The following is a 230,686-nucleotide window of genomic DNA, read 5'->3' on the forward strand; positions in this document are numbered from 1 at the left end:
CGGAATGGTGGAAGCTGGGCATGATGGAGTCCGAATCCTGGGAGGCGCTGGATCTGTTGGTGGCGCAACGCGACCCGCATTGCCGAGGGGCGGTCATCCTGGGCTTGAACCAGCCGGTGCCCACGCTATTGCAGGGCTTTGCCCAAGCGCGGGCACAGGTAGTGAAGGGCTTCATGATCGGCCGCAGCGTCTGGAGCGAGCCCGCCGCGGCCTGGCTGCGCGAAGATATCGCCGATGCGGAATTGATTGATCGCGTTGCCGCGCGCTTTCGCAGCTTGATCACGGGCTGGCAAGCAAGCCGTTCCGACACCCGCATGACTTTGGGGCAAGGTGCTGATATGGCCGTGCCTGCCGAAAGGGCCGCGTCATGAGCGCCCGCCAAACCCTGCGCCTGACGATGGCCCAAGCCCTCGCGCGCTACCTGGCCGCGTTGCGCGTTCAAGAGCCGGACGGCACGCTGACGCCGTACGTGGGCGGCGTGTGGGCAATCTTTGGTCATGGCAATGTGGCGGGCATGGGCCAGGCGCTGGCAGAGACGCGCGATGCCTTGCCCGTCCTGCGTGCCCACAACGAGCAGGCGATGGCGCACGCGGCCATCGCCTATGCCAAGGCGCACATGCGCCGGCGCATCATGGCGGCCACGACATCCATCGGCCCCGGTGCCACCAACATGGTCACCGCCGCGGCGCTTGCGCACGTCAACCGTTTGCCGGTCCTGCTGCTGCCGGGCGACACCTTTGCCTCACGCGCACCCGACCCGGTGTTGCAGCAGCTTGAACCCTTTGGCGATGGCGACACGACGGCCAATGACGTGTTCCGGCCCGTGTCGCGGTACTTCGACCGCCTGGTCAGGCCCGAGCAGATCCTGACCGCGTTGCCGCGCGCGATTCAGGTGCTGAGCGACCCCGCGCAGTGCGGGCCGGTCACGCTGGCCCTGCCGCAGGATGTGCAGACGCAGGCGTTTGATTGCCCGCTTGAATTTCTACAGCCCGCACCCCTGCATTTTTTGCGCCCTCCTCCCGACGAGGATGCGCTCCGGCGCGCGGTGGTGGCCATTCGTGCCACCCGCCGCCCGCTGTTGGTGGTGGGCGGGGGCGCGCTTTATGCCCAGGCGTCTGAGGCGCTGGCCGCGTTTGCCAAAGCATATGGCGTACCCGTGGCCGAGACGCAGGCCGGCAAGGGCACGCTGGACTGGGACCATCCCATGAATCTGGGCGCCATCGGTGTCACCGGTTCCCCCGCGTCGAACGCTCTTGCCGCGCGGGCAGACCTGATCATTGCCGTGGGCTCGCGCTTGCAGGATTTCACAACCGGATCGAATTCTCTGTTCGGCGACACGCCGTTGCTGTCCATCAACGTGCAGGCGCTGGACGCTGGCAAGCGGCGTGGGCAAGCCCTGGTGGCTGACGCCGCGCTGGCGTTGGCGCAGTTGGGCAACGCGCTGACCGGCTGGCGGGCCGACCTGGATTGGACGGAAGCATCCCGACGGCTTGGGGCGCAATGGCGCGAACGGGTCCTGGCATTGACCACGGCAGCGCCGGATGGCCTGCCCTACGAGGCCGACGTGATCGGCGCGGTGCAGTCTTCCGATACGGCGTCGTCGCACCATGACATTGTCGTGTGCGCCGCCGGGACGCTGCCTGCTGAACTGCACAAGCTGTGGCGCAGCAGCCTGCCGGGCGGCTACCACGTGGAATACGGCTATTCCTGCATGGGATATGAAATCGCGGGAGGCCTGGGCGTGAAGCTGGCCCATCCAGACAAGGAAGTCATCGTGATGGTGGGCGACGGTTCCTACTTGATGATGAACTCCGAAATTGCCACGTCGGTCATGTTGGGGTGCAAGCTGATCATCGTGTTGCTCGACAACCGTGGCTTTGGATGCATCAACCGCCTGCAGCACGCTTGCGGGGGCGAAAACTACAACAACTTGCTGGACGACTGCATCGCACCCGCGGGCATCGCGCCCCGCATCGACTTTGCGGCGCACGCCCGCAGTCTTGGCGCGCATGCCGAGCACGTCGCTGATGTTGCTGAACTCGTACTGCGCTTGCGCGAGGCGCGCAGCCGTCAACACACCACGGTGTTGGTCATTGATACGTCCGCGTCACGCACGACTTCGGACGGCGGCTGCTGGTGGGACGTAGCCGTGCCGGAAGTGTCTGACCGCGCTCAAGCGCAAGCGGCCCACGCGGCCTATGTCGCCAATAAACGCCGACAGGCACTTTGAAGGAGCCGGCACTGTGAACAAAGAGTCTGCGTGGAAGGTGCGCATCGGCGTCAACCCCATCTCGTGGAGCAACGACGACCTGCCTACGCTAGGCGGCGACACGCCGCTTGCAACGGCCTTGTCCGAAGGTGCGCGGATCGGATACGCGGGTTTCGAACTGGGCAACAAGTTCCCGCAGTCGCCACAGGCACTGAAGGCCGTGTTGGCGGAGTATGGCGTGGCATGCGTATCCGGCTGGTATTCGGGCCGACTCGCTCATCAGGGCGTGGATGCCGAGATCCGCGAGGGCGCGGCGCACATGGAAAAGCTGCAGGCGCAGGGTTGCAACGTGGTGGTCTACGGCGAGGTTGCCGATTCGATCCAGGGGCGGCGCGGCACACCCCTGGCCAAGCGGCCGCGCTGGCGCAGCGACGCATCCTGGAGCACCTATGGCAAGCGTTTGAACGCCTATGGCGAGCACCTGAAAGCACGCTACGGCCTGACCCTGGCCTATCACCATCACATGGGCGCCTACGTTGAAACCGCCGACGACGTCGACCGATTGATGGCGGTCACGGACGAGAACGTGGGCCTGCTATTCGACACGGGGCATTGCTATCTGGCGGGTGCCGTCGCGGGGCTGGACACCGACGTCGTGGCGCAATTGACGCGGCACGCGCAGCGTATCGTGCACGTGCATTGCAAGGATGTACGGTCCGGCATCGCGAGGGCGGCTCGCAACGAGGATTGGTCGTTCCTGGATGCGGTGATGAACGGCGTGTTCACGGTGCCCGGTGATGGTTGCATCGATTTTCGCGCGGTCTTGGCGGCATTGCACAACGCGGGGTATCAGGGCTGGCTGGTGGTCGAGGCCGAGCAGGATCCCGCCGTGGCGCCGTCCTACCAATATGCAAAGCTGGGCTATCAAACCTTGTCCGCCATGGTGGCTGAACTTCAGGGAGATCAGGCATGAGTTTATTGATCAAGGCCAGCGCAAGCGGCAGGCAGATCGTGGAAGTCACGCCCGCCAGCGCGGGCTGGAAGCATGTGGGATTTCGCGCGTTGCGCATGCTGCCTGATGAAGAAGAGCTATTCAGTACCGACGCCCGCGAATGCTGCATTGTGGTGTTGGCGGGCGAGGTGGATGTGAGCCTTGGCGCCCATCGCTATCGGGCGCTGGGCAGCCGCATGTCCGTGTTTGATCCGGTGTCGCCCTATGCCGTCTACGTGCCGCCTGGCAAAGGCGTGTCGATACGCGCGATCACGAATGTTGAGTTGGGGCTTTGCTTTGCCCCCGCGCTTGGGCGCCATGCTCCCCGCGTGATCGAGCCAATGTCGATGCAACGCAGCGTTCGCGGGCAAGGCAGCAATGCGCGGCATGTGTGTGACATCCTGCCTGAAAGCGACGTGGCGGAGCGGCTGCTGGTAGTCGAAGTGATTACGCCGGCGGGGCATGCTTCAAGCTATCCGCCGCACAAGCACGACACGGCGGAACCGGGCGAGACGCAGTTGGAAGAGACGTACTACCACCGCTTGAATCCGCCGCAAGGATTCGCGTTCCAGCGCGTCTATACCGATGATCGCAGTCTGGACGAGGCCATGGCCGTTGAAGATCACGATGTTGTGACGGTGCCGCGCGGCTACCATCCCTGCGTCGCCCCCCACGGTTACGATCTTTATTACCTGAACACGATGGCGGGTCCACGGCGCGAATGGGCGTTTCGCAACGACCCCAGGCACGAGTGGATACTTCAGGCTTCAGCGTGAGGCGGTTGAATTGAGCAAGCAGAAAAACAAAGACGGCGTGCCAGGCACGCCGTCTTTGTGTCACGCACACTACTTGACGATAGTCAGGCGCGGACGCTTGGGTTCGTCGTCGTTGCCGCCGTCGTCACCGGGCGTGGTGTCGGCCTGCGCTTCAACGCCTTCCAGGGCAGCGGGTTCCGCCGCGCCTTGGGCGCCTGCTTCCGGCGGTTCATAGGGCTGCACTTCAAAGCCCATGCCCGCGCCGGTTTCACGCGCGTAGATGGCGCTGACGGCGCCGACGGGAACATAGACGTTTTCGGTCACGCCGCTGAAGCGGGCTTGGAACTCAATGAATTCGTTGCCCAGCACCAGACGGTTGGTGGCCAGTGTGCCCACGTTCAGTGTGATCTGACCGTCACGGACATGCGCGACGGGCACCATGGTGTGCTCATCGACCTGCACGGTGATGTACGGCGTGTAGCCGTTGTCGGTGCACCATTCATGCAGTGCGCGGATCAGATACGGTTTGGTCGAAGTTTCACCCATCACACAGCCAGCCTTAACGACGCATTACTTTTTCCGAAGGCGTCAGCGCTTCGATGTAGGCCGGGCGCGAGAAGATGCGTTCGGCGTACTTTTGCAGCGGGGCCGCGTTCTTGGGCAGTTCGATACCGTAGTGATCCAGGCGCCACAGCAGCGGCGCCACGGCCACGTCCAGCATCGAGAATTCTTCGCCCAGCATGTACTTGTTCTTCAGCAGCATCGGGGCCAACTGGGCCAGGCGGTCGCGAATGTTCTGGCGCGCGTTGGCCAGCTTCTTCTCGTCGGGCTTGGTGCTGCGGTCTTCCAGCGTCGAGACGTGAACAAACAGTTCTTTCTCGAAGTTGTACAGGAACAGGCGGGTACGGGCGCGCATGACGGGATCGGCCGGCATCAGTTGCGGATGCGGGAAGCGCTCGTCGATGTACTCGTTGATGATGTTGGATTCGTACAGGATCAGGTCGCGCTCGACCAGGATGGGCACTTGACCGTACGGGTTCATCACCGCGATGTCTTCGGGCTTGTTGTACAGGTCGATGTCACGGATCTCGAAGTCCATACCCTTTTCGAACAACACGAAGCGGCAGCGTTGCGAAAACGGACACGTGGTTCCGGAATAGAGCACCATCATGGTGAAAGTCCTTTATGAAAAACGAAAGGCCAGCGCCTAAATCTAGCAGGCGCTGGCCCCGATTGCCAGGCGGGATAGGCGTACGGCCCTATCCTCCGTTGCCGTCCCTTATTAATGAGGTAGCGGCTTGCATGCCTGGCGGGGCGTTGCGGTTAGCGCACGTGTTTCCAGTACGAGGCGTTCAGGCGCCACGTAACCAGGAAGAACAACAGCAGGAACAACATGACGCCGACGCCGATACGGACGCGCAATGTCTGGACGGGCTCTGCCATCCAGGACATGAACGCGGTCAGGTCTGCGACGTCGTTGTCGTATGTTGCGACTTGGGCCGGGTTGGCGGCCTTAAATTTGGCATCAAAGGTGGCATGGCCGTGGTAATCAGCTACCGGTTCGGCCTTGACCGTGGAAAAACCTTGAGCATCGTACACCGTCGTGATGCGTTCCCAGTTTTTGGGAGCGCCTTCCTTGGCATCCTTGGCTTCCACTTCATGCATGGCCACGGTCGTCAGTTCGCGCGGACCCTGGCGTTCCCAGAGGGCGTGCGGCATGCCCACGGACGGGAAAACCAGGTTGTTCCAGCCCGTGGCGCGCGACGTGTCGCGGTAGAAGGTGCGCAGGTAGGTGTAGATGTAGTCGGCGCCGGACGGGCCGGCGTTGACCGATTTGGCGCGGGCGATCACGGATAAATCCGGGGGCGTCGTGCCAAACCACTTCTTGGCGTCCTGGGGCGTCATGGCGATATGCATCATGTCGCCCACCTTTTCGCCGGTGAACAGCAGGCTTTCCTTGATTTGCTGGTCGGTCAGACCTATGTCCTTGAGCTTGTTGTAGCGCATCGAGGACGCGCTATGACAGTTCAGGCAGTAGTTGACGAACAGCTTGGCGCCGTTTTGCAGCGACGACATGTCGTTGACGCGGTACGGCGCCTTGTCCAGCGGGAAACCGCCTTCGGCGGCAAATGCGGTGGTGCACGTGAGCATCAAGGCCACGGCACCAATCAGCTTCTTGATCATGGTTAATCCGTTATCTGGTGGGCTCAGTGGGCGTGGAACGTAACGCGCTCGGGCACTTGCTTGAAGGTGCCAAGGCGGCTCCAGACCGGCATCAGGAAGAAAAATGCCAGGTACAGCAGCGTGCCAATTTGCGACGTGATGTTCAACGGCGGACTGGGCGGCTGCGTACCGATGTAGCCGAGCACCAGGAAGTTGACCATGAAGATGCCGTAGATCCACTTGTGCCACGTGGGCCGGTAGCGGATCGACTTGACCGGGGAATGGTCCAGCCAGGGCAGGAAGAACAGGATGACCACCGTACCGCCCATGGCCACCACGCCCCAGAACTTGGCGTCGATCACGCGCAGCAGCACGGCCACGACGATCAGGATGCCGGGGATGGCAATGCGCAGGATGCCCTTCAGGTTGCTCTTGACGAGCAACGCGATGGCGCCCAGCACCGATGCGCCCGCCAACACCCACGTGAATTCGTCGGTGGTGGCGCGCAGCATCGAGTAGAACGGCGTGAAGTACCAGACCGGCGCGATGTGTGGCGGCGTCTTCAGCGAGTCAGCGGGAATGAAGTTGTTGTACTCGAGGAAGTAGCCGCCCATTTCCGGCGCGAAGAACACGATGAACGCGAACACGAGCAGGAAGCCCGCCACGCCCATCAGGTCATGCACGGAATAGAACGGGTGGAACGGGATGCCATCCTTGGGCCGGCCGTACTTGTCTTTCGGGCCCTGCTTGATTTCGATGCCGTCCGGGTTGTTCGAGCCGACTTCGTGCAGTGCCACCAGGTGAGCCGCGACCAGGCCCACGAGCACCAGCGGAATCGCGATGACGTGAAAGGCAAAGAAGCGGTTCAGGGTGGCGTCCGACACGACGTAGTCGCCACGGATCCAGATTGACAGCTCGGGGCCAATGAACGGAATGGCGGCGAACAGGTTCACGATCACCTGGGCGCCCCAATACGACATCTGGCCCCACGGCAGCAGATAACCGAAGAAGGCTTCCGCCATCAGACAGAGGAAAATTGCCACGCCGAAGATCCACACGAGTTCGCGCGGCTTGCGGTAGGAACCGTAAAGCAGCCCGCGCAGCATGTGCAGGTAGACGACGACGAAGAACATCGACGCGCCGGTGGAATGCATGTAGCGCACGAGCCAGCCCCAGGGGACTTCGCGCATGATGTATTCGACGGATTGGAACGCGCGTTCGGCGTCCGGCTTGTAATGCATGACCAGGAAAATGCCGGTCACGATCTGCAGCACCAGGACCAATAAGGCCAGAGAGCCAAAGAAATACCAGAAGTTGAAATTCTTTGGTGCGTAGTACTCGGACAGATGGGCTTTCCAGGTGGATGTCACCGGAAAACGCCGGTCCAGCCACCCCAACAGGCCTGTTGTCTCGACGGTTTTCTCGCCAGCCATGTAACGGCTCCTTCTCTAATACGTGGCGTATTTGTTTTACTTACGTAATCGGGAAAAAAGCGCGACGCGAGCGTCAGGCCTTGTTGTCTTCATCGACGCCCACAATGATGCGGGTGTCGCTCAGATATTCGTACGGCGGAACTTCGAGATTATCGGGAGCAGGCTTGTTCTTGTAGACCCGGCCAGCCAGGTCGAACGTGGAGCCGTGGCAGGGGCAGAGGAATCCGCCTTGCCAATTGGCGCCCATGCCGCCACCGCCGCCTGTTTCGAAGTGCGAGGTGGGCGAGCAGCCCAAGTGAGTACAGATGCCGACGCAAACGAAGAGCTCGGGCTTGCGCGAGCGACCTTCGTTCTTGGCATATTCGGGAGTGAAGCCTGGCCGCTCGGATTCCGGGTCGGCCAGCAAGGGGTCAAGCGTCTTGAGGGCGGCGAGCTGTTCGGGAGAACGGTGCATGATCCACACCGGTTTCCCACGCCATTCCACGGTTTTCATGGTGCCGACGGGTATATCGCCGATATCCACTTCAACGGGGGCCCCGGCCGCTCGGGCCTTGTCAGAGGGAGAAAATGTGCTCACAAGCGGCACTGCCGTTGCGACACCTGCTACGCCACCCACAGCACAGGCGGTGGTAACCCAGAAACGTCGCGAAGGATCAGGTGGCAGGTTGGGATCAACCGCACCGTCATCATCGTGCACCAGCGTATCCTGACTCATCTTCCTATCCTTGTTGATGCGCCCGCTCTACGAGTAGCATCACTTCTGCGGCATCGGCTTCGCGGGAATATGTAACAACATAGCAACCGCGTATTATAGCGCCAGCCCACTCAAGGGCGTATCACGATGGGAGTGCTTTTATGAGCAAAAAGACTGGTTTCGTCAAAGAATTCCGAGATTTCGCTGTAAAAGGCAACGCGGTTGACCTGGCGGTAGGTGTCATTATCGGTGCGGCGTTCGGCCGAATCGTCGATTCCATGGTGAAAGACATCATCATGCCCTTGGTCAATTTCATCCTGGGCGGCGCCGTCGATTTCTCGAACAAATTCTTTGTGCTGTCGATGCCCGCCGGCTACAACGGCCCGATGACGTATGCCGACCTCACCAAAGCGGGCGCCAGCGTGTTCGCCTGGGGTAACTTCGTGACGGTCCTCATCAACTTCGTGTTGCTGGCGTTCGTGATTTTCTGGATGGTCAAAGCCATCTACAAGGCCCGCACCAAGGCCGAGGAAGCACCGGCACCGGCCGCGCCAGCCGCAACGCCCGAAGACGTGGCGCTGCTGCGCGAAATTCGCGACCTGCTCAAGAAATAAAGCACCGCAAAAAATAAAGCACGACAACGGCCCGGCCGGCGCATTCGCCGGGGCCTGGCTGCCGTTGTTGTGTTTGCGCTACGCCGGGTTATCAAGATCGATGAATTCGACCTTGATGCCGAACTGTTCGGCCACGGCCTGGCCCAGCGCCTGGGCGCCATAGCGCTCGGTGGCGTGGTGACCGGCCGCGATGAAGCCGACGCCGGTCTCTCGCGCCAGATGCACGGTGGACTCAGACACTTCGCCTGTGAGGTAAGCGCTGGCGCCGGCATCCACGGCGTCGGCCAGCATGCCTTGCGCCCCGCCTGTACACCACGCCACGCTTGTCAAGGGTTGATCCGGGTCGCCGACCACCAGCGGTTGCCGGCCCAGCCGTTCTGCCACGCGCGCGCCCAGTTGGCCCAGTGTTTTCAGCCCCGTGGCCTCGCCCAGCCATACCAGGTTGTCCTGGCCACAGGTGCGCGGTGTTCCGTCATCGCGCCGCGCGGGCGTGAAACCCAGCACGCGGGCCAGTTGCGCGTTGTTGCCCAGGGTGGGATGCGCATCCAGCGGCAAATGATAGGCGTACAGGTTCAGGTCGTTTTTCAATGCCAGCGCCATGCGCGTGCGTCGCGTGCCGATCACGCGACGGTCTTCATTGCGCCACATCCAGCCATGGTGGACCAGCACGGCATCCGCGCCACGTTCGACCGCGGCGCGCAGCAATGCTTCGCTGGCGGTAACACCGGTGATAATGTGTGCGACTTCGGATCGGCCCTCCACTTGCAAGCCGTTGGGGCAGTAGTCCTTGAAACGCGCGGCTTGCAGGGTGTCGTCCAGCCAACTGGCCAGCACGCGAGAGTCCACTTTTTTCATCGTTCGTCCTATCAGAATCATGCGCCGATATTGGCTGATATTTGCTCAGGCCGTCACGGTCTGCCTGGGTATTCTATTCGTGGTCACGACCTTGCGGCCGGACCTGCTGCGCCTTGGCGGCCCAGGGGCCGCGCCACCCGCCGCCGTGGCAGCGGCACGCCTGCCCGCTGGCAGTGGCGTGGGGCCGGTTTCGTATGCGGACGGCGTGGCGCGCGCGGCGCCGTCGGTGGTGAATGTGTACACGACCAAGCACGTCAATGTGCCGCTGGTGCCGCTGCCCGACGACCCGGTGCTGCGCCAATTATTCGGGCAGGTGCCGGGCATGAGCCGGCGTCAGGCAACGACCAGTCTGGGCTCCGGCGTCATCGTGAGCCACGACGGCCACGTGCTGACGAACTATCACGTGGTTCAGGCGGCCGACGCCATTGAAGTGGCGCTGAGCGACGGCCGGCGCGACACCGCGAAACTTGTAGGCGCGGACCCTGATACGGACCTGGCGGTGCTGAAGCTGAGTTCGTTGCGGACGCTTCCGGCCGCCACGCTGGCCGCCGACCGTGGCCTGCGCGTGGGCGACGTGGTGCTGGCGATAGGCAACCCGTTTGGCGTGGGCCAGACCACCACCCAGGGCATTGTGTCGGCGTTGGGCCGCAATGGGCTGGGGCTGAACACCTACGAAAGCTTCATCCAGACCGACGCGGCCATCAACCCGGGCAACTCCGGCGGTGCGCTGGTGGATGCCGAGGGCAACCTGGTGGGTATCAACACGGCCATCTATTCCGAATCGGGCGGGTCGATGGGCATCGGCTTCGCCACGCCCATCGAGATTGCGCGCAAGGTGATGGACGACATCGTCAAGACGGGCTCGGTCAAGCGCGGCTGGCTGGGCGTGGAACCGCAGGACGTGACGCCGGAGCTTGCCCGCGCGTTTGAACTCAAGAACGACACGCGCGGCGTGATCATCGCCGGCGTCATGCGCGATGGTCCGGCCGCGCGCGCCGGCCTGCGCGTAGGCGATATCGTGCAGACGATCAATGGCAAGCGCATGGCCGATACGACCCAGTTGCTGGGCGAGATTGCGCAGTTGCCGCCTGGTCAGCGCGCCGCGCTGGGCGTCTTGCGCGCGGGCAAGGCGGTTGAGGTGGCTGTGGTGGTGGGGACGCGGCCCGGCAAGCCGCGCTAGCGGGGCGAGGTGGCAGGCGGCGGTGGCGGGCTGCGTGGCGCGTGCCTGGCAGGCGCGGCTAGGCATCGGGCGGCTGCCGTTCGGCCAGCAGGCGCACCATCGACAACACGGCTTTTTTCGTGCTGTCGGGTTGGCTCTGCAGCAATGCGCCGATCTCGGCGCAGTAGTCGTCCGGGGCGGCTGCCGGCACGGCCGGCGTCGCGGGCGCCGGCAAGCAGTTCGAGTTGAATTCCGTCACGCTCACTACGCCGTCGCTCAGCCAGGGCACGGTGGTGTCCAACGCTTTCGCCAGCCGCAGCAAGGTTGCGCGCGAGGGGGCATAGTGCTCATCGCGGGTAAGAATTCGGTGGATGCAGGATTGCGGCACGCCCGAAAGGCGCGCCAATTGGTTTTGGCTGTGGATGCCGCGCCACCGCATCAGGGCGCGCAGCCTTTGAGCAGGCGACATGCCAACAATGTAGGGTGGCACCCGCGCGCCGACAAGAGTGAAAGAGTCCGATACTGTGCCGCGTTTGAGCGGCGTTTGAGCGGCGTTTGCACGGCGTTTGCACGGCGTTTGCACGGCGTCTTGCGCCGCTTCTTGCTCAGTTTCTTGCACCGATTTTTTGCACCATGTATTGCGTGGCGCGAGCGGCGGACAACGGCGGTGGATACCGCGGTGAACGTGAATGGGGCCGCCCGAAGGCGGCCCCACGCAATGCGCGATACGTGGCGCTTGGTCAGTGACGCTCGGTCAGTGAGTCAGAGACGGCGTCGTCGGCCGCGCCCGCCTTGGGCGTGACCATCCGGGCAACGAGCAGGCCAACCTCATAAAGCAGGCAGAGCGGCACCGCCAGCATGAACTGGCTGACCACGTCGGGCGGCGTGACCACGGCGGCAATGATGAATGCGCCCACCACCACATAGCCGCGCGCGGCTCGTAGCTTGGACAGTTCGACAACGCCCATCTTCACCAGCAGCACGACGGCCACGGGCACTTCGAAGGTGATCCCGAACGCCATGAACATCGTCATGACGAAGCTCAGGTAGGCCTCGATGTCCGGGGCCGGCGTGATGGACTGCGGCGCGAACGTGGCAATGAAATGGAACACCGTGCGGAACACCACGAAGTAGCAGAACGCCATGCCCGCGATGAACAGGAACGTGCTGGAGACGATCAGCGGCAGCGCCAGTCGTTTTTCGTGGCGATACAGGCCCGGCGCCACAAAGGCCCACGCCTGGTACAGCACGACCGGCAACGCCACGATGAAGGCGGCCATCATCGTGACCTTGACCGGCACCATGAACGGCGTGATGACGCCCGTGGCGATCATGCGCGTGCCTTGGGGCAGCGACGCCAGCATGGGGGCCGCCAGCACGTCGTAAATGGCCGATGCGCCGGGATAGATGAACAACACGATGAACACGGCCACTACCGCGCCGACGGCGCGCATCAGGCGGGTGCGCAATTCGACCAGGTGAGAGATGAAGGTCTCTTGCTGGCCTTCTTCTTGGGAGGCTTCCTGGGTCACGTCGGTGTTCCGGAGGGCGGGACGGGCTTGGCGGCGGGCGCGGCGTCGTCAGCCTTGGGCGCGCGGGGCGCCGGGGCGGGTTGTTGAGGAGCGGGGGGCGCGGCCGCCGTGCTGCTGGTTGCGGACGCGGGCGGCAGGTCCAGATCCAGGTTGTGGCTTTGCCCGGGAGGCGCGATCGTGCGCGTGGGTTCGGGCACGGAGTCGGGCGCGGGTTCAAGCGACGCGCTAGCCGCGGGGGCCGACGCGTCTCCCACGATCACGGGTGCGACCTTGCCATTGGCTTCGCGGGCCACTTCGTCGAGTTCGGCACGGAACTGCTGAACCGGCTCTTGCAAGGACGCGTGCGTTTCATTCAGCGACTGTTGCACGCCTTGGGCGGCGTCTTCCATTTCGCTTTTGAATTTGCGCAGCTCGTCGATTTCGATTTCGCGTTGGATATCGGACTTAACGTCGTTGACGTAACGCTGCGCGCGACCCAGCAGGTGGCCGACGGTGCGGGCAACCTTGGGCAGGCGTTCGGGACCAATGACGATCAAGGCGATGACGCCGACCACCATCAGTTCAGTGAAACTGACATCAAACATTCGACGGCCGCTCGGGAAATGAAGCAATAAGGGCCGGCCCTTTCAGGGCGGGCCCGGGATACGAGCCGCGGCTCAGGAGTTGGTTTTTTCCTTGGCCTGCACGTCGATGGTGTCGTCGGACACGCGCTGTTGCGCGATCGGGTCGGCGGGCTTGTCGCCGTTGGCGTCCTTCATGCCTTCCTTGAAGCCCTTGACCGCACCGCCCAGATCCGAACCGATGTTGCGCAGCTTCTTGGTGCCGAAGATCAGCGCCACGATGACCAGAACAACCAACCAATGCCAAATGCTGAAACTACCCATGATGTTTCTCCGAATTACGCGGTGGGGGCCACGCGTCCTTTCCAGGGTCGCGAACCGCCAATGATGTGGAAATGCAAATGCGGGACTTCCTGGCCGCCTTCGACGCCAGAGTTGATCATGATGCGAAATCCGCCATCAGGGCCCGGACGGCAACCGTTTTCGGCTGCTAGCCGCGGCGCCAACGACATCATTCTACCCAACCAACCTGCGTCCTCGCCCGTAATATCCTGCATGGATGTGACATGACGTCGAGGGATCAGAAGCAAATGCACCGGTGCTGCCGGATTGATATCGTGAAATGCAACAAAGTCCTCGTCTTCAAAGACCTTCTTGGACGGGATCTCGCCAGCGGCGATCTTGCAAAAAAGACAGTTGTCGCTCATGTTTCCGGGCTCCGAGGTCAGTCTTTGGGGCGGCTGGCTTTTTCGGCCAGGCCCGACAAGCCTTCGCGGCGGGCCAATTCAGCCAGCACGTCTTCCGGCCGCAGCTTGAAATGCGTCAGCGCGACCAGGCAATGAAACCACAAGTCGGCCGTTTCGCTGACGATGCGTTCCGGCACGCCGTCTTTGGCGGCCATGACCAGTTCCGTGGCTTCTTCACCGATCTTCTTCAGGAAGGAATCGGGGCCCTTGGCCAGCAGCTTGGCGGAATAGGACGCGGCTGGGTCGCCGCCGTTTTCAGGACGGCGGGTTTCCAGCGTGTCGGCGATGCGGGCCAGGATGTCGGCGGCGCTTAGCGTTTGATCGGTCATTTGTAGATGAGTTCGGGGTCTTTGAGCACGGGGTCGACCGTGACCCAGGAGGCGTGGTCCGTCGGCCCTTCCAGGCGGCGGAAAAAGCAGCTGGCGCGCCCGGTATGGCAGGCAATGCCGCCTTCCTGGTGGACCTTGAGCAGGATGACGTCGCCGTCGCAATCCAGGCGCAATTCGTGCACTTCCTGCACATGTCCGGATTCCTCGCCCTTGCGCCACAGGCGCTGGCGCGAACGCGACCAGTACACGGCGCGGCCAGTGGCGGCCGTTTCGGCCAGCGATTCGCGATTCATCCAGGCGACCATCATGATCTGGCCGTTTTCGGCGTCTTGGGCGATGGCGGGGATCAGGCCGTTTTCGTCGAAAACGACGTCAGCCATCCAGGCGGGTTCGGTGCTCATAGTTAATCCAAGCGTACGGAAATGCCTTGTTCGGCCATGAAGCGCTTGCACTCCCCAACGGTGTGCTGGCCAAAGTGGAAGATGCTGGCGGCCAGCACGGCGCTGGCGCGGCCGGTGGTGACGCCATCGGCCAAGTGTTGCAGGTTGCCCACGCCGCCCGAGGCGATGACGGGCACCGGCACCGCGTCGGATACGGCGCGCGTGAGTTCCAGGTCGAAACCGGACTTGGTGCCGTCGCGGTCCATGCTGGTCAGGAGGATTTCGCCCGCCCCGTACGCGGCCATGCGGCGCGCCCAGGCCACGGCGTCCAGCCCGGTGGCCTTGCGGCCGCCGTGCGTGAAGACTTCCCAGCGCGCCGGTTCGCCATCCGCCGATACGCGGCGCGCGTCGATGGCGACCACCACGCATTGCGAGCCGTGGTAGTCGGACGCGGCCCGAACCAGTTCAGGGTTGGCCACGGCGGCGCTGTTGATGCTGATTTTGTCGGCGCCGGCGTTCAGCAGGCGCTGGATGTCGGACACCTGGCGCACGCCGCCGCCCACGGTCAACGGGATGAACACTTGGGAGGCCACCTGCTCAATGATGGGCAGGATCAGGTCGCGGCCGTCGCTGGTGGCGGTGATGTCCAGGAAAGTGAGTTCGTCGGCGCCCTGCTCGTTGTAACGGCGCGCGATCTCGACGGGGTCGCCCGCGTCCAGCAGGTTGACGAAGTTCACGCCCTTGACGACGCGGCCGGCGGTGACGTCAAGGCAGGGGATGATGCGGCGGGTCAGCGCGCTGGGTACGGGCGCGCCGGCCTCGGTGCTGCTGCGGGAGAGAGTCATTTTGCCAATTCGTCGGCGCGTGCCTGGGCTGCCTGGAAATCAAGCGTGCCTTCGTAGATGCTGCGGCCCAGAATGGCGCCTTCGACGCCCTCTTCCTCAACGGCGCACAGGGCTTCGATGTCCTGGATGCCGGCGATGCCGCCCGAGGCGTACACGGGGATGCGCACGTGCTGGGCCAGGCGGACCGTGGCTTCGACGTTCACGCCCGACAGCATGCCATCACGGCCGATGTCGGTGTAGATGATGGCCTCGCAGCCGTAGTCTTCGAACTTCTTGGCCAGGTCCAGCACGTCGTGGCGGGTCAGTTTGCTCCAGCCGTCGGTGGCGATCTTGCCGTCGCGGGCGTCCAGGCCGACGATGATCTGGCCAGGGAAAGCGCCGCAGGCTTCCTGCAGGAAGCCCGGGTTCTTCACCGCGGCGGTACCGATGATGACGTAGGAGATGCCGGCGTCAAGGTAGCGTTCGATGGTGTCGAGGTCGCGAATGCCGCCGCCGATCTGGACGGGCATGTCGTCGCCGACGGCCTCCAGAATGGCCTTGATGGGCGCTTCGTTCTTCGGTTTTCCGGCGACGGCGCCGTTCAAGTCGACCAGATGCAGGCGGCGCGCGCCCTGGTCTAGCCAACGGGTGGCCATGGCGGCGGGGTCTTCGGAGAACACCGTTGCATCGTCCAGGTCACCCTGGCGCAAGCGCACGCAGCGCCCGTCTTTGAGATCGATGGCGGGGATCAGCAGCATGGTGGGCAGCAAAAAAGAAAGAGGGGTTGAATGGGCTGGCGCATGCAGGTCCGTGACCTACGGCTGCCAGTCTACAAAATTGCGATACAGGCGCAAACCGTGTTCGGCGCTCTTCTCGGGGTGAAACTGCACCGCGAAAATGTTAGCCGCCGCCACCGCGCAGGTAAAGGCGACGCCGTAATCGGTTTCACCAACAGTCAGGCTGGAATCATCCGGATCGGCGTAGTAACTATGGACGAAATAGAAGTGCGTATCGTCCGGAATGCCGGCCCAGATGGGATGAGAGCGCGTCTGGCGCACTTTGTTCCATCCCATGTGCGGCACTTTGAGCCGTTCGGGGCGCGTGTCGGCCAGACCCGCGTCGCCGGTGTCGGCCAGGCAGGCTTCGTCGTCGGCGGGGATCAGGTCGGCAAAGCGGGGGCCCGAAAAACGGCGCACCACGCCCGGGAACAAGCCCAGGCACGACGTGCCGCCTTCTTCGCTGGAATCAAACAGCATCTGTTCGCCCACGCACACGCCCAGCAAGGGCTTGTTGCGGGCGGCGCGCACGACGGCTTCGCGCAGGCCGGATTCATTCAGGGTGCGCATGCAGTCCGCCATGGCGCCCTGCCCGGGAAACACCACGCGGTCGGCCGCGTCGATGTCTTGGGGCTGGTTGCAGATGCGGATGTCCGCATCGGGCGCGGCGAACTTCAGGGCGCGGGCGACGGAGTGGAAATTGCCCATTCCGTAGTCGACGATGGCGATAGTGGTCACTTCTTTTGCCTGCTGCGTTGGGGTTGGCGAACGTTACAGCACGCCCTTGGTGGACGGCACGACGTCGCCCATGCGCGGGTCGACTTCCATGGCCATGCGCAGGGCGCGGCCACAGGCCTTGAACACGGTTTCAGCCTGATGGTGGGCGTTGAAGCCGCGCAGGTTGTCGATATGCAGGGTGATGAGGGCGTGGTTGACCAGCCCCTGGAAGAACTCACGCGTCAGGTCTACATCAAAATTGCCGATGTGGGCGCGCGTGAACGGGATGTGATATTCCAGGCCGGGGCGGCCCGAGAAGTCCACCACCACGCGCGACAGCGCTTCGTCCAGCGGCACGTAGGCGTGGCCGTAGCGACGCAGGCCGGCCTTGGTGCCCACGGCCTTGGCAATGGCCATGCCCAGCGTGATACCCACGTCTTCCACGGTGTGGTGTGCGTCGATGTGCAGGTCGCCCTCGGCCTTGATGTCCAGGTCGATCAGGCCGTGGCGCGCGATCTGGTCCAGCATGTGGTCCAGGAACGGCACGCCCGTGTCGATCGTCTGCTTGCCGGTGCCGTCGATATTGATGGCCACGCGGATGCGGGTTTCGTTGGTGTTGCGGGTGATCTCTGCGGTACGCATGTTAAGCACTCAAAATCTCTTGCAGGGCAGCCAGCAAGGCGGCGTTCTCGGCCGGGGCGCCCACCGAGATGCGCAGGCAGTTTGCCAGGAGCGGATGGGCGTTGGAAAAGTTGCGAATCAATATTTTGCGCGTTTTCAGCGCAAGATGCACGGCGTTGCCATCCAGCTTGCCGGAAAAGCGGGCAAGCACAAAATTGCCGGCAGAAGGGAATACCCTGACGCCCGGTAACTCGGCCAGCGCGTCGGCCAGCGGGCCGCGGTCGGCGCGCAGGCGCGCGGCCTGTTCGTCCAGCACGGGTTTGTGGCGCAACACCGCCATCAGCGTGGCCTGCGTCAGCACGTCCAGGTTGTAGGGCGGACGCAGCTTGTTCAGTTCGGCGATCCAGTCGGGATGGCCGGCCAGATAGCCGAAACGCAGGCCGGCCAGGCCGATCTTGGACACCGTGCGCATGACGACCACGTTGGGGGCGTCCAGCACTTGCGGCATCCAGGTGCGGTCGGCGAAGGGCTGATAGGCCTCGTCCAGCACCACCAGCCCGGGAGCGGCGGCGATGATGGCCTGCACGTCTTCGTCGGACCAGAGGCCGCCGGTGGGGTTGTTGGGCACGGCCAGGAACACCACCTTGGGCTGATGTTCCTGGATGGCGGCCAGCATGGCCGGCAGATCCAGGGTCAGATCCTCGGTCAGCGGCACGCCGACAAAGCGGGCGTGGTCAAAGCGCGCCGCCATGTCGAAATAAACGAACGACGGCCACGGCGACAGCACCACGTCGCCCGGGTTGCAACAGGCCTGGACGATGATGTGGATGAGTTCGTCCGAGCCGTTGCCGAACAGCACGTCGGCCGCGTCGGGCACGCCGAACCCTGCCTTTACCGCCTGCTGCAAGGCGGACAGGTCGGCGGCGGGATAGCGGTTCAGCGGCGTGTCACGCACGGCGCGGGCGATGTCGTCGCGCACCTCGTCGGGCAGTTCATACGGGCATTCCATCGCGTCCAGCTTGATGCAGCCATCCGCGTGGGCGACCGGGTAGGCGGCCAGTGCGAGGACGTCCGCGCGAAAGGTGTCCTGGATGCGGCCAGCGACGCTAGCCGCCGGGGCCGCGCTCATGGCTTGTCGATCCGGTACTGGGCGCTGGCGGCGTGCGCTTGCAGGCCTTCGCCCAGCGCCAGTTCGGCGGCGATGCGGCCCAGCGTTTGCGCGCCCTGGTGCGACACCTGGATCAGGCTGGAACGCTTCTGGAAGTCGTACACGCCCAGCGGCGAGGAAAATCGCGCGGTGCGCGACGTGGGCAGCACGTGGTTCGGACCCGCGCAATAGTCGCCCAGCGCTTCCGAGCTGAAACGGCCCATGAAGATGGCGCCGGCGTGGCGGATCTTGGCCGTCCAGATTTCAGGCTGTTCAGTGGAAATTTCCAAGTGCTCGGGCGCGATGTCGTTGGCGATCTGGCAGGCTTCTTCCAGGCTTTGCACCTGGATCAGCGCCCCGCGATTGGCCAGGCTGACGCGCAGGATGTCGGCGCGCGGCATCGTGGGCAACAGGCGCGCGATGGCGGCTTCGACTTCTTCGATGAAGGCGGCGTCCGGACAGAGCAGGATGGACTGCGCCAATTCGTCGTGTTCGGCTTGCGAGAACAAATCCATGGCGATCCAGTCGGCCGGCGTCTTGCCGTCGCAGATGACCAGGATTTCGCTGGGGCCGGCAATCATGTCGATGCCGACCACGCCGAATACGCGGCGCTTGGCGGCGGCCACATAGGCGTTGCCGGGGCCCACGATCTTGTCCACGGCGGGCACGGTGTCCGTGCCGTAGGCCAGTGCGCCCACGGCTTGCGCGCCGCCGATGGCGAACACGCGGTCCACGCCGCCGATGGCGGCGGCCGCCAGCACGATGGGGTTGCGCACGCCGTCGGGCGTGGGCGTCACCATGACCAGTTCCTGCACGCCCGCGACCTTGGCGGGAATGGCGTTCATCAGCACCGACGACGGGTAAGCGGCCTTGCCGCCCGGCACATACAGGCCCACGCGGTCCAGCGGCGTCACCTGTTGGCCCAGCATCGTGCCGTCGGCTTCGGTGTAGGTCCAGGTGTGGGCAAGCTGGCGCTCGTGGTAGCTGCGCACGCGGTCGGCGGCGGCTTCCAGCGCGTTGCGCTGCGCGGTGGGCAAGGTGGCCAGCGCGGCGTGCCAGTCGGCCTTGGGAATTTCAAGCGTGTCGGCCGAGGCGGCCGGCATGCGGTCAAAGCGCTGCGTGTATTCCACCAGCGCGGCGTCGCCGCGCGCGCGCACGTCGGCCAGGATGCCGGCCGCTGCGCGGTCGATGGACTCGTCCTCGGTGGCCTCGAAAGCCAGCAGCTTGGACAGGGCGGATTTGAATCCGGGATCGCGGGAGTCGAGACGATTGATCAGGGCCATGGCGTCATGGAGCAAAGCGGAAAGCGGCCGCCGCGACGTCGCGGCGGGCGGGGGTCAGGCGTTGCGGGAGGCGGCTCTTTCGAAGGCGTCCAGCAAGGGTTGCAGGCGGGCGCCGCGGGTCTTCAGCGCGGCCTGGTTGACGATCAGGCGCGACGAAATCGGCATGACGTCTTCCACCGCGACCAGGTCGTTGGCGCGCAGCGTGCCGCCGGTGGACACCAGGTCAACGATGCAGTCGGCCAGGCCAACCAGCGGCGCCAATTCCATCGAACCATACAGCTTGATGATGTCCACGTACACACCCTTGGCCGCGAAGTGTTCACGGGCTGAGTGCACGTATTTGGTGGCCACGCGCAGGCGCGCGCCCTGGTGCACCGCGCCTTCGTAGTCAAAGCCATTGCGCACGGCGACGGCCAGGCGGCACTTGGCGATGTTCAGGTCGATGGGCTGGTACAGGCCGCCGGGCTGCTCCTTGGCGTGCTCGATCAGTACGTCCTTGCCCGCGATGCCCAGGTCCGCCGCGCCGTACTGCACGTAGGTGGGCACGTCGGAGGCGCGCACGATGATCAGGCGCAGGCCGGGGTCGCTGGTCGGCAGGATCAGCTTGCGGGAGCTTTCCGGGCTTTCCGTGACTTCGATGCCGGCTTCGGCCAGCAAGGGCATGGTTTCTTCAAAAATCCGGCCCTTGGACAGCGCCAGGGTCAGGGGCTTCATCGTGGTGGCATTGTTCATTGCCGGGTAGCCTCAAAATGAACGGACCCACTCGGGGGGCAGCAAGCCGAAGGCGCAGCGTGGGGGCTATTACATTTCATGCCTGTTCCTTGCCGGTCACGCGTTGGATGTTCGCGCCCAGGGCGCGTAGTTTGACTTCCATCTGGTCGTAGCCACGATCCAGGTGGTAGATGCGGTCGACCAGCGTGTCGCCGTCGGCCGCCAAGCCGGCGATGACCAGGCTGGCGGAGGCGCGCAGGTCGGTGGCCATGACGGTGGCGCCCGACAGGCGCTTCACGCCCCGCACCACGGCGGTGTGGCCGTCGATGTCGATGTCGGCGCCCATGCGGCGCAGTTCCTGCACGTGCATGTAGCGGTTTTCAAAGATGGTTTCGACGATGACGGACGTGCCTTCCGCCACGGCGTTCAGCGCCATGACCTGGGCCTGCATGTCGGTGGCGAAGCCGGGGTATTCATGCGTGCGAAAACCCACGGCCTTGGGGCGCGTGGACATGGCGCCCCGGATCCAGTCGGGGCCGGTTTCGATGGTCAGGCCGGCGTCGGCCAGCTTGTCCAGCGTGGCGCCCAGGATGGCGGGGTCGGTGTTCTTCAGCAGGATGTCGCCACCCGCCGCGCCCACGGCGCACAGGAAGGTGCCGGCTTCGATGCGGTCGGAGATGACGCGGTGCTCGGCGCCATGCAGGCGCTCGACGCCGTCGATCACGATGCGGTCGGTGCCGTGCCCCTGGATGCGGGCGCCCATCTTGATGAGCAGTTCGGCCAGGTCCACCACTTCCGGTTCGCGGGCCGCGTTTTCCAGCACGGTCTGGCCGTCGGCCAGCACGGCGGCCATCAGCAGGTTCTCGGTGCCGGTGACGGTGACCATGTCGGTGCGCACCGACGCGCCCTTCAAACGCTTGGCGCGCGCCACGACGAAGCCGTGTTCGATGCTGATTTCCGCGCCCAGCGCGGCCAGGCCCTTGATGTGCTGGTCCACCGGCCGCTGGCCGATGGTGCAGCCGCCCGGCAGGCTGACGCGCGCTTCGCCGAAGCGGGCCAGCAGCGGGCCCAGCACCAGGATCGACGCGCGCATCGTCTTGACCAGGTCGTACGGCGCTTCCAGTTTGTCGACATGGTTGGCCTGCAACGTGACCACGCCGTCGGTGCCGCGCGTGGCTTGCATGCCCATGCGCGCCAGCAGGCGCAGCATCGTGGCCGTGTCATTCAGGTGCGGCACGTTGGTCAGCGTCAGCGCGTCGGCGGTCAAGAGGCCGGCGCACAGAATCGGCAGGGCCGAATTCTTGGCGCCGGAAATCGCGATCTCGCCGTGCAGTGGCGTACCGCCAGTGATGCGCAGCTTATCCATTACTTGCCTGCTTGCTGGTATTCGTCAGGGGTCAGCGTGCGCATCGACAGGGCGTGGATCTCGGCCTTCATGCGGTCGCCCAGGGCGGCGTAGACCATTTGATGGCGCTGGATCAGGCGCTTGCCTTCGAAGGCCGCGCTGACGATGACGGCGTCGAAATGCGAGCCGTCGCCTTGCACGTCAAGATGTTCACAGGACAGGCCGTCCGCAATGTATTGGCGGACTTGCGCGGGAGTGGGAAGCATGGACGTCAGTTCCTGAGTTTGTAGCCGCTGGCCAGAAGCCGCAGCGCGTAAAGCGAGAGCGCCAGGAACACCCCCGTCACCACCGCCAGGCTGCGCCAGGGCGAGACGTCCGACACCGAGAAGAATCCGTAGCGGAAACCGTCGATGGCGTAGAAGATGGGGTTCCAGTGGGACACGGCCTGCCAGAAAGGCGGCAGGGTGTGGATGGAATAGAACACGCCGGACAGGAACGTCGCGGGCATGATCAGGAAGTTCTGGAAGGCGGCCAGCTGGTCGAATTTTTCGGACCACAGGCCCGCGACCACGCCCAGCACCGCCATGATGCCGCAGGACAGCACCGCGAAGACCAGCAGCCAGAGCGGGTTGGCCGGCACCAGCGACACAAAGCACAAGGCCACGAACCACACGCATACGCCCACGCTCAGGCCGCGCACGATGGCCGCCAGCACGAAGGCGCCGAAAATGTCTCGGTGCGACAGCGGCGGCAGCAGCATGAACACCAGGTTGCCCGTGATGCGGCTTTGAATCAGCGACGACGACGGGTTGGCGAAGGCATTCTGCAGCATGCTCATCATCATGAGCCCGGGGATCAGGAACGCGGTGTAGGGCACGGTGCCATACACCATCAGGCGCCCTTCCAGCACGTGCGCAAAAACCAGCAGATACAGCAGCGCCGTGATGACGGGCGCGGCGATGGTCTGGAAGCCCACCTTCCAGAAGCGCAGCAATTCCTTGCGCAGCAGGGTGGGAAAGCCGGAACCCGCATCCAGGCGGGGCTGCACCAGCGGCTGGCTGGCGGTCGCGTTGGACTGCGTCATGACGAGATCTCTTCAGGTTGCAGGGCGGGCGCGGCGGGTTCGTCGCCTTGGTGCATGATGCGCACGAACGCGTCTTCCAGGTCGACGCCGCCCACGCGTGCCATCAGCGCCTGCGTGGTGTCCAGCGCGACAATGCGGCCGCGCTTGAGCATGGCGATGCGGCCGCACAGGGCTTCCGCTTCTTCCAGGTAATGCGTGGTCAGCATGATGGTGTGGCCGGCCTTGTTCAGGCGCGAAATGAATTCCCACAGCGTGCGGCGCAGGTCCACGTCCACGCCCGCGGTGGGTTCGTCCAGCACGATGACCGGCGGGCGGTGCACCAGCGCCTGCGCCACCAGCACACGGCGCTTCATGCCGCCCGACAGCGCGCGCATGTTGTTGTCGGCCTTGTCGGCCAGGCCCAGGTTGAACAGGATTTCGTCGATCCAGTCGTCGTTGTTGCGCAGGCCGAAGTAGCCGGACTGGATGCGCAGCGTTTCGCGCACGGTGAAGAACGGGTCGTAGACCAGCTCTTGGGGCACGACGCCCAGCGCACGCCGCGCCGACTTGTAGTCGGTGACGACGTCGTAGCCACAGACGCTGGCTTGGCCGGACGTGGCATGGGCCAAGCCGGCAAGAATCGAAATCAGGGTGGTCTTGCCCGCGCCATTGGGCCCCAGCAGGCCGAAGAATTCACCGTGTTCGATATTCAGGCTGACATTGTCCAGCGCCTGGAAGCCGGGGGCGGGCTTGCGCCCGAGCAGCTTTTGCCAGCCGCGCTGGCGCGGCGAGTAGATCTTGGAGACGTTTTCGAGACTGACGGCTGACATGACGGCGGGTGGTGCCCGGAAAAGAGCGAATTGATCATTATATAAGCGTGCCGTGACGGCAAGCGCCTATGGCCCCGGCAAGCGTGGGGGATGGTGCAGGTTATGCGTCCCCGAAATAATCGGCCCGGCGGGCCACTGAGGGCGCGCCGGGCCGGAAGCAGCCGGAACCGTGCGGTTATTGGTTGCGTTTGTTCAGCGCCTGGATCAGGCCGTCGATACCGCTCTGGTTGATCTGCTGCGCAAACTGATTGCGGTAGTTTTCAATCAGCCAGATGCCTTCGACGTTCATGTCGTAGATCTTCCAGCCTTGCGGGGTCTTTTCCAGGCGGTAGTCCACGCCGGTGGGCTGGCCGTTGGACTGGCTGATCAGGGTGCGCACGACCACGTCGTCAGCCTTGGGATCGCCACGGAACGGCAGCGCCTTGACCGAGGTGTCGGGCGTGACGCGGGTCAGGGCGCCGCTGTAGGTGCGCACCAGCGTGCCACGGAACGCATCGGCCAGCTCGGTCTTCTGCTGCTCGGAAGCCTGGCGCCAGAAGCGGCCAGCGGCCAGGCGCGTGGTCTTCTGGAAGTTGACGTAGGGCAGGATGTGCTGGTTGACCACTTCGTTGATGCGCGCGGTGTTGCCGGCTTTGACAGCACCGTCGGCCTTCAGCACGTCAAGCGCTTCGTTGGCCGTGGCGATGACGAATTGGTCGGGTGGACCGTTGGGATCGGGTTTGGCCTGGGCAGCGCTGGCCGCGGCAAGGCCGACAAGGCCCGCGAAGGCCAGGCGTTGCAACAGGGAAACAAAAGCAAATCGCATCAAAACTCCTTACTGTACCGATGAACGCAAGGCCACAGCTTACTTGGTTGCAGGGGCAGGCGCCGGTGCGGCCTTGTCGGCGGCAGGGGCATCGTCTTCGTCGTCTTCGTAGTTGGGCAACGCGCTTTCGTCGTCTGCGCGGTGGCCCATCACCATGGCGTTGCGGCGTTGCAGATAGGCGTCGCGGATGAAGCTGTACGGGTCCAGGGCCACGCGGTCGACCGTGTCGGTGGCGTCCAGCAGGCTGGCGCGCGTGTCGACCAGGCGCAGGCCCCACAGCGAGTTGCGCAGGCGTACGTTGTCGATGGAATCGATGCCCATGTACCCGTAGGTGGTGCCGGCGAAATCGCCAGCCAGGCCGACGCCGTCGCGCACGGTGGACGAACCGAAGATGGGCAGCACCAGGTACGGGCCCTGGCCAAAGCCCCACACGCCCAGCGTGGTGCCGAAGTCGTTCGGGATCTTGCGGGCGCCATTGGCCGAGGCCACGTCAAAGCAGCCGCCCACACCCATGGTGGTGTTGAACAGGAAGCGGCCCAGCGTGTTCACGAAGTCGTGTCCGCGGCCTTGCAGGAAGCTGTTCGTGCCCGACCAGAGGTCGGTCATGTTGCTGAAGATGTTGTGCACGCAACTGCGCACGGGCTGTGGCGTGACGTAGGTATAGGCCTGGGCGACCGGCTTGAATACCGCGCGGTCGACCGTGTCATTGAACTTGTAAACGCCCCGGTTGAAGCCTTCCCACGGATCGCGCGGGTCGGGGTTCTGCGGCGCGGCGCAGCCGGCCATCAGGGCACCCGCCGCCGCGATGACGGCAATTCGGGAAAGTGCGTTCTTGTTCATGATCAGGAGATCCCTATCAACGATTCTTATGTTACGGCGGTGTCGAGGCGCGGCGCTGTTACAGCGCTTTTCGCATCGTCTTTAATTTGGCGCTTTCGCGGCGGGCTAAGGCGATGTGGTGCCTTCTTTTTCGGCGGACCCGTACAGGAACTTGCTGATCAGCTGCTCCAGCACGACCGCGCTCTGTGTATAGCGGATTTTTCCGCCGTCGGTAAAGTTCTCTTCCTCGCTGCCCGCCGTCAGGCCCAGGTACTGCTCGCCCAGCAGGCCGGACGTGAGGATCGACGCCGAGGAGTCTTTCGGAAACTGATAGGCCTTTTCCAGATTCACCGACACGACCGCCTGGAAGGTCTTGTCGTCGAAGGTGATGCTGGACACGCGGCCCACCACGACGCCGGCGCTTTTCACGGCCGCGCGCGGCTTTAGGCCGCCTACGTTATCGAAATTGGCGGAAAGCGTATAGGTGGGGGCGAAGGAAAAGGTGCTGAGATTGCCGGCCCGCAGCGCCAGGAACACCAGCGCGACCGCGCCCAGCAATACAAACAGGCCTACCCAGAAGTCGGTTTTTTCGCGTGACATGATCAATCCGTTTCAATTTCCAAACATCAAGGCGGTGAGCAGGAAGTCCAGCCCAAGTACCGCCAGGGAACCCACGACCACGGTGCGCGTGGTGGCGCGCGCCACGCCTTCCGGCGTGGGCTTGGCCTGCCAGCCCTCATAGAGCGCGACCAGCGTGACAGTGATGCCGAACACCACGCTCTTGATGACGCCGTTGGCCACGTCGTTCCAGACGTCAACGCCGCTTTGCATCTGCGACCAGAAAGCGCCCGCATCGACGCCGATCATCACGACGCCGACAACCCAGCCGCCCAGGATGCCCACCATGGAAAACACCGCCGCCAAGATAGGCATGGCGATGATGCCACCCCACAGGCGCGGCACCAGCACCCGGCGGATGGGGTCGACGGCCATGACTTCCATGGCAGCCAGTTGTTCGCCCGCCTTCATCAGGCCGATCTCGGCGGTGAGTGACGTGCCCGCCCGGCCCGCGAACAGCAGCGCCGTGACCACAGGCCCCAGTTCGCGCACCAACGACAGCGCCACCAGCAGGCCCAGTGCTTCTTCGGAGCCGTAGCGGTTCAGCGTGTAATAGCCTTGCAGCCCCAGCACGAAGCCCACGAACATGCCCGACACGGCGATGATCAGCAGCGAATAGTTGCCGATGAAATGGACTTGCTGCGACACCAGGCGCGGCCGCGAAAACACGATGCCGCTGCGCGCCAGCATGCCGCCAAAAAAACGGGTGAAAAAGCCGATGCCGGAGACCTGCTTGCGCACCCAGCCGCCCATCGCGCCGATCGCGTTGTTGGAACCGCTCATGCTTTGCGCCCTTTCTGTTCGGACAGCCACTTTTGGAAAGCGGGCGTTTCGGGGTACTGGAACGCGACCGGGCCGTCGGGTTCGCCTTTCAGGAATTGCTGGACGTAGGGGTCTTGCGACGCCGACAGCGTTTCAGGCGTGCCGGCCGCGGCCAGCTTGCCCTGGCCGACCAGGTACACGTGGTCAGCGATGGAAAAAGATTCTTGCACGTCGTGGGTGATCAGCACCGAGGCGCAGCCCAGGCGGTCAGCCAGGTGGCGGATCAGGCGGGCGGTGATGCCCAGCGATATCGGGTCCAGGCCGGCAAAGGGCTCGTCGTACAGGATGAGTTCGGGTTCCAGCACCACGGCGCGCGCCAAGGCCACGCGCCGCGCCATGCCGCCGGAGATTTCAGCCACTTTCAGGTGCGCGGCGGCGCGCAGGCCCACGGCATCAAGCTTGTCCAGTACCCGCTCGGTAACGTCGGCTTCGGACAGGCGGGTGTGCTCGCGCAGCGGGAAAGCCACGTTTTCGAACACGTTCAGATCGGTGAACAGCGCGCCTTGCTGGAACAGCACGCCCATGCGCTTGCGCAAGGCCTGCAATTCGTCGGGGGTGGCGCGGCTGATGTCCTGGCCGAACGCATGCACCTGGCCTTGGCGGGCGATGAGCTGGCCGGTGGCCGCGCGCAACAGCGTGGTCTTGCCCGAGCCCGAGCCGCCCATGATGGCGACCACTTCGCCCGCGCGCACGTCCATGGAGATGTCGCGCAAGACGGTGAAATCACCATAGCCTAGCGCCACACCGTCCAGGCGCAGGGCGAATTCCGGGGTGCTGCTTGATTGAGCGGGCATGGGCAACGAAAGGGTGTTTCGGTGGCGGAGCTTGCCCTGTCGGCTTGTCGATACGCAGGGCGGATAGCCGAGGCTGCGGGGGCGAGACAAGCGGTGGCGGGAAGCGCCCGGTTACTCAGGTGCGGGGGCCAAGACAGGCGATGGCTCCCAGCGGCGAGGCGCCATTGTAGCTCGACGCTTTGCAATCACAACGCAAGGGTGCGCCCATGGAACAGTGTTTTCGGTGTGAGGGACAATCCGGCCCGCGCGTCGCACAGTCGCCTGTGGCCAGGGCGGTGGGCCGGGGGCCGGTGCTCTGGCCGGCGTGGGAGTCGCGTCGCGGTTGGCGGGACTCAGTGTCGGGTCAGCGGTGCGCTTGCGCGGCGACCAGTTCCCGCGTCAGGCGGCGTACCAGGTCAGCCGTGGACTCGCGCCGGGCCAGCGGCGCGGCCTGCCCCGCCCATAGGGACAGAACATTGATATTGCCCGCCTTGCCGCCTTCGGTGCGCATCGGGCGGGTCAGGGCGTTTTGCAGGGGGTACGGCAGGATGTCCGCCGCGATGGCGTCCGCGTCCTGCATGAAGGCGTTGGCGATGCCACGTGCGGGGCGGCCGGAAAACGCCCGGGTCACGCGTGATTGTTCCGAGCGCGATGCCGGCAGCACGGCCTTGTAGGCGTCGCTGATGCCGGATTCATCGGTCGTCAGAAAGGCCGTCCCCATTTGTGCGGCCTGCGCACCCAGCGCCAGCGAGGCCGCGATGCCACGGCCATCCATGATGCCGCCGGACGCAATCACCGGCAGCGACACCGCGTCCGCCATCTGGGGCACCAGCGCCATGGTGCCGATCAGCGACAGCTCGAAACCGTCCAGGAACGTGCCGCGATGCCCGCCCGCTTCCGCGCCTTGCGCCACCACGGCGTCCACCCCGTCCTGCTCCAGCATCACCGCTTCGCGCACCGTGGTGGCGGTGCCCACCGTCAGGATGCCCAGCTCGCGGCAGCGCGCCAGGACATCGGGGGCGATGCGACCAAACGTGAAGCTGAAGACCGCGGGGCGCAGGCGCAGGATGGCGTCGATCTGGCCGGGAAGCGGATCCGTCTGCGCGCCTGGCATGGCCGGCGCGGGCAGGCCCAGTTGCGCGTGGTAGCGGGCCATCAGCGCCAGCATGCGATCGGCATCGCCCTGCATGGGCTGCTCCGTCACGGTGGCGAACAGGTTGATCGCGAACGGCCGGTCCGTCCGGGCGCGAATGCCGTCCACGGCGGCTTCAATCTGCGCGGGGCTCATGTAAGCCGCCCCAAGCGATCCCAGGACCCCCGCCTTGGATGCCTCCGACACCAATTCCACTGTCGTGGCGCCGCCAGCCATGGGCGCCTGGATGATGGGGTGGTCCAGCTTCAGCAGGTCAAGCAGACGGGGGGACATGGGATGACTCCTTTCGGTTATTGAAGCTGGATGTTTCCAGCCTTGATGACGTGAGCCCACTTCTCGGTTTCGCTCTTGATGAAAGTGGCGAATTCCTCGGGTGTGCCGCCGCCGGCCTGGCTGCCGGTATCGGCAATGGCCTTTTGCACGTCCGGCTCTTTCAGGATGCGATTGAACTCGGCGTTCAGCTTGGCGATGATCGGCGCGGGCGTGCCGGCCGGGGCGACGATGCCCTGCCAGTTATAGGATTCGAAGCCGGTCAGGCCCGATTCGGCCATCGTTGGCACATTGGGCAACACGGCCAGGCGCTTGGCGGACGTGACGGCAATGGGGTGGATCTTGGAACCCTGGATGGCCGGCAGCGCGGAATAGCCCATTTCGAACATCATCGAGATATGGCCGCCCATCAAGTCAGTGGCGGCAAGGCTGCCGCCCTTGTACGGCACGTGCACGATGTCGATCTTGGCTTGTTCACGGAACATTTCGCCTGACAGGTGATGCGCGCCGCCCACGCCGGACGAGCCGAACGACAGCTTGCCGGGTTGCTTCTTGGCCAGCGCGATCAGGTCGTCCAGCGTCTTGACCGGCAGTTCGTTGTTCACGCTCAGTACCAGCGGGCTGGTCTCGATCAGGATGATCGGCGCCAGGTCCTTTTGCGGGTTGTAGGGCATGTCCTTCATCAGCGTCGGGTTGACCGCCATCGGCGCCAGGTTGCCCGTGCCGATGGTGTAGCCGTCCGGCGCGGCCTTGGCGATCAGGCTGGTGCCGACCACGCCACCCGCGCCCGCCTTGTTTTCAACCACGATGGGCTGCCCCAGCGATTCGCCCAGCTTGCGTGCCAGGAGCCGCACGCGCGTGTCGGCAAATCCGCCCGGCGCGTAGGGCACGATCATGGTGATGGGCTTGGTGGGCCAGTCGGTGGCTTGGGCGTGGGCGGCGCCGCTGAAGGCGGTAACAGCCGCCAGGGTGGCAATCAGGGGACGCAGTGCTTTCATGCTGGGTGACTCCTCGTTCTCTTCTAATGGATGCAGCCCTTGGGGCCGATCGCATTATGCCCAGCGCCTTCGCCTTCTGTGGTGATTTTTCCCAAACGCCATGCCGACAGCGCCAGCAGCGCCGCGCCGCCGCCCAGCACCTGGGGCAAGCCCGCGCCCCAGTGGCCGGCCCACGACGCCAATAGCGGCCCCAGGATCTGGCCAGCCGCAAAGGCGGCAGTCATGATGGCGGCGGCTCGCGGGGCGGCAGCGCCCGCCATGCGCCGAGCTGTCAGCATGCCGGCCTGGGTAATCACCATGAAGGTGCCGCCCACCAGCAGCGCGGCCACGATCACGGCGGCAATGTGGTGCCACAGCGCCACGGTCAGCATGCCGGCGGCCATCAGCGCCTGAGCGGCTTGCCAGACGCGCTTTTCGTCGCGTCCGCGCGCCAGGCGAGGAACCAGCAGACAAGACACCGCCGCGGCCAGGCCAAACAGCGGCCAGGCCCAGCCGAAGATGGCGGGGTTGGGGATAAGCTGCTTGGCCATCGCGGGCAGGAACGTCGCGGGGATGATGTAACCCACGCCGAACACGCCGTAGTGCAGCGCCAGGCGGGGGGTGGCGCTGGGCAAGCGGGCGGGCGGTGTGGAGGTCTGTGGCTTTGGGGTGCTTGCAGTGTTTGGGGCGTTTGCGGCGTGCGCATGCGCTGCGCTTGGCGCGGTCTGCGCGGCCGGCGCCGCTGCTGCCGCCGGCCGGTTCAGGCCCGGCCAAGCCATGGCGGACAACGCCAGCGTCAGCGCGCCCAGCATCAGCCAATTGCCGTCAGCTCCCACCTGCCCGGCCATCAGGACCAGGCAGGCCAGCCCCGTCAGCGCGATACCGGCGCCCACTCCGGCGTAGGTCAGCGCCGCCGTGGCGGCTTCGCGCGGGTCTCCCGTGGGCACGGCGCGGCTGGAGGCCACGCAGATGAAGGCGCTGGCGCTGGCGTAGCCGGCGGCCAGCCGCAGCGCACACCAAACCGCCACATCATGAGTAAGCGGCATGGCCAGGGTCAAAAGCGCGACGGCCAGCAGGCTGATGGCAAGCTGGGCGCGGGCGTGGCGCACTGGCCAGGCCACGGCGGCCAGCGCGCCCAACAGGTAGCCAGCGTAGTTGGCCGATGCAATCCAGCTTCCCTGGGCCAGCGACAGCCCGCCTTCCTGGGCCATCAGCGGCCACACCGGCGTGAAGGCAAAGCGGCCGATGCCCATGGCGGAGGCCAGCGCCAGCGCGGCTGGCCACGCCAGGCTGAGCGCGCTGCGGGAATCGGAAACGGAAGGGTAAGCAGGCGTTGACATGTGCCCACTCTACGGCTGTACTTATATCTTGAATAGTGAATTATTAAGAACACAGGTTCTTGAAATGAGAAATTTGGATCTCGACGCCTTGCAGATTTTCAAAGCGGTGGCCGATCAGGGCGGCGTGGCGCGCGCCGCCGCGCACCTGAACCGGGTGCAGTCGAATGTGTCGACGCGCTTGAAGCAGTTGGAGGCGTCACTGAACGCCCCGCTTTTCAGGCGCCAGAATCGCCGGCTGGTGTTGTCGGACCAGGGGCGTGTGCTGCTGTCGTACGCTGACCGCCTGCTGCGCCTGTCCGACGAAGCCCAGGCCGCCGTGCGCGATGGCGCGCCGCAAGGCGTGCTGCGCATCGGCACCATGGAAAGCACGGCGGCCGCGCGCTTGCCGCCTATTCTGGCGGCCTATCACGCAGCCTGGCCGCAAGTGGGTATCGAGCTTGTTACCGGCACGTCGGGCGCGCTGGCGGCCAAGGTGCGCAATTACGAGATCGAAGCCGCCTTCGTGGCCCAGCCGTTTCCCGACGAGGGCCTGGCGGCCATGGATGCCTTCGATGAAGACCTGGCACTGATTTCGCCGCTGGCCTGGGGCGACATCGACGGTGCTCGCGACGTGGGCGGCCGCACGGTGATCGCGTTTGCGGCCGGGTGTTCGTATCGGCGCATCCTGGAATCCTGGCTGAACCATGAAGGCGTGGCGCCCGCGCGGGTGATGGAGTTTGCGTCGTATCACGCCATCGTGGCGTGCGTGGCCGCGGGCTCTGGCGTGGCCATCGTGCCGCGTTCAGTGTTGGCGGTGTTGGGCGCGGAGCATTCCGTTCGCGTCAGTGCGCTGCGCGGTCCGTATGGGCAGGCGCGCACGCAGTTGGTCTGGCGCGGGGATGACGACACGCCTGCGCTGCAGGCCTTGCGTCGGCAGCTGCAGCCTGAAGGCGATTGATCTGGTGCGGGTTGCGCGGCATGTCGCGCAACCGGTCCTATCTATGCTTAGAAGCGGTAACCCACGCCCAGTGTCGCCACCCACGGGTCGATGCGCGCGGTGCCGATGTGCTGGCCGTCCAGCTTCACCTTCGACTTGATGTCGATGTAGCGGATGTCCGCGTTCATGAACCAGCGTTCGTTGATCTTGAAGTCCGCGCCCAGTTGCGCGGCCACGCCCCAGGAATCACCCATCTTCAAGTCCGATCCCTTCAGCGCGCCTTCGGCCTGGGTGTCGAAGAAGTGCGTGTAGTTGATGCCGACGCCGATGTAAGGCTGGATCATGCTGTCCGGCAAGATGTGCCATTGCAGGCTTAGCGTGGGAGGCAGTTGCTTGCTCGACCCGATCTTGCCCAGGCCGCTGCCGCTGACGTCATGCTGGAACGGCCAGGCGCCCAGCAGTTCAATACCGATGTTGCGCGTCACCATATAGCCCAGCGTGAAGCTGGGGCGCACGTTGTTGTTGGCGTCCAGCTTGACGCTGCCATCCAGTACCGTGCCGTTGTTGGAAGAGGGGCGAACCTGCGTGACGCCCACCCGGAACAGCACGTCGCCCGCTTCATGCGCGTGCGCCGGGGCGGCAAGCCCGCTGGCGGCGATCAGTCCGGCAATGGCGGTGGCGCGGATACGCCCGTTCAGCGAAAACATTTTTCTTCTCCGATCTTTCCATGAGGGTGAGGCCACAGGTTCTCAGACCTGGCGCCTGACCCGATTGACGTGTATCAAGCCGTGAAAAGATGCGGACCGCGCCGTGGCGGCGCGGCAACAGCCGCTTCGCGACGCACCGTAGGATGGGTGTAGCGCGAGAGATTTCAAAAAAGAACGCTGACGCTGATCGCGCGAAACCCATCAAGCAACGCCGGATTTTTCTGAAGAGCAGCCATATCGCAAGCGCTGCATGATGGGTTGCGCGCGTTGGAGGGCAGCATTCTTCTATCGTTTCATTCGCGCTTCACCCATCCTACGTCCAGCCCGCAACGCCGTCGGGTGGCCGCCCAAATAGCATTCGCCGCCTTGGCGCTACGGCGCGAAGGCGGCGAATGGGTGTTGCAGAGCCTGAGGATCAGCGCGGCAGTTCGCTGCTGCCCATCAGGAATTCATCCACCGAGCGTGCGCATTGGCGGCCTTCGCGGATGGCCCAGACCACCAGCGATTGGCCACGGCGCATGTCGCCCGCCGCGAAGACTTTTTCCACGTTGGTGCGGTAGTCGTCGGTGTTGGCGCGCACGTTGCCGCGCCCGTCGCGATCCACGCCGAAAGATTCCAGCACGGTCTGCACCGGCGACACAAAGCCCATGGCCAGCAGCACCAGGTCAGCCTTGATCTCGAACTCCGAGCCCTCGACTTCGCGCATCTTCATCTGGCCGGTGGCGTCGTCCTTGAACCATTCGACGCGCGCGCCGACCAGCTTTTCGACCTTGCCGTTGCTGCCCTTGAGCAGCTTGGTGGTCACGGACCAGTCGCGATCGCAGCCTTCTTCGTGCGAGGACGACGTACGCATCTTCAGCGGCCAGTACGGCCACGTCATGGTTTTGTTTTCGGATTCGGGCGGCTGCGGCATCAGCTCGAATTGCGTGACCGAGGCCGCGCCATGGCGGTTGCTGGTGCCCACGCAGTCCGAACCCGTATCGCCGCCGCCGATCACGACCACGTGCTTGCCCTTGGCCAGCGTCTGGTTGGCCAGGCGGTCACCCGCCACGGCCTTGTTCTGCTGGCGCAGGAAGTCCATGGCGAAGTACACGCCCGACAATTCGCGGCCAGGAACCGGCAGGTCGCGCGGCGTTTCCGAACCGCCCGTCATGACGATTGCGTCGAATTCCGTCTTCAGCGATTCCGGCGTGCGCACCGTCAGGCCGTCGGCCACGGGGTCTTTCGGATTGCCGATGTAGGTAGACGGCGCGAACTCCACGCCTTCCGCTTCCATCTGCGAGATGCGGCGGTCGATCTGGTGCTTTTCCAGCTTGAAGTCGGGGATGCCGTAGCGCAGCAGGCCGCCGATGCGGTCGCTCTTTTCGAACAGCGTCACCGAGTGGCCGGCGCGCGCCAGTTGCTGCGCGCACGCCATGCCGGCGGGGCCGGAGCCCACCACCGCGACTTTCTTGCCCGTCTTGCGGGCCGGCACCTGCGGCGCCACCCAGCCTTCTTCCCAGCCCTTGTCGATGATCGCGTGTTCGATGGACTTGATGCCCACGGCGTCGCTGTTGATGTTCAAGGTACAGGCGGCTTCACACGGCGCCGGGCAGATGCGGCCGGTGAACTCGGGGAAGTTGTTGGTGGAGTGCAGCACGTCCAGCGCGCGGCGCCAGTCCTGCTTGTACACCAGGTCATTCCAGTCGGGGATGATGTTGTTGACCGGGCAGCCGTTGTTGCAGAACGGGATGCCGCAGTCCATGCAGCGCGCGGCTTGCTGCTTGGCCTGATCATCCGTCAGATGCAGCACGAATTCGCGCCAGTTCTTCAGCCGCTTCTGCGGGGCCTCGGAGGCCTCCTGCAGACGCTGAAATTCCATAAAGCCAGTAATCTTTCCCATGGTATTCCTCACGCAGCCAATTGTTGCTGATTGGCCGCACGCCACATTTCACCCAATGCGCGACGGTAGTCCGTCGGCATGACCTTTACGAACTTGCCGCGCGAGGCTTCCCAGTCGCCCAGGATTTCGCGGGCGCGGTAGCTGCCGGTGTAGCGGAAGTGGTCTTCCACCAGGCGGCGCAAGATGGTTTCATCCGTCTCGCGTTCGCCACCGCGCTGCGCGCTGTGCCAGATGTCGATGTTGTTCAGCGCCTGCTGTTCCGCATGCGGCGCCACGCTTTCCAGTTCCACCATGGACAGGTTCACGCGGTGCTTGAGCGTGCGCTCCGGATCCCACACATAGGCCACGCCGCCCGACATGCCGGCCGCGAAGTTACGGCCCGTGGCGCCCAGCACCACGACCGTGCCGCCCGTCATGTATTCGCAGCCGTGGTCGCCCGTGCCTTCCACAACCGTGGCCGCGCCCGAGTTACGCACCGCGAAGCGTTCGCCGGCCACGCCGTTGAAGAACGCTTCACCCGCCAACGCGCCGTACAGCACGGTGTTGCCGGCAATGATGTGGTCGGGGCCGAAGCCGCGGAAGTCGTTGGGCGAGCGCACGATGATGCGGCCGCCCGACAAGCCCTTGCCGACGTAGTCGTTGCCTTCACCCACCAGGTCCATCGTGATGCCGTGCGCCAGGAACGCGCCGAAGCTTTGGCCGGCGGTGCCGTTGCACTGGATGTGGATGGTGTCGTCCGGCAGCCCGTCGTGGCCGTAGCGCGAGGCCACGGCGCCCGACAGCATGGCGCCGATGGTGCGGTTGCGGTTGCGCACCGGCACGATGAACGACACTTTCTCGCCACGCTCAAGCGCGGGGCGGCTGCGGTCGATCAACTGGTGGTCCAGCGCGTTGGCCAGGCCGTGATCCTGCTCTTCGGTCTGGCGCACGTCGGCGTCGGACTGCGTTTGATGGAACACGCGGGCGAAGTCCAGGCCTTGCGCCTTCCAGTGTTCCACGCCCGAACGCATGTCCAGCAGATCGGCGCGGCCGATCAGGTCGTCGAATTTGCGAATGCCCAGCTGCGCCATGATCTCGCGCACTTCTTCGGCGATGAAGAAGAAGAAGTTCACGACGTGTTCCGGCTTGCCCTGGAATTTCTTGCGCAGAACCGGGTCTTGCGTGGCCACGCCCACCGGGCAGGTGTTCAGGTGGCACTTGCGCATCATGATGCAGCCTTCCACCACCAGCGGCGCCGTCGCGAAACCGAATTCATCAGCGCCCAGCAGCGCGCCGATGACGACGTCGCGGCCGGTCTTCATCTGGCCGTCGGCCTGCACGCGGATGCGGCTGCGCAGGCGGTTCAGCACCAAGGTCTGCTGCGTTTCGGCCAGGCCCAGTTCCCACGGCGTGCCCACGTGCTTGATGGACGACACCGGGGACGCGCCCGTGCCGCCGTCATGGCCGGCGATCACAACGTGATCGGCCTTGGCTTTGGCAACACCGGCGGCCACCGTGCCCACGCCCACTTCGGACACCAGCTTGACCGACACCGAGGCCTTGGAATTCACGTTCTTCAGATCGTGGATCAGTTGGGCCAGGTCTTCAATGGAATAGATGTCGTGGTGCGGCGGGGGCGAAATCAGGCCCACGCCCGGCACCGAATAGCGCAGCTTGGCGATGTATTCCGACACTTTGTGGCCGGGCAACTGGCCGCCTTCGCCGGGCTTGGCGCCCTGGGCCATCTTGATCTGGATCTGGTCGGCGGACGACAGGTATTCGGCGGTCACGCCGAAACGGCCCGAGGCCACCTGCTTGATCTTCGAACGCAGCGAGTCGCCCTTCTTCAGCGCAACGTCGGCTTCGATACGGTCGGAACCGAGCAGCGAGGCCAGCGTGTCGCCGTCCTTGATGGTGCTCTTGCCTTCGCGCATCTCGGCGCGGTAGCGCAGTTCGTCTTCGCCGCCTTCGCCTGTGTTGGATTTGCCGCCGATGCGGTTCATGGCCACGGCCAGCACCGAGTGCGCTTCGGTCGAGATCGAACCCAGCGACATGGCGCCGGTGGCAAAGCGCTTGACGATGTCCTTGGCCGATTCCACGTCATCCAGCGGAATGGCGCGCGTGGGGTCGAAGCGGAACTCGAACAGGCCGCGCAAGGTCATGTGGCGACGGCTTTGGTCGTTGATGATCTGCGCGTATTCCTTGTACGTGCGGTAGTTGTTGGCGCGCGAGGCGTGCTGCAGCTTGGCGATGGAATCCGGCGTCCACATGTGCTCTTCGCCGCGCACGCGGTAGGCGTATTCGCCGCCCGCGTCCAGGTCGTTGGCCAGCACCGGGTCGGTGCTGAACGCAGCGCGATGCTGGCGCAGCGCTTCTTCGGCCACCTGGAAAATACCGATGCCTTCGATGTTGGACGAGGTGCCGGTGAAGTACTTGTCCACCAGTTTGCTTTGCAGGCCCACGGCTTCGAAGATCTGCGCGCCGGTGTACGACATATAGGTCGAAATGCCCATCTTGGACATGACCTTGTTCAGGCCCTTGCCGATGGCCTTGATGAAGTTCTTGACCGCCTTTTCGGGGTCATTCATCTTGCCCAGCGATTCCAGCGCCAGGTAGGGGTGGATGGCTTCGGCGCCGTAGCCGCCCAGCAGCGCGAAGTGGTGCACTTCACGCGCCGAACCAGTTTCCACGACCAGGCCGGTGTTGGTGCGCAGGCCGGCGCGGATCAGGTGCTGGTGCACGGCGGACGTTGCCAGCAGCGCGGGGATGGCCACGCGCTCGCTGTCGACCAGGCGGTCCGACACGATCAGGATGTTGTAGCCGCTTTGCACGGCATCGACGGCGCGCGCACACAGCGCGGCCACGCGGGCTTCAATGCCCTCGGAGCCCCAGGCGGCGGGGTACGTGATGTCCAGCTCGAAGCTGCGGAATTTCTTGCCCGTGACCTGTTCGATGTCGCGGATCTGCGCCATGGCGGCGAAGTCCAGCACCGGCTGCGACACTTCCAGGCGCAGCGGCGGATTGACGTTGTTGATGTCCAGCAGGTTGGGTTTGGGGCCGATAAACGACACCAAGGACATCACCAACTGTTCGCGGATGGGGTCGATGGGCGGGTTCGTGACCTGCGCGAACAACTGGCGGAAATAGTTGTAGAACGGCTTGGCGCGGTCAGACAGCACGGCCAGCGGGGCGTCGTTGCCCATCGAGCCGATCACTTCCTCGCCGGTCGACGCCATGGGTTCCAGGATGAACTTGTAGTCTTCCTGGGTCCAGCCGAAGGCTTGCTGGCGGTCCAGCAGCGACACGGCCGACTGCGTGGCAACGGCCGTCTGGCGCGGGGCGGGCAGCGATTCCAGCTTGATCTGCAGGCGCTCGATCCATTGGCGATACGGGCGGCTGTTGGCCAGTTGCAGCTTGATTTCGGCGTCGTCGATGATGCGACCTTGTTCCAGGTCGATCAGGAACATCTTGCCCGGTTGCAGGCGCCACTTCTTGACGATGCGGTTTTCCGGAATCGACAGCGTGCCGGCTTCGGACGCCAGGATGACCATGTCGTCATCGGTGACCAGATAGCGGGCGGGGCGCAGGCCGTTGCGGTCCAGCGTGGCGCCGATCTGGCGGCCATCGGTGAACGCGACGGCGGCGGGGCCGTCCCACGGCTCCATCATGGCGGCGTGATATTCGTAGAACGCGCGGCGCGACTCGTCCATCTGCGTGTGCTGTTCCCAGGCTTCCGGGATCATCATCATCATGGCGTGGGCCAGGGAATAGCCCGAATTCACCAGCAGTTCCAGGCAGTTGTCGAACGTGGCGGTGTCCGACTGGCCTTCGTAGACGATGGGGTAAAGCTTCTTCAGGTCGTCGCCCAGCACGGCCGACTGCATCATGCCTTCGCGGGCGCGCAGCCAGTTGAAGTTGCCCTTGACCGTGTTGATTTCGCCGTTGTGGGCAATCATGCGGTACGGGTGGGCCAGCGGCCAGGCGGGGAACGTGTTGGTCGAGAAGCGTTGGTGCACCAGCGCCAGCGCGGACACCGTGCGGGTGTCGGCCAGGTCGCGGTAGTAGCGGCCAACCTGGTCGGCCAGCAGCAGGCCTTTGTAGACCACGGTGCGCACCGACGCCGACGGCACGAAGTATTCCTTGCCGTGGGCCAGATGCATGGCCTGGATGGCGTGGCTGGCGGTCTTGCGGATGACGTACAGCTTGCGTTCCAGCGCGTCGGGCACCATCACGTCGGCGCCACGGCCGATGAACAACTGGCGGATGACGGGTTCGCAATCGCGCACGGTGGGCGACATGGGCATGTCGACGTCCACCGGCACATTGCGCCAGCCCAGCACGACCTGGCCTTCGGCGCGCACCGAGCGTTCAAGCTCTTGCTCGCAAGCCAGGCGCGAAGCGGTTTCCTTGGGCAGGAACACCATGGCCACGCCGTATTCGCCCGGAGGCGGCAGGATGATGCCTTGCTGGCCGAGTTCGTCGCGATAGAGCGTGTCGGGAATCTGGATCAGGATGCCAGCGCCGTCGCCCATCAGCTTGTCCGCGCCAACCGCGCCGCGGTGGTCCAGATTTTCAAGGATCTTCAGGCCTTGCTGGATGATCGCGTGGCTTTTCTTGCCCTTGATGTGCGCAACGAACCCAACGCCGCAGGCGTCATGCTCGTTCTTGGGGTGGTACAGACCCTGGGCCGCGGGCATACCGATGCGGGACGCATCGATAGGGGTGGCCTTGGGCGTGGGACAGGATTCGATCGGGGTAATTTGGGGCATGGCGCGCTCCGCAGTGAGCCTGCGTCGTAATGTTGCAGTGCAGGAGACGGACAATACCCCCACCAGGGGTAGGGTGCAATAAAAACAAAAGGGGTATGACCCTATTTATATCGATGCGCCATCATAGGGCATTAATATGGGGACACAACAACGGCCGCATCGTTATTGGCTCAGTGCGCAGGGGTATACGCAAGCTGGTCCAAGCCTGCACCAAAATCGAACTATTTTGCTTTATGCGTCCCTATTTATTGATGCGCGTCTGCGCCGCGCCTGTGGCAGAAAATGCACAGCCGGCGACGATTCGACGCACCAAAGGCGCGATAAAAACCCGCCAGCAGGCGGGTTGGGAAAATCAGGAAGTTGCCGGAGGGTTGTTGCCCGGCGGCGGGCTCGCGGGCGAATCCGATTCTGTCGCGGCGGCGGGTTTCTTGCGCGGCCGGCCGCGCTGGCCGGGAGCCACGCGCCGGCTGGCGGTATGTGCCAGGCTGGCAATGAAGCTGGGTCCGCCCAATGCCCACTGGCCAGATACGGCTTGATCGATGCGTTGGGATTCTTCCCGCGACAAGCCGTCTTGCAGGCGCTTGCGGTAATTGGCCTGCCGGTCGAACGGCGTGTTGCCGCAAGCCCAGTAATCCGCGTGGTCGGACTGCCATTGCGCGGGCGCGGCGGTGGTGTTGCCGGTGTGGCTGGACGCTGAAGACCAAGGCCAGGAATCCGGGTCTTGCGACGCGCCGCTGCGCACGGGATACGTTTCCAGCCAGACCAGTGCGGGCAGCACCCAGGCGCCCGGTTCCAGCAAAGCGGACCGGTAACGCCCCGCGAAGACCCTGCCACCGCGCAGGCGAGCGGCCAAGTTGCGGCCCAGCGTCTGCATCAAGCGGGGCAAGCCTTCTTCGTCGGCGGGCGTAGCCAACAGCAGGATGCGGTCGTTGGCCAACAGCCAGCCGTGGACCGACACCCGATGGCGTTGAGCGGATTCGCCCAGCCAGGTGGCCAATTGGTTCAGGATGTCGGCGGGCGCGGGTTGAGACGGCGCGGCCAGCGGCGAAATGAAATTGGCCTGCACCAGTTGGGGCAGCCCAGGGGCGTACAGACGGGGCAGACGGGCCATAGTGTCAGGGCTTGCGTATCTGGAAGAACGGGTTGTCTTCGCTCACGGTATATAAATAGTGCCACGATGGGCGCTGGTCAAGTACCGTGATCACAATATGGGCACGGAATCGCTTTTTTTTGTCGTCCGGCCGGTATGCAGCGCAGGTTAACATTCGGCGACGGAACGTCGTACCGTGGATATACCCTAACCCGTCGACGCATTTTTCATCCCCCCGACCGGAGAACGTCCATGCCCGTGGCCCTGGAACTCATTTCCCAGCATCGCTGCTTTGGCGGTACGCAGCGCTACTACCGCCATGAGTCCGCCCAGATCGGCCTGCCCATGCGTTTTTCGGTCTTCGTACCGCCCCAGGCCGAGCAAGGCCCCGTGCCCGTGCTGTTCTTTCTGGCAGGCCTGACCTGCACCGAAGAGACCTTCATGATCAAGGCCGGGGCGCAGCGGTTGGCGGCGGAACTGGGCGTCATGCTGGTGGCGCCGGACACCAGCCCGCGCGGCGCCAACGTGCCCGGCGAAGACGAAAGCTGGGATCTGGGCACCGGCGCGGGTTTCTATGTGGATGCCGTCACGCCGGCCTGGCGCGACCACTACCGCATGTATAGCTACGTGACCGAAGAACTGCACGCTATCGTCACGGGCGACACCCTGCCGGGCGATGCGTCGCGCACCGGCATTTTCGGACATTCCATGGGCGGCCATGGCGCGCTGGTGCTGGCGCTGCGCAACCCCGGAAAATTCCGGTCGGTGTCGGCTTTTGCGCCGATCGCCGCGCCCAGCCAGTGCCCGTGGGGCAAGAAGGCGTTTGGCGCCTACCTGGGCGACAACCCCGCCGAATGGGCCGCGTATGACGCGGCCTCGCTGATGCAGGGGCTGAAGCAGCCTTTTCCGGGCGGCATCCTCATCGACCAGGGCGAATCCGACCAATTCCTGGCCGAACAGTTGTATCCCGAGGTGTTCGAAGCCGCCTGCGCCACCGCTGGCCAACCCCTCACCCTGCGCCGCCAGCCCGGCTATGACCACGGCTATTACTTCATCTCGACCTTCATCGAAGATCACATCCGGTTTCACGTCGAGCGCCTTGGAAAACCGGCGGGGTGAAAGCCCGCTTCTATACTGGGGAGCCTGCCGCGGCAGGCTCGCGGCGCCCTGGGCGCATCGGGTCATGAGCCGCGGTGCGCTATATAGGAACGCCTGACTTGATCAACGGTATTGCTCCCTTCGTCTGGATCCTTCTGGGCGCCGTCGTCGTCCTGCTGCCCGGCCTTGTCATGCTGCTAAGCCGTGGCGGCCCGCGTGACGAGCGCGGCCGCAAGATGTTCCAGTTTCGTCCGGTACGCCGTCTGTTCGGCCTGATGCTGGTGTTGCTGGGATGTGTTTCCGGGCTGCTGGCCTTGTCGCTGGTGCAGTTTTACAAGCTGACCACGGACGAATCCGTGGCTCGGGTCGAGGTTCGCCAGCAGGCCGAAGGGCAGTTCCAACTGACTACCTCCGGGCCGGGTACGGAGCCCAGGCAATACGTGCTGTATGGCGACCAATGGCAGATCGACGCCCGGGTTGTGCGGTGGAAGCTGCCGGCGCTGATGGCGGGTGTGCCGCCGTTGTACCGCCTTGAGCGCTTGTCAGGGCGCCACAGCGACATCGCGCGTGAAGCGACCGGCACCAGGTCCGTCCACGCGCTGGACGATTGGCCCGCACCCGATCTCGGATCCCTGAAGAAGAGTTTTCCGAACTGGTTTCCCTTCGTCGATGTCCAATTTGGTAGCGCCGCCTACATGCCGATGTTCGACGGCGCGAAGTACCAGGTGTTCATGGACCCGCGCGGCGCCTTGTTCATCCGGCCGGATGGCGAGGCCACGGCAGACGGTTTGAAGCGTCTGGGCTGGTAGCGCCTTTTGGCCTGATCGGTGCGTCAGAAAAAATGGGGACGCGCCATAAACTTGAAACTTTGACGCGGCGCAATAGTCGTATTAGCACTCCCTTTACTAGAGTGCTAACATCGAATCCATGTCGCTATCCCTTCGCTTTCCGGAGACCCCCGCTATGAAGCAACCCAGTACCTCGTTGGCCGCGTCTGGCAACGCTCTGGCGTTGGCCATTGCCAATCCGGGCGCACTTGGCACGATCGACGCGTACATTTCCACGGTAAACCGCTTGCCGGTTCTGTCGGCAGAGCGTGAAACCGAGCTGGGCCGTCGCTTGCGCGACCAGGAAGACCTGGGTGCCGCGCGCGAACTGATTCTGTCGCACCTGCGCCTGGTGGTGTCGGTTGCGCGCCAGTATCTGGGCTACGGTTTGCCCCACGCCGACCTTATCCAGGAAGGCAATGTTGGCCTGATGAAAGCCGTGAAGCGCTTCGACCCTGAACGCGGCGTGCGCCTGGTGTCGTTTGCCGTGCACTGGATCAAGGCCGAAATCCACGAATACATCATCCGCAACTGGCGTCTGGTCAAGGTGGCTACCACCAAGGCCCAGCGCAAGCTGTTCTTCAATCTGCGCAGCATGCGCCCCGACGGCCAGACGCTGGACCCCGACCAGGTCGATCACATCGCCCGCGAGCTCAACGTGCGCCGCGAAGATGTCAGCGAAATGGAAGTGCGCTTGTCCGGGCGCGAGATGTCGCTCGAAAATCAGGATGACGATGACGACAGCTATGCGCCCATCGCCTATCTGTCCGACGATGGCCGCCAGGAACCCACGCGGGTGCTGGAACGCGCCGCGCGCGACCAGCTTCAAAGCACTGGCCTGACCGGCGCCCTGGATGCGCTGGACGCCCGTTCGCGCCGCATCGTCGAGGCGCGCTGGCTGCAGGATGACGGCGGCGCCACGCTGCATGAACTGGCGCAAGAGTTCGGCGTATCCGCCGAGCGCATCCGCCAGATCGAAGCCGCTGCGCTGAAGAAAATGCGCGGCAATCTGGCTTCCTGAATGGTTGACTGATTTGCTGGGTAAGCCAGAGCTGGGCCGCGCAAGCGGCCCTTTTCTTTGCGCGGCGATTCTTGCGTGTAGCCCCGACAATAAGGGCGCCAATAAATTGATACAAATTCGCCGCTAAATTTCGGGCTCTTGCAGAAACTTAATAAAGAGAGCGCCGCCTAAGTTCATGTAGACCGCGAACTTTAGGTAGTTTGCAGTCTTGCCATCCGTCTCGGCTTCTCCTCTTTCCCCTCCCCTATGAGACGGATGCTTGCGGGGCACCACATATATTCATATATCTGGTGCCCCGATTTTTATGCGGCTTGCGCGTCGTCCGGCGCCAGCGCCGTGTGCCACAGCGCGTCCTGTACGCGGCGCACCCCAGTGGCCATCGATCCATCCTGATAGAGCTTGATCCAGCGGTAGCCTGGCGCCAGGTTGTCGACCACATGCTTGCCGTCGCGAATGCTGAACTGGAAGCAGGTCGATGGCGTGGCCAGCATGCGCAGGTTGTGCCGGCGGCGGTCGAATTCGTGATGGACATGGCCCCACAGCAGTACGCGCGCCTGCGGCCAGCGCGTCAGCCGCTTGAACAGCGCCTGCGGGTTGTCGATCATCATCGAGTCGTGCCAATGGCTGTCGATCTGCATGGGGTTGTGGTGCATGGCGATCAGCGTGTGGCGCCCGGGCTCGGCGGCGAGCGCCGCCTCCAGCATGTCCAACTGGCTGTCGGGCAAGTGGCCGGCATTGGAGCCAGGCACCGTGGTGTCCAGCGTGACGACGCGCCAGGCACCCACATCCGTTACGGGCACTGACCATTGCGGCAGCTCTTGTCGCATCACGGCCGGCTGGTCGTGGTTGCCCGGCAGGCAACGGATCTGCGCGCCCGACAACACGCCGGCCTGGCCAAGAATGGCGGCAAAGCGTTGGTAGGCGGCGGCTTCGCCGTCTTGCGACAAGTCGCCCGTGGCCAGCAACAGGTCGGGACGTTTGCCGTCGGCTTCAATCTGGCGCAACACCGCGCGCAGGCTGGCGTCGGTGTTAACGCCCAGCATCGCGGTGTCGGGTTCGCCGAACAAATGGCTGTCGGTCAACTGGACGAGCATGGCGGGCGCGTCGTGACGGCGGGCCAGAGAGTGGACGCGTGGCAAGTGCCGCTCCTGCGTAGTTTGTACGTTTGCACATTACCCAAAAAACAGGGCGCGGCGCGTATCAGCAGCGGCACCTAGGGTAACGAAACGTGCATTCTCTACGATTCCCCACAGTTTCCAGGCCTGCGTTGCTGAAAAATGCCGCTATTCTTGTCGCACCTCTCACTGCTCGGGACGTGGCAATACCCATGGATGTAGGATTTCTCGTATTCGGCTTGGCCGGATTGCTCACACTGGTCTGCTTTATGCCGCCGCTGGCCGGCCGGCTAAAGCTGCCCTATTCGGTATTGCTGGCTATTGTTGGTTGCTTGCTGGGTATCGTCATCCACGTCCATGGTTGGGCACCCAGCTGGATCGGAGATTTTCTCGATTCACTGGAAAGCTTTGAGATCTCGTCCGAAACCTTCTTGATGGTGTTCCTGCCGGTGCTGCTGTTCGAGACCGCGCTGGCCATGAACGTGCGCCGCCTGATGGATGACATCGGCCCCATTCTGATGATGGCGATTGTGGCCGTCGTGGTGTGCACCGTGGTGGTGGGGCTGACGCTGGACCTGATTTCGTCTTATGGGCTGGTGGTCTGCCTGCTGTTGGGCGCCATTGTGGCGACGACGGACCCGGTCGCCGTGGTGGGCATATTCCGGGAAGTGGGCGCGCCCAAGCGGCTGACGACGCTGGTCGAAGGCGAAAGCCTGTTCAACGATGCCGCGTCCATCGCCCTGTACTCCGTGCTGTTGGCCGTGCTGAGCGGCCACGGCGAACTCACCGTCAGCGGCATCTTCAACGACTTCATCGTGCACTTCATCGGAGGTGGCGTCGCGGGCTTTGCGATGGGGCGGCTGGCCTGCTTCCTGTTCGCCTGGCTGCGCGGCTTTCCCACGGCCGAGATCACGCTGACGTTGACGCTGGCCTACCTGTCCTTCTTCATCTCGGAACACTATCTGAACGTGTCGGGCGTGGTTGCCACCGTGATTGCGGGTCTGGTCGTGGGCTCCACCGGCCGCACGCGCATGTCGCCCACCACCTTCGAATACCTGGCCAGCGCCTGGGGGCAATTCGGCTTCTGGGCCAATTCCCTGATCTTCCTGTTCGCGGCGATGCTGATCCCCAAGCTGATGGCGGCCGCCGACTGGCAGGAACTGCTGTTGGTGGCCGTGGTGTTCGTCGCGACCCTGGTCGCTCGGGCCATCGTTGTTTTCGGGCTGTTGCCCCTGCTGGGGCTGACGCGCCTGGGCACCAAGGTCAGCAACCCGTACAAGGTGGTGATGCTGTGGGGCGGACTGCGCGGCGCCGTGTCGCTGGCGCTGGCTCTGGCGGTGACCGAGCAGACGGGCGTGCCCGAAGAGGCGCGCCAATTCATCGCGGTGGCGACCACCAGCTATGTGCTGCTGACGCTCTTTATCAATGGCATCAGCCTGCGGCCGTTGATCCGCATGCTGGGCCTGAACCAACTGTCTTCTGTGGAACGCACCATCCGCAACCAGGCGCTGGCGGTGGCGCTGGAAGACTTGCAGGACAAGACGGACGAGGTGGCCAAGACCGAACATATCGGCACCGAAGTGCGCGACCGGATCCGCGCGGTGTTCGACGCCAGCCTGACCAGCGTGCACGATGGCCAGGTCAGCCAGATGAGCGACGAGCAGCGCGTGGCCGTGGGCCTGGCCATCGTGGCGCAACGCGAAGAGGAAATGTTCTTCGACATCCTGAAGGCGCAGATCGTGGACTGGCGCATGGCCGAGACGTTGCTGGCGCGCGCCGAGCGGCTGGAAGACGCCATCCGCCTGGGCGGCGTGCCCGGCTTCGAACGCGCCATCGTGCAGGACGTGCGCTATTCCACCGCCTTCCGGCTGGCGCTGCGCATGCATTACGTGTTCGGCTTTCAAAGCTGGCTGGCGCGCGAACTGGGCCAGCGCTTTGCCAATCTGATGAGCAAGCGGTCCGTCGCGCAACGACTGATTGTGTTCGCCCGGGAGCAGATCACGCCCTTGCTGGGCGAAGCCGCCACGCAGCGCATCGTGGCCCTGCACCAGCGCCGGCTGGACCTGATCGAAAACGCCATGCAGGCGTTGAACCTGCAATATCCGTCCTACGCGCTATGGCTGCAGGAAAGCTATCTGGGCCGCGTCGCGCGCGAGCTTGAGCGCATCCGCTACCGCGACATGCTTGAGCAATTCTTGATCAGCGGCGAGGTCTATGCAGACCTGATGGCGCAATTGAAGAGCCGCTGGGCGCATATCGACGCGCACCCGCCGCTGGATATTGAAATGAGCGCGGCCGAACTGATCAAGCGCGTGCCGCTGTTCGAGGGGCTGTCGCCGGATTCACTGCGCGCCATCAGCAAGCTGCTCAAGCCGCGTCTGGCGCTGCCTGACCAGCGGGTCTTGACCCAGGGACGGCATGGCGAGGAAATGTGCTTTGTGGCGTCGGGCGCCGTGGCGGTGCACCTGCCCGACAACACCTTGATCGAGCTGGGCAGCGGCGAATTCTTTGGCGAACTTGGCCTGCTCGGAGAAAAGAACATCACGCCCGAGGTGACGTCGTTGGGCTATAGCAAGCTGCTGATGCTGTCGTCGCGCGACTTCCATGCCCTCTTGGCCCGCGACGAGAATCTGCGTGAACGTATTCAGGTGGTGGCCAAGCAGCGCCTGCGCGCCATTGAGGTCTGGAAGCAGTTCTCGCAGGCATCGCACGCGGCGCCGGCCGCAACGCCCGCCCCCTCCTCGGCTCCAAGCCCGGCGCAGGCGGCGGAAGCGGCCGAAGCGGCGGGCGTGACACGTGAACCGGATCAGCCGGCGATCGATGCGCCGGGAACGGCGTCCCGCTGATTCAGATCTGGCCGGCAGCCTGGCGTTGCATGATGTCCTCGACAATCACCAGCGCCGCCTCCAGCGTGAACTCGCCGTCGGCTATCTGCCGCAGCACGGTAGGAACGTCGACGGTGGCGATCTCCATGACTTCACCGTCACGGTTGGCGGGCCGCACGCCTGGCGCCAGCACGCAGGTGCTGGTCAGCACGTCTTCCACCTGATAGCCCTCGGGCAGCCGGCGATGAATGCGCAGGATGGTGCGCAAGGGCGTGCGGTTGACCAGGTCGGGCGCATCCAGGCCCGCTTCCTCGCCGCATTCGCGCACCAGCGCAAGTTCAAGATCTTCGCCGCAGCCCGCCAGGCCGCCCACCAAGGTGTCCCACATACCGGGATCTGTCGACTTGCTGAGCGCGCGTCGCGCAACCCACAGACGCCTGTCCGGCGTCCAGGCATTCAGATGCACCGCGTGGGTCAGCAGGCCCAGGGGGCGGACCGCCGCGCGCTCGATGACGCCCAGCGCAACATCGCCGTCCATCACGTCCAGCAGTTCATCGCGCCAGCCGCGCAGGCAGTTGGCTTGACGCAACAGTTGCGCGGTATTTTCCAGCACGGCGTTCAGTGCCGCGCCGGGTGTCAGGTGTGCGCCGATGTGCAACGCGGCGTCGTCGCAGACGATGCCGGGCGCATCGCGCAGTGCGTCGCAGGCGGCATGCGTGGCCCAGCCGCAGCGGCGGCCCGCTATATATAAAGCGTGCGCGCCATCGGGGGCGGGCTCCTGCGCGCGCGCGCACAGGTCGGCATACAAATCGGGCAACTGCTTAGGCATCGTGGCGTGTCGTGATGAGGTTGCCGACGATTTTATGCCACACGGTTTGGCGCGCGCGTCAAGGGCCGAAGCTTGGGGCGGCGCAGATGGGGGCGAGGCCCTTTTATTCAAGAGGCCTGTCTTACATCTATTTGCGTGTCCGCTATAATCCGCCAGTTTCTTTGTGATTTCGAGTGGGAACGCGGGGGCCGCTCTATCTCCCTGCTTAACCCTGCCATCTAATAATTGCGCGTAGTCCTGTTGAAGTGACACTCGTGCCACTAGGCGACAAGGGCCCTCGCGCCGTGTTTCGAGGTAAGCATGAAGAAGTGGAGAGGGATACTGGGGGCTTGTGCGATGCTGATTGGCAGCGTGGCCGGTGCTCAGGTGCAAGACATGCCCGGCGGCCCGAAGGTCAATCAGCTCAACCTGCATGAAGGTGTGACCGCGATTTCGCGCGACATCATGTGGCTGCACTGGCTGTTGCTCACGATCTGTATCGTGATCTTCATCGGTGTGTTCGGGGTGATGTTCTATTCCATCTGGGCGCACCGGAAGTCCCGCGGGCACAAGGCCGCGACGTTCCATGAGCATCTGGGCGTGGAAGTCGCCTGGACGGTCATCCCCTTCATCATCGTCATCGCCATGGCCTTGCCGGCCACCAAGACGGTGGTGGCCATGAAGGACACCTCAAGCGCCGACCTCACCATCAAGGTCACCGGCTATCAATGGAAGTGGGGCTACGAGTACCTCGACGGCTCCGCCGCCGGCGTCAAATTCCTGTCCACACTTGCCACGCCTCGTGCGCAGATCGAGAACCGCGAGCCCAAGGGCCAGTTCTATCTGATGGAAGTGGACAACCACATGGTTGTGCCGGTGGATAAAAAGGTCCGCGTCGTTCTGACCGCGGCCGACGTCATCCACTCGTGGATGATTCCCGACTTCGGCGTCAAGCAGGATGCCATCCCTGGCTTCCTGCGCGACGCCTGGTTCCGTGCCGACACCCCGGGCATCTACCGTGGCCAGTGCGCGGAACTCTGTGGCAAAGACCACGCCTTCATGCCGATCGTTGTCGAAGTCCTGGCGCAAGCCGACTACGATAAGTGGGTTGAAGACCAGAAGAAGAAGATGGCGGCAAACGCCGACGATCCCAATAAAGAGTGGACGGAAGCCGAACTGGTTGCCCGTGGCGAAAAAGTCTTCGCCGCCAATTGCGTGGCCTGTCACCAGGCCAACGGCAAGGGCATTCCGGGCAGCTTCCCACCGCTTGACGGAGACAAGGTTGTTCTGGGCCCCCAAGCGGCCCAGATCAACACCGTGCTCAAGGGCAAGCCCGGCACCGCCATGGCGGCATTCGGCGGGCAGCTCAATGATGTCGAGATCGCAGCGGTCATCAGCTATACACGCCATGCCTGGAGCAATGCAGGCAAGGGGCAGGACCCGACGGTTCTACCGAAGGACGTTGCGGCTGCGCGCTGATCGCGCACCCTACGCCTACACCGATAGAACCGGTTCCGTTTAGTTAGAGATACCCTGCCGGTCCCGTGGATCGGGGCCGGCACTCAGCAGGAAGGAGTCCATCATGAGCAGCGTCACTGTAGACCACGTGTCGCCGGGCCACGGCCACGGTCACGATGACCACCACCACGCCATGCCCTCGGGCTGGCGCCGCTGGCTTTTTGCCACGAACCATAAAGACATCGGGACGATGTATCTCATCTTCTCGTTTGCCATGTTGCTGGAAGGCGGCACGCTTGCCTTGCTGCTGCGTACCGAATTGTTCGAACCGGGCCTGCAATTCTTCCGCCCCGAACTGTTCAACCAGTTCACCACCATGCACGGCATCATCATGGTGTTCGGCGCCATCATGCCGGCCTTCGTGGGCTTTGCGAACTGGATGATTCCGATGCAGATCGGCGCGTCCGACATGGCGTTCGCGCGCATGAACAACTTCAGCTTCTGGCTGCTGCCGGTGGCCGCGATCATGCTGACGGCATCGTTCTTCGTGCCGGGCGGCGCCACCGCCGCGGGCTGGACGCTGTATGCGCCGCTGTCCTTGCAGATGGGTCCGGGCATGGACCTGGGCATTTTCGCGATGCACTTGATGGGCGCTTCCTCGATCATGGGCGCCATCAACATCATCGTGACCATCCTGAACATGCGCGCGCCCGGCCTCACGCTGATGAAGATGCCGCTGTTCTGCTGGACCTGGCTGATCACCGCCTTCCTGCTGCTGGCCGTAATGCCGGTGCTGGCCGCCGCCATCACCATGGTGCTGACCGACCGCCACTTCGGCACGGGCTTCTTCAACGCAGCGGCGGGCGGCGACCCGGTGCTGTATCAGCACGTGTTCTGGTTCTTCGGGCACCCCGAGGTCTACATCATGATCTTGCCGGCGTTCGGTATCGTGTCGGCCATCGTGCCCGCGTTCGCCCGCAAGAAGCTGTTTGGCTATGCCTCGATGGTGTACGCCACCGCCTCCATTGCCGTGCTGTCGTTCATTGTCTGGGCCCACCACATGTTCACGACGGGCATGCCGGTAACCGGGCAGTTGTACTTCATGTATGCCACCATGCTCATCTCCATCCCGACCGGGGTGAAGGTGTTCAACTGGGTCGCCACCATGTGGCGTGGCTCGATGACGTTCGAAACACCGATGCTGTTCTCGATCGGCTTCATCTTCGTGTTCACGATGGGCGGCTTCACCGGCCTGATCCTGTCGGTGGCACCCATCGACATCCAGGTGCACGACACCTATTACGTGGTGGCGCACTTCCACTACGTGCTGGTGGCCGGTTCGCTGTTCGCGTTGTTCGCGGGCGCCTACTACTGGGTGCCGAAGTGGACGGGCCGCATGTACAGCGAAAAACTGGGCAAGCTGCACTTCTGGTCCACGCTGATTTCGTTCAACGTCACCTTCTTCCCGATGCACTTCCTGGGGCTGGCCGGCATGCCGCGCCGCTACGCCGATTACGCCGCGCAGTTCACGACGTTCCACCAGATGGCCACCATTGGCGCGTTCTGGTTCGGCTTGTCGCAGCTGATCTTCCTGTACGCGATTCTGCGTTGCTACATGGGCAAGGGCGAACCGGCGGCCGCCAAGCCGTGGGAAGGCGCCGAAGGGCTGGAATGGACGGTGCCTTCGCCCGCGCCCTTCCACACCTTCGAAACGCCGCCCGAAGTCAAATAAACCGTCTTTCACGTTCCAGGTAGCACAGCAATGACACCCGAGCAGCGCCGCCGTAACAAGATTGCAGGATGGGTCCTCGTGGCCTTCGTCATTGCCGTGTTCGGCTGGACCGTGTTTCGCGGTTCAGCCCTGCTGACCGGCAATGCGGTCGGCTAGGCCCAGGCCATGAGCGACGATCTGCACGAAACCTCTCGGCGCAAGCTGAGTTTCCTTCAGACCATGAAGGCGGTGGCTTGGGGGTTCTTCGGCGTGCGCAAGGGTTCGGGGCATCAGGAAGATATCGCCAAGCTGAACCCGGTGCACGTGATCGTGGCAGGGCTGCTGGCGGCGGCAATCTTCGTAACTGTGCTGGTTTTAATTGTGCGTTGGGCCGTTTCCAGCCTGACTTGAATCACTTAATTCTATAAATCTGTACCAGGGAGAAAGCCATGAGTGCAAGCCACTCGGTTCAAGGTAAAGAGGCACCGTACTACTTTGTGCCCGCCGACTCGGGGCATCCCGTACGCACGGCGGTGGCGCTGCTGTTCATGGGGCTGGGCGCCGCGGCCTGGATCAACGGCGTGGGCTGGGCCAAGTGGTCTGTCCTGGCGGGATTCATCGGCCTGATCGTGGTGCTGTATTACTGGTTCGGCGACGCTATCCAGGAATCCGAAGCCGGTCTGAACAGCAAGCGCATCGACGGATCCTACCGTTGGGGCATGAGCTGGTTCATTTTCTCGGAAGTGATGTTCTTCGCGGCGTTCTTCGGCGCGCTTTGGTACACGCGCACGATCACCACCCCGTGGCTGGGCGACATCGACCACCGGCTGATGCTGTGGCCCGATTTCAAGGCCGCGTGGCCCAACTTCGGCCCGGCCGGCGTGGTCGAGGAATTCCAGACGGTCGGCCCGTTCTGGCTGCCCACGATCAACACCGCACTGCTGCTGTCCTCGGGCGTCACGCTGACCATCGCCCACCATGCGCTGCGCGAGAACCATCGCGGCAAGACGATGTTCTGGTTGGCCGCCACGGTCATCCTGGGCTTCATCTTCGTGGCCTGTCAGGCCGCAGAATACCATCACGCCTATACCGAACTGAACCTGAAATTCAACTCGGGCGCGTACGGTTCGCTGTTCTACATGCTGACCGGGTTTCACGGTTTCCACGTGATCCTGGGCGCCACGATGTTGACGGTGATCCTGATACGTCTGATGCGGGGCCACTTTACCGCCGACCATCACTTTGGCTTTGAAGGCGCGGCCTGGTATTGGCACTTTGTGGACGTGGTGTGGCTGGGGCTGTATTTGTTTGTGTATTGGTTCTGATGGGGTGTGATGGTTCTGATTGTGTGATGGGTTGCGCGCGTTCGGCGCCGGGGTTTTGGCGGCGAACCAAGCGCGCTTCACCCATCCTACGTGGTGAGGTTCGTAGGATGGGTGAAGCGCGGGAACTCCTGGACAAGAACCCTGTCGATAATCGCGCGCAACCCATCAAGCAGCGGTGAAGCGGTGCAAGCCCTTCAAGCGGCCACAGCCATACCCATCACCGCAGCCCCGTGCTTTCTATCCAGCCCATGTGATGGGCGAACAGCACGAACAGGAACAGGGCGACTGATAGCCCGATGCGTACCGTCAGCGCATTGACGGTGCGGTTGGTGGACCCTTTGTCCCGCATCAGATAGACCAGGGCGGATGCCAGACTGGCCAGGATTCCGATGAAGGCCAGTACGACGAAAACGCGCATGGTGGTCTCCGGACAAAACAGAGTTAGCAACGATACATGGCCCGACCGCATTCAACACGCTACACGGTAACCGCCCTACTTCTGCTTGGCATCGCCGTGGTGATTCTGGTGTCGCTTGGGCAGTGGCAGTTGCGTCGCAGCGATGAGCGACGCGCCATTCTGGCCGCTATCGAAGCGGGCCGCAAGCAAGCGCCGGTGATGCTGACGCCCGCCACCCCTTCCGACGACTTGACACCCTGGCGCGTGGCTCAGGCCACGGGCGTGTGGCAACCGCAATTCAGTGTACTGCTGGACAACCGCAACCACGAAGGGCGGCCGGGCTACTGGCTGGCCACGCCGCTGTTGCTGGATGGGTCTTCTCGTCAGGCCGTACTGGTGCTGCGCGGCTGGCTGCCTCGGGTCATGCCAGGCCAGGGCGAACCCGCGTTGCCGGCCACGCCGCAAGGCCCGCAGACCATCACCGGCGAAATGGCCGACCGTGTGCCGCGCCTGTTTGAATTGTGGTCGCTTGGCGGGCAGGATCAATCGGCCCTGCCCGCCACGCTGCCGGTCGCGGACGGTAAGGTGCCCCAGGTTCAAAACTTGCCGCTGGACGCTTATGCGCGCGCGACGGGGCTGAACCTGCTGCCCGTCGTGTTGGCCCAGAGCAGCCAGACCAGCCCGAACGCTCAGAGCGGTCCGAATGCTCAAAGCAGTTCGAATGCTCAAAGCAGTTCGAATGCTCAAAGCAGCCCGAACACTCAGCACAGCCCGAACGCTCAGCCCAGCCAGGCCGACGGTGACGGCTTGGTGCGCGATTGGCCCCAGCCGTCCGTCGATTTTCAAAAGAATACGTCTTACGCGGTCCAGTGGTTCGCGTTCGGCTTGATTGCCGCCATCGCATGGCTGGTGGTGCTGGGGGGCGCCATCAAGCGCATGCGCCAGCGCGCGGGACAGGGCGCAAGGCCCTGAGCGCGCGCATCAATGAATGACTCTTCCAGGATATAACGTGGCTCGCGACATCTCATCCCACACACCCGCACGCAAGCGCTCGTTGATGCCCATGCTGCTGGTGTTCCTGTGTTCTCTGGCGCCCATCGTGGCCGCCTTCGTGGTGTACATGAACCCGCAATGGTGGCCGGACGAGTCCAGCAATTACGGCACCCTGGTGTCGCCGCAGCGCCCCATGCCCGCCGCCAACGACCTGAAGCTGACGACCTTGGACGGCAAACCGTTCGACCTGCAAAGTTTGAAGGGCAAGTGGCTGCTGGTGGCGGCCGATGGCGCGGAATGCCCCGAAAGCTGCGCTCGCAAGCTCTACATTACGCGCAATACGCACGCCAGCCAGGGCAAGAACGTGGACCGCCTGGCCCGCGTCTGGTTCATTACCGACGACGCGCCGGTGCCGCAGAAAGTGCTGGAGGCCTATCAAGGCACGGTCATGCTGCGCGTGAACCCGGACCAGCTTGCGCATTATCTGCTGGCTCGCGACACGGCCGCCGGACAGCCGGGCTTGCAGGACCCGATCTGGGTGATCGACCCGCTGGGCAACCTGATGATGCAGTACCCTGCCCAGGCGGATGGCGTGAAGGTGCGCAAGGACATCAGCAAGCTGGTCTATAACTCGCGCATTGGTTAAGCATTCTTTGCCCGCCACCGGCACCCTATGGGGTGCGCGGCGCGGGGGTACTTACAGTTGGTTGATATGGAACGCATCAAAGCGCGTTATCGCAAGCTCGTTTTCTTCACCTGGTTCCTGACGCTGGACCTGATCATGTTCGGCGCCTTCGTGCGCCTGACGGATTCCGGCCTGGGCTGCCCGGATTGGCCCGGCTGCTACGGCAGCGTCACGCCCTTGGGCGCCCAGGGCGACATCCATCAAGCGTCGCAAGCCATGCCGTTCGGCCCAGTGACGATGTCCAAGGCCTGGATCGAAATGATCCATCGCTACGTCGGCACCATCTTGGGCATGCTCATCATCGGCATCGTTTACATGGCATGGCGCTATCGCCGCGAACTGGGCCGCTCGCCCGCGCTGGCCGTGACGACGCTGGTCGCCGTGTGCGTGCAAGGCGCCTTCGGCGCGTGGACCGTCACGCACAAGCTGATGCCCGCCGTGGTGACGGCCCATCTGGTGTTCGGGTTGTCGGTGCTGGCGCTGATGACGTGGCTATCGGCCCGCGAACGCCCGCACTTGGCGATTGCCGCGGCGGCGGCGCGCTGGAAGCCCTGGGTGGCGGTGGGCTTTGGCCTGCTGCTGGTGCAGGTCACGCTGGGCGGCTGGGTCAGCACCAACTACGCCGCGCTGGCCTGCATGGACTTTCCCATGTGCCACGGCCAGTGGGTGCCCGACATGGATTTCCACGGCGGCTATTCGGTGATCCGAGGCCTGGGTGAACTGCCGTCGGGCGAAATGATCTCGCAGCCCGCGCTGACCGCCATCCACTGGGTGCATCGCAATTTTGCCTTTGTCGTGTTCCTGTACCTGGGGACCTTGGCCTGGCGGCTGCGGGCCGAACCGGGCTTGCGTGGCCCCGCCACCTTGATGCTGGCTCTGCTGGCCGCTCAACTGTTCACCGGCCTGACGACCATCTTCTTCCAGTGGCCGCTCTTGATCGCGGTGCTGCACAACGGGGGCGCCGCCGGCCTGACCTTGGCCGCCGTGGTGCTGATGGTGCGATTGTCCACGGCGGGAAGCGCGCGGACAGGGGGCAGTGGCCCCAATTCGGTGCGCGTTTAAAATAGGGTCCACTATGACCAGTCTTGCCGCTCCTCCCTCCGGATTGCTCCGCCAATATTTCGTACTCACCAAGCCGCGCGTCACGCAGTTGGCGGTGTTCTGCGCGGTCATCGGCATGTTCCTTGCCGTGCCGGGCATCCCCGATATGCGCCGCGTGCTGTTTGGCACCATCGGCATCTGGCTGCTGGCCGCGGCCGCCTTCGCCATCAACTGCCTGATCGAACAGGAAGTGGATGCGCGCATGCTGCGCACGGCGCGGCGCGCCACCGCCCGAGGCACCATTTCGGCCTTCCAGGTGCTGAGCCTCTCGGGCCTGTTGGGCGGCGCGGGCATGTTCGTGCTGTACACGCTGGTGAACCCGCTGACCATGTGGCTGACCTTCGCCACCTTTGTGGGCTACGCCGTTATCTATACCGTCATCCTCAAGCCGCGCACGCCGCAGAACATCGTGATCGGCGGCTTGTCGGGCGCGATGCCGCCGGCGCTGGGCTGGGCCGCCGTGGCGGATTCCGTGCCCGCCGAGGCCTGGGTACTGGTGCTGATCATCTTCATCTGGACCCCGCCGCACTTCTGGGCGCTGGCGCTGTACCGCAACCACGACTATGCCAAGGCCGGCCTGCCCATGCTGCCGGTCACGCACGGCAACCAGTTCACCCGCCTGCACATCCTGCTCTACAGCGTGGCGCTGGTGGCCACGACGCTGTTGCCCTACGCCATCCGCATGAGCGGCGCGCTGTATCTGTTGTCGGCATTGGTGCTGGGCGGCATGTTTGTGTCCTATGCGTGGCGCCTGTACCGCGCCTATAGCGACGAACTGGCGCGCAGCATGTTCCGCTTTTCCATTCTCTACCTGGCGCTGCTGTTCGGTGCCCTGCTGGTGGACCACTGGGTCGCCCTGCTGCGCTGACCCCTGGAGGTTGTTTGATGTCCATGTTTTCCGCCAGCCGCCGGCTGGGCCTGCGCCTTGCTGCCGCCGCCGCCGTCACTGTCCTTACCGCCACCCTTGCCGCCTGCGGCGACAGCGCGCCCACGTTCAAGGGCAGCGACATCAGCGGCACCCAGTTGGGGCGCGGCATGGAGCTGACCGACACCAACGGCAAGACCCGCCAGTTGTCCGACTTTGCCGGCAAGGTAGTCGTGGTGTTCTTTGGTTTCACGCAATGCCCGGACGTGTGCCCCACGTCCTTGGCCGAGCTGACCGAAGTCATGAAGAAGCTGGGCCCGGACGCCGACCGCGTGCAGGTGCTGCTGATCACGGTGGACCCCGAGCGCGACACGCAGGAAGTGTTGAAGCAGTATGTGACGGCGTTCGATCCGCGCTTTCTGGGCCTGACCGGCACGCCGGACCAAGTCAAAAAGGCCGCCGCGTCGTTCAAGGCGTATTACGCCAAGGCGCCCACCAAGGACGGCAACTACACGATGGACCACACCGCCGCGTTCTACCTGCTGGATGGCAAGGGCGAATCGCGCGTGCTGGCCAACAACACGCTGGGCGTGGACGCGCTGACGCACGACATCAAGGCGCTGCTGAAAGACTAGCAGGCTAGTGCGTAAGACGGATCAGCGGGCCTGTGTGCCCGCCGCAGCCCAGCCGGCCAACGCCGCCTGGGCTTTTTCATTCAGCTCGGCCACGGCAATATCGTGCCGGTGCGTGATGATCATCAGGGCGTAGGGCGTTGCCAGCGCCGCGGCTTCAGGGCACAGGCGCGACTCGTCGCCGACCGACGGCGAGACATTGCGCCAGTAGTTGATTGCCTGTTCGAGCTGGGGCAGGGAAATGGAATCCATGCGCTATTGTCCACGAATGGGCATGGCTGTCCACCGACGCGGCCCGCGCCTGAAACCCCTGCAAAGAAGCGTCACCATCGCAACATGCCGAAACCGCGCGCGGGTGCTATACCGATGCCGGTTAGTTACGATGGAGCATCGTTATGAATACATCCACCCGAATCCAGAACTCGCGCAGCGGCTTGCACCCCCTGGTTGCGGCCGCCGCTATTGCGGTCATCGTCATGTGCGCGGTGGGCGTGGCGGCGGTGATGGGCTGGCTGCCTACGCCGTCGGCCAATCCACACGCCGATACGCCCGTGGTTGAAGCGGGCCCTGAAGACGCCAACCTGGCGCCCGCTCCCGGGGCACAGCCCGGCCAGCAACAAGCGCAACAGGCCCAGCAGTCCGCGCCGCAGACCCAGCAGGCCCGGCCGGCGTCGGCCTCGGCGCCCCGCGCGGCGGCGCCCGCGCCGGCCAAGCAGGCATGCCAAAGCTGCGGGGTGGTGGAAACCATCCGCCAGGTGCAGGTTCCGGTGAAAGACAACAGCGACCATTTGGTCGGCACCATCGGCGGCGGTGTGGTCGGTGGCGTAGTGGGTAATCAATTTGGCGGAGGCAGCGGCAAGACGGCGCTGACCGTGCTGGGCGCGGTGGGCGGCGCTTTGGCAGGCCGTGAAGTTGAGCGTAATATCAGACAGCAACAAACGGTGACGCACTATGAGCTGACGGTCCGCATGAACGACGGCAGTGCGCGCCAGTTCCGCAGCGCGCAGCCGTTCGCCTTTGCCTCGGGCGATCACGTGCGCGTGGAAAACAACCAGCTGCTGCCGGGCTAAGCCGAGGCCGGTGGCGATCAGTCCATGGGGAGACCTGGCATGAGCGACCAATTCACGAACCCGTTTGTCCTTCCTGGCATGGGACAGAATTCCGATCTGTCGGGCAACCCCTTGCTGGCCAGCATGGAAATGATGCGCCAGGCCTGGGCCGGCCTGACCGGCCCGGGTGGCCTGGCCAGCAGCCTGCCCATGGCGCCGCCCATGAATCTTGAAGACCTGGACCGCCGTATCGCCGAGCTGCGTTCGGTGGAAAACTGGCTGCGCATGAACCTGTCCATGCTGTCTTCCACCATCCAGGGCATGGAAGTGCAGCGTTCCACCATCAGCACCTTGCGTGCCTTTGTGGACAGCGCCGCCAGCATGGACATGAACGCCGTGCGTGAAAGCGGCGCGGCCTCGCCGCTTGAAGTGGTGCTGGGCTTGAAGCCCGCGCCGAAGTCCGCCGCCAAACCGTCAGCATCGGACAGCGCCCGCGACGCCAAGCCGCAGGATTCTTCCTCCAACGCGTCGTCGGAATCCGACGCCGGCAACGCATCGGCCGCCGACTCGGCCGGGCCTGGCATGACCGAGCAAATGGGCGCCGCCGCGCAGTCCGCCTCCAAGGCCTGGTGGGACTTGCTGCAGCAGCAGTTCAACCAGATTGCGGCCGCCACCGCCGCGTCCATGCCGACCAACCCCGCCGAGCCGGGCGAGTCCGCCACGCCCAAACCCAAGGATTCCAAACCGGCCGCCAAGACCGAAGCCAAGGCTTCCAAGCCCGCCACCCGCAAGCCCGCGGCGCGCAAGACGGCAGCCAAGTCCGCGCCTCGGGCGTCCAAGAATAATGGGCCTGCCGACGGCAAGCCCTGAACTCCTTTCAATCGACCCGCATCGGCCGCAAGGCCGTTTGCGCCGTCTCTCAACCTATCAGAACTTATGCTTAATGTAGTGATCCTCGCCGCCGGACTGGGCAAACGCATGCAGTCCAACCTTCCCAAGGTCTTGCACACGCTGGCCGGTAAACCTATGCTGGCCCATGTGCTGGACAGCGCGCGCCAGTTGAAGCCCGCGCGCATCATCGTGGTGGTGGGCCACGGCGCGGACCGCGTCAAAGAGGCGTTTGAAGGCCAGGCGGACCTGCACTTTGTATTGCAGCAGCCGCAACAAGGCACGGGCCACGCGGTGCAGCAGGCCGTGCCGCTGCTGCTGGAAGGCGATGGCAAGGACGACGTCACGCTGGTGCTGTACGGCGACGTGCCGCTGGTGCAGCCCGACACGCTGCAACGCCTGCTGGATGCGCGCGCCACGGGCGCCGCCGTGCTGACCGAAGTACTGGACGATTCCACCGGCTATGGCCGCATCGTGCGCGATGACAAAGGCAACGTGTGCCGCATCGTCGAACACAAAGATGCGTCGGAAGCCGAACACGCCATCAAGGAAGTGAACACCGGCATCCTGACCGCCCCGACGGCCAAGCTGAAAGACTGGCTGACCCGTATCGACAACAAGAACGCGCAAGGCGAGTACTACCTGACCGACGTAGTCGGCCTGGCCGTGGTCGACAGCGTGCCCGTGGGCGCGGCGCAACCGGGCGCGGGTTGGGAGACGCTGGGCGTGAACAGCCGCGTGCAGCAAGCCGAGCTGGAACGCCGCTGGCAGAGCGAGCAGGCCCGCCGCCAGTTGGAAGCCGGCGTCACGCTGGCCGACCCTGCCCGCTTTGATGTGCGCGGCACCCTTACTTGCGGGCGCGACGTGTTCATCGACGTGGGCTGCGTGTTTGAAGGCAAGGTCACGCTGGCCGACGGCGTGCGCGTGGGCCCGCACTGCGTGTTGCGCGACGTGACCGTGGGCGCGGGCACGCAGATCGAGGCCTTCAGCCATTTGCAGCAGGCTGAAGTGGGCCAGGATGCGCGCGTGGGCCCGTATGCCCGCCTGCGCCCGGGCGCCGAATTGGGCGATCGCAGCCACGTCGGCAACTTTGTCGAAATCAAGAAGAGCGTGTTGGGCGCCGACAGCAAGGCCAATCACCTGGCCTACATTGGCGACGCCGACATCGGCCAGCGTGTGAACGTGGGCGCGGGCACCATCACCTGCAATTACGACGGCGTGAACAAGCACCGCACCGTCATCGAAGACGACGCCTTCATCGGGTCGGATACGCAATTGGTGGCGCCGGTGCGCGTGGGCCGGGGCGCAACCCTGGGCGCGGGCACCACCCTGACCCGCGACGCGCCGGCCGACAAGCTGACGGTGTCGCGCGCCAAGCAGATCACCGTTGAGGGTTGGCAGCGTCCCGCGAAGAAGTCGTGATGGCGGAGAACGACGCCGGCAAGGCCGCCCTGCCTGACGGCCTGCCCGCGCCGCGCCGTTACTGGGCGGCTGCCACGGTCATGACAGGCATCAGCCTGTCGGTGCTGGACACCACGATCGCCAACGTGGCGCTGCCCACGATTTCCGTGGACCTCAACGCCTCGCCGGCGCAGGCGGTGTGGATCGTCAACGCCTACAACCTGGCGGTGGTGATGACGCTGCTGCCCTTGTCGGCGCTGGCCGAGCGCATCGGCTTTCGCCGCATGTTCACCTTTGGCCTGATCCTGTTCACGCTGGCGTCGCTGGGCTGTGCGCTGGCCGGCACCCTGTGGCAACTGACCGCCGCGCGCGTCTTCCAAGGTGTGGGCGCCGCCACGCTGATGTGCATGTTCGGCGGCCTGGTGCGCAATATCTATCCCCTGCACATGTTGGGCCGGGGCATCAGCATCAACGCCACCACGGTGGCCGTGATGTCGGTGCTGGGGCCCACCATCGGGTCCGCCATCCTGTCGGTGGCGCCGTGGCCCTGGATCTTCGCCGTCAACCTGCCTATCTGCGTGCTGGCCATGTTCGGCCTGCGCCATTTGCCCGAAGTGCCGCGCAACGATGTGAAGCTGGACTGGGTCAGCGTGCTGCTCTGCATGGCGACGCTGGGCGTGTTCATTTCCGGCGTCGACATGATGGGCCAGGACCTGCTGCGCGGCATCGGCCTGGTGGCGATTGCGTCGGTGGCGGGCTGGGTGCTGGTGCGCCGCGCCAGCAAGCAGCCGGCCCCCTTGGTGCCGGTGGACCTGCTGCGCATCCGCCCGCTGGCATTCGCCGTGGGCGCGTCCGCCTGTACGTTCGCCGCGCAGATGGCGTCGTATGTGTCCCTGCCGTTCTACTTCCAGCAGGTGCTGGGACGGCCGTACCTGGAAGTGGGCTTGCTGATGGGCGCCTGGCCCGTGGGCACGGCCCTGATCGCCCCGCTGGCAGGGCGCCTGTCCGACCGCTACTCGGCCGCCACCTTAAGCGGCGTGGGGGCGGCGACCATGGTGGCCGGCATGCTGTGGCTGACCCTGCTGCCGGCCTCGGTGTCGAATTGGCCCATTGTGGCGGGCATGTTCATCGCGGGCGTGGGCTTCGGTTTCTTCCAGACGCCGAACAACCGCGCCATGCTGTCGGCCGCGCCCCGCTCGCGTAGCGGGGCGGCGGGCGGCTTGCAGGCCACCACCCGCGTGTTTGGCCAAAGCTTTGGCACCGCGCTGGTGGCCATCGCGTTCAGCATCAGCCTGGCGCACGGTCCGGGCCTGGCGCTGGTGCTGGGCACGATATGCGCCGCGTTGGCGGTGGTGGTGAATACGGTCAGGTTCAACAAACTACGCGCCTAGGGGCCGCCGCGCCCCTGGGTCCCGGCCGCTTCTATAATGGCGGCCGGCGCCTGGTTCCTCTTGCCAGGCGCGCAAGATTCCCTATTTTGAAGGCGTGCAGGCATGAAAATCACGGTCGTGGGTACCGGTTACGTGGGGTTGGTGTCGGGAGCGTGTCTGGCCGACATGGGCAACGACGTCATGTGTCTGGACGTGGATGCCGCAAAAATCGCTCTGTTGCGCCAAGGCGGCATCCCTATCTACGAGCCCGGCCTGGAAGACCTGGTCCGCCGCAACGTGCAGGCGGGCCGCCTGCATTTCACGGACGACGTGGCGCAAAGCGTGGCTTTTGGCGACGTGCAGTTCATTGCCGTGGGCACGCCGCCCGGCGAAGACGGATCGGCCGACCTGAAGTACGTGTTGGCCGCCGCGCAGAACATCGCGCGCCACATGACGTCCCGCAAACTGATCGTGGACAAGTCCACCGTGCCGGTCGGCACCGCCGACAAGGTGCGCGCGGTGGTGCAGAAGGAACTGGCCGCGCGTGGCGTCGACATCCCCTTCAGCGTGGCGTCCAACCCCGAATTCCTGAAGGAAGGCGCGGCCATCAATGACTTCATGAGTCCCGACCGTGTCGTCGTGGGCGCCGACGACGACTACACCGTCGGCGTGATGCGCCGTATCTACGAACCCTTCCAGCGCACGCACGACCGCCTGATGGTGATGGACGTGCGCTCGGCAGAGCTGACCAAGTACGCCGCCAACGCCATGCTGGCCACGCGCATCTCGTTCATGAACGAAATGGCGAACCTGGCTGAAGCGCTGGGCGCCGATATCGAACAGGTGCGTCGCGGCATCGGCGCGGACCCACGCATCGGCTACCACTTCCTGTACCCCGGCGCGGGCTACGGCGGCTCGTGCTTTCCCAAGGACGTGCAGGCGCTGGTGAACACCGCCGCCGAAAATTCGCTGCCCATGCGCGTCATCGAAGCGGCCGAAGCCGCCAACCATGCACAGAAATTCCGTCTGTCGGAAAAGCTGGTCGCCCGCTACGGCGATGACCTGCGCGGCCGCAAGATTGCGTTGTGGGGCCTGTCGTTCAAGCCGAACACCGACGACATGCGCGAAGCGCCCAGCCTGACGGTCATTGCCGAACTGACGCGCCGCGGCGCCGACGTGCGCGCCTACGACCCCGTGGCCATGCACGAGGCGGCGCGTGTGCTGGTCGGCCAGCCTGGCATCAGCTTCGCCATCGACATGTACGACGCGCTGGACGGCGCCGACGCGCTGCTGATCGCCACCGAATGGAAAGTCTTTCGCGCGCCCGACTTCGACCGCGTGAAGGCTCTGCTGAAAACGCCCTTGATCATCGATGGCCGCAACCTGTACACGCCGGCCGACGTGCGCGCCCTGGGCTTCGAGTATTCCGGCATCGGACGCGCATGAAGATCCTGCAACTGAACTTCGAGAAGGGCTGGCGCGGTGGCGAACGGCAGACGCTGTATTGCATGCGCGCCTTTCGCAAGGCGGGCCACGACGTCGAAGTGATGTGCCGGGAAGGCGCGCCGCTGGCCGAGCGCGCGCGCCAGGAAGGGTTTGTTGCCCACACCTGCCGCAACGTGCCGGGGCAATTGGCTTTTCTGGCGGGCGCGGGCCGCTATGACATCATCCACGCGCAAACCGCCAACACCATCACCTGGGCCGTGCTGACCAAATGGTTGCATCGCCGCCCGGTGGTGTTCTCGCGTCGCACCTCGTTCGTGGTGAAGCCGGGCGACGAATGGAAGACCGGTTTCAAATGGCGCCACGCCAATCTGTTCGTGGCCATCAGCGAGATGGCCGCGGGCGAACCGCGCCGCCTGGGCATTGAACCCGTCATCATCCGCAGTGCGGTTGAACCTCACACCATAGATGCCGACAACGTCGCCAAGCTGGTGCAGGAATTCGACCTCGCCGGCAAGAAGGTCATGGCCACGTCTGCCGCGTTGATTCGCGACAAAGACCCCGTGACCCTGGTGCGCGCCGTGGGCGAACTGGCCAAGACACGGCGCGACTTCATCTTCCTGCACTTCGGCGCGGGCGGCGACCGCGAGCAGCAAGCCAAGGACGAAGCGCGCCGTCTGGGTATCGAAGACGTCTACCGCTTCGCGGGCTTTCGTAAAGGCGTCGAAGATTTCTACAGCATCCTTGATGTGTTTGTGATGAGCTCAGAAGAAGAAGCGCTGGGCAGCAGCGTGCTGGACGCTTTCTTGCAGCATGTGCCGGTGGTCTCCACCGACGCGGGCGGCCTGAAGGAAAGCCTGGCCGATGGCCGCGGCGTGCTGGTGGCCGTGGGCGACCATCAAACCATGGCAGCCGGCATGGCCCGCTGCCTGGACGACGCGGCATTCCGTAAAGACGTCACCGAACGCGCGTACGAATACGTGAAGAACGAACACGACGTGCAGAAGATGGGGAACCGGTATCTGGCGCAGTTCGAGCGGTTGTTGGGGCGGGCTTAGGTAGGGGGTGGGTAGCCACAGCAACACCGCTGCATGATGGGTTCCGCGCGATGGGGCATTGGGGTTCTTGCCTGTGTCCGCGCGCGCTTCACCCATCCTACGGGTTTCGGTGCCTCTTTCACCTCCGCACATCAATCCTGGTTTCGAACTTGGCGCGGTGCACTGAAAAGAATGTGCGCACGTTGCGCACGTTGGCTAGTGCGGTGAACGCGCGGTGAACCAGCGCGTGGTAGGCGGGCATGTCTTTTACCTGGGCGATCACCACGAAATCCGGTCCTGGCGACACGCGGTAGCACTGCAGCACTGCCGGTTCGGTCAGCATGCTTTGTTCGAACGCGTCCAGGCTTTCGGCCGCCTGCACGTCCAGCGTGATCTCGACGATTGCCGTCAATGTGCTGCCCAGTTTTTCAGCCGCCAGGATGGCGACCTGCCTTTCGATGACCCCTTCGTCCACCAGGCGCCGAACGCGGCGCAGGCAGGTGGGGGGCGACGCATGCACCCGCACCGCCAGATCCTGGTTGGTCAGCGAGTTGTCCGCTTGTAGCTGCTCTAGGATGCGCAGGTCCAGATCGTCCAGTTCGGGCGCGGAAATCGGCGTGTTGTGCATGATTAATTCAAAAATTACTATTTAACGAAAGATTATTTAATCACAAATCTGTAAGCGAATTAACTTTCAAATTAGTGAACATTAAGAAATCATATTTCTTTCCGCCTCGCGCACAATGCGTCGGTACACGAACTTAAGCGGAGTCTTCCTATGTGCGGCATTGTTGGCGCCGTCGCCCAGCGCGACATCACCCCTATCCTGGTTGAAGGTCTGAAGCGGCTGGAATATCGCGGCTACGACTCTTGCGGCGTTGCCGTGTACGCCGACGGCAATCTGCGCCGCACGCGCAGCACGCAGCGCGTGGCCGAGTTGGCGGACCAGGTGGCACAGGACAAGGTCCAGGGTTTCACGGGCATCGCCCACACACGTTGGGCCACCCACGGCGTGCCCGCCACGCACAACGCCCACCCGCATTTTTCGCATCTGGGCAACGACGAGCCGCGCATCGCGCTGGTCCACAACGGCATCATCGAAAACCACGACGAACTGCGCGCCGAACTGCAGGCCGTGGGTTACGTCTTTGAAAGCCAGACCGACACCGAAGTCATCGCGCACCTGGTGAACCACCTGTACGCGGGCGACCTGTTCGAAGCGGTGCAGAACGCCGTGCGCCGCCTGCACGGCGCGTACGCCATTGCCGTGTTCTGCCGCGACGAGCCGCATCGCGTGGTGGGCGCTCGCCAAGGTTCGCCGCTGGTGGTGGGCGTGGGCCAGAACGAGAACTTCCTGGCGTCCGACGCGTTGGCGCTGGCCGGCACGACCGACCAGATCATCTACCTGGAAGACGGCGACGTCGTCGACCTGCAGCTCTCGCGCGTGTGGATCGTGGACGCCAACGGCAAGAACGTGGACCGCGAAGTGCACACCGTGCACGTGCACACCGGCGCCGCCGAACTTGGCCCGTATCGCCACTACATGCAAAAGGAAATCTTCGAACAGCCGCGCGCCGTGGGTGACACGCTGCAAGACATCGAATCGATTTCGCCCGAGCTGTTCGGCGACCAGGCCTACAAGATCTTCAAGGACATCGATTCGCTGTTGATCCTGGCCTGCGGCACGAGCTACTACGCCGGCCTGACCGCCAAGTACTGGATTGAATCGGTTGCGAAGATTCCGGTGGCCGTTGAAATCGCCAGCGAATACCGCTACCGCGACAGCGTGCCCAACCCGCGTTCGCTGGTCGTCACGATCTCGCAGTCCGGTGAAACCGCCGACACGCTGGCGGCGTTGAAGCATGCGCGTTCGCTGGGCATGGACAAGACGCTGACCATCTGCAACGTGTCCACCAGCGCCATGGTGCGCGAGTGCAAACTGTCGTACATCACGCGCGCCGGTGTTGAAATCGGCGTGGCGTCCACCAAGGCCTTCACCACGCAGCTGACCGCCTTGTTCCTGCTGACGCTGGCCCTGGCGCAAGTGCGCGGCCACCTTAGCGATGAGCAGGAAGCCGAGCACCTGAAGGCGCTGCGCCACCTGCCCGTGGCCATTGGTTCGGTGCTGGCGCTGGAGCCGCAGATCATGGCTTGGGCCGACCGCTTCGCGTCCAAGGAAAACGCCCTGTTCCTGGGCCGCGGCATGCACTACCCGATCGCGCTGGAAGGCGCGCTGAAGCTGAAGGAAATCAGCTACATCCACGCCGAAGCCTACCCGGCCGGCGAACTCAAGCACGGCCCGCTGGCGCTGGTGACCGAGCACATGCCCGTCGTGACCATCGCGCCCAAGGACGAGCTGCTGGAAAAGCTGAAGTCCAACATGCAGGAAGTGCGCGCGCGCGGCGGCGAGCTTTATGTGTTCGCCGATGCCGACAGCAAGATCCAAAGCGCCGAAGGCATGCACGTGATCCGCATGCCGGAAAACTACGGCAAGCTGTCGCCGATCCTGCACACGATCCCGCTACAACTGCTGTCGTATCACACGGCTTGCGCCCGTGGTACGGATGTGGACAAGCCGCGGAATCTGGCGAAGAGCGTGACGGTGGAGTGATGGGGCGATAAAAGTACGTTATTTTGAGAACTGGAAATAAAGTCGGTCGCGCGGAATAAAGTTGGTCGCAGCGCCGACGTCCTTCTACTCCTTCGATCTACCGCCATATCAGCTTTTACCCCATTGCAAGGGCCGCGTAAGCGGCCCTTCTTCATTTTTGGCACGAGGTTCGGCTCAGCAGAAGACGTACCGACAGCCAATCGCTGATACTGGGACAACCATTCAAACCGTCCTGTTGAACCGTTCAACACGGGCGTTTGCTGCGGCTTGCCCGGATGGACGCACTCGAGCTTGGTGTGCCACGCTTGGTTAACGTGGGATGGGAGCCCCTTGTACCAACTGCGTCGTCGCGCAGCACCGTGCGTCACCACCTCTGGTGAGGCATCATTGAATTGCTCCGAAATCTCAGTTCAACGCCCCGATTTGGACCGGCGCTCGCGGATGTGCGTAAACTTCCCGTGCTTAGCGTGTAGACACCGTGGAGGCATTTGAATGGTTGTGTTCTTAAACCTCGAAGCACTTACCTCTAGGATGGAGGGTGACACATGATCGGCTGGTGGATCATCGTATCGACAGGCAGCCCCGAGGAATGCGACCGCGCCGACCCAGAAGCGCGTCGTGCTGCCATCCTGGCGCAGTGGGAAGCAGGCGCTGGCGGCATCGGTTGGATCGAGCATTTGACGCAAGTGAGCAAGGCCGCCAAGTTCGCCGGTGGCGGCTATCCGAACCGCTATGCCGCGCGCGCTCGCGATGTGCTGCCATTGATCGAAGGCGGCGGTATCTTGCCATCCAAGGATGGCGTCTGGATCTTCGGCATCGACGAGGGCGAGGAATACGCGCAGCCTCCCGGTTGGGTAGGCAAGATCCAGGTGCATGCCGACCGTGTGGCCGCGTGTTCTCCGGATCAGCTCTTGACAATTGATGCCTGGGATCAATCCTGACTGTCATTTGAGGCCGCCAGGTCATAAAACGCGCAGCCCGCGCTTGGCCGGCGGCGCGTTCACAAATGTCGACCGTGTGCCCGCCGCGCGTCAGGGACCGTAAGCGTTGGCGCGCCAGGCCTCACGGCTCTTTGATCGAGTTCCCAGGTCGAGCTATTTCGTGAAGGAGATCATCAGGTATCCCGCGATATCTCCAACCTCCATATCGGCCGGGATGATGATGTCATCCGCGCGCACCTGCTTGCCGTCGGTTAGGCGGTACACCTCCCACCCCGGCTCGTGTGAAGCACTTCCAGCGCAAATCTTCCGTAAGCGTCGAACTTCATGGCATCTCCACGTGGTTATGCGGTCCGTGGTTACGGTCGCTACGGGCCCCTAAGCGGCCAAACTCGGGTATCCGGGTGGTGACGCGAATGCCGGCGTTCGACCCATCGCGGTCGGTCGGACCTCGACGCCGGATGACTACCGCGCATCAAAAGTTGCCGCTCGCACATCCTCAATTTTGGGGATGTCGCCGAAAGTCCTTCGCGCGTAGGCTGCAAGTTCAACAATCCGTCGCTAGTCAAGGAGATGGCATGCAAGTCCTTCTACTAGTCGTGTCGATCATTGGATTTTTTGCATCGGACACTGCATTTGCGCAGGGGCAAGTTCCACTGGCCAACGATAAGCTCATAAGAGCTACAAACTATGTTCAGGAACTTCGCACGCGTCGAGGAAACATTGCGACAGAGGATGCAATCCTCGCTACCAAGCTTAGCTGCGACGGGCTTCGAGAACTGACAAGAGATAAAACATTTCGCCAACGTGTGTCCGACGTAGCGGCAGCTGCAGACAAATACACCGAAACCAATGCGGCCATACGGCATAGCCTCGCACGCTTTCTCGATGAGTTTCTGAGCCCTGAAGTACTAGTCCTCGAGCGAGCTGGTCTCTCCAGCACGGCCATCGGTCATATCGTAAAAGACGGCTTCGATCTCCACGCACATGCATACATCGGCAAGTATGGGCGCGGCTCCGAAGAGTATTTTTTAAGAAACTTGGATGAGTTCACGGATGAAGTCTGTCGCGCCGCAGGCCAAGCCAAGCTAATAGCAGAGAGCAAAAAAGAAGACCTGCTGTTTCGCCTTGGTGTGGGCCTCAGTGGGGCTGTTGTAGTGCTCGCCGACTTGACACTTACTCCCTCTTGGACCGGACCGCTGGCTGTACAGTCCTACTCGTTCGGTTACGCGCTTTTTGTGGGAGCTATTCTCAAGTAGCCGGAGTACGCGCGCCTCTCAGCTCAAATGTTAATTACATGCTTCTTGATCCCACCAGCGGCGGCTCATGGCCGATAGCGGGCAGAGTGACGGCGCCAAGCGCCGTACAGGCTTCCTGATCGACCGGTTGGAGTGGCGTGATATCTGAAGATCGTACGCTGATCCGTCGATCACGACCGCTGGATGAGCCGAGCGGCGAGTGACCCATCCATTTCGCGACTAAGTCGCTGGAACACCGGAGGCACGAACGTTGCGACCGATTTTATTTCTCTCTTTCAACACTTGCGAATGCCTGGCCATCGAGGTCGATACGTCGTTGCCGGGAGTGCGTGTTGTCACGGTGCTGCAACGGCTAGCTGAAATGCGTGGCCTGCCGCGATCTATTACTGTGGACAATGGGCCGGAGTTCGCCGGAAGAGCCTTGGATGCCTGGGCCTACTAATCTGGCGTAAAGCTGTCGATTATTCAGCCGGGCAAGCCAGTGGAGAAAGCTTATATCAAAAGTTTCAACGGCAAGTTCCGCGACGAATGCCCTAACGAGCACTGGTTCTTGTCCCTGCGACAGGCCAAAGACTTGATCGAAAACTGGCGGGTCGAGTACAACACCGATCGACCCCACAGTGCGCTCGGATATTTAACCCCGGCGCAATTTGCGCAGGCTAATCAGAAACAAGGTTTTTTACCCCTAGACCCTATGTCGGTGTTGTACTAAATCTGTGGGCAGGTCATTCTCGTCCATTCAGTCACAACATCATGGAGAAAGCATGCCAAGATCTGTGGTCCGCATTGGCGATAGAACAAGCCATGGAGGCGTCGTCGTTACGGGAGATCAAACACTCAACGTGTTTGGCCAGGCTGCCGCCCGTAAGGGCGACATGACAACGTGCCCAAAATGTAAGGGGAGCTACCCGATTGTGGAAGGCACCCGCTCGACCGGCAGTTCGCAGTGGCTGGCGCTGGAGGGCATGCGCACGGCCTGCGGCGCGACCCTTATCGCCAGCCAGCATTTTTGGCGGGAGGCCGACGCGAGCGGCACGAGGTCAATGGTGCCAGCCGATACCAATTCAAATGCCTACAAGGGCCGCTTTCAGGTGTTCGATGACGCCTCGCGAGAGCCACTCTCTGGCCAACGATATCGTGTGACCACCATGGAGGGGACGCCGTTCGAAGGTGAAACGGATGCCGGTGGCTATACCGCCTGGATCGAGGCCCAATCCCCCGATATGTTGACTCTGGAACTGCTTGCTCGGAATCAGGATGAAACGTCATGAGTGATGGAGCTCCGACCTCCGGCGGAGGGATGTCTACTGGGGCCGGCACGACAACACCGGTAAGCTCCGGGCTGAGCCGGCTGGCGCCGCCAGACCAATCTGTATTGTGCTCGGCGATCTGCAAGTGCCAGGCGACCCCTGGTATCGGTAAGGACGGCCGCAAGCTGAATCAAGTGTGTGTATCCAGCCGCCTCAAGGAACTGGACAAGCTTCAAAGTGGGCGCAGCCCTTACAAGCCCGAGGTCAACTATGACATGACTCAGGAGCCGCCCGAGCCCATCATGGATAGCGAAGACGACACACAGCCACATAGCTGGCTGCGCGGCTGGATTGACAAGTACTGGGGCGATCCAGACAAGGGCCGGCCAACGTGGAAGCCCAACCGCGGTTATGTCCGGCGTCCCGATGTAGTGATCGTCAATGACCCGATGAACTCGCCCACTCAAGACAACATCCGGATGGTGGTGGAGATCAAATTCCCAAACGATGACCTTGGCGATGGTCAGTTAGAGGCTTACATAAGAATCGCCGGCAGTTTCGATAAAACTGTGCTGCTCGAATCTTCGGAATGCGACTGCAACCAGGTAGAGGAGCGCGAACGCCAGGCCGAAGAGCTAGACAAGTACGCCGTACCCTGAGACGACCTATGACAGACTTTCATCCCGACATGAGCCGCGAGGCGTTTGCCGCAGCACTTCGCGAGAACACGCAGGCGCAGCAGTTCCCCGGGGCGATGCTCATGCCCAAGAGCCGCCACGATTATGTAGGCGCGGTCATCGCCATCACAGGTACCTTGTATTTCGAAGGCGGCTATACGCAGCTTAAGCGGGAGGCAATCGCACAGTGTTTTGACGATTACCTGGCGCAGGCGGGCGATGCCCTTACATGGCTGTGGCGTGGCGAGCCCCCGTCAGGCCCGCCGTGCATGCCCTACGTCAAGGCTCCGAAAATCCGCGATTCTTTCGAAACGCTCGACGAAGACGAAAAGCTTGACCTGCAGTACACGAGCGGCACCAAGCGCGAGGACGCCGGCCCTTATTCCTTTTATGTCAATGCCGCACCGGCTTGGGCCGCCAAAAAAACAGGCCGTCTGGATGTGTTGCGGTTCACGTTGCCCTTTGTTGATATTGTCGAGCAACCGAAAGCCTTTCAAACCTTGTTCGTCGAATTCGCTGGGCGGCTGCAAGCATTGCATGGCCATGGCGGTTTTGGTTTTGTGCTGTCCCCGTCGGAATGGAACAGTAATCAGCCCACCGAAGCCTTCGCGTCGGAGCAGGCTCGCGGCGTTGATGTGGGGGCACCAGTATTCTCCGCCATGGTGCTCAAGCCCGACACGTTCAAGACAGTGTCTTGGCTGACCGCAATCAATCGTGACATGGTGACGCAGGCTGGCGGCTTGCACACGTTGCGCTCGGAATTGCCTCCAGACTGGTTTGCCTTCTATGACTATGGCGCTGGCATCGTCATTCAGGCTGGCAATGAACCCGACCTGGCTGCGACGGCTATCGACCCTAAGCCTCCGCAGTACGCGCTACCTAACGCAGCGCTCAAACCGCTGCGCAGTGCTGTGTTCGGGCTACACCTGGCAGCTAGTGCCGCCGGCGAACCGCGGCTGACCGGACTCAAAGGCGAAGCATGGGTTGAGCGCTTCGATGTATCTGACGAAGAGCTGCTCGACGTCAAGGCACGACTGCTGGATACGCCTCGGCTGGATATAACCCACACTCTGGACGAGCGACTGTAGCGCAGCCGGGGGACCAGCCCTGTGCATTGAAGGCGTCGCGCGCAGCGCCGCCTGGGCGTTTTACAACTCCTGAATAGTAAAACGCGAATACAATTCCCGCGTTGTATTGGTGATTTACAACCTATCTTGAGTATTTCAATTTTACTCAGTAGAATTTGTAAATCAGCAAAACAACGTGAGGCCTGTATGACCGATTTCACCGTCCGTACGGCGGAGCAGCTGCCTGCACTGCTCCAGGGTTTTCGCAAACAGTCCGGCCTGACCCAAGCGGATACGGCGATGCGCCTGGGCGTCAGCCAGCAGGCCTTGTCTCATCTCGAGCGCCATGCCGACAAGGTCAGCGCCGACCGCCTGCTGGAGCTTCTGAGCATCCTGGGCGTCGAGCTCGTGCTGCGCAAGACCAGCGAATCGCCGTCGCCCAAGGCGTCGGTTGGCCCCAACTGGTGAGCCCATGGGTCGACGCTCACACACCCGCACACTGAATCTCTGGATGAACGGCGAATTCGTCGGCACCTGGAGCGTGCAACCGCATGTCGGAGAAGTCCTGCAGTATGCCGACGCCTGGGTGGCATCCGGACAGGGGCGCCCGCTGTCGCTGTCCCTCCCCTTCACCCCGGGCAATCCGCCGCACCGTGGCGAAGCCGTGCGCACCTACTTCGAAAACCTGCTGCCGGACAGCAAGGAAATCCGCGAGCGCGTGGCACGTCGGTACCAGGCCGGCTCGACCAATGCGTTCGCCTTGCTGGCTGAAGTTGGTCGGGACTGTGTCGGCGCGCTGCAGGTGGTGCCGGGCCCCGATGCGCCGGACGGCGTGCAAGAGGTGAACGCGGTTCCGATGACCGACGCCGAGATTGCCCAGCTGCTTCGCAACACCCTGGCGCCAGGCCCCCTGGGCCGGAACGCTGCCGAGGATGAAGACTTCCGCATCTCCATTGCCGGAGCACAGGAAAAGTCGGCCATGCTCTGGTACGACGGGCGGTGGTGCCGGCCGCATGGCGCGACACCGACCACTCACATCTTCAAGCTGCCACTGGGCCTGGTCGCAAACATGAAGTTCGACATGAGCGATTCGGTCGAAAACGAGTGGCTGTGCTCCGAAATCCTGCGCGCCTACCAAATGCCTGTGGCGCGCACCGAGCCCCTGATGTTCGAGGACATGAAGGTGCTGGCGGTCGAGCGCTTCGACCGGATGTGGTGGGAGAGCCCAGAGGGCAAGCGCTGGCTCATCCGGCTGCCGCAGGAAGACATGTGCCAAGCGACGGCAACCCCGCCGCATTTGAAGTACGAGTCCGACGGCGGGCCGGGTGTGCGCCAAATCATGAAGCTGTTGGCTACGTCGCGCGCGCCTGACCGCGACCGTCGCACGTTCTTCCAGGCCCAGGTCCTCTTCTGGATGCTGCGTGCCACGGATGGCCACGCGAAGAACTTCAGCATTTTCCTGCGCCAGGGTGGCACCTACGAACTCACCCCGCTGTACGACGTACTTTCCGCTTACCCCGTCATCGGCAAGGGTGCGAAAAAGCTGTCTCCGTACGACGCCAAGATGGCCATGGCCGTGCGCTCGAAAAACCCCCACTGGGTCATGCGCGACATCCTGCGTCGGCACTGGATCGCCGTGGGCACCGAGCATGGCGTAGTGAATCCCGACGGTAAGGGGGTGGAGCATGTCCTCGACGACCTGGTGGCGCGCACGCCCGGGGTCGTGAAGGCCGTCCGCGCGCTACTGCCGGCGGGATTCCCCATGCACGTGGCCGACTGCATCCTCAACGGCCTGCAAGAGGCCGCTGACCACCTGGCAGGTTAGCGCCAGAGGACCAGCGTCCTTTATCGCGTATCAAATCACCCCGACACGGCTGGTGCCTCCTTGGGTCACGATTTGCACCCGCTGCCCCGCTGAGATGGGCACATCGGCCTCTTGGGCGATGACTCGTGTTTCGCCGTTGTCCAGCTGCACCGTTATCTCCAGCCCCGCACGGCGCGCTGAGGCATTCTCGATGGCGTTGCCGGCTGCCGCGCCGCCGATCAGGCCTCCGACGGTGGTCAGGCGCCTGCCGGATCCACCGCCGATGGCGTTACCGGCCACCGCGCCAAGCGCGCCGCCAGCAATCAATCCCGCGCCGGAACTGCCGGACGACTGGATGGTGATGCCTCGTACGGCGACCACCGTGCCTAACACGACAGTCTGCGCGCGTTGGGCCTGGTCGAAGGTGTAGACGCGCGACGACGCGCTTTGTTGGGCGCAGCCTCCCAGGGCCATCGCCGCCGCGCCGGCCAGCAGCGCGAATCGCAGGCGTCGACTGCGCGTCAGATTAATGCGTAGGTTCATGATCAGTCCTCGAAAGATACGAAATTGAGACGGGTGTACTGAAAGCGGCTCAGGGCGTCTTGCTCGGCATCGGTGTCGGCGTCGGCGTCGGCGTCGGCGTCGGCGTCGGCGTTGGCGCAGGTACCGGCGCCGCGCTGTCTGGAAGCGTAGGCGCGCGGTGCAGGCGTCCTTGCGCGTCGATCACGCCGATTGGGCGTCCGTTGAAGAACAGCGCGCGGTACGGCGTCCAGCGCATGGGCTTGCCGTCCACGGTGTCGTAGCCCGATGCTTCAAAGTCGTATTCCCAGCCCGCAATCTGCTGGCCATCCGCGTCCGCGGCCGAGGTTTGCTTGAGCGACGCCGCATAGCCCGCATCCCGATAGCTGACATACCGCGTGGGTGGCAGGCTGTCGCGCAGCACGGACAGGTATTGATAAAGGTCTTCCTCGCTGGGCGGTGTGCCGTAGCGGGCTTGGTCGCCACGGTCAGCGGGATGGCTGACGCATCCCGCAAGCATGCCGAACGCGCAGGCAAGCGCAAATCGTTTCATGAACAGTCCTCCTTAAGAACAAAAGGCCGTCCCAGCCGGCAAGGCCGCCGGAACGCCGGTCACCGCAAACCACGACATCGCGGTCGCGCGAGTGCGCAGGGATGTGCGGCCGCCACCTGGCGGCTCACATCGAAAACAGCAAAGGAATCATCACGACGCTGACGCATAAGGTCACCAGCATCAGCGGCGTACCCACCTTCAAATAGTCGACAAACCGGAAGCCGCCGGCCACGCTGACCAGCGCGTTGGCGGGTGTGGAGACGGGAGACATGAACGCCGCCGAACAGGCGATCGCCACCGCCATGACGTAGGGATGGGGTTCGGCGTGAATGGCTTCGGCCAAGCTGATCGCGACCGGTCCCATCAACACCGCCGTGGCGGTCCCAGAGATCACGGTGCCGAGCGCGATCGTTGCGCCGAACAGCAAGGCGATCTGGCCGTGCGCGCCCCAGGTCTGAGACAAGCGCAGCAGGTTCTCGGCGGCGAGGTCCACACCGCCGGTGTGGTCCAGCGCAATCGCGAATGGCAGCATGCCGATGATGAGGATGAGCGCGCGCCAGTTGATGGCCCGATAGGCAATGTCCAGTGTGATGCAGCCGAATAGCCCCATCAACAGACAGCCGATCAGGCCGGCGATTACGATAGGCACCCAGCCGGTGAGCATCAACGCAATCGTCAGCGCCATGACCAGCAGCGCAGCGGGCGCACGGCCAGGCACGGCCACCACCGCATCGGTCTCCACGGGCAGCGCAAGGCTCACGAGATCGTGCTCGACAGACTGCAACGCGAAAATCCCCTTCCACGGCCCGACCACCAACGCCGTGTCGCCCGCGCGCAGGGCAAGCGCGTGCACGGGGGCCTGCGATTGTCCATGGCGCCACACGCCGACCACGAACAGTCCATGTCGGCGCAGCAGCGCTGACTTGCGGGCAGAGGCCCCCACCAGACGAGAGTCCGGCGGGATAATCACCTCGACCATGCCCACGTCGCGCGACTGATCAGAGAAATAGTCGCCCGTCATGGGCAAGATGCGCAGCTCGTGGCGCTGGCAATATTCGCCGATCGGAAATGTCTCGTCGTCGATGTCCAGGAGCAAGACATCCTCGGCCTCCAGTAAGGCGTCATCGGTGGCTTCGAGCACGGCGCGGCCGAACCGGGCGCTACGTTCGATTGCGACCACGCATGCCTGCGCGCCCAGCTCCTCGTGGCAGACCTCAAGCCGCATGCCTACCAAGTCGGAACGGGGATCAACGTGCAAGCGATAGGCGCGTTCGCGCAAGGCATACTTCTCGACCCAGCCCGCCAGGCTTGGGCGCCGCGAATGCGAGCTGCGCGGCGGCTCCGTGGGCAGAAAGCGTCTCGCCACCAATAGATACGGGATGGCCGCGGCAAGCACCGCCAGGCCGATCGGCGTGAAGGCGAAGAAGCCGAAACCCGCGTGCCCGCTGTAGACCAGCGCGCTGTTGAGCACCAGATTCGGGGTGGTTGCCACCAGCGTCATCATGCCGCTGATGGCCGCCGCAGCGCCCATCGGGAACAGCACCTGGCGGCTCGATCCCGCAGTCTGTTGCGCGATCCGCAGGACGATGGGGATGAAGATGGCGACCACTGCCGTCGAACTCATCACCGATCCCATCGTCGCCACGGCAACCATGATAAGTACGATGAGCCGCTGCTCGCGTGTTCCTCCCTTGTGCAGCAGCCAATCGCCCACCGCCTGGGCTGCGCCGGTGCGCACCAGCCCCTCACCGATCACGAACAGGCAGGCGATCAGGATCAGGTTGGGGTTGGCGAAGCCTGCGATCGCCTCTCGATAGGTGATCGTTCCGCTCAAGGGCAGCACCACGATCACCATCAACGCGACCGCATCCGCACGGGGCCGGCCGACCAGGAAGAGCACGATCGCCACGCCGAGCAGCGCAAGAACGAGAGCGAGATCGGGCGTCATGATGAAGGTCCCCGGGCTCAAGGCGCGATGGCGCCGGCAGTGAGCGTCCAGACGCCGTAGACGCAGCCGGCCAGCACCGCCGCAAACACCGGCCATTCGCGGGCGGAGAACACCGCACCGGCCTGCTCTTGCCGCACGCGCAAGAACAGCAGCGTGCCAGGCGCATACACCAGCGTCGATAAGGCGAAGTATTGCAGCCCACCCGCATACATCATGCCGACGGCGTAGACGCAGGCAATGCTGCCCAGAGCGACCTCATAGCCGCTACGCCGGCTCCAGCGCGGGCGGGTCTGCCTGTCGCGCCAGGCGGTCAGCAGCCCAAAGCCGGCCACGAACAGGTATGGCATCAGGCTCATCGAACTGGCCATGTGTTTGATGAGCACGAAGGTGTCGTCGGTGAACAAGGTCACGATGAGGAACACCTGCACGAATCCATTGCTCAACCAGAGTGCCGCTGCCGGCACGCCATGGCGGTTCTGACGGCCCAGGATGGCCGGCATCGTGTCCGCCTTGGCGGCCGCGTGCAACACCTCGGCGGCCAGCAGGACCCACGACAGGTAAGCCCCCCCCACCGAGATCATGAGGCCGACGCTTACCATCACACTGCCCCATGGCCCCACCACTTCACGCAGCACGCCCGCCATCGATGGATTGCGCAGCGCCGCCAGTTCGGCGCGCGGCAAAATGCCATAGGACAGCAGCGTCACCGCCACCAGCAAGGTCAGTACCAACAGAAAGCCGATGATGGTAGCGGCGGCCACGTCTTCGCGCCGCCGCGCGTAGCGCGAATAGACACTGGCCCCTTCCACGCCCAGAAAGACGAACACCGTCACCAGCATCGTGCCCCGCACCTGTTCGAGCAAGCTGCCGCTTACCGACGCGCCTTCTTGGATGTTGGCGAGCAGCACGTCGGTATCCAGCGCGACCACCACACACACGATGAAGATCAGGATCGGCACGATCTTGGCGATGGTGACCGCCAGGTTCATGCCGGCCGCCTGGCGGATGCCGCGCAGGATGGCGAAGTGCACGCTCCAGAGCAATAGCGACGACACGAGTACCGCGGCGACGGTGTCGCCGTCGCCAAACCCTGGCACCACCGCGCCTAGTGTGGCCTTGAAGACGACGAAGTAGCTGACATTGCCCAGGCACGCCGCCGTCCAATAGCCCAGCGCCGCCAGGAAGCCGATGTAGCGGCCAAAGCCGGCCTTGGCGTAGGCGAAGATGCCGGCGTCAAGATCGGGGCGCCGGCGTGCCAGGTACTGGAACACCAGCGCGAGCGTCAGCATGCCAGTGCCGGAGATGGCCCAGGCGAGCAGCCCTCCCACCGGCCCCGTATACCGCGCGAACAGGGCCGGCAGCGAAAAGATGCCGGCGCCGACCATGGAGCCGACCACCATGGCGACCAGCGCCAGCCGTGAGAGTTTTGCCGTCTCGATGCTCATCCCATGCTCCCGTGCGGCGTCAGTTGACCTGGTGCGTCAGACCGGGTCGCGGATGATCGGGCACGTCATGCAATGCCCGCCGCCCCGGCCGCGTCCAAGCTCGGCGCCCACGATGGACACAACTTCGATGCCGGCTTTGCGCAGCAGCGTGTTGGTGTAGACGTTGCGGTCATAGGCCATCACGACGCCGGGCGACAGGCAAACGAGGTTGGCCCCGCTGTCCCACTGCGTGCGTTCGCGCACGTAGGCATTGCCGCCCGTCTGCACCACCCGCATCTTCTTCACGCCGAGCGCCTCGCCAATCACCTCCACCAGCGAGCCCTTGTCCTTGTGCAGTTCAAGCGTGCCGGGCTTGCCGCCTGGCCGATAGGAGAAGGCCTGAATCTTGTCGACGATGTCGGGATACATCAGCAGGCAATCCCGATCGGCGAAGGTCAGTACCGTGTCCAGGTGCATCGCGGCCCGCAGCTTGGGCATGGCCGCGACGATGACCCGGTCGGCGGCGTCCTGTTCAAACAGCGCGGCGGCGAGCTGGCTGATCGCCTGGCGCGAGGTCCGCTCGCTCATGCCGATCAGCACGGTGCGGTTGCCGATCGGCATCACGTCGCCTCCCTCAAGCGTGGACAGACCATGGTCGTGCACCGGGTCACCCCACCAGACGTTGACGCGGCCGGCAAAGTCGGGATGGAAGCGATAGATGGCGGTCGTGAGGATGGTTTCCTCATGACGCGCAGGCCAATACAGCGGGTTGAGCGTGACCCCGCCATAGATCCAGCATGTGGTGTCACGCGTGTAGAGCGTGTTGGGCAATGGCGGCAGTAGGTATTCGGTGACGCCGGCCGCCTCTTTGATGAGCGCCAGTTGTTCACCGCCAATGTCTTCGGGAAACTCTTCGGTGGAAAGCCCCCCGATCAGCGTCTCGGCCAGCTTGCGCGGCGGCAGGGATTCCAGATAGCCGCGTATCTCATCCAGCAAGCCCAAGCCAAGCTGATTGGCCACAATCTGGTTGTCGAGAATCCAGGTGCGCGCTTCGGGCAACGCCACTGTCTCGGCAAGTAGATTGTGCATCTCCACGACATCGACGCCACGGTCGCGCATCTTGTTCATGAAATCAAAGTGATCGCGCTTGGCGTTATCGACCCACAGCACGTCGTCGAACAGCAGCGCGTCGCAGTTTGATGGCGTCAACCGCTCATGCGCGCGGCCTGGTGCGCAAACCATGACTTTACGCAGCACGCCGACTTCAGAATACACGCCAAATTGTTGATTTTCCGACATGACCTTCTCCCATAACGGTTAAATAACGATCCAGCCGCGGACCAGGCCATCGATGGCCGCTCCACAACCGACCGCAGCGATCACGAAGACCACCAGTTCCACCTGCGTGAAGAGTCGTTGCCCCTGCTCCCGGCGGGCCCAGTAATAGAGGATGGTGCCGGGCGCATACAGCAAGGCGGCCAGCAGCACGTACTTCAGGCCGCCCGCGTAAATCATGAATGCGCTGTAGAACGCAGCAATGCCTGCCAGCACCAGATCGCGCGTGCGGGCACTGTCGCCCTCGTAGGTCTCGCCTCGACGCGCGAGCATGAAGCCGAACGCCGCCACCAGCAGATAGGGAATCAGCGACATCGCGCTGGTAAGGTTGAGCATCAGCGAGAAGGCGTCGGTGGACCAATAGGTGCTGATCACGAACAACTGGATGATGATGTTGGTCAGCCACAGCGCGGTTGCCGGAACGCCGTTCTTGTTTTCGCGAGCGAAGATCCGCGGCATGTCTTTGTTCTTTGACGCGGCGAACAACACCTCGGCGCAGATCAATGACCACGCCAGGTACGCGCCCAGCACCGAAATCAGCAGGCCCACACTCACGAACACAGCGCCCCATGGGCCAACCACGGAGGCAAGCACGCCGGCCATCGACGGCTGACGCAGGCCGGCGATTTCGGCCTGTGGCAGCGCGGCGTATGGCAGCAAGGTCACCAGCACCATCAGGCTCAGGGCGGTGACGAAGCCGATCAGCGTTGCCACGCCTACGTGCGAACGCTTTGTCGCGAAGCGCGAATACACGCTGGCGCCCTCAATGCCGAGAAACACGAACACGGTCACCAGCATGGTGCGCCGCACTTGTTCAAACAAGGTGGGGCCGCTGCTGTCACCCCAGAGGTTGGCGCGAAACAGGTCCAGTTTGAAAGCGATGGCAAGCATCACGATGAAGACCAGGATGGGAATGATCTTGGCTACCGTGACGACCGCGTTGATGATGGCGGCCTGCTGCACGCCGCGCAGGATCACGAAATGGAACGTCCAGATCCCTGCTGATGCCGCCAGGATCGCGATCACCGTGTTGCCGTCACCAAACACCGGAAAGAACGCACCGAGCGTGGATTTGATCAGCACCCAGTACGACACGTTGCCTATGCAACTGCCGATCCAATAACCGAAGGCGGAGAGGAACCCAAGGTAGTCGCCGAACCCCGCCTTGGCATACGCAAACACGCCGGCGTCCAGATCTGGCTTGCGCTCTGCCAGGGTCTGGAACACGCGGGCAAGCGTAAACATCCCAGCCCCCGCGATCAGCCACGCGATGACCGCGCCGATGATGCCCGTGGCGCCGCCAAAGGTGCGCGGCAGGGAAAAAATGCCCGCGCCGATCATCGACCCCACGACCATGCCGGTCAGGGCAAGCAAACCAAGCTTCTTTTCAGCACTGCTGTTCATGGTTCATCTCCGGTAGGCCGCAAGGCCGTTCGTGGGTGGGATGCAAGCGGCCGGATCCCTTGTCGGTCGGTGACGGGCGAGCCCGTTGACCGGCTTGCGGTCCAGCATGAGGTGGCTGCAATAAGCATGGGCACGCCGATGAACGTGCCCGGGATGCCCCAGACCAGCCCCCAGAAGAACACCGCCAGCATCACCAACAGCGGCGAAAGCGAGAAAGCGTTGCCGGCCAGGCGGGGCTCGAGATAGCAGCCGTAGCCGATCTGGATCACATTCAGAATCAGGAATACCGCCAGCGCGCCTTGCAGCGATTCAAACTGCACAAACGCGAAGAACGACGGAAAGAGCGTCGCCAGCAGGGGGCCGAGGAAAGGGATGTAGTTCAACAGGAACGCCAGCCCGCCCCATGCCGTGGCCAACTCCAGCCCCGCGTAGATCGCGAACAGCCAGACCGTCACGCCGGTGAGCACGCTGGCGATCGTTCGGATCAGCATGTAGCGGCGCAGCTTGCGCGCGATGCTGCCCGCCACGGCGATCCAGTGGTCGGCACGCGGCAGCAACTGGCGCAGGCGTGCCGGCGCGTCGTGCAGTTCGTACACGCCAAGCGTGATGAACAGGAACGACAGAAAAACCAGCCCCGCCATGCTGTTGAGCCGCGACAGCACTTCCTGGATTGCGCGAAGCAGCAGCGAGGCGTTGAAGTTGTCCAGGAACAGCGTCACCATGATTGCCAGCCGCGGATGCATGTCGGCCGTTTCCATGCTGAACAGCCGTTGAAGCCGCGCCGCGTTGGAGATGATCCACTGGGCCACCAGGGTGAATCCCCACGCCGCCAGCGACAGAAACAGCAGTGCCGCGGCCAGCGTCAACACAAGCGTCAGGGTCGCGGCAAGCACCGCGCCCATCCGGGGCCGCAGCACAGCTTGCAAAGGCGCCACCAGCGCCAGGATGAAGATGGCGAACGCCAGTGGCACGAACACCGGGCTGGCCAGGTACAAAAGGCCTAGCGTGAGGAGCGCGGCGCTCCAGCGCGCCGCCGCGCTGGAAAGCGGCGGGGCAGTGAAACGCGCACGGGCTGCTGGTCTCGTCATCTGGGAATCACCTCGTCCACACGGTGGATCAGATACGCATAAAACGGGTTCGACGTCAGCCGCGCCAGGGAGTCCATGCCTCCGATCAGGGCGCCTACCTCGCCCCGAATCGACAGTGCGCCTAGGCTGATTCCATACTCTTCGATGTTGTCGGGGTGCTGCCCGTAGAGGGTGTCGTTGGTGGGAAACGGCAACGCCACGTGCGACAGTGAATAGATCTCTTGCGGATAGCGCATGCCGATCGGAAGCTCGGTCACGCGGGTCTCGCAGCGTTCGCTGATGCGCTCGACCATCTCGCTGGATTCGGTAGAGGCGTTGGTCACGATGGTGAGGCGATAGTTGCAAGGCTCGCCGGGCAGGCTCCGTGCCAGTGACCAGTCCACCCCGCGGCGGAACAAGGGGCCAAGCTTGGTGGCGCGGTTCAGGTCGAACAGCACCAGGTCGCTGCCGTTGGGTGGCAGACGGGCATACAGCGCATTGACGAGCGCGCGCGTGCTGACCGTGAAATCCAGGACCGAATGGAAGGTCAGTATCGGCGGCAAGGCTGTCAGCGTGCCCTGCCGCTGGCGCAGGGCGATGGTGTCCTGCAATACGTTCGTCAGTTCATACGACTGCCGCGCCGCGTTCACCGGGAAAGAGTTGTACTTGAACGGGTTGAATTCGGGCACGATGTTCAGCCACGCCGCCTTGGAGAAAGCAGGCAGGATCGCCGGCAGCCCCGCGAGACCGGCGAAGCGGGCGAACTGCGTGATGCCGATCATCGGCGAGATCAGGATCAGCCGGTCGGGACGCGCCAGCGACGGGTCGTCGATCGCTTCCATGGCGCTCATCAGCGCAAGCGCCCCGCCGTTCGAAAAGCCGACGATATGCAGGGGCAACGGCGCCGGCACCAGCCGCCGCCCTTCGCGCACGGCCAGGCGCGTGGCGGCCAGCCAATCTTCCCAGCCCGCGTCGGTTAACGCGGCAGGCACGGTTCCATGACCCGGCAAGCGGATTGCCACCACCGCATAACCTGCCTGGCGATAGTGCACCGCCAGGTGGCGCAGGCTGTAAGGCGAGTCGGTCAGCCCGTGCAGCAGCACCGCCACGCCGGCGGGCGTGCCCTCGGGCATCAGCACGTACGAGCGGTTCCAGTCATGGGCGAAATTCGCGGGATGCACGGCGGCGCCGCTGAAGTAACGGTTGCTCTCGACGCGATCCTGCCGCTCCAGCTGCTCGCTCACGTGTTCGCGGACCTGCTCGAATATCTTCTGCTCGCGAGCCAGATAATCTTGCCAGGTGCTGTGTGCGAGCGTTTCGCGGTCGAGCTCGTCGGGCACGTAGGTGTGCCACACGGCCAGGGGCGGGCTCTGCTGGATGTCGTACAGCCGCAGGCCGATCACGGTCACGACGCACACAAGCAGGACCAGCGCCAGGATGCGCAGCGCGCGGCGCAGACGCGGCCAACGGCGCCCGCTCATTGTCCGCTCCGCGCGGCTTGCGTTACGACGGGGTCGTCGAGCCCCCCGCCCAGCGCCACGTACAACGACACCCCATTCTGCAGGGCGGCCGCGCGCAACATCAACAATTGCAGTTCGGCGCTGAACAGATTGCGCAGCGCATCCATCACCTCCAGATAAATCGAGATTCCGTTTTCGTAGCGCAATTCAGCGGTCTCAGCCAGCCGGGTCTGGGCCTGGATCGCCGCTTCCTGCACGGCCAGTTGCTCGCGTAACTGCTGGCGCCTGACCAGCCCGGTTGCGACTTCGCTGAAGGCAGTCTGTACCGTCTTCTCGTACAGTGCGACGCGCTCCTCGCGCTGCGCGAGCGATAGATCGACCGCCGCGCGGCGCTGGCCGAAGTCGAACAGCGGCAAGGCAGCGCCGGCACCGAAGGTCCACACCTTGTTGGGCCCTTCGAAAAGTCCCGAAAGCTCGCCTGAGGCATAGCCGAACGAGGCGGTCAGGGCGATGCGGGGAAACAGCGCTGCCCGCGCGACGCCGATATTGGCGTCGGCGGCGGCCAGCGCGGCTTCTGCCTGGCGCACATCGGGCCGCAGCAAGAGCACATCGGATGGCAGACCCGGGCTCAGCGCCTCGAACTGACCGGCGTTGGCAATGGGATTGGCCGGCGTTGCGGTCAGGTCGGGCCGCGAGCCCACCAGCACCCAGAGCCGATTCCAGCTCTCGGCCGTGGTGCGGCGCAGTTCGGCCAACTGCCCCTCGGCTTGGGTCAGCAGAATGGCCGCCTGATCGAAATCGACGGAAGACGTCACCCCCGCGTCGAGCCGGTCGCGCGCCACCGACAGGGCATAGCGTCTTACCAGCACCGTGCGCAGCGCAAGCGCAATCCCTTCTTCGCCGGCGCGGGCGTCGTAATAGCTTGCCGCCACGTTCGCGATCAAGCTCAGGCGGAAGGCCCGCTGGCCTTCCACCGTGGCGAAGTAGTGCTGCAATGCGGCCGCGCTAAGGTTGCGCATTCTGCCCCAGAGGTCGAGCTCGAACGCGCTTACGCCGACCTGCGCGCCGAACTGGCTGAATTCGATGGTGCGCGTACTGCCTGCCAGCGCGGGATCCAGGCTCGAGAGCGGCGCCTGGTTGCGGCTGGCACTGAGCCCGGCATCAATGTGCGGTACCTGGTTGGCGCGCTCGATCCGATAAAAGGCGCGCGCCTGTTCGATACGCGCCGCCGCGGCCGCCAGATCACGGTTGTGGATCAGTGCCTCGCCGATCAGCATGCGCAACTGCATATCGCCGAAGAATTGCTGCCAGGCCACGTCTTGCGCGCTCGTGCCGACCGCGGTGTCGTCGTCCGAGAACCGGTCGGGCAGCGCAACGACGGGGGCCGGCTCACGCGGCGCGAAGTTGCAGGCGCTTAACAACAGGGCCATCGCCAGCAGCAGTGTCAGGCGCGTCATGGCGCCTCCTTGGGCGCCGCGCCAGCCGGGCTGCGGCGGCCGAGCCATTTGCGCGTTGCAACGTAGAACAAGGGCGTAAAGAAGACACCGAAGATCGTGGCAGTGAGCATGCTGCCCATCACGCTGGTGCCCACCGCTTGACGGCTGGCGGCGCCGGCGCCGGTGGCGAACACCAGCGGCAGCATGCCCAGCACGAAGGTGACGCTGGTCATGATGATGGGCCGCAGACGCTGGCGCGCCGCATCCAGCACGGCCTCGTCGCGTGGCCGCCCGGCCTGCTCCTCCTTGAGCGCGAACTCGACGATCAAGATGCCGTTTTTCGCCGCCAGGCCGATGATGGTGACCAGACCGATGTTGAAGTAGATATCGGCCGACATGCCGCGTGCCAGCGTGAACGCGGCCGCGCCCAGCACGCCGAAAGGCAGCACCAGCAACACCGAGATCGGCACCGACCAGCTCTCGTACAAGGCGGAAAGCAAGAGGAACACGACAACCAGCGACAGCGCGAGCAGCAGCGCCACCTGGTTGCCGGCTTGCCGTTCCTCGAACGCGGTGCCGGTCCATTCATAGGTCATGCCGGGTGGCAAGACAGCGTCGGCAATGGTCTCCATCGCAAGCAGCGCATTGCCGCTGGACTGGCCGGGCGCACCTTGGCCGGAAAGGGTGATGGCGGGAAATCCGTTGTAGCGTTCAAGCTGCTGCGGCCCGCTGATCCAGCGGCTGCGGGCAAAGGCCGACATCGGCACCAGCTCGCCGCGATCGTTGAGCAGCTGCATGTCCATCACGTCCTGCGGACTCATGCGCTGCGCCGCGTCGGCCTGCATGAACACGCGCAGCACGTTGCCGTCATGCAAAAAATCGTTCACATAATTCGCACCGAAGGCCAACGCAAGCGCCTGGTTGACCTGCCCCAGTTGCACGCCTAGCGCGCGGGCATGAATACGATCGACCTCAACATAGAGTTGCGGCGCGGGCGGCATGCCATCCAGCCGGATGCCGGCCAGCACCGGACTTTGCGCGGCCGCCGCCATCATGGCGCTGGCCGCCGCGCTCAGGCCCGCGCCGCCCTGGCCCGAGCGGTCCTGCACCTTGAGCGAAAACCCGGCGGCGTTACCCATCGAGGGAATCGGCGGTGGATTAAGCGCGAAGATCTGCGCCTGCGGGATCGTGAAGAAGGCGGCATTGCTGCGCGACACCAAGGCATCGACCGACCTTTCGCGGTCCGCCCAGGGGTATAGGTCGACGAAGGACAGCGCCGCCGTCTGGCCCTGGCCGAAGAAGCTGAACCCGACGACTGACGCCACATTACGCACTTCTGGCTGACGCCTCAGGTACGCCTCGGCTTGCGTCACCGCCGCCTCGGTGCGTTCCGCGGTCGCCCCGGGGGCCCCCGTGTACGACACGAAGAAGTAGCCTTGGTCTTCGCTTGGCAGATAGCCACCGGGAATGCGCGAGAACAGCAGGATGGTCAGCCCGCAGACCGCAAGAAACGCCAGCAGCCATCGCACGGGATACTTGAGCATGCGCGCCAGCGCCCGCGCATAGCTGGCCGTCAATCTGTCGAAGCCGTGGTTGAACCGGTCGAACACCCAGTATTTAGCGCGTGCCAGCCTTCCATGCGTGCGGGGCGGGGCAGGCCGGAACAAGGTCGCGCACAACGCGCCGCCAAGCGACAAGGCCAGCACGGTTGATATCACGATGGAAACGGCCAGCGTGATCGAAAACTGGCGGTATATGGCGCCGCTTGATCCGGGAAACATCGCCATCGGCACGAACACCGCCACCAGCACCAGCGTACTGGCCACCACGGGTCCCCAGACCTGCGCGACCGCCTTGCGCGTGGCGTCGCGCGCGTCGAGCTGGTCTTCGTTCATGATGCGCGACACGTTCTCCGACACCACGATCGCGTCATCGTTGAGGATGCCGATCGCCACCACCATCCCGAATAGCGACAGCAGGTTGATGGACGCCCCGAACAGGTAGAGCCCGGCGCAGGTGCCGATCAACGCCACCGGCACAATGACCGTCGGCACCAAGGTCGCACGCCAACTCTGTAGAAAGAGGAACACCATGACGGTCACGAGCAGCAAGGCCTCGACCATCGTGCCCATCACCGAGCGCACCGAGGTCACGATGAAGGGCGTCGTGTCGAAGGGGACGCTCCAGCTCACCCCCTGCGGAAACACCGATTCGAGCTCAGCCATGCGTTCGCGCACTTGCTGCGCCACGGCCAGGGCATTGGCATCGTTGGCAAGCTGGATCGCGATCCCGGCGGCGGGTTTGCCATTGACGCTGAGCCGGAAGCCATAGTTCTCGTTTCCAAGCTCCACGTGCGCCACATCGCCCACCGTGACGGTGGACCCGTCCGGGTTGACGCGCAGGATGATGCGACGGAATTCGGCGGGCGTGGAGAGCTGGCTTTGGGTAATGATGGGTGCGTTGAACTCCACGCCATCGGCCAGCGGCTGATCGCCCAGCGCGCCGCTGGCGGTCTGGGCATTCTGTTCCTGCACCGCGCGCATCACGTCGCCGCTACTCAGGCGGAAACTATCGAGCTTGCGCTGATCGACCCAGATGCGCATGGCGTACGACGACCCGAACAACTGCACGTCGCCCACACCCGGAATGCGGCGCAGTTCATCAAGAACATTATTCGAGACGAAGTTGCCCATCGCGACGGCGCTGACCCCGTCGGTATCGGATTGAAGCGCGATCAGCATCAGGAAGCCGCTGGACGCCTTGGTCACCGTGACGCCCAGTTGCCTTACCTCGGCCGGCAGTCGCGGCTCGACCCGGCTCAGGCGGTCTTGCACCTGGCCGCGCGCAATGTCGAGATCCGTGCCGGGAAGCAGGGTCACGGTGATCTGCGCCGTGCCGTTGGCCCGGCTGACCGAAGCCAGGTAGAGCAAGTCGTCGACCCCATTCATCTCCGACTCGATCACCGACGTAACGGTGCGATCAATGGTCGTGGTGTCCGCGCCGTGATAGGTCGCATTGACGGTGATCGACGGCGGCGCGATGTTGGGATATTGCTCCACCGGTAGCAGCCAAAGCGCAATGCCGCCGAACAGCAGGACGAACAGCGCCACCACCCAGGCGAAAATCGGCCGATCGACGAAGAACGCATTCATCGGGCGCCTCCGGTATCGGCCGGGGCCGCCTGCTGCACACGCTGCCCGGGCGCAACCTTGTGCCAGCCTTCCACGATGATGCGATCCCCGGCATGCAGCCCTTCGCGCACCTCCCAACGGCCGTTGAGCTGCGCGCCGACCGTGACGCGGCGCAGCTGTGCAACGTCGTCGGCGCCCACCACGAACAACGAAGCGCTCTCGGCATTGAGCTGCACGGCGCCCAGCGGCACCCAGATGGTGTTGCCGCGCGCGCCTACCCGCACCCGCCCGGTCACGAACTGGCCGGGCAGCAGCACGCGTCCGGCGTTCTCGAAGCGCGCGCGGACGGTTTGCGCACCGGTGCTGGCGTCCACCGTCAGATCGGTGAAGTCGACCCGGCCTACTTCGTCATAGGGCCTGCCGTTGGCGAGTGTCAGGTGCACCGGGAAGCGGTCGCCGTCGTCGAGTTGCAGCGCCCCGTGCTGCAACTCGTCAACCAGGTCGAGGATCGCGGTGTTGGATTTGGGAAAGGTAGCGCTGATCGGTGAAAGCTGATTCACCTGCGCCAGCAGCGTGGCCGATGCGGCGCTCACCAGGGCTCCCTCGCTGACGAGCCCGCGACCGACCCGGCCCGCGATCGGCGCGCGCACAACACAACGCTCTAGCCGCAGCGTGGCAAGCGTGACGGCCGCCTGGGCATCGGTCACGCCGGCCTGAGCCTGGCCGAGCGCAGCCACGGCGGCCTCGAATTCCTGTGCACTCACGGCCTGGCGCTTCACCAATGGCCGGAAGCGATTCACCACCGATTGCGCATTCTGCTGCACGGCTTCGGCGCGCTGCAGCATGGCCCGCGCCTGCGCCAATTGCGCGCGATAGTCGCTGTCATCAATCTGGAATAGCGGCGCGCCTTCCTCCACGTCGCTGCCTTCGGTGTACAGCAGCTTCTGCACGATGCCATCCACGCGGGCACGCACCTCGGCGCTTCGGATCGGCACGATACGGCCGGGTAACTCGATGTCTACGCTCGCCGACTCGGCCTGCACGGTGGCAAGCGTAACGAATGCGGGTGGCGGCCCATCACCCACGTTCGTTTCGCGGTCGCCACACCCCATCAGTACGGCCAGCAGCAGCGGCGCGACACGGCGCACGGACCTAAGCTTGCCCTTCAGACGCATCACTTCCTACTCCCACTGGGCAGGTTGATCGACAGTGCTGAATAGCCGGCCCGTCGAGGCGCTGGCCTGGGTCTTACGTCAGAACGACCTCTTGCCGAACATGAACGGCACGTTGCCCGTGCCCTTCATGCCCGGTATGCAGGGGCATTCCGCAAGCATTGGGGGCGCCTTTTTATGTCGCCCGTTCAAAACCGATGTCGTCGCCAATAACCGTCGTGGGGCCGATCGGCAGGGGTTCCGGGTTGGCAATGTTGAGCTTCTTGAATGTGATCTTGTCCTTCCAGACTTTGCGCAGAAAGTCCTCGAACGCCATGATCGTCAACTGTTCGCCGGGGCAGCGTCGATAGCCGAAGCCAAATGGGGCAAAGCCCGCGTAATCGCAGACGGGTAGCGGCTTGCCGTCGGCCTCGCCAAAGACGGTGCCGAAGCCGCTGTTGCGCAACGACGCCTTGCGGCCGTCCTTTACCTCAAACGACGTCAAGTCGAACGGACACTTGGCAAAGCCTATCTGTTTGGCCTTGGCCTCGTCGATATCGGCGCTTGTCGGTACCGCCGCGTATCGTGATGGATCGAACTCGTCGGGGTTCGTCCAATGCACAGGGTCGAGGCTCGTCGAGGTATGTGGGCTGACGATATAGCCGTGGCGGTCGAACCGAGGGGTCTGCGTTTCGCCCAGTGCGGAAATGCTGCCGCCGTTCGGTGAAATCAGCCGGAAGAGCTCCATGACGTACGCTTCCAGCGGCGTATAAGGCGCACCCCGCGCATTGTCGGGCTCGCTTTCCATCGTTTGCTTGAAAGCGCTTCTGATCGTTGGGTCTCCGACGTCAGAGGCCAACCGGCGCATGATGTTGTAGATGGTGTTGCCCCACTGGCTGAAGGCAACGAAGTTGTGGAAGCATTCGAACACCACATCCTTGTGGTTGAAGTACGCGCTGTCTTCGCCGTTCTTCATCCAATACCAGGCGAAGGTTTTTTCGGGGGCCTTCGTCTTTCCGGATGCGATGTCGGCAAGTCTTTCGTCGATCCATGACTTCAGGAAGTCCAGGTGGGATCGAACGATCATGTAGTTTTCGTACACGATGCGCTGCGTGGGGTCGCGATAGGCCAGAACCGTATTGAAGCTCTCGCCGATCTGGCGAACGCGCTTGGGGATCTGGTCAGGCGACACGCCCAGGTGCAGGTCCCAATACAGGTCCCAGAATGAATCCAGGTATTTGCGCATCAACGGCCGCCCGGCATTGGCATCGGACAGGAAGCCGTCGAAGAATTTCATCACCTTCCCACCGTATTGTTCACGGTAGAGATCCGGCGTTACGGCCGACATGTAGATGCGCTTGCGGCGGTTGTCCGGGCCTCGCTTTTCCAGCCCCTGAAGGAATACCGTCACGCCATCCGCCGGGTCGGGCCGCCAGGTTTCGCTAAGCAGACCCCATAGATCATTGGGCAGCGCATTCTCTTTGGTCAGCGCAAGGTCAATCATGGGAAGAAACGACCGTTCACCCTCGAAAACGCTGACCAGAAAATGCGGGATGATCACGTTTTCCACGTAGGCGGGTTCGAAATCCTTCATGAACTGCGCACGTACGCGGGCGGCGGTGGCCGCCAGATCGCCGGGTGCCGGCGGCGCATTGAGCGGCGGGTCGTAATGCGCCAGAACCGGCTGTGCCGATAACGCTGCAATTGACGTGGCGCTGCCAGAGAGGAAAGTTCTACGTTTCATCGCAAATCTCCTTGATGGAGGCAGTCGCCATGCGGGTGTTGTTTCACCGTGCCGACCAGGTGCGAGCGTGGTCTTCATCTCCGTTGCCAGCCATACTCAAAAGTGAGTATGGCGCCGCCGCGAGGTTTGCCCTCCTTCTACAGCGCCGCTGCTCGCGAGGCCAGCTTGCGGTTGCCTTCGCTGGTGGGTTTCAAGGCCATGCGTTCCGCCGTCAGCGCCTTGGCCAGGCTGCGAGCGCCATCGCGCAAGGCGGCCTCCACCAGGGTCAGCGCCAGCACATCACGCTGGGCGTGGCTGCCGCCAAAGCGGTGCGCGATCAGGCGCACGTCCCGCAGCAGGTCGGCGCATCGCGCATAGTCCTGACGGGCGAAGGCCACCAGCGCGTGCGCCACGGGCAGGCCGACGGTGCGCGTCATCATGGCATTGGTGCCGCTGCCAAGCGCCGCGGCCTCCATGGCCGCGATCAATTGCTGCGCTGCCGCGTCATCGCCCGCGCCCAGGTAGGCCATCAAGGCATGCACATCATTGAACGCGTAATAGCCCGTGCCCCCGCGTTCCTGCCATACGTCGGCCAACTGCCGCCAGCGCGGCCCTGCGTCCACGCCGCGCAGCAGCAAGCGCCATAGCATGGCGGACGCATCGATCAGTTCCAGGACCTGCCCGGTGGACGATTCGCGCAGCCGCTTGTCGTACAGGGCCAGCACCTCTTCGATCTCGTCGCGGTCCAGGTGGAACAGCGCCAGATGCCACCAGTTGTGGATGGCCAGCATATTGTCGATGGACCAGTCTTCGCGGCGTCCGTCCAGCCATGCGATGCCTTCTTCCACCCGCCCCTGCATCTCCAGCACATGGGCCACCGCGTGCACGGCCCAGGGATCGCGCGGGTTCAACGCCAGCGCGCACCGGCCCTGGGCCTCGGCCTGGGTGTACAGGTTGGTTTCTTCCAGGCCGAAGGCATGCATGCCCAGCACGTAGCCATAGTGCGGCATCTGGCTGTTCCAGTTTGGAAGAATGCCTGCCACGCGGTCGCGCAGCATGGCTGAGCGCCCAAGCAGGAAGTCGCCGATATGGCCCACCTGCAAGGCCAGCGTGTCATGCGGATAGTCGATGAGAATGTCGGCGTAGCGCCGCAGGGCATTGGAGAAGTCGCCATTCAGCCAAGCGCGCGCGGCGGCGGTGTGGCGCCGTTCGCGGGTGTTGGCGATGTCGTGCAGGCCCTCGGCGGCCTCGACGCTTTCGCGCAGCAGCGGCTCCACGCACTGGTCGCTGGCCGTGATCATCATCCCGGCGCGCAGCACATGGCCCATGACGAATGCGGGGTTGTCGGCCAAGGCCTGGTCGATGATCCCTACCGGATCACCGTAATAGCCAAGAAACAGGGATTGCGCCTGTTCGTAGGCAGCCAGGGATGTTTGATCGTTCGTGGAAACGGGATTGCCCCGCTCATCGGTCTGCGCCATGGTGCTCTCCTCGGATGCCGCCCCGCGACGGGTTCCGACGATGTAAGCATGGATGCCGCGCTACGGCAAAGCACGACTGCTCTGGTGCGCTTGTACCGCTTGCGGGCGAGTGCTGGACCGCGAGGTCTGCACTAGAGGCCTTTCGTCTCCTTCTTTTTCTCTTTCTCCTTTTTTTCTCCATCGTAATGAGACTTGATGGCCAGAAACATGCCCGTGCCCAGCACGAGGAGCTTGAACGTACCGAAGACGACAGGGACCCAAAAATTCATCATTTCCTCAAGGCGCTGCTTCAGCAGCTTCATTTACCACTCGTGGGCCGGGCAAAGACACGCAAACGATTGCCGTGGGGGGGCCGGCGCTATACTCCCTACAAACAGCAAAATTCTACCGCTAAAATCCATACAATCACTTGAATTGTTAGTCTTGTATGTCTTTTATCCCACGCGGAAGTGCCAAAAAACCATACATGAAGATAAGACATGTCTCTTTCACGTCGCCTTAAAAAAGCAAACATGTCTTGGGTGCGGCCCCTTGCCGCCGGCTCCGGTGCGCGATACCAGCAAATCGCCACGCAAATCATCACAGCGGTGGAAGACGGCGTACTGCGGCCAGGCGACCGCCTGCCCCCGCAGCGCGAGCTCGCCCAGACATTAGGCGTTGATCTCACGACCGTCACTCGGGCGTACACGGAAGTTCGCCATAAAGGGATTCTGGAAGCTCAAGGGGCGGGCGGGACCTATGTGGCCTATTCCGGCTTGGAGGCAGGAGGGACGATTGATCTGGGGATGAATATCCCTCCTTTGCTCAACAGTGCCGAGTTTTCGCACATGCTCGCGCAAGCCAGTGGCACGACTCAGGTCACCGCAGGGTCGATGGATCTGATGAGCTATCACGTGGGCGCAGGCGCCAATCGGCATCGCGCAGCCGGCGCGAAATGGCTGCAGCCGATGATTGGCAACACGGACATCGAGCGAATTGTGGTGTGCCCGGGCGCTCAAACCGCTATCGCTGCACTGCTTCTGGCCAGGAGCCAAGCCGGCGATGCCATTGCTTGCGATGCGTTGACTTACCCAGGCTTCCTGGCCGCCGCCCGCTTGCTTCAGCGTTTGGCCGTAGGGGTGAAGTCAGATGAGTTCGGAATGGATCCCGCCGACCTCGAGCGAGTGTGCGCACAACATCGCCCCGCAATGCTGTACTTGAATCCGACGATTCAAAACCCGACTGCGCTGACGCTCTCCACCGAGCGACGCACAGCGCTGTTACGTGTGGCAGAGAAGTATGCGCTGCCAGTCATTGAAGATGACCCGTACTGGCTGTTGACCGAGCATCCGCCAAGCACGATGTTTTCATTGGCCGCCAACACGCCGTCCACGCCCGTCTACTACGTCTCGACGCTATCCAAATGCATAGCGCCAGGCCTTCGAACCGCCTACTTGGTCGTGCCTTCTGACGAGCCGTTAAGTCCCATTCTTGATGCGCTGCGTTCGTTGGCGCTGATGCCCATTCCCTGGATGACTGAAATGGCGTCGAACTGGATAGACTCGGGCGCTGCCGTTCAATGGCTGGCACTGGTCAAGAATGAGCTGCGGCATCGACAAACCATCGCGGCATCGATCCTTCCGGGAAATATTCAGGCCGACCCCACTGGGCTGCATCTCTGGCTTCAGTTGCCGCGTCATATCGACTTCTACCGCCTTACACAAACGGCGCTGGAACAAGGGGTGAGTGTCACGGACTCAGGCTCGTTTTCCACGGGGTCCTTCAGCCCCCTGGCGCTTCGCGTGTCATTGGGGGGCGCCATCGATCGAACTCGCCTGACGCACGGTCTGACCCGGTTGGCGGAGTTGCTCAAGGGCGATCTTGCCAAACGGGTTTCAAGCGTTGTCTGATTTGCCGAGACGTTCAGTCGTGCCCCTCGACGTCGAGTAGCCGAAAGATGCAGCGGCGCGGAGCGCTTTAAAAGGCCTCCCCCTGCCGCACTGCCAGCGCCGCCGCCGCCGCGCGCGTTTCCACGCCCAGTTTGATGTAGATGTGTTCCAGGTGCTTGTTCACCGTTCGTGGCGCCATGCCCAGAATGTCGGCGATATCCCGATTGGTTTTCCCCTTGGCCAGCCAGCGCAGCACATCGGCCTCACGCGGCGTCAGACCGTAGGCCGGAGCGAACGGCGCCGTCTCTTGCAGCAACAGCAAGGTCTCGCCGCTACGCCGTGATGCGGACAGACTCAAGGTCAAACGCCCTCGCGCACTGACAACACCCAAGGGCTCAGCGGCCGGCCCTGCCGCCAGATTGCCCGCCACCCAATCCGCCAAGGGGGCCGGCAGCTCCGCCGCATCTTCCGCGCAACCGAAATAGGCGGCCAACCATAGCCGCGCCTTGCCCGTCTTCCAGATCGGCAGCCCGCGCGCATCCAGCGCCACCACGGCTCGCGCCGCCGCATCGATCGCATCAAAGGCCGCCGACAGGCTGCGCGCGTTGCGCAAATGCGTACGCAGCCTGGCCACCACCACATCCGGGTCCAGCGGCTTGGTCACGTAATCCACACCGCCAACCCGAAACCCCTTCAACACATGCTCGGGTTCGGTCAGGCCCGTCATGAACACCACCGGCACATCTCCCGCTGCCGGATGCGCTTTCAAGCGCGCGCAGGTTTCGAACCCATCCATTCCCGGCATCACCGCATCAAGCAGCACGATATCCGGCACCACGAAATCCACCCGTTCTATGGCCGACTGGCCATCGGTAGCCACCAGCACCTGATAACCCGCTGCGTCCAATGCGGTGGAGAGCATTTTCAGATTGTCCGGCGCATCATCGACCAGCATGACGAGGTTTTTATCGGGCGTGGGCATGGTGACGCTGTACATGATGTTTAAGCACTTGATTGAATTCATGCAGTTGAAACTCGCCAGCCAGCGCTCGCAGATGCGCCGTCAATTCGCGCGCCTCGGCCCGGCGGCCCTGTATTTCTTCCAGCTTGGCCTGTATGCCCTTGATGTAACCCATGGCCCCCAGCTCCAGCAGTGCCTCGGCGTCCTCGCGCTCTAGCGCCACCCGATGCAGATCACCCGTCGGCAGCGCCGCTTCCACCGGCGCCACCAGCCAGTCCAGCTTCAGCAACCTGCCGAGTTGACTCAGCAAATCCTCAACCATCACTGGCTTGGCAATGAACGCGTTATGCCCGTGCTGCGCCGGGTCTTTCGGATCCAGACCCAGGACGTTGGCCGACAGCATCACGATGGGCACGGCCACGCCTTCATCACGCAGGCGCCGCAAGACTTCCCATCCCGTCATGACCGGCATGGACACGTCCATCAATATCAGGGCCGGCCGCAGCGTATGCACGCAGGCCAGGCACGCCGCGCCATGCGGTGCTTCGTGTACCTCAAAGCCCAGCGGCTCCAGCAGGTCGCGAACCAGGCGTCGCTGCGAAGGCTGGTCATCCACCGCCAGGATCCGCAGCCGCTCGCCGCGATAGCCCACCACCAGCCCCGACGGTCGGGCATCGCTGCGCGGCGAGCGCACCTCCGGCAAAAACAGCTTGAGCGTAAACACACTGCCGCGACCGACGGCGCTGCGCACCGTCAACTCGCCGCCCATGATGCCGGTCAGCATGCGGCAGATGGTCAGGCCCAGGCCCGTGCCGGAATCGGCCTGCTCGACCGCCGCCCAACTGCGCTCGAAGGGCAGAAAGATGCGTTCCAGATCCTCGGCCGGTATGCCTCGGCCGCTATCCTCCACTTCGAACAAGACCATATCCGCCGCCGACTTCACGCGCATCGACACCTGCCCTTCCGAAGTGAACTTCAGCGCATTGCTCAACAGGTTGATCAGGATCTGCCGCAGCCGCTTTTCGTCGATATGCACGATGGAGGGCAGTTCCGCCGCTTCATAGCAAAAGCGCAGCCCTTTGAGCGTGCTCTGCGGCCGGAACATCTGCACGATCTGCTCCAGAAACTCCGGTAGGCGCAGTTCGCTGTTCTCTAACCTCAGCCTGCCCGCCTCGATGCGCGCGATGTCCAGCAGGCCATCTATCAGGCCAATCAAATGCTTGCCGCTGCGATGAATCACATCAATGGCCTCGCGCCGCGCCGGTGGCAGGCTCGGGTCACGCTGCAGAATCTGCGCGTAACCCAGAATGCTGTTCAAGGGCGCGCGCAACTCATGGCTCATGCCGCCCATGAAGCGGCTCTTGGCCAGATTGGCACTTTCGGCCGCTTCCTTGGCCTGTTGCAACTGCGCGTCGGTCTGTTTGTGCGCCTCGATTTCACGCAGCAGCAGATGGGTCTGTCGATCCGATTCCTCTTGCGCCACGCGCCGGCTTTCATGGGCCAGCACCAGCCACCAGGCCAGCACGCCGCCGATCAGCAACAGGGCGGCATACAACTTCAAGAAGGTGGGCCGTAAACCGGAAGGGTCCAGGCCGGCCCGCATGTGACTGGCGTACTCCTGGTAGTAGATCAAGCCCAGGATGCCGCCCAGGAGCGACCCCATCCCCGCCACGATCAAGAGGTAGTGGCCCAGGCGGCTATGCAGCAGCGGTGTGACCCGCGCCGGCAACAGCCAGCCCAGGACCGCCTGCACCTGATCCTTCAAGCGTCCCTGCGGTTTGCAGCGATCCTGGCAGCGGGCATCCAGCGTGCAGCACAAGGAACAGATGGAACCGTTATAGGCCGGGCAATGCGCCATGTCCGGCTGTTCAAAACGGTTGGCGCAGATCACACAAACATGGTCCGAACCCGCGACATCGACCGGCGTGCGCGCCAGGTTGTAGCGACCGCGCGTGCGCCAGGCGATGACTGGGGCGCAGACAAACGCCGCCAGCAAGGCCACAAAGGGCGACAAGGCCTGCGCCAGCGCGCCCGCCGTGCCCGGAAACACGCCGGCAAAGGCCAGCAGGCCCAGCGTCATGGCGACCAGCATGCTGCCCACACCGACCGGGTTGATGTCATACAGATAGGCGCGGCGAAACTCGATCCGTTTCGGCGACAGACCCAGGGGCTTGTTGATCACCAGATCCGCCACCAGCGCCCCGATCCAGGCCAGCGCAACGTGCGAGAACACCGCCAGCACATGCTCCAACGCGCCAAACACGCCCATCTCCATCAGCACCACGGCGATCAGCACGTTGAACACCAGCCACACCACCCGGCCCGGATGGCTGTGCGTGATGCGGGCAAAGAAGTTGGACCAGGCCAGTGAGCCGGCATAGGCATTGGTCACATTGATCTTGACCTGCGAGATCACCACAAAGGCCGTGACCAGCGCCAGTGCCAGGCCGGGATCGCTGACCACATAGGTATAGGCCGCCAGATACATATGGGTGGGGTCGCCCGCTTTGTCGGCCGGCGCTCCCAGGGACAGGGCCAGCCAGGCCAGAAAGGCACCGCCCAGGATCTTGGCCGCGCCCGGCAGGATCCAGCCCGGACCCGCGCAGATCAGGGCAAGCCACCAGCGCCTGCGGTTGGCCGCCGTGCGTTCGGGTAGAAAGCGCAGAAAGTCGACCTGTTCGCCGATCTGCGTCACCAGCGAGGCGGCCACCGCTACCGCCGAGCCGAACATCAGCAGATTGAAACTGCCGCCCCGGCCGTCATGGCCCGGAAACCGCAGAAACTCCTGCAAGGTCCCCGGGTCACGGAAGGCGATGAAGGCATAGGGCAAGAGCAGCAGCACCAGCCATATCGGCTGCGTCCAAGACTGCAGCCGGCTGATGAAGGTAATGCCATAAGCCACCATGGGCAGGATGACCACCGCGCACAAGAGATAGCCGATAGACAGCGGCAAGCCGGTGGCCAGCTCGATGGCCAGCGCCATGATGGCTGCCTCAAGCGCGAAAAAGATAAAGGTGAACGAGGCGTAGATCAGCGAGGTAATGGTCGAGCCGATATAGCCAAACCCGGCCCCTCGCGTCAGCAGATCCATGTCCAGGCCATGGCGCGCCGCGTAATAGGCAATTGGCAAGCCGGTCAGAAAGGTGACCAGGGCCACGGCGATGATGGCCCAGAAGGCATTGATGAAGCCATAGTTCAGCGCCAGCGCACCGCCGATGGCTTCCAGCGCCAGGAAAGACACGGCGCCCAGGGCGGTATTGGCGACACGGAACTCCGACCATTTGCGAAACGACACGGGCGTGAAGCGCAACGCATAGTCTTCCAGCGTCTCGTTGGCGACCCAGGTGTTGTAGTCGCGGCGGATCTTGACGATGCGTTGAGGCGCGCTGGCAGACAAATCGGGCTCCGGGCGAGTAGGGGATACGTCATTGAACGTAGATGCCGTTGTAACGCCCGGGGGGTGGGCCTGCCTGTACGTCAATCAACGTATGTTGCACTGCGTCATAGGCTCCTAGTATGCCCTCACCCTCCGGGCCGCGGCATGTGTCGCGCATGCTCGGTTTCCCTGGTCGTGATCCATTGAGGAGTCATCGATGTCTGGCAAAACCCCTTTTGATAATGCCCCGGAACTGCCCTCGCGCCGGCGCCTGGCCCTCGCGTTTGCCTCCCTGCCGCTGTTGGGCATACCGGCTCTGTCGCGCGCGGCCGCCCCGGCCACTTCGGCCATCAACACCACCGGCCTGGCCATTACCGACACCGAAGTCACGGTAGGCCAGTTGCACTCGGCGACCGGCACCATGGCCATCAGCGAAACGGGTTCGATTCAATCCGAGCGCCTGGCCATCGAGCAGATCAATGCCATGGGCGGCATTCTGGGCCGCAAGATCAAGATCATCCAGGAAGACGGCGCCTCCGACTGGCCGACCTTCGCCGAAAAGGCCCGCAAACTGCTGGTCAGCGACAAGGTCGCCACCGTGTTCGGCTGCTGGACCTCGGCCTCGCGCAAGGCGGTCTTGCCGGTGTTCGAGAAAGAAAACGGCCTGCTGTACTACCCGACCTTTTATGAAGGCCTGGAGCAATCCAAGAACGTCTTCTATACCGGCCAGGAGGCCACGCAGCAGATTCTGTCCAGCCTGGACTGGCTGTCCCGCGAGAAGAAGGCGCGTTCTTTCTACCTGATCGGCTCTGACTACATCTGGCCGCGCACCTCGAACAAGATTGCCCGCAAGCATATCGAGAACGTGCTCAAGGGCGAAGTGGTCGGCGAGGAATACTACCCGCTGGGCCACACGCAATTTGGCTCGCTGATCAACAAGATCAAACTGAAAAAGCCCGATGTGGTCTTCGCCGTGGTGGTGGGCGGCAGCAATGTGTCTTTCTACAAACAGCTCAAGGCGGCGGGCGTCACCAGCGGCAAACAGAAGCTGTTGACCATCTCGGTGACCGAAGATGAATTGCTGGGCATCGGCGGTGAAAATGCCGAGGGTTTCTGGTCGTGCATGAAGTACTTCCAGAGCCTGGACAACGCCAACAACAAGAAATTCGTCGAAGCCTTCAAGGCCAGGTACGGCGCCACCGCCGTGATTGGTGACGTGACCCAGGCAGCCTATCTGGGCCCTTGGCTGTGGAAGATGGCGGTGGAAAAGGCCGGCAGCTTCGACGTCGACAAAGTGGTCGCCGCCTCGGCCGGCCTGGAATTCAAGGAAGCGCCCGAAGGCTACGTCAAGATCGACCCCAATCACCACCTGTGGAGCAAGACCCGCATCGGCCAGATTCGCAAGGACGGCCAGTTTGACGTGATCTTCGAAACCCCGGAGCTGATCAAGCCTGATCCCTTCCCCAAGGGTTATCAGTAATCACCTCGATCCGGGCGCCGCGCGCGGCGCCCTTTCCACTGCCGGGAGCCATCCATGGAATCCTTTTCCGATCTCGGGGCCATCCTGCTGATGCAGGGCTTCAACGGTTTATCGGTCTTCAGCGTGCTCTTGCTGATGGCCTTGGGCCTGGCGATCATCTTTGGCCAGATGGGCGTCATCAACATGGCCCATGGCGAGTTCCTGGCGGTGGGCGCCTATTGCACCTATCTCTGTTCCGAACTGGTCCAGCAGTACGCGCCCGGGCTGATGCCGGCCTACTTCTTCATCGCCATCCTGTTCGCCTTTGCCGTGACCTTCGGCCTGGGCTGGCTGGTCGAGTGGCTGATGATCCGTCATCTCTACCGCCGGCCACTGGACACGCTGCTGGCGACCTGGGGCCTGTCGCTGGTGCTTCAGCAAACGCTGCGCTCGCTGTTCGGCCCGCGTGAAGTCAGCCCAACGCTGCCCGACTGGCTGATGGGTTCCTGGCAACCGCTGGACGGCGTGGACATCCCCATCAACGGCCTGTTCGTCATGTCCATCAGCATTCTGTTGACCGGCGGGCTGCTCCTGGCCTTGTTCCGCTCAACCTGGGGCCTGCATGTGCGCGCCACGGTGCAAAACCGCGCCATGAGCGGCGCGGTCGGCATCGATACGAAGCGCGTGGACCGTGTGACGTTCTCGCTGGGCTGCGGCATCGCCGGCATTGCCGGCGCGGCCTTCACGACCATCGGTTCCACCGGCCCGACCAGCGGCTCGCTCTACATCGTCGATACCTTCCTGACGGTGGTGTTTGGCGGCGCGGCCAGTCTTTTCGGCACCATCGCGTCAGCCTTCGTCATCGCGCAGACGCAATCGATCTCGGAATTCTTCCTGACGGGTTCGATGGCAAAGGTGCTGACCCTGTCGGCCATCGTGATCATTCTGATGCTGCGTCCGCAAGGCCTGTTCAGCATCAAGGTACGCAAGTAGGGGGCGCATCATGCAGAAATTCTTTCGCAATGTCGTGGGTGGGCGCGAAGGGCTGGCCGGGCTGGTGATACTGGCGCTGTTGCTCTTTGTGGTGTTTCCGCTAAGCCTGGACGTCTTCCGGCTCAATCTCATTGGCAAATACCTGTCCTATGCCTTTGTCGCACTGGGCCTGGTGCTGTGCTGGGGCTATGGCGGCATCCTGAGCCTGGGCCAGGGGGTGTTTTTCGGCTTGGGCGGTTATTGCATGGCCATGTTCCTGAAGCTGGAAGCCTCGACGCTGGAGGCCACCAAGATTCAGTCCACGCCCGGCATCCCGGACTTCATGGACTGGAACCAACTGACCTCGCTGCCCTGGCTCTGGGTGCCCTTCAAAAGCTTCTGGTTCACCTTGATGGCGGTACCGGTGCTGCCCTGCCTGCTGGCCTTGATTCTGGGCGTGGCCATGTTCAAGCGCCGCGTGGGCGACACTTACTTCGCCATCGTGACGCAGGCCGTGGCCCTGATCCTGTCGGTGCTCATCATCGGCCAGCAAGGCTGGACCGGCGGCGTCAATGGCATCACCGATCTGAAGACGCTGCTGGGCTGGGATATCCGCACGGACAGCGCCCGGCTGGTGCTGTATTTCATCAACGGCGTGCTGCTGTTTGCCTGCATTCTGTTCGGCCGCTACCTGCTCTCGTCCAAGCTGGGCAAGCTCTTGATGGCCATGCGCGACAAAGAAGAGCGCGTGCGCTTCTCGGGCTATGACGTCGCCAGCTTCAAGGTCTTTGTCTTCTGCGTGGCCGCCGTGTTCTCGGCCATAGGGGGCGCCATGTTCACCTTGCAGGTCGGCTTCATGTCGCCATCCTTCGTGGGTATCGTGCCTTCCATTGAAATGGTCATCTTCGCCGCGGTTGGCGGCCGCCTGTCCCTGCTGGGCGCGGTCTACGGCACGCTGCTGGTCAACTTCGGCAAAAGCTATTTCTCGGAGGCTTTCCCGCAGCTCTGGCTGTTCCTGATGGGCGGCCTGTTCATCGCCGTCGTGATGGCCTTCCCTAATGGGCTGGCTGGTCTGTATCAGCAATACGCCCAAAAACGCCTGACGCGCAAAGCATCGCGCCGGCAGGCGGATGGCGCCACGGAGGCCGCATGAACCCCTCAGAGTTCGCCTTGTACATCGAAGGCCTGACCGTCTCGTTCAACGGCTTTGTCGCCGTCAACGACCTCAACCTGTATGTTGATCAGGGAGAGCTGCGCGTGGTCATCGGCCCCAATGGCGCCGGCAAGACCACGCTGCTGGATCTGATCTGCGGCCGCACCAAGGCCACCGCCGGGTCCATCCGCTTCAAGGACACGGAGCTGACCGGTCTGGCCGAGTATGAAATCGTGCGTGCGGGTGTGGGCCGAAAATTCCAGACTCCTTCCATCTACGAAACCCTGTCCGTGCGCGAGAACCTGGAAGTGTCGTTCCCGGCCGGGCGCAGCGTGTTTGGCGCGCTGACCTTTCGGCGTAGCGCGGCCGTGATCGAACGGGTCGAGCAGGTGGCCGAAGAGATCTTTCTTGCCGATCATCTGGACCGATCGGCGGAGCTGCTCTCGCACGGCCAAAAGCAATGGCTGGAAATCGGCATGCTGCTGATGCAGGAGCCCGAGCTGATGATGCTGGACGAACCGGTGGCCGGCATGAGCGTGTCCGAGCGCGAGCGCACCGCCGAATTGCTCAATCGAATCAGCCGCAATCGATCGCTCATCGTGATCGAGCATGACATGGAATTCGTGAAGAACATCGCGCACAAGGTCACGGTGCTGCACCAGGGCCGTGTACTGGCCGAAGGCAGCATGGACAAGGTGCAGTCCGATCCGCGCGTGGTTGAAGTCTATCTCGGCCACTGAGGCCAGGAGGCAATATGTTCAATATCGCTGGCCTGGTTTCAGGCTATGGGCAAAGCAAAGTCATCCACGGTGTCGACCTGGCCGTGGCGTCCGGTGAGATCGTCGCCGTGATGGGCCGCAACGGCATGGGCAAGACCACGCTGTTCAAAACCATGATGGGGATGCTGCCCACCATGCAGGGCTCGATCTTGCTGGACGGCAAGCCGCTTGAACGTCTTGAGAGCCATCAGCGCGTGCGCAGCGGAGTGGCTTACGTGCCACAGGGCCGCATGATCTTTCCGACGCTGACCGTTGAAGAGAACATCCGTACCGGCATGCGGGGGCGGGCGCTGCGCGACACGATTCCGGAAGACATCTACGCCCTGTTTCCGGTGTTGCACGACATGCGCGGCCGGCGTGGCGGCGATCTGTCGGGCGGGCAGCAACAGCAGCTTGCCATCGCCCGCGCCCTGGTCACCAACCCGCGCGTGCTGCTGCTGGACGAGCCCACCGAGGGCATACAGCCGTCCATCATCAAGGACATCGCCCGCAGCCTGCTGGAGATCCGCAAGCTGCGCAATCTGGCCATTGTGGTGTCCGAACAAGTCTTGAGTTTCACCATGCAGATCGCCGACCGGCTCATCGTGATCGACAAGGGCCGCTTCGTGCACGAAGACCCGCGCGAGCGCGTTGACGAGAAGACGATCAGCAAATACCTGTCTGTCTGAAGTCGTTGTCCATCTCAAAGGAGCATGACATGCCTGAAACCCTGATCAAGGTCGACCTGGCCCAATCCCCCTACGAAAACGAAGGCGTGCACAATCGCTGGCATCCCGATATTCCCATGGCAACGTGGGTCAAGCCGGGCGATGACTTCGTGCTTGAAACCTACGACTGGACGGGCGGCGCGATCAAGAACGATGACGATGCCTCTGACGTGCGCGATGTGGACCTGTCCACGGTGCACTTCCTGTCCGGCCCGGTCGGCGTCGAAGGCGCCGAGCCCGGTGATTTGCTGGTGGTGGACCTGCTGGATATCGGCGCCAAGCAGGAAAGCCTGTGGGGCTTCAATGGCTTTTTCAGCAAGAACAATGGCGGCGGCTTTCTGACCGAACACTTTCCCTCGGCGCAAAAATCGATCTGGGATTTTGAAGGCATGTTCACGACCTCGCGCCATATCCCTGGTGTGCGCTTCGCCGGCCTTATCCATCCGGGCTTGATCGGCTGCCTGCCGGATCAGGCACTGCTGGACACCTGGAATGAGCGTGAACAGAAGCTGATAGACAGCGACCCGGAACGCGTCCCGCCCCTGGCCAATCCGCCCGCGCCCAAGACGGCGCATATGGGCAAGCTCAAAGGGGCCGAGCGGGATCGTGCCGCCGCCACCGGCGCACGCACCGTACCGCCGCGCGAGCACGGCGGCAACTGCGACATCAAGGATCTGTCGCGCGGTTCCCGGGTGTTCTTTCCGGTCTACGTCGACGGTGGCGGCCTGTCGGTCGGTGACCTGCACTTCTCGCAGGGCGACGGCGAGATCACCTTCTGCGGCGCCATCGAAATGGCGGGCTGGGTGCATATGCGGGTGTCGCTCATCAAGGGCGGCATGGCCAAGTACGGCATTCGCAATCCCATCTTCAAGCCCAGCCCCATCACGCCCAACTACAAAGACTATCTGATCTTCGAAGGCATTTCGGTCGATGAAAGCGGCAAGCAGCACTATCTGGACGTGCACATCGCCTATCGCCAGGCCTGCCTGAACGCCATTGAATACCTGAAGAAGTTTGGCTATTCGGGCGCGCAGGCGTATTCGATATTGGGCACGGCGCCGGTGCAGGGCCACATCAGCGGCGTGGTGGACATTCCCAATGCCTGCGCGACCTTGTGGCTGCCGACCGAGATCTTCGACATCGACATCCAGCCCAATGCGCTGGGCGACGTACCCCAGATAACGCGTGGCATGGACATGCCCATCGCCAAAGACCTTTAAGGAGGCACCATGCCGCTCTATGACTATCGCTGCCAGGACTGCGGTGAGTTCTCGGTGCTAAGGCCCTTGTCGCAATGGCGTGACCCCGCGCCTTGCCCTGATTGCGGCGGCGCCTGCGAGCGCTTTGTGAGCGGCGCGCCAGCGGTCTCGGCGCTGTCTTCGGCAATGCACCGCGCCCGCGCCGTCAACGAACGCGCCGCCCATGAACCCCGCAGCACCCGCGGCGGCCACGGCATGGGTTGCGCTTGCTGCTCAGGCACCAAAGCCACCGGCCGAACACGCCAGACAGCGGACGGCGGCAAAACCTTCGCCGGCGCCCGACCGTGGATGATCAGTCACTGAAAGTGGGCGGCGACAGCGTAAAAGACTCGCGCATGTCGCACGCCTCTTCAATGGGCGTTCTTCCAAACAGGCGCTTGAATTCCCGGCTGAATTGCGAGGTGCTTTCATAGCCCACGCGCCCGGCTGCGGCGGCGGCGGTGACGCCGTCGCGGATCATCATCAGGCGTGCCTGATGCAGGCGGGTGGACTTGATGTACTGGATGGGCGAGGTCTGCGTCACCGTGCGGAAGTTTGCGTGAAACGCCGGCACGCTCATGCCTGCTTCTTCGGCAAGGTGCGTCACATTCAGCGGCGCGGCGTAGTCGGCGTGGATGCGCTTCAGCGCTTTTGCGACGCGGCCGAATCGCCCGTGGTGGGCAAGCGCCGCGCGCATCGCGCCGCCCTGTTCGCCCGTCAATACGCGGTAGCAGATCTCGCGCACCAGGCTGGGGCCAAGAATCTTGGCGTCCCTGGGCACCGTCAACGCCTCCAGCAGCCGCACTGTCGCGCTGGCCAGATGCTCGTCAAGCTTGGTGGACACCATGCCGTTGGGGGGCTCGTCGGGCAGACCCGTGGCGCCGATCTGCGTGATCAGGTCGCTGAGTGCAAGCAAATCCAAACGGATGGATACCGCCAGCATTGGCTCTTCTGGCGAGGCCTGCGTTTCCGTTGAGAATGGCAGCGGTACCGACAGCACCAGGTAGTGCTGTGCGTCGTAGATATAGACCTCACTGCCCAGGAAGCCCAGCTTGCGGCCCTGGCAAACAATCACAATGCTCGGTTCGTAGAGCACCGGCGTGCGGCCCAGCGGCCGATCAGAGCGCATCAGCCGAACGCTTTCCAAGGTGGCCTGCGTGTAGCCCTCGTTAGGCGCCAGCTTCTGAATAAGGCTGATCATCTTGATCGAGGCGGGGGAGCGGACTGTCGACACCGCGGTCTCCTGATGGTTCGCGATAGCCGAAATTCTAACTGCACTCAGAGCAGGGCGTCAGTATGAACGATAGGAATAGGCAATAACGGCATTGGTCCGTGTATTCGCCTGGAAGCGGGTGATCCCTATCATTCACTTAACGGCACACAAGCAATAACCCTTCATTCAGGGCCGTAATCAGGCAACGGCGGTTCCAGGGGTCACCGTGGGCGTCGTCGGCCAGATTCGAACCAACGATAGGAGTATGCAACATGGCACGCAATTCAAACGAATCCAAAGTCATTCTGATAACGGGCGCCAGCAGCGGTATTGGCGAGGGCGCCGCCCGCTTGCTCGCGGCACAGGGCCACCGGCTTGTCATTGGCGCGCGCCGCACCGACAGGTTGGCCGAACTGGCTCAATCGATTGAAGCGGCCGGCGGCGTTGTTCGCTATCGCGAACTGGACGTGACCTCGGCCGACGACACGGCGGCGTTTGCGCGCTTCGCGCTTGACGCGTTTGGCCGCATTGACGTGCTGGTCAACAACGCAGGGGTGATGCCGCTCTCGCCGCTCAACGCGCTGAAGGTCGACGAGTGGAATCGCATGATCGACGTGAATGTGCGAGGCGTGCTGCATGGCATCGCCGCCGTGCTGCCGACGATGGAAGCGCAAGGCCAGGGCCAGATCATCAACATTTCGTCGATTGGCGGCTTGGCGGTGTCGCCCACCGCGGCGGTGTACTGCGCGACCAAGTTCGCGGTGCGCGCCATCTCCGACGGGCTGCGCCAGGAAACGGACAAGATCCGCGTCACGGTGGTGTGCCCCGGTGTCGTGGAATCCGAGCTTGCCGACACTATCTCCGACGACTCCGCGCGCGCGGCCATGCAGGAATTCCGCCGCATCGCCATCACGCCGGATGCCATCGCCCGCGCCATTGCTTACGCGGTCGAGCAGCCTGCTGACGTCGACGTGAGCGAGATCGTGGTGCGGCCTACGGCCAGCCCGTACTGAACGCCGCTGGCAGGGCTGACAGAAGCGCTGACGGCAGAAGTGGCCGAGCTGGGCATCCGTGCAACCGTGGTGTGTCCCGGCCGGCGCGCCCGACTTCCTGAGCAGCGACGCATTGGCCGTCTTCAAACATAAGTCATTGATTTAAAAGCGTTTTGGATGGTTTTTGTTTTTTTGTTCAAAACCATCCAAAACGCAATGAAATCATGGGCTTAGCTGTTTTCAGCGGCCTGCGCACGCAACCACGCCGCCACCGTCTGAACCGGCGCCGAAATCGGCCTGTCGGCATACATCGCCAGGTGATAAGTGTGCCCATCAATCTCGGGCCCGAATGGCTGCACCAAATGGCCGGCCGCCAACTCGTCGGCAATCAACGCCAGGCTGACCAACGCAATGCCATGGCCAGCGACAGCCGCTTGTATCGCATGCCCCTCATCTGAAAAGCGCAGCTGGCTCGCCTGTTGCGGCAGCGGCAACTGCGCGACGGCGAACCAGCGTTCCCAGGTGGGGTTTTCAGGATGGGCCTGCTTCCAGTCGAAACGGATCAAGGGCACGCGCGCCAGATCCGCCGGCGATGTGGCGCCCAGACGCGGGTTCGCCACGGGGGCGAAGCGGTCGGTGAACAAGGGTTGCGTGACCAGGCCGGGATAGGGCCCACGGCCGTAGCGGATGGCGATGTCGACCACCGTGGATCGCAGGTCGGCAAGCTCGTCGCTGGCTTGCAACTGCAAGTCGATGCCAGGATGCTGGCCGCGGAAATCGCTCATGCGTGGCACCAGCCACTTCACGGTGAACGCATTGGTGGCCGAGATGCTGACTTGAATCCGCGTGCGCTGTTGTGTCAATCGGGCGAGCGTGGCCTCGAAGGCATCGAAGCCGTCGCGCAGCACCGGAAACAACTGCGCGCCCGCTTCAGTCAGCGCCACCTTGCGCACCTGGCGGTCGAACAGCGCCAGCCCGGTCTGGGCTTCCAGTGCGCGAATCTGGTGGCTGACGGCGGTTGGTGTTACCGCCAGTTCGGTGGCGGCGGCCTTGAAGCTGCCCAGGCGGGCGGCGGCTTCGAAGGCGCGCAGCGCAGACAGCGGAAGGGTGCGGCGGTGCATGGCGGCGTGGGCTGATAGATGAATTTATCTCTTCTTATAGCTGACAATTGAACCTTTGTCAGGGGTGCGGCGCATTTCTACAGTAGAGGCATGGATCGGTCATCTACGGCTGATCTTTCAACCATCTACAAATGAGGAAATATTCATCATGCTGAAACGTGTCACGACCCAACCCGACAACTACGCGCCCTTCCTGCTGTCGCAGGGCATCCAGTTCGGCAATCTGCTGTTCATCTCGGGCCAGGCGGGCGCCGCCGATGACGGCAAGATTGTGGAAGGCGGCTTCATGGCGCAAGGCGAGCAGGCGTTCTCCAACCTGCGCCGCGCGCTGGAAGCCGGCGGCTCCAGCCTGGACGACGTCATCAAGGTCACCATCTTCGTGACCGACATGGGGCACTTCAAAGACGTGGTGGCCCTGCGCCGCCGCTTCTTCTCGGCACCCTATCCGGCCGACACCATCGCCGAGATCAAGGCCTTGTACGACCCCGCCGCCATGATCGAGATCGAAGCCATTGCGGCCGTGCGCCACCAAGAGGGCGACTGATATGAACACGCCTGTCGATCGCCCCGTAAGCAATACGCCGACCGCGCACGCGGGGCTGTTCGCGCCGCTGCGGGTAGGCACGGCGCTGAGCCTGCCAAACCGGCTTGTTGTCGCGCCCATGACCCGGGTCAGCGCCACGGCGGATGGCCACGCCACGACGTTGATGGCCGATTACTACGAGGCCTTCGCGGCAGGCGGCTTTGGCCTGGTGATTACCGAGGGCATTTATACGGACAAGGCCTACGCACAGGGCTATCTCTTTCAGCCGGGGCTGGCCGACGACGCGCAGCGCGATGCGTGGCGCGCCGTGGTGGATCGCGTGCACGGCCAAGGCGGCCGCATCGTGGCGCAGCTGATGCATGCGGGCGCGCTGTCGCAGGGCAACCCCTATCGCGACACGGCCAAGGGGCCTTCGGCGGTGCAGCCCAGGGGGCAACAGATGGCCTTCTATCGGGGCGAAGGGCCGTACCGCATGCCCGCAGCCATGTCGGCCGATGACATCGCCGAAGCGATCGACGGGTTTGCGCAAGCCGCGCGCCGGGCGCAAGAGGCCGGGTTCGACGGGGTAGAGATCCACGGCGCCAACGGCTATCTGCTGGACCAGTTTCTGACGGCCCATACCAACGTGCGCGATGACCGCTACGGCGGCAGCCTGGACAAGCGGCTGCGCCTGACGGTGGATGTCATCCAGGCGGTTCGGCAGGCCACGTCGGCGCCATTCGTGGTGGGGGTGCGTGCCTCGCAAGGCAAGGTGAACGACTTCACGCACAAGTGGGAAGGCGGCGAGGCCGATGCGGCGCATATCTTTCGCACGTTGGGTGCGCAGCCTATCGACTACCTGCACACGACGGAATTCGAGGCCTGGCGTCCTGCCTTCGGTGAGCATGGTGCAAGCCTGGCGGCCCTGGCGCGCCAGCATGTTTCCGTGCCGGTGCTGGCGAACGGTTCCTTGCATGACGCCACGCAGGCCGAAGGCATGCTTGCCCGGCAAGAGGCTGACTTCGTGTCGCTGGGCCGGGGGGCGCTGACGCACGCCGATTGGCCCGCTAGGCTGCGCGCGGGTGCGGCGCACGAGACCTTTGATCGTGGTCTTCTTGCGCCAATTGCTGACCTGGCCAACGCGATTCGGCATCGGGCGCAGCGCCAGCCTTCTGTTGCGGACGCGGCGGCGGGTTAGACACCTCGCCTTCGGTGCCGCTGCGCAGCTTCTCCGCCTGGGTCACCGGGGTAACCGTGGCGGACGTGGGCTGCGCTGCCGCGCTCAAGGGCAGCGGCAGCATTGGCGGCACGCCCACCACGAAGCGATACGGCAACTGCGGCAGCAGGCCTTGGATGGTGCCCAGGTCATTGGCCGCGTCGGCGCGCACCTGCAAGGCGGTCTGTTCGGCTCGCAAGGCCCGATTGACCTCGATGGCATGCGCGTCCAGCCGGGCTTGCTGGTCGTGAAAAGCCTGGATGGCCAGCTTCAAACAGTGGGCGGTGTACTGGTCGCGCAGCGAGTCCGTGGATGCGGCAGCGTCATCGGATTTGATGCGGGCAACTTGCCCGGCAGCTGGGGCCGACGCCGCTGCTGTCGTTTGCATCGCTGCCTGAACCCGCGTGAACTGCTGCGCCTGCGGACGCGCCGCGAGCTGGGCACGGTAGGGGTCCGGAACCGTGTCGATGCGGGTGTGGCCAATCGGGTCAATGGCGCTGGAACTCATGGCAACTCCTGATCTGGGTGTGACGAATCACGTTGTGTGCCTTTGCCAGGCGTCATGAACGGCTGGGAACACCGGGCGCTGCTCTGCGGCCGCTGATCGTTGCCTTCGCGGCGCGTCGTTGCATACCGATCCAGATCAGTTGCGCCACCGAACCCACCAGAAACACCGCGAACCACGTCGCCAGCGCACCGCGCACCAAGGGGGACTGCGGGCCGTCGGCAAGCGGATGCGAGACGGGCAGCCGTGTCAGCGTTTCCGCGATGCCCGGCACGCACATCAGGAAATAGCTGAATGAAAACCCAAGCTGCGACAGATAGGGATGCGCACGCGACAGCAGGGGCAGCCGCGGTACGAGCAACGCGCCCGCCACCGACAGCAGCGCCAGGATGCCCAGTGCGTGCCCGACATTGAAGCCGCCGGAACTGGACAGCCCGAACGACGTCAGCACCGCAATCAGCAAGCCGCCCAGATAGATCTTGCCGGTGCGCGTGGCGCTGTCGATGCCGCGATAGCGCACAAAGCTGTACGCGCCCGCGGCAAGAGGCACCAGGCTGATGAAGGTGTGTGCGGCCCCCAGGGTGGAAATGGGATGTGGCATGGGGAGGTCTCCAAAAGAAAATCAACCGACTAGTTGGTTGGTGTGTAATTTAAAAAAAGCGCACCCACTTGTGACCTGCGGGTGCGCGTCCTGCTGTGATCAGGTCGAAGCGGCCAACTGCTTGATGGCCGCGGTTGAAATCGTGGCGAATACCTTGGGGTCACCCAACGCGCGCGCGGTCAGCATCGCGCCGTGCATGGTCGACATGAAGGCTTGCGCGTCTGCCTCGGCGGTGTCGCGCAGTTGGAACTGCCCTTGCGCCACACCGCTTTCCAGCACCGCCGCGATCCACGCCGTCAGTTCGCCGAAATAGGCGCGCACCTCGTCCGCAATGGGCGGCGGAATCATCGGCAATTCAGCGGCCAGCATGGCGCAGATGCACATCGGCATCGTGCCCTCGCGGATGCAGGTGGCCCAGTAGTCCGCATAGGCGGTCAAGCGCGCACGCGGGTCCGGCACATGTTGGTCCAGGGCCGCCAGGCCCTGGCGGGCCTGCGCGCGGTGATGCGACACCACGGTAAGGACCAGGTCCGCCTTGGTGGGGAAATGATGATGGATGCTGGGCTTGCCGATATGCACCCGTTCGGACACATCGGCATAGCTGAACCCGTGATAACCGCCGGCGCCCAGCAGTAGCCGGGTCTGCTCGACGATCTCAAGGGCGCGGGGGGAAAGCTCTAAGCTCATGGGTAACAACTCTGGTCTGCTGAAAAAAAACGAAGCGCCGGGGAACGCAACGGCGCAAGGTCGGCTGAAGTCTACGCGTGGCAGCCAATCTACTAGTTGGTCGGTTACGTTGTCAAGCGGTGCCGCTACCGGAAGGCTCGCGCCCAGGAGGGGCGCATGGCTAGCACGACGCCGTTACCTGAATTAGAAACTGATAATATTTTTTTCAGTTATTAATTAATAACCGTTGCGCGAGTGGATATTATGGCGCTGAGATAACGCCTTTCAGTTTCGTGAATAAATAATAAAAAACACGAATTCCAATATTCACTAACAACTCCGCGACATCGCTATGTTGCAGTTTGTGTAATGAATGTAATTATTTGAGGGAATCTCCGGGGTTTATTACGGAGTTCCAGACTTATTTGCACAGCAAAATAAATCTTTAGAAAGAAAATTGCTGTTCAGCGCCTCTACGATTCGTCTGCTCGTCACCCAGCACTCTGATTTGGGTATCGAGACGTAACAATCCCCCTAGCAATAAGTCCGCCCAAGCGAGGCAAAAGTAAATCGATTTCGCGTCGATTTTTTGTCTTTTGGGCGTCGATTTCTAGTGTCCCAGACACGACGAAAACAGTGAGGCCCCCGTGGTAAAGAGAATCGCAGTGTGTGGCCTTGGTTATGTCGGCCTGCCCGTGGCAGTCGCATTTTCCAAGCGCTTTGATGTCATCGGCTTTGATGTGGACAAGCGGCGAATCGCGACACTGAAAGAGGGACATGACTGGACTGGCGAGATCGAACGTGACGCATTGCTGGCGTCCCCCATGACCTTCACCGACCAGATCTCTGAGCTGGAAGGTTGCGACTTCTTCGTGGTCGCCGTCCCGACGCCCGTGGACGAAAAAAACAACCCTGACTTTTCCCTGCTGGTGCGGGCGTGCCGCTCGATCGGCCCCGTGCTGCGTCCGGGTTGCATCGTTGTCTTTGAATCCACCGTGCACCCCGGCGCCACCGAGGAAATCTGCGGACCCGAGCTTGAAAAAGTGTCGGGCCTGCGCTGCGGCGTCGACTTCAAGCTGGGCTATAGCCCCGAACGCATCAACCCGGGCGACCGCGAGCACCCGCTGGAAAAGATCGTCAAGATCGTGTCCGGCCAGGACGAAGCGTCGCTGGAAATCATTGCGGGCGTCTACGAAAAAATCATTGATGCGGGCGTGCACCGCGCCTCGTCCATCAAGGTGGCCGAAGCCGCCAAGGTGCTGGAGAACACCCAGCGCGACATCAACATCGCGTTGATGAACGAGATGTCGAAGATCTGCGACCTGGTTGGCATCCGCACGTCGGAAGTCCTGAACGCCGCCGGCACCAAGTGGAACTTTCTCAAGTTCACGCCGGGCCTGGTGGGTGGCCATTGCATCGGGGTCGACCCGTACTACCTGACCTCCAAGGCGCAGGAGCTGGGTTACCACCCCGAAGTCATCCTGTCGGGCCGCCGCATCAACGACGGCATGGCCAACCACGTGGCCTCGCGCATCGTGCAGAACCTGGCCCGCGCCGGCCGTCTGAATGCGTCGACCCGCGTCGGCATCCTGGGCATGACCTTCAAGGAAAACGTGCCCGACATCCGTAATTCCAAGATCGTCGATCTGTACAAGGCGCTTGGCAACTACGGCATCACCCCCGTGGCGTGCGACCCGATGGTTGATCCGGACCAGATGGAGCACGAATACGGCATCCAGCTCGTCAAGCGCGAAGACTTCCGCGACATGGACGTGCTGATTCTTGCAGTTCCGCACCGCGAAACCATGGAGACCATCTGGGAAGACATGCCCACCTTGGTCAAGAGCGGAGGCATGGTGTGCGACTTGAAGTCCGTGCTTGATAGCAAGCGGCTCGCCTCCGACCTCTTGTACTGGACTCTTTAAGTTCAGGCTCGCTATCCCTCACTACAGGAGAGACCCTGAATGACCGCATTTACCATCGCTCCGATCGGCACCTGCCGCATCCACACCCCGCTGCGCGACGCCGTGGGCCGCTACCCGATCAAGCTGCAACTCGGGCGCAACTACGGCTTTGTGCATACCAGCACCGAGGCGCTGCAGCAGGCGCGCTTCATGTTCGGCCAGACCGATATTCCGGCCGACGTGCAACGCCTGATCTTCCGCCCGTCCAATGGCGAGCAGGCTCGCCGTGGCACGCACAAGCCGGCCGACCTGTACATGGTCGAGCTGTCTTCGCGCAAATTGCTGACCATTGACGGCTACCCCATCCAGTCCAACTACCTGGGGCGCTACTTCAGCGAGTTCTTCGCCGACCGCACGCGCACGCGGATGTTCTGGTCGATGGCCCACGCCGACCGCCTGGCCGAACGCCGTGCGCTGCTGGACCAGGACCCGGTCTTCAAGAGTCTTTCCCAGGACGACCGCGAGCTGCTGGCCCGCATCGTCAAGCGCGACCTGACGGACGACGAGATCGAAGGCGAAATGCGCCAGCTTGTCGACCTGCTGGGCCACGACAAAGTGGTGTTCGTCACGCACGTGAACGCTTTGACGCCGGACAACGTGCCGATCGAACAGCGCGCGCAATTGATTGCCGCGGTGGCTGCCGGTGCACAGCGCATCGGCGTGCCTTGCTACGACCCGACGCCGCTGATGAACAAGATCGGCCAGGCCGATGCCATGGAAGACGGCGGGCTCGACCTGACGCATTACACGCAGACGTTCTCCGAGCGCCTGTACGCCGAGTGGTTCAAGAACTACATGCGTCCGCGCATGAGCACCGCCACGACGCAGCCCGCCGCGCCCAAGCTGGGCGCGGAGGAAAGCGCCGAGCGCATTGAAAAGATCTGGGAATCGGGCGACCTGCGCGAAGCATCGCGCCGGGTGCGCGAAGTGCTGCGCCGCCATCCCGGCCTGCCCGAGCACACGCTGCTGTTCGCCCGCATTCAAGAAGAGCTGGGCGATTACGAAGGCTCGCTGGCGCTGCTGGGCAGCGCGGACGGCGCGTTGGCCTCGGGCAGCAAGGCCGAGCAGGTGCTGATGCGCAATCACTTCAATCTGGGCCGCCACGACCTGGCGTACTCGCTGGCCGCCGGCCTGCTGGGCGACGAAATCGAAACCCCGGAAATCGTGCGCATCGCCGCGGTATCGGCGGGGCAACTGGGCTATGTGGACGAAGCGCTGGGCAACTGGAAGCAACTGTTCCGCATTTCCTCGCCGGACGAGGCCAGCGCGCTGGAAGCGGCCGATACGGTGCTGTCGCTGCTGCAGGCCAGCGGCGACATGGAAGCGGTGCTTCGCTGGGTTCAGGAAGTGCGCGCGGCCATTCCGTCGCACGGCCGAGGCTTTGCGGTGCTGTGGCGCGACAGGCTGTTGAATGGTGACCGCGCGGGGCTGCGCGCCCTGGCGTCCGAGTCGCCCGCGCTGGAAGACGTGGTGGCGCTGGAACTGGTCAAAGAGGCCTCGTGGCGCGGCTGCATCCTGGCGGCCGCCGCGTTGGCCGTGTCTTGCCGGCTGGCCCAGAGCGAGCGGGAAGACATTCGCGCCTGGTTGCTGTCGCAATCGTCCGCATGGGCCGAAGAGGGCACGCGCGCCCTGGAAGAAGGGCGCCTGCGTGATGCGGCCGAACGCATCTGCGCGCACCGCCTGCTCAACCCCGATGCCTTGACCGCCCTGCGCTCGCAGCGCGCGTTCGAACGCGCCATGCGCTTGGGCGTGCGCGCCGCGCTGCTGGCGGGCAACCACAAGGAAGTGATCGACCTGACCGACATCGCGCTGGACAGCCAGGTGGACTTTCCCGAGCTGGATGCCATGCGTGGCCGCGCGGCCGACGCCCTGGGCGACAAGCAGACGGCGATGCACCATCTTGAGCAAGCCGCGGCGGAAGAAGCCGCCCCGCTCAGCACGCAGTTGTACTTTGCCCGCGTGGCATTCAACGGGGGTTGGTTCGGCGAAGCCATCGACGCCTACAAGATGGTGCTGGCGCATGCCTCGGCCGACCAAAGCGCCAAGGACGAAGCAGAACGCCAGCTTGGCAGGCTGGGCCCGCGCGCCATCCGTGGCGCCCGCGAAATCCTGGCCGCCGGCGATCATCGCGGCGCCTGGAACCTGCTGGAGCGCGTGGCCCAGTCGTGGCCGGCCATGACCGAGGTCGAACACGAAAAGCGCCGCATCATCGCGGTGCTGTATGCCGAAGCGCGTGCGCTGGATCCCGCCAGCACCACCGAGCGCCTGGCGCTGGGCGAACGCATTCTGCAACTCGTTCCCACGGATGCCATCGGCCTGCGCCTGGCCGCCGTGGGCGCCATGCGCCTGCATCGCTTCGAGCACGCCCTGCCTTACTGGCGGCGCCTGAAGGAACAGTCCGACAACCCGGCGCAGTACGACCATTACATCGACCGCTGCCTGGCGTGGATTGAAAAGGCCAACCGCAGGAAGGCCGCATGAACCCGCCACTGACAGCCGAGCGGACTGGCGTAATGTCCGACCTTCAATGGGTGCACGCCCAGTTGGAGGAGATCGTTGCGGCGTCGGTGCGGGTTCAGGTCGCCCAGGAAAACCTGCCGCGCGCCGAGGCGCTGGCGCGCGATCACCTGGAAGACTCCAAGGTGCGCTTCCTGCTCCTTCGACTGAAGGAGTCGGCGGGCTTGAACGAGGGCATGGCCGAGCAGTGGGCCAAGCTGTTGAAGGAATGGCCGGACGATCTTCAGATCGTTCGCTACTGCGCGACGCGCCTCGTGAAAGAACGGCATGTCGACGAGGCCATGGCCTTGGTCGACCGCCATCTGCCCGAGTCGTCGGAGAACCCCACGCGCTTGTTCGCGCGGGCCAAGCTGCTGAGCGACATCCGTGCGCATGCGCAGTCGGACGCGCTGTTTCGCCGCTTGATCCTGCAACACACGGATCGCAATATCCGCGTCGAATTCGCCAAGCGCCTGCGCAAGCGCGGCTTGCTGCTTGAAGCCTATGAGGCGATCCGGCCCGTGGCCAGCCATTTGGCGCCGGGCAGCAAGGCGGCGGAACTGGCCGAGGGCCTGGCTCGCGACTACGCCTTCTATCGCGGCCTGGAACCCGAAGGGGCGCTGGCGGGCAAGGACATCCGGATCGTGTCGATGAAGCATGCGATCCTGCATTTTCGCAATCGACAGATTGCCGAGCAGCCGCCCGAAAAACCGATATCGGTGGCGCTGGTAACGGGCAGCCTGGGACCAGGCGGCGCCGAACGGCAATTGACGCGGCTGGCTGGCGAACTGACGCGCATGGCCGAATTGCCGGATCAGGTATTGCCCGGCAATGGCGCGGCGCCCGTGATGCGGCCGGAGAAGGTGGAGGTGATGGTCAAGCAGCACACCGAGCCGTCCGGGTCATCCAAGAAGCAGGGGCTGGACTTCTTCCTGCCCGTGCTGGTCAAGGCGCAGATTCCGGTCACGGAAATCAATCGCTTGCCCGCCGTGTCGGTGGCGCATCAGTCCGTGCCCGATGGCCGCCTGGGCCGCCTGCTGGAACAGTTGCCGCCGCCCGTGCACTATGGCGTCACGCGCCTGGCGCCGGTCTTGCGCGCCAACCCTTTCGACGTGGTCAGCCTGTGGCAGGACGGCACGTGCCTGTTCGGCGCATTGGCCGCGCTGCTGGCCGGCGCCCCGACCATCCACCTGGTGTTTCGCGGGCTGCCGCCGAACATCCGCAAGGATCGGTTCCGCGAGGAATACCCCGAGCTGTTCCAGGCGCTGGCGCAAGTGCCCGGGGTGTATTTCGTCAGCAACAGCCGCACGGCCGCCGAGGCCTATGCGGACTGGCTCGGCATCCCTATCGTGCGTTTTCACGTCTTGTACAACGGCGTGCCGGACCTGGCGGTCAATGCCTCCCCCGCGGATGAAGCCAAGTGGGAGGCCTTCAAGGAAGGCACCAGCGACGCGACTGAAACGATCGGCGGCGTGTTCCGCCTGGAGCCCGACAAGCGCCCGCAACTGTGGATCAAGCTTGCCGCGCTTTATCTGAAGCGACGACCGCAGGCGCGCTTTGTCATCGTGGGCGACGGCCGTCTGCACGACAACATCGTCGCGCTGGCGGAAGAGCTGCGCGTGCAAGACCGGTTGTTGCTGGTTGGCCTGTCGAACCACGTGGGCTACTGGTATTCGCAAATGGACGCCAGCGTGCTGCTGTCGCGCTACGAAGGCTTGCCCAACGTGCTGATCGAGGCGCAGCTTCTGGGCGTGCCGGTGATCTCCACACCGGCCGGCGGCGCGGGCGAGTGCTTTGTCGAGAACGAGACGGGGCACCTGCTTTCGGATGTCGAGCACCCGGACATGCACGAGGCCTGCGACAAGGTGGAGTCGATGGTCGACCTGGCGCGCACCAACCAGGAATTGAAAACGCAAAGCCGGCAACGGGCGCAGAACCTGTTTTCGCTGGACGCGATGTTGTCCATGTTCCTGAGTCTGTGCGTGCCCGTCATGCCCGTCTCCGAGAACGATGAACGCGTCGACTTCGTGCCGATGCAACGGATGCTTGCCTGATGGGCAGCTTTGAGCGGCTGATCAGCGGTTGCGCTGATCAGCCGCTCATTCTTCCGAGGTCTTAAAGGTTAAGGTTTTTATGCAAATGAACGTCCCGGCTCCGAGCCTGCGGCGCAACGCGGCAATCACCCTGATGGTGCTTGCCGCCCTGTCACTTACGGGATGCCAACTGCCGCGTTCCGGTCCCATGTTGAGCGAGATGACGGGGGCGCACGACGACAAGGACGTCATCGTGATGCCCGCCTCGCGCGAGCTTGTGCAGGAAAGCAGGGTGCCCGACGTCGCGGACTTTCCGGTCCGTTACCGCGACCTGACCGAGGCGGGGTTCGACCGCCTGGTGCCGGGCGACGGCATCAACGTGAAGGTGTGGGAGCGCGGCGGCCTGGGCGTGTTCGCCGCGGACCCCTCTGGCGTGAGCGACCTGGGCAACCAGCAGATCGACCGGTCGGGTAACGTCTATTTCCCCATCATCGGCAAATTCCAGGCCGGCGGCCTGACGCTGGCCCAGTTGCACGATCGCGTCGTGCAGCGTCTGGCCAAGCTGGTCGTGGGCGCCGACGTCAGCGTGACGCGCGCCGCCGCCGAGCGCGGCCAGATGGTCACCGTGCAGGGCAACCTGACCAAGCCCGGCATGTACCCCATCACCCAGACCTCGCAACGGCTGAGCAGCGCGCTGGCGCAGGCCGCGCCCGTGCAGACCAACCCCGAGCAACTGGTCATCAGCCTGCGCCGCGACAACCAGGTGGCGTCCGTGCGGCTGTCGGACATCTACCGCAACCAGAACAACGACATCCTGCTGCGGCCGGGCGACGTCATTACCGCCTACGATTCGCGGGAGTACCTGACGGTGCTGGGCGCGGCCGGCACGCAAGGCCGCGTGGCCATCAGCAAGCGCAACTACAGCGTGCTGGACGCGCTGGCTGATTCGCGCGGCCTGGACGACAAGCTGGCCGACCCGCGTTCGGTGTTCCTGTTCACGCCGGCGAAGGCGGGTGTGGAAGGCAAGCCGGACATGCTGCCGGTGGTCTACCAGTTTGATCTGACCCGTCCGGAACAGGTGGCGCTGGCGCGTGAATTCACCGTGCACGAAGGCCAGGCCATCTACATTTCGGATGCGCCGTTTACCCAGGTCCAAAAGGTCTTGTCGGCATTCCGCGTCACCATGAGCGCCGGCTTCAGCGCCACGCGCGCAATCGACAGCGATTCGGGCGGCAGCTCTACCGGCGTGACTCAATAGCGTGTCGATGAGCAACGAGGACCGGATCAAGGGTTGGCGCTCGCGCCGCAAGGACAGTAGTTACGCGGTAGGGTCCGGGGTCGCCGCCTGGCGGCTGGACCCGGCCGTGCTGTTTGAAGCCAAGGCGCCGCCGGCCGTCTTGTTCAAGCCCTTGCTGGCGCGCCTGCAGGGCGAGCCACACGATTCCGTGGCCGCCCGCCGGGCGGTGTACGAGGCCGTGCAGGCGGAGCTGGATGCCGAGATCGCGCGCAGCAAAGCCGATGAGACCGTCGCCGATTTTTCACGGCGCCGGCTGCGCATCATCGTGCGTTTGCTTGAGCAGGACATCCGCGCGGGTGTCGATGTGTTCGCGCCGGGCTACATGCCGGCCAAGCTGGTGGCGGAAGACCAACGCCTGGCCGATGCGCATGCGCGGCGCGTGGAGCGGCGCAAGCAGGACGAGGCACGCGACGCGCGCCGCCATGCGTCGCGCAACGACATCGCGCTGGAAGTCGAGCTGCCGCGTGACGAGGCCGCTGATCTGGCGATCCTGCGGCAACACCTGCGGACGCTGCATGACGGGCATCACCCACGCATGGCCGAACACCGACCCGTGGGACGCACCCTGCTGGCGCTGTTCGTGTTTCAGTTGCGCGTGATCCACGGCGAAAGCCGCATCGCTTTGCTGTGGGCCCTGGTGGGCCCGGTGGTGCTGCTGACGCTGATTTCGTCGCTGTACATCCTGATGGGCACGCACTACATCCTGGGCATGGATGTGCAGACGTTTTCGCTGCTGGGCGCGACCACCTGGATCATGTTCCGGCAGATCATTTTCAGAAGCAGCGCGGCCTATATCTCGGCGCGCGGCATCTTGAATTTCCAGGGGGTGACGCCGCTGATGTGCGCGCTGGTGCAGTCGCTTATCTACCTGTCGGTATACCTGGTGGTGTTCGCGATATTGATCAGTGCCGGCCACGCGCTGGGGTTCATCACGCTGCCGATAAGCTGGGGCGGGTTTGTGCTGTTTGTCGTGCTGATGGGATGCTGCGGCTCGGCCATGGGCTTGCTGTTCGGATCAATTGCCACCTTCTGGCATTTCTTCTTGCGGCTGGCGCCGGTGATCGAGCGCTTCTTGCAGATTTTCTCGGGCGTGTTCTTCGTGTCGGAACAGCTGCCCGAGCATCTGCGCCCGTGGATCCTGTGGTCGCCGTTCGCGCATGGCATGCAGCTGTTGCGCTCGGCCTACTTCGAGGCCTACGACTCGACCGACGCCAGCCTGGGCTACTTCCTGACCTCGTTGGTGTTCCTGATGGTGGTCGCCTTGGCGGCCGAGCGTCTGGCCCGCCCCAATATCCAGCCGATGTGAGGCAAGAAGATGATTCATCTGAACGGCGTCACCGACGAGCCCTTTGCCTTTGGCACCAGGCAGGCGCTGCTGGCCAACGTCACCCTGGACATACCGGTGGGGCGCTATGCCTTGCTGTCGCCCGCGCCGGAAATGCATCGCCAGATTATCGATGTGCTGTGCAACCTGCGGCCGCCGCGCCAGGGCTTTGTGAAGCACGACGGCAATGTGTCCTGGGCCATCGGCCGGCAAGGCTTCATTCGCGGCAAGGCAAACGGCCTGAGCATGATCGACTTCGTCAGCGAGATGTACGAAATCGACGCGGATGCCACCTACGAACTGGTGGCCGACCTGGTCAGCGACCCCAAGGTCCTGGCCAAGCCCATGGAGCATTGGCCGCTCTACGCACGGCAGGAATTTTCGTTCGCACTGGCGCTGGCGCCGGCGTTCGACGTGTATGTGATCGAAGGGTCCATCCCTTTCGAGCCCTGCCGTTTCACCCGTCTTTGGCTGGCCCTGTTCGAAGAGCGGCTGATTGGCCGGACATTGATTTTTTCCAGTTATCGCCAGAATCAGTTGGCGGACTATTGCCTGAAAGGCTTGATTTATGAACGAAGCAACCTCCGGATCGAAGACGACCTCGACCAATGCATCAGCCGGTTCCCCCAAGACGATCAAGGAATGAATCCGGCAGCGCGGGCGACGACGTCTTCGGAGGCTTCGAGGACAGCCAGCTCGGCATCTGAAGGCGGGTCCGAGATCGAACGCCGCCGTCTGGAACGGCAGGCGTCGATACGCCAGCGCCGCCGTCACCGCTGGATCAATGCGCTGATTGTCATTGCGCCGGTGGCCTGCGCCCTGGTCTACGCGCTGGTCATCGCCACGCCGCGCTACGAAGCGGAATCGCGCTTCTTCGTGCAGGCGGGGTCCGGCCAGCAAGGCGGCGGAGGCGGACCGGCAAGCCTGCTCACCACCGGCAATATGGGCGGCATGCTGGGTGGCTTCGTGGACGGCTGGGCGGTGGCCGACTTCCTGAAATCGCGCGATGCCATGCAGCAGCTGGATCAACGCGTCGGCCTGCGCCAATACCTGGTGCATGCGGGCGTGGACCCGCTCAACCATCTTTCCGAAGACTCAAGCAACGACGCTCTTTACCGTGCCTATCAGGCGGCGGTGCACGTGTCGTTCAACGCGCTTGAGCAGATCGACGTGCTGCGCGTCAGCGCGTATTCACCCGACGACGCCGCCACCCTGTCGCGGGCGCTGATCGGGATGGCCGAGGAGTTCGTCAGTTCAATGAACAAGAAAGGCGTGGCCGACAAGCTCAAGGTCAGCGAAGAATCGGTCAGGCTTGCCGAGCAAAAGGCGCTTGCCGCCCGCGAGGCGCTGACGGCGTGGCGCACCACGCATGGCAATATCGACCCGACCGCCACGGTGTCGATGCTGCTGAATTTGTCTAGCCAGCTTGAAACCGAGTTGAGCAGCGCGCAGATCAATCTGGACAAGATCCGCGCGCTGGGCAACAAAGACCATTTCATGCTGAAGCCCGCCCAGATGCAGGTGGTGGCCTTGAAGAAGCGGATCGAGTCGGTGCGCCGTCGCTTAAGCGGCCAAGGGAATACGGAAGCCAAGCAGCTCAAGTCCTACGAGGCGCTGAGAAATACCCAGGCCTTCGCGGATTCGAACCTGACCTTGGCGCAGCAGTCGTATCAGCAGGCCATGACGGATGCGCTGCGCTTGCAGCGGTATCTGTCCATCATTGCGCAACCGGTGCCGACCGATCGTCCGAGCAGCCCGCGTACCGCCATCCTGCTGCTGCAAGCGCTGGCGCTGGGATTCGTGTTGATGTTCATCACCCGCGTGGCGATGGCATTGTTGAGGGGGCTTCGCCATGGTTGAAAATTCCGTTGAAAACGCGGTCGATCCTGCTGTTGCGGCGCGCCGCGCGCAGGCCGACGCTACCGCGCGGCTGCGCGCGGTCATCAAGGAAATCCTGGACGCTGACGACCCCGCGCGCGACATGGCCAAGCTTGCGCCCGCACTGGCGCAGCTTGGCGATGGCTGGCGCGATGTGCGCCGCTTGCTGGTTTCACCTTACATGCGGGAAGGCCGGCTTGCGCTTGCCATCGCCGCGCTTGAGGTGCTGATTGCCGCCTACCCGCTGCGCGCCGACGAACGCCGCACGCTGGCCAGCCTGTTGGGGCGCACCGAGCAGTGGGAACGCGCCATCGCCGAGGCTGACGCCGCCGCCGCGCTGGCGCCGGCATCCGCGGCCATGCATGCCGCGCGGATCCAGTTGCGGGTGCAGGCAGGCCGTGTCGCCGAGGCCGCCGACGTCGCCCGCGCCACGCTGGACATCGCGCGCGCCGAGCCCGGCGAAGCGCACTTCTGGATGCTGGCCTTTTCGCGCAACGGCGACGCGGCCGACGCGGCCGGTATCGCGGCGACGCTGGACCCGAACAAGCTGCCGAACGAGCGCGTGGCGACCGTTGCCGTGCGCGCCTTGATGGACGATGACCGCGCCGAGGCCGCCATCCAGCTGGGCAACGCGGCGCTGGCTGCGGGACACGACAGTGCCGCCTTGCGTTCTTCGCTGGGCCTGTCGCACCTTCGGCGCAGCACCGAGGACGATCGCAAGGTGCATGCGCTGGCGCACTTCGAGGCGGGCTTGCGCGCGGCGCCGACCGACGTCAGGCTGCTGACGCTGTACGGCGAAACGCTGCTGCGCGCCGGCCGCTACAAGGACGCCGTGGCACCACTGGCGCAGGCCATTGAACTGGCGCCGGACCTGGAGCAGACGCGGGCGCTGTATGCACGCGCGCTGCGCTACACCTTGCAGTACGACGAAGCCGCCGATCAGATGCTGACGTTGCTGGAGAAATCGCCCGAGAAGCGGCTGTGGCAGCGCGCGGCCATCGGGGCCTTGTCGCAGGCGGGCCGCAAGCAAGAGGCCGAGGCGCTGTACGACAAGTACGTCGCGGCGCGTAGCGAGCAACTGCCCGCGACCTTCCAGGAAGCCATGCGCCAGATGGAAGCGCGCCTGGATTCCGCACCCATTCCACAGGCGCGCCTGGACTGGGCCTGGGCGCTGCGCGGTGACAAGGAGATTGATCGCGAGCAATGGGAACGCCGGGTGCGCTGGGGCCACATGATGGACCACCTGCTGTTCGACTGGCTGGAATGCCGCGAAGACAGCGTCGAAGAAGCCATGCAGGTGCTGGGCGAGCTGGACACCGGCGAACGCTTTTTTGCGCCGCTCCTGGCGGCTGGCCGGGGGGTGGTGGTGGCCACGGCGCACGTTGGCCCCATGTATGCCGGGTTGATGGCGTTGGAATTGCTGGGCATCCCCTCGCGTTGGCTCGCGACGGCGCCCAGCGTTGCCCAGAGCAGCTACGCCACGGCCTTGATTTCCACCGCCGACCAGACCGAGGCGCAGGTGGCCAAGGCCTGCATGCGCGCACTGAACTCGGGTTACGTGCTGTGCCTGGCCATCGATGGCGCGGCGAACCCGGCCGCGCCGCGCACCACGTTCGAAGGGCAGGACGTTACGTATTCCAGCTTCGCGTCGCACCTGGCGCATCGGCTGGGCGTGCCGTCGGTGTTCTACGTGCCGCGCTGGGAAAACGGCCACGTGGCCTATACGCTTGAAATGCTGCCGGCCGCCAATCCCGGCGAAGACGCCGAGGCGTATGCAGCGCGCTGGCAGAAGGCTTATTTCGAACTGCTGCGGGAACACCTGGCAGGCCCGCCTGAGAACCTGCGCGCAAGCGGCGGCATCTGGCGCCATGTGAAACCGGCGGATCGCTCCGCGCAGTGACAAGGAGGGCGGATATGCTGCCAGGAAGGAAGTCAGGAAGGAAGCCATCGCGTTGGCTGCGGGCCTGGGCCATCCGGGCCTGGGCCATCCGGGCCTGGGCCATTCAGGCCTCGGTCATTCTGGCCTTTGCCATGTTGGCGGGTGGCACGGCAGCAGCCAGTGAAGCCTGCGCCTACCCGGATGAAAGTTGCGCCTGGGTCTCGTCGCTGCTGCAACAGCGCGAAGGCTACGGCGCAAAGGCCACGGGTGGTCTGGGCGGCAGGCTGATCGAGGTCACCTCCGACCAGGACGCGGGGCCAGGCACGCTGCGCGCCGCGCTGGCGCAAGCCAAGAAGGGACCCACCTGGATCCGCTTTGCGTCCGACATGACGATCGTGCTGAAGAAGCAGCTTCGCGTACCGTCCAACACCACGATCGACGGACGCGGCAAGCGCGTCACCTTGATCGACGACGGCCTGGGCGTGTATGGCAGCCAGAACGTGATCCTGACGCACCTCACGATAGATGGCCGCCTGAATCGGCTGACGCAGGCAGTGAACGTGGCCAATGGCAGCCGCGACGTGTGGGTCGATCATATGGATCTGTCGCGCATGTCCGACCGGCTGCTCAACGTAAAGAATGGCTCGACCGACGTCACGATCTCATGGACCAAGTTCCATAACTCGAACAAGGTCATGCTGCTGAACAACATCACGTCCAAGGACCTGTTCCACAACTACGAGCGCGACGCCATCGCGCGCGTGACGCTGCACCACAATTACTTTTTCAATACCGTGCAGCGCAACCCGCGCGGGCAATTCGGCACCTTCCACCTGTTCAACAACCTGCTTGAAAACTGGGACTTCTACGGCATGAGCTTCAGCCTGGAAGCGAAAGCGCTGGTGGAAGGAAACATCTTCAACAACGACACGAAGCGCAAATGTGTCGAGCCCGAATTCTTCCCCACGGTGGAAGGCATCAACGTGAACTACTGCCGCTACATTCCCATCGCGTCCGGGCGCAGTGCGCTGAGCAACGGGGAGTCGGATCGTGGCGCGTACGAAAAATTGAAAGCGGTGCATGGCTACAAGCGTGACTACAAGGCCTTCTTGCGCTTGAAAGACAACCTGTACCTGGGCGATGCCAAGCCCGTGCTTCAGGACTATCGCCCCGAGTCGGCTCCCACGCCGCCGTACTGCTACAGCTACGAGCGGCCAACGCCTGAACTGGCTGAGAAGATCCGCAAGTTCGCCGGCAACACGTCGGGGGATACGCCCTTGCCGGTGTCACGCAGCGGGGCTGGGTGCGCGAAGCCGTAGTGCGGCGAAGTAGCCGCGCCGTGGCGTAGCGCGGCAGCCCCTAGGGAAACCACGGGGTTATGCCGCGTTACGCCGTTCTCCTAAAATAATTCCTGTCTCCTTTTCCAGGGAGACCGACCCGGTAAGTTCCAAAGACGCAACTGCCGCAGCGGTCGTTCAGCAATTCTCTTGTCGACAACGACGTCGACATTCTGCCGGTCTCTCGGCATATCCCAACACCTACTCACGTCTACGCAACTTCGGCGTCGGCCTTTGCTCGTCCGTGCGTTTTGCGCCGGGGGCAAGTGCTGCGCGCCGTCTGCGCACAAGGGGCTTACCAACATGAGCATGAACCGCCGCCAGTTCCTGTCTTCCACCGCCGTTACCGCCGCGTCAGCCACACTGGCCGGCCTGACGGGCACACGCGCCTTCGCCGCCGGCGAAGAGAAAATCAATGTTGCCGCCATCTATGACCTGTCGGGCGGCCTGGATATCTATGGCAAGCCGGTCATGGACGCGCTGCGCTTCGCGGCGGAAGAAATCAACGCCAAGGGCGGCTTGCTGGGCCGGCAACTGAACTTCATCGCCTATGACGCGCAATCGAACATGCAGCTCTATGCGCAGTTTGCGCAACAGGCGGCCTTGCGCGACAAGGCCGCCGTGGTGCATGCCGGGATCACGTCGGCCTCGCGCGAGGTGGTGCGCCCCGTGCTGAACCGTTACCGCACGCTGTACTTCTACGACAACCAATACGAAGGCGGCGTGTGCGACCGGAACTACTTTGCCGCGGGCGTGACGCCGGCCCAAACCGTACAGAAGCTGGCGCCGCATGCCGTAAAGAAATGGGGCAAGAAGGTCTACATCGTGGCGGCCGACTACAACTACGGCCAGATCGTTTCCAACTGGGTGCGCAAGTACGCGGCCGATGTCGGCGGCAAGACCGTCGCCACCGAATTTTTCCCCTTGGACGTGACGGACTTTGGCGCGGCCATTTCGAAGATCCAGGCGGCATCGCCGGACTTCATCTGGTCCGCCCTGGTGGGCGGCGCGCATATGTCCTTCTATCGCCAATGGAAGGCGACCGGCATGACCGGCAAGATTCCGCTTGCCTCCACGACGTTCGCGGGCGGCAATGAACACATCGTGCTGTCACCGGAAGAATGCAACGGCTTCCTGGTTTGCCAGAACTACCTGCAAGAGCTGCCAGGCGCGGTCAACGCCGACTTCGTCAAGCGCTTCCATGCGCGGTACGGCGCCGACTACCCCTACATCACCGAGTTGGCCATGGGCGCCTACCAAGGCTTCATGCTGTGGGCCGAAGGCGTGCGCAAGGCCGGGTCGATCGACCGCATGAAGGTTATCGAAGCGCTGGAATCGGGCGTGGCCATCGACGCGCCCAGCGGCCGCGTGACGCTGGACCCGGCCACGCACCATTGCACGCTTGACGTGCATATTGCTGAAGTGCGCGACCGCAAGCTCAACCTGGTGGAAAGCTTCCCGCAGCAGCAACCCGGCGATACCGCCGCGGTGTGCGACCTGATCAAGAACCCGGCGGACAACCGCCAGTACGCCATCAAGTTCTGAGCACCCCATGGATCTCGTTGCCATCTATGCCATCGATATCCTGGGGGCAATCGCCATCCTCGCGCTCTTGAGCGTGGGGCTGGCGGTTGTGTTCGGGATGATGAAGATCATCAACCTCGCGCATGGCGAATTCATGATGCTGGGCGGGTATGTCGCCATCCTGGCCACCAATCAATGGGGCGTGCCGATCTGGATTTCCATGCTGGTGCTGGCGCCCTTGGCCGTGGGCTTCTTCGGCGTGCTTGTCGAGCATTTGCTGGTGCGCCACCTGTATGGCCGCATGATCGACACCATGCTCGCCACCTGGGGCTTGTCGCTGGCGGTCATCGGCACGGCCACCATGGTGTTCGGCAATACCACCGTCGGCATCTCGTCGCCCTTGGGCGGCATCGCCATCGGGGCGCGCCAGGCCAGTGGCTACACCCTGTTCCTGATCGGGCTGGCGGCCGTGGTGATGCTGGCCCTGTGGTGTCTGCTGCGCTTCACCGACTTTGGGTTGCGGGCGCGTGCCTGCATGCAGAACGCCGCCATGGCCAACGCGCTGGGCATGAATCCCAACGGCGTCTACAAGCTGACGTTCGGTTTGGGCGCGGCGCTGTCGGGCCTGGCGGGCGCGGTGCTCGCGCCGTTGACCGGCGTCATCCCGACCATTGGCGCGGCGTATATCGCCAAGGCCTTCATCACGGTCATCAGCGGCGGCTCGGCCGTCATTGCGGGCACCGTGAGCGCATCGGGCATCTTCGGCGCCATCAGCCAGGGCGTCACTTTTCTTGCCACGCCGGTCTATGGGCAGGTGGCCTTGTTGCTGGCCGCCATCGTGCTGATCCGTTTGCTGCCGCAAGGCATCACCGGTCGATTCTTCAAGCGAGCAATCTGATGCGTGTACCTGTCTTTTCCCTGGCGCTGGGCGCGGTGGCGGTTGCGGCCGCCGTGGCGCTGCCCTTGGCGGTCGATATGTTCAGCCTGCTGTCCATGACGGTCTATCTGGTCATGGCCTTGCTGGCCCTGAGCTTGGCTTTTGTCTGGGGCCACGGCGGCATCCTGTGCTTTGGCCAGGCAGCCTTCTTTGGTCTTGGCGCCTATGCCTGGGCCGTCGGCGCGTTCAACTTCGGGCCGGGTCTGGGCGCGCTGGCGTTGGCGGTCGCGGTGCCGGCGGCGTTCGCGGCGTTGCTGGGCTATTTCATGTTCTACGGCAAGATCAGCGACGTCTATCTGGGCGTCATCACGCTGGCCGTCACGCTGATTCTGTTCAATCTGATGAATTCCACGTCGGGTGACAGCTATCGCATTGGCGAGGCCCTGTTGGGCGGATTCAACGGTATCCCTTCGATTCCACCATTGACCCTGCCCGGCGCCGCCGAACCGCTGTCGCCAGAAGGCACCTTCACGCTGGCGGCGCTGGTGCTCATCGCCGCCTATTTCGGCTTGCGCGCGGTCATGGCGTCGCGCTTTGGCCGGGTGGTGGCTGCCGTGCGCGAGAACGAGCAACGCGCCATGCTGCTGGGCTACAACGCCAGCTTCTACAAGCTGGCAGCCTTCACGCTGGGGGGGGCGCTGGCGGGCCTGGCCGGCATGCTCTACGCCAACTGGGGCGCCTTTGTCAGCCCTGGTGTGTTTGGCCTGGCGCAGTCGGCGCAGATCATCATCTGGGTCATTGTGGGCGGGCGCGGCACGCTGATCGGCCCCATCATCGCCTGCGTTGCGTTGCAAGCCATGGTCACACGGCTTGGTGCGCAACATACGGTCGATACCGGCCTTGTGCTGGGCGTGATCCTGATTCTGTTCGTGCTGCTGATTCCGCGTGGGCTGGCGCCCACCATCGCGGATGCCGCGCGTCGCTTATGGCGATCGTCGTCGCGTTCGGCCACGCCAGCCGTCAAGGAGCAAGCATGAACGACATGTTGTTGGAGACGCAGGGTCTGAGCGTCAGTTTTGGCGGCGTGCACGCCGTGCGCGACGTGGACTTTCGCTTGCGGCGTGGCGAGGTGCGCTGCCTGATCGGCCCCAACGGGGCAGGCAAGAGCACCTTCTTCAAGATGCTGTCGGGCCAGTTGCGGCCCAGCCGGGGGGAAATCCGCTTCAAGGGAAAGCCGCTGCGCGGACTGGCCACGCACGAAGTCGCCCGGCTGGGCATCGGCATCAAGACGCAGGTGCCCAACGTCTTTGAAGGGCTGGATGTGCTTGAAGGCTTGCGGCTGGCCGCGGGCCGTCGCAGCGACGGTAACCCTGCCGACATTGCCGCGCAGGTACTGCAAGAGATCGGCCTGCAATCCGTGGCGCATCAAGCAGTCAATGCGTTGGCGCACGGACAGCGCCAATGGGTGGAACTGGGCATGATCCTGGCCTCGCGTCCCGAACTGGTGTTGCTGGACGAGCCCGCCGCCGGCATGACTCAGCACGAGGTTCGCAAGACGGCGGACCTGATCGCCGCCATCAACCGGCACAGTACCGTGGTGGTGGTGGAACACGACATGGCATTCATCCGCCTGATTGCCGGCCGCATCACGGTCTTCAACCAGGGCGAGGTGCTGGCCGAAGGCAGCTTTGACGACATCATGGCGCACGCGGAAGTGCGTGCCGCCTATCTGGGCAAGCAAGGAGAGCCGCATGCTCGCAGCGCATGAACTGAAGGCCGGCTATGGCCGCATTCCCGTGCTGCATGGCGTGGGGTTCGAGATGGCCGCGGGTGAGTTCACCGGTGTGCTGGGTCGCAACGGCATGGGCAAGACCACGCTGCTGCGCACGCTGATGGGTGAGCTTCCGCTGACCGGGGGCTCACTGACCATGGAGGGCAGGGACCTTGGCGCGTTGGCGCCGTATGCGCGCGCTCGTCATGGGCTGGGCTTCGTGCCGCAGGGCCGACAGATCTTTCCGGCGTTGACCGTGGCCGAAAACCTGCGCATGGGGTGCGTGAAACAACTGAGCCAGGCTGACGTCAAGATCGCGTCGGTGCTGAAGGTATTTCCGCGTTTGCAGCGCCTGCTGGACCGGCCGGGCGGCAGCCTGTCTGGCGGCGAGCAGCAACTGCTGGCGCTGGCTCGCTGCCTGTGCGGCGACCCCAAGCTGATGTTGCTGGATGAACCCACCGAAGGTATCCAGCCCTCAATTTGCGACGAGATCGTCGAAGCCTTGCAGAACCTGCGGGCTTCCCATGGCATTGCCATTTTGCTGGTCGAGCAAGACATCGATTTCCTGTGCGCCTTGTCCGACCGGATCCTGGTGCTGGAAAAAGGCGAACTCATCGCCGATGTGCCGACCGCTTCCACCACACCCCAAGAGATCGCCCGGCGTTACGGCGGTCTGCAATCCTGATACGGAATTCGAGATGTCCCTTCCCCGTCCCACTCTGGAAGCGCTGGACCAGGCCGCGCGTCGCATCGGCCTGAATCTGGACGACGCCACGCTGCGCGCCTACGACAGCATTCTGGAAGCCACCTTTGCCGACTATGACCAGGTCGACGCCATGATCGACCAGCCGCCGGTGGTGCGCTACCCGCGCACCCCAGGCGTACAGCCCGAAGACAATCCGCTCAACGCCTGGTACGTGCGCACCGAGATCGACGGCCGCCCGGACGGCCCGCTGGCGGGCAAGCGCGTGGTGTTGAAAGACAATATCTGCCTGGCGGGCGTGCCCATGATGAATGGCGCGGCCACGCTGCGCGGCTATGTGCCCGACCAGGACGCCACGGTGGCCACGCGCATCCTGGACGCCGGCGGCCGCATCGTGGGCAAGGCCCATTGCGAATATTTCTGCGTGTCCGGCAGCAGCCACACCAGCGCGGCCGGCCCGGTGCGCAACCCGCGCAACCCGGCGCATGCGGCGGGCGGCTCCTCGTCCGGCGCGGCGGCGCTGGTGGGCGCCGGCGAAGCGGATATGGCCATCGGCACCGACCAGGGCGGTTCCGTGCGCATACCGGCCGCCTATTCCGGCATCTATGGCATGAAGCCCACTCACGGCCTGATTCCGTACACCGGCATCATGCCCATCGAAATGACGCTGGACCATGCCGGCATCATGAGCGCCACCGTGGCCGACAACGCCCGCTTGCTGGATGCCATCGCCGGCGCCGACGGTCTGGACCCGCGTCAGCAGAACCTGCCCGTCGAACGCTCCGCTTACGCCGATGCGCTCGACCTGCCCGCGCAGGGCCTGCCCTTGAAAGGCCTGCGCGTGGGCGTGGTGCCGGAAGGGTTTGGATGGAGCAACAGCGATCCCGAAGTCGATCGTGCCGTGCGCCAGGCCGCCGGCCACCTCGCCGCGCTGGGCGCCGAGGTAAGCGAGGTGCCCGTACCCCTGCATCGCAAAGGCCACGCGATCTGGACCCCGATTGCCGTGGAAGGCACGACACAACAAATGAAGGGGTATAACTACGGCACCAACTGGAAAGGGCTCTATGTGACCGGATTGATGCAGGCGCAGCGCCACTGGCGCGATCACGCCGACGAGTTCCCGCATGACGTCAAGACCTGCCTGCTGGCGGGCGAATACTTTCATGCGCGCTACGGCGGCCAGTACTACGGCAAGGCCCAGAACCTGGCACGCCGCCTGCGCCTGGCCTATGACCAGGCGCTCAAGCAAGTGGACATGCTGCTGATGCCCACGGTGCCGATGCGCGCGCCACGCCTGATCGACGCCAACGCCACGCCGGACGTGTTTGTGACCCGCGCCTTGGAAATGAATGCCAATACCGCCCCGTTCGACGTCACCGGCCATCCGGCCATCTCGGTGCCCTGCGCACTGCGCGACGGGCTGCCCGTGGGCATGATGCTGGTGGGCCGCCATTTCGACGAGCCCACGCTGTACCGCGCGGCCCGCGCCTTCGAGCGCGACCTTGATTGGACGGTGTTGTGAGCGCGCGCGACGGCCACCGGGTCGGCCTGCTGTTCTCGCACGAGAGCCTGACAGCCGCCACCGAGATCACCCAGGAAAACGCCACGCTGATGGCCATCGACGAGGTCAACGCGGCCGGCGGCATCGATGGCGTGCCGCTGGTGCCCGTGAGCGCGCGCGTGGGCGCGCAGCCGCCCGATTACCGTCAGGCGGCCGAATGGCTGTGCGACAGCCAGCGCGTGCCGCTGATCTTCGGCACGCATATGTCCAGCACGCGCAAGGCCGTGCTGCCGGTGGTGGAAAGCCGCCGCGCGCTGCTCTTTTACGCCACGTTGTACGAAGGCTTCGAGTATTCGCCGTATTGCTTCTACACCGGCTCCGTGCCTAACCAGAATTCGGTGCAGCTTGCCAGCTATGTGATCCGTCATTTCGGCAACCGGGTGCTGTTCATCGGCGGGCAGTACGTCTACCCGCGCGAGTCCAACCGCATCATGCGCGAGCTCTACGAACAGGCCGGTGGCGAAGTCGTTGACGAGGTCTATCTGCCGCTCAATGCGCCGCAGGAAGATCTGGCCGAGGTGCTCAAGCGCGCCGTGGCGCTGCGCCCGGACGCCATCTACTCGACCGTGGTCGGGCGCGACATCGTCAAGCTCTATCGGGCCTATCGCGAGCTGGGACTGGATCCGGCGCGCATGCCGATCGTCAGCCTGGCCACCAACGAAACCGATGTGGCCGCGTTGACGGCCGAGCAGGCCGAGGGCCACATCACCGCCGCGCCCTACTTCGCCACGCTGGACACCGAACCCAGCCGGCGTTTCTCGCGGGCCTACCAGGCTCGCTATGGCGAAGACAGCCCCATCACGGCGGGGGCCGAAGCCGCCTACTTCCAGGTGCATCTGGTGGCCGACGCCGCCCGCCGCGCGGGCGGTCTGGCCTTACCGGCGTTGGTCAATGCCCTGAACGGAGCCAGTTTCGAAGCGCCGCAGGGCCTGGTCACCATCGATGGCGACACCCAACACACCTCGCTCTGGCCGCGCATTGCCCGCGTGAACGCGCGGCGCCAGTTCGAAATCATTTACTCGGCGCGCGGCGCGGTACGGCCGGTGCCGTACCTGGTGGACCACGCGCTGGACCCCGAGGCCCTGGCCCTATCGTGATGGCGCCTCGTAACCGGCCCGCGCGCAGCAGCACCGCGCTGCGCGAACTCAACGGCCTGCGCGTGATGGTCCTGCTTCCGCAGGACGCCGAATCACGCTTGCTGATGTCGCACTTGAAGCGCATCGGCTGCGTACCGACGCAACAATGGCCTTTGCCCGAGCGCCTGGGCGCGGATGCCGACGTGGTGGTGCTGCCGATTGAAGAAGACCAGCGCGAGGCCATCCAGCAGCTGGCGGACAGCCTTACCGAGCTGAGTCCGCCATTGGTCGGCATCGTCGAATACGAAAACCCCGCCACCCTGCAACTGGTGCTGCAAAGCGGTTGTACCGGCGTCATCGAACGCCCGATCCGGCCCTTCGGCCTGTTGACGCAATTGCTGCTGGCGCGTACCGCGTGGCGCCAGCAGGCCGCCACGCTGGCCCATGTGCGCAAGCTGGAAGGCCGCTATGCTGCTGCCAGCAAGGTGGCTACCGCCAAGACCTTGCTGATCGCCCGCGAGGGCATTACCGAACACGAAGCGCATCGCCGCATCCAGAGCCGTGCCATGGCCACGCGCTCGTCGCTTGAAGACGTTGCCCAAATCCTTATCAACGAACTGTCCTGAACGCATCCATGACCGCCTTCTCATTCCAGACTGTTGCCCATCTTGTCGTCGAACCCGGACTGGTCCGCCGCTTGGGCGCGTTGCTGCGCGAACGATACGCGGGCGAACGTGCCGTGCTGGTGACCGACGCCTTCCTGCATCGCAGCGGCGCATTGCAGCCCGCGCTGGACAGCCTGGCCGCCACCGGCTGGCAGACGCTGGTGATCGACGATGTGGTGGCTGACCCGCCTGAAGCCGTGGTCGAGGCCGCGGCCGCGCGCACCCGCGCCTTCAATGCCGACATGGTCATCGGATTCGGCGGCGGCTCGTCCATGGATGTGGCCAAGCTTGTGGCGGTGTTGTGCCAGGGCGACCAGCCGCTGTCGGCCATGTATGGCATCAACCAGGTGCACGGCAAGCGCCTGCCGCTGGTACAGGTGCCGACCACGGCCGGCACTGGCTCGGAAGTCACGCCCATTTCCATCGTCACTACCGGTGCAACCACCAAGAGCGGCGTGGTCGCGCCGCAGCTCTATGCCAATGCCGCCTTTCTGGATGCAGAGCTGACCGTCGGCCTGCCGCCAGCCGCCACGGCCGCCACCGGCGTGGACGCGATGGTTCACGCCATCGAGGCCTACACCAGCAAGCGGCTGAAGAATCCGCTGTCGGACCACCTGGCGGTGCTGGCCCTGAAGTTGCTCAGCGCCAATCTGCTGACCGTGTGCCGTGACGGCGGGAACCTTCAGGCGCGCTCCGACATGCTGTTGGGCGCGATGCTGGCCGGGCAGGCGTTTGCCAACGCGCCCGTCGGTGGCGTCCATGCCTTGGCGTATCCGGTGGGCGGCATCTTTCATGTGCCGCACGGGCTGTCCAATGCCTTGGTGCTGCCCGCCGTGCTGCACTTCAATGCCCAGGCCGCCGCGCCGCTGTACGCCGAGCTGGGTGTGGCGGTGGGCCTGCCGCCAAGCGCGGACGCCGCGTCCGGCGCTGCCGCCTTCATCGCCTTCCTGGAAGACCTGATCCGTCAGGCGCAGTTGCCCCAAGGCCTGCGTGCGGTGGGAATTACCGAAGCCGACCTGCCCGCGTTGGCCAGCTCGGCCATGGTGCAGCAGCGCTTGTTGATGAATAACCCGCTGCCCATTGACGAGGCGCAGGCGCTGGCCATCTATCGCGCGGCGTACTGAGCCGCGCATAGCCCTTACTGGCCGCCTTCTTGCACCTTGCCGTACTCCCCCACCGCGATGTCGCGAAACGCCCGGATCAGCGCCAGCCGGGGTGACACCCTGGACCAGATCAACCCGAAGCGGCGCGGCTCGCAGTGTTCGGGCAACGGCAAAGCCAAGAGGCCCAGCCGCTCGATCGCGCCATTGGTTGATTGCGGCAGGATCGCCACGCCCAGGTCGCGGCTGACCATCACCGCGATCGACTCGACGGCGTTCAGTTCGAAGCGTTCGCGCGGCGTGATGCCCACGCGCCGCAGATAGTCGTCAACATGACGGCCGCCCCAGTCGCTGCGTTGATAGCGGATGAACGGCTCGGTGGTCAGCAGGCTGTGCGGATGCCGCCCGGCATGGCGGGGCGCCGCTGCCAGCACATAGGGTTCTTCGCGCAGCAACTGCCAGCCCAGGCTTTTGGAGAGCGGGTAAGGCGCTTCCAGGGCGATGGCGGCGTCCAGCTCGCCGCTTTCGATGGCGGGATAGAAGCGCACCGAGTGCCCCGGCTGAATCTCCACGTTGATCAGCGGATGGCGGCTGACCAGGTGTTCCAGGATGGCCGGCACCATGGAATTCAAGGCGGTGTTGCCCGCACCCAGCCTGAGCTCTCCCATCATTTCGTCGGACCGCGCCAGGTAGCGGATCTTCTCGATACGCTCCAGAACCTCGCGCATGGGGCCGATCAGTTCAATCGCCTTGGCCGTCAGGTGCACCGTGCGGCCGGCGCGCGCCACCAGCAGCACGCCCAGTTCCTGTTCCAGTTTGCGCACTTGCTGCGCCACGGCGCCATGGGTCAGCCCCAGGCGCCGAGCGGCCTCGGCCATGGAGCCATGCTGGCCCACGGCGGCTAGCGTATGTAGGAAGTCGGTGTTCATAACGATAGATATTCTATCGTCTTATCGTAATTTGGCTGTCCCCTGACGGCGTGGCGCAGCGCCACAATGCCACCAGGAGGCACCAATGAGAAGCAAGCTATTCGTGCCGGGTTCGCGCCCGGACCTCTTCGATAAAGCCATGGCCAGCCAGGCGGATGCGCTGTCCTTCGACCTGGAAGACGCGGTTGCGCCCACCCGCAAGCAAGAGGCGCGCAGCGCCCTGGCCTACTGGTTGGCGTCGCCCGGTTTCGCGGCGGCACAGGCCCTACATCCCAAGAAAATTATCGTTCGCGTGAATGCGGCCGATACCCCGTACTTTGCCGCCGACCTGGACGCGTTGGGCGGCTTGCCGATTGACCTCTTGAATCTGCCCAAGGTGGAAAGCGTCACGGCGCTGTGCGAGGCTGCCGGCCAAGCCATTGCCGCCGGCTTCCAGAATGAGTTCCTGATCACCGTGGAAACCCCGCGCGCCTTGGCCAGCGCGGCCGAATTGGCCGCCGCGCATCCGCGTGTGGCCGGTTTGCAATTGGGCCTGGCCGACCTGTTCGAGCCGCTGGGCATAGACCGTTATCAACCCGAAACGCTGCGCGCCGTGATGCTGTCCTTGCGGTTGGGCGCGGGTTGCGCGGGCAAGTACGCCATGGACGCGGCCTATGCCCGCGTGCGCGATGCCGAAGGTTTTCGCGCCGAAGCGAAGCTGGCCCGTTCGCTGGGCTTTCTGGGCAAGTCCTGCGTGCACCCCAGCCAGATCGCCATTGCCAACGAGGTGTTCGGCTTCAGCGCCGAAGAGGTTGCCGAGGCCGAACGCATCGTATCGGCCAGCCGCGAGCAAGACGGCGTGGGCGCGTTCCTGCTGGACGGAAAAATGATCGACGCGCCCTTCGTGCAGCGCGCCCGCGACGTGCTGCTGGCAGCCGGCCGCGCGGCCTGAAGCGCGCCGGGCCATGAATATTGAGTGAAGCGAAATATGGAATTTGAATCTTCCGCCAGCCTGCCGCTGGCAGGCATCAAAGTGCTGGACCTGAGCGCCTACATTGCCGGCCCCTACGGCTGCGCCTTGCTGGGCGACATGGGTGCCGACGTGATCAAGGTTGAGCCGCCCGAAGGCGACAACCTGCGCAAATACCCGTCAACACTGGCATCGGAAAGCCGCGCCTTTCTGGGCATCAACCGCAACAAGCGTGGCCTGTGCCTGAACCTGAAGGACGAGGCCGGCCACGACGTGCTGCTTCGGCTGGTGCGCGAGGCCGACGTGCTGGTCCACAACTTCCGGCCGGGTGTGCCGGAACGGTTGCGGATCGACTTCGCCACCCTGTCGGCCGTGAACCCGCGCCTGATCTATTGCGCCATGACGGGCTATGGCGCGGTGGGCCCGATGGCGCGCCACGCGGGTTACGACCAGGTGCTGCAATCGATGACGGGCATGTGCGCGGCGCAGGCCAAGGCCGACGGCCCGCCCGAAGTGTTGTACGGATCGGTGGTGGACTACTACGGCGCCGCGTTGATCTCGAACAGCGTGTCGGCGGCGCTGTACCAGCGCGAGAAGACGGGCCGGGGCCAGGCCATCGAGGTCTCCTTGCTGGGCAGCGCGCTGGCCATGCAATCGGCCCGCCTGGTGTGGGCCGAAGGCGAGCCGCGCCACATCGAGCGCGACATGCGCTCGGGCGGTATCACGGGTATTCATCCCACGCGCGAAGGCCATCTGTATTTGTCAGCCAACACGCCGCATTTCTGGCGCGCGCTGTGCGGCCATCTGGATCTGCCGGAGCTGGCGGACCACCCGGATTACGACACCGTCAAGAAGCGCGCGGCGCAAGCGGCCGTGCTGGTGCCGCTGGTACGCCAGGCCTTGTCGCGCGCATCGGCCCGTGAATGGGCGGAGCGCTTTGGTCAGAGCGTGCCCTGCGCCGAGGTGCGGCCGGTGGAAGATATGTTCGACCACCCGCAGGTTGAAGCGATGGGGCTGATGCGCCCCTATCACAGCAAGCAGGCGGGCAATTATCTGGGCCTGGCGCAATGGGCGCATTTCGGTGCGTTTGGCGATGCCCAGGCCAGCGTAGGCAAGACCTCCGAAGAAGCCACCGAGAACCCCACGGGAAGCGCCAACGAGGGCACCAACAACGGCGCAACCGCCCGCGCTGCGCCGAGTCTGGGGGAACACAGCGAAAAAATACTGTCCACCCTGGGATACACCACGCAGGAAATCGAGCAATTAATGCAGTCCGCCGTGGTGCAATAAGCCGTAACAAAACGATAGCAAAATTCGTCCATCGCAGGACGAGGAGACAGCAGCCATGAATCAAGCAAGCCGCTACCGGCATCGGCCGGAAGGATCGAATTGGGGAGACTTCGGGCACGACGACCAGCTCGGCACCCTGAATCATCTGGACAGCCAGGCGCGCTTGGCCGCCATTGCTGAAATTCAGACCGGCCTGTCGTTCTCGCTTAGCCTGCCGCTGAACGTACCGCGCGCGCCGGTGCTGAACCCGCGCCGCAAGGGCCCGGTGATCCAGCCCGCTGAAAAGAATGGCGTGCCGGTCTACCGCTACCCCCTGGCGCGCGACGTGCCCGGCGCCACCGACGTCGTCAGCGATGACCGCGTCACCCTGTCGCCGCAGTACTCCACACAATGGGACGCGCTGGGCCATGTGGGCTCGATGTACGACGCGCATGGCACCGGCGACGCACAGCCCACCGGCTACAACGGCTTTGCCGTCAGCGAACCGCAAGCCGACAACTTCACCGGCACCCAAGACCTGTCCATCGCGCCGATGGCACGGCACGGCATTCAGGGCCGTGGCGTGATGGTGGACCTGCGCGCCCGCTTTGGCGATGCGCACCGCAAGGTGTCCTACCGCGACCTGATGGACGTGATGCAGGCCGATGGCGTGCAGGTGAAGCCGGGCGACGTGCTGTGCCTGCACACGGGTCTGGCCGATCTGGCGCTGACCCTGGGCGACGACGAACAAGACCGGCTCAAGACCAGTTGCTGCGTGCTGGATGGCGCGGATGCGCAACTGCTGGCCTGGATCAAGGACAGCCGCATCGCGGCCATCGCCGCCGACAACCACGCGGTGGAACTGCGCAACCATCATCTGGACACGGGCACGGGGCCGCTATTGCCCCTGCACGAACAATGCCTGTTCAAGCTGGGCCTGCCGCTGGGCGAGCTTTGGCACCTGACCCCGCTGGCGCAATGGTTGCGCCAGCATGGCCGACACGCCTTCTTCCTGACCGCCGCACCGATGTACGTGCCCGGCCTGGTGGGCGCGCCGGTCAACCCCATCGCGACCGTCTGACTTTTTCCGGCGGATCGCGCCACGATTCCATGATCCATTTCACATCCCCGTAGGGGGGACTTGAGGAGCACACATGAAGAAGACCTACATCGCGGCCCTGGCCGCCACCATTGGCCTGGCCAGCGCGTTGGGCACGGCCCACGCCGCCGGTTATCCCGACCAGCCCATCACGCTGGTGGTGCCGTATTCCGCGGGCGGCGGCGCCGACAACGCCGCGCGCATCATCGCGCAAGGCATGAGCGAAGTGGCCGGCCAAAGCGTGGTCATCGAAAACAAGGGCGGCGCCAGCGGCGCGATCGGCGCGTCTTACGTGGCGCGTGCGAAGCCGGACGGCTACACGGTGCTGTACGACGCATCCGCCTTCGCCATCAACCCGGCGCTGCGCAAGCTGCCCTACGACGTGAAGAAAGACTTTGTGCCGGTCTCGCAGGCCATCAGCGTGCCGAACATCCTGGTGGCGGCGCCCGGCTCGGCCTTCAACAACCTGCCTGACTTCATCACGGCCGCGCGTGCCAACCCGGGCCGCTACACCTTCGCGTCCTACGGCCCCGGCAGCCTGGCGCAGATGGCCGCCGAACTGCTCAAGAAAGACGCGGGCATCGATGTGGTGCACGTGCCGTACAAGGGCGGCGCCCCGGCCATCGTTGACGTCATGGGCGGGCAGGTCGACGTCTATTTCGCCAACGCCGCGTCCAGCCTCAACTACGTCAGCGGCGGCAAGCTGAAGGCGCTGGCGGTGTCGTCGGCCAAGCGCATGCCCGAACTGCCGAAGGTGGCCACCGTTGGCGAAGCCGGCATCAAGGACTTTGACGTGTCGGAATGGAACGGCTTCTTCCTGCCCGCCGGTTCCGACCCCGCCGTGGTCGCCAAGCTGCAAGACCTGGTGCAAAAAGCGCTGGCTCGCCCCGACACCCGCGAAAAGCTCGGCAAGCTGGGCCTGACTGCGGTGGGCAGCAGCGCGGCTGACTTCGCCAAGTTCGTTGACGCCGAACAAGTGCGCTGGGCCGAAGTCGTGAAAGCCAATAACATCTCGGTGAATTGATCGATAGGGGGGCGCGGGCGGATTCTGTCCGTGCCCCTGTCCTGAAGCAGTCACGGGAGGTGCATAGATGAGCCGGGAAGACGATTTCGAACGCGGTTTGGCCAACCGCCGCGCCGTGCTGGGCGATGAATGGGTGCAGCGCTCGCTGGACCGCGCCACCACGTTCACGGCCGACTACCAGAACCTGATCACGCGCTATGCCTGGCACGACATCTGGAGCCGCCCGGGCTTGCCGCACAAGGCCCGGCGCATGATGGTGCTGGCGGTGACGCTGTCGCTGGGCCGCTGGGAAGAGTTCGAGCTGCATGTGCGCGCCGCGTTGACGGCGCCGGATGACTCGCGCCTGACGCCCGACGAGCTCAAGGAAGTATTGCTGCAGAACGCGATCTACGCGGGCGTGCCGGCCGCCAACACCGCGTTCAATCTGGCGCAGGCCATCCTGCGCGAGGTCGCCGACCAGATCGGCTATGACCTGACGGCCGCGGACCCGCGCCAGGCGGATCTGTTTGGCGGCGCGTCTTCCTGATTCAAGCTTGTCTTTGCCCGGGGCCGGAGTGAAAATCGCCGCTTGGCGTGCTGCGTGGCAGCACATGGACGATGTCAGATCCGGTCGCCAGGGGAAACGCCGTGAAGGATGCAGTCCAATACCAGACGCACACCGTAGCCGAGCTTGCACCTGACTCATCGCTGAAGTGGCTGTACCGATGCGCGATGAGCTTGCTCAAGCATCCTGTCGACGACGCCATCGCCGAGCAGTTGTCCTTCATGGGCGAAACATCGGATGTCGACCGCGCCTGGTTCATCGAATACCGGCCCGACATGCTTCGGTTTCGCAACACCCATGAATGGTGCCGGGGCCAGACGCAACCTTTCGTCGCCGAGCTTCAGGATGTGCCCACGACGCTGATCGCGTGGCTGCACAAGTTCATGGTGCAAGGCTATGCCGTGGCCATCCACGATGTGCACGACCTGCCGCGCACCGCGCGCATCATCCAGGCGGAATTCGTGCGCCAGGGCAACAAGAGCGTGCTGAGCGTGCCGGTATTCCACGACAAGAAGCTATGCGGAATCATCGGCTTCGACACCACCGTCCTGCATCGGACCTGGTCTGTCGCCGAGATCAACGCCTTGTACCAATGCGCCAATCTGATCGGGCAGGCCAAATATTCGCAACGCCTGGAGAGAAACCGGAAGGCGATGCACGAAAGCTCGATGTCGGTGGTGTATCTGACAATGCGCGGCGTGGTGCGCGGCGTGCAGCCCGAGACGATCGTGGGTGTGCGATCGGCCGGCAACTACAGCGAGATCTGGCTGGAAGATGGCTCAATGGTGCTGGACTCCCGCGCCTTGGGGCTGTGGTCGACCTTGCTGCCCGAAAAGATTTTCTTCCGGGTCCACCGCACCGCCATTGCCAACGCTTTGCATGTCATGGACGTCGACCGCCGCAGCGTCGACAAGTGGCTGATCCGGATGCGATCGGTGGAGAGCGCCTGGCCGGTGTCGCGCTCGTACCGACGCTTGCTGCGCGAACGCATGGGGATTTGACTCGGGGATTTGACCCCCGCCGCCATGCCATTCGTCATGCCGGAATGTTGTTTCGTCCTTGCAATGTGGCCAATGCCGAAGTTTTTGGGATCATCTCGCTTGGCGGGGTTTCCCGCTTTCCCGAGCTATCTAGAGAGAATCGGCATGCTGGCGTCTCGCGTCCTTTCACGCTTTACCTTCCTGGCTGTTGCCGCCTCTTGCGTACTGGGTACCGTCCCCGCCCGCGCCACCGACCTGGCCTTGCAAGATGCCGTGTCCATGGCCGGCATGCAGCTGTACCTGAACGCCGGCGCACCCGCCCTGATCATCGCCGTGGTGCGCGGCGATGACGTGGTCATTCAGGGCTACGGCGAGACGGCGCCGGGCAACGGCGTAGAGCCGGACGAACATTCCATCTTCAGGATCGCATCGGTCTCCAAGGTATTCGCTGGCGACGTGCTGGCATCGCTGGCGGCCCAGGGCAAGCTCAAGCTGACGGATCCCCTGGCCAAGTACGCGCCCGACAAGGCCACCGTGCAGACCCAGGGCCGCCCCATCACGCTGCTGGACCTGGCCACGCATTCGGCGGGCCTGCCGCGCGAACTGCCGGACCCGAACGCCAAGCCGTCCGACAACCCCTTCGCCGCTTTCGACCGCGCGTATTACTGGAAGTGGATCGGCGCCAACCCGCCCGCCTATCGGCCCGGCACCACCACCCTGTACTCGAACCTGGGCTTCGGCCTGCTGGGCGATGCGCTGGCCCGGGCGGGGGGCGCCGACTATTCCACGGTGCTGGCCAACGAAGTCCTCAAGCCCGCCGGCCTCGTCGATACGACCAACGTGCTGAACGACACCCAGAAAAAGCGCTTGATGACGGGCCTGGATCCTTTCGACAAACCGGATCCAAACGCGCCGGTGCCTGACGTGATGTACGCCAGCGCCGGCATCTATTCCACGGCGGGCGACATGGCGCGTTGGATGCGCTGGCATCTGGACGGCGCCAGGCAAGGCAAGGAAGCGTTCACCCTGGCCCACACGATGTGGCTGCCGTATGACGGCTTGAAGTCCGTGGTGGGCACGGAAGTGACCGACGCCGATGGCATGGGGCTGGGCTGGGTCGTCAGCCTGCCCCGCGATGGCGCGCCGCTGCTGCTGGGCAAAAGCGGCGGCCTGGGCGGCTTCATGAGCTATGCGGTGCTGTCGCCCAATCGTGGCCTGGGCGTGTTCGTCGTGGCCAGCCGGGTCAACTTCGCCATGTTCGGGAACATCCATTCCCAGGTGCGCGAACTGGCGGCCGAGCTGGCGCGGTGATCGGGTCTGGCCGGCGCCCTGCAATGGGCGCGCGTATTGCAGGATCGTTTTGCCAGGCTATTGCCTTGTTCGCCCTGGCGGCCAGCGCCGCGTCCGCGCAAGAAGGACCCGACCCCTTCAAGACCGAGATCTTCCTGACTCCCTACAGCCAGCTGGGAGACGGTGCGGACGCCTATCCCCACGTGAATGGCCGCTTCTTGCTGATGACCGGCTACACCGGGTTCTTCGGCATCCAGGATGACAACGGACAGATTCCGCGTTCGCATTGGAGCAGCGTGCAGCCCACGGCGGAAGCCGCGCTGGTTCTGCAACTGACCCAGCGGTTCTCGATCCGCACCAAGGCCACGTTGAACTCATCAAACAACGAAACGCAAGACAACGCGTTTTCGGATCTGGGCGTGGACCTGGACAACCTGTTCGCCGCCTACACCGCGGACCGCTACGCGCTGTATGCCGGCAAGATGGACTTGGGCTTTGGCGACGCCTGGCATGTCGTCGACGGCTTGTACAGCGGCTTTAACGAGAACTCGGAGTTTCGTGGATCCATCGGCCTGGGCGGCCGCTACACCTTCGACGCCGGCGGCCATGGCACGCATTCGGTGGCGGCGGTGCTGTTCAAGCGCGACGACACGGCTTTGAATCATCGGCTTAGCGTGGACGACGGATTCCTCCGGCCCGACCAGCCGCCAGCGTTCAGCGACCAACTGAAATCCTTCATCGTGTCTTATGACTTTCGTGGCTTGCCGGGCTGGGATGGGTTGTCGGGCGGGGTGGACGCCGGCCGCCTGCATGTGGACCCGGGCCAGGGCGAAAGCGCCAACACGGTTTCCGCCCGGCTTCGTTACGACGCGCCGCTTGCCAACGCCTGGAACCTGAGCTGGTTCAACGAAGCCACCTTCGCCAGTGCGTTCCGGGGGGCGCCGGTGGGCAATGGCAATGGGGTGACGTCGGTATCGCTGTCGCGCGAGCGCTGGCAATTCACCGCCACGGCCGCCGCGCGCAAGTTGTCCGGCAGCAACGGCAAGCTGGCGCAGTACGGCTTGCAAGACGATTGGGACTGGGCGCTATCGGGCGCGGTCACGTACGTGACGCCGATGGGCTTCATCATTCAGGCCGGCATCACGCATCAGCGCGATCAGGCCATCCGCATCAACCAGGGCGTATTCCGCATCGCGTATCAAGCGGGTTTCTGAGGGCACCATGACGAACAAACACACCATCATCGCCAGCCTTGTCGTTCTGGCTCTGGGCGGTTCGATGACGGCGCGGGCGCAGCCCATCGCCATTGAAAACCATGCCAGCCCGCCCGCCGACGCCATCGCGATCCCGGCGGGCAGCAAGGACCTGGCGGTGAAGACGCTGCCGAGCATCGTCCAGGACATCATGGCGCGCAGCCAGGTGCCAGGCATGGCGGTGGCGGTCGTCATCGACGGCAAGACGGTGCTGGCGCAAGGCTGGGGCACCCGCGAAATCGGCAAGAACGCGCCCGTGGATGCGCGCACGGTGTTCCAGATTGCGTCCATCTCGAAGTCGCTGTCGGCCACCGTGGCGGCCATCGAGGTGTCCAAGGGCGCGGTGTCGTGGGATGACCCCGTTGCGCGGTATCTGCCGGACTTTGCGCTCAGCAACGCCTATGTCTCCACGCACGGCACCATCGGCGATTTCTTCGCGCACCGTTCGGGCCTGCCAGGCACGGCGGGCGACGACCTGGAAGACCTGGGCTACACGCGCAACGAGGTCATCGCGCGGCTGCGGCTGCAACCCCTGGACGCCTTTCGCACGTCGTATCACTACGCCAACTTCAGCACGACGATAGGCGCCGAGGCGGTCGCGAAGGCGGCGGGCCAACCGTGGGAAAGCCTGGCGCAAGACCTGCTGTTCAAGCCGTTGGGGATGACGTCGACCAGTTATCGCTACGACGACTTCATGGCGCACACCAATCGCGCCGTGCTGCATGGCTATCAAAAGGGCGCGTTCGTGCCGCTGGGGCAACGCAACGCCGACCAGCAGGCGCCGGCGGGCGGCGTGTCGTCCACGGTGGTGGACCTGGCGCAATGGCTGAAGCTGTTGCTGGCCAACGGCCAATATCAGGGCAAGCCCATGATTGCCGCCAGCGCGCTGCTGCCTGCCTTGTCGCCGCAATCGTTCAGCGCGCGCTCCCACGATATCGACGCGCGTTCCGGGTTCTATGGCTATGGTTTCAACGTCAACACGGAGCTGGGCGGACGCCCGTCGATGGGGCATTCCGGCGCGTTTCTGATGGGCACGGGCACCACGTTCAAGATCGTGCCGTCCGCCGGCATCGGCATCGTGGTGCTGACCAACGGAGCGCCGGTGGGCGCGGCGGAATCCGTGGCGGCCACCTTCATCGATACGGCGCTGTACGGCAAGCCCACCCGCGACTGGTATGCGGCCTATCACGGCGCCATGCTGGGCTTCTTTGCGCCGCAGGCCGATCTTTCCGGCACCGCCAAACCCACGACCCCCGCGCCCGCCAAGCCGCTGCGCCAATATGTGGGCCGCTATGACAACGCCTATTACGGGCCTGCCGAGATTCAGGAGGCCGACGGCGCGCTGACGCTGGTGCTGGGGCCCAAGGGCATGCGCTTTCCGATGACGCACTGGGACGGCGATACCTTCGCCTTCGCGCCCGCCGGGGAAGCGGACCTGGTCGACTCGCAGGCGTCCATCGTGTTCAAGACGGATCCAGGCCAGGGCCAGGCCAGCGGCCTGGACATCAAGTTCTACGACGATGGTGGCCTGGGGCACTGGGTCCGCAAGTAGGGGCAAGCCGTCGCAGGCGCGGTAGGGGCGGGCCATCGCAAGCGCGCGGCGTGATGGCCGGCCTATTGCTGGTGGTATCTTGTGCCTGTTTTCACCACAAGCCCCGCCCATGTCCGACCCCCATCTTCCCGCCGACGCATCGTCATCCGACTCGGCGCCTGGCGACGAGCCCGCGGCCATCCACCGGCCTTTCGTCCAGAACGCGGGCACGCGCCGCACGCTGCATTTCACGCAGAAGGAAATCCAGAGCAGCATGTCGGTGCTCAACCCCGATGCGCTGGAAATCGAATACACGCGGATGATGATGGGCTTTGTGCTGTTCAAGCCCGAGCCCGCCCGCATCCTGATGGTGGGTCTGGGCGGCGGCTCGCTGCCCAAGTTCTGTTATCGCTACCTGGCCGGCGCCCAGATCGAAGTGGTCGAGATCGACCCCGCCGTCATCGCGCTGCGCGACACCTTCATGGTGCCGCGCGACGACCACCGCTTTCAGGTCATCCAGGCCGACGCGGCCGACCATCTGCGCGGCCTGTCGGACCACGCCGACGTGATCTTCCTGGACGGCTACGGCGTGGGCGGCATCCCCGATGCCCTGTGTTCGGAGGCGTTCTACGCCGACTGCTTCCGCGCGCTGCGCGACGACGGCATCCTGGTCATCAACTATCACGTTAACCACCCCATGCACCACGACTACCTGGCTCGCGTGCGCGCCGCGTTCGGGCCGGCAATGTTCGAAGTGGTGGATGACGACATGACCAACAGCATCGTGTTCGCCTGCAAGGGCGACCTGCTGAACGACCCCGCCGCCGCCGAACTGAAGCGCCCGGCCTCGATACCCCGGGACGCCTGGCGCCAGTTGATGCCGACGATGCGGGTGATCGGAGCGACGCGGGAGCTTCGATAAACCGCTGCCTAATAGAAGATAGCTGGCGCACAGTCAAGATATTTCAATACGTGACTAAGTAATTCACTTGTTTATAATCGGCGCTCAATTTAATGGGCGACAGATGCCCGCCCTGCCTTATTGGCTTCGGGCCGGCTGGAGAAAACGATGTTGAACAAGGTCGTGAAGATTGGCGCGTTGGCAGTGTTGTCGACGATTATTTCGGGCTGCGCTACCGAGCGCTCGCAAGCCCTGGCCGTGCCCGCCGTACAGGCGGCAAGCAAGCCCTACCAAGGGGTGCGCAGCCCGATATCCGTGGGCAAGTTCGATAACCGCACCAACTATTTGCGTGGCGTGTTCTCCGACGGCATCGACCGCCTGGGCGGCCAGGCCAAGACGATCCTGGTCAGCCACCTGCAGCGCAGCGGCCGTTTTCAGGTGATGGACCGCGACAACCTCTCCGAGATCGCCCAGGAAGCGGGCTTCAACAAGAAGGCCAACCAGATCAAGGGCGCGCAGTACGTGGTGACGGGCGACGTGACCGCCTTCGGCCGCAAGGTCACGGGCGACCAGCAACTGTTCGGCATTCTTGGCCGTGGCAAAGAGCAAGTGGCCTACGCCAAGGTGGATCTGAACGTGGTCGACGTGACCACGTCGGAAGTGGTGTATTCCGCGTCGGGCGCCGGCGAATACAGCCTGTCGAACCGCGAAGTGATCGGCTTTGGCGGCACCGCCAGCTATGACTCGACCTTGAACGGCAAGGTGCTGGACCTGGCGATCCGTGAAGCCGTCGACCGCCTGGTTGAAGGCATCGAACAAGGCGCCTGGCAGCCTTCCGCGAAATAAGGGGGCGGCCATGTCGAACATTCTGGCGATGCCTCGCCCGCTGACGCTTGCAAGGGCCGGCCGTGGATTGGCGATTGCGGCGGTAGTCGCGGCAGCGGGCTTGCTGAGCGCGTGCGTGCAGCAGCCCAAGCCCATGTATAGCTGGCAGGCGTATCAGCCCTCGGTCTATGCCTATCTGAAGGACGATGGCGCGGACAACGCGGTGCAGGCGCAAGCCTTGGAAAAGAACATCGAAACCGCGCGCGCGGCCAATGTCGAGCTGCCGCCCGGCTTTCGCGCGCATCTTGGCATGCTCTACCTGAAGATGGGTGATGGCGACAAGGGCATCGAACAGATGCAGGGCGAGAAAGTGGCCTTTCCCGAGTCCACGCCGTTCATGGACTTCCTGATGCGCAACGTGGGCAAGCCGCAAGCCGAACCGGAGGCCGCCACGCCGGCCGCCGACGCACCGACAAAGGGCTCGTGATGATGACTCGTATTTTCCAGGCCGGCATGTTGGCGGCGGTGATGCTGCTGGCGGGTTGCGTTGCTCCGCAACAGCACGTGGACTACACCGCGTTCCGTGAGAGCAAGCCGGCGTCGATTCTGGTTTTGCCGCCGTTGAATTCGTCGGTGGACGTGGCGGCGACCGCCGCGGTGTTGTCGCAAGCCACGCGGCCGCTGGCCGAGTCCGGCTACTACGTGATCCCCGTGGGCGTCATGGACGAGACCTTCAAGCAGAACGGGCTGACCACCGCCGACGACATCCACGGGCTGCCCGCCACCAAGCTGCGCGAGATCTTCGGCGCCGACGCCGCGCTGTACATGACGGTCAAGCAGTACGGCTCAAGCTATGCCGTGCTGTCGAGCAACGTTACCGTCGCCATCGATGCCGAACTCATCGATCTGCGCAATGGCGCCAAGCTGTGGTCGGGGTCCAAGCAGGTGGTGCAGGCCAGCAACAGCAGCGGTGGCCTGATCGGCATGCTGGTGCAGGCCGTTGTGGACCAGATCGTCAACACCTTGTCCGACCGTAGCTACGGCGTGGCGGGCATGACGAACCAGATGCTGCTCAGCGCCGGCCAACCCGGCGGCATCCTGTACGGGCCGCGTTCACCGCGCTACGACACGCAGTAACCCAGCGGCCTGGCACGGTGACACGTGCCAGGCCGCTGTCGCGTCGGCGCGCTAGGCTACCTTTCGAATCGCCACCGGAATCGATTTGTAGCTGGGTGTGCCGCTTTGCTTGTCCTGGTAGTCCAGCGGGCAAAGGTCATTGGCTTCGGGGTAGTACGCGCCCACCGAGCCAGCCGCGATGTCATAGGCAATCGCCGTCAGCCTCAGTCGCCGGTGCGACTGCCCGGGCAGGTCGGTCTGAAGCTCGACTTCGTCGCCGGGTTCCAGGCCGTGGCGCGTCAAGTCGGACGCATTCATGAACAGCACATCACGCCGGCCGAACACACCACGGTAGCGATCGTCCAGGCCGTAGATGGTGGTGTTGTATTGGTCGTGGCTGCGCAGTGTGGTCAGCGTCAGGCTGCCGGGCGATCCGACGGGGTCTTCCTGCAAGCCCCCATCTTGTAATCCGCCAACCTGTATTCCCTTGAACGGCAGGAACTCGGCGCGGCCCGAGCGCGTTTTCCAGATGCGCTCGGTGGGCGGCAGCGGCAAGCGGAAGCCGCCCGGCTTCAGGATGCGTTCGTTGTAGCCATGAAAGTCCGGATACACCTGTTCGATCAGGTCGCGGATGCGGCTGTAGTCTTCCACCAGTTGTCGCCACGGGACGCGGCTGGCGGGCAGCGTGGCGGCGGCGATGCCGGCGATGATGGCGGGCTCGGAACGCAGGTGCTCGGACGCCGGCGTCAACTTGCCACGCGAGGCGTGCACCATCGACATCGAGTCTTCGACGGTGATGGACTGCGCGCCGCTGGCCTGCACATCGCTTTCCGTGCGGCCCAGCACCGGCAGGATGATCGCGTCGCGGCCGATCAGCAACTGCGAGCGGTTCAGCTTGGTGTTCATGTGCACTGCCAGGTCCAGGCGGCGCATGCCGGCCTCGCATTGGCTGGTGTCGGACAACGCCATGGCAAGGTTGCCGCCCAGGCAGATCAGCACGCGCGCCTCACCGTTCACCATCGCCTTCATGGCGTCGACGGCGTCGTGTCCATGGCGCTCGGGCGGGCGGAAGCCAAACGTTTTTTCAAAGTTGTCGAACATCACCGGGTCGATCTTTTCGGTGATGCCGACGCTGCGGTTGCCTTGCACATTGGAGTGCCCGCGCAACGGGCAGATGCCGGCACCGGGCTTGCCGAAGTTGCCCCGCATCAGCAGCAGCGCGGCGATTTGCTGCACGTTCTGCGTGCCGCGCGCATGCTGGGTGATACCCATGCCGTAGGTGACGATGGTGGCCTTGGACTTGGCGTAGGCGGCGGCCACCTGTTCCAGTTCCGCGCGCGCCAGGCCGCTGGCCTGTTCGATGTCGGCCCAGGCGGTGTCGTCCAGGTCTTGAACGTAGGCGTCAAACCCGTTCGTGTGTTCCGCGATGAAAGCGTGATCCAGGGCACCGGGCGCCTTGCGGTCCGCCTCCACCAGCGCCTTCATGATGCCCTTGAGCGCCGCCGCGTCGCCGCCGACCTTCACCTGGTAGTACGTTGATGCGATGCGGGTCGAGCCGAAGGTGCCCATTTCGATCGGGTCCTGCGGGTCGGCGAAACGTTCCAGCGCGCGTTCGCGCAAGGGGTTGAACACGATGATCGGCACGCCGCGCCGGGCGCATTCGTGCAAGGTGCCCATCATGCGCGGGTGATTGGTGCCGGGGTTGTGGCCCATCGATATGATCAGGTCGCAGGCATCGAAATCATCCAGTGACACCGTGCCCTTGCCGATGCCGATGGCTTGCGGCAGCCCGACGCTGGTGGCCTCGTGGCACATGTTCGAGCAGTCGGGAAAGTTATTGGTGCCGAACTCGCGCGCAAACACGCTCAAGAGAAAGGCCGCCTCGTTGGAGGCGCGGCCAGACGTGTAGAACTCCACCATGTCGGGGGCCGGCAGGCTGGACATCGTGCGCCCGATGTGCGCAAAGGCCGCGTCCCACGAGATGGGCTGATAGGTGTCGCTGGTGGCGTCGTACCGTAACGGATGCGTCAGGCGGCCGGCATCTTCCAGCTTGTGATCGCTCCAGGTCAGCAATTCGGTGACGGTGTGCGCGGCAAAGAATTCAGGCGTGACCCGCTTCTTGGTGGCTTCCCAGGTGACCGCCTTGGCGCCGTTTTCGCAGAACTGGAAGGTGGACGTATGGGCCTTGTCGGGCCAGGCGCAACCCGGGCAGTCAAAGCCGTCGGGTTTGTTGGTGCGCAACAGCAGGACGGGCGCTTCCGCGATTCGCATCTGGTCGGCCACCGCCTGGGCGGTGGCCTTCAGCGCACCCCAGCCGCCGGCGGGGGCGTCGTAGCGTTGGATACCGGTCAGGTTGTTGGGCTTCTTGGGTGGGTTCTTGCTTGGCTTCATAAAAATCTCGGGTTCAAGATACTATGAAGCACTGTATGCCAAGTGGCGTCAATAAATTGTGACGGACGGGCCTAGCCGATCGGCCACTTCGGCAGACGGATCTTGCGGTACGGCAGGCTGCGCCAATCCGGGCTGGCGGAGCCCGGCGCGGCTACATACAGCACGGCGTGGGCGAGCGGCGCGTAGCGCGCGTAGAAGTGATGGGCCGACTTCACCACGATGAGGCGTTGCGCCGTCAGGTCGCAGCCCAACTGTGTGAAGAGGTCCGTGTGATAGGCCTGCGTGCGCAGCGATACCAGCGCAATCAGAATGCCGTCCGCCTCAACCAGGGCGCAGTCGCCCAGTGCGATGCGCGTGTCGGAATTGCCGGTCATCATCATGTTGGCGTGCGTGCTCAGCACGCGGCAGCGCGCATCCACGGGCGTACCCGACAGCGGGCCGATCTTGCCGCCGATGCGCAAGTCCAGTTCCGCGCCCACGCCGGCATCGAAGGCGATGCGCGCGGCCACGGGATCCCACATCGGCCCCAGCGCGGCATCGCGAATACCGCGTTCACGCATGCGCGCCAGGATATAGGTGGAGTCGCCGGCGGCGCCACTACCAGGGTTGTCGGACCGGTCGGCCAGCACAATCGGACCCTGGCCGAACGCCAGGGCTTCGTCCAGCGCTTCATCCACGCTGCGGTAGGGCACCATTAATTGCTCGCGCATGCCGATCAGTTCATCGGCCAGTGTGCGGGCCAGGCTTTGCGCGGCGGGGGCGTCGCCGTCGGCGTAGACCAGTACCTTGGTACCCATCTCGGGTACGTCGCCGGTGGCGAAACCCTGTGCCACCGAGATCGACAAGATGCCGTTGCGGCCTTCCAGCGCCTTGATGTGGCTGACAAAGCCGCGCGCGGGCTCGCGCGTGGTGTGCATGGGCACCACCATGTCGCAATCCACCAGCGCCGGCGTGGGATGCTGCCGGCCCTGATGCGCCGCGTGGCACAGGTCGACCAGTTCGCAGGCGCGCTCGTACACATCGACGTGAGGGTACTCCTTGAACAGCACCAGCACGGTGGCCTGCTCGACCATCAGCGACGTCAGGTGGGCATGCGGATCCAGTTCGGCGCCCACGGTCACGTCGGGGCCGACCATGTCGCGCACACGGCGCAGGATGTCGCCTTCGCAATCGTCATAGCCGTCGGCAACCATGGCGCCGTGCAGGCCCAGCAGCACCATATCGACCGGCAGCGCGGCGCGCAGGTCCGCCAGCAGTTCATCACGCAAGGTCTCGTAGGCGGCGCGCGTGGTGATGCCGCCTGGCTGCGCCGACGCAACCAGCCCTTCCACAACTGTCCAGCCGAATTCGCGCGCGCGTTCACGCGCCACCCACAACGGCCCGCCGTAAAACGTCATGTGGTCAGGGTGTGTGCCGGCGGGCAGGTATTCGCGCGATGTGAAGGCCGCCATGCCCGTGGGCAAGGGCGAAAACGTGTTGGTTTCGGTGGCGAGTGCGCCGGTGAAGATACGCATGGAACGGCTCCGAGAGGCGCGTGGCGCCCGGTCAAGGTTGGAAGGGAGCGGCGTCGATGGGCAGGGTGTTGCCCGTCATCTGCGCCGTCAGCAAGGCAGCGCTGCCGCAGGCCAGCGTGAAGCCCAGCGCGCCCTGGCCCAGGTTCAGCCACAGGTTGTCGGCGGCGCGGCTCTTGCCGATCAGCGGTTTGCTGGTTGGCGTGGCGGGCCGCACGCCCGCCCAGGCCTGCGCGCGGGACAAGTCCAGGCGGGGAAAGGCTTCAACGACCTGGCGCCGCAGCGTGTCCAGCCGCGTTGCGTCCACCTCGGCATGCTTGGCGCCGATGTCGACCATGGCGGCAATGCGCAACACATTGCCCAAGCGCGCGTAGACGATGCGCCGTTCGTAGTCGGTGACGCTGATGGTCGGGATGTCGGCGGTGTCCGCCGTGATGGGCACGCTCAGGCTGTAGCCCTTGAGCGGATACAGCGGTACGCGCTGGCCCAAGGCCGCCAGCAGCGGCCGGCTGCCGATGCCCGACGCGACAACGAAGGCGTCGGCTTGGATATCGCCCGCCGCCGTCTGCGCGGCGACAATGCGACCGCGTTCGCGGCGCAGGCGCTTGACGCGGGTGTCCATGTGGACCGTCACGTTACCGGCTTGCCGCAGCCGCTGGAATAGGGACTCCGTAAAGCGATGGCAGTCGGCGGCTTCCTCGCCGGGCGTGTAGACGGCGCCAGCGATGCGCGCTCCCATGCCCGCCAGCGCGGGTTCCGCTGCCAGCGTTTCGTCGCGCGAGAGCACGCGTTGGTCCGTGCCATGCGCCGCTTGATACCGCACCAGCGCGGCGGCCTTCTCCAGTTGCGCGGCATCGCGATACACGATCAGCTTGCCGGTGCGCGACAAGCCGAAATCCATGGGCGCTTCCTCCAGCATCGCATGCAGCGTGTCGCGGCTGAGGTAAGACAAGGACAACAGCTCGGCGGTGGATGCGCGCGATACCGATGCGCGGCAAGCTCGCAGAAATCCCGCCAGCCACAGCCATTGCGACGGGTCGAAGCGATAGCGCAAACGCAGCGGCGAATCGCGCCGGAACATCCAGCCCGGCATGTCGGCCAACGCGCCGGGGCCGGCCAGCGGCGCCACATAGCTGTAGCTGAGCTGTCCGCCGTTGGCGAAGCTGCTGCCCATGGCCGGCTGCGCCCGTTCGTCCACCAACGCCACGTCGTGTCCCGCCCGCGACAACAGGTGCGCCGTCGTCACGCCGACCACGCCCGCCCCAATTACGCATACCCGCATGACTCGCCTCGTAGGTTCAGGTTGGGCACGATTCTGAGCCGGGCAGTGGGGCCGGGCAAATTCCAAATCACACGCTATCCATAACCTTGCGATATGTGTGCGCTGGGCCATCTCTCCGCCATCTCTGCGCCTTCGCTGCTCTGTCGTCGGCCTATCGTTTTCCCTAAAGCTAGGGCCCGCCAAAGCTGGTTTCGCCCGCATTTCCCTGGAAAAGCGCCCACGCCATAACCTTGGGTTATCCATAGGCGCACGTTAGCTATTTGTGCCGCGAGTGTGCCCCGCCGATGATCCGCTTACGGAACGCAGCGCCGCCCTGAATGGGCAGGCGATGACGGATAACCGGCCTATACAAGGGGAAATGATGACGTCTTACCGGAACGCCGCGCTTGCCGCGGCGCTTGCGCCAGCCTGTCCGGGAGCGCAGCCATGAAGGTCTTTAGCGCCGGCCTGGGCACCGAAACCAACACCTTCGCGCCCATGCCCACCAGCCTGGCGGCATTTCAAGAGCGCGACTATTACCCGGCGGGCACGCATCCCGATTCCGTCACCTTCGCCGGCGCGCCGCTCTACGTGGCGCGTCTGCAAGGTCGCGAGGCGGGGTGGACGCTGGCCGAAGGGCTGGTGACCTCGGCACAACCCGGCGGCACCACCACGCGCGCCGCCTACGAAACCTTGCGCGATGAGCTGCTGGCAGATCTGCGCGCCGCGCTTCCGGTTGACATGGTGCTGCTGGGCTTGCACGGTGCGATGGTCGCGGACGGCTATGACGATTGCGAAGGCGACCTGCTGCGCCGCGTGCGCGAGCTGGTCGGCCCCGTTGTGACCGTGGGCGCCGAACTGGATCCGCATGCCCATCTGACGCCGCTGATGGTCGAGCAGGCCACCGTGCTGGTGCTGTTCAAAGAGTATCCCCACACCGACATACGCGAACGCGCGGAAGACCTGCTGGCCTTGTGCCTGGACGCGCAGGCAGGCCGCACGCGCCCCGTCGCCGCGCTGGTGGATTGCGACATGATCGTACCCATGCACACCACCCGCGAACCCGCGCGTGGCTTCGTCAGCCGCATGAAGGCGCTGGAAGGCCGCGACGGCATTCTGTCGGTGTCTGCCGCGCAGGGCTTCGCCACCGGCGACGTCCCCGAGATGGGCACAAAGGTACTGGTCTACGCCGATGGCAACGCCGCCGCCGCGCAAGCGCTGGCGCGTACGCTGGCTGATGAATTGATCGGCATGCGCGAGCAGTTGATGGTGCCTTACCGCAGCGTGGAAGAGGCGCTGGACGAAGCGCTGGCGTTCGACGGCGAGCCCGTCGTGCTGGCCGACCGGCCCGACAACCCCGGTAGCGGCGCGCCCGGTGACGCGACCTTTGTCTTGCGCCGCATGCTGGAGCGCGGCGTGACCCATGCGGCGCTTGGGCCGATGTGGGACCCGGTGGCGGCGCGCATCGCGTTCGACGCGGGCGTGGGTGCCGAGTTGGACTTGCGCATTGGCGGCAAGGTCGGCCCGCTGTCCGGCGACCCGGTCGATCTGCGCTGCACCGTTCTCGCGGTGCAGGCCGAACTGGTGATGACCGGCCTGTCCGGCGCGCCCGCGCCGATGGGTGATTGCGCGCTGGTCGAGGCGCAAGGCATCCAGATCGTGCTGACATCCGTGCGCAACCAGGCCATCAACATGGACCTGTTCACGCAGCTGGGATGCGATCTTTCTGCCAGGAAGATTGTGGTGGTCAAGTCCGCGCAGCATTTCCATGCCTCGTTCTCGCAGGTAGCGCGCCACATCATCTATGTGGGCGGCCGGGGCGTCGCCACGCCCGATTGGAAGACGCTGACGTATCGCAACATCCGGCTGCCGAAGTGGCCGCTTTAAGATCCTGCCGGCGTCTGTGCGCCGGCAAATCCACCAATTTTGATGGGAGCCTAGTGCGATGAAAAACCGCCTGCTTAGCCTGTTCTCGATGGCCACGCTTGGCCTTGCCTGCACCTTGGGCGCGGCCCCCGCGCAAGCACAAGCGCAAGCCAAGACCCTGCGCATCGTTCCGCACGCCGACCTGAAGGTGCTGGACCCGACCTTCACCACCGCCTACATCACGCGCAACTTCGGCTACATGGTTTACGACACGCTGTTCGCGATGGATACGCACAGCAAGCCGCAGCCGCAGATGGTCGAGAAATACGAGGCCAGCGCCGACAAGAAGACCTGGACCTTCACGCTGCGGCCCGGCCTGAAATTCAGCGACGGCCAGGTGTTGACCACGGCTGACGTGATTGCGTCGCTGGAGCGCTGGTCGGCCCGCGACAACATCGGGCAGGCCATCACGCGCGCAGGCGGCAAATGGGAAGCGTTGGACGACAGCCGCTTCACGCTGACGCTGGCGCAGCCGTTCGACCTGGTATTGGATGGCCTGGCCAAGGTGTCGAGCTATCCCGCTTTCATCCTGCCCAAGCGTCTGGCGTCGCAGCCCGCCACCCGCCCGCTGACGGAAGTGGTCGGCTCCGGCCCGTATGTGTTCAAGCGCGATGAATGGGTGCCCGGCAGCAAGATCGTCTTCGAAAAGAACCCGAACTACATCGGCCCCAAGGCGCCCGCCGATGGTCTGGCGGGCGACAAGACGCCGCACATCGCCCGCGTGGAATGGCGCGTGCTGCCAGACTCCAACAGCGCAACCGCCGCCCTGACCAACGGCGAAGTCGACATGATCGAGCAGGCGCCCGCCGACTACATCGATGCGTTGCGCGCCAACAAGAACGTCAAGATCGGCGTGCTGGAACGCGCCCAGGGCTACATCGTTCTGAACCAGTCCATGCCGCCGTTCGACAACCCGAAGGCGCGCCAGGCCATTGCGCACCTGGTGGACCAGGACAAGTTCACCGCCGCCATGGGCTACCCGGACGACCTGCGCATGAAGTATTGCGCCACGGTCTTCATCTGCGGTGGCCCCAACGACAGCACGGCAGGCGCGGCGCCCTATGCCAAGCCGGATCCGGTGCTGGCCAAGAAGCTGCTGGCCGAAGCGGGCTATAAGGGCGAGAAGCTGGCCATCCTGTTGCCCACCGATCTGGCCTATCTCAATTCCGCCACCTTGGTTGCCATCCAGGCCTTGCAGGATATTGGCGTCAACCTGGACATCCAGTCGATGGACTGGGCCACGCTGACGGCGCGGCGCGCGCGCAAGGCCACGCTGGACAAGGGCGGCTGGAACATCTTTCTGTCGGCCGCCTCTGAGTTCAACGTGGACTCGCCGCTCAGCAACACCTATCTGGGCGCGGTGTGCGGCAACAGCCTGCCGGGCTGGCCGTGCGACAAGAAGCTGGACGAATTGCGCCAGCAGTGGATCGCCGCGACGACGTCCGACGAACGCAAGCGCATATTGGACCTGTTCCAGGAGCGCGTCTACGAAGTCTTCCCCGTGATCTCGATCGGCCAGTATTCGCGTGCCTTCGCCGCGTATCACAGCCTGAAGAACACCGACAAGATCTGGAGCCTGCCCAACCTTTGGGTGTTGGACAAGTAGTCCGCGCCCGCCGCTACCGATACGCGAGACAACTATGGGTTACATCATTCGGCGCGTGCTGGCCATCGTGCCAGTCATGGCGGTGGTGGCAGTGATCGTGTTCCTGCTGATCCACCTGTCGCCCGGCGACCCGGCGGCGCTGATCGCCGGGGACTTCGCCACCGCGGAAGACATCGCCAAGCTGCACACGGCGCTGGGCCTGGACGAGCCGCTGTGGCGGCAGTTCGGGATGTGGGCCGGCAAGTTGCTGCAGGGCGATCTGGGCACGTCGATCTTCACGCAGGTTCCCGTGACGCAACTGCTGTCGCAGCGCGTGGAACCGACCTTGTCGATCGCCGCCATCACGATGCTGGTATCCATTCTGGTGGCGGTGCCGCTGGGCGTGTTGGCGGCCTATCGTGCCGGCACCTGGATTGATCGGCTGGTCATGCTGTTTGCGGTGCTGGCGTTTTCGTTGCCGGTGTTCCTGGTGGGTTATCTGCTGATCTACGGCTTCGCGGTCAAGCTGCAATGGCTGCCAGTGCAGGGCTACGTCAGCCTGTCCAACGGGGTGGGGCCGTGGTTGCGCAATCTGACGCTGCCCTGCATCAACCTGGCGCTGGTGTACATCGCGCTGATCACGCGGATGACGCGGGCCACCGTGGTCGAAGTGCTGCATGAAGACTACATCCGTACCGCGCGCGCCAAGGGCCTGGCCGTATTGCCGGTGCTGGAGCACGCGCTGCGCAATGCCGCCATTCCCATCGCCACCACGGTGGGCGTGGGCATTGCGTTGTTGATCGGCGGCGTGGTCGTGACCGAGACGGTGTTCGCCATACCGGGCATTGGCCGCCTGGTCATCGACGCCGTTCAGCACCACGACTACCCGGTGATCCAGAGCGTGCTGCTGATCTCGGCCGGCGCCTACGTGCTGATCAACCTGTTGATCGATCTCAGCTACCGGCTGTTCGATCCGCGTATCCGTTATTGAGCCGTCGCGGGAATAAGCCATGTCAGAAAATTCGATTTCCACCCAAGCGCCCGCCGCGCCCATCCTGCTGCACGAGGCGCTTACGACCGGCGGCCGGCGCTGGCGCTGGATACGCAAGCATCCCACGCTGATCATCGGGCTGGTGCTGTTGTTGATCGTGGCGGCTCTGTCGATTGCCGCGCCGTGGATCGCCACGCACAACCCCATCACGATCAACCCCTTGCAGCGCTTGAAGCCGCCGTCGGCAGAACATTATTTCGGCACCGACGCGATGGGCCGCGATGTGTTCAGCCGGGTGGTGTGGGGCGGCCGGGTGTCGCTGGTGGTCGCGATCGTCGTGGCGCTGGTGGCCAGCCTGCTGGGCGTGGTGCTGGGCCTGCTGGCCGGCTTTGTCCGCTGGGCTGACGCCATCATCATGCGCATCATGGACGGCATGATGGCCATCCCGGACATCTTGCTGGCCATTGCGCTGATGGCGGTGATACGCGCCAGCCTGACCACGGTGATCATCGCGATCGCCATTCCGCAGGTGCCCCGCGTGGTGCGGCTGGTGCGTTCGCTGGCGCTGACGCTGCGCGAACAACTGTACGTTGAGGCGGCGCACGCCATCGGCACGCGCCTGCCGGTGATTCTGCGCCGACACGTGCTGCCCAACATGGTGACGCCGCTGGTGGTGCAGGCAACCTTCATCGCCGCGACCGCCGTGCTGACCGAAGCGGTACTGTCGTTCCTGGGCGTCGGCGTGCCGGCACAGGTGCCCAGTTGGGGCAACATGATGGCCGATGCGCGCAACTACGTGGCGGTGGCTTTCTACACCATTCTGTACCCGGGTATCTTGCTGGCCATCACCGTGCTGGCGATCAACCTGATGGGCGACGGCCTGCGCGATGCGCTGGATCCGCGCCTGGCCAACCAACGCTAGGAGGACGCCATGGCCCTATCCCCCGCCAACGCCGTCGCCCCTGGCGACGTGCTGCTGGAAGTCGACAACCTGCGCACGTACTTCGATACCGTTTCCGGCACGGTCCGGTCGGTGGACGGCGTGTCGTATCAAGTGCGGGCCGGCCGCACGCTGGGCGTGGTCGGCGAGTCCGGCTGCGGCAAGAGCGTGACGGCGCTGTCCATCCTGCGGCTGGTGCCGACGCCGCCCGGGCGCTTTGCCGGCGGCCAGATCCGGTATCGCGGCACCGACTTGCTCGGCCTGACCGAAAAGCAGATGCGCCAGATTCGCGGCAACCGGATATCGATGATCTTTCAGGAGCCGATGACCTCGCTGAATCCGGTGCTGACCGTGGGGCGGCAGATTGCCGAGACGGTGATGGTGCACCAGAAGCTGAGCCGTCGCGACGCCTACCGCCGCGCCGAGGAAATGCTGCGCCTGGTGCAGATTGCCGAGCCCGAACGCCGGGTACACGAGTATCCGTACCAGTTGTCCGGCGGCATGCGGCAGCGCGTGATGATCGCGCTGGCGCTGGCTTGCAACCCCGAGGTGCTGATCGCGGACGAACCCACCACGGCGTTGGACGTCACCATTCAGGCGCAAATCGTGGACCTGTTGCGCAACCTGCAAAAGACGCTGGGCATGGGCATTGTGCTGATCACGCACGATCTGGGTGTGGTGGCGGAATGCTGCGACCGCGTGGCGGTCATGTACGCGGGCCGCAAGGTCGAGGAAGCGCCGGTAGCCGAACTGTTTGACCGACCCTTGCATCCGTACACGCGGGCCTTGATGGGCTCGATGCCATCGATGAATGCTTCGACGCAGCGCCTGGCCGAGATTCCCGGCATGGTCACCGCGCCCAGCGAGCTGGGCAAAGGCTGTAGTTTTGCACCGCGCTGCACGTATGCAACCGAGCGCTGCCGCGTTGAAGCCCCTGAGTTGACCACGCACGGCGACGATCACGTGGTGGCTTGCCATGAGGTGGCGCGCGTGGCGGCGCAGCCGGGTCCGCAAGTCGCATCCATTCCGGCGTCCAGCGCCGACCTGACTGGAGTTCAAGCATGAGCGCCCCTATGCAGCAGCCGGCATCGGCATCCACCGCGCCTTTGCTGGAGGTTCGCGACCTGAAGATGCACTACCCCGGCGCGGGCGGCTGGTTTCAGCCGCGCCGCAAGGTCATTCAGGCGGTGGACGGCGTGTCGTTCAATGTGGCGCGCGGAGAAACGCTGGCGTTGGTCGGCGAATCGGGCTGCGGCAAGACGACGACGGGAAAATCCGTGCTGCGGTTGATCCAGCCGACGGCCGGATCGGTGAAGCTGGAAGGCGAAGAGATCCTGGCGCTACGGCCGGAACAAATGCGCGACCGGCGGCGCGACATGCAGATCATCTTCCAGGACCCCTATGCATCCTTGAACCCGCGCATGACGGCGGGCGACATCGTCGGCGAACCGCTGCGCAATTATCCGATGCCAAATGCCCGCGCCCGGGTGGACGAGCTGGCCTGGCTGTTCAGCAAGGTTGGCCTGCGCCCGGAATCGATGAAGAAGTATCCGCACGAGTTCTCGGGCGGGCAGCGGCAGCGCATAGGCATTGCGCGCGCGTTGGCGTTACGGCCCAAGCTGATCGTGTGCGATGAGCCCGTGTCGGCGCTGGACGTGTCCGTTCAGGCGCAGGTGATCAACCTGCTGATGGACCTGCAGCAGGAAATGGGCATCGCGTACCTGTTCGTGGCGCACGACCTGGCCGTGGTGCGGCACATCAGCCATCGGGTCGCGGTGATGTACCTGGGCCGCATCGTCGAGGTCGCCGACCGGGACACTTTGTTTGCGCAACCCAGGCACCCCTACACCGAGATCCTGCTGTCGGCCGTGCCGGTGCCCAACCCGCACAAGCCGGCGCAACGCAAACTGCTGCAAGGCGATCCGCCCAGCCCCGCGAATCCGCCCAGTGGTTGTCGTTTCCATACGCGCTGCCCGCTGGCGCAACCGATCTGCCGTGAGACGCAACCGGCGCTGACCGAACGGCCCGTGGCATCGGGCAGTGGGCAGCAATGGGTGGCGTGCCACTTTCGATGAACGCGCCTGCATTGTTGGCGGGGCCCTTGCCGTCGTCGTCGCCTGAGCGCGACCCGGTATTCGGCCAATCGATCGGGGCGTTGCAAGCGGCGATGGCGGCGGGGCAGCTCAGCGCCGTCGACCTGGTGCGTGCCTATCTGGCGCGCATTGCGGCCTATGACCAGCACGGCCCCGTGCTGAACGCGGTGCTGGCGTTGAATCCTCGGGCTGAGGACGAGGCCAAAGCCAGCGATGCGCAGCGACGGCAGGGCGCCACGCGGGGCCCGCTACATGGCATTCCGATTCTGCTGAAGGACAACATCGACGCTGTCGGCATGCCCGCCACGGCCGGCTCGCGCGCGCTGGCGCAACGGCGGCCGGCGCAAGATGCCGACGTTGTGCGGCGCTTGCGCGAGGCGGGCGCCATTGTGCTGGGCAAGACCACGCTGCATGAACTGGCATGCGGCATCACCAACGTGTCTTCCTTGTCAGGTCGCACCCGCAATGCCTATGACGCCGCGCGCGTGCCAGGCGGTTCCAGCGGCGGCAGCGCGGTGGCGGTGGCGGCAAGCTTCGCGGCGGCCGCCATCGGTAGCGACACCAGCGGCTCAATCCGCATTCCGGCGGCGTTCAACCAGGTACTGGGCCTGCGACCGACGGCCGGACGATGCAGCACGGCCGGTGTCCTGCCCTTGTCCCCCACGCTGGACACCGTGGGTCCCATGGCACGCTGCGCGGACGACCTGGCCGTGTTGTGGTCGGTCATGGCAGGGCCAGACCGCGCGACGCCAACAACGTCGCGCACCAGTGCTGACTGGCGCATCGGTACGTTGGATCCGCTCTTTGGAGACGATCCTGACGAACGTGAAGTCTCGGCGCATGCGCGAGCCGCCTTGGCGCATTGGCAGGCGCAGGGAGTGCGGACTCATTCGGTGAAGCTCGCCGTGGACGACGCGCGCTTGAAGGCCGCCAATGTCACGGGCTACGAGTTCCGCGATGCGCTCGCGGCGTGCCTGCACGACGCCGGCTTGCCCGTGCGTAGCCTGGCCGACATCCTGGACGGCGCCTACCCGCATCCGGAAGTGATGACCCTGCTGCGTGAGCGCGAGGCGCTGCGCGACGCGGACGGCAGCGCGCGCCAGGCCGTGCTGGCGCGCGCCGCGGCGATCCGTACCGAGGTATTGGCGGCGTTGGCATCCGGCCCGTTCGACATGCTGGCGTATCCCAGCGTGCGGACGGGGCCGGTAGTGCTGGGCGAGCCACAGCGTGGGGGCAATGGCCTGCTTGCCGCGGTGACCGGCTTGCCGGCCTTGAGCCTGCCCATCGGTTTCACGCAGAGCGGCATACCCGTTGGACTGGACCTGCTGGGTCCGCCGGGCAGCGAGCCGATGCTGTTGCAGGCGGCCCGCGCACTGGCTCGGTTATCCCAGCACCCGCTCAATCCCACTTCGCCGCCAACCCCTCGGGGCTGACTTCACGCCCATTGCGTTCCAGCGCGGCGATCTGCGCCATATCCTCGTCGCTCAGGCGCAGTTGCAGGGCAAGCAGGTTGCTGGCCAGGTTGTCGCGTTTGGTCGACGAGGGAATCACGGAATACCCCAGTTGCAGCGCCCAGGCCAGCGCCACTTGTGCGGGCGTGGCGTTGTGGCGTTGGGCGATCTGCTGGATGACCGGGTCTTTCAGCACCTTGCCGTAGGCCAGCGTCATGTACGACGTGACGTGTATGCCTTGTTCCTTCAGGAAGGCGGTCAGCGCGGCGTTTTGCAGATAGGGGCTGAGTTCGATCTGGTTGGTGGCGATGGCGTCAGCGCCCACGGCGGCGATGGCTGCGCGGGTTTCGGCGATGGGAAAGTTCGAGATACCGATCTGGCGGGTCAGGCCTTGCGACTTGGCCTCGGCCAGCGCGCCCATGCACTCCGCGATCGACACGCCGTTGCCGGGTGCGGGCCAGTGGATCAGCGTCAGGTCGACGTAGTCGGTGCGCAGCTTGGCAAGGCTGTCCTTCAGGCTGGGCACAAGCTTGTCCTGCGCCATGTTGGGCACCCAGATTTTGGTGGTGATGAACAGGTCTACGCGCGCCACGCCGGATTCGGCGATGGCCTGGCCGACCTCGGCTTCGTTTTCGTAGATCTGCGCGGTGTCGATGGCGCGGTAGCCGACGTCCAGCGCGTTGCGCACGGAATCCATGACAACCTGGCCTTGCAGGCGGAACGTGCCGACGCCGAATTGGGGAATGCTCATGTAAAACTCCAAATTGGGGGTGAAGATCCAGGCGGCGATGGCCCGGGAAAGCAGCCAGTGTGCCCGCCCGACCCTTGCCGAAAAAGCCCTGTATTGGTGAAAGACTTTTGATATAACGTCAAATATGAAAACCACCCTCGACGAAATGCAGGTCTTTATCGCGGTGGTGGACAGCGGGTCCATCACCGCTGCCGCCGACGTGCTGGGCCAGACTATTTCCGCCACCAGCCGCACCATGAGCCGGCTGGAAGAAAAGCTGCAAACCACCTTGATGCGGCGAACCACGCGCCGGCTGGAACTGACCGAAGAAGGCCGCGCCTATCTGGAGCAGGTGCGCCGCATCGTGGCGGCGGTGGAAGAAACCGAAGACCTGATGAATGTGCGGCGCAATCAGCCGGCCGGCCTGTTGCGCGTGGATGCGGCCTCGCCGTTCATGCTGCACGTCATTGCGCCCCTGGTGCCGGGCTACCGCAAGCGCTATCCGCAAGTGGAGCTGGAGCTCAACAGCAACGAAGGCAATATCGACTTGCTGGAACGCCGTACCGACCTGGCCATTCGCATCGGGCGGCTGAAGGATTCGTCGCTGCATGCGGTGCAGCTGGGGCAAAGCCGCGTGCGCGTGTTGGCCAGCCCGGCTTATCTGGCGCAACACGGGACGCCCAAGCGCGTGGCCGACCTGGCCACGCATACGTTGCTGGGTTTTAGTCAGTTGGAAGCGCTGAACGAATGGCCGTTGCTGGATGCCGATGGGCAAGCCTTGCACGTCAAGCCCGGCGTGCGCGCGCATAGCGGCGAGACGCTGCGGCAGTTGGCGCTGAACGACGGCGGCATCGTCTGCCTGTCGGATTTCATGACGCGAGCGGACCGCGAGTCGGGCGCCTTGCAGCAAGTGCTGCCGCGCCACACGCAAGATGTCAGGCAGCCGATCAACGCGGTGTACTACCGCAACACCGCGATCTCGTCGCGCATCAAGTCGTTCATCGACTATGTGCTTGAAGCCGTGGGGCCGAACGGATTCTCGGAGCCGGCCGGACGGTGAGAGATGTGTCCAATCGAGACATGGTGCTGGACACACCAGGGGGCAAACGTATACTGCCCCCGTTTTAATTCTGGATAGCCCCATCCCCATGAGCATCTTCTCCCGCTTCTTTGGCCGCAAGGAAGAATCCGCCGACTCGCGCGCGCTGGCCGCTAACCCCGACGTTGAAAACCCGCTGAGCTTGCAGGTGCTGTTCAACGCGCCGTTGGCGGTGGACGAGGACGCCTTGAAGGTCGCGTTGTGCGCGTATCACCCGTCCATGGGCGAGGCCCGCGTCGAGATCGCGCCCGACATGCCGGAAGTGCTGGGCCTGGCGGGCTGGGGCGAGCATGTGGTGCGCTTGGTGGGCTTTGACGCGCCCTATCCCAAGGATTCGTTGGAAGCCTGCGTGGCGCCGGCCCATTACCCGGGCACGGTCAAGGACGAAGTCCGCGCGCATGCCAGCCACATCATCCTGTACTACGGTGGGTTCGCGAAAGATCCGCTGGAGCAGTACGTGGCGCTGGCCGCCGTGGCCGGCGCGTTGACGGGGTTTGGCGCCGTGGCGGTGTTGAACGAAACTGCGCACACCTCGTTGCCGGCCGGCGTGTTCGATGCCGAGTCGCTGGGCGAAGAAAGCCTGGACCTGCTGCGCACGCTGCCGCTGAACATGCTGTATTGCGGCTTTGTGAAATACGACGTGGACGGCGTGGCGGGCGTGTGGATGCGCACGTATGGCGCCGACCGGTTCGGCCTGCCCGATTTCGCGGCGCTGGCGCGTGGCCATGATGAAGGCGAGTACTACTCGAACATGTTCAACAACATCATGAGCTACATGCTGGAAAGCGGCGCGGAACTGGCCGCCGGGCACACCATGCAGATCGGTGAAAACGCCTATATGAAGCTGCGCGAGCCGGCCAAGGAGGAGTATTTCCTGGACGGTCCCGCGCAGGTGTTGGTGGCCGAGATCATTACGGCCGACGAGATCAACGCGCCGCAATAACCGCGCGGCTACCCAAGGCCGGCCACACCCGCAAGCCCAGCGCCACCGCCGCCGCGCCGGCCGCCACCACCGTCACGCCGGTCCAGCCCCAGTGCGCCAGCGCCAGGCTGCCCAACGCGCCGCCGGCGGCCATGCCGATGAAGACGCCCGTCATCAGGATGGCGTTGAGCCGGCTGCGGGCGGCGGGGTCGATGCCGTAGACGATGCTTTGATGCGCGATCAGTGAGGTCTGGATACCCAGGTCGAAACCGATGGCGGCGCCGGCGATCAGCCACAAGGCGGCGTGCGGCGACAGGAACGGCAAGAAGATCATGGCGGCAAACGACACCATGGTCAGGCCAGCGCCCAGGCTGGCTACCGCCAGCGGGCCACGGGTGTCGGCAACGCGGCCGGCCAGCGGCGCGGCCAATGCGCCGGCTGCGCCAGCCAGGCCGAACGCACCGGCCGCACCGGCGCCCAGGTGGAACGGCGCGCCATGCAGCATGACCGCCAGCGTCGACCAGAACGCGCTGAAGCCCAACGACAGCAAGCCTTGCGCCGTGGCCGCGCGGCGCAACCCCGGATGCTGGCGCCACAAGGTGGCCAGCGAACCCAGCAACGCCGCATACGACAACTGAGCCGTCGGCACGAAGCGCGGCAGGCCGCGCCACAGTGCCGCGCCCAAGACCACGATGGCGACGGCGGCGGCAACGAACATGGCGCGCCAGCCGAATTGCTCGGCCACGAAGCCGCTGACCACACGCGACAGCAGAATGCCCAGCAGCAGGCCGGTCATGACGGTGCCGACGATCTTGCCGCGTTGCTCGGCGGGCGCCAGGTGCGCGGCGGCGGGCACGATGTCTTGCGCCAGCGTGGCCGACAAGCCCACCACGAAGCTTGCCGCCAGCAGCACGCCGATGGACGGCGCCATGGCGGCCGCCAACAATGCCAGGCTCAGCACCGCCGCTTTGATCAGGATGATGCGTTTTCTGTCGTGACGGTCGCCCAGCGGCGCCAGCAGCAGAATGCCGAAGGCGTAACCCAACTGCGTCAGGGTCGGAATCCAGCCCAGCGTTTCGGCGCTGGCGTGGATCTCAACGCCCAGCACGCCCAGCATGGGTTGGCTGTAATACAGGGACGCAACCGACAGGCCAGCGCCGATCGCTAGAAGAAAAACCAGGCCACGCGACAAGGTGGCGGCAGGGGTTTGGGATGACATGATGACGTGTCCGAAGGTTCGTGTACGGGGCAGATTCTGGGCGTCTGGGTCATGTTTTGGTAGCCGGCGCGGCGGTACATCGGTTATACGGTTGGCGTATGAGCACCTCCGCCCCGACTGTCATTACCCCCGCCGCCGCCACTGCCGGCACCGACCGCCTGCTGCTGATCGAAACCTTCGTGCGCATCGTCGAGGCGGGCAGCCTGTCGGCCGCCGCCGCGCAATTGGGCGGCACCCAACCCACCGTCAGCCGCCGGCTGCAACTGCTGGAGCGTTCGATGGGGGTGCGGCTGCTGCAGCGCTCCACCCACGCCATCCGGCTGACCGAGGATGGGCAACGCTGTTATGAACGCGCCAAGGAACTGCTTGCCACCTGGCAGTCGTTTGAAAGCGATGTGCGCGGCGCGGGCAACGAACCCACCGGCACCTTGCGCGTGGTGGCCCCGCACGCCTTTGGTCAGGATCAATTCGTGGAACCGCTGGCGCGCTACTTGCAGCAGTACCCCGCGATGCGCGTGGAATGGCTGCTGCATGACCGCATGCCGGACCTGATCGCCGAAAACGTGGACTGCGCGATTCGCGTGGGCGCGGTGACCGACCCGTCCGTGATCGCCGTGAAGCTGGGCGAAGTGCCTCGCATTGTCGTCGCGTCGCCCGATCTGTTGCGCGGGGCGCCCGTGCCGCAGCAACCGGAGGCGCTGGCGTGCCTGCCGTGGCTGGCATTGCGCACGTTCTATCGCACCGAGGTCAGCCTGACGCATGCCGAAACCGGCGCAACCGAACGCTTCGGCATTCATGCCCGGCTGTCCACCGACGGCCTGCACGCGCTGCGCAAGGCCGCCGTGCTGGGCTTGGGCGTGGCGCTGGGTTCGGCCTGGGTCATGCAAGACGACCTGGCCTCGGGCCGGCTGGTGCATCTGGCGCCGCAGTGGCGCGCGGACCCGCTGCCGGTGTCCCTGGTGTATGCGCCATCGCGTTATCAACCGGCGCGGCTGCGCCGATTCATCGAGATCATGCGCACGCATCTGCCTGCTGGACTGGCAGGAGCCTGACCTGGCCAGCGCCAGGTCTTATCCGACAGGCCACGCTGTCGCGTCGCGTTGGCCGGGTGTGGCGGCGCGGGCTCCAGGACAGAAGGAAGCCGCCGCCTGGCGGGCGGACGCCGGTGCAATTGGCGGGGATGGGTTGGTGCATAGCAGTTCGGCCCGGCACGGGCGGCCATACAGCCAGCCCTGCCCAGTGGCTTCGGGCGCGCGTTCCAACACATAGCGCGCCTGCTCTTCGGTTTCGATGCCTTCGACCAGCACCGAGATATTCAAACGGCGTGTCATTTCGAATACCGTGTCCAGCACCGTGGCCGCCCACGCGTTGGCGCTGATCCAACGGATCAACGTGCGGTCCAGCTTCAGGCCGCTGACCCCCCACGTGAGCAGATTGCTGAGGTTGGCGTAGCCCGCCCCGAAGTCATCAATAACCACGCGGAATCCAACGCGCAAGTATTGGGCGATCAGCTTGCGCGGGTCTTCCACCACGAACGCCAGAGACTCCGTAATCTCAAGCACGATTCGGTTGGGCGGTATTCCAAACTCGCGTGTGGTATCCACCATGAACTTCACAAAGGAAGCGTCTTCGATATCGCGCGGCGTCACGTTGATGCTGGCGTAGAAATCGCCCGGTTCTTGCAAACGATCTTGAAGCTCGGTCAAGGCGGCGCGCACGATGTGGCGCGTGAGTTTGCGTCCCAGGCCCGTTGACTCTGCCCATGCAAAAAACGTATCGGGCGGGATCACGCCCAGCGTTTCGTGCGTCCAGCGCGCCAAGGCCTCGACACCCACCATGTGGCCCGTGGACATCCTCACAAGCGGTTGATAGACGACGTGGATGTGGCCGCGTCGCATGGCGCGATTCAATCGACGTCGCACTGCTGACGAACCGCCAATCCAGCGATAGCACAACAGGCTGAGCAGCACGCCGCCAATGGCGCCAAGCAAAGCGGGCCAATGCGCATCGCGCGTGGGTTGCTCGGCTGTGCCGTTGCTCTCGCCGGACGAAGAAGCGATTGCGTCATAGGCCACGCCAAAGATGGCTCCCGTCAAAACGAGCAATAAAAAATAGGGCAGACAGGGGCGCAAGAAACGATGAGGGATTGTCATGGATGCGAGCAGATCCGAAGTATGTCTTGGTTGCCGCGGCTAAACAAAAAGCCATGAAACCGAGTGCTAATAAAGGGCTTGCGCAGTGACCGTGTGGACACCTTGCAAGACCGTGCCGATTACTCAGCACGCACTCACTAGTTCGCGCGATAACGCGGGCTTGTTGCAGCCTTGACGTTAATTTTCATTTGGCTTGATGCCTTATTGATAAGCTCGAAAGGAAAGCAATGTTCAGTAATTGGCGGTGCATGAAATGTGTATCTGTCTGTACTTAAGCGCGTATACTTCGCAGCATGGTTCACGCCCATGCGCCATCTTTGCGGCCAGGCCGCTGATCAGAATGGCGAGAAAGATGCCCAGAGAATTCTCCTCCCAGTTAGGGACTGTGGAATCCGAGCTCAAAGCACTGTGGCTACAAGCCCAGGCCGGAGACGAAACCGCTTATCGAGATGTGTTGGGCCGCATTGCTCGTTTGCTGCGAGCCTATTTGCGCCGCCGGATGGCGGGTTCTCTGGACGATGTCGAAGACCTGGTTCAAGAATGTTTGTTGGCCCTGCACCTGCAGCGTGCAAGCTACGATTCCACCCTGCCGCTCTCCGCGTGGGTATACGCAATTTCTCGCCATAAGCTGATCGACTTCTGGCGACGCAATAAGCGCTATGGGGCGCTGAACGATTCCATTGACGACGTGGATGAAATGCTCCTTGCCGGAGAAGCCAACGAAGCGACTTCCCATGTGGATCTGGCCCGTTTGTTGGGCGCATTGCCGGACGCTCAGCGCCGAGCCATCGAACTGACTAAACTCGAGGGGTTGAGCGTGGCGGAGGCCGCGGCGCGAATTGGTATGTCAGAAGGCGCCGTCCGGGTCCAAGTCCATCGTGGGTTAAAACGGTTGAGCCTACTCGTCAAGGTGGTCATATAGTGAAAACCAAGGACTTCATCGATTTTCTTGCCACCGGCGCGGGGCCCGCGCCGACACCAAACACGTCCTTCAAGCTCCGCGCCGCCTTGCTCGCCGGATTGGCCACCAGCCTGGGAATAGGCCTGGTGGCGAACGGCTCCGCTACCCCCGCTATTTTGTTGGTCAGCCGCTGGTACAAGCTGCTTTATGCCTTGTCGATCCTTGCCTGCGGCTGGGTAATGGTCACGCAATTAGCCCGCCCGCTCGCGCGCGTGCATCGTTCCATGTGGTGCTTGATGGCGGTGGTGTTGATCATGGCCGGATTCGGTTTCTGGGCCTTGATGAACGCACCGCCTGGTCAATATGCGGCGCTGTTATTGGGCCAGAGCTGGCAGGTCTGCTCGGTGCTGATACTGCTGTTTTCGCTACCCGGGTTGGCGGTCTTGCTTTGGGCCTTGCGATCATTGGCGCCCACACGATTGCGATTGGCCGGCTTTGCCGCTGGCGTCCTCGCGGGTGCGATGGGGGCGTTGGGCTATGCCGTGATTTGCCTTGAAGATTCGTTCTTGTTCGTGGCGGTCTGGTACACGTTGGGAATCGGCTTGAGCGGTTTGCTTGGCATGTTGCTTGGACCAAAGGTGCTGAACTGGTAGGCGCGTCGGTCGCGGATGTGTCACGGACCCATTGGGGTCCGTTGTTGTTTGTGGCGTTGTAACGAAACGGCGCGCGACGTCGAATAAGAAGACATGCCGGCGTTGGCCATCCCGGATCTTTGATCCTGTGATTGGGAAGACGCGCAGGCGCCCAGCCGTCGCGCCGCGTCGGCGCCAACGAGCCCGCCATGAACGCCCAAGAATTCTTCAATGTGTTGACTCAGCATGCGGCAAGCACCTATCGGCCCGCGGTGATCGGGCCGCGCGCGTCGCTGTCCTATAGCGCGTTGTGCGCGCATGTGAAAGAGCGCATGGCGCTATACGAGCAGTTGTCGGCCGGCGTGTTGCTGACGCTTCAAGACAACGCGCCCTGGACCATCATCGATGATGTGGCGGCATTGATGACCGAAGTGGTCCACGTTCCGCTGCCGCCGCTTGCCACCGACCGCATGGTGACCAGCGCGATGGAGCGCTGTGGCGTGGATACGGTGATCGCGCCCATCGCCATGACGGCCAGGCTTGTCAGGTTGGGGCTGCGGCCCTCGGTCACGCTGTCGGGCGGCGATGGCGTGTTTGTTCGGGACCTTGCAGCACCCGCGCGCCCGCTGCCGCCAGGCACAGCGAAGATTGTGTTCGATATCGACGGCGAAGGCATGGGGCGGGGCATCTGCCTGAGCGAGCAAGCGTTGTTGTCGGCCGCGTCGTCGGCGGCGCAAGCCTTGGCTGATCGGGGAATCAAACGGCATTTGATGACCCGCCCCTTGGCCACGCTGCAAGAATGCGTGATGGGTGCCTATGCCAGCTTGATCGCGGGCGCCACGTGCGTGGCCTTGCCGGGCAGCCATTTTGCGCTGGACGCAATGGGCGTGGACCCGCTGGCCTTGCATGAAGAGCTTGAACACCACGGCGCGCAGAGCGTTCTGGCCACGCTGCAAACGCTGGTTGACTACGCCACCTTCCTGCAGGACCGTCGCGCCCGCGCGCCCGTCACATTGCGCTGTGCGCTGATCGACGGCCCGGCGGACGAGCTGGGTGTGCGCCGGCTGTTCGAAGCGACCGGGCTGCCTGTCGTGCCGACCTTCTCCCTGCCCGAAGCCGCTTCCGTCATCACGATGCGAACAGATGGCATCCGCCATGCCGGCTCGGCGGGAAAGGTGCTGCCGCACATGCGGATGCGCGTGTCCGCCAGAGGCGAACTCGAGGTCAAGGGCACGCTGTTCCTGGGCTACGTCGGCGACGCGCCCTATACGGGCGAATGGCTGGGCACGGGCCGGTATGGGGAGATCGACGCCGAAGGCTTCGTGTACCTGTTGGATCGCGCGGGCTCCGCCCTTGTCGCGACTTCTCGCGCAGGGCCCACGCAGGCAAGCGCCGAGCGCGCCTTGATGGACACCTTGCTTTTCATGCAGGCCGTCGTGTACCTGAAGCCGCGTGTGGGATGCTGCGCGGTGTTGTGGCCCATCGGCCAGAACTTGTCCGACGGTGAAATACAGGCCGCCATCGACCGGTGCAATGCGCGCTTGGACGCGCGCTCGAAGCTGGTGCGATGGACGCGCGCCAAAGCGCCGTTTTCATTCGTGGCGGGCTTGGCCACGTCGCGCGGCCGGCCCCGCCGTTCGATGATCTTGCGTCTGCATGATCATGAGTTCAATGAGGCGATCGCCGAAGACGCCCGCCACGATGCGCTGATCGCCGACGTGTGATGGGATGGCGGCGCAATAAAGGGCGCGCATCACTGCGCGCCCTTGTTTTATCCCCGACGTAATTGCCGAATCATCGCAAGACTGTTGCGTTGGCGGACCCGGCATGTCCGCATTTATATGACAAGAAAAATACTCGCAAACTTCAGACCACATTGCGCGAGAGACAAATTTGCCGAACTCCCGCAAAGCTATGTCCATTATTTACCGTTCTTAACTATTGCCCCCGTAACCGGATGCTGCGTGCGCTCGTATTTACAGCTATGGGCCGCTCGTCTGCATTCTCCGGGTCGATTCCATACGAGTTTTTCTTAGGCGGATTCTGTCAGGGGCGCACGCAGTCGTGCGCGACAAGGGTAAAGAACATGAGCTCCATCGTAAGCCTCGGCATCGGCGCTACACGCCAGCCCAGCATAGAAAACAAAGCCAGGATATGCACCGCTGCCGCTTCCTTGGCGGTGGTATTGCTTGCCGGTTGCTCGGTGCAGCCCAAGCAATTCGAAGCGGCCGAAAACCGCGATCGCGCCATGGATCTGATTGCGCGATCCACCGCCAACCAAGAACCCATCCTGGGCCCGGTGGACCTGTACGAAGCCATGGCGCGCGCCATCAAATACAACCTGGATGTGCGCGTTGAAATGATGGGCGTTGCCTTGGCCCAGCGCGAGCTGGATTTGAAGCACTACGACATGCTGCCGAAGTTTGTCGCGTCGCTGGATTACTCCGGCCGCGATAACTATTCGGGCGGCGCCAGCCAGTCATTGCTGACGGGCCAGACCTCGCTGGAACCTTCCACGTCGTCCGAAAAGAATGTGCTGCAAAGCAATCTGCAACTGAGCTGGGACGTCCTGGATTTTGGCCTGTCGTATGTGCGCGCCAAACAAGCGGCCGATCGGGTCAACATGGCCGACGAGCGCAAGCGCAAGGTCATGAACCGCTTGATTGAAGACGTGCGTACCGCCTACTGGCGCGCCGTCAGCGCGGAACGTTTGCTGGGCAAGATCCGTGAACTGGAAACAGCCACGCAGACGGCGCTGGACCTGGCCGCCGAGCAAGACCGCCTGGGCCTGACCGCGCCGCTTGCGCCCTTGAGCTATCAGCGCGAAATGCTGGGCATCCGGCGCGACGTGCAGGCGCTGGGACGCGAGCTGGGCGTGGCCAAGCAGCAGTTGGCCGCCTTGATGAATCTGCCGCCCAATACCCAATACACCATCGCAATGCCGCCGCCCATGGAAAGTAACCGGCCGCTGGTGCTGCCCGGCATTGCCGATGACTCGGCGGCCTGGCTGCAAGTGGCGATCGAGAACCGGCCCGAGCTGCGCGAAGTGGCGTATCAGCTGCGCGCGAACGAACAGGAAAACACTGCTGCCTTGTTGCGCTCGCTGCCCAGCCTGAAGCTCTTTGGTGGCGTGAACGCCAGCACCAACGACCTGCTCTACAACAGCAACTGGATCGGTTGGGGTGCGGTGGCAAGCTGGAACCTGCTGAACATCTTCCGCCTGCCTGCCGAGAAGGCGCAGATCAAGGCGGAAGGAGACCTGCTGGATCAGCGGCAGTTGGCGCTGACCACGGCGGTGGCGACGCAGGTGGAAGTCAGCCGCGCGCGCTACGCGCTGCGCCAGGAGGAGCTGGATACGGCGCGACGCTTCTACGACGTGCAGGCGCGCATCGAAGGGCAGATCGATTCGGGCTTCAAGGCGGAAAAGCTCAGCCGCCAAACCTTGATCCGGGAACAGATGAACACCTTGGTGGCGCGGGTGCGTTATGACCTGGCGCTGGCGGACCTCCAAAACGCCTACGCCAACGTCTTCGCCTCGCTTGGCATCGACCCCGTTGACACCACCATGAGCACGTCTGACGCCGTGCCGACGCTGGCGGGAAAGCTGCGCGGCATGTGGACGGCGCGTGACACCTTCGCCAGCAACGAGCAGGACGCGCGCGTGGCCGTGGTCGCGCCGACACGCTAACCCCCCCTTTCGCGGGAACCATCATGAACAAGCAAAGAAGTAGCGCGCCCAAGGCGGGTTGGCCCCGTCGCGTCTGGCTCACCCCCTTGCTGCTGGCCTGCGCCACGGCCTGGGGCTCCCAACCGCCCGCTGACGGAGGCTCCGCGCGCGGTGTGCTGCGCGCCACGGCCGAGGCCACGCTGTCGTCATCGGTCTCTGAAAAGATCCTGAGCATGCCGCTGCGTGAAGGCGAGCGGTTCAAGCAGGGCGACGTGCTGGTCAGTTTCGATTGCCGTCGGCTTGAAGCTGAACTGCGCGCCGCGCGTGCCGGCGCTGCCGTCGAAGCGCGCAATGCGAAGGTGCAAGCTGAACTGCTGCGCATGGCGGCCACTGGCCGCGCCGACGCCGACATTGCGCGCTTCAAGCACCAGGAGCGGCAGGCGCAAGCCGAAGTGATCCAGCAACGCATGGTCGACTGCAAGGTCGTGGCGCCGTATGCGGGCAGCGTGGTGGAAACGCTGGCGCGGCTGGACGAAACGCCACCGGCCAACGAAAAGCTGATCTCCATCGTGAGCGATGGCCCAATGGAATTGCACATGGTCGTGCCGTCCAAGTGGCTGGCGTGGTTGAAGGAGGGATCCGACCTGGACTTCATCGTCGATGAAACCGGTGATGTGCTGCCGGCCAAGGTGACGCGCGTGTCCGCGGCGGTGGATGCGGTCAGCCAGACGATCAAGGTGGTGGCGCTGGTGGAGCAGGCCCCCGTGGGCGTGCTGCCAGGCATGAGCGGACGCGCAACCCTGGAAGGCGCCGCCGCCGCGCCCGGCACCCCCATGGCATCGACGCCGGGGCCGGCGCCAGCCGGCAAGCTGCCCGTGCAGGCCGTCTATCACGTGCCCGCGGGTAGCGAAGGCCAGCCGCCCGCGGTCATGCCGATACCGTCGGTGCCAACCCATGCCACGCCCGTCGGGTCGTCGCGCGTGGGCACGCCGGGTTCCAGCACTAACGGTGTCCGGTAAGGAGCGACAGCCATGGCCCTGCATGTGGCGAGTTCCCGTAGTGGGCCGGCTGAATCCGTGGCTGGCGGCGAAGCCGCGCGGCCTCGACCCGCCGCGAATGCGCCGTCGGTGTCGCAGGCCGATCCGCAAAACAGCACGGGTGCGCAACTGATACGCCTGGAAGGCGAGCTGCGCCGCTGCACGTCGCGCGATGCCTTGTGGCAGCACTTGGCCAATGAGCCCATTGCGTTGTTGCCCTTTGGACAGGCGCTGGTGTTCGAAGGCGTGCCGGGAGGCCGCTGGCGCGTGGCCGCCATATCGGGCCTGGCAAGCGTGAACCGCGATGCGCCGCTGGTGCGCTGGTACGAGAACATGGTGTCGGCCCTGTGCCGGCAGAAAGGGAATGCGGCCGCTGCGTCCGCTGCTCCCGATGCGACCGATCCAAGGGCCGTCCGTACTTTCGATGTACACGCCTACGCCGATCCCTCCGACCCCTGCTCGGCCGACGCGGTCTTGACCTCGCTCTTGTGGGTGCCGTTGGCCGACGTGGGGCAGGCCCCACACGCGGGCTGGCTGCTGGCGCGCGATCAACCCTGGGACTCTGCGCACCAGCGTCTGGCTGCGCGCCTGGGCGGGGCCTATGCCCATGGTCTGTCCGCCATCGCCGGCCGCGCCAGGCCCCCCGCCGGCTTGCGCCGTCATCGTCCCAAGCTGTATGTGTTGTTGGCGGCCGTGGCGGCGGCGCTGGCGTTTGTTCACGTGCCGCTGACGACGCTGGCGCCGGTGGAAGTCACGCCGCAAGACCCTTTCGTGGTGACGGCGGCGCTGCCCGCCGTGGTGGAACGCATTCTGGTGGCGCCGGGCGCGACCGTCGCCGCCGGCACGCCGCTGGTGCAATTGGTGGACACCCAACTGCGCAGCGATTACGAAGTGGCCATTCAGAAGGTGGAAGTGGCCCGCGCCAAGGTGCTGCGCTTGCAACAGGCGGCGGTGTCCGACACGACCGCCAAGCGTGAACTGGCCGTGGCCATGAGCGAAGAATCCGTCGCCACGGCGGAACGCGACTACGCACGCGCCATGCTGGCCAAGGCCTTGCTGCGCGCACCGCAGGATGGCGTTGCCCTGTATGGCGACCCGCGCGACTGGCTGGGCCGCCCGGTGGCGGTGGGCGAAGCCATCATGCGCGTGGCCGACCCTAATCGTGTGCAGTATCAATTGAAGGTACCCGTGGCGGACTCCGTCAATTTGCAGGAGGGCGCCTCCGTGCGCGTGTTCCTGGATGCCGCGCCGCTGGACCCGCTGGACGCGAAGATCGTGCGGGTGGCGTATCGCGCGGAATCCGACGCCGCGGGCGTGGCCAGCTACACCGTGCTGGCACGGCTTAACGACCCCACCGCCGCGCCCGAACGCCTGGGCCTGCGCGGCACGGCGCGTGTCTATGGCGAGCCGGTGTCCTTGTTCTACTACTTGATGCGGCGGCCCATCACGGCGTTGCGCCAATGGACCGGAGTTTGACGCCATGGATGCCACCGCACTGCGCATCGACGACCCCGAAGCCAACCCGGACGCGCGCAAGCTGCCGCCGCTGCGTCAGGACCTGCGCCTGATCGCCGACCAGGGCGGCACGCGCGCGGGCGAGTGGGGCGGCAACTGGCGTATCCACGACCCCGCCGCGCATCGCTTCTTCGCTATCGACCAGGACACCGTCGGCATGCTGGCCCAATGGCATCAGGGCACGGTCGGCGCGCTGCGCTCGGCGGTGGCGAGCAGTACGGGCCGCACACCCGACGACCAGAAGATCCTGGGCCTGATCGAGTTCCTGCAGCGCCATGAACTGCTGGCGCCGGCAGCGGGCGAAACCTATGCGCGCGTACGCCAGCAGCGCAGCGCGCAACAGCGCTCGCTAAGCGCCCGACTGCTGCACGGCTATCTGTTCTTCAAGGTGCCGCTGGCGCGCCCCGACGCCTTTCTGCGCCGCACGCTGCCGTGGGTAACGGTGTTCTTCTCGCGCACCTTCTGGGCCCTGGCAGCGTTGCTGGGCGTGTTGAGCCTGTATCTGGTTTCACGCCAATGGGACACCTTCCTGAGCACCTTCCCCGACATGATCTCGGCCACGGGCCTGATCGCCTTCGGCCTCAGCCTGGCCCTGGTGAAAACCTTGCACGAACTGGGCCACGGCTATACCGCCGTGCGGCTGGGGTCGCGGGTGACGACGATGGGCGTGGCCTTCGTGGTGATGACACCCATCCTCTACACCGACACGACCGACGCCTGGCGCTTGCCCCGCCGCCAGCGCGTCCTGATCGACAGCGCCGGCATGGCGGTGGAACTGCTGGTGGCGGTGCTGGCGACGCTGGCCTGGGTGTTCCTGCCCGACGGCGCCTGGCGCAACGTGGCCTTCGCGCTGGCCACCACCAGCTGGGTGCTGAGCCTGGCGGTCAACCTCAACCCGCTGATGCGCTTTGACGGCTACTACCTCTTCAGCGACCTGATCGGCATTCCCAGCCTGCAAGACCGATCGTTTGCGATGGCGCGCTGGTGGATGCGCGAACGGCTCTTCGGCTACGGAGACGAGCAGCCCGAACCCACCTACGGCTCGACGCGCACGCTGTTCATCGTCTTTGCCTACGCCACCTGGATCTATCGCTTCTTCCTGTTCCTGGCCATCGCCCTGCTGATCTATCACTACTTTTTCAAGATCCTGGGCATTTTCCTGTTCGTGGTGGAGATCGGCTGGTTCATCGCGCTGCCGATCTGGCGCGAAATGAAAGTGTGGGTGCGTCGCCGCCACGAAGTGGGGCGGCAGGCGTTCGTGACGATGATGGTCGTGGCGATACTCGCGGCCGTGTTGCTGGTGCCCTTGCCCTACACCGTGCGCATCCCCGCCGTGCTGACCGCAACGGAGCAGGCGCCGGCGTTTGCGCCGCGCCCCGCGCGCCTGGAAGCCGTGCGCGTGCGCCAGGGCGAGACCGTGCGTGCCGGACAGATCCTGATGGCGTTGAGCGCGTCAGAGGTCGAACAACAGTTGGACGCCGCGCGCGAGCGTGAACGGCTGCTGAACGAACGGCTGGACCGTCGCAGCGCCGACCGCAAGGATCTGTCCGAGTCCCTCACGCTGACGCGCGAAGTCCAGTTGGAGCGCGACCGCATTGCGGGGTTGGAACGCGAGCGTGCCCGCCTGGCGGTGCGCGCGCCCATCGACGGCGTGGTGGTCGAGCTGGCGCTGGAACTGTCGCCCGGACGCTGGGTGGACGAGAAGACCCGCCTGGCCCTGATTGCCGCGCCCGACAGCCTGGAGGCGCGCGGCTATATCAATGCGGACGACCTGCATCGCATCCGCGAGGGCGACGCGGGAGAGTTCGTGGACGAGCAGCGCCTGATGCCCGCGCGCGCCATCCAGGTGTCGCGCGTGGGCGCGGCAGCCAACGACACATTGGACAACTGGGTGCTGACGTCCGCGCATGGCGGCGACGTGCCGGCGCGCCAGTTCGAAGGCCGGCTACGTGCTGAACACGCCGTGTTCGAAGTGGCCGGCGACGTAACCGACTTGTCGCGCCACGCCCTGCCCTTGACCGAACTGCGCGGCGAAATGCAGATACGTGGTGAACCGATCAGCTTGGCCAGCCGCCTGGTGCGGCGTGTAGCAAGCGTGCTGTTGCGCGAGGCCGGCGCATGAGCACGAAGAAACATGAACGGCGCGCCGATGGCGTGTTGCATGAGTGTGGGGGCGTTGCCACCGGCAGCGTCCAAGCGATCTCTGTGAGAGGTGTGCAGTGAAAAACAATTCCGCTTCGCGTTTCGGCAAGAAGACCCAGCAAGCCCTCGGCCCTCGCACGCTGAGCTCGCGCCTCTTCCTCCAGGCCCTTGAACCCCGCGTCCTGCTGGACGCCGCCATGGCCCAGACGGCGCACGAAGTGGCGCAGGCCGTCCCCGACGCGCCGCCCGCGGCGGATACCCAGGCGCATGCCGAACTGATCGCCGCCTTGGGTGCCGTGGAACAGCACAAGGCGAGCGCGGCCGAACCGGCGGAGCCGCGCCACGAGGTCTACTTCATTGACCGCACCGTTGACGACGCGGATGCGCTGGCGCAGTCCCTGCCGCCCGGGGCCGAGGTCCACTTCATCGAGCCGGGTGTCGACGGCGTGCGCTTCATGGCCGAGACGCTCAATGGCCGTCAGGATGTGGATGCCGTCCATATCCTGAGCCACGGCGAAGCGGGCACGCTGCAACTGGGCGCCGCCACGCTGACGCTGGAATCCATGCAAGGCGAATACCGCGAGGTGTTGACGCAGATTGGGTCGGCCCTGAGCGCCGACGCCGACGTGCTGCTTTACGGCTGCGACTTCGGTCAGGGCGATGTTGGCGCGCTTGCGGTGCAGACGCTGGGCGTGATTACCGGCGCGGACGTGGCTGCATCGTCGGACACCACCGGCGCGGCCATGCTGGGCGGCGACTGGACGCTGGAACACCAGAGCGGTTCCATCGAAACCGTCGCCGTTGCGGCAGAGGGCTGGAGCTATCTGCTGGCGCCGCCGGTGCTGGACAACGCCTTGAACCTGACCTATACCGGCGCCGAAGATTCCGGCGCGCCCAGCGGCGCGGTGGGCGCCACGATTTCCAACTACACGGCCGGCCTGACCGATGCCGATCCCGGCGCCGTCAAGGGCATTGCGGTAATCGGCACCGTAACGACGAACGGCACGTGGTGGTACACGCTGGACGGCGGCGCCAACTGGAGCGCCGTCGGCACCGTCAGCACAACCAGCGCGCTGCTGTTGTCCGACACGCCGAATTCGCGTATCTACTTCCAGCCCAACGCCAACTTCAATGGCAGCGCGGGCAATGCGCTGACGTTGCGGGGCTGGGATCAGAGCGCCGGCACGGTGGGCACCAAGGTGAACCCCACCACGATTACCGGCGCGGTGTCCACCGCCTCGGATACCGTGGCGGTTTCGGTGACGGCGGTTAATGACGCGCCGTTGCTCAATGCGGCCACGCGCACCTTGACGACCATCAACGAAGATCTGAACGTCGGCGTGGCGGCGCCCGCGCCGACGGGCGCGGTAGGCTCAACGGTGAACAACTTCATCGGTTCGACCACCGACGTCGACGCCGGCGCATTGACGGGCATCGCGATCATGGGCGCCGATACGGCCAATGGCACCTGGTGGTATTCCGCCAACAACGGCACGAACTGGACGCAGATGGGCGCGGTGACCGACAGCAGCGCGGTGCTGCTTGCCAACAGCACCAGCTCGCGCGTGTACTTCCGTCCCAACGCGGACTACAACGGCACGGCCACGCTGACGATCCGGGCCTGGGACCAGACCAGCGGCACCAATGGCGGCACGGCCGACGCCAGCGTCAATGGCGGCATCACCGCCTTTTCCAGCGCCACGGGCTCGGTCGGCATCACGGTCAGCGCTGTTGCCGACATCGTGGCGGACACCGCCACCACGGCGGAAGAAGCGCCGGTCATTATCAATGTGCTGGGCAACGACACGTTCGAGAACAGCGGCCGCGTCGTCACCGCCATCAACGGCACCGGGATCACCGTGGGCGGGCCGGCAGTCAGCGTGGCGAACGGGTCGGTGGTGCTGAACGCCGACGGCACCATCGCCTTCACCCCGGGCGCCGATTATCCGGGCGCCCTGGCCTCTGCGAACACCGTCTTCACGTATACGGCAACGTCGGGCGGCGTGTCCGAGACCGCCAACGTGACGGTCACCGTGACGCAGGTGCAGGACGCGCCCCGCATTGACCTGGATGGTTTGACCGCTGGGTCCAACTACAGCACCACGCTTGATCAAGGCGCCATCGCCATCGGCAACCTGGTGTCCGTGACCGACCCCGAAGGCAATAACCTGGCGTCGATGACCATCACCTTGTCGGGCGCCACGGCGGCCGACACCCTGGCGCTGAGCGGCAGCGTGGCCGGCATTACGGCCAGCTACAACAGCGGCACGGGCGTGCTGACCTTGACGGGCAGCACCACGCTGGCCAATTACCAGACCGCGCTGGGCCTGGTCACGTTCACCACCACGTCCGGCTCGACCGCTGCGCGTACCCTCTCGGTGCAGGCGACGTCGGTCGCCGCGCCCACCGCGTCCAACGTGGCGGTTGCCACGATCACGCCCATCGATACCGATGGCGACGGTGTCGCCAATACTGCCGACATCGATGACGACAACGACGGCATCCTGGATATCAACGAAGCGGCCAATACCGACGCGGATGGCATTGTCGATAGGCTGGATCTGGACAGCGACAACGACGGCATTGCCGATAACGTCGAAGCGCAGGCGACGGCGGGCTACAAGCCGCCCAGCGGCCAGGGCCTGTCCATGGTCGATGTGGACCAGGATGGCCTGGATGACCGCTATGACGCCGACACCGTCAGTGGCAGCAGGACGACGGCGGTGGCCAGCCTGGGCTTGACGCCGGTGGATTCCGACGCCGACGGCACGAAAGATTTCCGCGATGCCGATAGCGACAACGATGGCACGGCCGACGTGGCCGAGCGCGGTGACGGCCAAGCGAGTTCGGTGACCAGCACCACGGACACCGACCAGGATGGGCTGCTGGATATCTTCGAACACGGCACCGTCAGTGACGGCTTTGCCATGCACGACGGCGCGGTGATCACCAGCGGCAGCGGGCTGACCGCCACGGTCACCGGTTTCAACCTGAGTGACACCGACGCTGACATGCTCGCCAACGGCAGCAACGCCCAAGTGCTTAGCGCCGACCTGGACTGGCGCGACAGCTTCGTCGGCGTGGCGCCTCCGGTGGCGCAGGCTGATTCCGCGACCACCGTGGAAGACACACCCCTGTCGCCCTCGGCGGCGGCGGGCTTGCTGGCCAACGACACCTACAACCGCGACGGCAGCATCACGGCCGCCAGCTATGACAGCAACGCCGACGGCACGCCCGACACGGCGATCACCGTGGGCGTGGCCACGGCGCTGGTGCGCAATGGCGTCACCACCGGCAGCCTGACGCTGAACCCGGACGGCTCCTATACCTTCACCCCGGCATCCAACTACGATGGCCTGGTTCCGCTGGTGCGCTACACCATCACCACCCCGGGCGGCAGTTCCAGCGCGGACTTGTCGCTGGCCATTACCCCGGTCAACGATGCGCCGGTGCTGGCGGATACGACGCTGACCGTGGTGGCGGTCATGCCGACCAACGGCGCGCCGGTCGGCCAGGTAGGCATGTTGGTGTCTGACCTCGTGGGCGGCGTCACCGACGCCGATACCGGTGCGGTGAAGGGCGTTGCGGTCACCGGCATGAGCGGTTTGGGCACGCTGTACTACTCCATCAACAACGGCACGGCCTGGACGCAGGTCGCGTCCTTGACCGAGGCCACGGCGCGCTTGCTGGCCGCCGATGGTGTTAGCCGCCTGTACTTCCGACCCAACGTCGCGGTGCTGGGCAATGTCGCCAACGCGCTGACCATCCGGGCCTGGGACCGCACCAGCGGCACCAACGGGGCGACGGCCGACGCCACGGTCCACGGCGGCGCCACGGCGTTCTCGGATGCGACAGACACCATACAGATGCGGGCAAACACCGCTCCGGTACTTAACACAGTACCGGCGCTGACCTATACGGGTAGCGAAGACGACCCGGTCCCCGTGGGGGCGGTGGGACAACTGGTCTCGGCCTATACGGTGGGCATCGTCGATCTGGATCCGGCCGCGCTGTCTGGCATCGCGCTGACGGCGGCGAACGCTGGCAACGGCGTCTGGTGGTACACGGTGGATGGCGGCACGACCTGGAACCTGGTGGGCGCCGTCAGCGGCACCAACGCGCTGCTGCTGTCCGACACGCCAGATTCGCGCATCTACTTCCAGCCCACGACCAACTTCAACGGTAGCGCCGGCAATGCGCTGACGCTGCGCGCCTGGGACCAAAGTTCCGGCACGGCCGGCACCAAGGTGAACCCCGGAACGTCGACCGCCTTCTCTGCCGCCAGCGATACCGTGGCGGTTTCCGTGACGGCGGTGAACGACGCGCCGGTTCTGCAGGTGGATACGCGCAACCTGTCCACTATCAACGAAGACTTGAACGCCAGCGTGCCGGCGCCCGCGCCCACCGGTGCGGTCGGCACGTCGGTCAACAACTTCATCGAGTCGACCTCCGACATCGATAGCGGCGCGCTGACGGGCATCGCCATCGTGGGCGCGGATACGACCAATGGCACCTGGTGGTATTCCATCAACAATGGAACCAACTGGACGCAGATGGGCACGATCGCCGACAGCAGCGCGGTGTTGCTCGTCAACAGTGGAAACTCGCGTGTGTACTTCCGGCCCACCGCCGACTACAACGGCACCGCAACGCTGACCATCCGTGCCTGGGACCGGACCAGCGGCACCAATGGCGGCACGGCCGACGCCAGCGTCAATGGCGGCATCACGGCTTTCTCCAGCGCGACGGGCCTGGTCAACATCATCGTCAACCCCATTGCGGATATCGTGGCCAACACCGCCACCACCGCCGAAGAGACGGCAGTCATCATCAACGTGCTGGCCAACGACACGTTCGAGAACAGCGGCCGCGCGGTCACGGCCATCAACGGCACCGCGATCACGGTGGGCGGACCCGCGGTCAGCGTCGCCAACGGTTCGGTGGTGTTGAACGCCGATGGCACCATCACCTTCACCCCGGGCCTGGATTTCCCTGGCGCGGCTGCGTCAGCCAACACGGTCTTTACGTATACGGCCACCTCCGGTGGCGCCTCCGAGACGGCCAACGTCACGGTCACCGTCACGCAAGTGCAAGACGCGCCGCGCATCGATCTGGACGGCTCGGCGGCCGGCACCGGCTACAGCACCACCCAGGACCAGGACAAGGTCGCCATCGGAAAACTGGTGTCGGTGACGGACCCTGAGAACAACAACCTGGCCTCGATGACCGTCACCTTGTCGAGCCCGGCGGCGGGCGACCTGTTGTCTTTTGACGGCACCGTTACCGGTATCACCGCCAGCTACGACAGCGTGACGGGTGTATTGACGCTGACGGGCAGCGCCACGCTGGCCAGCTACCGGGCCGCGCTGGAGCAGGTTTACTTCAGCACCACGTCCGGCTCGACCGCCGTGCGCACCATCTCGGTACAGGCCATCTCGGTGCTTGCTCCCACCGCCTCGAATGTGGCGGTAACGACCATTACGCCCATCGATACCGATAGCGATGGCGTGTCCAACACGGTTGACCTGGACGACGACAACGACGGCATCCTGGATGGCGTTGAGTCTCAAGCCACCACGCCGTCTTTGATCGACGGCTCGATGGAGGGCGGACTGCCGGACGCGCATACTGAAAATCAAAGCCTGAACTTCAGTGTCGACGGCACCGGCTTCACCGACGCCTTGGCCACGCCGGATACGTGGAAGGGCAGTTTCTCCCTGGCCGGGTCCGGCCAATGGTCGGGCGCCATGAATGGTGTACCCGGCGCGGCGGATGGGCAGGTCTTCATGGGGATCTACAGCGGCTTCGTGGAAGAGGCGGCGCAAGTCATCCTTCCGGCTTCCGCGGGCATCCAGGTGGGCGACGTGGTGCGTATCACGTTCCAGGAGATTTTCGGCGGGGTCAATGGCTTGACGATCCCGGGCATGCAGGCGTATTTCGTCGTTACCGTGGACGGGGTGTCGTACAACGCCGATACGCTGACCTATAACGGCAACAACTTCAAGACCTGGTCCACGGGCTCGATCACGTTTACCGCCACGTCGACAACGCCCGTGGTGGTGTTCTCCATTGGCCGGCCCAATGGCGGTGATGGCGCGTATTTGGGCCTGGATGATGTGCGCGTCTATAAGGTCAGCGCGCTGAACGCCGCGCAGGACCGCGACGGCGACGGGCTGGTGGATCGCCTGGACCTGGACAGCGACAACGACGGCATCCCGGATAACGTCGAGGCGCAGACCACGGCCGCCTACAAGCCGCCCAGCGGCCAGGGCCTGGCCATGGTGGATGTAGACGATGACGGCCTGGATGACCGCTACGATGCCGACACCGCCAGCATCAACAGAATGACCGCGGCAGCCAGTCTTGGTTTGACGCCGGTGGACACCGACGCCGACGGTACTGCGGACTACTACGATGCGGACAGTGATAACGATGGCAAGGCGGACGTGACCGAACGTGGTGACGGACAAGCAACTTCGGTGACCAGCACCACCGATACCGACAATGACGGCTTGCTGGACATCTTCGAACACGGCAACGTCAATGACGGCTACAGCGTGCAGGACGGCGTCATCACGACCAGCGGACCCGGCCTGACGGCCACGGTCGTGTCATTCAACCTGGCCGACACCGATCTGGACACCGCTATCAACGGCAGCAACGCCGTGCCGCTGACACGCAACTTCGACTGGCGCGATAACGTCAGCGCGCCCGTCATCGACCTGAATTCCACGGCCGGCGCGGTGGATGGGTCGCTGGACTACGACACCAGCCAAACAGGCGGTGGTGTCGCGGTAAGCGCGGCAACCGCCAATGCCGACGTCAGTGACTTTGACGACAATGACATTCAGCAACTGGCGATCACCGTCTCCGGGGCGCTGGACGGCGCCAACGAAGTCGTCACGCTAGGCGGGGCGAGCTTTGCGTTGGACGCCGCAGCTTCGACCATCGTGACGGTCGACACCGTGGACCTGCTGATCAACTACTCCGTCTTGAGCGGCTTCGTCATCACGCGCAACGGCGGCGGCGTGATCGCCCAGAGCGTCCTGGATACCCTGGTGCGCGGCGCTACGTACCGCAACACGCAAGTGGCGGCGACGGCCGGCGCGCGTCAACTCAGCTTCGTGGTGACTGATACCGGCGGAGCGGCATCCGCCACGGCGGTGTCCACGATTCAGGTCACCCCGGGCAACCGTGCGCCGGTGCCCGCCGATCCGGCGATCGCCGGCCAGGTGTTCGATCCGGCCACCGGCAACTATGCCGTCAGCAACCTGGAAGACACGGTCTTCAACGGCCAGGTGTCGGCCACCGATGCCGACAACGACACGCTGGCCTATGCCGTCACGACGCAGCCGCTTCATGGCGCCGTCGTGATTGACCCCGCAACGGGCGTGTACACCTACACCCCCGATGCCGACTACCACGGCAGCGACAGCTTCGTGGTGACCGTGTCGGATGGCATGGGTGAAAGCGTCCAGTCCATCGTCAACGTGACGATGGCGGCCGTGGCGGATATCGTCAACGACACGATCACGACGAATGAAGACACCACGGTCAATATCGCGGTGAGCGGCAACGATACGTTCGAGGACGCCGGGTATGCGATTACGGCCATCGACGGCATCGCTGTCGTGGTGGACACGCCGGTCGCGGTCGCCAACGGGACCGTCACGCTCAAAGCCAACGGCACCTTGGACTTCACGCCGACGCCCAACTACAACGGGTTGGCCAGCTTCACGTACACCGTGACATCGGCCGGCACGGTGGAGACGGCAACCGTCACGGTGACCGTGACTGCGGTGGCGGATGCGCCGGTGACGGTGGATCCCGCAGTCCCCGGTCAAGTCTTTGATCCGGCCACCGGCAACTACGCAATCAGCCTGAACGAGGACGCTGTCTTCAATGGCCAGGTCTCGGCCGTGGATGGCGACGGCGATACGCTGGTGTATGGGGTGGATACCTCGGCCACGCACGGCATGGTGACGGTTGATTCGGTGACGGGCGCGTACACGTACACGCCGACGGCCGACTACTACGGTGCCGACAGCTTCATCATCAGCATCGGTGACGGTGCGGGCAACATCGTCCTGTCGACGGTGAGTGTCACGGTAGCGGCGGTGGTGGATATCAGCGACGACACGATCACGACCGATGAGGACACCACGGTCAACATCGCAGTGGTTGGCAACGACAGCTTCGAGAACGCTGGACGCTCGATCACTGCCATTGATGGCATTGCGGTGGTGGTCGATACGCCGGTCCTGGTGGCCAATGGTTCGGTCACGTTGAAGGCCGATGGCACCTTGGACTTTGCCCCTGCCTTGAACTACAACGGGTCCACGAGCTTCACGTACACCGTGACGTCTGGTGGGGCGGTGGAGACGGCATCGGTCACGGTGACCGTGACGGCGGTGGCGGATGTACCAGTGACGGTCGATCCCGCGGTGCCCGGTCAAACCTTTGATCCTGCGACGGGCAACTACGCAATCAGCCTGAACGAAGACGGGGCGTTCACTGGCCAGGTCTCGGCGATTGATGGAGACGGAGACACGCTGCTGTATGCGGTGAACACTCCGGCAACGCACGGCATGGTGACGGTCGATCCGGCAACGGGCGTCTACACCTACACGCCGACGGCGGATTACTACGGCAGCGACAGCTTCATCATCCGCATCGATGACGGCGAAGGCAACGTGACGCAGTCGACGGTAAGCGTCACGGTCGCGGCGGTGGTGGATATCACCGACGACACGATCACGACGGATGAGGACACGACGGTCAATATCGCGGTGGTCGGCAACGACAGCTTCGAGAACGCCGGACGCACGATCACTGCCATCGACGGCATTGCGGTGGCGGTGGGAACGCCTACCCCGGTCAGCAACGGTTCTGTGACGTTGAAGGCCGACGGCACCCTGGACTTCGCTCCGGCCGCGAACTACAACGGCCCGACCAGCTTCACGTACACCGTGACGTCTGGCGGGGCAGTGGAGACGGCATCGGTCACGGTCACCGTGACGGCGGTGGCGGATGTACCAGTGACGGTCGACCCGGCAGTCCTCGGCCAGGTCTTTGATCCTGCTACTGGCAACTATGCGATCAGTTTGAACGAAGACGGGGCGTTCACGGGTCAGGTCTCGGCAGTTGATGGCGACGGCGATACGCTGACCTACAGCGTATCCTCGGCTGCCACGCACGGCATGGTCACGGTGGACCCGGCAACGGGCGGCTACACCTACACACCGACGGCCGATTACTACGGCAGCGACAGCTTCGTCATCCGCATCGATGATGGCGCAGGTAACTTCATTCTGTCGACGGTGAGTGTCACGGTCGCGGCGGTGGTGGATATCACCGACGACTCGATCACGACGAATGAGGACACAACGGTCAACATCGCAGTCGTCGGCAACGACAGCTTCGAGAACGCCGGGCGCGCCATAACCGCCATCGACGGCGTTGCGGTGGTGGTGGGAACGCCGGTCGCGGTCGCGAACGGCTCAGTCACGCTGAAGGCCGACGGCACCTTGGACTTTGAGCCGGCCTTGAACTACAACGGTTCGACCAGCTTCACCTATACCGTGACGTCTGGCGGCGCGATGGAGACGGCATCGGTCACGGTGACTGTCACCCCGGTAGCGGATGCGCCGGTGACGGTGGATCCCGCAGTACCCGGTCAAGTCTTCGATCCGGCAACAGGCAACTATGCGATCAGCCTGAACGAGGACGCCGTCTTCAACGGCCAGGTTTCAGCGGTGGATGGCGATGGAGACACGCTGGTGTATGGGGTGGATACCCCCGCGACGCACGGCATGGTCACGGTGGATTCGGTGACGGGCGCGTACACGTACACGCCGACCGCCGACTACTACGGTGCCGACAGCTTCATCATCAGCATTGATGATGGCGCGGGCAACTTCATCCTGTCGACGGTAAGCGTCACGGTAGCGGCGGTGGTGGATATCACCGACGACACGATCACGACGAATGAAGACACAACGGTCAACATCGCGGTCGTCGGCAATGACAGCTTCGAGAACGCCGGACGCAGCATCACTGCCATCGACGGCAGCGCAGTCATGGTGGGCACGCCGGTCGGGGTCGCCAACGGTTCAGTCACGCTGAAGGCCGACGGCACCTTGGACTTTGCCCCGGCCTTGAACTACAACGGGTCCACGAGCTTCACCTATACCGTGACTTCCGGCGGCGTGGTGGAGACGGCATCGGTCACGGTAACCGTCACTGCGGTAGCGGATGCGCCGGTGACGGTGGATCCTGCCGTAGCCGGTCAAGTCTTTGATCCTGCCACGGGCAACTATGCAATCAGCCTGAACGAAGACGGGGCCTTTAATGGCCAGGTCTCGGCGGTTGACGGCGACGGAGACACGCTGGTGTATGGGGTGGATACCCCGGCGATGCACGGCATGGTGACGGTTGATCCAGCGACGGGTGCCTACACCTATACGCCGACGGCGGATTACTACGGTACCGACAGCTTCGTCATCAGCATCAATGACGGCGCGGGCAATGTCACCCTGTCGACGGTGAGTGTCACGGTCGCGGCAGTGGCGGATATCACCGACGACACGATCACGACGGATGAGGACACGACGGTCAACATCGCAGTCGTCGGCAACGACAGTTTCGAGAACGCCGGACGCACGATCACGGCCATCGACGGCATTGCGGTGGTAGTGGGAACGCCGGTCGCGGTTGCCAACGGCTCGGTCACGCTGAAGGCCGACGGCACCTTGGACTTCGCGCCAGCCTTGAACTACAACGGGTCCACGAGCTTCACCTATACCGTGACGTCTGGCGGCGCGGTGGAGACGGCAACCGTTTCGGTCACCGTCACTGCCGTGGCGGATGTGCCGATGACGGTGGACCCCGCAGTACCCGGTCAAGTCTTCGATCCGGCAACAGGCAACTACGCAATCAGCCTGAACGAGGACGCCGTCTTCAACGGCCAGGTCTCGGCGGTTGACGGCGACGGAGACACGCTGCTGTATGCGGTGAACACTCCGGCAACGCACGGCATGGTGACGGTCGATCCGGCAACGGGCGCCTACACCTACACCCCGACCGCGGATTACTACGGTGCCGACAGCTTTGTCATCAGCATCGATGACGGCGAAGGCAACGTGACGCAGTCGACGGTAAGCGTCACGGTAGCGGCGGTGGTCGACATCACCGACGACACGGTCACGACAGACGAGGACACCACGGTCAACATCGCAGTTGTCGGTAACGACAGCTTCGAGAATGCCGGACGCAGCATCACGGCCATCGACGGCAACGCCATCATGGTGGGCACGCCGGTCGGGGTCGCCAACGGTTCAGTCACGCTGAAGGCCGACGGCACCTTGGACTTTGCCCCGGCCTTGAACTACAACGGGTCCACGAGCTTCACCTATACCGTGACTTCCGGCGGCGTGGTGGAGACGGCATCGGTCACGGTAACCGTCACTGCGGTAGCGGATGCGCCGGTGACGGTGGATCCTGCCGTAGCCGGTCAAGTCTTTGATCCTGCCACGGGCAACTATGCAATCAGCCTGAACGAAGACGGGGCCTTTAATGGCCAGGTCTCGGCGGTTGACGGCGACGGAGACACGCTGGTGTATGGGGTGGATACCCCGGCGATGCACGGCATGGTGACGGTTGATCCAGCGACGGGTGCCTACACCTACACCCCGACGGCGGATTACTACGGCAGCGACAGCTTCACCATCAGCATCAATGACGGTGCGGGCAACGTCACCCTGTCGACGGTGAGTGTCACGGTCGCGGCGGTGGTGGATATCAGCGACGACACGGTCACGACCGATGAGGACACGACGGTCAATATCGCTGCGGTGGGCAACGACAGTTTCGAGAACGCCGCGCGCACAATCACGGCCATTGATGGCATTGCGGTAGTGGTGGGAACGCCAGTTGCCGTCGCCAACGGCTCGGTCACGCTGAAAGCCGACGGCACCTTGGACTTCGCTCCAGCCTTGAACTACAACGGGTCCACGAGCTTTACCTATACCGTGACGTCTGGCGGCGCGGTCGAGACGGCATCGGTCACGGTGACTGTCACCCCGGTAGCGGATGCGCCGGCGACGGTGGATCCTGCCGTACCCGGTCAAGTCTTTGATCCGGCCACTGGCAACTACGCCATCAACCTGAACGAGGACGCCGTCTTCAACGGCCAGGTCTCGGCGGTTGACGGCGATGGTGACACGCTGGCTTATGGGGTGGATACCCAGGCGATGCACGGCATGGTCACCGTTGATCCGGTGACGGGTGCCTACACGTATACGCCGACGGCGGATTACTACGGCAGCGACAGCTTCACCCTCAGCATCAATGACGGTGCGGGCAACGTCACCCTGTCGATGGTGAGTGTCACGGTCGCGGCGGTGGTGGATATCACCGACGACACGATCACGACCGATGAGGACACGACGGTCAATATCGCCGTGGTGGGCAACGACAGTTTCGAGAACGCCGCGCGCACCATCACGGCCATCGACGGCAACGCAGTCATGGTCGGCACGCCGGTCGCGGTCGCCAACGGTTCAGTCACGCTGAAGGCTGACGGCACCTTGGACTTTGCCCCGGCCTTGAACTACAACGGTTCGACCAGTTTCACCTATACCGTGACGTCTGGCGGGGCGGTCGAGACGGCATCGGTCACGGTGACTGTCACCCCGGTAGCGGATGCGCCGATGACGGTGGATCCTGCCGTACCCGGTCAAGTCTTCGATCCGGCAACAGGCAACTACGCGATCAGCCTGAACGAGGACGCCGTCTTCAGCGGCCAGGTCTCGGCGGTGGATGGCGACGGCGATACGTTGGTGTATGGGGTGGATACCCCGGCAACGCACGGCATGGTTACCGTTGATCCGTTGACGGGCGCCTACACCTACACCCCGACGGCGGATTACTACGGCAGCGACAGCTTCACCATCAGCATCAATGACGGTGCGGGCAACGTCACCCTGTCGATGGTAAGCGTCACGGTCGCGGCGGTGGTGGATATCACCGACGACACGGTCACGACCGATGAGGACACGACGGTCAACATCGCAGTGGTGGGCAACGACAGCTTCGAGAACGCCGGACGCAGCATCACGGCCATCGACGGCAACGCCATCATGGTGGGCACGCCGGTCATGGTTGCCAACGGTTCGGTCACGCTGAAAGCCGACGGCACCTTGGACTTTGCCCCGGCCTTGAACTACAACGGTTCGACCAGCTTCACGTACACCGTGACATCTGGCGGCGCGGTGGAGACGGCATCGGTCACGGTGACTGTCACCCCGATAGCGGATGCGCCGATGACGGTGGATCCTGCCGTACCCGGTCAAGTCTTCGATCCGGCAACAGGCAACTACGCGATCAGCCTGAACGAAGACGGGGCCTTTAACGGCCAGGTCTCGGCGGTTGATGGCGATGGAGACACGCTGGTGTATGGGGTGGATACCCCCGCGACGCACGGCATGGTGACGGTTGACCCGGCAACGGGTGCCTACACCTACACGCCGACGGCCGACTACTACGGCAGCGACAGCTTCACCATCAGCATCAATGACGGCGCGGGCAACGTCACCCTGTCGACGGTGAGTGTCACGGTCGCGGCGGTGGTGGATATCACCGACGACACGATCACGACCAACGAAGACGCCACGGTCAACATCGCAGTCGTCGCCAACGACAGCTTCGAGAACGCCGGACGCAGCATCACGGCCATCGACGGCAACGCAGTCATGGTGGGCATGCCGGTCCTGGTTGCTAACGGTTCGGTCACCTTGAAGGCCGATGGCACCTTGGACTTTGCCCCGGCTGCGAACTACAACGGCTCGACCAGTTTCACCTACACCGTGACGTCTGGCGGGGCGGTGGAGACGGCATCGGTCATGGTGACCGTGACGGCGGTGGCGGATGTACCAGTGACGGTCGACCCGGCAGTGCCCGGTCAAGTCTTCGATCCGGTCACTGGCAACTACGCAATCAGCCTGAACGAGGACGCTGCCTTCAATGGCCAGGTTTCGGCGGTTGATGGCGACGGTGACACGCTGACTTACAGCGTATCCTCGGCTGCCACGCACGGCCTCGTCACGGTGGACTTGGCAACGGGTGCCTACACGTACACGCCGACGGCGGATTACTACGGTACCGACAGCTTTGTCATCAGCATCGACGACGGCACGGGCAATATCAGCTTGTCGACGGTGACGGTGACAGGGGCTGCCGTGGTGGATATCACCGACGACACGGTCACGACCGATGAGGACACGACGGTCAATATCGCTGTTGTCGGCAACGACAGCTTCGAGAACGCCGGACGCAGCATCACGGCCATCGACGGCAACGCCATCATGGTGGGCACGCCGGTTATGGTTGCCAACGGTTCGGTCACCTTGAAGGCCGACGGCACCTTGGACTTTGCCCCGGCCTTGAACTACAACGGTTCGACCAGCTTCACCTACACCGTGACGTCTGGCGGCGCGGTGGAGACGGCATCGGTCACGGTGACTGTCACCCCGGTAGCGGATGCGCCGATGGCGGTGGATCCTGCCGTACCCGGTCAAGTCTTCGATCCGGCCACTGGCAACTACGCAATCAGCCTGAACGAGGACGCTGCCTTCAATGGCCAGGTCTCGGCGGTGGATGGCGACGGCGATACGCTGGTGTATGGGGTGGACACCCCTGCGACGCACGGCATTGTGACGGTTGATCCGGTGACGGGCGCCTACACCTACACGCCGACGGCCGACTACTACGGTGCCGACAGCTTCATCATCAGCATCGACGACGGCGCGGGCAACGTCACCCTGTCGACGGTGAGTGTCACGGTTGCGGCGGTGGTGGATATCACTGACGACACGGTCACGACGGATGAGGACACGACGGTCAACATCGCAGTGGTCGGCAACGACAGTTTCGAGAACGCCGGACGCGCCATAACCGCCATTGATGGCAATTCGGTGGTAGTGGGAACGCCGGTCGCGGTCGCCAACGGTTCTGTGACGTTGAAGGTCGACGGCACCTTGGACTTCGCCCCGGTCTTGAACTACAACGGGTCCACGAGCTTCACGTACACCGTGACGTCTGGCGGGGCGGTCGAGACGGCAACCGTCACGGTGACCGTCACCGCAATCGCGGATGCGCCGGTGGCGGTGGATCCGGCAGTACCTGGCCAAACCTTTGATCCTGCCACGGGCAACTATGCGATCAGCCTGAATGAAGACGCTGTCTTCAATGGCCAGGTTTCGGCGGTGGATGGAGACGGAGACACGCTGACTTACAGCGTATCTTCGGCTGCCACGCACGGCATGGTCACGGTGGATCTGGCAACGGGCGCGTACACGTACACGCCGACGGCAGATTACTACGGCAGCGACAGCTTCATCATCAGCATCGATGACGGCGAAGGCAACGTGACGCAGTCGACCGTAAGCGTCGCGGTAGCGGCGGTGGTGGATATCATCGACGACACGATCACGACCGATGAGGACACGACGGTCAACATCGCAGTGGTGGGCAACGACAGCTTCGAGAACGCCGGACGCAGCATCACGGCAATCGATGGCAATGCCATCTTGGTGGGCATACCGGTCGCAGTGGCCAACGGTTCGGTCACCTTGAAAGCCGATGGCACCTTGGACTTCACGCCGGCAACGGACTTCAACGGCCCGACCAGCTTCACCTACACCGTGACGTCTGGCGGCGCGGTGGAGACGGCATCGGTCACGGTGACCGTGACGGCGGTGGTGGATGTACCAGTGACGGTCGACCCGGCAGTGCCCGGTCAAATCTTTGATCCTGCCACGGGCAACTACGCAATCAGCCTGAACGAGGACGCCGTCTTCAACGGCCAGGTCTCGGCGGTGGATGGTGACGGCGATACGCTGGTGTATGGGGTGGACACCCCGGCAACGCACGGCATGGTGACGGTTGACCCGGCAACGGGTGCCTACACCTACACACCGACGGCCGACTACTACGGCAGCGACAGCTTCACCATCAGCATCAATGACGGCGCGGGCAACGTCACCCTGTCGACGGTGAGTGTCACGGTCGCGGCGGTGGTGGATATCACCGACGATACGATCACGACCAACGAAGACACCACGGTCAACATCGCAGTAGTCGCCAACGATAGCTTTGAGAACGCCGGACGCAGCATCACGGCAATCGATGGCAACGCAGCCATGGTCGGTACGCCGATCGCGGTTGCCAACGGATCGGTCACGCTGAAAGCCGACGGCACCTTGGACTTTGCGCCCACGGCCAACTACAACGGTTCGACCAGCTTCACCTACACGGTGACGTCAGGCGGAGCGGTGGAAACGGCATCGGTCACGGTGACTGTCACCCCGGCAGCGGATGCGCCGGTGATGGTGGATCCTGCCGTAGCCGGTCAAGTCTTTGATCCTGCCACGGGCAACTACGCTATCAGCCTGAACGAGGACGGGGCCTTTAACGGCCAGGTCTCGGCGGTTGATGGCGATGGAGACACGCTGGTGTATGGGGTGGATACCCCCGCGACGCACGGCATGGTGACGGTTGACCCGGCAACGGGTGCCTACACCTACACGTCGACCGCCGACTACTACGGTGCCGATAGCTTCATCATCAGCGTCGATGACGGCACGGGCAATATCAGCTTGTCGACGGTAAGCGTCACGGTCGCGGCGGTGGTGGATATCAGCGACGACACGGTCACGACCGATGAGGACACGACGGTCAACATCGCAGTGGTGGGCAACGACAGCTTCGAGAACGCCGGACGCAGCATCACGGCCATCGACGGCAACGCAGTCATGGTCAGCACGCCGGTCGCGGTTGCCAACGGTTCGGTTACGTTGAAGGCCGATGGCACCTTGGACTGCACGCCAGCCTTGAACTACAACGGCCCGACCAGCTTCACGTACACCGTGACGTCTGGCGGGGCGGTGGAGACGGCAACCGTCACGGTGACCGTCACCGCAATCGCGGATGCGCCGGTGGCGGTGGATCCAGCAGTACCTGGCCAAACCTTTGATCCTGCCACGGGCAACTACGCGATCAGCCTGAACGAGGACGCCGTCTTCAACGGCCAGGTCTCGGCGGTGGATGGCGACGGCGATACGCTGACCTACAGCGTATCCTCGGCTGCCACGCACGGCATGGTAACGGTCGACCTCGCAACGGGCGCGTACACCTACACGCCGACGGCGGATTACTACGGCACCGACAGTTTCGTCATCCGCATTGATGACGGCACCGGCAATGTCATCTTGTCGACGGTAAGCGTGACGGTCGCGGCGGTGGTGGATATCGTCAACGACACGATCACGACCAATGAAGACACCCCGGTCAACATCGCCGTGGTCGCCAACGATGGCTTCGAGAACGCCGGACGCGCCATCACCGCCATTGACGGCATTGCGGTGGTGGTGGGAACGCCGGTCCTGGTCAGCAACGGTTCTGTGACGTTGAAAGCCGACGGCACCTTGGACTTCACGCCGACCACGGATTTCAATGGCCCGACCAGCTTCACCTACACCGTGACGTCTGGCGGTGCGGTGGAGACGGCATCGGTCACGGTGACCGTGACGGCGGTGGCGGATGTACCAGTGACGGTCGACCCGGCAGTACCGGGCCAGACCTTCGACCCAGCCACCGGTAACTATGCGGTGAGCACTAGCGAGGAAACGGCCGTCAATGGTCAAGTCTCGGCGGTTGACGGCGATGGTGACACGCTGGCTTGTGGGGTGGATACCCCGGCAACGCACGGCATGGTCACCGTTGATCCGGTGACGGGTGCCTACACGTACACGCCGACGGCGGATTACTACGGCAGCGACAGCTTCATCATCAGCATCAATGACGGTGCGGGCAACGTCACCCTGTCGATGGTGAGTGTCACGGTCGCGGCGGTGGTGGATATCGCCGACGACACGATCACGACCGATGAGGATACGACGGTCAACATCGCCGTGGTGGGCAACGACAGCTTCGAGAACGCCGGACGCAGCATCACGGCAATCGACGGCAACGCAGTCATGGTCGGCACGCCGGTCGCGGTCGCCAACGGTTCAGTCACGTTGAAGGCCGATGGCACCTTGGACTTCGCCCCGGCCTTGAACTACAACGGGTCCACGAGCTTCACCTACACCGTGACGTCTGGCGGCGCGGTGGAGACGGCATCGGTCACGGTGACTGTGACGGCAGTGGCGGATGTACCGGTGACGGTCGACCCGGCAGTCCCCGGTCAGACCTTTGATCCTGCCACGGGCAACTATGCAATCAGCCTGAACGAGGACGCTGTCTTCACCGGCCAAGTCTCGGCGGTTGACGGCGACGGTGACACGCTGACTTATGGCATAAGTACCCCGGCGATGCATGGCGTGGTGACGGTTGATTCGGTGACGGGTGCCTACACCTATACGCCGACTGCCGACTACAACGGCAGCGATAGCTTCATCATCAACATCGACGATGGCGAAGGCAACGTGACGCAGTCGACGGTAAGCGTCACAGTCGCGGCGGTGGTCGACATCGACAACGACGCGATCACCACCAACGAGGACACGACGGTCAACATAGTGGTGCTGGGCAACGACAGCTTCGAGAACGCCGGACGCATCATCTCGGCCATCGACGGCATTGCGGCGGTGGTCGGTACGCCGATTGCGGTTGCCAACGGATCGGTCACGCTGAAAGCCGATGGAACCTTGGACTTCACGCCGACTACCGACTTCAACGGCTCGACCAGCTTCACGTACACGGTGACCTCGGGTGGCGTCACCGAGTCGGCAGGCGTCACGGTCACCGTGACCGCCGTGGCTGATGCGCCGATGAATGTCGATCCCGCAGTCCCCGGTCAGATCTTTGATCCGGCCACGGGCAACTATGCAATCAGCCTGAACGAGGACGCTGTCTTCAATGGCCAGGTCTCGGCGGTGGATGGCGACGGTGACACGCTGGTGTATGGGGTGGATACCCCCGCGACGCACGGCATGGTGACGGTGGATTCGGCAACGGGGGCGTACACGTACACCCCGACTGCCGACTACTACGGTGCCGACAGCTTCATCATCAGCATCGACGACGGCACGGGCAACATCAGCTTGTCGACGGTGACGGTGACAGTGGCTGCCGTGGTGGATATCACCGACGACACGGTCACGACCGATGAGGACACGACGGTCAACATCGCCGTGGTCAGTAACGACAGCTTCGAGAATGCCGGACGCAGCATCACGGCCATCGACGGTATTGCGGTGGTAGTGGGTACGCCAGTCGCGGTTGCCAACGGTTCGGTCACGTTGAAGCCCGATGGCACCTTGGACTTCGCCCCGGCCTTGAACTACAACGGGTCCACGAGCTTCACCTACACCGTGACATCCGGCGGTGCCGTGGAGACGGCAAGCGTTACGGTCACCGTCACTGCCGTGGCGGATGTGCCGATGACGGTGGATCCCGCGGTTCCCGGTCAAACCTTTGATCCTGCCACGGGCAACTATGCAATCAGCCTGAACGAAGACGCTGTCTTCAATGGCCAGGTCTCGGCGGTGGATGGTGACGGCGATACGCTGGTCTACAACGTATCCTTGGCTGCCATGCACGGGGTGGTCACGGTTGATTCGGTGACGGGCGCATACACCTACACGCCCACGGCCGACTACTACGGCAGCGACAGCTTCATCATCAGCATCGACGACGGCGAAGGCAACGTGACGCAGTCGACGGTAAGCGTCACGGTCGCGGCAGTAGTGGACATTGCCAACGACACGGTCACGACCAACGAAGACACAGCGGTCACCATCGTGGTGGGGGGTAACGACAGCTTCGAAAACGCCGGACGCATCATCTCGGCCATCGACGGCAACGCCATCGTGGTGGGCACGCCGGTGGCAATCGCCAACGGGTTGGTCACCCTGAAGGCGGACGGCACCCTGGACTTCCTGCCGGCCTCGCACTACCACGGTTCAACCAGCTTCACCTACTCCGTGACCTCGGGTGGCGTTACCGAGACCGCGACGGCCACGGTCAACGTCACCTCGATCAACGACGTACCCATCTTGGTGGACGTCCGGATTGGCGGCCAGGTGTTGAACCCCGCCACGGGCGAGTACGGCGTGCCGACAACGGAAGACACATCGGTTGTTGGACGCGTGGAGGCGTCGGATTCGGACGGTGAACCGGTGCAGTACACGATGACCACCTTGCCGGTCCACGGCGTGGTGACGCTGGATGCAGTTACCGGAGACTACGTCTACACGGCCATCGGCGATTTCCACGGCAACGACCGCTTCGTGGTCACGATTACCGATAGCAGCGGAGGCTCGGTGCGAACGGTGGTGAACGTGACCGTCGGGGCGATTGTGGACATCGACCACGACACGGTGACGACCAACGAAGATACGACGGTCAATATCGCGGTCCAGGCCAACAACACGTTCGAAAACACCGCTCACGCCATCACGGCTATCGATGGGTCTGCCGTGGTGGTGGGAACGCCGGTCACGGTAGCCAACGGCTTGGTGACGCTGCGCGCCGATGGCACCTTGGACTTCGCGCCTTCGGCCAACTACAACGGCACCACGAACTTCACCTACACCGTGACTTCGGGGGGTGTTACCGAGACGGCGACCGTTACGGTGAATGTGACGGCCGTGAACGATAGTCCGATCGTGCCGGGAGGAACGGTGAGCTTGCCGCTGGGTGACGGCGTGGACGTGCCGGCTGACCAGGGCTTGCTGGCTGGCGCGTCGGACGCCGACGGCGATCCCTTGCGCGTCATCGAGGTCAGCGTGGACGGGGTGGCCGGCAGCACGCCCGTCGGCACGCCGATCATGATCCCGGGCCGGGGAACGTTGCTGGTACGCGCCGACGGCAGCTACGTCTTCACCCCATCCGCGAACTTCGTGGGCGAGTTGATCGTGCGCTACACGGTGGGCGACGGCAACGGCGGTCTTACGGAAGCAACGATCAGGCTGTCCAACTCGACGCCTGTGTTCACGGAGCAAGAGGAGCTTCGTCGGGCCCCGCTGCCGGGGGCCGGCGCCTTGGACACGGGGGGCAACGGCGGTCTGTATCGGGCGGGCGAGGCGAATTCAGTGCTGATCCAAACGGTCAATAGCCTGGGTTCACTGAACGGCACCGCGGATCTTCTGCATCCGGATGGCGCGGTGTCGCGGGCGGTCAATGGTGTCGACAACCTTGGCCATGTGGGCTCCTTCGGGGCCGTGGGCGCGGTCCTGAATGCCGTCAACGAACTCTCGGCGCTGAACGGCAACGACGATATGGGCGCGCGCAGCGGCTTGCACCAACTGCTGAGGTCCGCCTTGGGCGGCGGGCTGGAAGGGGGGCAGGCGGTGTTGTCGTCCTTGCCGCTGGGCGGCGGATTGCAGTTGGATATGCTGGGGCGTGGCGACCAGTTGCTCATCATCATCAACGGGGGAGCCGGTGCAGACGGCATGAGCGTCACGCTGGCCAACGGTGCGGCACTGCCGGATTGGGTGCAGGCGGATGGACAGGGGCTCTTTCTGATCAATCGCCCGGCAGGCGTGGAAGCGTTGACCCTGCGCCTGACGCAGCGCTCAGCGACTGGAGTGACCGTCGACCGGCTTGTCACGATCGACTTCCTGTCAGGCGAGCTGCGTGAACAACGTGGCGCGGCGGATGCCGCATCGCGTCCGGAAACCTCACCGGACACCTCGCCCCGGGCGGCGGCAGCCGAGCCGGTCAAGTTGGCGGGAGCACCGTTCGCTCAGCAGTTGGCGCAAGCGGCCCGGCAGCACGATGTGGAGGATGCCGCCTTGATGGACCTGCTGGACTGAGGACCTGGCGACAGGGCGGACGGGGCGGGTGGGGGCAACCCTGCCCGCCCTGTCGCGCTTTTGGTCTTCGACTCCCGCATACGAAGCCCGAAGCCTGGTTGGGACGATCAGATGGCCTTGAAGGTCTTCAAATGAATGCTGGTCTCGGTGGCCGAGATACCCTTGAGCGTACGCAGCCGGTCCAGCACTTCGGACAACTGGTCGATGGTGGGCACGCGCAGTTCCGCCAGCAAGTCCCAGCGCCCGTTGGTGTCGTGCAGGCCGGCCACGCTGGGTTCACCCATCAGCAGGTTCACGATCTTGCGGGTTTCGTGGCCTTCCACGGCGATGCTCATCCACGCCACGATGTCGTCGGTTTCTGCCTCGGGGCGCAGCCGCACGGTATAACCAACGATGATGCCCCGCTCTTCCAGCTTGCGGATGCGGTTGTCGATGGTGCCGCGCGACACGTCCAGTTTCTTGGCCAGGGTGGCGATTGACAGGCGGGCGTTCGCGCGCAGCAGCCCAAGCAGGCTTTGGTCTAGCGTGTCCATTGCGAAAAGTGCTAATCATGGCTGTCGGAATGCCAGAATCTTAGCGTTTCGTGTGGAATGTTGTCACTATGAATTGATTTGGGCATCAGCCAGAATTTCCTTTCCATAACTTGGGGAGAAAAAAATGACGACACTGCTCACGACGTCGGATGTGGCCAACATCATGGCCTTGCAAGGCTCGCAAAAGGTCTACACCGAACTGCTCGACTACGTGCTGGCGGACTTTTTGCGATGGCAGGAATTCGACAAGTGCGCGCGCGTCGCCAGCCATTCCCCCACCGGCGTCATCGAATTGATGCCCACCGCCGACCACGAGCTCTACAGCTTCAAGTTCGTGAACGGCCACCCCAATAATCCGCATGCCGGCCTGTCCACCGTGATGGCCTTTGGCGCGCTGGCGCAGGTCAACACGGGTGAGCCGCTGCTGATCAGCGAACTGACGCTGACCACCGCCCTGCGCACCGCCGTCACCTCTGCCTTGGCCGCGCGGGCATTGGCGCGGCCGGATTCGCGGTCGATGGCCCTGATCGGCAACGGCGCGCAAGCCGAATTCCAGGCACTGGCTTTCCACACCGTGCTGGGCATCGACACGCTGCACGTGTACGACGTGGACGAAGACGCCACCCGCAAGCTGCAAGCCAACCTGGCCGCCGTCGCGCCGTCCTTGCGCGTCGTCCGCTTTGATGGCACCGCCCAGGCCGTCAAGGGCGTGGACATCGTCACCACCGTGACGGCCGACAAGGCCTACGCCACCATCCTCTGCGCCGATATGGTCGAGCCGGGCATGCACATCAATGCCTTGGGCGGCGATTGCCCCGGCAAGACCGAGCTGCATGCTGATGTGTTGAAGATGGGCCCGGTGTTCGTCGAATACGAACCGCAGACCCGCATTGAAGGCGACGTGCAGCAGATGCCCGCGGATTTCCCGGTGACGGAATTGTGGCGCGTGCTGACGGGCCAGGCGGACGGCCGCCAGAGCGCGTCCGACGTGACCATTTTTGATTCGGTGGGCTTCGCGCTGGAGGATTTCTCGGCGTTGCGCTGGTTGCGCGACAGCGCTGCACGGCTGGGCGTGGGCACGCGCATTGAAGTGGCGCCGCAATTGCAGGACCCCAAGAACCTGTTTGACGTGGTGCGCGCGGCAACCCGCGTCACGACGGGTGGCGCGGGTTGAAGGCGTGGGCTACGGCGCTTGGTTGACGGCTCCGTAGTTGACGGCCAGTAGTTGAAGAGCCTTAGTTGACGCGTGTAGTCGATGGCGCCTGGTTGTCCGCAATCACGCGGGTGGGGGCGTTTCGACCGAGGGTGTGCCGTCGTGGAACATGCCTTTTAGCAGGGTCCGTAGTTCGGGCGTGTTGGCATGTTTGTGTACGGTCGTGGCGTGCTGCACGGCGGCTTCCAGCAGTTCGTCGTCGGTATCCGCGACCAAGGCCACCGAGCAGTTCAGCTCGCTTGGGTACTCGCGGCAATCGATGTATTTGCGGCTCATGATGGGCTCCCTGCGCAGCGGCCCCAGGGGGCGGCGTGCGCGATGGAATATCCGACGCGCGGCGTGGCAGGCACCGGGCAGGATGGCGCGTCACAGCGCACCCGATGATTTGAAAAGTATAGGTCCGCGAGCAGTCAGGCGGGGGCCGCAATTGAGGGGTCGGCCCCTGTTTTGATCCGACCCCGCGATCGCACAACAACCCTACGTCGCGTCGTCCGGCGGCGTGTCGTGCGACACCGGCCGGCCCAGCAGATAGCCCTGGAAGTGCGAGCAGCCCTCTTGGGTCAGCCGCTCCAGTTGCGCGGCGGTCTCCACGCCTTCGGCGGTGGTGGGAATGTCCAGGCTGCGTCCGATGCCGTTGATGGCCCGGATGATGGCCAGCGCTTCCTTGCTGGATTCCACATCTTGCGTGAACGATTTGTCGATCTTGATCTTGTCGAAGTCGAATGACCGCAGATACCCCAGCGATGAATAACCCGTGCCGAAGTCGTCCAGCGCCACCTTCACGCCCAGCGCCTTCAGGCGGTTCAGGGTGTTCAGGTTGGAGGCGGAGTTCGCCAGCAGCACCGACTCGGTAATCTCCAGTTCCAGGCGCCACGCGGGCAGGCCTGAATTGGACAGGGCCGACTCCACCAGCGACACCAGCGCGCTGTTGGTGAACTGGGTGGCCGACAGGTTGACCGCCACGGTCTCGTGGTCATCCCAGCGCATGGCTTCGGCGCAAGCCTCGTGCAGCGTAAAGGCGCCCAGCTCGTGGATCAGCCCGGTTTCTTCGGCGATGGGGATGAAGTCGTCGGGCATGATCAGGCCCTTCACCGGATGCTGCCATCGCATCAGCGCCTCGCGGCCCACGATGCGGACATGGCTGGCATCCAGGATGGGCTGGTAATGCAATTGAAACTGCTGCCCCATGATGGCCTGGCGCAGGTCCATCTCGATTTCATGGCGCTTGAGCGCGGCGGCTTCCATCTCGGGTTCAAAAAACGCCAGGCGGTTGCGGCCGTTGCGCTTGGCTTCATACAGCGCCATGTCGGCGTAGCGCAGCAGGTGGTCGGCCGTGTAGTCCGGCGTTTCGGCCAGCGCAATGCCGATGCTGACCGTGACGGGCACGGTATGGCCGTCCAGCTCGAAAGGCTGGCGCATCGTCTCGATCAAGCGGTCGGCCAGCTTGCGCACGTCTTCCTGCTGGCCGATGTTGGGCAGCACCACGGCAAACTCGTCGCCACCCAACCGGGCCAGTGTGTCCTGCTCGCGCAGCACCTTGGGCAGGCGCTTGGCGAACAGGCGCAGCAGCTCGTCGCCGCAGGGGTGGCCCAGCGTGTCGTTCACGCTCTTGAAGTTGTCCAGGTCCAGGCACAGCACGGCGGTGCGGCGGTCGGCGGCGCGGTTTTGCAGCGCCTTGAGCAGTTGTTCGCGAAACAGCCGGCGGTTGGGCATGCCGGTCAGCGTGTCGTGGTGCGCCATGTAGCGCACCTGCGCGTGGGCGGCGTTTTCGTCGGTGACGTCGTCGGAGATCAAGAGCGCGTAGCGCGAGCGCGGGTCGCTGCTGTGGAAAACCAGTGTGCGCGTGCGCAAGGTGCGCAAGCCACGCGCGGTGACCAGTTCTTCTTCCGCTTCGCGCAGCGCGCCGTCGGAGCGCAGCGCATCGTTGGTCAAACGGTCAAAAAACTCGCAGACGGGCGCGGGCAGGCACTGCTGCGCGGTCTTGCCCAACATGTCGGCGCGCGTGGCGCCGAACGTGGCTTCGGCCTGGCGGTTGGCCAGCAGGATATTGCGCGACACGGCATCCAGCACCAGCACGCACGAAGGGATGTGCGACACCACCGCTTCCAGGAAGCTCGATAGCGAAGCCATCTCGGTGTTGTAGTGCTCGGCCAGTTCTTTGGCCCGCACAAGCTGCTGTTCGCGTTCACGGCGTTCGGTGATGTCGCGCGTGATCTTCGCAAAGCCCAGCAGCGCGCCCTGATCGTCGTGGATGGCGTCGATCACCACATTGGCCCAGAACAGCGTGCCGTCCTTGCGCACCCGCCACCCTTCGGCCTCAAAGCGGCCTTGTTCGCGGGCGGTGGCCAGTCCGCGCTGCGGCAGGCCCGACGCCTGGTCTGCTTCGGTATAGAAGCAGGCAAAGTTCTTGCCGACGATTTCTTCCTGTGTGTAGCCCTTGGCGCGTTGCGCCCCGGCGTTCCAGTTGGCGACGGTGCCGTCCGGATGCAGCATGTAGATGGCGTAGTCGACGACACCCTGCACAAGGTGCCGGTACATGACGTCGGAGTTGTCGATGATCATTGGATGTGACGGGAGCCGACCCCGCCGCGGGGCGTTGGCGCGTGGGTTGCGCGTTTGCCTGCGTGGGTCGTCCCGCAAAAAGACTGAGGGATATACGGCTTTACGTCGTATGGCGGACGATAGTTAAGCCGAGCGCCCGAAAAGGCGCAAATCTATCGAATGATGTCGTGAAAACGCAATTCATTGCATGCGTGCACGTTGCGCGCGCGTTGCGGGCATGCCTGCGCGTAGGGATGCGAATGCGCCGAGGCTTAGAGCTTTACCCGCTGCTTGAGTGCCTGCGCAATCATGCCGATGTCGATGTCCTTGCCCGGGTTCTTCTGGCAAAAGTCGTACAGCACCGCCACGTAGGCATTGCCCAGCAGCTTGGTGATGGCGCCGGCGGTGGTGGCGGCGATGGTGCCGCCCACGGCGCTGCCCGCGCCGGGTATGAATTTCAGCATGCCCGACACGAGCGACCGGCCGATCAGCGTGGCCGCCGAGGCGCCCAGGGTGGACGTGACCAGCGTGGTGATGGCGGCGGTGTCCAGTTCCATGCCGAAGGTGATGCCGATCTTGGCGATCATGCCCACCTGGATTGGCACCAGCGCGAAGGCATCGGAAAACGGGATGGGCGCGGCAGCGGCGGACGCGGCCAGGCCGGCGGCCACGTTCACCTCTATCTCAGCCCGCTTTTTTTTTACTTCCAGGGCCTTCTTGTTGCGGGTGGACAGCGCGTTGGCGTAAGCCCGCTGCTGCGACTCAGGGATGTACTCGGCCGTGACCTCGATCAGCTTGTCCAGGCCCATCGGCGGCAATTCCGCGTCCAGTTCCTCGATCCATTCCGGCAGCGCCCGCACCGCCACCACCTGCTTGGCGCGCGGCAGCAGGGTGCGCGCCTGCTCCACGAACGCGCTGTTCTTGCGCGCCTTGGTCAGCACCACCACCACGGGGATGCCGGCGTTGGCCAGCATGTCGGCAAGTTCGATTTCGGCGTCTTCCACGCGATGGCTGCTGTCCTGGATGCAAAGCCAGGCCACGTGCAGATGCTTGTCCTGGTCGTCGGACGCGGAGCGCTCCTGGATCAGGTCCGTCAACTGCTGGCGCGAGCGCGCGTAGTCACTGACTTCCAGGCCGCGCGTGTCGATGATGGTCAGCGGGTGGCCGGCCTTGGTGTATTCCTGGGTGGTCTGGGTGACGGGTTTGCCCGCGCCGGTCTTGGCCAGTTCGCCACGGAACACGGCGTTGATCAGCGTGCTTTTGCCTACCCCCGTCTTGCCCGCGATCAGGATGTTCACGCGGCCCGCGCCGCGCGTGGCCGTGCTGATGGCGTCGGCGATGGCGTCCTGCAAGGCGGGGGAGTCGGGGCGGAGAGGCGGCATGGGGTCGGCGCGAAGGCGGGAGGATTGAGCAACGATATCAGATGCGTCTGACATTCGCGCCAATAGCGATATTTTTGGCGCGGCTTGAACGAAGATCCGGGTTGATTGACAAGCCCGGCGCGTGGGCAGGCGCGCCGGGCTCAAAACAACCATTGCTGCCGTGGCAGGTGAGGAGACTTCGGACATGATGTTGGATATAGGCGTAGTGGTGATCTACCTGGCGGCCATGCTGCTGCTGGGCTGGTATGGCATGCGGCGCGCGCAGACGCATGAAGACTATCTGGTGGCGGGCCGCAACCTGGGGCCGGGCCTGTACATGGGCACCATGGCGGCCACCGTGCTGGGCGGCGCCAGTACGGTGGGCACGGTGCGGCTGGGGTACACGTACGGCTTGTCGGGGTTCTGGCTATGCGGGACGCTGGGCCTGGGCATCATCGTGCTGAACCGGGTGCTGGCCAAGCCCTTGCTGAAGCTGCGCATCTTTACCGTGACGCAGATCCTGGAACGGCGCTTCAGCGCCGGCGCCAAGCACGTCAGCGCGCTGGTGATGATGGCCTATGCGCTGATGCTGGCGGCAACCTCCGTCATCGCCATCGGCACGGTGATGGAAGTGCTGTTCGACCTGCCGTTCTGGTTGGCGGTGGTGGTGGGCGGCGGCGTCGTCGCGGTGTATTCGGCGCTGGGCGGCATGTGGTCGCTGACGCTGACCGACATCGTTCAGTTCGTGATCAAGACGGTTGGGCTGATGTTCGTGTTGCTGCCCATCTGCCTGTTGCGGGTCGGAGGCTGGGACGAGCTCGTTGCCCGGCTGCCCGCCGCCAGCTTTGACCTGACCACCATTGGCTGGAGCACGATCATCACGTACTTCGTCATCTACTTCCTGGGCATCCTGATCGGCCAGGAAATATGGCAGCGCGTGTTCACCGCCCGCGACGAGCGGGTGGCGCGGGTGGCGGGCACCGCCGCCGGCTTGTACTGCATTGTCTACGGCCTGGTCGGCGCCTTGATCGGCATGACGGCCCAGGTGCTGCTTCCCGGTCTGGCAAACGCCAACAACGCCTTCGCGGCCATCGTGCAATCGCAGTTGCCGGAAGGCATACGCGGGCTGGTCATTGCGGCGGCGTTGGCGGCCATGATGTCGACCGCCAGCGCCACGATGCTGGCCACGGCCACGGTGCTGGCCGAAGACCTGCTGCCGGCCCTGCGTGGCGGGCGGTCTTTCAAGGACCTGCGCGTGCACCGCGTGATCACGCTGCTGGCGGCGCTGTCGGCGGTGGGCATTGCGCTGGTGGTCGACGACGTGCTCAGCGCGCTGACCTGCGCCTACAACCTGCTGGTGGGCGGCATGCTGGTGCCCTTGTTGGGCGCCATCTACTGGCGCCGCGCGACCACGGCAGGGGCCATTGCCAGCATGTTGCTGGGCTGCGCGGCCGCGATCGTCTTCATGGTCAAGGACGGCCTGGCGGCTAACTCGCCGATCTATGCGGCGCTGGCGGCCAGCGCGGCCAGCTTTGTGCTGATCAGCCTGATGGGGCGCGCCAGCGCGCCTTATCGCCAGTCGGCGGCAGCGCCAGCGGATGCCGACTGATCCATGCCAACCCGGTGGCGCCAACTCATCGGCGCCACCTTGTCGATCCTCCCTTATTGACCCCATTCAGGAACACACCATGCGCTTTACCCCGGAACGCCTTGCGGCGTTGCGCGCCCGCTTCGGCGGCGACAACGAAGCCTCCATCCATGACGCCCACTTTCGGGCGGTGGCCGCGAACATCATCGACAACAGCGGCACGCGCAGCGCGCCCTATGCGGGCATGCCCACCCTGCTGGACGCGCCCGCCCGATACATCGACTGGCAGTCGCCCGACTTCGGCGACCTGCAGGTGGCGCTGGCCGGTGTGCCGATGGACCTGGGCGCCAGCAATCGCAGCGGTTGCCGCTTCGGGCCGCGCGCCTTGCGCGCCATTGAACGGGTCGGCCCGTACAACCACGTGCTGCGCTGTACCCCCACGCGCGACCTGCGCGTGGCCGACATTGGCGATGTGCCCATGCGCAGCCGCTTCAGCCTGGAGCAATCGCACGAAGATATCGAAAGCGCCTATGCCCGGATCCACGCGGCGGGCGTCATTCCCGTGTCGGTGGGGGGCGACCACTCCGTCACATTGCCGATCCTGCGCGCCTTGGGCCAGCGCGAGCCGGTGTCGCTGATTCACTTTGACGCGCATTGCGACACGGGCGGGCCGTTTGACGGCAGCCGCTTCCATCATGGCGGCCCGTTCCGCCAGGCCGTGCTGGACGGCGTGCTGGATCCCACCCGCACCATACAGATCGGTATTCGAGGGTCGGCGGAGTACCTGTGGGAATTCTCGTACGAATCCGGCATGACGGTGGTGCATGCGGAAGACATCGCGCGCGTGGGCGTGCCCGCGGTCATTGCCCGGGCGCTTGACGTCGTCGGCGGCACGCCGGTGTATGTCTCGTTCGATATCGATTGCCTGGACCCCGCCTTCGCGCCGGGCACGGGCACGCCAGAGGTCGGGGGTGTGACGGTGCGCGAAGCGCAGGCGATATTGCGCGGGCTGGCTGGCATCGACATCATCGGTGGCGACGTGGTCGAAGTGGCGCCCGCCTATGACGCCACGGCGAATACGGCGCATGCGGGGGCGCAGATTCTGTTTGAAATCCTTAGCCTGGTCAGCCGTCGGCACGCCGCCTGACGGGGTCGGATCGCCGCGCTGGATATACGCTTGCATTTGCCTATCGCTTTGGCGCAAAAGGTAATGGAAGGTACCAGCGCGGTGGGTCGCGTGCGTGCCCGGGTTTAGTACGACGGGCACGGTGCCGATGCACGGAAATGGTGCCGAATTGGCGCATTCGGGGCTCTCCGTTCCGCTATGCGGGAAGCCGGCTTCCCGCCGCACGCACGGCCCGAAATGGGGGGCGAATCTGCCCATTCCACGCTGTTACATCTCAAATGTTTCTAAGCGCCTGGGACGGGGGGCGTCTGCGTAGAATCAGCGCCTCGTAAGGTTTCGCCGCGCTTTCAGCGGCACCATTCATGACCCCGTTTGCCCTCGTTCCTCGTCTGCTTCGCTCGCGCCCCTTGACCAAGGGATTTCGCTATCTCTACCGCTATACCCGCGACGGGGCCTATCGGCACAACGAAACGCTTTGGCCGCTGGTGAAGGTGCGCCGTGACGGGCATGAACGCCTGGTGGCGTGCGACCTGGTCGGCGTGCGTGGCCCGGCGACACTACCGATGACGCAGGTGCCGCAAGACATACCCGGCGACGCGCACCTGATTCTTAGCGGTCCCTCTGTTGCCCAGATCGACTATGCGCGGTGCCACCTGGGCACCGTCATGGGGGTGAACGGATCGATCGCGCTGCGGCGCGCGCATCCCACGCTGCGCTTTCATTACTACGCGATGCTGGATGCGGGCTTCGTCAAGCGTCGGCGCGATCTGGTGGCCGACGTGCTGTCGCAAGACCTGCTGCTGTTCGTCACGCCCGAGGTATATCGCTGGATCTCGTTCCTGTTCGATGCGAAGGCTGTCCGCTGCCGTATCGCGCTGTTCGAGGAAGTGCACCAGCGTGCGCTGCAACCGCGCGCGCAGCCGGACGAGCTGGCTGCGCAGTTGGCAACAGACCCCGAGCTGGTGCTGTTTGACGCCCACAACCCGCAACACGCGCACGGCTTCAGCCTGAACCCGGCGCGCGGGCTTTTCGGGGGCGGCACCGTTGCCTACACGGCCTTGCAACTGTTGGCCTGGATGGGCGCTCGCACGCTGTACCTGCACGGGCTGGACCTGACCGCCACGGCCGGTCCGCGTTTTTATGAACACCCCGGCGCGCAGTTGGCCACCGCGCTGGACCGGCAGTTTGCCGGACACATCGAACCCGCGTTCCGGCAGGCCAGCCGCCTGCTGACCGCGCGTGGCGTCAAGGTCTACAACCTGTCCGTCGACAGCCGCCTGGGCGAAGACGTGTTCGAAAAGCGGCATTGGAGCTGTTTGCTCAATCAAGGGGAATCTCCGCCTTCCCCGCAACGGCTTTCAGCCCTCTCATGATGAAAATTCTCTACACCAACTTCCACCAGGGCGATGGGGGCGGTCACACCACCTACGTCATGTCCCTGGCGCGCATGTTGCGCCAGCGCGCCCAGATCACGGTCGCCGCGCCGCGCGGCAGCCGCCTGCTGGCCGAAGCGGACGCCTTGCCCGGCGTGCATTCCTTCGAACTGGAATTCAAGGGCCGGCCCTTCCAGCAATTGGGCGCCTTGCACCGCCTGCGCACGCTGCTGCGCAAGGAGCGGTTTGACGTCATCCACGTGAACGGCTCGGCCGACCATCGTCTTTGCATGCTGGCCACCGTGGGCATGGGCGCCAAGCGCCCGTTCATCGTTTACACGCAGCACAACGACCGCAGCGCCAAGAGCCTGGGCGTGCGCGTGCGGGCCAAGTGGGGTACCAACCGTGTCATCTGCGTGTGCGGTCATACGTTCGGGCGCATGAAGGACTCGGTTTTCCGCGACGAAGATCTGCGGGTGGTGCATAACGGCGTGGATACGCAGAAGTACCAGCCTGCTACCCCCGAACAAGCCGCGCAGGCTCGCGCCGCGCTGCTGCCTGAGGGCATGCGGCGCCGCTTCGTGATCGGCAGCAACGCGGGCACGGCGTCCTACAAGAATTGGCTGGACATGGTCACCGCCGTGTCGCTCCTGCCCGAGCATCAACGCGACCAGGTCGTGATTCTGATCGCAGGCAAGGAGCCCGATGCGGAACAGCGCCAGCGCGTGGCTGATCTGGCCATGACGCATCAGGTGGTGTTCACGGGGCTGCTCGACGATGTGCGTCCGGTTCTGGCCGCGCTGGACGTGGGCTTTGTGTTGTCGTCCCGGCTGGAGACGATTTCGTTCGCCTGCCGCGAAATGATGGCGGCAGGCAAGCCGGTCATCGTCAGCAAGGTGGGCGGCCTGACCGAGAACGTCACCGACGGCCGCAACGGCTGGGTGGTGGCCCCGGGAGCGGTAAGCAGCGTCATGATGACGGTGTCCACCATCCTGAACGACCGTCGCGTTCTCGCGCCGATGGGCGAGGACGCTCGCAACACGGCGCTGCGGGAGTTTTCGCTGGCGCAGTTTGTCGGCCAGACCGAGCAGGTGTACCTGGAGGGCAGGACGCCAGTCCGTCAATTCGGACTGACGACCTGACCCGATCCCGACTCGCGGGCTACTCGCTATACGACTTCGTGCTGTACAGGCTGACGGGCAGCAGGTTCAGTACCGGCAGGCCGGACACCGGGTCCTTGGCCTGCTTGTCGATATAGGTCTGCAGGACGTCGGCGTCCAGTACGCCGATGTCCTGGCGGCGTTCGGCGGGCACGTTGGCAAGGGTCTTGTACCCGTCACCGCCCGTCGCATTGAAGCTCAGCACGAACAGCTTGTAGGTGCGCGCGGCATTCAGCGGTTGCCAGGTGGAGGTGGCGGCATCCAGCACTTCGATGTTGGTCACGCGATTGCCTTGCGCCTGCGCGCCATTCACGTCCCAACGCAAGCCGCCCGTATACGGGTAGGGGCCGGTCGACCCGCCCGCGCCGAAGACCGCCTGCATGCCGTCTTCCAGCATGCCCTTGACCTCTGCGCCCGTGATGTCCAGCCGCCACAGCATGTTGCCGAACGGCACCACCTCGATCACGTTGGCCGCGGTGACGTTCCCTTGAAGCGCCACGCGCACACCGCCACCGCTTTGCAGCGTGATGTCGGCCCCGCCGTAGTTGGCGTTGGCGACGTCCAGGTACGCTTGCGCCACCAGTTGCTGGATGTCGCCGCCGCGCAGGTCCACGCTGCCCAAGGTGTTGCAATCCGCGCTTGAGCGGCTGCGGTCGCGGGTCAGGCCCGGCACGCGGCGCGAGCACAGTTCCTGCGGCACGGACGCCACGACGCTGGCGCTGAACACGTCGACCTTGTCCTTGAAGGGCTGTAGTACCGCGCTGGCCTGGGCGTCCGGCGGCTGGATGCGCAAGAAGCCGCTGGCCGCCACATCGGCAAGCATCGCGGTGTTGTCCACGGCGGCGGGCGCGGCGCCGGCCACCGTCAGCGTGTCGCCCATCAGCACATGGGGTGTGCCGGCGCATTCGGTCACGTCGCCGTTGGCATCGAAGCTGACCTTCAGCTCGCCCACCACCTGTGAATATTCCCAAGCCTGCACCAGGCAGACGCGCTTGCCGTCCTTGTTCTGCAACAGGGTCGGATAGGCGCCCGCCGGCGTGCCCACGCCGTAGTCCACCATGGAATCGGGGCCCAGCAGGGTGTGCGAATCGCCGCCCACCACCACGTCCACGCCGCTCAAGGTGGGGATGATCCGCTTGTCGTAGTCATAGCCGATATGGCTCAGCACCACGATCTTGTTCACGCCCTGGGCGCGCAGCGCATCGATCTGCGTTTGCGCCGCGATGGCTTCATCCGAAAACAGCGTGCCGGCGTCCGGGCTGGACGACTGTTGCGTCTTGTTGGCAATGGTCAGGCCGATGAGGCCGATGGACTGGCCATCGCGCTGCAGCACGATGGACGGCTTGACCAGGCCGGGCGCGCGCGACGGATTCAGTGCGGACCCGTCGGCAAAGCTGACGTTGGCGCTTAGCAAGGGGGTCTGGCACGTGCCGGCGTGCAGCAGGTCGATAAAGCGCTTCAAGCCGCTGTCGCCCTTGTCGAACTCGTGGTTGCCGACGGCCATCGCGTCAAAGCACACGGTGTTCATCATGGCCGCGTCGGCCTCGCCGGGTTCGCCCGCGCGGTTGAAGTACAGGGTGCCGGTATTGGCGTCGCCGGCGTGCAGCTTCAGCACGTTGGCGGACTCGGCCGCCAGCGCGTTGATGGCGCCGGTCACGCGCGGAAAGCCGCCCACGTCCACGTTCGCCGTCACCGGCGTGCCGGCGGCGTTCTTGAGTTTCAGGTCTTTCTTCTTGCTGTCCAGCGTGGAGTGATGATCGTTGATGTGCAGGATCGTCAGTTCCATCGGCCGGCTGGCGGCCGGTTGTTCCGGCGCGGGCTGTTCCGGCGCGGGGCTGCCGGACGCGTCGTCATCATCGTCGTCGCCACCGCAGCCGGCCAGCAACAGGGCGCTCAGCATGGCGGCGCCCGCGGTCCTCTTCCACGTATTCATTCGTGTGATCCCTCGTTGTTGAAGGGCGAATGGTTGCGTTGGAAGATGACGTGAAGATGAATGACAACGCTGTCATGAAAGCGCGAGGCGCTGTCTTGCGCATGTCATAAAAAAAGGTCCGGCGCAGGGTATGCGCCGGACCTTTTGATACCGCGATAGACGCGGAACTTAGAAGTGGATCACGGTGCGGATCGACTTGCCTTCATGCATCAGGTCGAAGGCTTCGTTGATGCGTTCCAGGGGCAGCGTGTGGGTCACGAACGGGTCCAGGTCGATCTTGCCGCTCATGGCGTCTTCGACCATGCCTGGCAATTGCGTGCGGCCCTTCACACCACCGAACGCCGACCCGCGCCACACGCGGCCGGTGACCAGTTGGAACGGGCGCGTGCTGATTTCCTGGCCCGCGCCGGCCACGCCGATGATGATGCTTTCGCCCCAACCCTTGTGGCAGCATTCCAGCGCCGCGCGCATCACGTGCACGTTGCCGATGCACTCGAACGAGAAGTCCACGCCGCCATCGGTCAGTTCAACAATGACGTCCTGGATGGGCTTGTCGTAGTCCTTGGGATTGATGCAGTCGGTGGCGCCCATGGCGCTGGCCAGCACGAACTTGTTCGGGTTGGTGTCCACGGCGATGATGCGGCCGGCCTTGGCCTGCACCGCGCCCTGGATCACGGCCAGGCCGATGCCGCCCAGGCCGAACACGGCGACCGTGTCGCCTTCCTTGACCTTCGCGGTGTTGTGCACGGCGCCCAGGCCGGTGGTGACGCCGCAGCCCAGCAGGCAGACTTTTTCATGCGGGGCGGCGGGGTTGATCTTGGCCAGCGAGATCTCGTTGACGACCGAGTATTCGCTGAAGGTCGAGCAGCCCATGTAGTGATAGAGCGGCTTGCCTTCGTAGCTGAAGCGCGAGGTGCCGTCGGGCATCACACCCTTACCTTGCGTGGCGCGCACCTTCTGGCACAGGTTGGTCTTGCCGGACAGGCAGAACTTGCATTCGCGGCATTCGGCCGTGTAGAGCGGAATGACGTGGTCACCGGGCTTCAGGGAAGTGACGCCTTCGCCCACTTCCACGACGATGCCCGCGCCCTCGTGGCCCAGCACGGCGGGGAACAGGCCTTCGGGGTCGTCGCCGCTGAGCGTGAAGGCGTCGGTATGGCAGACACCGGTGTGGGTGATCTGCACCAGCACCTCGCCGCGCTGCGGGGGCGCGACGTCGATTTCAACGATTTCCAGCGGCTTGCCGGGTCCGAATGCGACTGCTGCGCGTGATTTCATAGTTGTGCTCCACGAATGTCGGGGGAATTACTTCAAATAGGAACGGACGATGCGCATCAGCTGATCGACTTCGGCTGCGGCGTCGATCCCGGCGTGTTGCGGCCCGCCCTGGGCGGATTGCAGAAAGGTTTCCCGGAGATGGCTTTCCAGCACCTCGGCCATCAGGCCGGTGGCGGCGCCGCGCAAGGCGGCCAGTTGCTGTAGCAGCGCCCCGCATTCCGTGCCCTCGTTGACCGCGCGTTCCAATGCTAACGCCTGCCCCTGGATACGGCGCAAGCGGGTGACGACACGTTTTTTTTCTTCCGGCGAATGCGGCACGGCAGGCTCCGAAAACGATACAGGGGGGGAGTATAAGGAAAGCCGCGCTTAATTCGCAAGACATGTGTACCTGTCTATACTGGAGGCCGATTTTTTCACCGCGCTTGGGGTCATTGTCCCAGCGACGCCCACCCAGGATGCTTCCGTGGCTTCTCCTCCCCCCCGATTGCCCGCCCAGACCAACGCTCTGCCCGCGCCCCTGTATGCGCAGGTCAAGCAGATGATCGCCCAGCAGATCCGCACCGGCGCCTGGCCCGCGCATTACCGCGTGCCATCGGAAAGCGAACTGGTCGACGAGCTGGGGTTCAGCCGCATGACGATCAATCGCGCGCTGCGCGAGCTGACCGCCGAAGGCTTGCTGGTGCGGATGCAGGGGGTGGGCACGTTCGTGGCGCAGCCCAAGGCGCGGTCGGCGCTGTTCGCGGTGAACAACATCGCGGATGAGATCGCGGCGCGTAATCATCACCATCACAGCCGCGTGGTGCGCCTGGCCGAAGAGCCGGCCGGCCCCGAGCAGGCCCAGGCGCTGGAGCTGCGCCCGGGGCAGCCGGTATTCCATTCCGTGATCGTGCATTTTGAAGACGACGTGCCGATCCAGTTGGAAGACCGTTACGTCAATGTGCGGCTGGCGCCCGACTACCTGAAGCAGGACTTCACGCAGCACACCCCCTACGAATACCTGACGCGCGTGGCACCGCTGAGCGAAGGCGAGCACGTGGTCGAGGCCATTCTGGCCAAGCCGCGCGAATGCCAGTTGCTACAGATCGAACGCAACGAACCGTGTTTGCTGATCCGCCGCCGTACGTGGTCGGGCGACCGCGCGGTCACGCTTGCGCGCTTGATCCACCCCGGGTCGCGCCATCGTCTGGAAGGCAAGTTCACGACATGACACCGCGCAATATTCGTTTGTATCGCGCCGCCGATTATCCGCGCATGCCGTGGAAGAATGGCGGGGGCATCACGCAAGAGGTCGCCTGCAACCCGAGTGGCAGTAGCGCTGCGTTTGATTGGCGCTTGTCGATTGCCGACGTGGCGCAAGATGGGGGATTTTCGACGTTCAATGGCTATCAGCGGGTTATTACCGTGCTTGAAGGCCAGGGCATTCAGTTGACGGTTGATGGCCGCGAACAAACGCCGTTGACGCCACGCCAGGTCTACGCATTCCCGGGAGATGCGCGGGTCGATTGCCGTTTGCTGGACGGGGCGATCCGGGACTTCAACTTGATTTACGCGCCCGACCGCTATCAGGCCAGGCTGCATTGGGCGTCGGCGGCTTGCGTGTTCCACAGCGCCGCGCCCACCGTGCTGGTGCTGAGCGCGGGCGGTAAGCTGGTGGTGCGCGTGAATGGTGAGGCGCACGCGCTGCCGTCACGGTATGACTGCCTGCACAGTGATGGGCGGGTTGAGCTGGTGGAATATCGGCTGGAAGGCGACGTCGATGCGTGCGTGATCGAGCTGACGCCCCGGTAGGATGGGTGAAGCGCGAACAAACAATGAAAAGAACCCACTGCGGATCGCGCGTAACCCATCAAGCAGCGGTTGTCCTGTGGCCGGCTTCGTTTAGCAAGCGGTTACGCTGTGGCCGGCTTCATCTAGCATGCCGTTGTGCTGTGGCTGACTTCGTTTAGCATGCCGTTGTGCTGTGGCTGGTCCTGTTTAGAACCCTGCGCTGCCTGATGGGTTTCGCGCGTTGAGCGGTTGAGTTTTTGCCTTGAGCCTTGCGCGCTGCACCCATCCTACGGGCGCATCGTAGGATGGGTGCAGCGCGAACAAATCCCAACAAGAACCCCACTGCGGATCGCGCGTAACCCATCGATCAACCGTCCCCAAAACACCCTCCATCCATTCGGGTATTCCCTTATCCAAATTTCGCTTATCTAGGCTTGTATATACAACCCTAGGCATCCTATGATGCGGGCAACCGCCGCGGGTGAACTTCGCGGTTGAACCGATCAAGGAGACTCTCTTGGACCAATCGAACCGATACCGCGATGTCGTGATCCGTGCCGCGCGCGGCAATAAGCTGACCGCCAAGAGCTGGCTGACCGAAGCGCCGTTGCGCATGTTGATGAACAACCTGGACCCGGACGTCGCCGAAAATCCCAAGGAACTGGTCGTGTACGGCGGCATCGGCCGTGCCGCGCGCAACTGGGATTGTTATGACAAGATCGTTGAATCGCTCACCAACCTGAACGACGATGAAACCCTGCTGGTGCAGTCGGGCAAGCCGGTCGGTGTGTTCAAGACGCATGCCAACGCGCCGCGCGTGCTGATCGCCAACTCCAACCTGGTGCCGCACTGGGCCACCTGGGAACACTTCAACGAACTGGACGCCAAGGGTCTGGCCATGTACGGCCAGATGACGGCGGGAAGCTGGATCTACATCGGCAGCCAGGGCATCGTGCAGGGCACCTACGAAACTTTTGTGGAAGCCGGCCGCCAGCACTACGGCGGCAACCTGACCGGCCGCTGGGTGCTGACCGCGGGCCTGGGCGGCATGGGCGGCGCGCAGCCGCTGGCTGCCACTCTGGCGGGCGCGTGTTCCCTGAACATCGAATGCCAGCAGACCAGCATCGACTTCCGCCTGCGCACCCGCTATGTGGACGAACAGGCCACCGACCTGGACGACGCGCTGGCGCGCATTGCCGCGTACACGAAGGAAGGCCGCGCGGTGTCCATCGCGCTGTGCGGCAACGCCGCCGACATCCTGCCCGAACTGGTGCGCCGTGGCGTCAAGCCCGACATGGTCACCGACCAGACCAGCGCGCACGATCCGCTGAATGGCTATCTGCCCGCCGGTTGGACCTGGCCGGAATACCGCGAACGCGCCAAGCGCGAGCCCGCCGCCGTCATCAAGGCCGCCAAGCAATCGATGGCCGTCCACGTGCAAGCCATGCTCGCCTTCAAGCGCCAGGGCATTCCCACCTTCGACTACGGCAACAACATTCGCCAGATGGCCAAGGAAGAAGGCGTGGCCGACGCCTTTGACTTTCCCGGTTTCGTGCCCGCCTACATCCGGCCGCTGTTCTGCCGGGGCGTGGGCCCGTTCCGCTGGGCCGCGCTGTCCGGCGACCCGCAAGACATCTACAAGACCGACGCCAAGGTCAAGGAACTGATTCCGGACGACGCGCATCTGCACCGCTGGCTGGCCATGGCGCGCGAGCGCATCAGTTTTCAGGGCTTGCCGGCGCGCATCTGCTGGGTGGGCCTGGGCCAGCGCGCGAAGCTGGGCCTGGCCTTCAATGAAATGGTCCGATCAGGCGAACTGTCCGCGCCGGTCGTCATCGGCCGCGACCATCTGGATTCCGGGTCGGTCGCCAGCCCCAACCGCGAAACCGAATCCATGCGCGACGGCTCGGACGCCGTGTCCGACTGGCCGCTGTTGAACGCCTTGTTGAACACCGCCAGCGGCGCCACCTGGGTGTCGCTGCACCATGGCGGCGGCGTGGGGATGGGGTTCTCGCAGCACTCCGGCATGGTCGTGGTGTGCGATGGAACCGACGAGGCCGCCGAGCGCATCGCCCGCGTGCTGACCAACGACCCGGCCACGGGCGTGATGCGGCATGCGGACGCGGGGTACGACATCGCCATCGACTGCGCGAAAGAGCAGGGCTTGAACCTGCCCATGGTCACGGGCCTGCGCTAAGGCCGCACCCGTTCCCATTCCGCCAACCCGCGTGGGGCCACGATCGGCAACGATCGGCCCCACGTCATCCACGAGGCAACGCGATGGTGCAGGCAAGCGAGGCAGGGTCCACGCCGCTGATCGAGCGGCGTTCCATCGACTACATTCCGGCGTCCGAACGGCACGGCAAGCTCTACAGCCAGTTCACGCTGTGGATGGGCGCCAACCTTCAGATCACCGCCATCGTCACGGGTGCGCTGGCGGTGGTGTTGGGTGGCGACGTGTTCTGGTCCTTGATCGGGCTGTTCATCGGCCAGGTGCTGGGTGGTGTGGTGATGGCGCTGCATGCGGCGCAGGGGCCGAAGCTGGGCTTGCCGCAGATGATCTCCAGCCGCGTGCAGTTCGGCGTGTATGGCGCGGCGATTCCCATCGCACTGGTGTGCCTGATGTACCTGGGCTTCACGGCCACGGGCACGGTGTTGTCGGGCCAGGCGCTGGGGCAGTTGTTCGGCGTGAGCGACACCATCGGCATCTTGCTATTCGCGTCGATCATCGTGGTGGCCACGCTGTTCGGCTATCGGGTCATCCATATCATCGGGCGTGTCGCCACTGTGTTCGGCCTGATCGCGTTCGTGTACCTGTTCAGCCGCGTCATCGCCGTGGGCGATGTGGGCCAGTTGCTGCAGATCCGGCATTTTGCGTGGGGGCCGTTCCTGCTGGCCGTGTCGCTGGCCGCGTCCTGGCAGATTGCCTATGGGCCGTATGTGGCTGACTACTCGCGCTACCTGCCCAGTTCGACCTCGTCGATGAAGACGTTCCTGGCGGTAGGGCTGGGCTCCGTACTCGGTGCGCAGACTGCCATGGTGCTGGGCGTGCTGGCCGCGGCAATGTCGGCGGGGCAGTTCGCGGGGCGGGAAGTCGCGACCATCGTGGGCCTGGGTGGCACGGGAACCATGGCGGCGCTGCTGTACTTCAGCATCGCGTTTGGAAAGGTCACGATATCGACGCTGAACTCCTACGGCAGCTTCATGTGCATCGCGACGATCGTCAGCGGCTTTCGCGGACATGTCGAGATCACGCGGCGCCAGCGCGCGGTGGCCGTGTTGTTGATCGTGGGCGCGGCCACGGCGGTGGCCTTGGTGGGCCAGCATTCCTTCCTGAACGCATTCAAGTCCTTCATCCTGTTCCTCCTGGCCTTCTTTGTGCCCTGGAGCGCGGTGAACCTGGTGGACTATTACTTCGTGAATCGCGAACGCTACGACGTGGCCGCGCTGTCCGACCCCAACGGACGCTATGGCCGATGGAACTGGCCCGGCATCCTGGTGTACGCCTTTGGTGTCTTGGTGCAGATGCCGTTCATCTCGACCAAGCTTTATACCGGCCCGATGGTCGAACGCCTGGGGGGCGTGGACATCTCGTGGGTCGTCGGCCTGATCGTTCCCAGCATTCTTTATTACCTATTTGCCCGTCGCGATACGCGGCTTGCGGCGCACGCGCCGGCATGACGGCCGGCCTGACTACCCCATTGCAAGACGCCGAAGCACCGGCGCAGGAGAAGAAAATGGAATTGCACTTGAAACCCGGCCACCTCACCTTGGCCGATTTGCGGCGTGTCTATCAGGAGCCGGTCCGCTTGACGCTGGATGCGGGCGCGGCGGACGCCATTGACGCCAGCGTGGCCACCGTTGAACGGCTGATCGCCGAGGGCCGCACGGTGTATGGCATCAACACGGGCTTTGGCTTGCTGGCGTCCACCAAGATCGCGCGCGAAGACCTCGAAGCGCTGCAAAGCTCCTTGGTGCGCTCGCACGCGGCGGGCGTGGGCGAGCCCCTGGACGACGCCATGGTGCGACTGATCATGGTCTTGAAGATCAACAGCCTGGCGCGTGGCTATTCCGGTATCCGCCGCCACGTTATCGACAGCCTGATCGCGATGGTGAACGCGGGTGTTTATCCGCATATACCGCTTAAGGGGTCGGTGGGCGCGTCGGGTGACCTGGCGCCGTTGGCGCATATGTCCATCGTGCTGTTGGGCGAAAGCCGCGCCCGTTATCAAGGCGAGTGGCTGCCCGCGCAGGAAGCGCTGGCGCGCGCCGGCCTGGTGCCGCTGACGCTGGCGGCCAAGGAAGGGCTGGCGTTGTTGAATGGCACGCAAGTGTCTACGGCCTACGCCCTGCGCGGCCTGTTCGACGCCGAAGACATGATGGCGGCCGGGCTGGTATGCGGCAGCCTTAGCGTGGAAGCCATGCTGGGTTCGCGCGTGCCCTTCGATGCGCGCATCCACGCCGCGCGCGGCCAGCCGGGCCAGATCGCGGTGGCCGGCGTCTATCGCGACCTGCTGGGCCAGGACAGCGAAGTCGGCCATTCGCACGCCGATTGTGAAAAGGTGCAGGACCCCTATTCCCTGCGCTGCCAACCCCAGGTGATGGGCGCCTGCCTGACGCAGATCCGCCACGCGGCGCATGTGCTGCAAATCGAATCCAACGCCGTATCCGACAACCCGCTGGTGTTCGTGTCCCAGGGCGACGTGATTTCGGGCGGCAACTTCCATGCGGAGCCCGTGGCTATGGTGGCGGACAACCTGGCCTTGGCCCTGGCCGAAATCGGCGCGCTGTCCGAACGGCGCATTGCGTTGATGATGGACAAGCACATGTCGCAGTTGCCGCCGTTCCTGGTGGCCAAGGGCGGTGTTAATTCGGGCTTCATGATTGCCCAGGTGACCGCCGCCGCGCTGGCCAGCGACAACAAGGCGCTGGCGCATCCAGCCAGCGTGGACAGCATGCCCACGTCAGCCAACCAGGAAGACCACGTGTCGATGGCGCCCAACGCCGGCAAGCGGCTCTGGGCCATGGCTGACAACGTGCGCGACATCCTGGCCATCGAATGGCTGGGCGCGTGCCAGGGGCTGGATTTCCGCGAAGGCTTGAAGACGTCGCCCCAGCTTGAACAGGCACGCCGTGTACTGCGCGAGCAAGTGCCGCACTACGAAGAAGACCGCTTCTTCGCGCCGGACATCGCCGCCGCCAGCAGCCTGATATCGGCGCAGGTGCTGAACGGGCTGATGCCCTCGGGGCTGCTGCCCAGCCTTTGATTTTTACTGGCGGCCGGCGTCTGACGGCCGCATCCCCGCGCTGTGCGTACGCGTCCGTAGAAGGCGCCCGCACGGCGTGATGCTGCACGCCTATAACAATTACGGAGACGGAAATGCAAGCTGAAACGCAGGATCTCAAACGGGGGCTGAACGCCAGGCACATACGCTTCATGGCGCTGGGTTCGGCCATTGGGACCGGCCTGTTCTATGGATCGGCCAAGGCCATCCAGGAGGCCGGGCCTTCGGTGCTGATCGCCTATCTGATTGCCGGCGCGGCCGTGTACATGGTGATGCGCGCCTTAGGCGAAATGGCGGTCAGAAACCCCGTGTCCGGGTCCTTCGGGCAGTACGCCACCAGTTACCTCGGCCCCATCGCGGGCTTTTTGACTGGCTGGACGTATGCCTTCGAGATGATCATCGTCTGCCTGGCCGACGTGACAGCCTTCGGCTTGTACATGGGGTTCTGGTATCCGGACGTGCCGCGCTGGATCTGGGTGCTGTCCATCGTGTTCTTCATCGGTGCCATCAACCTGTGTTCGGTCAAGGTGTTTGGCGAACTGGAGTTCTGGTTGTCGTTGCTGAAAGTGGGCGCGATTATCGCCATGATTGCCGGCGGGCTGGGCATCATGCTGTTCGGTTTCGGCTTGAACGTGGATAGCGCGGCGACGGGTGTGCATAACCTGTGGGAGCACGGCGGCTTCATGCCCAACGGCGTGGGCGGGCTGATCGCGTCGCTGGCGGTGGTGGTGTTCGCCTTTGGCGGCATCGAAATCATTGGCATCACGGCGGGCGAAGCCAAGGACCCCGGCCGTACCATCCCGCGCGCGATCAACGCGGTGCCGCTGCGCATCCTGCTGTTCTATGTGCTGACGCTGTTCGTGCTGATGTCCATTTTTCCGTGGACGCAGATCGGCAGCCAGGGCAGCCCCTTCGTGCAGATCTTTGACGGGCTGGGCATCAAGTCGGCGGCCACTATCCTGAATATCGTGGTGATCTCGGCCGCCGTGTCGGCCATCAACAGCGACATCTTCGGCGCGGGCCGCATGCTGTATGGCATGGCCCGCCAAGGCCAGGCGCCGCGCGGCTTCGCGGCGGTGTCCGAATCCGGCGTGCCGTGGATGACGGTGGTGGTGATGACCGTTGCGCTGCTGCTGGGCGTGTTGCTGAACTACCTGATCCCCGAAGACGTGTTCGTGCTGATCGCCTCGATTGCCACTTTCGCTACCGTGTGGGTGTGGCTGATGATTCTGTTGTCGCAGGTGGCGATGCGGCGCAAGATGAATCCCCAGGAGGTCGCGGACCTGAAGTTCCCGGTGCCCTTCTGGCCGGTCGGGCCGCTGCTGGCCATCGCGTTTTTGGTGTTCGTGATCGGGGTGCTGGGGTATTTTCCGCGCACGCAGATGGCCTTGGTCGTGGGCGCGGTGTGGATTGCGTTGTTGTGCGTGGCGTACCGCTACCTGGTTCTGCCGCGCGGTCCCAGTGGCGGCATCCCGGTGCCGGTGGCGCAGGGGTCCGACTGATGGGTCTGACTGACCGAGCACGGCGCCCGCCACTCCCGGTGGCGTGGCGCCGGTTTCAAGGAGTATGTGCATGAGACAGATCTGGCGACATTGCCACGCCGCCACCATGGCAGGCGGGGCCTACTCAGTGATTGAAGGCGCGGCCATCGTGACCCATGCCGATCGCATCGAATGGATCGGCCACGAAGCGGACCTGCCGCCAGTGGATGCGGCGCAGGAACACGACCTGGGCGGCGCGTGGGTGACGCCCGGGCTGATCGACTGCCACACGCACCTGGTCTTTGGCGGCAACCGCAGCAAGGAATTCGAGCAGCGGCTGCAAGGCGTGGACTACGCAAGGATCGCGGCGCAGGGCGGCGGCATCGCCAGTACGGTGCGCGCCACGCGCGAGGCCTCCGAAGACGCGCTGTATGTCAGCGCCCGCCAACGCGCGCTGCATCTGCTGCGCGATGGCGTAACCACGGTAGAGGTCAAGTCAGGCTATGGCCTGGACCTGCCCAATGAACGCAAGATGCTGCGCGTGGCGCGGCGCCTGGGCCAGACGCTGCCGATGACGGTGCAGGCCACCTGTCTGGCGGCGCACGCGCTGCCGCCGGAATTCGCGGGGCGCGCGGATGACTACATCGACGACGTGGCGCGGCGCATGCTGCCGGTGCTGGCGGCCGAAGGGCTGATTGATGCGGTCGATGCGTTTTGCGAGCATCTGGCGTTTTCCCCCGAGCAGGTTGAACGGGTGTTTCAGGCCGCCAAGCATCTGGATCTGCCCGTGAAGCTGCACGCCGAGCAATTGTCTTCGCTGCATGGCGCCACGCTTGCCGCCCGCTACGGGGCCTTGTCCGCGGACCATCTGGAATACCTGACCGAAAGCGATGTGCGGGCGATGGCCGACGCCGGCACCGTGGCGGTGCTGTTGCCGGGCGCGTTCTACGCGCTACGTGAAACGCAGTTGCCGCCCTTGGACCTGCTGCGCCGCCATGGCGTGCCCATTGCCATTTCAACCGACCTGAACCCGGGCACTTCGCCCGTGTTGTCGCTGCGCTTGATGTTGAGCATGGCGTGCACGCTGTTCAAGATGACGCCGGAAGAAGCGTTGGCGGGCGCCACGGTGAACGCGGCGCGCGCGCTGGGCTTGCATGCCACGCACGGCGCGCTGGAAGTCGGCAAGGTGGCGGACTTTGTCGCCTGGCGCGTGGCGCATCCGGCGGAGCTGGCGTACTGGATCGGCGGAGATATCCCGAAGCGCGTGATCCGTCATGGCGCGCTGGTGGAAGTGGCGGCGCTGGCCTGATGCCGCCTGGGTTCCGGCCAGCGCGCCCACTTCCCGTCAGGCCGCGATAGCCATCTGCCGTTGGTCCTGGATCAACGTCGGCAGGCGGAACGCGCTGACGGCGCCTTGCAGGCGTTGCGCCTGGGTTTCCAGCGACATGGCGGCTGCCGCGGCTTCTTCCACCAGCGCGGCGTTCTGCTGCGTGACCTGGTCCATCTGGTTCACGGCGGTGTTGACCTGGTCGATGCCCGTCACCTGCTCCTGCGACGCTGTGGCAATGTCATTGACCAGCAGCGTCAGGCGTTCGATGGTCTCCAGGATTTCCTGCATGGTGTGCCCGGCCGCTTCGACCTGGGCCGAGCCGGCCTGCACGGTGGCGCTGGACGCCGACAGCAGTTGCTTGATCTCTTTCGCGGCCCCGGCGCTGCGCTGCGCCAACGACCGCACTTCGGCGGCCACCACGGCAAAGCCCTTGCCTTCCTCGCCCGCGCGTGCGGCTTCGACCGCCGCGTTCAGCGCCAGGATGTTGGTCTGGAAGGCAATGCCGTCGATGACGCCGACGATGTCTTCGATGCGGCCCGAATCCTGCGCAATCTCGCGCATGGTGCTGACCGCTTCCTGCACGGCCATGCCGCCGCGCTGCACCACCTGGCTGGCGGTGGCCGCCATCTGGTTGGCCTGGCGGGCGTTCTCGGCGTTGCTGGTCACGGTGGACAGCAACTGTTCCATGCTGGCGGCCGTTTCTTCCAGCGACGCCGCCTGTTGCTCGGTGCGGCTGGACAGGTCCTGGTTGCCGGCCGCGATTTCGCTGGAACCGGCGTTGATCTCGACCACGCCCTCGCGCACGGCGTGCACGGTATGCACCAGGCTGTTCTGCATTTCCTGCAGATAGGGAATGAGTTGCCCCACGCAGTTCTTGCCATACGAGGCGATGGGCGTGGTCAGGTCGCCGCCGGCGATGCGCTGAAAGTGGGCTTTGACCATATCCAGCGGGCGTCGCACGAATATCACCACGTAGCGGTCGCCCAGCACCAGCAGCAACAGGCAGACGCCGAGCACGCTGCCCATGCCGACATAGGCCTGCTGGCGCTGGGCGGCGGCGTCTTCCCACATTTGCGTTTCGCGGTCCTTGGCATAGGCCTCGTAGTTTTCCATGCTCTTGCCGAAGGCGCGGCTGGCCGACACCACGACCGTGGAGGCGTGCTCGCGCGCACGCGCGATGTCGCCCGCTTCCAGGTGCTGGCGTTGCACCGCGATGCCGCCGTTGACCAGCGCGTCAAAGCCCGCTTGCATGGGTTGCAGGATGGTGTCGGGGGCGTCCTTGGTGGCCAATTCAATAAAGATGGCCTGCTGCTTGCGCGCTTCGGCAAGCGCGCTGTCGATGCTGCGGCCTTCTTCGGCCGCCTTGGCGGCCTGGCCTTCGGCGGCATATTCCAATTGCCGCGACAAGCGCAGGCGGGCGCGCATGATCTGGTCATTGACCCGGGATAGCGCCGAAACCTCGTGCAGCAGGTCGCCGCTGGTGGCAAGCGCTTCCCCGGCGCTGCGTAATCCGTTGACGCTGATGGCTGACAAGCCCGTGACCAGCGCGCTGATGGCGAGCAGGGTGCACAGAATCATGCGTCGGATCGTGATGTCTTTCAGTAACTGTGTCATAGCGAGTCGTCCGATATACAGCGAGTGCTGCACTACGAACAACGACGCCGCTCAGGGGATATTTAGCAACTGTTTCACAACTTACGAATATATCGGTCCGTTCGACGAATATATCGATAGATGCTGCAACATTGTTGCGTTTTAGATGCTATTTCATCGGTCTCGGCGACGGGCATGCCATCGGTTCCGACGCATCAAAACGCAAGCGCGAAAAGCTGGCGATGCAGGCCAAGGCGGCGCACAGGCCGCCCAGCCACAAGGCGGTTATCGCGCCGTGCGTGGTGGACACGTGAAAGCACGCGGCCACCAGCGCCGCGCCGGACGCCTGGCCCAGCAGCCGCACGGTGCCGATCATGCCGCTGGCGCCGCCCGCCCGGGACGCGGGCGCCGACGTCATGATGGCCCGCAGATTGGGCGACTGGAAAAAACCGAAGCCCGCGCCGCAGATGGCCATGCGCCAGCAGATATCCCACGCGGAAGGGGCGGCTGGCAGCAAAGCCAGCAGCACCATGCCCACGGCCAGCAGCGCCAGGCCGACGCCGCCCAGGATGCCGGCGGGGTAGCGGTCGGACAGGCGCCCCGCGATCGGGGCCATGAAGGCCACCACCACCGGCCACGGCGTAATCAGGAATCCGGTATGCACCTGGCTGTAGCCCAGCACGGTCTGCAACATGAACGGCAGCGACACAAACGCCAGCCCCTGCGCGGCGAAGGCGCAGACAGCGGTGGCGGCTGACAGGGCGAACAAGGGGCGCCGCAGCAGGTCAACCGCCAGGATGGGCGCCGGGTGGCCGGCCTGGCGTCGCATCAGCAGCCACAGGCTGGCGATGGCGCCACCCCATTCCAGCGCGATGCGCGGCCAGGGCGCGCCATGGGCCAGCTCATTGGAGCCCAACACGAACAGGCCCAGCGTCAGCGCGCACAGCACGGCGGCAATGCCGTCAAAGCCGTGCGGCGCGCGCGCGGTTTCGGGCAGGCCGCGCAGGCCCAGCACCGCGGCCAGGATGCCGATGGGCACATTGATCAGAAACAGCCAGTGCCAGGACCCCAGCAACAGGATGGCCGACGCGGCGGTTGGGCCGGCCGCGAACGACAAGCCCACCACCATCGCGTTCAAGCCCAGGCCGCGTCCCAGCATGGAGGACGGATAGATAAAGCGCAGCAAGGCGCCGTTCACGCTCATCACGCCGGCCGCGCCCAGTCCTTGCAGAATGCGCGCCACCACCAGCGTGGGCAGGGACGGCGCCAGCCCACAGGCTAGCGACGACAAGGTGAACACCACCAGGCCCACCATGTACACCCGCCGATGACCCAGGATTTCGCCCAGCGCGGCGGCGGGCAGCAGCCCGGCCACCATGGCCAGTTGATAGCCGCTGATGACCCAGATAGACCCGGCGTCGCTGGCCTGCAGGTCGCGCGCGATGGTGGGCAGCGCGGTGTTGGCAATGGCCGTGTCCAGGCTTGCCATGCACACCGCCAACATGACGGCGAGCAGCGCGCCAACGCGCTCCGAAGCAGGCAGGCCGGCGCCTGCCGGATAGACGGTATTGCGGGAGAACGGGAGCATGGGCAGCGGAAATGCGAGGCGTGCTGGGCGGAGCGTCCGGCATCAAGGGACTGATTCTAATGCGGCATCAGGTCTGCTTGGGCGCGGGCCGAGGCTTGACCGGCCAGAAAAGCGTCGCGGGGCGCTGCCAGATGCGCTGCCGCACGCCAGCCGAGAGCGAGTCGCGGTCACCGCGGCGCAGGTCGCGCGAACGCAGCGCCACATTGAACGCCAGCGCGAAGCTGACCGCCACATTCAGCAGGCCCGTGACGGCCAGGCCGGCCACGGCCAGCCAGAACCCCTGCGTGCGCACGATGTCCCATCCCAACGTGCCGATCACCGTGCCAAGCTGGCCGGCGCTGAGCGTCACGTGGCGCACCTCCACATGTGCGCCAAGCAGTTCGACGATGGCGGGTCCCAAGCCCAACATCAGGCCCAACGACACGTTGGCCGCGATGCCGGAAATGTTGCGTTGCCAGAACCCGGCCCAGCGCAGCGCGCCGCGCGCGCCAAGCAGTTGCCGCGCGCGGCGGCTATAGGCCATCACGTCGTGCACGCGGTGCAGGGCGAACCAGTTGTCGGCCCAACCCGCGATCAGGCTGGACAGCCACAGCAGCACGCCGGTGGCGGCAGCGTAGAGCGGGGTCGCGCCCCAGATGGAGAACGACGCCAGCGTTTCCTCTGCCTTGTCCGCGTTGATAAGCGGCCGCTGCAGGGCATTGACCGCCACCCACTGCACCGCCCAGGCCAGCGGAAACACCACGGCCAGGTTGCCCGCGATGGCCGCGGCATTGGACCGGATCATGGCCAGCGTGTCGTCCAGGAAGGCGTCGCGGCCCTCTGGCGTGTGGGAATCGTCCAGGCGGTGGGCCAGCGTGGGCCCGGTCATGGCGGGCTGCTTGGTGGCCAGCGAGAAGTGCGCAAAGTGGATCACCAGGAAGCCGCCCGCGTAATTCAAGGCCGTCAACAGCCCTTCGACGAGCTTGTCCAGGTGCAGTGACAGGATGAAGAACTTCAAATACACCGTGAACACCATGACGAAACCGCCGCCCAGCGAGGCTTTCAACATCGCCAGGTATTCGATGCTGTCCCGCGCGATGTAGTGTTCGCCGGTCTGGGCCGTGCGTTCCATGACCCGGCGCGCCAGTTGTGCGAACGCCGAGCTCACCAGGTGGCGGATGCTGTTGCGCGCCTGGGTGGACCGGATCAGCTCGGTGGTCAGGTGCACGAATTTATGGCGATGCGTCGGATCCACCCAAACGTTCAGCAGCAGTTCGATGCGCGCCAGGCGCAGTTTCATGCGTTCGATCTGAAACACGACGTCGACCGACACGCCGTTCTCCGCGAGCTCGTCAAAGACGCCTTGCACGGCCAGGCGGCAGCGGTCCAGCAGCGCGCGGAACAGGTTCAGGCGGCGTGCGAAGACGTCCTCAGGCATGTCGGGCGCGCGGTCGCACAGTTCGGCCACGGCGGGGGCCAGCGCAAAGAACGGCGAGTCCTGCACAGGACCCGGCAGGCGAGATCGAATGTCCTGGCCCAGGCCGGTGGCGCGCACCTGGCTGACCAGCACCTGGATGCTGCTGGTCAGCGCTTGTTCGATGTGTGGGGGAAACGGTTCAACGGCGGGCGCGGCGGCGAGGTCGGGCGTGGCGTCCGCGCGCGCGCCGGTGCGAAATACGGCGGACATGCGGGCCAGCGTCTCGTCGTCCAGGGCCTCGATCCATTCCACCGCGCCTCGGCGGCGGAAGATCTGCGAGAACAGGTTGAACATGTCGCCATGAGTGGGGGGCGGCGGCAGCAGGCGCGTCTGGACACGGTTCCAGAACTCGTTCCAGAAGCCGGGATGCGCGGCCACACCCGTGTCGCACAGCAGCGAAGTCGGGTCGTTGTCGGTCATCAGGGAACGCAGCGTGGCGGCAACGCGCGCGGCACGCTCGGGGGTGTGTTCCAGCACTTGCAGCAGGTAACGCAGGCGCATGTGCTGCGGGTAGCGGGGGCTTGCCGCGGTGTCAGGGGCTGCGGCGTCGGCCTGGGCCGGGGTCAGGGTTGGAGTCTGGGCCGGGGGTTGCGGCGCGGTTTGAGTC

General features: G+C 64.3%; 184 protein-coding genes and 2 pseudogenes (2 of these 186 only partly in view). 108 read left to right on the top strand and 78 right to left on the bottom strand.

What is annotated here, in order from left to right; genetic code table 11:
* The 4 genes in view from P8T11_RS20665 to iolB are tightly spaced (at most 13 nt apart) and all read left to right on the top strand, a layout consistent with a single transcriptional unit that may run on beyond the window.
* Positions 1-371, top strand: the end of a protein-coding gene (locus P8T11_RS20665) for a bifunctional 5-dehydro-2-deoxygluconokinase/5-dehydro-2-deoxyphosphogluconate aldolase (RefSeq protein WP_268080280.1). Its footprint begins 1,624 nt before the window's first position; the window shows 371 of its 1,995 coding nt (coding positions 1,625-1,995); its start codon lies beyond the left edge, outside the window; the stop codon is at positions 369-371.
* Positions 368-2,230, top strand: a complete 1,863-nt coding sequence (gene iolD, locus P8T11_RS20670; RefSeq protein WP_268080279.1) for a 3D-(3,5/4)-trihydroxycyclohexane-1,2-dione acylhydrolase (decyclizing) — start codon at positions 368-370, stop codon at positions 2,228-2,230. The genes P8T11_RS20665 and iolD overlap by 4 nt, the downstream gene beginning before the upstream one ends.
* Before the next feature lie 13 nt (positions 2,231-2,243).
* Positions 2,244-3,182 (top strand): myo-inosose-2 dehydratase, encoded by a 939-nt coding sequence (iolE, locus tag P8T11_RS20675; RefSeq protein ID WP_268080277.1) that lies wholly within the window; start codon positions 2,244-2,246, stop codon positions 3,180-3,182.
* Complete coding sequence (iolB, locus tag P8T11_RS20680) at positions 3,179-3,976, top strand: 5-deoxy-glucuronate isomerase (protein ID WP_268080276.1); 798 nt, start codon at positions 3,179-3,181, stop codon at positions 3,974-3,976. Before iolE ends, iolB begins: the two co-directional genes overlap by 4 nt.
* Positions 3,977-4,045: 69 nt before the next feature.
* Here iolB and P8T11_RS20685 read toward each other — a convergent pair whose 3' ends face one another.
* The 5 genes from P8T11_RS20685 to petA all read right to left on the bottom strand — a co-directional run bounded on the left by P8T11_RS20685 (position 4,046) and on the right by petA (position 8,266).
* A complete protein-coding gene (locus P8T11_RS20685) occupies positions 4,046-4,501 on the bottom strand; it encodes a ClpXP protease specificity-enhancing factor (RefSeq protein WP_268080275.1) in 456 nt (151 codons plus the stop codon).
* Between the two features lie 13 nt (positions 4,502-4,514).
* On the bottom strand, positions 4,515-5,126 hold the full coding sequence (locus tag P8T11_RS20690; RefSeq protein ID WP_050448901.1) for a glutathione S-transferase N-terminal domain-containing protein: 612 nt from the start codon (positions 5,124-5,126) through the stop codon (positions 4,515-4,517).
* 152 nt (positions 5,127-5,278) lie between these two features.
* Positions 5,279-6,139 carry a cytochrome c1 gene (locus P8T11_RS20695; RefSeq protein WP_050448902.1) on the bottom strand — a complete coding sequence of 287 codons (861 nt, stop codon included), beginning with the start codon at positions 6,137-6,139 and terminating at the stop codon, positions 5,279-5,281.
* 23 nt (positions 6,140-6,162) lie between these two features.
* Positions 6,163-7,551 (bottom strand): cytochrome b, encoded by a 1,389-nt coding sequence (locus tag P8T11_RS20700; protein ID WP_268080274.1) that lies wholly within the window; start codon positions 7,549-7,551, stop codon positions 6,163-6,165.
* Positions 7,552-7,624: 73 nt separating this feature from the next.
* Positions 7,625-8,266 (bottom strand): ubiquinol-cytochrome c reductase iron-sulfur subunit, encoded by a 642-nt coding sequence (gene petA / locus P8T11_RS20705; RefSeq protein WP_268080273.1) that lies wholly within the window; start codon positions 8,264-8,266, stop codon positions 7,625-7,627.
* Between the two features lie 140 nt (positions 8,267-8,406).
* On the opposite strand from petA, the gene mscL reads away from it, so the two are divergent.
* The gene (mscL, locus tag P8T11_RS20710) at positions 8,407-8,859 is read left to right on the top strand and encodes a large conductance mechanosensitive channel protein MscL (RefSeq protein WP_268080271.1); all 453 of its coding nucleotides are present in this window, start codon (positions 8,407-8,409) and stop codon (positions 8,857-8,859) included.
* A gap of 78 nt (positions 8,860-8,937) precedes the next feature.
* Here mscL and P8T11_RS20715 read toward each other — a convergent pair whose 3' ends face one another.
* The gene (locus tag P8T11_RS20715; protein ID WP_268080270.1) at positions 8,938-9,714 is read right to left on the bottom strand and encodes a Nif3-like dinuclear metal center hexameric protein; all 777 of its coding nucleotides are present in this window, start codon (positions 9,712-9,714) and stop codon (positions 8,938-8,940) included.
* 19 nt (positions 9,715-9,733) lie between these two features.
* On the opposite strand from P8T11_RS20715, the gene P8T11_RS20720 reads away from it, so the two are divergent.
* Positions 9,734-10,894 (top strand): trypsin-like peptidase domain-containing protein, encoded by a 1,161-nt coding sequence (locus tag P8T11_RS20720; protein WP_268080269.1) that lies wholly within the window; start codon positions 9,734-9,736, stop codon positions 10,892-10,894.
* A 58-nt stretch (positions 10,895-10,952) separates the two neighbouring features.
* On the opposite strand, the gene P8T11_RS20725 is transcribed toward P8T11_RS20720, so the two are convergent.
* The 26 genes from P8T11_RS20725 to P8T11_RS20850 form a co-directional block, all read right to left on the bottom strand.
* On the bottom strand, positions 10,953-11,342 hold the full coding sequence (locus P8T11_RS20725; protein ID WP_268080268.1) for a helix-turn-helix domain-containing protein: 390 nt from the start codon (positions 11,340-11,342) through the stop codon (positions 10,953-10,955).
* Between the two features lie 271 nt (positions 11,343-11,613).
* Positions 11,614-12,405 carry a twin-arginine translocase subunit TatC gene (gene tatC, locus P8T11_RS20730; RefSeq protein WP_268080267.1) on the bottom strand — a complete coding sequence of 264 codons (792 nt, stop codon included), beginning with the start codon at positions 12,403-12,405 and terminating at the stop codon, positions 11,614-11,616.
* Positions 12,402-12,989, bottom strand: a complete 588-nt coding sequence (gene tatB, locus P8T11_RS20735) for a Sec-independent protein translocase protein TatB (protein WP_268080266.1) — start codon at positions 12,987-12,989, stop codon at positions 12,402-12,404. The genes tatC and tatB overlap by 4 nt, the downstream gene beginning before the upstream one ends.
* Before the next feature lie 72 nt (positions 12,990-13,061).
* A complete protein-coding gene (gene tatA / locus P8T11_RS20740) occupies positions 13,062-13,289 on the bottom strand; it encodes a Sec-independent protein translocase subunit TatA (RefSeq protein ID WP_100853537.1) in 228 nt (75 codons plus the stop codon).
* Between the two features lie 14 nt (positions 13,290-13,303).
* Positions 13,304-13,672 (bottom strand): histidine triad nucleotide-binding protein, encoded by a 369-nt coding sequence (locus P8T11_RS20745; protein ID WP_268080265.1) that lies wholly within the window; start codon positions 13,670-13,672, stop codon positions 13,304-13,306.
* Between the two features lie 17 nt (positions 13,673-13,689).
* Positions 13,690-14,040 (bottom strand): phosphoribosyl-ATP diphosphatase, encoded by a 351-nt coding sequence (locus P8T11_RS20750; RefSeq protein WP_050449672.1) that lies wholly within the window; start codon positions 14,038-14,040, stop codon positions 13,690-13,692.
* The gene (gene hisI / locus P8T11_RS20755) at positions 14,037-14,441 is read right to left on the bottom strand and encodes a phosphoribosyl-AMP cyclohydrolase (protein ID WP_100853534.1); all 405 of its coding nucleotides are present in this window, start codon (positions 14,439-14,441) and stop codon (positions 14,037-14,039) included. Before hisI ends, P8T11_RS20750 begins: the two co-directional genes overlap by 4 nt.
* Positions 14,442-14,443: 2 nt before the next feature.
* Positions 14,444-15,265, bottom strand: a complete 822-nt coding sequence (gene hisF / locus P8T11_RS20760; RefSeq protein ID WP_268080264.1) for an imidazole glycerol phosphate synthase subunit HisF — start codon at positions 15,263-15,265, stop codon at positions 14,444-14,446.
* Positions 15,262-16,002, bottom strand: a complete 741-nt coding sequence (gene hisA, locus P8T11_RS20765) for a 1-(5-phosphoribosyl)-5-[(5-phosphoribosylamino)methylideneamino]imidazole-4-carboxamide isomerase (RefSeq protein ID WP_268080263.1) — start codon at positions 16,000-16,002, stop codon at positions 15,262-15,264. Before hisA ends, hisF begins: the two co-directional genes overlap by 4 nt.
* Positions 16,003-16,059: 57 nt before the next feature.
* A complete protein-coding gene (gene hisH / locus P8T11_RS20770; protein WP_100853532.1) occupies positions 16,060-16,758 on the bottom strand; it encodes an imidazole glycerol phosphate synthase subunit HisH in 699 nt (232 codons plus the stop codon).
* Between the two features lie 33 nt (positions 16,759-16,791).
* On the bottom strand, positions 16,792-17,379 hold the full coding sequence (gene hisB / locus P8T11_RS20775; protein ID WP_006216836.1) for an imidazoleglycerol-phosphate dehydratase HisB: 588 nt from the start codon (positions 17,377-17,379) through the stop codon (positions 16,792-16,794).
* Between the two features lies 1 nt (position 17,380).
* The gene (hisC, locus tag P8T11_RS20780) at positions 17,381-18,487 is read right to left on the bottom strand and encodes a histidinol-phosphate transaminase (protein WP_268080261.1); all 1,107 of its coding nucleotides are present in this window, start codon (positions 18,485-18,487) and stop codon (positions 17,381-17,383) included.
* Complete coding sequence (gene hisD, locus P8T11_RS20785) at positions 18,484-19,788, bottom strand: histidinol dehydrogenase (RefSeq protein WP_268080259.1); 1,305 nt, start codon at positions 19,786-19,788, stop codon at positions 18,484-18,486. The genes hisC and hisD overlap by 4 nt, the downstream gene beginning before the upstream one ends.
* A gap of 54 nt (positions 19,789-19,842) precedes the next feature.
* A complete protein-coding gene (gene hisG, locus P8T11_RS20790; protein WP_100853529.1) occupies positions 19,843-20,520 on the bottom strand; it encodes an ATP phosphoribosyltransferase in 678 nt (225 codons plus the stop codon).
* A gap of 76 nt (positions 20,521-20,596) precedes the next feature.
* Positions 20,597-21,865 (bottom strand): UDP-N-acetylglucosamine 1-carboxyvinyltransferase, encoded by a 1,269-nt coding sequence (murA, locus tag P8T11_RS20795; protein ID WP_268080258.1) that lies wholly within the window; start codon positions 21,863-21,865, stop codon positions 20,597-20,599.
* Positions 21,865-22,110: a BolA family protein gene (locus P8T11_RS20800; protein ID WP_046805270.1), complete on the bottom strand. Its 246-nt coding sequence runs from the start codon at positions 22,108-22,110 to the stop codon at positions 21,865-21,867. The genes murA and P8T11_RS20800 overlap by 1 nt, the downstream gene beginning before the upstream one ends.
* Positions 22,111-22,115: 5 nt before the next feature.
* On the bottom strand, positions 22,116-22,928 hold the full coding sequence (locus P8T11_RS20805) for an ABC transporter permease (protein ID WP_268080257.1): 813 nt from the start codon (positions 22,926-22,928) through the stop codon (positions 22,116-22,118).
* The gene (locus P8T11_RS20810; RefSeq protein ID WP_268080256.1) at positions 22,925-23,737 is read right to left on the bottom strand and encodes an ABC transporter ATP-binding protein; all 813 of its coding nucleotides are present in this window, start codon (positions 23,735-23,737) and stop codon (positions 22,925-22,927) included. The genes P8T11_RS20805 and P8T11_RS20810 overlap by 4 nt, the downstream gene beginning before the upstream one ends.
* A gap of 175 nt (positions 23,738-23,912) precedes the next feature.
* Entirely contained in the window at positions 23,913-24,542 is a 630-nt protein-coding gene (locus P8T11_RS20815; RefSeq protein WP_268080255.1) for an MlaC/ttg2D family ABC transporter substrate-binding protein, read from the bottom strand.
* 39 nt (positions 24,543-24,581) lie between these two features.
* Positions 24,582-25,382, bottom strand: coding sequence for an MlaA family lipoprotein (locus P8T11_RS20820; RefSeq protein WP_268080254.1), 801 nt, complete (start codon positions 25,380-25,382; stop codon positions 24,582-24,584).
* Between the two features lie 105 nt (positions 25,383-25,487).
* On the bottom strand, positions 25,488-25,961 hold the full coding sequence (gene mlaD / locus P8T11_RS20825) for an outer membrane lipid asymmetry maintenance protein MlaD (protein ID WP_050449679.1): 474 nt from the start codon (positions 25,959-25,961) through the stop codon (positions 25,488-25,490).
* Between the two features lie 12 nt (positions 25,962-25,973).
* Positions 25,974-26,762, bottom strand: coding sequence for a lipid asymmetry maintenance ABC transporter permease subunit MlaE (mlaE, locus tag P8T11_RS20830; RefSeq protein ID WP_268080252.1), 789 nt, complete (start codon positions 26,760-26,762; stop codon positions 25,974-25,976).
* The gene (locus P8T11_RS20835; protein ID WP_268080251.1) at positions 26,759-27,595 is read right to left on the bottom strand and encodes an ABC transporter ATP-binding protein; all 837 of its coding nucleotides are present in this window, start codon (positions 27,593-27,595) and stop codon (positions 26,759-26,761) included. Before P8T11_RS20835 ends, mlaE begins: the two co-directional genes overlap by 4 nt.
* Positions 27,596-27,938: 343 nt before the next feature.
* The gene (locus tag P8T11_RS20840) at positions 27,939-29,000 is read right to left on the bottom strand and encodes an NAD(P)H-dependent flavin oxidoreductase (RefSeq protein ID WP_268080249.1); all 1,062 of its coding nucleotides are present in this window, start codon (positions 28,998-29,000) and stop codon (positions 27,939-27,941) included.
* Positions 29,001-29,017: 17 nt separating this feature from the next.
* Positions 29,018-29,995: a Bug family tripartite tricarboxylate transporter substrate binding protein gene (locus P8T11_RS20845; RefSeq protein WP_268080248.1), complete on the bottom strand. Its 978-nt coding sequence runs from the start codon at positions 29,993-29,995 to the stop codon at positions 29,018-29,020.
* 23 nt (positions 29,996-30,018) lie between these two features.
* Complete coding sequence (locus tag P8T11_RS20850; RefSeq protein ID WP_268080247.1) at positions 30,019-31,314, bottom strand: YbfB/YjiJ family MFS transporter; 1,296 nt, start codon at positions 31,312-31,314, stop codon at positions 30,019-30,021.
* 64 nt (positions 31,315-31,378) lie between these two features.
* On the opposite strand from P8T11_RS20850, the gene P8T11_RS20855 reads away from it, so the two are divergent.
* Positions 31,379-32,251: a LysR family transcriptional regulator gene (locus P8T11_RS20855; protein ID WP_268080246.1), complete on the top strand. Its 873-nt coding sequence runs from the start codon at positions 31,379-31,381 to the stop codon at positions 32,249-32,251.
* Between the two features lie 47 nt (positions 32,252-32,298).
* On the opposite strand, the gene P8T11_RS20860 is transcribed toward P8T11_RS20855, so the two are convergent.
* The 4 genes from P8T11_RS20860 to P8T11_RS20875 form a co-directional block, all read right to left on the bottom strand.
* Entirely contained in the window at positions 32,299-32,937 is a 639-nt protein-coding gene (locus P8T11_RS20860) for an OmpW/AlkL family protein (protein WP_268080245.1), read from the bottom strand.
* A 415-nt stretch (positions 32,938-33,352) separates the two neighbouring features.
* Complete coding sequence (locus P8T11_RS20865) at positions 33,353-34,819, bottom strand: glutamate synthase subunit beta (protein WP_268080244.1); 1,467 nt, start codon at positions 34,817-34,819, stop codon at positions 33,353-33,355.
* A gap of 8 nt (positions 34,820-34,827) precedes the next feature.
* Complete coding sequence (locus P8T11_RS20870; RefSeq protein WP_268080243.1) at positions 34,828-39,567, bottom strand: glutamate synthase-related protein; 4,740 nt, start codon at positions 39,565-39,567, stop codon at positions 34,828-34,830.
* Positions 39,568-39,919: 352 nt separating this feature from the next.
* Positions 39,920-40,678 carry a hypothetical protein gene (locus P8T11_RS20875; RefSeq protein WP_268080241.1) on the bottom strand — a complete coding sequence of 253 codons (759 nt, stop codon included), beginning with the start codon at positions 40,676-40,678 and terminating at the stop codon, positions 39,920-39,922.
* A 231-nt stretch (positions 40,679-40,909) separates the two neighbouring features.
* Between P8T11_RS20875 and fghA the strand changes: the two genes are divergently transcribed.
* From fghA to rpoH, 3 genes are all read left to right on the top strand, one after another.
* Positions 40,910-41,776: an S-formylglutathione hydrolase gene (gene fghA, locus P8T11_RS20880; RefSeq protein WP_268080240.1), complete on the top strand. Its 867-nt coding sequence runs from the start codon at positions 40,910-40,912 to the stop codon at positions 41,774-41,776.
* Positions 41,777-41,874: 98 nt separating this feature from the next.
* Positions 41,875-42,564 carry a hypothetical protein gene (locus tag P8T11_RS20885; protein WP_268080239.1) on the top strand — a complete coding sequence of 230 codons (690 nt, stop codon included), beginning with the start codon at positions 41,875-41,877 and terminating at the stop codon, positions 42,562-42,564.
* Between the two features lie 154 nt (positions 42,565-42,718).
* A complete protein-coding gene (gene rpoH, locus P8T11_RS20890; protein ID WP_268080238.1) occupies positions 42,719-43,603 on the top strand; it encodes an RNA polymerase sigma factor RpoH in 885 nt (294 codons plus the stop codon).
* A gap of 302 nt (positions 43,604-43,905) precedes the next feature.
* Here rpoH and cpdA read toward each other — a convergent pair whose 3' ends face one another.
* A complete protein-coding gene (gene cpdA / locus P8T11_RS20895; RefSeq protein WP_268080237.1) occupies positions 43,906-44,742 on the bottom strand; it encodes a 3',5'-cyclic-AMP phosphodiesterase in 837 nt (278 codons plus the stop codon).
* A gap of 188 nt (positions 44,743-44,930) precedes the next feature.
* Here cpdA and P8T11_RS20900 point away from each other — a divergent pair, with 188 nt between their 5' ends.
* Positions 44,931-47,564 carry a cation:proton antiporter gene (locus P8T11_RS20900; protein WP_268080236.1) on the top strand — a complete coding sequence of 878 codons (2,634 nt, stop codon included), beginning with the start codon at positions 44,931-44,933 and terminating at the stop codon, positions 47,562-47,564.
* Between the two features lies 1 nt (position 47,565).
* Here P8T11_RS20900 and P8T11_RS20905 read toward each other — a convergent pair whose 3' ends face one another.
* Entirely contained in the window at positions 47,566-48,372 is an 807-nt protein-coding gene (locus P8T11_RS20905) for an NUDIX hydrolase (RefSeq protein WP_268080235.1), read from the bottom strand.
* A 300-nt stretch (positions 48,373-48,672) separates the two neighbouring features.
* Between P8T11_RS20905 and coxB the strand changes: the two genes are divergently transcribed.
* From coxB to P8T11_RS20930, 5 genes are all read left to right on the top strand, one after another.
* Positions 48,673-49,830: a cytochrome c oxidase subunit II gene (coxB, locus tag P8T11_RS20910; RefSeq protein WP_050448186.1), complete on the top strand. Its 1,158-nt coding sequence runs from the start codon at positions 48,673-48,675 to the stop codon at positions 49,828-49,830.
* A 103-nt stretch (positions 49,831-49,933) separates the two neighbouring features.
* On the top strand, positions 49,934-51,541 hold the full coding sequence (ctaD, locus tag P8T11_RS20915) for a cytochrome c oxidase subunit I (RefSeq protein WP_268080234.1): 1,608 nt from the start codon (positions 49,934-49,936) through the stop codon (positions 51,539-51,541).
* A gap of 30 nt (positions 51,542-51,571) precedes the next feature.
* On the top strand, positions 51,572-51,697 hold the full coding sequence (locus P8T11_RS20920; RefSeq protein WP_046805294.1) for a cytochrome oxidase small assembly protein: 126 nt from the start codon (positions 51,572-51,574) through the stop codon (positions 51,695-51,697).
* A 9-nt stretch (positions 51,698-51,706) separates the two neighbouring features.
* Positions 51,707-51,931 carry a DUF2970 domain-containing protein gene (locus P8T11_RS20925; protein ID WP_050448184.1) on the top strand — a complete coding sequence of 75 codons (225 nt, stop codon included), beginning with the start codon at positions 51,707-51,709 and terminating at the stop codon, positions 51,929-51,931.
* Positions 51,932-51,969: 38 nt separating this feature from the next.
* Positions 51,970-52,845 (top strand): cytochrome c oxidase subunit 3, encoded by an 876-nt coding sequence (locus P8T11_RS20930; protein WP_264615029.1) that lies wholly within the window; start codon positions 51,970-51,972, stop codon positions 52,843-52,845.
* Positions 52,846-53,062: 217 nt separating this feature from the next.
* Here the strand turns inward: P8T11_RS20930 and P8T11_RS20935 are convergent, their stop codons facing one another.
* On the bottom strand, positions 53,063-53,263 hold the full coding sequence (locus tag P8T11_RS20935) for a twin transmembrane helix small protein (protein ID WP_006392373.1): 201 nt from the start codon (positions 53,261-53,263) through the stop codon (positions 53,063-53,065).
* Positions 53,264-53,299: 36 nt separating this feature from the next.
* Between P8T11_RS20935 and P8T11_RS20940 the strand changes: the two genes are divergently transcribed.
* The 5 genes from P8T11_RS20940 (at position 53,300) to P8T11_RS20960 (ending at position 57,521) form a co-directional block, all read left to right on the top strand.
* On the top strand, positions 53,300-54,214 hold the full coding sequence (locus P8T11_RS20940; RefSeq protein ID WP_268080233.1) for an SURF1 family protein: 915 nt from the start codon (positions 53,300-53,302) through the stop codon (positions 54,212-54,214).
* Positions 54,215-54,299: 85 nt separating this feature from the next.
* The gene (locus tag P8T11_RS20945) at positions 54,300-54,881 is read left to right on the top strand and encodes an SCO family protein (protein ID WP_268082306.1); all 582 of its coding nucleotides are present in this window, start codon (positions 54,300-54,302) and stop codon (positions 54,879-54,881) included.
* 66 nt (positions 54,882-54,947) lie between these two features.
* Positions 54,948-55,982, top strand: coding sequence for a COX15/CtaA family protein (locus P8T11_RS20950; RefSeq protein ID WP_268080231.1), 1,035 nt, complete (start codon positions 54,948-54,950; stop codon positions 55,980-55,982).
* 13 nt (positions 55,983-55,995) lie between these two features.
* On the top strand, positions 55,996-56,889 hold the full coding sequence (cyoE, locus tag P8T11_RS20955) for a heme o synthase (RefSeq protein ID WP_268080230.1): 894 nt from the start codon (positions 55,996-55,998) through the stop codon (positions 56,887-56,889).
* 17 nt (positions 56,890-56,906) lie between these two features.
* Positions 56,907-57,521, top strand: coding sequence for an SCO family protein (locus tag P8T11_RS20960; RefSeq protein WP_268080229.1), 615 nt, complete (start codon positions 56,907-56,909; stop codon positions 57,519-57,521).
* Between the two features lie 21 nt (positions 57,522-57,542).
* Here P8T11_RS20960 and P8T11_RS20965 read toward each other — a convergent pair whose 3' ends face one another.
* The gene (locus P8T11_RS20965; RefSeq protein ID WP_100853499.1) at positions 57,543-57,770 is read right to left on the bottom strand and encodes a DUF3717 domain-containing protein; all 228 of its coding nucleotides are present in this window, start codon (positions 57,768-57,770) and stop codon (positions 57,543-57,545) included.
* Between the two features lie 143 nt (positions 57,771-57,913).
* Between P8T11_RS20965 and P8T11_RS20970 the strand changes: the two genes are divergently transcribed.
* The 6 genes from P8T11_RS20970 (at position 57,914) to P8T11_RS20995 (ending at position 64,727) form a co-directional block, all read left to right on the top strand.
* A complete protein-coding gene (locus P8T11_RS20970) occupies positions 57,914-58,588 on the top strand; it encodes a glycine zipper 2TM domain-containing protein (protein WP_268080228.1) in 675 nt (224 codons plus the stop codon).
* 39 nt (positions 58,589-58,627) lie between these two features.
* Positions 58,628-59,437 (top strand): PhaM family polyhydroxyalkanoate granule multifunctional regulatory protein, encoded by an 810-nt coding sequence (locus P8T11_RS20975; protein WP_268080227.1) that lies wholly within the window; start codon positions 58,628-58,630, stop codon positions 59,435-59,437.
* A 66-nt stretch (positions 59,438-59,503) separates the two neighbouring features.
* Positions 59,504-60,877, top strand: a complete 1,374-nt coding sequence (glmU, locus tag P8T11_RS20980; RefSeq protein WP_268080226.1) for a bifunctional UDP-N-acetylglucosamine diphosphorylase/glucosamine-1-phosphate N-acetyltransferase GlmU — start codon at positions 59,504-59,506, stop codon at positions 60,875-60,877.
* Entirely contained in the window at positions 60,877-62,247 is a 1,371-nt protein-coding gene (locus P8T11_RS20985; protein ID WP_268080225.1) for an MFS transporter, read from the top strand. The genes glmU and P8T11_RS20985 overlap by 1 nt, the downstream gene beginning before the upstream one ends.
* 102 nt (positions 62,248-62,349) lie before the next feature.
* Positions 62,350-63,672, top strand: coding sequence for a UDP-glucose dehydrogenase family protein (locus P8T11_RS20990; RefSeq protein WP_268080224.1), 1,323 nt, complete (start codon positions 62,350-62,352; stop codon positions 63,670-63,672).
* Positions 63,669-64,727 (top strand): glycosyltransferase family 4 protein, encoded by a 1,059-nt coding sequence (locus P8T11_RS20995; protein WP_268080223.1) that lies wholly within the window; start codon positions 63,669-63,671, stop codon positions 64,725-64,727. The genes P8T11_RS20990 and P8T11_RS20995 overlap by 4 nt, the downstream gene beginning before the upstream one ends.
* Before the next feature lie 118 nt (positions 64,728-64,845).
* Here the strand turns inward: P8T11_RS20995 and P8T11_RS21000 are convergent, their stop codons facing one another.
* Complete coding sequence (locus tag P8T11_RS21000; protein ID WP_268080222.1) at positions 64,846-65,334, bottom strand: Lrp/AsnC family transcriptional regulator; 489 nt, start codon at positions 65,332-65,334, stop codon at positions 64,846-64,848.
* 150 nt (positions 65,335-65,484) lie between these two features.
* On the opposite strand from P8T11_RS21000, the gene glmS reads away from it, so the two are divergent.
* The 9 genes and pseudogenes from glmS to P8T11_RS21045 all read left to right on the top strand — a co-directional run bounded on the left by glmS (position 65,485) and on the right by P8T11_RS21045 (position 74,333).
* Entirely contained in the window at positions 65,485-67,317 is a 1,833-nt protein-coding gene (gene glmS / locus P8T11_RS21005) for a glutamine--fructose-6-phosphate transaminase (isomerizing) (protein WP_268080221.1), read from the top strand.
* Positions 67,318-67,862: 545 nt separating this feature from the next.
* Positions 67,863-68,258, top strand: coding sequence for a hypothetical protein (locus P8T11_RS21010; protein WP_268080220.1), 396 nt, complete (start codon positions 67,863-67,865; stop codon positions 68,256-68,258).
* A 575-nt stretch (positions 68,259-68,833) separates the two neighbouring features.
* Positions 68,834-69,514 (top strand): hypothetical protein, encoded by a 681-nt coding sequence (locus P8T11_RS21015; protein WP_268080218.1) that lies wholly within the window; start codon positions 68,834-68,836, stop codon positions 69,512-69,514.
* A gap of 280 nt (positions 69,515-69,794) precedes the next feature.
* Positions 69,795-70,226, top strand: a pseudogene (locus P8T11_RS21020) (integrase core domain-containing protein); the annotation flags it as partial.
* Between the two features lie 52 nt (positions 70,227-70,278).
* Complete coding sequence (locus tag P8T11_RS21025; RefSeq protein WP_268080217.1) at positions 70,279-70,785, top strand: PAAR domain-containing protein; 507 nt, start codon at positions 70,279-70,281, stop codon at positions 70,783-70,785.
* Positions 70,782-71,423, top strand: a complete 642-nt coding sequence (locus tag P8T11_RS21030) for a VRR-NUC domain-containing protein (RefSeq protein WP_268080216.1) — start codon at positions 70,782-70,784, stop codon at positions 71,421-71,423. Before P8T11_RS21025 ends, P8T11_RS21030 begins: the two co-directional genes overlap by 4 nt.
* An 8-nt stretch (positions 71,424-71,431) precedes the next feature.
* Complete coding sequence (locus tag P8T11_RS21035) at positions 71,432-72,529, top strand: type VI immunity family protein (protein ID WP_268080215.1); 1,098 nt, start codon at positions 71,432-71,434, stop codon at positions 72,527-72,529.
* Positions 72,530-72,715: 186 nt separating this feature from the next.
* Positions 72,716-72,976 (top strand): helix-turn-helix domain-containing protein, encoded by a 261-nt coding sequence (locus P8T11_RS21040; RefSeq protein WP_268080214.1) that lies wholly within the window; start codon positions 72,716-72,718, stop codon positions 72,974-72,976.
* Between the two features lie 4 nt (positions 72,977-72,980).
* Positions 72,981-74,333 carry a type II toxin-antitoxin system HipA family toxin gene (locus P8T11_RS21045; protein WP_418910283.1) on the top strand — a complete coding sequence of 451 codons (1,353 nt, stop codon included), beginning with the start codon at positions 72,981-72,983 and terminating at the stop codon, positions 74,331-74,333.
* A 30-nt stretch (positions 74,334-74,363) separates the two neighbouring features.
* Here the strand turns inward: P8T11_RS21045 and P8T11_RS21050 are convergent, their stop codons facing one another.
* The 14 genes from P8T11_RS21050 to P8T11_RS21115 form a co-directional block, all read right to left on the bottom strand.
* Positions 74,364-74,855 (bottom strand): hypothetical protein, encoded by a 492-nt coding sequence (locus tag P8T11_RS21050; RefSeq protein WP_268080212.1) that lies wholly within the window; start codon positions 74,853-74,855, stop codon positions 74,364-74,366.
* Between the two features lie 49 nt (positions 74,856-74,904).
* Positions 74,905-75,384, bottom strand: a complete 480-nt coding sequence (locus P8T11_RS21055) for a hypothetical protein (RefSeq protein ID WP_268080211.1) — start codon at positions 75,382-75,384, stop codon at positions 74,905-74,907.
* Positions 75,385-75,508: 124 nt separating this feature from the next.
* Complete coding sequence (locus tag P8T11_RS21060; protein ID WP_268080209.1) at positions 75,509-77,332, bottom strand: SLC13 family permease; 1,824 nt, start codon at positions 77,330-77,332, stop codon at positions 75,509-75,511.
* Positions 77,333-77,349: 17 nt separating this feature from the next.
* Entirely contained in the window at positions 77,350-78,777 is a 1,428-nt protein-coding gene (locus P8T11_RS21065) for a basic amino acid/polyamine antiporter (protein WP_268080207.1), read from the bottom strand.
* Positions 78,778-78,813: 36 nt separating this feature from the next.
* Complete coding sequence (arcA, locus tag P8T11_RS21070) at positions 78,814-80,055, bottom strand: arginine deiminase (RefSeq protein ID WP_277549701.1); 1,242 nt, start codon at positions 80,053-80,055, stop codon at positions 78,814-78,816.
* A gap of 18 nt (positions 80,056-80,073) precedes the next feature.
* Positions 80,074-81,495, bottom strand: a complete 1,422-nt coding sequence (locus P8T11_RS21075; protein ID WP_268080206.1) for a basic amino acid/polyamine antiporter — start codon at positions 81,493-81,495, stop codon at positions 80,074-80,076.
* The gene (locus P8T11_RS21080) at positions 81,492-82,583 is read right to left on the bottom strand and encodes an AI-2E family transporter (RefSeq protein ID WP_268080205.1); all 1,092 of its coding nucleotides are present in this window, start codon (positions 82,581-82,583) and stop codon (positions 81,492-81,494) included. Before P8T11_RS21080 ends, P8T11_RS21075 begins: the two co-directional genes overlap by 4 nt.
* Entirely contained in the window at positions 82,580-84,043 is a 1,464-nt protein-coding gene (locus P8T11_RS21085; protein ID WP_268080204.1) for an alpha/beta hydrolase, read from the bottom strand. The genes P8T11_RS21080 and P8T11_RS21085 overlap by 4 nt, the downstream gene beginning before the upstream one ends.
* Positions 84,040-85,479 carry an efflux transporter outer membrane subunit gene (locus P8T11_RS21090; RefSeq protein ID WP_268080203.1) on the bottom strand — a complete coding sequence of 480 codons (1,440 nt, stop codon included), beginning with the start codon at positions 85,477-85,479 and terminating at the stop codon, positions 84,040-84,042. Before P8T11_RS21090 ends, P8T11_RS21085 begins: the two co-directional genes overlap by 4 nt.
* Positions 85,476-88,610 (bottom strand): multidrug efflux RND transporter permease subunit, encoded by a 3,135-nt coding sequence (locus P8T11_RS21095; protein WP_268080201.1) that lies wholly within the window; start codon positions 88,608-88,610, stop codon positions 85,476-85,478. Before P8T11_RS21095 ends, P8T11_RS21090 begins: the two co-directional genes overlap by 4 nt.
* Entirely contained in the window at positions 88,607-89,764 is a 1,158-nt protein-coding gene (locus tag P8T11_RS21100; RefSeq protein ID WP_268080199.1) for an efflux RND transporter periplasmic adaptor subunit, read from the bottom strand. The genes P8T11_RS21095 and P8T11_RS21100 overlap by 4 nt, the downstream gene beginning before the upstream one ends.
* Before the next feature lie 172 nt (positions 89,765-89,936).
* Positions 89,937-91,562, bottom strand: coding sequence for a hypothetical protein (locus P8T11_RS21105; protein WP_268080198.1), 1,626 nt, complete (start codon positions 91,560-91,562; stop codon positions 89,937-89,939).
* A gap of 59 nt (positions 91,563-91,621) precedes the next feature.
* Complete coding sequence (locus P8T11_RS21110; RefSeq protein ID WP_268080196.1) at positions 91,622-92,944, bottom strand: tetratricopeptide repeat protein; 1,323 nt, start codon at positions 92,942-92,944, stop codon at positions 91,622-91,624.
* A 131-nt stretch (positions 92,945-93,075) separates the two neighbouring features.
* Complete coding sequence (locus tag P8T11_RS21115; protein WP_268080195.1) at positions 93,076-93,246, bottom strand: hypothetical protein; 171 nt, start codon at positions 93,244-93,246, stop codon at positions 93,076-93,078.
* 177 nt (positions 93,247-93,423) lie between these two features.
* Between P8T11_RS21115 and P8T11_RS21120 the strand changes: the two genes are divergently transcribed.
* Entirely contained in the window at positions 93,424-94,833 is a 1,410-nt protein-coding gene (locus P8T11_RS21120; protein WP_268080194.1) for a PLP-dependent aminotransferase family protein, read from the top strand.
* Between the two features lie 67 nt (positions 94,834-94,900).
* Here P8T11_RS21120 and P8T11_RS21125 read toward each other — a convergent pair whose 3' ends face one another.
* Positions 94,901-95,809: a response regulator gene (locus P8T11_RS21125; protein ID WP_268080193.1), complete on the bottom strand. Its 909-nt coding sequence runs from the start codon at positions 95,807-95,809 to the stop codon at positions 94,901-94,903.
* Complete coding sequence (locus tag P8T11_RS21130) at positions 95,778-99,170, bottom strand: hybrid sensor histidine kinase/response regulator (RefSeq protein WP_268080192.1); 3,393 nt, start codon at positions 99,168-99,170, stop codon at positions 95,778-95,780. Before P8T11_RS21130 ends, P8T11_RS21125 begins: the two co-directional genes overlap by 32 nt.
* A 196-nt stretch (positions 99,171-99,366) precedes the next feature.
* On the opposite strand from P8T11_RS21130, the gene urtA reads away from it, so the two are divergent.
* From urtA to P8T11_RS21165, 7 genes are read left to right on the top strand one after another with little or no spacing between them, the layout of a single operon-like run.
* Positions 99,367-100,629, top strand: coding sequence for an urea ABC transporter substrate-binding protein (urtA, locus tag P8T11_RS21135; RefSeq protein WP_268080191.1), 1,263 nt, complete (start codon positions 99,367-99,369; stop codon positions 100,627-100,629).
* Between the two features lie 54 nt (positions 100,630-100,683).
* Entirely contained in the window at positions 100,684-101,601 is a 918-nt protein-coding gene (gene urtB / locus P8T11_RS21140; protein WP_268080190.1) for an urea ABC transporter permease subunit UrtB, read from the top strand.
* 10 nt (positions 101,602-101,611) lie between these two features.
* Entirely contained in the window at positions 101,612-102,733 is a 1,122-nt protein-coding gene (gene urtC, locus P8T11_RS21145; RefSeq protein WP_268080189.1) for an urea ABC transporter permease subunit UrtC, read from the top strand.
* A complete protein-coding gene (gene urtD, locus P8T11_RS21150) occupies positions 102,730-103,473 on the top strand; it encodes an urea ABC transporter ATP-binding protein UrtD (RefSeq protein ID WP_268080187.1) in 744 nt (247 codons plus the stop codon). Before urtC ends, urtD begins: the two co-directional genes overlap by 4 nt.
* A gap of 14 nt (positions 103,474-103,487) precedes the next feature.
* Positions 103,488-104,180 carry an urea ABC transporter ATP-binding subunit UrtE gene (gene urtE, locus P8T11_RS21155; protein WP_050448136.1) on the top strand — a complete coding sequence of 231 codons (693 nt, stop codon included), beginning with the start codon at positions 103,488-103,490 and terminating at the stop codon, positions 104,178-104,180.
* A gap of 29 nt (positions 104,181-104,209) precedes the next feature.
* Positions 104,210-105,439: a formamidase gene (gene fmdA / locus P8T11_RS21160; protein WP_268080186.1), complete on the top strand. Its 1,230-nt coding sequence runs from the start codon at positions 104,210-104,212 to the stop codon at positions 105,437-105,439.
* A gap of 9 nt (positions 105,440-105,448) precedes the next feature.
* On the top strand, positions 105,449-105,781 hold the full coding sequence (locus tag P8T11_RS21165; RefSeq protein WP_268080185.1) for a zinc ribbon domain-containing protein: 333 nt from the start codon (positions 105,449-105,451) through the stop codon (positions 105,779-105,781).
* On the opposite strand, the gene P8T11_RS21170 is transcribed toward P8T11_RS21165, so the two are convergent.
* The gene (locus P8T11_RS21170; RefSeq protein WP_418910324.1) at positions 105,771-106,658 is read right to left on the bottom strand and encodes an AraC family transcriptional regulator; all 888 of its coding nucleotides are present in this window, start codon (positions 106,656-106,658) and stop codon (positions 105,771-105,773) included. The two genes, P8T11_RS21165 and P8T11_RS21170, sit on opposite strands and share 11 nt — an antisense overlap.
* Before the next feature lie 284 nt (positions 106,659-106,942).
* On the opposite strand from P8T11_RS21170, the gene P8T11_RS21175 reads away from it, so the two are divergent.
* Entirely contained in the window at positions 106,943-107,683 is a 741-nt protein-coding gene (locus P8T11_RS21175) for an SDR family oxidoreductase (protein ID WP_268080183.1), read from the top strand.
* A 209-nt stretch (positions 107,684-107,892) separates the two neighbouring features.
* Here P8T11_RS21175 and P8T11_RS21180 read toward each other — a convergent pair whose 3' ends face one another.
* Positions 107,893-108,783: a LysR substrate-binding domain-containing protein gene (locus P8T11_RS21180; protein ID WP_268080182.1), complete on the bottom strand. Its 891-nt coding sequence runs from the start codon at positions 108,781-108,783 to the stop codon at positions 107,893-107,895.
* Between the two features lie 148 nt (positions 108,784-108,931).
* Between P8T11_RS21180 and P8T11_RS21185 the strand changes: the two genes are divergently transcribed.
* Together P8T11_RS21185 and P8T11_RS21190 are read left to right on the top strand one after the other, a co-directional pair.
* Positions 108,932-109,327, top strand: coding sequence for a RidA family protein (locus tag P8T11_RS21185; protein ID WP_127183183.1), 396 nt, complete (start codon positions 108,932-108,934; stop codon positions 109,325-109,327).
* Position 109,328: 1 nt separating this feature from the next.
* Positions 109,329-110,504 (top strand): NADH:flavin oxidoreductase, encoded by a 1,176-nt coding sequence (locus tag P8T11_RS21190; protein WP_268080181.1) that lies wholly within the window; start codon positions 109,329-109,331, stop codon positions 110,502-110,504.
* A gap of 578 nt (positions 110,505-111,082) precedes the next feature.
* Here the strand turns inward: P8T11_RS21190 and P8T11_RS21195 are convergent.
* Positions 111,083-111,628, bottom strand: a complete 546-nt coding sequence (locus tag P8T11_RS21195) for a hypothetical protein (protein WP_268080180.1) — start codon at positions 111,626-111,628, stop codon at positions 111,083-111,085.
* 99 nt (positions 111,629-111,727) lie between these two features.
* On the bottom strand, positions 111,728-112,315 hold the full coding sequence (locus P8T11_RS21200; protein WP_268080178.1) for a TetR/AcrR family transcriptional regulator: 588 nt from the start codon (positions 112,313-112,315) through the stop codon (positions 111,728-111,730).
* 644 nt (positions 112,316-112,959) lie between these two features.
* Between P8T11_RS21200 and P8T11_RS21205 the strand changes: the two genes are divergently transcribed.
* The 18 genes and pseudogenes from P8T11_RS21205 (at position 112,960) to P8T11_RS21285 (ending at position 135,803) form a co-directional block, all read left to right on the top strand.
* Positions 112,960-114,219 carry a nucleotide sugar dehydrogenase gene (locus P8T11_RS21205; RefSeq protein WP_268080177.1) on the top strand — a complete coding sequence of 420 codons (1,260 nt, stop codon included), beginning with the start codon at positions 112,960-112,962 and terminating at the stop codon, positions 114,217-114,219.
* Between the two features lie 39 nt (positions 114,220-114,258).
* A complete protein-coding gene (locus P8T11_RS21210; protein WP_268080176.1) occupies positions 114,259-116,739 on the top strand; it encodes a hypothetical protein in 2,481 nt (826 codons plus the stop codon).
* Positions 116,736-118,808, top strand: coding sequence for a glycosyltransferase (locus tag P8T11_RS21215; RefSeq protein WP_268080175.1), 2,073 nt, complete (start codon positions 116,736-116,738; stop codon positions 118,806-118,808). Before P8T11_RS21210 ends, P8T11_RS21215 begins: the two co-directional genes overlap by 4 nt.
* Before the next feature lie 79 nt (positions 118,809-118,887).
* Entirely contained in the window at positions 118,888-120,045 is a 1,158-nt protein-coding gene (locus P8T11_RS21220; protein ID WP_268080174.1) for a polysaccharide biosynthesis/export family protein, read from the top strand.
* A gap of 7 nt (positions 120,046-120,052) precedes the next feature.
* Entirely contained in the window at positions 120,053-121,390 is a 1,338-nt protein-coding gene (locus P8T11_RS21225) for an ABC transporter permease (RefSeq protein WP_268080172.1), read from the top strand.
* A 9-nt stretch (positions 121,391-121,399) separates the two neighbouring features.
* Positions 121,400-122,115, top strand: a pseudogene (locus P8T11_RS29145) (ATPase).
* Positions 122,051-123,268, top strand: a complete 1,218-nt coding sequence (locus P8T11_RS21230) for a sugar ABC transporter (protein ID WP_268080169.1) — start codon at positions 122,051-122,053, stop codon at positions 123,266-123,268. The pseudogene P8T11_RS29145 and the gene P8T11_RS21230 overlap by 65 nt, the downstream one beginning before the upstream one ends.
* On the top strand, positions 123,261-125,186 hold the full coding sequence (locus tag P8T11_RS21235; RefSeq protein ID WP_268080168.1) for a tetratricopeptide repeat protein: 1,926 nt from the start codon (positions 123,261-123,263) through the stop codon (positions 125,184-125,186). The genes P8T11_RS21230 and P8T11_RS21235 overlap by 8 nt, the downstream gene beginning before the upstream one ends.
* A gap of 131 nt (positions 125,187-125,317) precedes the next feature.
* Positions 125,318-126,484: a pectate lyase family protein gene (locus P8T11_RS21240; RefSeq protein WP_268082304.1), complete on the top strand. Its 1,167-nt coding sequence runs from the start codon at positions 125,318-125,320 to the stop codon at positions 126,482-126,484.
* 321 nt (positions 126,485-126,805) lie between these two features.
* Positions 126,806-128,047 (top strand): urea ABC transporter substrate-binding protein, encoded by a 1,242-nt coding sequence (locus P8T11_RS21245; protein WP_268080166.1) that lies wholly within the window; start codon positions 126,806-126,808, stop codon positions 128,045-128,047.
* A gap of 7 nt (positions 128,048-128,054) precedes the next feature.
* A complete protein-coding gene (locus tag P8T11_RS21250) occupies positions 128,055-128,924 on the top strand; it encodes an ABC transporter permease subunit (protein WP_268080165.1) in 870 nt (289 codons plus the stop codon).
* A complete protein-coding gene (locus P8T11_RS21255; RefSeq protein WP_268080163.1) occupies positions 128,924-129,940 on the top strand; it encodes an ABC transporter permease subunit in 1,017 nt (338 codons plus the stop codon). The genes P8T11_RS21250 and P8T11_RS21255 overlap by 1 nt, the downstream gene beginning before the upstream one ends.
* Positions 129,937-130,671 (top strand): ATP-binding cassette domain-containing protein, encoded by a 735-nt coding sequence (locus P8T11_RS21260; protein WP_277549696.1) that lies wholly within the window; start codon positions 129,937-129,939, stop codon positions 130,669-130,671. The genes P8T11_RS21255 and P8T11_RS21260 overlap by 4 nt, the downstream gene beginning before the upstream one ends.
* Complete coding sequence (locus P8T11_RS21265) at positions 130,655-131,359, top strand: ABC transporter ATP-binding protein (RefSeq protein ID WP_268080161.1); 705 nt, start codon at positions 130,655-130,657, stop codon at positions 131,357-131,359. The genes P8T11_RS21260 and P8T11_RS21265 overlap by 17 nt, the downstream gene beginning before the upstream one ends.
* A gap of 13 nt (positions 131,360-131,372) precedes the next feature.
* The gene (locus P8T11_RS21270; RefSeq protein WP_268080159.1) at positions 131,373-132,899 is read left to right on the top strand and encodes an amidase; all 1,527 of its coding nucleotides are present in this window, start codon (positions 131,373-131,375) and stop codon (positions 132,897-132,899) included.
* Positions 132,896-134,035, top strand: coding sequence for a transporter substrate-binding domain-containing protein (locus P8T11_RS21275; RefSeq protein WP_268080158.1), 1,140 nt, complete (start codon positions 132,896-132,898; stop codon positions 134,033-134,035). Before P8T11_RS21270 ends, P8T11_RS21275 begins: the two co-directional genes overlap by 4 nt.
* Entirely contained in the window at positions 134,035-134,640 is a 606-nt protein-coding gene (locus P8T11_RS21280) for an ANTAR domain-containing response regulator (protein ID WP_268082302.1), read from the top strand. Before P8T11_RS21275 ends, P8T11_RS21280 begins: the two co-directional genes overlap by 1 nt.
* Before the next feature lie 8 nt (positions 134,641-134,648).
* The gene (locus tag P8T11_RS21285) at positions 134,649-135,803 is read left to right on the top strand and encodes an iron-containing alcohol dehydrogenase (RefSeq protein WP_268080157.1); all 1,155 of its coding nucleotides are present in this window, start codon (positions 134,649-134,651) and stop codon (positions 135,801-135,803) included.
* A 14-nt stretch (positions 135,804-135,817) separates the two neighbouring features.
* Here the strand turns inward: P8T11_RS21285 and P8T11_RS21290 are convergent, their stop codons facing one another.
* Positions 135,818-136,708: a LysR family transcriptional regulator gene (locus P8T11_RS21290; protein WP_268080156.1), complete on the bottom strand. Its 891-nt coding sequence runs from the start codon at positions 136,706-136,708 to the stop codon at positions 135,818-135,820.
* 85 nt (positions 136,709-136,793) lie between these two features.
* On the opposite strand from P8T11_RS21290, the gene P8T11_RS21295 reads away from it, so the two are divergent.
* The 13 genes from P8T11_RS21295 to P8T11_RS21355 all read left to right on the top strand — a co-directional run bounded on the left by P8T11_RS21295 (position 136,794) and on the right by P8T11_RS21355 (position 149,510).
* Positions 136,794-137,639 carry an HpcH/HpaI aldolase/citrate lyase family protein gene (locus P8T11_RS21295; RefSeq protein WP_268080155.1) on the top strand — a complete coding sequence of 282 codons (846 nt, stop codon included), beginning with the start codon at positions 136,794-136,796 and terminating at the stop codon, positions 137,637-137,639.
* A 36-nt stretch (positions 137,640-137,675) separates the two neighbouring features.
* Entirely contained in the window at positions 137,676-138,947 is a 1,272-nt protein-coding gene (locus tag P8T11_RS21300; RefSeq protein WP_268080154.1) for a CaiB/BaiF CoA transferase family protein, read from the top strand.
* A gap of 55 nt (positions 138,948-139,002) precedes the next feature.
* Positions 139,003-140,007, top strand: coding sequence for a cyclase family protein (locus tag P8T11_RS21305; RefSeq protein ID WP_268080153.1), 1,005 nt, complete (start codon positions 139,003-139,005; stop codon positions 140,005-140,007).
* Positions 140,008-140,080: 73 nt separating this feature from the next.
* Positions 140,081-141,049 carry a tripartite tricarboxylate transporter substrate binding protein gene (locus P8T11_RS21310; protein WP_268080151.1) on the top strand — a complete coding sequence of 323 codons (969 nt, stop codon included), beginning with the start codon at positions 140,081-140,083 and terminating at the stop codon, positions 141,047-141,049.
* A 67-nt stretch (positions 141,050-141,116) separates the two neighbouring features.
* Complete coding sequence (locus tag P8T11_RS21315) at positions 141,117-141,575, top strand: carboxymuconolactone decarboxylase family protein (RefSeq protein ID WP_268080150.1); 459 nt, start codon at positions 141,117-141,119, stop codon at positions 141,573-141,575.
* A gap of 101 nt (positions 141,576-141,676) precedes the next feature.
* Complete coding sequence (locus P8T11_RS21320; RefSeq protein ID WP_268080149.1) at positions 141,677-142,594, top strand: GAF domain-containing DNA-binding protein; 918 nt, start codon at positions 141,677-141,679, stop codon at positions 142,592-142,594.
* 144 nt (positions 142,595-142,738) lie between these two features.
* The gene (gene ampH, locus P8T11_RS21325; protein ID WP_268080148.1) at positions 142,739-143,884 is read left to right on the top strand and encodes a D-alanyl-D-alanine-carboxypeptidase/endopeptidase AmpH; all 1,146 of its coding nucleotides are present in this window, start codon (positions 142,739-142,741) and stop codon (positions 143,882-143,884) included.
* A 23-nt stretch (positions 143,885-143,907) separates the two neighbouring features.
* The gene (locus P8T11_RS21330) at positions 143,908-145,077 is read left to right on the top strand and encodes a hypothetical protein (RefSeq protein ID WP_268080147.1); all 1,170 of its coding nucleotides are present in this window, start codon (positions 143,908-143,910) and stop codon (positions 145,075-145,077) included.
* A gap of 7 nt (positions 145,078-145,084) precedes the next feature.
* On the top strand, positions 145,085-146,668 hold the full coding sequence (locus tag P8T11_RS21335; RefSeq protein ID WP_268080146.1) for a serine hydrolase: 1,584 nt from the start codon (positions 145,085-145,087) through the stop codon (positions 146,666-146,668).
* A gap of 109 nt (positions 146,669-146,777) precedes the next feature.
* Entirely contained in the window at positions 146,778-147,569 is a 792-nt protein-coding gene (locus tag P8T11_RS21340) for a fused MFS/spermidine synthase (RefSeq protein WP_268080145.1), read from the top strand.
* Between the two features lie 147 nt (positions 147,570-147,716).
* A complete protein-coding gene (locus tag P8T11_RS21345; protein ID WP_268080144.1) occupies positions 147,717-148,394 on the top strand; it encodes a CsgG/HfaB family protein in 678 nt (225 codons plus the stop codon).
* 10 nt (positions 148,395-148,404) lie between these two features.
* Positions 148,405-148,860 carry a DUF4810 domain-containing protein gene (locus tag P8T11_RS21350; RefSeq protein WP_268080143.1) on the top strand — a complete coding sequence of 152 codons (456 nt, stop codon included), beginning with the start codon at positions 148,405-148,407 and terminating at the stop codon, positions 148,858-148,860.
* Complete coding sequence (locus P8T11_RS21355) at positions 148,860-149,510, top strand: DUF799 domain-containing protein (RefSeq protein WP_268080142.1); 651 nt, start codon at positions 148,860-148,862, stop codon at positions 149,508-149,510. The genes P8T11_RS21350 and P8T11_RS21355 overlap by 1 nt, the downstream gene beginning before the upstream one ends.
* A gap of 51 nt (positions 149,511-149,561) precedes the next feature.
* On the opposite strand, the gene P8T11_RS21360 is transcribed toward P8T11_RS21355, so the two are convergent.
* From P8T11_RS21360 to P8T11_RS21370, 3 genes are all read right to left on the bottom strand, one after another.
* Positions 149,562-151,880 carry an FdhF/YdeP family oxidoreductase gene (locus P8T11_RS21360; protein ID WP_268080141.1) on the bottom strand — a complete coding sequence of 773 codons (2,319 nt, stop codon included), beginning with the start codon at positions 151,878-151,880 and terminating at the stop codon, positions 149,562-149,564.
* 71 nt (positions 151,881-151,951) lie between these two features.
* Positions 151,952-153,394, bottom strand: a complete 1,443-nt coding sequence (locus tag P8T11_RS21365; RefSeq protein ID WP_268080140.1) for a M81 family metallopeptidase — start codon at positions 153,392-153,394, stop codon at positions 151,952-151,954.
* A 31-nt stretch (positions 153,395-153,425) separates the two neighbouring features.
* Entirely contained in the window at positions 153,426-154,673 is a 1,248-nt protein-coding gene (locus P8T11_RS21370; protein WP_268080139.1) for a D-amino acid dehydrogenase, read from the bottom strand.
* A gap of 426 nt (positions 154,674-155,099) precedes the next feature.
* Between P8T11_RS21370 and P8T11_RS21375 the strand changes: the two genes are divergently transcribed.
* Genes P8T11_RS21375 through P8T11_RS21405 form a run of 7 tightly spaced genes read left to right on the top strand, consistent with a single transcriptional unit; the run spans position 155,100 to position 163,620 of the window.
* Positions 155,100-156,539 (top strand): M81 family metallopeptidase, encoded by a 1,440-nt coding sequence (locus P8T11_RS21375; RefSeq protein WP_268080137.1) that lies wholly within the window; start codon positions 155,100-155,102, stop codon positions 156,537-156,539.
* 58 nt (positions 156,540-156,597) lie between these two features.
* Entirely contained in the window at positions 156,598-158,184 is a 1,587-nt protein-coding gene (locus P8T11_RS21380) for an ABC transporter substrate-binding protein (protein WP_268080135.1), read from the top strand.
* A gap of 34 nt (positions 158,185-158,218) precedes the next feature.
* Positions 158,219-159,154 carry an ABC transporter permease gene (locus P8T11_RS21385; protein WP_268080134.1) on the top strand — a complete coding sequence of 312 codons (936 nt, stop codon included), beginning with the start codon at positions 158,219-158,221 and terminating at the stop codon, positions 159,152-159,154.
* A gap of 19 nt (positions 159,155-159,173) precedes the next feature.
* Entirely contained in the window at positions 159,174-160,076 is a 903-nt protein-coding gene (locus P8T11_RS21390; RefSeq protein WP_268080133.1) for an ABC transporter permease, read from the top strand.
* Positions 160,077-160,085: 9 nt separating this feature from the next.
* A complete protein-coding gene (locus P8T11_RS21395) occupies positions 160,086-161,159 on the top strand; it encodes an ABC transporter ATP-binding protein (protein ID WP_268080132.1) in 1,074 nt (357 codons plus the stop codon).
* Positions 161,156-162,169 carry an ABC transporter ATP-binding protein gene (locus P8T11_RS21400; RefSeq protein ID WP_268080131.1) on the top strand — a complete coding sequence of 338 codons (1,014 nt, stop codon included), beginning with the start codon at positions 161,156-161,158 and terminating at the stop codon, positions 162,167-162,169. Before P8T11_RS21395 ends, P8T11_RS21400 begins: the two co-directional genes overlap by 4 nt.
* Positions 162,166-163,620, top strand: a complete 1,455-nt coding sequence (locus tag P8T11_RS21405) for an amidase (RefSeq protein WP_268080130.1) — start codon at positions 162,166-162,168, stop codon at positions 163,618-163,620. The genes P8T11_RS21400 and P8T11_RS21405 overlap by 4 nt, the downstream gene beginning before the upstream one ends.
* Here the strand turns inward: P8T11_RS21405 and dkgB are convergent.
* Positions 163,586-164,389, bottom strand: a complete 804-nt coding sequence (dkgB, locus tag P8T11_RS21410) for a 2,5-didehydrogluconate reductase DkgB (protein WP_268080129.1) — start codon at positions 164,387-164,389, stop codon at positions 163,586-163,588. The two genes, P8T11_RS21405 and dkgB, sit on opposite strands and share 35 nt — an antisense overlap.
* 124 nt (positions 164,390-164,513) lie before the next feature.
* On the opposite strand from dkgB, the gene P8T11_RS21415 reads away from it, so the two are divergent.
* The gene (locus P8T11_RS21415; protein WP_268080128.1) at positions 164,514-165,428 is read left to right on the top strand and encodes a LysR substrate-binding domain-containing protein; all 915 of its coding nucleotides are present in this window, start codon (positions 164,514-164,516) and stop codon (positions 165,426-165,428) included.
* An 88-nt stretch (positions 165,429-165,516) separates the two neighbouring features.
* Entirely contained in the window at positions 165,517-166,410 is an 894-nt protein-coding gene (locus P8T11_RS21420; protein WP_268080127.1) for a DUF4261 domain-containing protein, read from the top strand.
* Here P8T11_RS21420 and P8T11_RS21425 read toward each other — a convergent pair.
* Positions 166,394-167,608, bottom strand: coding sequence for an MFS transporter (locus P8T11_RS21425; protein ID WP_268080126.1), 1,215 nt, complete (start codon positions 167,606-167,608; stop codon positions 166,394-166,396). The two genes, P8T11_RS21420 and P8T11_RS21425, sit on opposite strands and share 17 nt — an antisense overlap.
* Positions 167,609-167,706: 98 nt before the next feature.
* Here P8T11_RS21425 and P8T11_RS21430 point away from each other — a divergent pair, with 98 nt between their 5' ends.
* Positions 167,707-168,660 carry a LysR family transcriptional regulator gene (locus P8T11_RS21430; RefSeq protein WP_268080125.1) on the top strand — a complete coding sequence of 318 codons (954 nt, stop codon included), beginning with the start codon at positions 167,707-167,709 and terminating at the stop codon, positions 168,658-168,660.
* Positions 168,661-168,678: 18 nt separating this feature from the next.
* On the opposite strand, the gene P8T11_RS21435 is transcribed toward P8T11_RS21430, so the two are convergent.
* Positions 168,679-169,683: an EAL domain-containing protein gene (locus tag P8T11_RS21435; protein ID WP_268080124.1), complete on the bottom strand. Its 1,005-nt coding sequence runs from the start codon at positions 169,681-169,683 to the stop codon at positions 168,679-168,681.
* Positions 169,684-170,113: 430 nt separating this feature from the next.
* Here P8T11_RS21435 and P8T11_RS21440 point away from each other — a divergent pair, with 430 nt between their 5' ends.
* The 8 genes from P8T11_RS21440 to P8T11_RS21475 all read left to right on the top strand — a co-directional run bounded on the left by P8T11_RS21440 (position 170,114) and on the right by P8T11_RS21475 (position 201,473).
* Positions 170,114-170,683, top strand: a complete 570-nt coding sequence (locus tag P8T11_RS21440) for a sigma-70 family RNA polymerase sigma factor (RefSeq protein WP_268080123.1) — start codon at positions 170,114-170,116, stop codon at positions 170,681-170,683.
* The gene (locus tag P8T11_RS21445; RefSeq protein ID WP_268080122.1) at positions 170,683-171,315 is read left to right on the top strand and encodes a DUF1109 domain-containing protein; all 633 of its coding nucleotides are present in this window, start codon (positions 170,683-170,685) and stop codon (positions 171,313-171,315) included. Before P8T11_RS21440 ends, P8T11_RS21445 begins: the two co-directional genes overlap by 1 nt.
* A 188-nt stretch (positions 171,316-171,503) precedes the next feature.
* Entirely contained in the window at positions 171,504-173,018 is a 1,515-nt protein-coding gene (locus P8T11_RS21450) for an AMP-binding protein (protein ID WP_268080121.1), read from the top strand.
* A gap of 362 nt (positions 173,019-173,380) precedes the next feature.
* Entirely contained in the window at positions 173,381-174,982 is a 1,602-nt protein-coding gene (locus P8T11_RS21455; RefSeq protein WP_268080120.1) for a TolC family protein, read from the top strand.
* A gap of 23 nt (positions 174,983-175,005) precedes the next feature.
* Positions 175,006-175,980, top strand: coding sequence for an efflux RND transporter periplasmic adaptor subunit (locus P8T11_RS21460; RefSeq protein ID WP_268080119.1), 975 nt, complete (start codon positions 175,006-175,008; stop codon positions 175,978-175,980).
* Positions 175,981-175,992: 12 nt separating this feature from the next.
* The gene (locus P8T11_RS21465; RefSeq protein WP_268080117.1) at positions 175,993-177,474 is read left to right on the top strand and encodes an efflux RND transporter periplasmic adaptor subunit; all 1,482 of its coding nucleotides are present in this window, start codon (positions 175,993-175,995) and stop codon (positions 177,472-177,474) included.
* 4 nt (positions 177,475-177,478) lie between these two features.
* Complete coding sequence (locus P8T11_RS21470; RefSeq protein WP_268080116.1) at positions 177,479-179,635, top strand: HlyD family efflux transporter periplasmic adaptor subunit; 2,157 nt, start codon at positions 177,479-177,481, stop codon at positions 179,633-179,635.
* 97 nt (positions 179,636-179,732) lie between these two features.
* Positions 179,733-201,473, top strand: a complete 21,741-nt coding sequence (locus P8T11_RS21475) for an Ig-like domain-containing protein (protein WP_268080114.1) — start codon at positions 179,733-179,735, stop codon at positions 201,471-201,473.
* A 107-nt stretch (positions 201,474-201,580) separates the two neighbouring features.
* Here the strand turns inward: P8T11_RS21475 and P8T11_RS21480 are convergent, their stop codons facing one another.
* A complete protein-coding gene (locus P8T11_RS21480; protein ID WP_268080113.1) occupies positions 201,581-202,006 on the bottom strand; it encodes an Lrp/AsnC family transcriptional regulator in 426 nt (141 codons plus the stop codon).
* A gap of 124 nt (positions 202,007-202,130) precedes the next feature.
* Here P8T11_RS21480 and P8T11_RS21485 point away from each other — a divergent pair, with 124 nt between their 5' ends.
* Positions 202,131-203,180 carry an ornithine cyclodeaminase gene (locus tag P8T11_RS21485; RefSeq protein WP_268080112.1) on the top strand — a complete coding sequence of 350 codons (1,050 nt, stop codon included), beginning with the start codon at positions 202,131-202,133 and terminating at the stop codon, positions 203,178-203,180.
* A 102-nt stretch (positions 203,181-203,282) separates the two neighbouring features.
* Here the strand turns inward: P8T11_RS21485 and P8T11_RS21490 are convergent, their stop codons facing one another.
* The 3 genes from P8T11_RS21490 to P8T11_RS21500 form a co-directional block, all read right to left on the bottom strand.
* Positions 203,283-203,495, bottom strand: a complete 213-nt coding sequence (locus P8T11_RS21490; RefSeq protein ID WP_100853435.1) for a DUF1059 domain-containing protein — start codon at positions 203,493-203,495, stop codon at positions 203,283-203,285.
* Between the two features lie 201 nt (positions 203,496-203,696).
* Positions 203,697-205,781, bottom strand: a complete 2,085-nt coding sequence (locus P8T11_RS21495; protein ID WP_268080111.1) for a putative bifunctional diguanylate cyclase/phosphodiesterase — start codon at positions 205,779-205,781, stop codon at positions 203,697-203,699.
* A gap of 251 nt (positions 205,782-206,032) precedes the next feature.
* On the bottom strand, positions 206,033-207,142 hold the full coding sequence (locus tag P8T11_RS21500; protein ID WP_268080110.1) for a YcjF family protein: 1,110 nt from the start codon (positions 207,140-207,142) through the stop codon (positions 206,033-206,035).
* A 184-nt stretch (positions 207,143-207,326) separates the two neighbouring features.
* Between P8T11_RS21500 and P8T11_RS21505 the strand changes: the two genes are divergently transcribed.
* The 4 genes from P8T11_RS21505 to P8T11_RS21520 all read left to right on the top strand — a co-directional run bounded on the left by P8T11_RS21505 (position 207,327) and on the right by P8T11_RS21520 (position 212,350).
* Positions 207,327-208,730, top strand: coding sequence for a sodium:solute symporter (locus tag P8T11_RS21505; RefSeq protein WP_268080109.1), 1,404 nt, complete (start codon positions 207,327-207,329; stop codon positions 208,728-208,730).
* Positions 208,731-208,809: 79 nt separating this feature from the next.
* Positions 208,810-209,856, top strand: coding sequence for an agmatinase (speB, locus tag P8T11_RS21510; protein ID WP_268080108.1), 1,047 nt, complete (start codon positions 208,810-208,812; stop codon positions 209,854-209,856).
* A 341-nt stretch (positions 209,857-210,197) separates the two neighbouring features.
* Positions 210,198-211,208: a hypothetical protein gene (locus P8T11_RS21515; protein WP_268080106.1), complete on the top strand. Its 1,011-nt coding sequence runs from the start codon at positions 210,198-210,200 to the stop codon at positions 211,206-211,208.
* Positions 211,208-212,350 carry a glycosyltransferase gene (locus P8T11_RS21520; protein WP_268082301.1) on the top strand — a complete coding sequence of 381 codons (1,143 nt, stop codon included), beginning with the start codon at positions 211,208-211,210 and terminating at the stop codon, positions 212,348-212,350. The genes P8T11_RS21515 and P8T11_RS21520 overlap by 1 nt, the downstream gene beginning before the upstream one ends.
* Positions 212,351-212,369: 19 nt before the next feature.
* Here P8T11_RS21520 and P8T11_RS21525 read toward each other — a convergent pair whose 3' ends face one another.
* The 3 genes from P8T11_RS21525 to P8T11_RS21535 form a co-directional block, all read right to left on the bottom strand.
* The gene (locus P8T11_RS21525; RefSeq protein ID WP_268080105.1) at positions 212,370-214,301 is read right to left on the bottom strand and encodes a bifunctional metallophosphatase/5'-nucleotidase; all 1,932 of its coding nucleotides are present in this window, start codon (positions 214,299-214,301) and stop codon (positions 212,370-212,372) included.
* A 168-nt stretch (positions 214,302-214,469) separates the two neighbouring features.
* Positions 214,470-215,579 carry an S-(hydroxymethyl)glutathione dehydrogenase/class III alcohol dehydrogenase gene (locus tag P8T11_RS21530; RefSeq protein WP_100853426.1) on the bottom strand — a complete coding sequence of 370 codons (1,110 nt, stop codon included), beginning with the start codon at positions 215,577-215,579 and terminating at the stop codon, positions 214,470-214,472.
* A 27-nt stretch (positions 215,580-215,606) separates the two neighbouring features.
* A complete protein-coding gene (locus P8T11_RS21535) occupies positions 215,607-215,897 on the bottom strand; it encodes a metal/formaldehyde-sensitive transcriptional repressor (protein ID WP_277549680.1) in 291 nt (96 codons plus the stop codon).
* 145 nt (positions 215,898-216,042) lie between these two features.
* Between P8T11_RS21535 and hutC the strand changes: the two genes are divergently transcribed.
* The 7 genes from hutC (at position 216,043) to hutI (ending at position 225,421) form a co-directional block, all read left to right on the top strand.
* Positions 216,043-216,786 carry a histidine utilization repressor gene (gene hutC / locus P8T11_RS21540; RefSeq protein WP_268080104.1) on the top strand — a complete coding sequence of 248 codons (744 nt, stop codon included), beginning with the start codon at positions 216,043-216,045 and terminating at the stop codon, positions 216,784-216,786.
* A complete protein-coding gene (locus P8T11_RS21545) occupies positions 216,783-217,367 on the top strand; it encodes a HutD/Ves family protein (protein ID WP_268080103.1) in 585 nt (194 codons plus the stop codon). The genes hutC and P8T11_RS21545 overlap by 4 nt, the downstream gene beginning before the upstream one ends.
* Positions 217,368-217,863: 496 nt before the next feature.
* Complete coding sequence (gene hutU / locus P8T11_RS21550; RefSeq protein WP_268080102.1) at positions 217,864-219,543, top strand: urocanate hydratase; 1,680 nt, start codon at positions 217,864-217,866, stop codon at positions 219,541-219,543.
* A gap of 83 nt (positions 219,544-219,626) precedes the next feature.
* The gene (locus P8T11_RS21555; RefSeq protein WP_268080101.1) at positions 219,627-221,027 is read left to right on the top strand and encodes a purine-cytosine permease family protein; all 1,401 of its coding nucleotides are present in this window, start codon (positions 219,627-219,629) and stop codon (positions 221,025-221,027) included.
* Between the two features lie 56 nt (positions 221,028-221,083).
* Positions 221,084-222,613, top strand: coding sequence for a histidine ammonia-lyase (gene hutH, locus P8T11_RS21560; RefSeq protein ID WP_268080100.1), 1,530 nt, complete (start codon positions 221,084-221,086; stop codon positions 222,611-222,613).
* A gap of 113 nt (positions 222,614-222,726) precedes the next feature.
* On the top strand, positions 222,727-224,133 hold the full coding sequence (locus tag P8T11_RS21565) for an amino acid permease (RefSeq protein WP_268080099.1): 1,407 nt from the start codon (positions 222,727-222,729) through the stop codon (positions 224,131-224,133).
* A gap of 70 nt (positions 224,134-224,203) precedes the next feature.
* A complete protein-coding gene (hutI, locus tag P8T11_RS21570) occupies positions 224,204-225,421 on the top strand; it encodes an imidazolonepropionase (RefSeq protein ID WP_268080098.1) in 1,218 nt (405 codons plus the stop codon).
* A 36-nt stretch (positions 225,422-225,457) separates the two neighbouring features.
* Here the strand turns inward: hutI and P8T11_RS21575 are convergent, their stop codons facing one another.
* The 3 genes from P8T11_RS21575 to P8T11_RS21585 form a co-directional block, all read right to left on the bottom strand.
* Entirely contained in the window at positions 225,458-227,056 is a 1,599-nt protein-coding gene (locus tag P8T11_RS21575) for a methyl-accepting chemotaxis protein (RefSeq protein WP_268080097.1), read from the bottom strand.
* A gap of 148 nt (positions 227,057-227,204) precedes the next feature.
* Entirely contained in the window at positions 227,205-228,623 is a 1,419-nt protein-coding gene (locus tag P8T11_RS21580; RefSeq protein ID WP_268080096.1) for an MFS transporter, read from the bottom strand.
* 67 nt (positions 228,624-228,690) lie between these two features.
* On the bottom strand, positions 228,691-230,686 hold the 3' portion of the coding sequence (locus tag P8T11_RS21585) for a site-specific recombinase (RefSeq protein ID WP_268080095.1). 155 nt of this gene lie beyond the right edge of the window; the window shows 1,996 of its 2,151 coding nt (coding positions 156-2,151); its start codon lies off the right edge, out of view; the stop codon is at positions 228,691-228,693.

The organism is Achromobacter spanius (assembly GCF_029637605.1).
Taxonomy (GTDB): domain Bacteria; phylum Pseudomonadota; class Gammaproteobacteria; order Burkholderiales; family Burkholderiaceae_B; genus Achromobacter; species Achromobacter spanius_E.

What these genes read in the sequence shown, in the direction of transcription:
- P8T11_RS21305 (WP_268080153.1), top strand. Translation starts at nt 139,003, where the DNA reads ATGAATCAAGCAAGCCGCTACCGGCATCGGCCGGAAGGATCGAATTGG.
- P8T11_RS20855 (WP_268080246.1), top strand. Translation starts at nt 31,379, where the DNA reads ATGAGAAATTTGGATCTCGACGCCTTGCAGATTTTCAAAGCGGTGGCC.
- P8T11_RS20695 (WP_050448902.1), bottom strand. Translation starts at nt 6,139, where the DNA reads ATGATCAAGAAGCTGATTGGTGCCGTGGCCTTGATGCTCACGTGCACC.
- P8T11_RS20860 (WP_268080245.1), bottom strand. Translation starts at nt 32,937, where the DNA reads ATGTTTTCGCTGAACGGGCGTATCCGCGCCACCGCCATTGCCGGACTG.
- P8T11_RS21200 (WP_268080178.1), bottom strand. Translation starts at nt 112,315, where the DNA reads ATGAGCTTAGAGCTTTCCCCCCGCGCCCTTGAGATCGTCGAGCAGACC.
- P8T11_RS21290 (WP_268080156.1), bottom strand. Translation starts at nt 136,708, where the DNA reads ATGAACACCGACTTCCTACATACGCTAGCCGCCGTGGGCCAGCATGGC.
- P8T11_RS20810 (WP_268080256.1), bottom strand. Translation starts at nt 23,737, where the DNA reads ATGTCAGCCGTCAGTCTCGAAAACGTCTCCAAGATCTACTCGCCGCGC.
- P8T11_RS21440 (WP_268080123.1), top strand. Translation starts at nt 170,114, where the DNA reads ATGCCCAGAGAATTCTCCTCCCAGTTAGGGACTGTGGAATCCGAGCTC.
- P8T11_RS20995 (WP_268080223.1), top strand. Translation starts at nt 63,669, where the DNA reads ATGAAGATCCTGCAACTGAACTTCGAGAAGGGCTGGCGCGGTGGCGAA.
- P8T11_RS21495 (WP_268080111.1), bottom strand. Translation starts at nt 205,781, where the DNA reads ATGATCATCGACAACTCCGACGTCATGTACCGGCACCTTGTGCAGGGT.
- hisI (WP_100853534.1), bottom strand. Translation starts at nt 14,441, where the DNA reads ATGAGCACCGAACCCGCCTGGATGGCTGACGTCGTTTTCGACGAAAAC.
- P8T11_RS21175 (WP_268080183.1), top strand. Translation starts at nt 106,943, where the DNA reads ATGGCACGCAATTCAAACGAATCCAAAGTCATTCTGATAACGGGCGCC.
- P8T11_RS20970 (WP_268080228.1), top strand. Translation starts at nt 57,914, where the DNA reads ATGAATACATCCACCCGAATCCAGAACTCGCGCAGCGGCTTGCACCCC.
- P8T11_RS21575 (WP_268080097.1), bottom strand. Translation starts at nt 227,056, where the DNA reads ATGACACAGTTACTGAAAGACATCACGATCCGACGCATGATTCTGTGC.
- P8T11_RS21515 (WP_268080106.1), top strand. Translation starts at nt 210,198, where the DNA reads ATGACCCCGTTTGCCCTCGTTCCTCGTCTGCTTCGCTCGCGCCCCTTG.
- P8T11_RS21190 (WP_268080181.1), top strand. Translation starts at nt 109,329, where the DNA reads ATGAACACGCCTGTCGATCGCCCCGTAAGCAATACGCCGACCGCGCAC.
- P8T11_RS20965 (WP_100853499.1), bottom strand. Translation starts at nt 57,770, where the DNA reads ATGGATTCCATTTCCCTGCCCCAGCTCGAACAGGCAATCAACTACTGG.
- P8T11_RS21210 (WP_268080176.1), top strand. Translation starts at nt 114,259, where the DNA reads ATGACCGCATTTACCATCGCTCCGATCGGCACCTGCCGCATCCACACC.
- P8T11_RS21375 (WP_268080137.1), top strand. Translation starts at nt 155,100, where the DNA reads ATGAAGGTCTTTAGCGCCGGCCTGGGCACCGAAACCAACACCTTCGCG.
- P8T11_RS21195 (WP_268080180.1), bottom strand. Translation starts at nt 111,628, where the DNA reads ATGCCACATCCCATTTCCACCCTGGGGGCCGCACACACCTTCATCAGC.
- P8T11_RS20960 (WP_268080229.1), top strand. Translation starts at nt 56,907, where the DNA reads ATGTCCATGTTTTCCGCCAGCCGCCGGCTGGGCCTGCGCCTTGCTGCC.
- P8T11_RS21370 (WP_268080139.1), bottom strand. Translation starts at nt 154,673, where the DNA reads ATGCGGGTATGCGTAATTGGGGCGGGCGTGGTCGGCGTGACGACGGCG.
- fmdA (WP_268080186.1), top strand. Translation starts at nt 104,210, where the DNA reads ATGCCTGAAACCCTGATCAAGGTCGACCTGGCCCAATCCCCCTACGAA.
- P8T11_RS21095 (WP_268080201.1), bottom strand. Translation starts at nt 88,610, where the DNA reads ATGAATGCGTTCTTCGTCGATCGGCCGATTTTCGCCTGGGTGGTGGCG.
- P8T11_RS21000 (WP_268080222.1), bottom strand. Translation starts at nt 65,334, where the DNA reads ATGCACAACACGCCGATTTCCGCGCCCGAACTGGACGATCTGGACCTG.
- cyoE (WP_268080230.1), top strand. Translation starts at nt 55,996, where the DNA reads ATGACCAGTCTTGCCGCTCCTCCCTCCGGATTGCTCCGCCAATATTTC.
- dkgB (WP_268080129.1), bottom strand. Translation starts at nt 164,389, where the DNA reads ATGAGCATTCCCCAATTCGGCGTCGGCACGTTCCGCCTGCAAGGCCAG.
- P8T11_RS20805 (WP_268080257.1), bottom strand. Translation starts at nt 22,928, where the DNA reads ATGACGCAGTCCAACGCGACCGCCAGCCAGCCGCTGGTGCAGCCCCGC.
- P8T11_RS21010 (WP_268080220.1), top strand. Translation starts at nt 67,863, where the DNA reads ATGATCGGCTGGTGGATCATCGTATCGACAGGCAGCCCCGAGGAATGC.
- P8T11_RS20840 (WP_268080249.1), bottom strand. Translation starts at nt 29,000, where the DNA reads ATGTCCCCCCGTCTGCTTGACCTGCTGAAGCTGGACCACCCCATCATC.
- P8T11_RS21315 (WP_268080150.1), top strand. Translation starts at nt 141,117, where the DNA reads ATGAGCCGGGAAGACGATTTCGAACGCGGTTTGGCCAACCGCCGCGCC.
- urtB (WP_268080190.1), top strand. Translation starts at nt 100,684, where the DNA reads ATGGAATCCTTTTCCGATCTCGGGGCCATCCTGCTGATGCAGGGCTTC.
- P8T11_RS20865 (WP_268080244.1), bottom strand. Translation starts at nt 34,819, where the DNA reads ATGGGAAAGATTACTGGCTTTATGGAATTTCAGCGTCTGCAGGAGGCC.
- P8T11_RS20920 (WP_046805294.1), top strand. Translation starts at nt 51,572, where the DNA reads ATGACACCCGAGCAGCGCCGCCGTAACAAGATTGCAGGATGGGTCCTC.
- P8T11_RS21040 (WP_268080214.1), top strand. Translation starts at nt 72,716, where the DNA reads ATGACCGATTTCACCGTCCGTACGGCGGAGCAGCTGCCTGCACTGCTC.
- P8T11_RS20845 (WP_268080248.1), bottom strand. Translation starts at nt 29,995, where the DNA reads ATGAAAGCACTGCGTCCCCTGATTGCCACCCTGGCGGCTGTTACCGCC.
- P8T11_RS20750 (WP_050449672.1), bottom strand. Translation starts at nt 14,040, where the DNA reads ATGACCGATCAAACGCTAAGCGCCGCCGACATCCTGGCCCGCATCGCC.
- fghA (WP_268080240.1), top strand. Translation starts at nt 40,910, where the DNA reads ATGCCCGTGGCCCTGGAACTCATTTCCCAGCATCGCTGCTTTGGCGGT.
- P8T11_RS21335 (WP_268080146.1), top strand. Translation starts at nt 145,085, where the DNA reads ATGACGAACAAACACACCATCATCGCCAGCCTTGTCGTTCTGGCTCTG.
- P8T11_RS21015 (WP_268080218.1), top strand. Translation starts at nt 68,834, where the DNA reads ATGCAAGTCCTTCTACTAGTCGTGTCGATCATTGGATTTTTTGCATCG.
- P8T11_RS21085 (WP_268080204.1), bottom strand. Translation starts at nt 84,043, where the DNA reads ATGAGCGGGCGCCGTTGGCCGCGTCTGCGCCGCGCGCTGCGCATCCTG.
- P8T11_RS20945 (WP_268082306.1), top strand. Translation starts at nt 54,300, where the DNA reads ATGCCCATGCTGCTGGTGTTCCTGTGTTCTCTGGCGCCCATCGTGGCC.
- P8T11_RS21220 (WP_268080174.1), top strand. Translation starts at nt 118,888, where the DNA reads ATGCAAATGAACGTCCCGGCTCCGAGCCTGCGGCGCAACGCGGCAATC.
- P8T11_RS21045 (WP_418910283.1), top strand. Translation starts at nt 72,981, where the DNA reads ATGGGTCGACGCTCACACACCCGCACACTGAATCTCTGGATGAACGGC.
- P8T11_RS21250 (WP_268080165.1), top strand. Translation starts at nt 128,055, where the DNA reads ATGGATCTCGTTGCCATCTATGCCATCGATATCCTGGGGGCAATCGCC.
- P8T11_RS21385 (WP_268080134.1), top strand. Translation starts at nt 158,219, where the DNA reads ATGGGTTACATCATTCGGCGCGTGCTGGCCATCGTGCCAGTCATGGCG.
- P8T11_RS21480 (WP_268080113.1), bottom strand. Translation starts at nt 202,006, where the DNA reads ATGGACACGCTAGACCAAAGCCTGCTTGGGCTGCTGCGCGCGAACGCC.
- P8T11_RS21405 (WP_268080130.1), top strand. Translation starts at nt 162,166, where the DNA reads ATGAACGCGCCTGCATTGTTGGCGGGGCCCTTGCCGTCGTCGTCGCCT.
- hutI (WP_268080098.1), top strand. Translation starts at nt 224,204, where the DNA reads ATGAGACAGATCTGGCGACATTGCCACGCCGCCACCATGGCAGGCGGG.
- P8T11_RS20950 (WP_268080231.1), top strand. Translation starts at nt 54,948, where the DNA reads ATGGAACGCATCAAAGCGCGTTATCGCAAGCTCGTTTTCTTCACCTGG.
- P8T11_RS21425 (WP_268080126.1), bottom strand. Translation starts at nt 167,608, where the DNA reads ATGTCATCCCAAACCCCTGCCGCCACCTTGTCGCGTGGCCTGGTTTTT.
- hisB (WP_006216836.1), bottom strand. Translation starts at nt 17,379, where the DNA reads ATGCGTACCGCAGAGATCACCCGCAACACCAACGAAACCCGCATCCGC.
- P8T11_RS20690 (WP_050448901.1), bottom strand. Translation starts at nt 5,126, where the DNA reads ATGATGGTGCTCTATTCCGGAACCACGTGTCCGTTTTCGCAACGCTGC.
- P8T11_RS21450 (WP_268080121.1), top strand. Translation starts at nt 171,504, where the DNA reads ATGAACGCCCAAGAATTCTTCAATGTGTTGACTCAGCATGCGGCAAGC.
- P8T11_RS20685 (WP_268080275.1), bottom strand. Translation starts at nt 4,501, where the DNA reads ATGGGTGAAACTTCGACCAAACCGTATCTGATCCGCGCACTGCATGAA.
- P8T11_RS21260 (WP_277549696.1), top strand. Translation starts at nt 129,937, where the DNA reads ATGAACGACATGTTGTTGGAGACGCAGGGTCTGAGCGTCAGTTTTGGC.
- glmU (WP_268080226.1), top strand. Translation starts at nt 59,504, where the DNA reads ATGCTTAATGTAGTGATCCTCGCCGCCGGACTGGGCAAACGCATGCAG.
- petA (WP_268080273.1), bottom strand. Translation starts at nt 8,266, where the DNA reads ATGAGTCAGGATACGCTGGTGCACGATGATGACGGTGCGGTTGATCCC.
- murA (WP_268080258.1), bottom strand. Translation starts at nt 21,865, where the DNA reads ATGGATAAGCTGCGCATCACTGGCGGTACGCCACTGCACGGCGAGATC.
- P8T11_RS21530 (WP_100853426.1), bottom strand. Translation starts at nt 215,579, where the DNA reads ATGAAATCACGCGCAGCAGTCGCATTCGGACCCGGCAAGCCGCTGGAA.
- P8T11_RS21110 (WP_268080196.1), bottom strand. Translation starts at nt 92,944, where the DNA reads ATGGCGCAGACCGATGAGCGGGGCAATCCCGTTTCCACGAACGATCAA.
- P8T11_RS20725 (WP_268080268.1), bottom strand. Translation starts at nt 11,342, where the DNA reads ATGTCGCCTGCTCAAAGGCTGCGCGCCCTGATGCGGTGGCGCGGCATC.
- P8T11_RS21415 (WP_268080128.1), top strand. Translation starts at nt 164,514, where the DNA reads ATGAAAACCACCCTCGACGAAATGCAGGTCTTTATCGCGGTGGTGGAC.
- hisF (WP_268080264.1), bottom strand. Translation starts at nt 15,265, where the DNA reads ATGACTCTCTCCCGCAGCAGCACCGAGGCCGGCGCGCCCGTACCCAGC.
- P8T11_RS21490 (WP_100853435.1), bottom strand. Translation starts at nt 203,495, where the DNA reads ATGAGCCGCAAATACATCGATTGCCGCGAGTACCCAAGCGAGCTGAAC.
- urtE (WP_050448136.1), top strand. Translation starts at nt 103,488, where the DNA reads ATGTTCAATATCGCTGGCCTGGTTTCAGGCTATGGGCAAAGCAAAGTC.
- P8T11_RS21395 (WP_268080132.1), top strand. Translation starts at nt 160,086, where the DNA reads ATGGCCCTATCCCCCGCCAACGCCGTCGCCCCTGGCGACGTGCTGCTG.
- iolB (WP_268080276.1), top strand. Translation starts at nt 3,179, where the DNA reads ATGAGTTTATTGATCAAGGCCAGCGCAAGCGGCAGGCAGATCGTGGAA.
- P8T11_RS21050 (WP_268080212.1), bottom strand. Translation starts at nt 74,855, where the DNA reads ATGAACCTACGCATTAATCTGACGCGCAGTCGACGCCTGCGATTCGCG.
- P8T11_RS20990 (WP_268080224.1), top strand. Translation starts at nt 62,350, where the DNA reads ATGAAAATCACGGTCGTGGGTACCGGTTACGTGGGGTTGGTGTCGGGA.
- P8T11_RS21580 (WP_268080096.1), bottom strand. Translation starts at nt 228,623, where the DNA reads ATGCTCCCGTTCTCCCGCAATACCGTCTATCCGGCAGGCGCCGGCCTG.
- P8T11_RS21230 (WP_268080169.1), top strand. Translation starts at nt 122,051, where the DNA reads ATGAATCCGGCAGCGCGGGCGACGACGTCTTCGGAGGCTTCGAGGACA.
- ampH (WP_268080148.1), top strand. Translation starts at nt 142,739, where the DNA reads ATGCTGGCGTCTCGCGTCCTTTCACGCTTTACCTTCCTGGCTGTTGCC.
- P8T11_RS21270 (WP_268080159.1), top strand. Translation starts at nt 131,373, where the DNA reads ATGTCCCTTCCCCGTCCCACTCTGGAAGCGCTGGACCAGGCCGCGCGT.
- P8T11_RS21105 (WP_268080198.1), bottom strand. Translation starts at nt 91,562, where the DNA reads ATGAAGACCACGCTCGCACCTGGTCGGCACGGTGAAACAACACCCGCA.
- P8T11_RS21030 (WP_268080216.1), top strand. Translation starts at nt 70,782, where the DNA reads ATGAGTGATGGAGCTCCGACCTCCGGCGGAGGGATGTCTACTGGGGCC.
- mlaD (WP_050449679.1), bottom strand. Translation starts at nt 25,961, where the DNA reads ATGTCACGCGAAAAAACCGACTTCTGGGTAGGCCTGTTTGTATTGCTG.
- rpoH (WP_268080238.1), top strand. Translation starts at nt 42,719, where the DNA reads ATGAAGCAACCCAGTACCTCGTTGGCCGCGTCTGGCAACGCTCTGGCG.
- P8T11_RS21340 (WP_268080145.1), top strand. Translation starts at nt 146,778, where the DNA reads ATGTCCGACCCCCATCTTCCCGCCGACGCATCGTCATCCGACTCGGCG.
- P8T11_RS21265 (WP_268080161.1), top strand. Translation starts at nt 130,655, where the DNA reads ATGCTCGCAGCGCATGAACTGAAGGCCGGCTATGGCCGCATTCCCGTG.
- P8T11_RS21090 (WP_268080203.1), bottom strand. Translation starts at nt 85,479, where the DNA reads ATGACGCGCCTGACACTGCTGCTGGCGATGGCCCTGTTGTTAAGCGCC.
- P8T11_RS21300 (WP_268080154.1), top strand. Translation starts at nt 137,676, where the DNA reads ATGGAATTTGAATCTTCCGCCAGCCTGCCGCTGGCAGGCATCAAAGTG.
- P8T11_RS21505 (WP_268080109.1), top strand. Translation starts at nt 207,327, where the DNA reads ATGATGTTGGATATAGGCGTAGTGGTGATCTACCTGGCGGCCATGCTG.
- P8T11_RS20905 (WP_268080235.1), bottom strand. Translation starts at nt 48,372, where the DNA reads ATGCCTAAGCAGTTGCCCGATTTGTATGCCGACCTGTGCGCGCGCGCG.
- mscL (WP_268080271.1), top strand. Translation starts at nt 8,407, where the DNA reads ATGAGCAAAAAGACTGGTTTCGTCAAAGAATTCCGAGATTTCGCTGTA.
- P8T11_RS20820 (WP_268080254.1), bottom strand. Translation starts at nt 25,382, where the DNA reads ATGAACAAGAACGCACTTTCCCGAATTGCCGTCATCGCGGCGGCGGGT.
- P8T11_RS21115 (WP_268080195.1), bottom strand. Translation starts at nt 93,246, where the DNA reads ATGAAGCTGCTGAAGCAGCGCCTTGAGGAAATGATGAATTTTTGGGTC.
- P8T11_RS21465 (WP_268080117.1), top strand. Translation starts at nt 175,993, where the DNA reads ATGGCCCTGCATGTGGCGAGTTCCCGTAGTGGGCCGGCTGAATCCGTG.
- mlaE (WP_268080252.1), bottom strand. Translation starts at nt 26,762, where the DNA reads ATGAGCGGTTCCAACAACGCGATCGGCGCGATGGGCGGCTGGGTGCGC.
- P8T11_RS20850 (WP_268080247.1), bottom strand. Translation starts at nt 31,314, where the DNA reads ATGTCAACGCCTGCTTACCCTTCCGTTTCCGATTCCCGCAGCGCGCTC.
- P8T11_RS20940 (WP_268080233.1), top strand. Translation starts at nt 53,300, where the DNA reads ATGGCCCGACCGCATTCAACACGCTACACGGTAACCGCCCTACTTCTG.
- P8T11_RS20925 (WP_050448184.1), top strand. Translation starts at nt 51,707, where the DNA reads ATGAGCGACGATCTGCACGAAACCTCTCGGCGCAAGCTGAGTTTCCTT.
- P8T11_RS21525 (WP_268080105.1), bottom strand. Translation starts at nt 214,301, where the DNA reads ATGAATACGTGGAAGAGGACCGCGGGCGCCGCCATGCTGAGCGCCCTG.
- P8T11_RS21380 (WP_268080135.1), top strand. Translation starts at nt 156,598, where the DNA reads ATGAAAAACCGCCTGCTTAGCCTGTTCTCGATGGCCACGCTTGGCCTT.
- P8T11_RS20900 (WP_268080236.1), top strand. Translation starts at nt 44,931, where the DNA reads ATGGATGTAGGATTTCTCGTATTCGGCTTGGCCGGATTGCTCACACTG.
- arcA (WP_277549701.1), bottom strand. Translation starts at nt 80,055, where the DNA reads ATGTCGGAAAATCAACAATTTGGCGTGTATTCTGAAGTCGGCGTGCTG.
- P8T11_RS21555 (WP_268080101.1), top strand. Translation starts at nt 219,627, where the DNA reads ATGGTGCAGGCAAGCGAGGCAGGGTCCACGCCGCTGATCGAGCGGCGT.
- P8T11_RS21455 (WP_268080120.1), top strand. Translation starts at nt 173,381, where the DNA reads ATGAGCTCCATCGTAAGCCTCGGCATCGGCGCTACACGCCAGCCCAGC.
- tatB (WP_268080266.1), bottom strand. Translation starts at nt 12,989, where the DNA reads ATGTTTGATGTCAGTTTCACTGAACTGATGGTGGTCGGCGTCATCGCC.
- urtC (WP_268080189.1), top strand. Translation starts at nt 101,612, where the DNA reads ATGCAGAAATTCTTTCGCAATGTCGTGGGTGGGCGCGAAGGGCTGGCC.
- P8T11_RS21255 (WP_268080163.1), top strand. Translation starts at nt 128,924, where the DNA reads ATGCGTGTACCTGTCTTTTCCCTGGCGCTGGGCGCGGTGGCGGTTGCG.
- urtA (WP_268080191.1), top strand. Translation starts at nt 99,367, where the DNA reads ATGTCTGGCAAAACCCCTTTTGATAATGCCCCGGAACTGCCCTCGCGC.
- P8T11_RS20715 (WP_268080270.1), bottom strand. Translation starts at nt 9,714, where the DNA reads ATGAAAAAAGTGGACTCTCGCGTGCTGGCCAGTTGGCTGGACGACACC.
- P8T11_RS21240 (WP_268082304.1), top strand. Translation starts at nt 125,318, where the DNA reads ATGTTGGCGGGTGGCACGGCAGCAGCCAGTGAAGCCTGCGCCTACCCG.
- P8T11_RS21565 (WP_268080099.1), top strand. Translation starts at nt 222,727, where the DNA reads ATGCAAGCTGAAACGCAGGATCTCAAACGGGGGCTGAACGCCAGGCAC.
- P8T11_RS20870 (WP_268080243.1), bottom strand. Translation starts at nt 39,567, where the DNA reads ATGCCCCAAATTACCCCGATCGAATCCTGTCCCACGCCCAAGGCCACC.
- P8T11_RS21295 (WP_268080155.1), top strand. Translation starts at nt 136,794, where the DNA reads ATGAGAAGCAAGCTATTCGTGCCGGGTTCGCGCCCGGACCTCTTCGAT.
- P8T11_RS20930 (WP_264615029.1), top strand. Translation starts at nt 51,970, where the DNA reads ATGAGTGCAAGCCACTCGGTTCAAGGTAAAGAGGCACCGTACTACTTT.
- glmS (WP_268080221.1), top strand. Translation starts at nt 65,485, where the DNA reads ATGTGCGGCATTGTTGGCGCCGTCGCCCAGCGCGACATCACCCCTATC.
- P8T11_RS20875 (WP_268080241.1), bottom strand. Translation starts at nt 40,678, where the DNA reads ATGGCCCGTCTGCCCCGTCTGTACGCCCCTGGGCTGCCCCAACTGGTG.
- hisA (WP_268080263.1), bottom strand. Translation starts at nt 16,002, where the DNA reads ATGCTGCTGATCCCCGCCATCGATCTCAAAGACGGGCGCTGCGTGCGC.
- P8T11_RS21355 (WP_268080142.1), top strand. Translation starts at nt 148,860, where the DNA reads ATGATGACTCGTATTTTCCAGGCCGGCATGTTGGCGGCGGTGATGCTG.
- P8T11_RS21065 (WP_268080207.1), bottom strand. Translation starts at nt 78,777, where the DNA reads ATGAGCATCGAGACGGCAAAACTCTCACGGCTGGCGCTGGTCGCCATG.
- hisG (WP_100853529.1), bottom strand. Translation starts at nt 20,520, where the DNA reads ATGAACAATGCCACCACGATGAAGCCCCTGACCCTGGCGCTGTCCAAG.
- P8T11_RS20700 (WP_268080274.1), bottom strand. Translation starts at nt 7,551, where the DNA reads ATGGCTGGCGAGAAAACCGTCGAGACAACAGGCCTGTTGGGGTGGCTG.
- P8T11_RS21430 (WP_268080125.1), top strand. Translation starts at nt 167,707, where the DNA reads ATGAGCACCTCCGCCCCGACTGTCATTACCCCCGCCGCCGCCACTGCC.
- P8T11_RS21485 (WP_268080112.1), top strand. Translation starts at nt 202,131, where the DNA reads ATGACGACACTGCTCACGACGTCGGATGTGGCCAACATCATGGCCTTG.
- P8T11_RS21520 (WP_268082301.1), top strand. Translation starts at nt 211,208, where the DNA reads ATGAAAATTCTCTACACCAACTTCCACCAGGGCGATGGGGGCGGTCAC.
- P8T11_RS21460 (WP_268080119.1), top strand. Translation starts at nt 175,006, where the DNA reads ATGAACAAGCAAAGAAGTAGCGCGCCCAAGGCGGGTTGGCCCCGTCGC.
- P8T11_RS21035 (WP_268080215.1), top strand. Translation starts at nt 71,432, where the DNA reads ATGACAGACTTTCATCCCGACATGAGCCGCGAGGCGTTTGCCGCAGCA.
- tatA (WP_100853537.1), bottom strand. Translation starts at nt 13,289, where the DNA reads ATGGGTAGTTTCAGCATTTGGCATTGGTTGGTTGTTCTGGTCATCGTG.
- P8T11_RS21165 (WP_268080185.1), top strand. Translation starts at nt 105,449, where the DNA reads ATGCCGCTCTATGACTATCGCTGCCAGGACTGCGGTGAGTTCTCGGTG.
- P8T11_RS21285 (WP_268080157.1), top strand. Translation starts at nt 134,649, where the DNA reads ATGACCGCCTTCTCATTCCAGACTGTTGCCCATCTTGTCGTCGAACCC.
- hisD (WP_268080259.1), bottom strand. Translation starts at nt 19,788, where the DNA reads ATGGCCCTGATCAATCGTCTCGACTCCCGCGATCCCGGATTCAAATCC.
- P8T11_RS21185 (WP_127183183.1), top strand. Translation starts at nt 108,932, where the DNA reads ATGCTGAAACGTGTCACGACCCAACCCGACAACTACGCGCCCTTCCTG.
- P8T11_RS21180 (WP_268080182.1), bottom strand. Translation starts at nt 108,783, where the DNA reads ATGCACCGCCGCACCCTTCCGCTGTCTGCGCTGCGCGCCTTCGAAGCC.
- P8T11_RS21390 (WP_268080133.1), top strand. Translation starts at nt 159,174, where the DNA reads ATGTCAGAAAATTCGATTTCCACCCAAGCGCCCGCCGCGCCCATCCTG.
- P8T11_RS21470 (WP_268080116.1), top strand. Translation starts at nt 177,479, where the DNA reads ATGGATGCCACCGCACTGCGCATCGACGACCCCGAAGCCAACCCGGAC.
- P8T11_RS21345 (WP_268080144.1), top strand. Translation starts at nt 147,717, where the DNA reads ATGTTGAACAAGGTCGTGAAGATTGGCGCGTTGGCAGTGTTGTCGACG.
- P8T11_RS20800 (WP_046805270.1), bottom strand. Translation starts at nt 22,110, where the DNA reads ATGCTTCCCACTCCCGCGCAAGTCCGCCAATACATTGCGGACGGCCTG.
- P8T11_RS21310 (WP_268080151.1), top strand. Translation starts at nt 140,081, where the DNA reads ATGAAGAAGACCTACATCGCGGCCCTGGCCGCCACCATTGGCCTGGCC.
- P8T11_RS21245 (WP_268080166.1), top strand. Translation starts at nt 126,806, where the DNA reads ATGAGCATGAACCGCCGCCAGTTCCTGTCTTCCACCGCCGTTACCGCC.
- P8T11_RS21080 (WP_268080205.1), bottom strand. Translation starts at nt 82,583, where the DNA reads ATGACGAGACCAGCAGCCCGTGCGCGTTTCACTGCCCCGCCGCTTTCC.
- P8T11_RS20815 (WP_268080255.1), bottom strand. Translation starts at nt 24,542, where the DNA reads ATGCGATTTGCTTTTGTTTCCCTGTTGCAACGCCTGGCCTTCGCGGGC.
- ctaD (WP_268080234.1), top strand. Translation starts at nt 49,934, where the DNA reads ATGAGCAGCGTCACTGTAGACCACGTGTCGCCGGGCCACGGCCACGGT.
- P8T11_RS21225 (WP_268080172.1), top strand. Translation starts at nt 120,053, where the DNA reads ATGAGCAACGAGGACCGGATCAAGGGTTGGCGCTCGCGCCGCAAGGAC.
- P8T11_RS21545 (WP_268080103.1), top strand. Translation starts at nt 216,783, where the DNA reads ATGACACCGCGCAATATTCGTTTGTATCGCGCCGCCGATTATCCGCGC.
- P8T11_RS20720 (WP_268080269.1), top strand. Translation starts at nt 9,734, where the DNA reads ATGCGCCGATATTGGCTGATATTTGCTCAGGCCGTCACGGTCTGCCTG.
- P8T11_RS21100 (WP_268080199.1), bottom strand. Translation starts at nt 89,764, where the DNA reads ATGCGTCTGAAGGGCAAGCTTAGGTCCGTGCGCCGTGTCGCGCCGCTG.
- P8T11_RS21280 (WP_268082302.1), top strand. Translation starts at nt 134,035, where the DNA reads ATGGCGCCTCGTAACCGGCCCGCGCGCAGCAGCACCGCGCTGCGCGAA.
- P8T11_RS20745 (WP_268080265.1), bottom strand. Translation starts at nt 13,672, where the DNA reads ATGAGCGACAACTGTCTTTTTTGCAAGATCGCCGCTGGCGAGATCCCG.
- P8T11_RS21025 (WP_268080217.1), top strand. Translation starts at nt 70,279, where the DNA reads ATGCCAAGATCTGTGGTCCGCATTGGCGATAGAACAAGCCATGGAGGC.
- iolD (WP_268080279.1), top strand. Translation starts at nt 368, where the DNA reads ATGAGCGCCCGCCAAACCCTGCGCCTGACGATGGCCCAAGCCCTCGCG.
- P8T11_RS20835 (WP_268080251.1), bottom strand. Translation starts at nt 27,595, where the DNA reads ATGCCCGCTCAATCAAGCAGCACCCCGGAATTCGCCCTGCGCCTGGAC.
- P8T11_RS20935 (WP_006392373.1), bottom strand. Translation starts at nt 53,263, where the DNA reads ATGCGCGTTTTCGTCGTACTGGCCTTCATCGGAATCCTGGCCAGTCTG.
- urtD (WP_268080187.1), top strand. Translation starts at nt 102,730, where the DNA reads ATGAACCCCTCAGAGTTCGCCTTGTACATCGAAGGCCTGACCGTCTCG.
- hisC (WP_268080261.1), bottom strand. Translation starts at nt 18,487, where the DNA reads ATGAGCGCGGCCCCGGCGGCTAGCGTCGCTGGCCGCATCCAGGACACC.
- speB (WP_268080108.1), top strand. Translation starts at nt 208,810, where the DNA reads ATGCGCTTTACCCCGGAACGCCTTGCGGCGTTGCGCGCCCGCTTCGGC.
- P8T11_RS21500 (WP_268080110.1), bottom strand. Translation starts at nt 207,142, where the DNA reads ATGCCGCCTCTCCGCCCCGACTCCCCCGCCTTGCAGGACGCCATCGCC.
- P8T11_RS20975 (WP_268080227.1), top strand. Translation starts at nt 58,628, where the DNA reads ATGAGCGACCAATTCACGAACCCGTTTGTCCTTCCTGGCATGGGACAG.
- P8T11_RS21400 (WP_268080131.1), top strand. Translation starts at nt 161,156, where the DNA reads ATGAGCGCCCCTATGCAGCAGCCGGCATCGGCATCCACCGCGCCTTTG.
- P8T11_RS21330 (WP_268080147.1), top strand. Translation starts at nt 143,908, where the DNA reads ATGGGCGCGCGTATTGCAGGATCGTTTTGCCAGGCTATTGCCTTGTTC.
- P8T11_RS21120 (WP_268080194.1), top strand. Translation starts at nt 93,424, where the DNA reads ATGTCTCTTTCACGTCGCCTTAAAAAAGCAAACATGTCTTGGGTGCGG.
- P8T11_RS21170 (WP_418910324.1), bottom strand. Translation starts at nt 106,658, where the DNA reads ATGATCAGCCTTATTCAGAAGCTGGCGCCTAACGAGGGCTACACGCAG.
- P8T11_RS21365 (WP_268080140.1), bottom strand. Translation starts at nt 153,394, where the DNA reads ATGCGTATCTTCACCGGCGCACTCGCCACCGAAACCAACACGTTTTCG.
- P8T11_RS21075 (WP_268080206.1), bottom strand. Translation starts at nt 81,495, where the DNA reads ATGAACAGCAGTGCTGAAAAGAAGCTTGGTTTGCTTGCCCTGACCGGC.
- P8T11_RS21215 (WP_268080175.1), top strand. Translation starts at nt 116,736, where the DNA reads ATGAACCCGCCACTGACAGCCGAGCGGACTGGCGTAATGTCCGACCTT.
- P8T11_RS21125 (WP_268080193.1), bottom strand. Translation starts at nt 95,809, where the DNA reads ATGTACAGCGTCACCATGCCCACGCCCGATAAAAACCTCGTCATGCTG.
- P8T11_RS21350 (WP_268080143.1), top strand. Translation starts at nt 148,405, where the DNA reads ATGTCGAACATTCTGGCGATGCCTCGCCCGCTGACGCTTGCAAGGGCC.
- hutH (WP_268080100.1), top strand. Translation starts at nt 221,084, where the DNA reads ATGGAATTGCACTTGAAACCCGGCCACCTCACCTTGGCCGATTTGCGG.
- P8T11_RS21235 (WP_268080168.1), top strand. Translation starts at nt 123,261, where the DNA reads ATGGTTGAAAATTCCGTTGAAAACGCGGTCGATCCTGCTGTTGCGGCG.
- P8T11_RS21060 (WP_268080209.1), bottom strand. Translation starts at nt 77,332, where the DNA reads ATGACGCCCGATCTCGCTCTCGTTCTTGCGCTGCTCGGCGTGGCGATC.
- coxB (WP_050448186.1), top strand. Translation starts at nt 48,673, where the DNA reads ATGAAGAAGTGGAGAGGGATACTGGGGGCTTGTGCGATGCTGATTGGC.
- P8T11_RS21420 (WP_268080127.1), top strand. Translation starts at nt 165,517, where the DNA reads ATGAGCATCTTCTCCCGCTTCTTTGGCCGCAAGGAAGAATCCGCCGAC.
- P8T11_RS20985 (WP_268080225.1), top strand. Translation starts at nt 60,877, where the DNA reads ATGGCGGAGAACGACGCCGGCAAGGCCGCCCTGCCTGACGGCCTGCCC.
- P8T11_RS21055 (WP_268080211.1), bottom strand. Translation starts at nt 75,384, where the DNA reads ATGAAACGATTTGCGCTTGCCTGCGCGTTCGGCATGCTTGCGGGATGC.
- P8T11_RS21360 (WP_268080141.1), bottom strand. Translation starts at nt 151,880, where the DNA reads ATGAAGCCAAGCAAGAACCCACCCAAGAAGCCCAACAACCTGACCGGT.